Source organism: Tenacibaculum sp. M1.3A, assembly GCF_057732375.1.
The window spans coordinates 1-230686 of the sequence record NZ_JBYJEF010000004.1 but is presented as its reverse complement, the minus strand read 5'-3'; the positions used below and the strand labels follow the sequence as shown (position 1 = coordinate 230686).

General features: G+C 30.5%; 206 protein-coding genes, 4 tRNA genes and 2 pseudogenes (1 of these 212 cut by a window edge). 108 read left to right on the top strand and 104 right to left on the bottom strand.

The features are described 5' to 3' along the window. Together AC28QF_RS08510 and hglS are read right to left on the bottom strand one after the other, a co-directional pair. On the bottom strand, positions 1 to 385 hold the 5' portion of the coding sequence (locus AC28QF_RS08510; RefSeq protein ID WP_488201296.1) for an Lrp/AsnC family transcriptional regulator. Its footprint begins 74 nt before the window's first position; only the first 385 of its 459 coding nucleotides appear in the window; the start codon lies at positions 383 to 385; its stop codon lies beyond the left edge, outside the window. Positions 386 to 494: 109 nt separating this feature from the next. Next, the gene (gene hglS, locus AC28QF_RS08505; RefSeq protein WP_488201297.1) at positions 495 to 1922 is read right to left on the bottom strand and encodes a 2-oxoadipate dioxygenase/decarboxylase HglS; all 1428 of its coding nucleotides are present in this window, start codon (positions 1920 to 1922) and stop codon (positions 495 to 497) included. Positions 1923 to 2416: 494 nt separating this feature from the next. Here hglS and AC28QF_RS08500 point away from each other — a divergent pair, with 494 nt between their 5' ends. Further along, positions 2417 to 4921 (top strand): M14 family metallopeptidase, encoded by a 2505-nt coding sequence (locus AC28QF_RS08500; RefSeq protein ID WP_488201298.1) that lies wholly within the window; start codon positions 2417 to 2419, stop codon positions 4919 to 4921. A gap of 78 nt (positions 4922 to 4999) precedes the next feature. Here the strand turns inward: AC28QF_RS08500 and AC28QF_RS08495 are convergent, their stop codons facing one another. Continuing rightward, a complete protein-coding gene (locus tag AC28QF_RS08495; RefSeq protein ID WP_488201299.1) occupies positions 5000 to 7774 on the bottom strand; it encodes a T9SS type B sorting domain-containing protein in 2775 nt (924 codons plus the stop codon). A 135-nt stretch (positions 7775 to 7909) separates the two neighbouring features. On the opposite strand from AC28QF_RS08495, the gene AC28QF_RS08490 reads away from it, so the two are divergent. Next, entirely contained in the window at positions 7910 to 8065 is a 156-nt protein-coding gene (locus AC28QF_RS08490; RefSeq protein ID WP_218771128.1) for a YqaE/Pmp3 family membrane protein, read from the top strand. A 261-nt stretch (positions 8066 to 8326) separates the two neighbouring features. Here the strand turns inward: AC28QF_RS08490 and pafA are convergent, their stop codons facing one another. After that, entirely contained in the window at positions 8327 to 9973 is a 1647-nt protein-coding gene (pafA, locus tag AC28QF_RS08485) for an alkaline phosphatase PafA (protein WP_488201300.1), read from the bottom strand. 115 nt (positions 9974 to 10088) lie between these two features. Here pafA and AC28QF_RS08480 point away from each other — a divergent pair, with 115 nt between their 5' ends. From AC28QF_RS08480 to AC28QF_RS08440, 9 genes are all read left to right on the top strand, one after another. Continuing rightward, positions 10089 to 10829 carry an MlaE family ABC transporter permease gene (locus AC28QF_RS08480; RefSeq protein ID WP_488201301.1) on the top strand — a complete coding sequence of 247 codons (741 nt, stop codon included), beginning with the start codon at positions 10089 to 10091 and terminating at the stop codon, positions 10827 to 10829. After that, a complete protein-coding gene (locus AC28QF_RS08475; protein WP_488201302.1) occupies positions 10829 to 11593 on the top strand; it encodes an ABC transporter ATP-binding protein in 765 nt (254 codons plus the stop codon). Before AC28QF_RS08480 ends, AC28QF_RS08475 begins: the two co-directional genes overlap by 1 nt. Positions 11594 to 11724: 131 nt before the next feature. Further along, positions 11725 to 11797, top strand: a tRNA-Lys gene (locus AC28QF_RS08470). A gap of 50 nt (positions 11798 to 11847) precedes the next feature. Beyond that, positions 11848 to 11930 (top strand) — tRNA-Tyr (locus AC28QF_RS08465). Positions 11931 to 12410: 480 nt separating this feature from the next. Beyond that, positions 12411 to 12483, top strand: a tRNA-Lys gene (locus tag AC28QF_RS08460). 50 nt (positions 12484 to 12533) lie between these two features. Further along, a tRNA-Tyr gene (locus AC28QF_RS08455) sits at positions 12534 to 12616 on the top strand. Between the two features lie 117 nt (positions 12617 to 12733). Further along, on the top strand, positions 12734 to 15127 hold the full coding sequence (locus AC28QF_RS08450) for a TonB-dependent receptor (RefSeq protein WP_488201303.1): 2394 nt from the start codon (positions 12734 to 12736) through the stop codon (positions 15125 to 15127). Between the two features lie 62 nt (positions 15128 to 15189). After that, positions 15190 to 16305: a C1 family peptidase gene (locus AC28QF_RS08445; RefSeq protein ID WP_488201304.1), complete on the top strand. Its 1116-nt coding sequence runs from the start codon at positions 15190 to 15192 to the stop codon at positions 16303 to 16305. Positions 16306 to 16417: 112 nt separating this feature from the next. Then, positions 16418 to 17863, top strand: a complete 1446-nt coding sequence (locus AC28QF_RS08440; protein ID WP_488201305.1) for a DUF389 domain-containing protein — start codon at positions 16418 to 16420, stop codon at positions 17861 to 17863. Positions 17864 to 17930: 67 nt separating this feature from the next. Here the strand turns inward: AC28QF_RS08440 and AC28QF_RS08435 are convergent, their stop codons facing one another. The 3 genes from AC28QF_RS08435 to pdxH are packed head-to-tail and all read right to left on the bottom strand — an operon-like array spanning position 17931 to position 20001. Then, complete coding sequence (locus AC28QF_RS08435) at positions 17931 to 18824, bottom strand: Ppx/GppA phosphatase family protein (RefSeq protein ID WP_488201306.1); 894 nt, start codon at positions 18822 to 18824, stop codon at positions 17931 to 17933. Between the two features lie 11 nt (positions 18825 to 18835). After that, on the bottom strand, positions 18836 to 19324 hold the full coding sequence (locus AC28QF_RS08430) for a SixA phosphatase family protein (RefSeq protein WP_488201307.1): 489 nt from the start codon (positions 19322 to 19324) through the stop codon (positions 18836 to 18838). 29 nt (positions 19325 to 19353) lie between these two features. Next, entirely contained in the window at positions 19354 to 20001 is a 648-nt protein-coding gene (gene pdxH / locus AC28QF_RS08425) for a pyridoxamine 5'-phosphate oxidase (RefSeq protein WP_488201308.1), read from the bottom strand. Positions 20002 to 20224: 223 nt separating this feature from the next. Between pdxH and AC28QF_RS08420 the strand changes: the two genes are divergently transcribed. The 7 genes from AC28QF_RS08420 to proC all read left to right on the top strand — a co-directional run bounded on the left by AC28QF_RS08420 (position 20225) and on the right by proC (position 26728). Then, positions 20225 to 22381: a TonB-dependent receptor gene (locus AC28QF_RS08420; RefSeq protein WP_488201309.1), complete on the top strand. Its 2157-nt coding sequence runs from the start codon at positions 20225 to 20227 to the stop codon at positions 22379 to 22381. 123 nt (positions 22382 to 22504) lie between these two features. Beyond that, positions 22505 to 23305 (top strand): alpha/beta hydrolase, encoded by an 801-nt coding sequence (locus AC28QF_RS08415; RefSeq protein WP_488201310.1) that lies wholly within the window; start codon positions 22505 to 22507, stop codon positions 23303 to 23305. A gap of 80 nt (positions 23306 to 23385) precedes the next feature. After that, a complete protein-coding gene (locus AC28QF_RS08410; protein ID WP_488201311.1) occupies positions 23386 to 23805 on the top strand; it encodes a DUF2141 domain-containing protein in 420 nt (139 codons plus the stop codon). Positions 23806 to 23810: 5 nt separating this feature from the next. Beyond that, a complete protein-coding gene (locus AC28QF_RS08405) occupies positions 23811 to 24437 on the top strand; it encodes a hypothetical protein (RefSeq protein ID WP_488201312.1) in 627 nt (208 codons plus the stop codon). Between the two features lie 55 nt (positions 24438 to 24492). Next, positions 24493 to 25155, top strand: coding sequence for an HAD family hydrolase (locus AC28QF_RS08400; protein ID WP_488201313.1), 663 nt, complete (start codon positions 24493 to 24495; stop codon positions 25153 to 25155). A 527-nt stretch (positions 25156 to 25682) separates the two neighbouring features. Beyond that, the gene (locus AC28QF_RS08395; protein ID WP_218771113.1) at positions 25683 to 25874 is read left to right on the top strand and encodes a hypothetical protein; all 192 of its coding nucleotides are present in this window, start codon (positions 25683 to 25685) and stop codon (positions 25872 to 25874) included. Between the two features lie 47 nt (positions 25875 to 25921). Beyond that, positions 25922 to 26728 (top strand): pyrroline-5-carboxylate reductase, encoded by an 807-nt coding sequence (proC, locus tag AC28QF_RS08390; RefSeq protein ID WP_488201314.1) that lies wholly within the window; start codon positions 25922 to 25924, stop codon positions 26726 to 26728. 28 nt (positions 26729 to 26756) lie between these two features. On the opposite strand, the gene AC28QF_RS08385 is transcribed toward proC, so the two are convergent. The 5 genes from AC28QF_RS08385 to AC28QF_RS08365 form a co-directional block, all read right to left on the bottom strand. After that, on the bottom strand, positions 26757 to 27707 hold the full coding sequence (locus AC28QF_RS08385; RefSeq protein ID WP_488201315.1) for an XdhC family protein: 951 nt from the start codon (positions 27705 to 27707) through the stop codon (positions 26757 to 26759). A gap of 83 nt (positions 27708 to 27790) precedes the next feature. Further along, the gene (locus AC28QF_RS08380; protein WP_488201316.1) at positions 27791 to 28309 is read right to left on the bottom strand and encodes a hypothetical protein; all 519 of its coding nucleotides are present in this window, start codon (positions 28307 to 28309) and stop codon (positions 27791 to 27793) included. Between the two features lie 26 nt (positions 28310 to 28335). Beyond that, on the bottom strand, positions 28336 to 30591 hold the full coding sequence (locus AC28QF_RS08375; protein WP_488201317.1) for a xanthine dehydrogenase molybdopterin binding subunit: 2256 nt from the start codon (positions 30589 to 30591) through the stop codon (positions 28336 to 28338). After that, positions 30591 to 31991, bottom strand: coding sequence for an FAD binding domain-containing protein (locus tag AC28QF_RS08370; RefSeq protein WP_488201318.1), 1401 nt, complete (start codon positions 31989 to 31991; stop codon positions 30591 to 30593). Before AC28QF_RS08370 ends, AC28QF_RS08375 begins: the two co-directional genes overlap by 1 nt. 126 nt (positions 31992 to 32117) lie before the next feature. Further along, the gene (locus tag AC28QF_RS08365; RefSeq protein WP_488201319.1) at positions 32118 to 33764 is read right to left on the bottom strand and encodes a M1 family metallopeptidase; all 1647 of its coding nucleotides are present in this window, start codon (positions 33762 to 33764) and stop codon (positions 32118 to 32120) included. A 96-nt stretch (positions 33765 to 33860) separates the two neighbouring features. Here AC28QF_RS08365 and AC28QF_RS08360 point away from each other — a divergent pair, with 96 nt between their 5' ends. The 4 genes from AC28QF_RS08360 to AC28QF_RS08345 all read left to right on the top strand — a co-directional run bounded on the left by AC28QF_RS08360 (position 33861) and on the right by AC28QF_RS08345 (position 37559). Next, positions 33861 to 34661 (top strand): SDR family oxidoreductase, encoded by an 801-nt coding sequence (locus tag AC28QF_RS08360; RefSeq protein WP_488201320.1) that lies wholly within the window; start codon positions 33861 to 33863, stop codon positions 34659 to 34661. 65 nt (positions 34662 to 34726) lie between these two features. Next, on the top strand, positions 34727 to 35380 hold the full coding sequence (gene fsa / locus AC28QF_RS08355) for a fructose-6-phosphate aldolase (RefSeq protein ID WP_218773078.1): 654 nt from the start codon (positions 34727 to 34729) through the stop codon (positions 35378 to 35380). Between the two features lie 75 nt (positions 35381 to 35455). After that, entirely contained in the window at positions 35456 to 37108 is a 1653-nt protein-coding gene (menD, locus tag AC28QF_RS08350) for a 2-succinyl-5-enolpyruvyl-6-hydroxy-3-cyclohexene-1-carboxylic-acid synthase (RefSeq protein WP_488201321.1), read from the top strand. 1 nt (position 37109) lies between these two features. After that, the gene (locus AC28QF_RS08345; RefSeq protein ID WP_483705175.1) at positions 37110 to 37559 is read left to right on the top strand and encodes a S1 RNA-binding domain-containing protein; all 450 of its coding nucleotides are present in this window, start codon (positions 37110 to 37112) and stop codon (positions 37557 to 37559) included. A 76-nt stretch (positions 37560 to 37635) separates the two neighbouring features. On the opposite strand, the gene AC28QF_RS08340 is transcribed toward AC28QF_RS08345, so the two are convergent. Continuing rightward, a complete protein-coding gene (locus AC28QF_RS08340; protein WP_488201322.1) occupies positions 37636 to 38877 on the bottom strand; it encodes an alpha/beta hydrolase-fold protein in 1242 nt (413 codons plus the stop codon). Between the two features lie 92 nt (positions 38878 to 38969). Here AC28QF_RS08340 and AC28QF_RS08335 point away from each other — a divergent pair, with 92 nt between their 5' ends. The 7 genes from AC28QF_RS08335 (at position 38970) to ftsY (ending at position 44071) form a co-directional block, all read left to right on the top strand. Next, complete coding sequence (locus AC28QF_RS08335; RefSeq protein WP_488201323.1) at positions 38970 to 39809, top strand: 1,4-dihydroxy-2-naphthoyl-CoA synthase; 840 nt, start codon at positions 38970 to 38972, stop codon at positions 39807 to 39809. 273 nt (positions 39810 to 40082) lie between these two features. Further along, positions 40083 to 40691 (top strand): fumarylacetoacetate hydrolase family protein, encoded by a 609-nt coding sequence (locus AC28QF_RS08330; RefSeq protein WP_488201324.1) that lies wholly within the window; start codon positions 40083 to 40085, stop codon positions 40689 to 40691. 41 nt (positions 40692 to 40732) lie between these two features. Continuing rightward, positions 40733 to 41983, top strand: coding sequence for a competence/damage-inducible protein A (locus tag AC28QF_RS08325; RefSeq protein WP_488201488.1), 1251 nt, complete (start codon positions 40733 to 40735; stop codon positions 41981 to 41983). Between the two features lie 257 nt (positions 41984 to 42240). Beyond that, positions 42241 to 42480 (top strand): 50S ribosomal protein L28, encoded by a 240-nt coding sequence (gene rpmB, locus AC28QF_RS08320; RefSeq protein ID WP_488201489.1) that lies wholly within the window; start codon positions 42241 to 42243, stop codon positions 42478 to 42480. A gap of 27 nt (positions 42481 to 42507) precedes the next feature. Next, positions 42508 to 42690: a 50S ribosomal protein L33 gene (gene rpmG, locus AC28QF_RS08315; RefSeq protein WP_028887391.1), complete on the top strand. Its 183-nt coding sequence runs from the start codon at positions 42508 to 42510 to the stop codon at positions 42688 to 42690. 37 nt (positions 42691 to 42727) lie between these two features. Beyond that, complete coding sequence (locus tag AC28QF_RS08310; RefSeq protein WP_488201325.1) at positions 42728 to 42880, top strand: DUF4295 domain-containing protein; 153 nt, start codon at positions 42728 to 42730, stop codon at positions 42878 to 42880. Positions 42881 to 43117: 237 nt separating this feature from the next. Further along, a complete protein-coding gene (gene ftsY, locus AC28QF_RS08305; RefSeq protein WP_488201326.1) occupies positions 43118 to 44071 on the top strand; it encodes a signal recognition particle-docking protein FtsY in 954 nt (317 codons plus the stop codon). Between the two features lie 296 nt (positions 44072 to 44367). Here the strand turns inward: ftsY and AC28QF_RS08300 are convergent, their stop codons facing one another. Both AC28QF_RS08300 and AC28QF_RS08295 read right to left on the bottom strand, forming a co-directional pair. Then, a complete protein-coding gene (locus tag AC28QF_RS08300) occupies positions 44368 to 45996 on the bottom strand; it encodes an AAA domain-containing protein (RefSeq protein ID WP_488201327.1) in 1629 nt (542 codons plus the stop codon). Positions 45997 to 46062: 66 nt separating this feature from the next. Further along, positions 46063 to 48750 (bottom strand): AAA domain-containing protein, encoded by a 2688-nt coding sequence (locus AC28QF_RS08295; RefSeq protein WP_488201328.1) that lies wholly within the window; start codon positions 48748 to 48750, stop codon positions 46063 to 46065. Between the two features lie 327 nt (positions 48751 to 49077). Between AC28QF_RS08295 and AC28QF_RS08290 the strand changes: the two are divergent. Next, positions 49078 to 49296 (top strand): annotated as a pseudogene (locus AC28QF_RS08290) (hypothetical protein); the annotation flags it as partial. 92 nt (positions 49297 to 49388) lie between these two features. Here AC28QF_RS08290 and AC28QF_RS08285 read toward each other — a convergent pair. Beyond that, positions 49389 to 50249, bottom strand: coding sequence for a YihY/virulence factor BrkB family protein (locus AC28QF_RS08285; protein ID WP_488201329.1), 861 nt, complete (start codon positions 50247 to 50249; stop codon positions 49389 to 49391). A 205-nt stretch (positions 50250 to 50454) separates the two neighbouring features. Here AC28QF_RS08285 and rimO point away from each other — a divergent pair, with 205 nt between their 5' ends. Further along, positions 50455 to 51807 (top strand): 30S ribosomal protein S12 methylthiotransferase RimO, encoded by a 1353-nt coding sequence (gene rimO / locus AC28QF_RS08280; protein ID WP_488201330.1) that lies wholly within the window; start codon positions 50455 to 50457, stop codon positions 51805 to 51807. Positions 51808 to 52071: 264 nt separating this feature from the next. Further along, positions 52072 to 52809, top strand: coding sequence for a Dph6-related ATP pyrophosphatase (locus AC28QF_RS08275; protein ID WP_488201331.1), 738 nt, complete (start codon positions 52072 to 52074; stop codon positions 52807 to 52809). Positions 52810 to 53113: 304 nt separating this feature from the next. On the opposite strand, the gene AC28QF_RS08270 is transcribed toward AC28QF_RS08275, so the two are convergent. The 6 genes from AC28QF_RS08270 to AC28QF_RS08245 form a co-directional block, all read right to left on the bottom strand. Next, the gene (locus AC28QF_RS08270) at positions 53114 to 53494 is read right to left on the bottom strand and encodes a DUF6122 family protein (RefSeq protein ID WP_488201332.1); all 381 of its coding nucleotides are present in this window, start codon (positions 53492 to 53494) and stop codon (positions 53114 to 53116) included. Between the two features lie 11 nt (positions 53495 to 53505). Next, on the bottom strand, positions 53506 to 54060 hold the full coding sequence (locus AC28QF_RS08265) for a PAS domain-containing protein (protein WP_488201333.1): 555 nt from the start codon (positions 54058 to 54060) through the stop codon (positions 53506 to 53508). Positions 54061 to 54104: 44 nt separating this feature from the next. Next, positions 54105 to 54866 carry a TIGR02757 family protein gene (locus AC28QF_RS08260; protein WP_488201334.1) on the bottom strand — a complete coding sequence of 254 codons (762 nt, stop codon included), beginning with the start codon at positions 54864 to 54866 and terminating at the stop codon, positions 54105 to 54107. Between the two features lies 1 nt (position 54867). Next, the gene (locus AC28QF_RS08255) at positions 54868 to 55419 is read right to left on the bottom strand and encodes a CPBP family intramembrane glutamic endopeptidase (protein ID WP_488201335.1); all 552 of its coding nucleotides are present in this window, start codon (positions 55417 to 55419) and stop codon (positions 54868 to 54870) included. A 48-nt stretch (positions 55420 to 55467) separates the two neighbouring features. Continuing rightward, positions 55468 to 56130, bottom strand: coding sequence for an ABC transporter ATP-binding protein (locus AC28QF_RS08250; RefSeq protein WP_488201336.1), 663 nt, complete (start codon positions 56128 to 56130; stop codon positions 55468 to 55470). A gap of 85 nt (positions 56131 to 56215) precedes the next feature. Next, complete coding sequence (locus tag AC28QF_RS08245; protein WP_488201337.1) at positions 56216 to 58678, bottom strand: DUF5916 domain-containing protein; 2463 nt, start codon at positions 58676 to 58678, stop codon at positions 56216 to 56218. A gap of 218 nt (positions 58679 to 58896) precedes the next feature. Between AC28QF_RS08245 and sucC the strand changes: the two genes are divergently transcribed. Both sucC and AC28QF_RS08235 read left to right on the top strand, forming a co-directional pair. Continuing rightward, complete coding sequence (gene sucC / locus AC28QF_RS08240) at positions 58897 to 60093, top strand: ADP-forming succinate--CoA ligase subunit beta (protein WP_218773056.1); 1197 nt, start codon at positions 58897 to 58899, stop codon at positions 60091 to 60093. A 90-nt stretch (positions 60094 to 60183) separates the two neighbouring features. Then, the gene (locus AC28QF_RS08235; RefSeq protein ID WP_488201338.1) at positions 60184 to 60747 is read left to right on the top strand and encodes a hypothetical protein; all 564 of its coding nucleotides are present in this window, start codon (positions 60184 to 60186) and stop codon (positions 60745 to 60747) included. Positions 60748 to 60984: 237 nt separating this feature from the next. Here the strand turns inward: AC28QF_RS08235 and AC28QF_RS08230 are convergent, their stop codons facing one another. From AC28QF_RS08230 to AC28QF_RS08160, 15 genes are all read right to left on the bottom strand, one after another. Next, complete coding sequence (locus tag AC28QF_RS08230) at positions 60985 to 61749, bottom strand: hypothetical protein (protein WP_315944567.1); 765 nt, start codon at positions 61747 to 61749, stop codon at positions 60985 to 60987. Between the two features lie 101 nt (positions 61750 to 61850). Then, positions 61851 to 63839: an excinuclease ABC subunit UvrB gene (uvrB, locus tag AC28QF_RS08225; RefSeq protein WP_488201339.1), complete on the bottom strand. Its 1989-nt coding sequence runs from the start codon at positions 63837 to 63839 to the stop codon at positions 61851 to 61853. A gap of 68 nt (positions 63840 to 63907) precedes the next feature. Further along, positions 63908 to 66709 carry a T9SS type B sorting domain-containing protein gene (locus tag AC28QF_RS08220; protein ID WP_488201340.1) on the bottom strand — a complete coding sequence of 934 codons (2802 nt, stop codon included), beginning with the start codon at positions 66707 to 66709 and terminating at the stop codon, positions 63908 to 63910. Between the two features lie 145 nt (positions 66710 to 66854). Further along, on the bottom strand, positions 66855 to 70151 hold the full coding sequence (locus AC28QF_RS08215; RefSeq protein ID WP_488202417.1) for a T9SS type B sorting domain-containing protein: 3297 nt from the start codon (positions 70149 to 70151) through the stop codon (positions 66855 to 66857). Between the two features lie 47 nt (positions 70152 to 70198). Beyond that, a complete protein-coding gene (locus AC28QF_RS08210; RefSeq protein ID WP_488202416.1) occupies positions 70199 to 74725 on the bottom strand; it encodes a T9SS type B sorting domain-containing protein in 4527 nt (1508 codons plus the stop codon). 51 nt (positions 74726 to 74776) lie between these two features. After that, a complete protein-coding gene (locus tag AC28QF_RS08205; protein ID WP_488201343.1) occupies positions 74777 to 75652 on the bottom strand; it encodes an ABC transporter permease in 876 nt (291 codons plus the stop codon). Positions 75653 to 75662: 10 nt separating this feature from the next. Beyond that, complete coding sequence (locus AC28QF_RS08200; protein WP_488201344.1) at positions 75663 to 76559, bottom strand: ABC transporter ATP-binding protein; 897 nt, start codon at positions 76557 to 76559, stop codon at positions 75663 to 75665. Between the two features lie 122 nt (positions 76560 to 76681). Continuing rightward, positions 76682 to 77380, bottom strand: coding sequence for a response regulator transcription factor (locus AC28QF_RS08195; protein WP_488201345.1), 699 nt, complete (start codon positions 77378 to 77380; stop codon positions 76682 to 76684). Between the two features lie 10 nt (positions 77381 to 77390). Then, a complete protein-coding gene (locus AC28QF_RS08190; RefSeq protein ID WP_488201346.1) occupies positions 77391 to 78956 on the bottom strand; it encodes a sensor histidine kinase in 1566 nt (521 codons plus the stop codon). A 109-nt stretch (positions 78957 to 79065) separates the two neighbouring features. Continuing rightward, entirely contained in the window at positions 79066 to 79656 is a 591-nt protein-coding gene (gene coaE / locus AC28QF_RS08185) for a dephospho-CoA kinase (protein WP_488201347.1), read from the bottom strand. Then, entirely contained in the window at positions 79656 to 80579 is a 924-nt protein-coding gene (locus AC28QF_RS08180; protein ID WP_488201348.1) for a CdaR family protein, read from the bottom strand. Before AC28QF_RS08180 ends, coaE begins: the two co-directional genes overlap by 1 nt. 80 nt (positions 80580 to 80659) lie before the next feature. After that, positions 80660 to 80980, bottom strand: a complete 321-nt coding sequence (gene yajC / locus AC28QF_RS08175) for a preprotein translocase subunit YajC (RefSeq protein ID WP_275314788.1) — start codon at positions 80978 to 80980, stop codon at positions 80660 to 80662. Then, positions 80980 to 81447, bottom strand: coding sequence for a DUF1573 domain-containing protein (locus tag AC28QF_RS08170; protein ID WP_488201349.1), 468 nt, complete (start codon positions 81445 to 81447; stop codon positions 80980 to 80982). The genes yajC and AC28QF_RS08170 overlap by 1 nt, the downstream gene beginning before the upstream one ends. A gap of 37 nt (positions 81448 to 81484) precedes the next feature. Next, a complete protein-coding gene (nusB, locus tag AC28QF_RS08165) occupies positions 81485 to 82423 on the bottom strand; it encodes a transcription antitermination factor NusB (protein ID WP_488201350.1) in 939 nt (312 codons plus the stop codon). Between the two features lie 77 nt (positions 82424 to 82500). Continuing rightward, positions 82501 to 83601, bottom strand: a complete 1101-nt coding sequence (locus AC28QF_RS08160) for a Glu/Leu/Phe/Val family dehydrogenase (RefSeq protein WP_488201351.1) — start codon at positions 83599 to 83601, stop codon at positions 82501 to 82503. Positions 83602 to 83761: 160 nt separating this feature from the next. Here AC28QF_RS08160 and AC28QF_RS08155 point away from each other — a divergent pair, with 160 nt between their 5' ends. Next, complete coding sequence (locus tag AC28QF_RS08155; protein WP_488201352.1) at positions 83762 to 85516, top strand: ABC transporter ATP-binding protein; 1755 nt, start codon at positions 83762 to 83764, stop codon at positions 85514 to 85516. Positions 85517 to 85597: 81 nt separating this feature from the next. After that, positions 85598 to 85975: a PUR family DNA/RNA-binding protein gene (locus tag AC28QF_RS08150; RefSeq protein ID WP_218773036.1), complete on the top strand. Its 378-nt coding sequence runs from the start codon at positions 85598 to 85600 to the stop codon at positions 85973 to 85975. Between the two features lie 341 nt (positions 85976 to 86316). On the opposite strand, the gene AC28QF_RS08145 is transcribed toward AC28QF_RS08150, so the two are convergent. The 3 genes from AC28QF_RS08145 to AC28QF_RS08135 are packed head-to-tail and all read right to left on the bottom strand — an operon-like array spanning position 86317 to position 88628. Further along, the gene (locus tag AC28QF_RS08145) at positions 86317 to 87363 is read right to left on the bottom strand and encodes an isochorismate synthase (RefSeq protein ID WP_488201353.1); all 1047 of its coding nucleotides are present in this window, start codon (positions 87361 to 87363) and stop codon (positions 86317 to 86319) included. Next, entirely contained in the window at positions 87360 to 88211 is an 852-nt protein-coding gene (locus tag AC28QF_RS08140; RefSeq protein ID WP_488201354.1) for an alpha/beta fold hydrolase, read from the bottom strand. The genes AC28QF_RS08145 and AC28QF_RS08140 overlap by 4 nt, the downstream gene beginning before the upstream one ends. Further along, the gene (locus AC28QF_RS08135; RefSeq protein ID WP_488201355.1) at positions 88212 to 88628 is read right to left on the bottom strand and encodes a PaaI family thioesterase; all 417 of its coding nucleotides are present in this window, start codon (positions 88626 to 88628) and stop codon (positions 88212 to 88214) included. It lies immediately after the preceding gene. A gap of 56 nt (positions 88629 to 88684) precedes the next feature. Between AC28QF_RS08135 and AC28QF_RS08130 the strand changes: the two genes are divergently transcribed. The 3 genes from AC28QF_RS08130 to AC28QF_RS08120 are packed head-to-tail and all read left to right on the top strand — an operon-like array spanning position 88685 to position 90400. After that, the gene (locus AC28QF_RS08130) at positions 88685 to 89182 is read left to right on the top strand and encodes an IS1096 element passenger TnpR family protein (RefSeq protein ID WP_488201356.1); all 498 of its coding nucleotides are present in this window, start codon (positions 88685 to 88687) and stop codon (positions 89180 to 89182) included. 3 nt (positions 89183 to 89185) lie between these two features. Beyond that, positions 89186 to 89806 (top strand): L-threonylcarbamoyladenylate synthase, encoded by a 621-nt coding sequence (locus tag AC28QF_RS08125; RefSeq protein ID WP_488201357.1) that lies wholly within the window; start codon positions 89186 to 89188, stop codon positions 89804 to 89806. 33 nt (positions 89807 to 89839) lie between these two features. Further along, entirely contained in the window at positions 89840 to 90400 is a 561-nt protein-coding gene (locus AC28QF_RS08120; RefSeq protein WP_488201358.1) for a hypothetical protein, read from the top strand. Between the two features lie 40 nt (positions 90401 to 90440). On the opposite strand, the gene AC28QF_RS08115 is transcribed toward AC28QF_RS08120, so the two are convergent. Together AC28QF_RS08115 and AC28QF_RS08110 are read right to left on the bottom strand one after the other, a co-directional pair. Then, positions 90441 to 91439: a glycosyltransferase family 2 protein gene (locus AC28QF_RS08115; RefSeq protein WP_488201359.1), complete on the bottom strand. Its 999-nt coding sequence runs from the start codon at positions 91437 to 91439 to the stop codon at positions 90441 to 90443. A 345-nt stretch (positions 91440 to 91784) separates the two neighbouring features. Then, the gene (locus AC28QF_RS08110) at positions 91785 to 92228 is read right to left on the bottom strand and encodes a type I restriction enzyme HsdR N-terminal domain-containing protein (protein ID WP_488201360.1); all 444 of its coding nucleotides are present in this window, start codon (positions 92226 to 92228) and stop codon (positions 91785 to 91787) included. A 31-nt stretch (positions 92229 to 92259) separates the two neighbouring features. Between AC28QF_RS08110 and AC28QF_RS08105 the strand changes: the two genes are divergently transcribed. The 3 genes from AC28QF_RS08105 to AC28QF_RS08095 all read left to right on the top strand — a co-directional run bounded on the left by AC28QF_RS08105 (position 92260) and on the right by AC28QF_RS08095 (position 94470). Further along, positions 92260 to 92721 (top strand): DUF5763 domain-containing protein, encoded by a 462-nt coding sequence (locus AC28QF_RS08105; RefSeq protein WP_488201361.1) that lies wholly within the window; start codon positions 92260 to 92262, stop codon positions 92719 to 92721. A gap of 13 nt (positions 92722 to 92734) precedes the next feature. Continuing rightward, positions 92735 to 93736, top strand: a complete 1002-nt coding sequence (gene holA, locus AC28QF_RS08100; RefSeq protein ID WP_488201362.1) for a DNA polymerase III subunit delta — start codon at positions 92735 to 92737, stop codon at positions 93734 to 93736. 281 nt (positions 93737 to 94017) lie between these two features. After that, on the top strand, positions 94018 to 94470 hold the full coding sequence (locus AC28QF_RS08095; RefSeq protein ID WP_488201363.1) for a DUF1569 domain-containing protein: 453 nt from the start codon (positions 94018 to 94020) through the stop codon (positions 94468 to 94470). A gap of 70 nt (positions 94471 to 94540) precedes the next feature. On the opposite strand, the gene AC28QF_RS08090 is transcribed toward AC28QF_RS08095, so the two are convergent. The 4 genes from AC28QF_RS08090 to AC28QF_RS08075 form a co-directional block, all read right to left on the bottom strand. Further along, positions 94541 to 94918, bottom strand: a complete 378-nt coding sequence (locus tag AC28QF_RS08090; RefSeq protein WP_488201364.1) for a DUF2200 domain-containing protein — start codon at positions 94916 to 94918, stop codon at positions 94541 to 94543. Between the two features lie 216 nt (positions 94919 to 95134). Next, a complete protein-coding gene (locus AC28QF_RS08085; protein WP_488201365.1) occupies positions 95135 to 95740 on the bottom strand; it encodes a MarC family protein in 606 nt (201 codons plus the stop codon). 100 nt (positions 95741 to 95840) lie between these two features. Further along, positions 95841 to 96773 carry an NAD-dependent epimerase/dehydratase family protein gene (locus AC28QF_RS08080; protein ID WP_488201366.1) on the bottom strand — a complete coding sequence of 311 codons (933 nt, stop codon included), beginning with the start codon at positions 96771 to 96773 and terminating at the stop codon, positions 95841 to 95843. Positions 96774 to 96811: 38 nt separating this feature from the next. Then, positions 96812 to 97543, bottom strand: coding sequence for a tRNA-uridine aminocarboxypropyltransferase (locus tag AC28QF_RS08075; protein ID WP_488201367.1), 732 nt, complete (start codon positions 97541 to 97543; stop codon positions 96812 to 96814). A 305-nt stretch (positions 97544 to 97848) separates the two neighbouring features. On the opposite strand from AC28QF_RS08075, the gene AC28QF_RS08070 reads away from it, so the two are divergent. Beyond that, entirely contained in the window at positions 97849 to 98004 is a 156-nt protein-coding gene (locus AC28QF_RS08070; RefSeq protein ID WP_488201368.1) for a YqaE/Pmp3 family membrane protein, read from the top strand. 3 nt (positions 98005 to 98007) lie between these two features. Then, entirely contained in the window at positions 98008 to 98634 is a 627-nt protein-coding gene (locus tag AC28QF_RS08065) for an SDR family oxidoreductase (protein ID WP_488201369.1), read from the top strand. A gap of 209 nt (positions 98635 to 98843) precedes the next feature. On the opposite strand, the gene AC28QF_RS08060 is transcribed toward AC28QF_RS08065, so the two are convergent. From AC28QF_RS08060 to AC28QF_RS07995, 14 genes and pseudogenes are all read right to left on the bottom strand, one after another. Next, the gene (locus AC28QF_RS08060) at positions 98844 to 99329 is read right to left on the bottom strand and encodes a hypothetical protein (RefSeq protein WP_488201370.1); all 486 of its coding nucleotides are present in this window, start codon (positions 99327 to 99329) and stop codon (positions 98844 to 98846) included. A gap of 857 nt (positions 99330 to 100186) precedes the next feature. Continuing rightward, positions 100187 to 100558 carry a nuclear transport factor 2 family protein gene (locus AC28QF_RS08055; RefSeq protein ID WP_488201371.1) on the bottom strand — a complete coding sequence of 124 codons (372 nt, stop codon included), beginning with the start codon at positions 100556 to 100558 and terminating at the stop codon, positions 100187 to 100189. A gap of 71 nt (positions 100559 to 100629) precedes the next feature. Further along, complete coding sequence (locus AC28QF_RS08050) at positions 100630 to 101112, bottom strand: DUF421 domain-containing protein (protein WP_488201372.1); 483 nt, start codon at positions 101110 to 101112, stop codon at positions 100630 to 100632. A gap of 83 nt (positions 101113 to 101195) precedes the next feature. Next, positions 101196 to 102938 (bottom strand): FAD/NAD(P)-binding protein, encoded by a 1743-nt coding sequence (locus AC28QF_RS08045; RefSeq protein WP_488201373.1) that lies wholly within the window; start codon positions 102936 to 102938, stop codon positions 101196 to 101198. 68 nt (positions 102939 to 103006) lie between these two features. Further along, on the bottom strand, positions 103007 to 103186 hold the full coding sequence (locus AC28QF_RS08040; protein WP_488201374.1) for a hypothetical protein: 180 nt from the start codon (positions 103184 to 103186) through the stop codon (positions 103007 to 103009). Positions 103187 to 103549: 363 nt separating this feature from the next. Beyond that, on the bottom strand, positions 103550 to 104224 hold the full coding sequence (locus tag AC28QF_RS08035) for a hypothetical protein (protein ID WP_488201375.1): 675 nt from the start codon (positions 104222 to 104224) through the stop codon (positions 103550 to 103552). Positions 104225 to 104374: 150 nt separating this feature from the next. Next, positions 104375 to 104665, bottom strand: a complete 291-nt coding sequence (locus AC28QF_RS08030) for a DUF4738 domain-containing protein (RefSeq protein WP_488202418.1) — start codon at positions 104663 to 104665, stop codon at positions 104375 to 104377. Between the two features lie 477 nt (positions 104666 to 105142). Beyond that, positions 105143 to 106009: a nuclear transport factor 2 family protein gene (locus tag AC28QF_RS08025; RefSeq protein WP_488201376.1), complete on the bottom strand. Its 867-nt coding sequence runs from the start codon at positions 106007 to 106009 to the stop codon at positions 105143 to 105145. An 84-nt stretch (positions 106010 to 106093) separates the two neighbouring features. Next, on the bottom strand, positions 106094 to 106966 hold the full coding sequence (locus AC28QF_RS08020; RefSeq protein ID WP_488201377.1) for an AraC family transcriptional regulator: 873 nt from the start codon (positions 106964 to 106966) through the stop codon (positions 106094 to 106096). 271 nt (positions 106967 to 107237) lie between these two features. Next, positions 107238 to 107729: a hypothetical protein gene (locus AC28QF_RS08015; RefSeq protein WP_488201378.1), complete on the bottom strand. Its 492-nt coding sequence runs from the start codon at positions 107727 to 107729 to the stop codon at positions 107238 to 107240. Positions 107730 to 107798: 69 nt separating this feature from the next. Further along, positions 107799 to 108119 (bottom strand): hypothetical protein, encoded by a 321-nt coding sequence (locus AC28QF_RS08010; protein WP_488201379.1) that lies wholly within the window; start codon positions 108117 to 108119, stop codon positions 107799 to 107801. A 499-nt stretch (positions 108120 to 108618) separates the two neighbouring features. Further along, positions 108619 to 108891 carry an integrase core domain-containing protein gene (locus AC28QF_RS08005; protein WP_488201380.1) on the bottom strand — a complete coding sequence of 91 codons (273 nt, stop codon included), beginning with the start codon at positions 108889 to 108891 and terminating at the stop codon, positions 108619 to 108621. Positions 108892 to 108949: 58 nt separating this feature from the next. Further along, positions 108950 to 109144 (bottom strand): annotated as a pseudogene (locus tag AC28QF_RS08000) (DDE-type integrase/transposase/recombinase); the annotation flags it as partial. Positions 109145 to 109156: 12 nt separating this feature from the next. Then, positions 109157 to 109450 carry a helix-turn-helix domain-containing protein gene (locus tag AC28QF_RS07995; protein WP_488201381.1) on the bottom strand — a complete coding sequence of 98 codons (294 nt, stop codon included), beginning with the start codon at positions 109448 to 109450 and terminating at the stop codon, positions 109157 to 109159. Positions 109451 to 109918: 468 nt separating this feature from the next. On the opposite strand from AC28QF_RS07995, the gene AC28QF_RS07990 reads away from it, so the two are divergent. The 3 genes from AC28QF_RS07990 (at position 109919) to AC28QF_RS07980 (ending at position 111265) form a co-directional block, all read left to right on the top strand. Then, a complete protein-coding gene (locus AC28QF_RS07990) occupies positions 109919 to 110395 on the top strand; it encodes an Hsp20/alpha crystallin family protein (protein ID WP_488201382.1) in 477 nt (158 codons plus the stop codon). Between the two features lie 103 nt (positions 110396 to 110498). Next, a complete protein-coding gene (locus tag AC28QF_RS07985) occupies positions 110499 to 110759 on the top strand; it encodes a YodC family protein (protein ID WP_488201383.1) in 261 nt (86 codons plus the stop codon). An 11-nt stretch (positions 110760 to 110770) separates the two neighbouring features. Continuing rightward, positions 110771 to 111265 carry a hypothetical protein gene (locus AC28QF_RS07980; protein ID WP_488201384.1) on the top strand — a complete coding sequence of 165 codons (495 nt, stop codon included), beginning with the start codon at positions 110771 to 110773 and terminating at the stop codon, positions 111263 to 111265. A 683-nt stretch (positions 111266 to 111948) separates the two neighbouring features. On the opposite strand, the gene AC28QF_RS07975 is transcribed toward AC28QF_RS07980, so the two are convergent. Then, positions 111949 to 112932 carry an AbiH family protein gene (locus tag AC28QF_RS07975; RefSeq protein WP_488201385.1) on the bottom strand — a complete coding sequence of 328 codons (984 nt, stop codon included), beginning with the start codon at positions 112930 to 112932 and terminating at the stop codon, positions 111949 to 111951. A gap of 1171 nt (positions 112933 to 114103) precedes the next feature. On the opposite strand from AC28QF_RS07975, the gene AC28QF_RS07970 reads away from it, so the two are divergent. After that, the gene (locus tag AC28QF_RS07970) at positions 114104 to 115735 is read left to right on the top strand and encodes an ABC-F family ATP-binding cassette domain-containing protein (protein ID WP_488201386.1); all 1632 of its coding nucleotides are present in this window, start codon (positions 114104 to 114106) and stop codon (positions 115733 to 115735) included. Between the two features lie 523 nt (positions 115736 to 116258). Here the strand turns inward: AC28QF_RS07970 and tsaD are convergent. Then, on the bottom strand, positions 116259 to 117287 hold the full coding sequence (gene tsaD / locus AC28QF_RS07965; RefSeq protein WP_488201387.1) for a tRNA (adenosine(37)-N6)-threonylcarbamoyltransferase complex transferase subunit TsaD: 1029 nt from the start codon (positions 117285 to 117287) through the stop codon (positions 116259 to 116261). Positions 117288 to 117465: 178 nt separating this feature from the next. Between tsaD and AC28QF_RS07960 the strand changes: the two genes are divergently transcribed. From AC28QF_RS07960 to AC28QF_RS07930, 7 genes are all read left to right on the top strand, one after another. Continuing rightward, positions 117466 to 121860 (top strand): translocation/assembly module TamB domain-containing protein, encoded by a 4395-nt coding sequence (locus tag AC28QF_RS07960; protein WP_488201388.1) that lies wholly within the window; start codon positions 117466 to 117468, stop codon positions 121858 to 121860. Positions 121861 to 121870: 10 nt separating this feature from the next. Next, on the top strand, positions 121871 to 122794 hold the full coding sequence (locus AC28QF_RS07955) for a polyprenyl-phosphate transporter (RefSeq protein ID WP_488201389.1): 924 nt from the start codon (positions 121871 to 121873) through the stop codon (positions 122792 to 122794). Positions 122795 to 122827: 33 nt separating this feature from the next. Further along, complete coding sequence (locus AC28QF_RS07950; protein WP_488201390.1) at positions 122828 to 123835, top strand: DUF368 domain-containing protein; 1008 nt, start codon at positions 122828 to 122830, stop codon at positions 123833 to 123835. Beyond that, a complete protein-coding gene (locus tag AC28QF_RS07945) occupies positions 123816 to 124577 on the top strand; it encodes a shikimate dehydrogenase family protein (protein WP_488201391.1) in 762 nt (253 codons plus the stop codon). Before AC28QF_RS07950 ends, AC28QF_RS07945 begins: the two co-directional genes overlap by 20 nt. A gap of 87 nt (positions 124578 to 124664) precedes the next feature. Further along, positions 124665 to 126509, top strand: coding sequence for a DUF349 domain-containing protein (locus tag AC28QF_RS07940; RefSeq protein WP_488201392.1), 1845 nt, complete (start codon positions 124665 to 124667; stop codon positions 126507 to 126509). A 294-nt stretch (positions 126510 to 126803) separates the two neighbouring features. Next, complete coding sequence (gene rimK, locus AC28QF_RS07935; RefSeq protein ID WP_488201393.1) at positions 126804 to 127691, top strand: 30S ribosomal protein S6--L-glutamate ligase; 888 nt, start codon at positions 126804 to 126806, stop codon at positions 127689 to 127691. Beyond that, a complete protein-coding gene (locus AC28QF_RS07930) occupies positions 127684 to 128649 on the top strand; it encodes a succinylglutamate desuccinylase/aspartoacylase family protein (RefSeq protein ID WP_488201394.1) in 966 nt (321 codons plus the stop codon). Before rimK ends, AC28QF_RS07930 begins: the two co-directional genes overlap by 8 nt. A gap of 82 nt (positions 128650 to 128731) precedes the next feature. On the opposite strand, the gene AC28QF_RS07925 is transcribed toward AC28QF_RS07930, so the two are convergent. Together AC28QF_RS07925 and AC28QF_RS07920 are read right to left on the bottom strand one after the other, a co-directional pair. Further along, positions 128732 to 129502 (bottom strand): zinc ribbon domain-containing protein, encoded by a 771-nt coding sequence (locus tag AC28QF_RS07925; protein WP_488201395.1) that lies wholly within the window; start codon positions 129500 to 129502, stop codon positions 128732 to 128734. 3 nt (positions 129503 to 129505) lie between these two features. Further along, positions 129506 to 130600, bottom strand: coding sequence for a Nif3-like dinuclear metal center hexameric protein (locus AC28QF_RS07920; protein ID WP_488201396.1), 1095 nt, complete (start codon positions 130598 to 130600; stop codon positions 129506 to 129508). Between the two features lie 135 nt (positions 130601 to 130735). Between AC28QF_RS07920 and lpxK the strand changes: the two genes are divergently transcribed. Continuing rightward, on the top strand, positions 130736 to 131779 hold the full coding sequence (gene lpxK, locus AC28QF_RS07915; RefSeq protein ID WP_488201397.1) for a tetraacyldisaccharide 4'-kinase: 1044 nt from the start codon (positions 130736 to 130738) through the stop codon (positions 131777 to 131779). On the opposite strand, the gene AC28QF_RS07910 is transcribed toward lpxK, so the two are convergent. From AC28QF_RS07910 to AC28QF_RS07890, 5 genes are read right to left on the bottom strand one after another with little or no spacing between them, the layout of a single operon-like run. Further along, complete coding sequence (locus AC28QF_RS07910) at positions 131772 to 133757, bottom strand: GTP-binding protein (protein ID WP_488201398.1); 1986 nt, start codon at positions 133755 to 133757, stop codon at positions 131772 to 131774. The genes lpxK and AC28QF_RS07910 overlap by 8 nt on opposite strands. A gap of 26 nt (positions 133758 to 133783) precedes the next feature. Continuing rightward, on the bottom strand, positions 133784 to 134845 hold the full coding sequence (locus tag AC28QF_RS07905; protein WP_488201399.1) for a mannose-1-phosphate guanylyltransferase: 1062 nt from the start codon (positions 134843 to 134845) through the stop codon (positions 133784 to 133786). Between the two features lie 39 nt (positions 134846 to 134884). Beyond that, positions 134885 to 135484 carry an ImmA/IrrE family metallo-endopeptidase gene (locus tag AC28QF_RS07900; RefSeq protein WP_488201400.1) on the bottom strand — a complete coding sequence of 200 codons (600 nt, stop codon included), beginning with the start codon at positions 135482 to 135484 and terminating at the stop codon, positions 134885 to 134887. 48 nt (positions 135485 to 135532) lie between these two features. Continuing rightward, positions 135533 to 136246, bottom strand: a complete 714-nt coding sequence (locus AC28QF_RS07895) for a hypothetical protein (RefSeq protein WP_488201401.1) — start codon at positions 136244 to 136246, stop codon at positions 135533 to 135535. A gap of 11 nt (positions 136247 to 136257) precedes the next feature. Beyond that, entirely contained in the window at positions 136258 to 136938 is a 681-nt protein-coding gene (locus tag AC28QF_RS07890; protein ID WP_488201402.1) for an SDR family NAD(P)-dependent oxidoreductase, read from the bottom strand. Between the two features lie 72 nt (positions 136939 to 137010). On the opposite strand from AC28QF_RS07890, the gene AC28QF_RS07885 reads away from it, so the two are divergent. Further along, the gene (locus AC28QF_RS07885) at positions 137011 to 138291 is read left to right on the top strand and encodes a metal-dependent hydrolase family protein (protein WP_488201403.1); all 1281 of its coding nucleotides are present in this window, start codon (positions 137011 to 137013) and stop codon (positions 138289 to 138291) included. A gap of 35 nt (positions 138292 to 138326) precedes the next feature. On the opposite strand, the gene AC28QF_RS07880 is transcribed toward AC28QF_RS07885, so the two are convergent. Together AC28QF_RS07880 and AC28QF_RS07875 are read right to left on the bottom strand one after the other, a co-directional pair. Then, positions 138327 to 139826 carry a hypothetical protein gene (locus AC28QF_RS07880; protein ID WP_488201404.1) on the bottom strand — a complete coding sequence of 500 codons (1500 nt, stop codon included), beginning with the start codon at positions 139824 to 139826 and terminating at the stop codon, positions 138327 to 138329. A 52-nt stretch (positions 139827 to 139878) separates the two neighbouring features. Next, positions 139879 to 140919, bottom strand: a complete 1041-nt coding sequence (locus tag AC28QF_RS07875) for a glutaminyl-peptide cyclotransferase (RefSeq protein WP_488201405.1) — start codon at positions 140917 to 140919, stop codon at positions 139879 to 139881. A 185-nt stretch (positions 140920 to 141104) separates the two neighbouring features. Here AC28QF_RS07875 and AC28QF_RS07870 point away from each other — a divergent pair, with 185 nt between their 5' ends. The 4 genes from AC28QF_RS07870 (at position 141105) to AC28QF_RS07855 (ending at position 144619) form a co-directional block, all read left to right on the top strand. After that, complete coding sequence (locus AC28QF_RS07870; RefSeq protein WP_218772987.1) at positions 141105 to 141356, top strand: type B 50S ribosomal protein L31; 252 nt, start codon at positions 141105 to 141107, stop codon at positions 141354 to 141356. 93 nt (positions 141357 to 141449) lie between these two features. Then, positions 141450 to 142967, top strand: a complete 1518-nt coding sequence (locus tag AC28QF_RS07865; protein ID WP_488201406.1) for an FMN-binding glutamate synthase family protein — start codon at positions 141450 to 141452, stop codon at positions 142965 to 142967. A gap of 50 nt (positions 142968 to 143017) precedes the next feature. Continuing rightward, the gene (locus AC28QF_RS07860) at positions 143018 to 144109 is read left to right on the top strand and encodes a class I SAM-dependent methyltransferase (RefSeq protein WP_488201407.1); all 1092 of its coding nucleotides are present in this window, start codon (positions 143018 to 143020) and stop codon (positions 144107 to 144109) included. Positions 144110 to 144334: 225 nt separating this feature from the next. Further along, positions 144335 to 144619: a hypothetical protein gene (locus AC28QF_RS07855; RefSeq protein WP_488201408.1), complete on the top strand. Its 285-nt coding sequence runs from the start codon at positions 144335 to 144337 to the stop codon at positions 144617 to 144619. A 60-nt stretch (positions 144620 to 144679) separates the two neighbouring features. Here the strand turns inward: AC28QF_RS07855 and gcvP are convergent, their stop codons facing one another. Beyond that, complete coding sequence (gcvP, locus tag AC28QF_RS07850) at positions 144680 to 147526, bottom strand: aminomethyl-transferring glycine dehydrogenase (protein ID WP_488201409.1); 2847 nt, start codon at positions 147524 to 147526, stop codon at positions 144680 to 144682. Positions 147527 to 147674: 148 nt separating this feature from the next. Here gcvP and AC28QF_RS07845 point away from each other — a divergent pair, with 148 nt between their 5' ends. The 13 genes from AC28QF_RS07845 (at position 147675) to AC28QF_RS07785 (ending at position 160988) form a co-directional block, all read left to right on the top strand. Then, positions 147675 to 148469: a UbiA prenyltransferase family protein gene (locus AC28QF_RS07845; RefSeq protein ID WP_488201410.1), complete on the top strand. Its 795-nt coding sequence runs from the start codon at positions 147675 to 147677 to the stop codon at positions 148467 to 148469. A 94-nt stretch (positions 148470 to 148563) separates the two neighbouring features. Beyond that, positions 148564 to 150453: a phosphoglycerate dehydrogenase gene (gene serA, locus AC28QF_RS07840; protein ID WP_488201411.1), complete on the top strand. Its 1890-nt coding sequence runs from the start codon at positions 148564 to 148566 to the stop codon at positions 150451 to 150453. 74 nt (positions 150454 to 150527) lie between these two features. Continuing rightward, entirely contained in the window at positions 150528 to 151790 is a 1263-nt protein-coding gene (gene kynU, locus AC28QF_RS07835; RefSeq protein ID WP_488201491.1) for a kynureninase, read from the top strand. A gap of 240 nt (positions 151791 to 152030) precedes the next feature. Further along, positions 152031 to 153455 carry an FAD-dependent oxidoreductase gene (locus AC28QF_RS07830; RefSeq protein WP_488201412.1) on the top strand — a complete coding sequence of 475 codons (1425 nt, stop codon included), beginning with the start codon at positions 152031 to 152033 and terminating at the stop codon, positions 153453 to 153455. Positions 153456 to 153497: 42 nt separating this feature from the next. Next, entirely contained in the window at positions 153498 to 153779 is a 282-nt protein-coding gene (locus AC28QF_RS07825; protein ID WP_488201413.1) for a GIY-YIG nuclease family protein, read from the top strand. A gap of 358 nt (positions 153780 to 154137) precedes the next feature. Then, positions 154138 to 154659 carry a DUF1697 domain-containing protein gene (locus AC28QF_RS07820; protein ID WP_488201414.1) on the top strand — a complete coding sequence of 174 codons (522 nt, stop codon included), beginning with the start codon at positions 154138 to 154140 and terminating at the stop codon, positions 154657 to 154659. Positions 154660 to 154749: 90 nt separating this feature from the next. Then, the gene (locus AC28QF_RS07815; protein WP_488201415.1) at positions 154750 to 155151 is read left to right on the top strand and encodes a RidA family protein; all 402 of its coding nucleotides are present in this window, start codon (positions 154750 to 154752) and stop codon (positions 155149 to 155151) included. Then, positions 155151 to 156593, top strand: coding sequence for an aldehyde dehydrogenase (locus tag AC28QF_RS07810; RefSeq protein ID WP_488201416.1), 1443 nt, complete (start codon positions 155151 to 155153; stop codon positions 156591 to 156593). Before AC28QF_RS07815 ends, AC28QF_RS07810 begins: the two co-directional genes overlap by 1 nt. A gap of 97 nt (positions 156594 to 156690) precedes the next feature. Next, a complete protein-coding gene (locus AC28QF_RS07805; protein ID WP_488201417.1) occupies positions 156691 to 156909 on the top strand; it encodes a DUF6500 family protein in 219 nt (72 codons plus the stop codon). Between the two features lie 86 nt (positions 156910 to 156995). Continuing rightward, a complete protein-coding gene (locus AC28QF_RS07800; protein ID WP_488201418.1) occupies positions 156996 to 157772 on the top strand; it encodes an SDR family oxidoreductase in 777 nt (258 codons plus the stop codon). Between the two features lie 385 nt (positions 157773 to 158157). Further along, positions 158158 to 158685: a 3-hydroxyanthranilate 3,4-dioxygenase gene (locus AC28QF_RS07795; RefSeq protein ID WP_488201419.1), complete on the top strand. Its 528-nt coding sequence runs from the start codon at positions 158158 to 158160 to the stop codon at positions 158683 to 158685. Positions 158686 to 158800: 115 nt separating this feature from the next. Continuing rightward, a complete protein-coding gene (locus tag AC28QF_RS07790) occupies positions 158801 to 159886 on the top strand; it encodes an amidohydrolase family protein (RefSeq protein WP_488201420.1) in 1086 nt (361 codons plus the stop codon). 1 nt (position 159887) lies between these two features. Next, on the top strand, positions 159888 to 160988 hold the full coding sequence (locus AC28QF_RS07785) for a hypothetical protein (protein WP_488201421.1): 1101 nt from the start codon (positions 159888 to 159890) through the stop codon (positions 160986 to 160988). Here AC28QF_RS07785 and AC28QF_RS07780 read toward each other — a convergent pair whose 3' ends face one another. The 4 genes from AC28QF_RS07780 to AC28QF_RS07765 are packed head-to-tail and all read right to left on the bottom strand — an operon-like array spanning position 160989 to position 166086. Then, the gene (locus tag AC28QF_RS07780) at positions 160989 to 162386 is read right to left on the bottom strand and encodes a TolC family protein (protein WP_488201422.1); all 1398 of its coding nucleotides are present in this window, start codon (positions 162384 to 162386) and stop codon (positions 160989 to 160991) included. Next, a complete protein-coding gene (locus AC28QF_RS07775) occupies positions 162386 to 163741 on the bottom strand; it encodes an HlyD family secretion protein (RefSeq protein ID WP_488201423.1) in 1356 nt (451 codons plus the stop codon). Before AC28QF_RS07775 ends, AC28QF_RS07780 begins: the two co-directional genes overlap by 1 nt. Positions 163742 to 163751: 10 nt before the next feature. Then, a complete protein-coding gene (locus AC28QF_RS07770) occupies positions 163752 to 165416 on the bottom strand; it encodes a peptidase domain-containing ABC transporter (RefSeq protein WP_488201424.1) in 1665 nt (554 codons plus the stop codon). After that, positions 165406 to 166086 carry a TetR/AcrR family transcriptional regulator gene (locus tag AC28QF_RS07765; protein ID WP_488201425.1) on the bottom strand — a complete coding sequence of 227 codons (681 nt, stop codon included), beginning with the start codon at positions 166084 to 166086 and terminating at the stop codon, positions 165406 to 165408. Before AC28QF_RS07765 ends, AC28QF_RS07770 begins: the two co-directional genes overlap by 11 nt. A 191-nt stretch (positions 166087 to 166277) precedes the next feature. Here AC28QF_RS07765 and AC28QF_RS07760 point away from each other — a divergent pair, with 191 nt between their 5' ends. Then, a complete protein-coding gene (locus AC28QF_RS07760) occupies positions 166278 to 167825 on the top strand; it encodes a peptide MFS transporter (protein WP_488201426.1) in 1548 nt (515 codons plus the stop codon). Between the two features lie 12 nt (positions 167826 to 167837). Continuing rightward, the gene (locus tag AC28QF_RS07755) at positions 167838 to 168731 is read left to right on the top strand and encodes a hypothetical protein (protein ID WP_488201427.1); all 894 of its coding nucleotides are present in this window, start codon (positions 167838 to 167840) and stop codon (positions 168729 to 168731) included. Between the two features lie 56 nt (positions 168732 to 168787). On the opposite strand, the gene AC28QF_RS07750 is transcribed toward AC28QF_RS07755, so the two are convergent. The 6 genes from AC28QF_RS07750 to rsfS are packed head-to-tail and all read right to left on the bottom strand — an operon-like array spanning position 168788 to position 173432. Then, positions 168788 to 169417, bottom strand: a complete 630-nt coding sequence (locus AC28QF_RS07750; protein WP_488201428.1) for a YceI family protein — start codon at positions 169415 to 169417, stop codon at positions 168788 to 168790. 5 nt (positions 169418 to 169422) lie between these two features. Then, positions 169423 to 169677, bottom strand: coding sequence for an acyl-CoA-binding protein (locus AC28QF_RS07745; RefSeq protein WP_488202415.1), 255 nt, complete (start codon positions 169675 to 169677; stop codon positions 169423 to 169425). Between the two features lie 30 nt (positions 169678 to 169707). Then, the gene (locus AC28QF_RS07740) at positions 169708 to 170502 is read right to left on the bottom strand and encodes a phosphatidate cytidylyltransferase (protein WP_488201430.1); all 795 of its coding nucleotides are present in this window, start codon (positions 170500 to 170502) and stop codon (positions 169708 to 169710) included. Positions 170503 to 170505: 3 nt separating this feature from the next. Continuing rightward, positions 170506 to 171096 carry a hypothetical protein gene (locus AC28QF_RS07735; RefSeq protein WP_488201431.1) on the bottom strand — a complete coding sequence of 197 codons (591 nt, stop codon included), beginning with the start codon at positions 171094 to 171096 and terminating at the stop codon, positions 170506 to 170508. Positions 171097 to 171108: 12 nt separating this feature from the next. Further along, the gene (gene ftsH, locus AC28QF_RS07730) at positions 171109 to 173037 is read right to left on the bottom strand and encodes an ATP-dependent zinc metalloprotease FtsH (RefSeq protein ID WP_488201432.1); all 1929 of its coding nucleotides are present in this window, start codon (positions 173035 to 173037) and stop codon (positions 171109 to 171111) included. 26 nt (positions 173038 to 173063) lie between these two features. Beyond that, positions 173064 to 173432, bottom strand: coding sequence for a ribosome silencing factor (gene rsfS, locus AC28QF_RS07725; protein WP_488201433.1), 369 nt, complete (start codon positions 173430 to 173432; stop codon positions 173064 to 173066). Positions 173433 to 173519: 87 nt separating this feature from the next. Here rsfS and AC28QF_RS07720 point away from each other — a divergent pair, with 87 nt between their 5' ends. Continuing rightward, entirely contained in the window at positions 173520 to 174251 is a 732-nt protein-coding gene (locus AC28QF_RS07720) for a biotin--[acetyl-CoA-carboxylase] ligase (protein WP_488201434.1), read from the top strand. Position 174252: 1 nt separating this feature from the next. Here the strand turns inward: AC28QF_RS07720 and AC28QF_RS07715 are convergent, their stop codons facing one another. Both AC28QF_RS07715 and pyrE read right to left on the bottom strand, forming a co-directional pair. After that, the gene (locus AC28QF_RS07715; RefSeq protein WP_488201435.1) at positions 174253 to 174642 is read right to left on the bottom strand and encodes an SRPBCC family protein; all 390 of its coding nucleotides are present in this window, start codon (positions 174640 to 174642) and stop codon (positions 174253 to 174255) included. Between the two features lie 6 nt (positions 174643 to 174648). Further along, positions 174649 to 175299: an orotate phosphoribosyltransferase gene (gene pyrE, locus AC28QF_RS07710; RefSeq protein ID WP_488201436.1), complete on the bottom strand. Its 651-nt coding sequence runs from the start codon at positions 175297 to 175299 to the stop codon at positions 174649 to 174651. Between the two features lie 7 nt (positions 175300 to 175306). Here pyrE and AC28QF_RS07705 point away from each other — a divergent pair, with 7 nt between their 5' ends. The 9 genes from AC28QF_RS07705 (at position 175307) to AC28QF_RS07665 (ending at position 187211) form a co-directional block, all read left to right on the top strand. Continuing rightward, positions 175307 to 175915: an NUDIX hydrolase gene (locus AC28QF_RS07705; protein WP_488201437.1), complete on the top strand. Its 609-nt coding sequence runs from the start codon at positions 175307 to 175309 to the stop codon at positions 175913 to 175915. A 132-nt stretch (positions 175916 to 176047) separates the two neighbouring features. Further along, positions 176048 to 177937, top strand: a complete 1890-nt coding sequence (dnaK, locus tag AC28QF_RS07700) for a molecular chaperone DnaK (RefSeq protein ID WP_488201438.1) — start codon at positions 176048 to 176050, stop codon at positions 177935 to 177937. A gap of 131 nt (positions 177938 to 178068) precedes the next feature. Then, positions 178069 to 180954, top strand: coding sequence for a sensor histidine kinase (locus AC28QF_RS07695; protein WP_488201439.1), 2886 nt, complete (start codon positions 178069 to 178071; stop codon positions 180952 to 180954). Between the two features lie 249 nt (positions 180955 to 181203). Further along, positions 181204 to 182316 (top strand): sensor histidine kinase, encoded by a 1113-nt coding sequence (locus AC28QF_RS07690; protein WP_488201440.1) that lies wholly within the window; start codon positions 181204 to 181206, stop codon positions 182314 to 182316. Further along, positions 182309 to 183049, top strand: a complete 741-nt coding sequence (locus AC28QF_RS07685) for a LytR/AlgR family response regulator transcription factor (RefSeq protein ID WP_488201441.1) — start codon at positions 182309 to 182311, stop codon at positions 183047 to 183049. The genes AC28QF_RS07690 and AC28QF_RS07685 overlap by 8 nt, the downstream gene beginning before the upstream one ends. Before the next feature lie 178 nt (positions 183050 to 183227). Next, positions 183228 to 183542 carry a hypothetical protein gene (locus AC28QF_RS07680; RefSeq protein ID WP_488201442.1) on the top strand — a complete coding sequence of 105 codons (315 nt, stop codon included), beginning with the start codon at positions 183228 to 183230 and terminating at the stop codon, positions 183540 to 183542. Between the two features lie 359 nt (positions 183543 to 183901). Next, positions 183902 to 185254, top strand: a complete 1353-nt coding sequence (locus AC28QF_RS07675) for a hypothetical protein (protein WP_488201443.1) — start codon at positions 183902 to 183904, stop codon at positions 185252 to 185254. Positions 185255 to 185282: 28 nt separating this feature from the next. Beyond that, complete coding sequence (locus AC28QF_RS07670; RefSeq protein WP_488201444.1) at positions 185283 to 186512, top strand: hypothetical protein; 1230 nt, start codon at positions 185283 to 185285, stop codon at positions 186510 to 186512. 171 nt (positions 186513 to 186683) lie between these two features. Beyond that, positions 186684 to 187211, top strand: a complete 528-nt coding sequence (locus AC28QF_RS07665) for a hypothetical protein (protein WP_488201445.1) — start codon at positions 186684 to 186686, stop codon at positions 187209 to 187211. Between the two features lie 2 nt (positions 187212 to 187213). On the opposite strand, the gene AC28QF_RS07660 is transcribed toward AC28QF_RS07665, so the two are convergent. After that, a complete protein-coding gene (locus tag AC28QF_RS07660) occupies positions 187214 to 187648 on the bottom strand; it encodes a DUF7738 domain-containing protein (protein WP_488201446.1) in 435 nt (144 codons plus the stop codon). Positions 187649 to 187759: 111 nt separating this feature from the next. On the opposite strand from AC28QF_RS07660, the gene AC28QF_RS07655 reads away from it, so the two are divergent. From AC28QF_RS07655 to AC28QF_RS07640, 4 genes are read left to right on the top strand one after another with little or no spacing between them, the layout of a single operon-like run. Next, positions 187760 to 189055, top strand: a complete 1296-nt coding sequence (locus AC28QF_RS07655; RefSeq protein ID WP_488201447.1) for an NAD(P)/FAD-dependent oxidoreductase — start codon at positions 187760 to 187762, stop codon at positions 189053 to 189055. A 4-nt stretch (positions 189056 to 189059) separates the two neighbouring features. After that, a complete protein-coding gene (locus AC28QF_RS07650; protein WP_488201448.1) occupies positions 189060 to 189368 on the top strand; it encodes a hypothetical protein in 309 nt (102 codons plus the stop codon). A gap of 1 nt (position 189369) precedes the next feature. Further along, on the top strand, positions 189370 to 189738 hold the full coding sequence (locus AC28QF_RS07645) for a hypothetical protein (protein WP_488201449.1): 369 nt from the start codon (positions 189370 to 189372) through the stop codon (positions 189736 to 189738). Further along, on the top strand, positions 189728 to 190648 hold the full coding sequence (locus AC28QF_RS07640; protein ID WP_488201450.1) for an AraC family transcriptional regulator: 921 nt from the start codon (positions 189728 to 189730) through the stop codon (positions 190646 to 190648). The genes AC28QF_RS07645 and AC28QF_RS07640 overlap by 11 nt, the downstream gene beginning before the upstream one ends. 36 nt (positions 190649 to 190684) lie before the next feature. Here AC28QF_RS07640 and AC28QF_RS07635 read toward each other — a convergent pair whose 3' ends face one another. Continuing rightward, complete coding sequence (locus tag AC28QF_RS07635) at positions 190685 to 191194, bottom strand: flavodoxin family protein (RefSeq protein WP_488201451.1); 510 nt, start codon at positions 191192 to 191194, stop codon at positions 190685 to 190687. Positions 191195 to 191341: 147 nt separating this feature from the next. Here AC28QF_RS07635 and AC28QF_RS07630 point away from each other — a divergent pair, with 147 nt between their 5' ends. The 4 genes from AC28QF_RS07630 to AC28QF_RS07615 all read left to right on the top strand — a co-directional run bounded on the left by AC28QF_RS07630 (position 191342) and on the right by AC28QF_RS07615 (position 196547). Continuing rightward, positions 191342 to 192196, top strand: a complete 855-nt coding sequence (locus tag AC28QF_RS07630) for a PPK2 family polyphosphate kinase (RefSeq protein WP_488201452.1) — start codon at positions 191342 to 191344, stop codon at positions 192194 to 192196. An 11-nt stretch (positions 192197 to 192207) separates the two neighbouring features. After that, positions 192208 to 193035: an exonuclease domain-containing protein gene (locus AC28QF_RS07625; RefSeq protein ID WP_488201453.1), complete on the top strand. Its 828-nt coding sequence runs from the start codon at positions 192208 to 192210 to the stop codon at positions 193033 to 193035. A gap of 72 nt (positions 193036 to 193107) precedes the next feature. Continuing rightward, a complete protein-coding gene (locus tag AC28QF_RS07620) occupies positions 193108 to 193593 on the top strand; it encodes an ABC transporter ATPase (RefSeq protein ID WP_488201454.1) in 486 nt (161 codons plus the stop codon). A 38-nt stretch (positions 193594 to 193631) separates the two neighbouring features. Next, complete coding sequence (locus AC28QF_RS07615) at positions 193632 to 196547, top strand: serine hydrolase domain-containing protein (RefSeq protein WP_488201455.1); 2916 nt, start codon at positions 193632 to 193634, stop codon at positions 196545 to 196547. Here the strand turns inward: AC28QF_RS07615 and AC28QF_RS07610 are convergent. The 7 genes from AC28QF_RS07610 to AC28QF_RS07580 form a co-directional block, all read right to left on the bottom strand. After that, on the bottom strand, positions 196534 to 197574 hold the full coding sequence (locus tag AC28QF_RS07610) for a lysophospholipid acyltransferase family protein (protein ID WP_488201456.1): 1041 nt from the start codon (positions 197572 to 197574) through the stop codon (positions 196534 to 196536). The two genes, AC28QF_RS07615 and AC28QF_RS07610, sit on opposite strands and share 14 nt — an antisense overlap. Before the next feature lie 3 nt (positions 197575 to 197577). Beyond that, a complete protein-coding gene (locus AC28QF_RS07605; protein ID WP_488201457.1) occupies positions 197578 to 198492 on the bottom strand; it encodes a bile acid:sodium symporter family protein in 915 nt (304 codons plus the stop codon). After that, positions 198476 to 199117 carry a DUF4159 domain-containing protein gene (locus AC28QF_RS07600; protein ID WP_488201458.1) on the bottom strand — a complete coding sequence of 214 codons (642 nt, stop codon included), beginning with the start codon at positions 199115 to 199117 and terminating at the stop codon, positions 198476 to 198478. The genes AC28QF_RS07605 and AC28QF_RS07600 overlap by 17 nt, the downstream gene beginning before the upstream one ends. Positions 199118 to 199571: 454 nt before the next feature. Next, the gene (locus AC28QF_RS07595) at positions 199572 to 200627 is read right to left on the bottom strand and encodes a helix-turn-helix domain-containing protein (RefSeq protein WP_488201459.1); all 1056 of its coding nucleotides are present in this window, start codon (positions 200625 to 200627) and stop codon (positions 199572 to 199574) included. 144 nt (positions 200628 to 200771) lie between these two features. Further along, positions 200772 to 201482 (bottom strand): 16S rRNA (uracil(1498)-N(3))-methyltransferase, encoded by a 711-nt coding sequence (locus AC28QF_RS07590; protein WP_488201460.1) that lies wholly within the window; start codon positions 201480 to 201482, stop codon positions 200772 to 200774. Beyond that, positions 201482 to 202600 carry a GTP cyclohydrolase gene (locus AC28QF_RS07585; RefSeq protein ID WP_488201461.1) on the bottom strand — a complete coding sequence of 373 codons (1119 nt, stop codon included), beginning with the start codon at positions 202598 to 202600 and terminating at the stop codon, positions 201482 to 201484. Before AC28QF_RS07585 ends, AC28QF_RS07590 begins: the two co-directional genes overlap by 1 nt. Before the next feature lie 18 nt (positions 202601 to 202618). Continuing rightward, a complete protein-coding gene (locus tag AC28QF_RS07580; RefSeq protein ID WP_488201462.1) occupies positions 202619 to 204001 on the bottom strand; it encodes a transporter in 1383 nt (460 codons plus the stop codon). A 137-nt stretch (positions 204002 to 204138) separates the two neighbouring features. Between AC28QF_RS07580 and AC28QF_RS07575 the strand changes: the two genes are divergently transcribed. Genes AC28QF_RS07575 through AC28QF_RS07545 form a run of 7 tightly spaced genes read left to right on the top strand, consistent with a single transcriptional unit; the run spans position 204139 to position 212433 of the window. Continuing rightward, a complete protein-coding gene (locus tag AC28QF_RS07575) occupies positions 204139 to 204417 on the top strand; it encodes a DUF4834 family protein (RefSeq protein WP_488201463.1) in 279 nt (92 codons plus the stop codon). A 2-nt stretch (positions 204418 to 204419) separates the two neighbouring features. Continuing rightward, positions 204420 to 206822 carry a YfhO family protein gene (locus tag AC28QF_RS07570; RefSeq protein WP_488201464.1) on the top strand — a complete coding sequence of 801 codons (2403 nt, stop codon included), beginning with the start codon at positions 204420 to 204422 and terminating at the stop codon, positions 206820 to 206822. A 33-nt stretch (positions 206823 to 206855) separates the two neighbouring features. Continuing rightward, positions 206856 to 207374, top strand: a complete 519-nt coding sequence (locus AC28QF_RS07565) for a methyltransferase domain-containing protein (protein WP_260585154.1) — start codon at positions 206856 to 206858, stop codon at positions 207372 to 207374. A gap of 6 nt (positions 207375 to 207380) precedes the next feature. Further along, positions 207381 to 208565 carry a glycosyltransferase family 4 protein gene (locus AC28QF_RS07560; protein WP_488201465.1) on the top strand — a complete coding sequence of 395 codons (1185 nt, stop codon included), beginning with the start codon at positions 207381 to 207383 and terminating at the stop codon, positions 208563 to 208565. 1 nt (position 208566) lies between these two features. Further along, positions 208567 to 209847, top strand: a complete 1281-nt coding sequence (locus tag AC28QF_RS07555; protein ID WP_488201466.1) for a glycosyltransferase family 4 protein — start codon at positions 208567 to 208569, stop codon at positions 209845 to 209847. Next, the gene (gene wecB / locus AC28QF_RS07550) at positions 209844 to 210929 is read left to right on the top strand and encodes a non-hydrolyzing UDP-N-acetylglucosamine 2-epimerase (protein ID WP_488201467.1); all 1086 of its coding nucleotides are present in this window, start codon (positions 209844 to 209846) and stop codon (positions 210927 to 210929) included. Before AC28QF_RS07555 ends, wecB begins: the two co-directional genes overlap by 4 nt. Before the next feature lies 1 nt (position 210930). Further along, the gene (locus AC28QF_RS07545; protein ID WP_488201468.1) at positions 210931 to 212433 is read left to right on the top strand and encodes a lipopolysaccharide biosynthesis protein; all 1503 of its coding nucleotides are present in this window, start codon (positions 210931 to 210933) and stop codon (positions 212431 to 212433) included. Positions 212434 to 212490: 57 nt separating this feature from the next. Here the strand turns inward: AC28QF_RS07545 and AC28QF_RS07540 are convergent, their stop codons facing one another. The 8 genes from AC28QF_RS07540 to AC28QF_RS07505 all read right to left on the bottom strand — a co-directional run bounded on the left by AC28QF_RS07540 (position 212491) and on the right by AC28QF_RS07505 (position 219249). After that, on the bottom strand, positions 212491 to 213066 hold the full coding sequence (locus AC28QF_RS07540) for a Crp/Fnr family transcriptional regulator (protein ID WP_488201469.1): 576 nt from the start codon (positions 213064 to 213066) through the stop codon (positions 212491 to 212493). A 227-nt stretch (positions 213067 to 213293) separates the two neighbouring features. Then, a complete protein-coding gene (locus AC28QF_RS07535; RefSeq protein WP_488201470.1) occupies positions 213294 to 213866 on the bottom strand; it encodes a Crp/Fnr family transcriptional regulator in 573 nt (190 codons plus the stop codon). 153 nt (positions 213867 to 214019) lie between these two features. After that, on the bottom strand, positions 214020 to 214637 hold the full coding sequence (locus AC28QF_RS07530) for a WbqC family protein (protein ID WP_488201471.1): 618 nt from the start codon (positions 214635 to 214637) through the stop codon (positions 214020 to 214022). Further along, positions 214637 to 216226, bottom strand: a complete 1590-nt coding sequence (gene lepB / locus AC28QF_RS07525; protein ID WP_488201472.1) for a signal peptidase I — start codon at positions 216224 to 216226, stop codon at positions 214637 to 214639. The genes AC28QF_RS07530 and lepB overlap by 1 nt, the downstream gene beginning before the upstream one ends. A gap of 78 nt (positions 216227 to 216304) precedes the next feature. Next, complete coding sequence (dapB, locus tag AC28QF_RS07520) at positions 216305 to 217006, bottom strand: 4-hydroxy-tetrahydrodipicolinate reductase (RefSeq protein ID WP_488201473.1); 702 nt, start codon at positions 217004 to 217006, stop codon at positions 216305 to 216307. After that, positions 217007 to 217543 (bottom strand): DUF5683 domain-containing protein, encoded by a 537-nt coding sequence (locus tag AC28QF_RS07515; RefSeq protein ID WP_488201474.1) that lies wholly within the window; start codon positions 217541 to 217543, stop codon positions 217007 to 217009. A gap of 43 nt (positions 217544 to 217586) precedes the next feature. After that, complete coding sequence (locus tag AC28QF_RS07510) at positions 217587 to 218474, bottom strand: ParB/RepB/Spo0J family partition protein (RefSeq protein ID WP_488201475.1); 888 nt, start codon at positions 218472 to 218474, stop codon at positions 217587 to 217589. 10 nt (positions 218475 to 218484) lie between these two features. Beyond that, on the bottom strand, positions 218485 to 219249 hold the full coding sequence (locus AC28QF_RS07505; protein ID WP_488201476.1) for a ParA family protein: 765 nt from the start codon (positions 219247 to 219249) through the stop codon (positions 218485 to 218487). A gap of 316 nt (positions 219250 to 219565) precedes the next feature. On the opposite strand from AC28QF_RS07505, the gene AC28QF_RS07500 reads away from it, so the two are divergent. After that, entirely contained in the window at positions 219566 to 220549 is a 984-nt protein-coding gene (locus tag AC28QF_RS07500) for a hypothetical protein (protein WP_488201477.1), read from the top strand. Between the two features lie 86 nt (positions 220550 to 220635). Here the strand turns inward: AC28QF_RS07500 and dnaN are convergent, their stop codons facing one another. After that, positions 220636 to 221754, bottom strand: coding sequence for a DNA polymerase III subunit beta (gene dnaN / locus AC28QF_RS07495; RefSeq protein ID WP_488201478.1), 1119 nt, complete (start codon positions 221752 to 221754; stop codon positions 220636 to 220638). A gap of 83 nt (positions 221755 to 221837) precedes the next feature. Beyond that, the gene (locus tag AC28QF_RS07490) at positions 221838 to 222782 is read right to left on the bottom strand and encodes a lipid A deacylase LpxR family protein (RefSeq protein WP_488201479.1); all 945 of its coding nucleotides are present in this window, start codon (positions 222780 to 222782) and stop codon (positions 221838 to 221840) included. A 69-nt stretch (positions 222783 to 222851) separates the two neighbouring features. On the opposite strand from AC28QF_RS07490, the gene ppk2 (AC28QF_RS07485) reads away from it, so the two are divergent. The 3 genes from ppk2 (AC28QF_RS07485) (at position 222852) to AC28QF_RS07475 (ending at position 225400) form a co-directional block, all read left to right on the top strand. Further along, on the top strand, positions 222852 to 223709 hold the full coding sequence (gene ppk2, locus AC28QF_RS07485) for a polyphosphate kinase 2 (protein ID WP_488201480.1): 858 nt from the start codon (positions 222852 to 222854) through the stop codon (positions 223707 to 223709). A gap of 1 nt (position 223710) precedes the next feature. Beyond that, complete coding sequence (ppk2, locus tag AC28QF_RS07480) at positions 223711 to 224490, top strand: polyphosphate kinase 2 (RefSeq protein WP_488201481.1); 780 nt, start codon at positions 223711 to 223713, stop codon at positions 224488 to 224490. 145 nt (positions 224491 to 224635) lie between these two features. After that, positions 224636 to 225400 (top strand): hypothetical protein, encoded by a 765-nt coding sequence (locus tag AC28QF_RS07475; protein WP_488201482.1) that lies wholly within the window; start codon positions 224636 to 224638, stop codon positions 225398 to 225400. A 280-nt stretch (positions 225401 to 225680) separates the two neighbouring features. Here the strand turns inward: AC28QF_RS07475 and AC28QF_RS07470 are convergent, their stop codons facing one another. Further along, positions 225681 to 226322 carry a low molecular weight phosphatase family protein gene (locus AC28QF_RS07470; RefSeq protein ID WP_488201483.1) on the bottom strand — a complete coding sequence of 214 codons (642 nt, stop codon included), beginning with the start codon at positions 226320 to 226322 and terminating at the stop codon, positions 225681 to 225683. 82 nt (positions 226323 to 226404) lie between these two features. On the opposite strand from AC28QF_RS07470, the gene AC28QF_RS07465 reads away from it, so the two are divergent. The 3 genes from AC28QF_RS07465 to AC28QF_RS07455 form a co-directional block, all read left to right on the top strand. After that, complete coding sequence (locus tag AC28QF_RS07465) at positions 226405 to 226953, top strand: Smr/MutS family protein (protein ID WP_488201484.1); 549 nt, start codon at positions 226405 to 226407, stop codon at positions 226951 to 226953. 9 nt (positions 226954 to 226962) lie between these two features. After that, on the top strand, positions 226963 to 228099 hold the full coding sequence (locus AC28QF_RS07460) for a cysteine desulfurase family protein (RefSeq protein WP_488201485.1): 1137 nt from the start codon (positions 226963 to 226965) through the stop codon (positions 228097 to 228099). Positions 228100 to 228602: 503 nt separating this feature from the next. Then, a partial coding sequence (locus tag AC28QF_RS07455; protein WP_488202414.1) for an autotransporter outer membrane beta-barrel domain-containing protein occupies positions 228603 to 230686 on the top strand: 2084 nt, incomplete at its 3' end.

The window sequence follows — 230686 nt, the reverse complement described above, 5'->3', positions numbered from 1 at the left end:
TTAGGTGAACTCTGTCGTACAATATTTTTTGTAAATGTTCATTATCTGTAGCGTATACTAATATAAAAATAGCGTAAATACCCGATACAAAATTACACTCGGTAATTTCTGGTATTTTTTTTAGCTCGTTCATTACCTCTTTTGCAAAACGAGCTTCCCGTAAACGAATACCAGTGTAAGATTTTGTTTTGTAACCTAATTTGTTTTCTTCTAAAATAAATTCAGCATTTTTAATTACACCTTCAGAAGTAAGTTTTTTTATACGTTGATGTACTAAAGAATTGGAAACTTTTAATTCTTTAGCTATTTGTGAGTAGGCTTTACGAGCGTCTAACCTTAGTTTTAATAATATCTGCTTGTCTATATAGTCAAATTGATTTTTCAAAAGAATGATTTTGTTATGTTCTATTAGCGTGAATTCAAATTATAAAGGCACAACTCTTTTTATATTAAAAATGTAGTCGCATAGTATCTATGTGACTACATTTTTAATGTTAAGCATTTATTTGTGTTAAACACTTTTCAATTGTTTCGTCTTGCGTATTTTCATACCAGGTTGTCAATTTAAATACAGGTTCTCCTAGATGTTTTTCAAACAATAATTGATTAGAGGTTTCTTCGTATTCTCGTTCGGCATCATCTGTACCTAGGTTTGAAGCGAAAATTCCTGCTGCACTTACAGGTAAGAAATCTTCATAAACCATTGGTTCAGTAGTTAAATAGCCATCTTTTAATAATTGGTTTACATCTGATTTTGTATGCGTTTTACCTTTTGATAAGCTTTTTATTTTATCAGTAGTAAAGTAATGAAAATAGGCTAACTCTTCTGATTGTAATTCTTTATAAGTATCAGGAAAATTTTTAAAATTTTCTTTTAATAATTGGTTGTACTCTAGAGCATTTTCAGCATTTGGAGATCCACCAATTGTTTTACGTGTTTTACCTAATAACTCATTATATAAGTCTTGTCCTTTTTTTGTTAATGCCACGCCGCGTTGTTCGATTTCGCCGAAACGTGCTTTATGTTCTCCTGTTTTTTCAGTTCCAGTTTTACCTTTAAAAGTTACTTTTTCGGTTAAAGCTTTAAAACTTGTTTGACGTAATAAAATTGGGCATTTTCTTGTTGGTGGTCCTTCTATAATGTCTTTTGGTGTAATATTGCGAGCTTCCATAGTAGTTTGCACCTTGTCAATATCTAAAGTTCTTGGTGTTAGGTGATTGATATGAGGGCCTTTAAAAGCAACCACGTCAGCAATTAATCTGTGCTGACCTACTAGTGCTTCGTACATTTGGTGATTTACTGTAGCAGTTTCATGCCAACGAAAAGTTTCTAGCGCTTCTTGAACAAAAGTATCAGCATCTTCTTTATTTAAACCGCCTTCTTTTTCATTTTTTTCAATTAATTCCAACGCTTTTTCAGTGAAAATTTGACGGTTTTCTAAAATAGTTTCAATATTGGTACGCAGCTTATCATCATCAATTAGATCTAAACGTAATAAAGAAGTGAAAACTCTAAAAGGAGCTTGGTTAAGTGCGGTGTTTTCTATTGCTCTAAACGCTGTTGAATGAACAGGAACACCTGCTGATGCCAAATCGTAATAACCAAGCGGAAACATCCCCATAACTTTAAATAAGCGCCTTATTGTAAATAGCTCATAAGGTTTACCTAAACGAATTGCTCCGTGACGCTCCATATTTAGGCGAGTAATTTCTCCAGTACGTTCTAATTGCTCTTTTATTTCTTTAGATTCTGCAATAACATTGTTGTTAATTTCCTGAACCAAATCAAGTAGTTCACCGTAAAGAGGTACTTCGTTCTTATACATGTCAGACATAATCATAGAGAAGCGATTACGAATGTATTCTGGAGAGACAAATGTCTTTTTAGTATTTAAACTTTGTACAATGTTTCTTGATGACATAATTTATTTAATTTTATTACAAAATAAACAAATTTAATCTTTAATTTATGTTTTTAAAATGAATTTCACTTTAAAATAACTCATTATGTATTTGTTTAGTTTTTTTTTATCTTTTTTTGAAGTAGACAAACAATTTTGATTACAAAAGAGTTTTTAAAAAAATCAATTTGACTTTATTCTAAAAAAGAACGCTATAAGTGATGAGGTGAATAAATGTTTTAGATTTATTTTTAATTAATTATTGATGGTATAGCTTGTAGCTTTCCCTAATTCTAATAATTGAATCATTGTTTTTCTTTAAATATCTAGTTATCAGTTGTGTAGCTATTTGTGTTAAAATTCTCTTTGTACAAGTTTATATGTTTTTTTAGTTTATGAATAGACTGTGTTTGATAAGATTACCATAAAATATTATTTTGAAATAAGATTCTTAATCTATTGAAATAGCATTTTGTGATTTAATATATTTGTTAACTTGTTAAACAACACAACAAATGAAGAAAGTTTTTTTACTATTATTGATTTTAGTATCAGTCTCTATAACTGCACAACAAAAATTAGATTTATCATATTATTTACCTACCGATGTTACGTATGCTAAAAATATACCCACACCAAAATCGGTTACTGGTCATGAAGTAGGTGAGTGGCACATTACACACGATAAGTTGGTAGAATATATGAAAGCGTTGGCAAAAGCTTCTGATAGAGTTTCTTTAGAAGATAGAGGAACAACATACGAAGGTAGACCATTATTGTTGTTAACGATTACTTCTTCTAAAAATCAACAGAATTTAGAGCAAATAAGAAAACAACATATTAATGCAACAGATGATGCTTCTATAGATATTTCTAAACAACCAGTTGTTGTTTATCAAGGGTTTTCAATTCATGGAAATGAACCTAGTGGAACAAACTCAGCATTGGCATCGGCTTATTATTTAGCTGCTGCCGAAGGAACTAAAATTGATGAGTTATTAGAGAATACAATTATTCTGTTCGATCCATCTTTGAATCCTGATGGGTTGCAGCGTTTTGCGTATTGGGCAAATACGAATAAGGCTGCGAACATAAATCCTGATCCAAATGACAGAGAATATCATGAAGTATGGCCTGGTGGAAGAACAAATCACTATTGGTTTGATATGAACCGCGATTGGTTGCCAGTTCAGTTACCTGAAAGTGCTGCAAGAATAGCATCTTTTCATAAATGGTTGCCAAATATTTTAACCGATCATCATGAAATGGGTACGAATTCGAGTTTCTTTTTTCAACCGGGAGTTCCGAGTAGAACAAACCCGTTAACGCCACAAATGAATCAGGATTTAACCAAAGAAATTGCAACCTATCATGCAAAGGCTTTTGATAAAATAGGGTCTACTTATTATTCTGAAGAGAGTTTTGATGATTTTTATTACGGTAAAGGTTCAACGTTTCCAGATATTAACGGAAGTATCGGTATTTTGTTTGAGCAAGGAAGTTCTCGCGGACATGCACAAGAAAGTGAAAACGGAGTGTTAACTTTTCCGTTTACAATTCGTAATCAATTTACAGCTACTTTGTCAACTTTAGAAGCTGCTAAAAATATGCGCGTAAAAATCTTAAAATACCAACAAGATTTTTATGAGGAATCTCGAAATTCAGGAAAAAACAAAGCGATTGTTTTTGGTGATGAAAAAGATGCTGTAAAAACGTATCATTTAGCAGCAGTTTTAAAAAAGCATCAAATAAAAATACACGAATTAAAAGCGGATTTTACATCAAAAGGAAAAAACTTTAAAAAAGGTTATAGTTACGTTGTGCCAATGAATCAGAAAAATAACCGATTGGTAAAAGCAATGTTTGATGTGCGAACTACTTTTAAGGATAGTTTATTTTACGATGTTTCTGCATGGACATTCAACCATGCCTTTGGTGTTGATTTTGCTGATAATATTTCGTTATCAAAAGCAGGAGCAGAAATTATTGATTTAAAGAAAAAAGAAGGAACAATTAAAACCCAAAGTAGTGTTGGGTATTTGTTTTCTTGGAATGAATATGAAACTCCGAAAGCGTTATATGCAATTTTAGAAAATGGATTGCGTGCGAAAGTGGCAATGAAGCAGTTTAAAAATAATGGTGAATCGTTTGATTACGGAACTATTTTTATTCCAGCTCAAAATCAGAAATTAAACAACTCAGAATTATATGAGTTTTTAAATAAAGTTGCGGTTGAAAATCACATTAAAATTTCGGGAGTATCTACGGGATTAAATGACGGAATTGATTTAGGTAGTAGAAATTTTAGAGCAATAAAACCACAAAAAGTAGCAATGTTAGTTGGTAGTGGAATGACGAGTTACGATGCTGGTGAAATTTGGCATTTATTAGATCAGCGTTTTGAAATGAAATTAACCAAGTTAGATGTTTCGTATGCTTCAAGAATAAATTTAGAGAAGTATACAACGATTGTTGTACCAAATAGTTATTCTGTGGATAAAATATTAGAAGATAAATTAAAAATATGGGTGCGAAATGGCGGTGTTTTAATAGGATATAGAAATGCTGTTAATTGGTTGTCGAATAAGAAGTTTATCAATTTAAAATTTAATAAGACTAAGATCGATACGGTAGAAAACATATCGTTTGAAAACAAATCATTACAATCAGGTGCACAGGTAATCGGTGGTGCAATTTTTGAAGCGAAAATTGATCGATCACATCCTGTAAATTTTGGATACAAGAATGATAAAATAGCATTATTTAGAAATACACGTCAGTTTATTCAGGCAGATAAAAAGAGCTATAATAATCCGATACAATATACCGATAGTCCTTTATTGAGTGGTTATGTCTCTAAAGAAAACTTAAAGGTATTAAAGAATACGGTTCCGTTTAAAGTTAATAGATTAGGATCGGGGAGGGTTATTGTTTTTACTGACAATACAAACTTTAGAGCTTTTTGGTTTGGAACGAACAAGTTATTAATGAATGCTATTTTCTTTGGAAATTTAATGTAGAAATTAGTAGTTTTTTAAAAAAATAAAAAGTCCGCTTTATATATTTATAAAGCGGACTTTTTATAGAGTAAGTTTAGCTTAGTAGATTAAAGAAAAGTGCGATTTAACTTGTTGTTCTACTCCAAAATCATCGGTGTACGATAAGATAAACCAATAGTCGTTTTTTGGCATTCTTATACCATTATAAAACCCATCCCAACCTTTAGAATTTTTAGTTAAAGTAAATAGGGGTTTACCATACCTATTTGCTATTTGAATTGTTGGTTTAGTTAGGTATTCGATACCTATAATTTGCCATGTATCATTATGCCCGTCATTGTTTGGGGTGAAAAATCTTGGATAATCAATAATTGTTTTACTGATACTTGTTTCTCCACAACCATTTTCATCTAAAACATAAAAAGTGTTAAAACCAGCAGGAACATTTTCGAAAATTGGGCTTTCTTTAAAAGGCTCATCATTAAGTCTGTAAATATACTTTCCTCTACCAAATGCGTTTACAGTTATTATGTGATTGTTGGCAAATAATTCTGAATTTAAAAATAAATCTAATCTATCTGGTTCTCCAGAAGGAATAACTTCAGCTTCTTCAGTGATAGAACATCCTGTAGATATTGTAGTTACTTTTACTTTATATGTCCCTGCTGTATTAATAAAAATGTTAGATGTTGTTTCACTTAATAAAACATCATTTAGATACCACTGAAAAGTATATAAACTGTTATTTAAATTTGTATCAATTTCAGGTGTTATAAAATTGTCATCCGTAGTTTTACATAAAAGAAAATTCGCTATTTCAAAATCAACAGGAATATTTATAAATATAATAAATGGTTCTATTTCATAACATTCGGTTATGTTGTTTTTAATTTTAGCAAATAAAGAATAAGAAGGTACACCGCTAGTGGTGTAGCTATTTTTATCAATGTCTATGTTATTATTAGCATCATCTATAGAAGAATGGTATGATACTGAATATTCAGAGGGATTTAGAGTGCCTAACGCTATAGAATCAATAAAGTTAAGTTGAATATTTGTAATAAAATCAAAATCAACATCACAAAAAGATTGATTAGCTATACTTGTTGTGCTAAATGGAGTTGTTCCGTTTAGATTAATGATATCAGTAGGAGTTTTAGAGCATGTAGAAGATACGTAAGCTAAGCTAAAATCTGAAAAAGTGGCGTTAGAAAGATTATTTATATCAATTTCTCCACTACTATTAGGTGTATAAACTGTTTCAGAAACAGCTATTCCGTTTATTTTGTAATTAACTATTGTTTGTTCCCCTGCTACCAACCCAGAAATAGTTATACTTCCATCGTTTCCACTACAGTTTGTGGGATCTATACTGCTAAATAGAGGGGTTAAAGGTGTTGGAGGGCTTAGTTTATAGGTAGAAGTAAGTTGGTTAACGCAACTTTTATAGGTTATTTTAAAGTCAAAATAATCACCTTCTTCTAGATTAATAATTTCAATTTCACCTAAATTATTTGTAGCAAAGGATGCATCAGGGATTAACGTTCCATCTTTAATATAACTAATAATGTAATTTTCATCAGCATTTAAATCGCTTAAAATTATGCTTCCATCATTTCCATCACATTTCGTAGGGTTTTTAGTTAAAAATGTAGGATTTAACGGAGCAGGTGGATTTAGGGAGTAGGTTGTGTCTAATTTGGAAGTACAAGTTGTATCTCCTATTTTAAAGTCAGAATAATCACCCACTATTAAGTTGGCGATTTCAATATTTCCTAAATCATCAGTTGTATATGTTTTTTCTGGAATTTGAATTCCGTTTTGACTATAGCTAATTTTATAATCTTCATTAGCGTTTAAACCAGATAAAAGTAAACTCCCATCATCTCCGTTACATTCTGTGGGATTAGATGTAGATATGTTTACAATTATAGGAACAAATGTTTTATCTACTTCTTTTAAGAAATAGTAATAAACAAAATTTTTAGTTTCTTTTGGAGCAATATTTCCTATTTTAAAAGAGATAGACATGGCAATGTCTTCGAAAGTTGTTGCTCCAACAGTATTGGTTACAGAAGTGCCATTCCATATATCACTAGCACTTCTGTTAGAAAAGCCACCAAAACTAACTTTAGCTCTTTTATCATTTGCATAAAAACTAACAGCAGACCCATCAGTATCTTCACCACCACCAACAGCATCTTGAGTTGCCATAACAAGTGCTATGTCATCACTGGCACTAGGTTGACTTAATATTTCTAAATTTGTAGAATAATTAGAGGATAGAGCAACATTATTGTCAGGATCTACATTATGCATAAAAAAAATATTCTTTTTTATGTCATTTGATGTATTACTAATTGAAGTGATCATTTGAATAAACGTTCCGTTTTCAGTAACACTGTAAGCTCTTTTTATTTGCAGACCATCTACAGAACCTTCCCATATAATTTGTGCTAAACTTTCGAAGCAGTCAGATTCTATTTTTTTACTACTAACTATTCCTCCCATAACACCATCAAAGAAGGAAACGTTATTATTATTGTGATTTATACCGTCTATTTCAACAGAAAAACCTTCTTCAGCTTCACCAGGGGTAAAGAAATCACCATCATAGTCTACCCAATTATCTTTCTTAGGGTTTGCTATAAAACCAAATAATAAATTACTAAATTCTCTGTTTTCATGAAATGATGTAGGTTTGTTATTCTTTTTGGTACCAAAAACACCTTTTTCATTAATACCTATTTCAACATAATTACCTTTTGCCCAACCTTGGTTTTCGATTAAATGGGCTTCTAGTTGAGCAAATAAATTTAAAGATGATAAAAGAAGTAAAGTGTAAATTAATTTTAAAGGTGATAGGTTTTTCAAAGCTTTTTTTTAGCAAATATAAACTGTTGAATAATTACAGACAATGGATAATTACAAATATTTTGTGTTATAATATTTGTAACAATTTTTAAGAACAGTAGTCTTTATTATATATTAAACTAACTAAAAATTAAAATGAGTTTATTAAGAGTTTTATTGGCTGTTTTTTTTCCGCCATTAGCAGTAATAGGAAAAGGCTGTGGTTCAATTATAATAGTATTTCTACTAACTTTATGTGGTTGGGTACCAGGTGTTATTGCAGCACTTATAATATTAAATAATCCAAAATAAATAAAAATGTGACTTTTTGTGAAATTATGTTTCTAACTAATTAGAAAACAAATTTATAACAATATGATTTACATTTTTATTATACTACTTACTGTCATTTTTTATAATTATATAATTAAATCAGATAATAAAAAAATGAGTAAGATATACTGTAAGGTTAAGAATAAAAAAAATAGTTAAATAAATACATATATCTACCCCTTCTGTGTCATAGTTCTACATCCTATTTAAATTAAAAAAAGCGCTTATTGAGCGCTTTTTTTAGTTTAAAACTTCTTCTATAATTTTACCTGTAGAACCGTTCGGAAACTCTATTTGCAATAAATTTGAGATTGTAGGAGCGATATCTATAATTTCATATTTCTTTTTTGATGCACCCTTTTTTATTCCGTTACCATAAAAAATAATGGGTATGTGAGTGTCATAAGAATACCCTGAACCATGTGAGGTTCCACCATCTTTATAATAAGTACTTAGTGTAGATGGATTGGGAACTAGTAAAATGTCCCCAGAAAATTTTTGATTATAGCCATTTTGTAATGAATTTAAAATTCCGTTTGTAAATGTTGTCGTTTGTAATGTTCTTGCAGTGACAGTTTTGTATATTCCTTTAAAATTAATAGCTTCATCTGCAATTTTTTGAGCGATAGTATTTGTATCTAAATTTAGTTCTTCAATTTTTTCTTTATTTAAGAAAATTTGAAAGTTAGAAATATTTTCGATTAATTGATCAGACTTAAAATATTTCAAAGTAATATTATTTACATACTCTTTAAACTTTTTGTAGCTAAAATAATTAGCAGGAATCTTAACTGATTTTAAATACTTAGGAACCTGAACAGCTGCATGATCTGCTGTTAAAAACAGAGTGTAATTTTCTTCTCCAACTTCTTTGTCTAAAAAAGAAAAGAAATCAGCTAAATCTTTGTCTAAACGTAAATAAGTATCTTCTACTTCTTTAGATGCGACCCCAAATTGATGACCAACATAATCGGTAGAAGAAAAACTGACAGCTAAAAAATCTGTATATTTCCCTTTTCCTAAGTTTTCGTTAATTATTGCTGCTTTGGCAAAATCGGCAGTAAAAGTATTTCCAGCAGGTATTGCTTTTATAATACTGTAACTATTATTTTTACTTTTTAACTTAGGGATGTCGTGAGGAAAAACTGGTTTCTTTTCACCTTTAAAAGACATCTCAAAACTATTATCATCAGCAATACTTTCTGTATAAGTTTTAATATCATATAAAGTTACCCAAGGTTTGCTTAAATATTCATCAGCTTTTCCATTTTTATTAAAATTCCGAACCCATCCAGGGAGTTCGTTCATGTAATAAGAAGAAGAAATCCATTGTCCTTTAGCCCCTCCATCAAACCAATAAGCAGCATTAGCTGTATGACCAGCTGGTAAAATAGCAGAACGATCTTTAATTGCAATACCAATAGTTTTACCGTTCATGTTTTGTGCCAATCTTAATTGATCTGTAATGGTAGTGGTAAGCATTCTGTGAGGTGATTTTTCTCCACCATTACCATCATTTCCAACAGTTTTGTAATTGCTGTCATCAACACAGTAAATAGTTTCTTTTAAATATTTATCATACCAATTGTTGCTAATAATAGCATGATTTACAGGTGTTGTACCAGTATAAATAGAGGTATGACCAACTGCTGTGAATGTAGGTATATAGTTATAATGTGCATTTTCGAGTGAAAACCCACCATTTAATAAACGATTAAAACCGTCTTTACCATATTTACTAGCAAAACGAGTAAGGTAATCATAGCGCATTTGATCGATAACAATACCAACAACTAGTTTTGGTTTTTTAGGGTCTTTTTTTTTAATTGGAATAAAACTGCATAAACAAATTGTAGCGATAGCAGCTAAAGTAACTAATTTTTTCATTCTGATTTTAGAAATTATAAAATCAAAGGTAAGTAAATGAACACTAAAATAGATATTAAAGCAAAGAGTTAATGGTTTTTTAATACTTTAGCAAAAAGAAAAATAGATTAGTTTAATGAACTACATTGAGCATATAGGTAAGTATTTTGGAATGCTAAAACAAGTATTTACAAAACCACAGCGAGCACGTGTTTTTAGAGAAGCTTTGTTTAGAGAGATAGATGAATTAGGTATTAAATCTTTGGGTATTATTTCTTTTATATCTTTTTTTATTGGTGGAGTAATAGCATTACAGACAGCATTAAATTTAGAAAGTCCTTTTATACCAAGGTCTCTAATAGGTTTTGCAGCCAAAAGATCTATAATATTAGAATTTGCTCCTACGTTTTGTTCTATTATTTTAGCAGGGAAAGTAGGTTCATATATTACTTCAAGTATCGGAGCAATGCGTGTTACTGAACAAATTGATGCCTTGGAAGTAATGGGGATTAATTCTTTAAATTATTTAGTATTACCTAAAATAATAGCTACGGTATTCTTTTACCCTTTTTTAATAGTTCTGGGGATGTTCTTAGGGATTTTCGGAGGATGGTTAGCGGGGGTGCTATCAGGATTATTTTCTGGAGTAGATTATGTAGCAGGTGTACAGATGGATTTTAATCCGTTTTTACTAACCTATGCAATTATAAAAACATTAATTTTTGCCTTTCTAATAGCTACGGTACCCTCTTATCACGGATATTATGTAAAAGGTGGTTCCTTAGAAGTAGGTAAAGCAAGTACGCAATCTGTTGTTTGGACAACCGTTCTTATTGTTATCGCTAATTATTTATTAACTCAAATGTTGCTAACCTAATGATTGAAGTAAATAACCTACATAAAGGGTTTAGTGGTGTTGAAATTTTAAAAGGAATTTCAACTTCATTTTCTCCAGGAGAAACAAGTTTAATTATAGGACAGAGTGGTTCAGGTAAAACAGTTTTTTTAAAATCATTAATTGGGCTACACATTCCTGAAAAAGGTAGTATCGTTTATGATGGTCGTGTTAATAATGAAATGTCTATAGAAGATAAAAGAGATTTTAGAAAGGAGCTAGGAATGGTTTTTCAAGGAAGCGCATTGTTCGATTCACAAACTGTAGAGGAAAATGTAATGTTTCCTTTAAAAATGTTTACAAAACAACCAGAAAGCGAAATGTTAGATAGAGTTAACTTTGTTTTAAAGCGAGTAAACTTAGAGAATTCAAATAAAAAGTTCCCTGCAGAATTATCAGGAGGAATGCAAAAACGTGTTGCAATAGCACGTGCTATTGTAATGAAGCCTAAATATTTGTTTTGTGACGAACCAAATTCAGGTTTAGATCCGCAAACATCAATTGTAATCGATAATTTAATTAAAGAAATTACAGATGAGTATAGAATAACAACTGTTATTAATACGCATGATATGAATTCTGTTATGGAAATAGGAGATAAGATTGTTTTTCTTAAAGACGGAATAAAAGCATGGGAAGGCTCACATAAGGAAATTTTTAAAACGGATAATAAAGCAGTGGTAGATTTTGTATATTCCTCTAATCTGTTCAAAAAAGTACGTCAAGCATATTTATCTGAAAAATAATTTGAGTGTTAAATTATTGTAGAACAAAGAACTAAAATTAATATTGATAAATTGGTTTTTTTTTTGATAAAAAGGTTTTGTAGAAGTAAAAAAAGAGTGTATATTTGCACCCGCTAAGGAGAAAAATAAATGACCTGGTAGCTCAGTTGGTAGAGCATCTCCCTTTTAAGGAGAGGGTCCTGGGTTCGAGCCCCAGCCCGGTCACAAAAAGCTTTTCTTATTTAAGAAAAGCTTTTATTTTTTTCTAAAGCTTTGGGGAGATACCAAAGCGGCCAACTGGGACGGACTGTAACTCCGTTGTCTTACGACTTCGCAGGTTCGAATCCTGCTCTCCCCACAAAAACCTCAATCTATTTAGATTGAGGTTTTTTTATTACACGTATTTTGTTTATTTAAGATTGTTTGCTTGATGGTATTAAAAAAAAAGCTACTTATACATAATCGAATACCATTTATACATTAGTTGTTTAGCAGCGTATTGTTTCTATGTATATTGGAATATAATACACAGGGGTTTATTATTGATCAATTGGGGGATTAATCAATAATACAAAAAACAAAAAAGCATTACTAAAATTTTAGTAATGCTTTTTTGTTTTTTGCCGTGTATAGATGATGTAGTAATAAGTTCCAAAGTCGTAATTAAACTATATGTAAACTTGAAGATTGTTTTTTATAAAATATTATTTACAACTAACATTCAGATAATCAGTCTTGTTTAATTTTTAGTTTTATTTAAGTAGTTTATTTTTAATAAAAAAGTTTGTAGAAGTAAAAAAGGAGTGTATATTTGCATCCGCTAAGGAGAAAAATAAATGACCTGGTAGCTCAGTTGGTAGAGCATCTCCCTTTTAAGGAGAGGGTCCTGGGTTCGAGCCCCAGCCCGGTCACAAAAAGCTTTTCTTATTTAAGAAAAGCTTTTATTTTTTTCTAAAGCTTTGGGGAGATACCAAAGCGGCCAACTGGGACGGACTGTAACTCCGTTGTCTTACGACTTCGCAGGTTCGAATCCTGCTCTCCCCACAAAAACCTCAATCTTTTTAGATTGAGGTTTTTTAACTTTAAAAAGCACTTTGTTTATCTTTTTTTATTTTTAATTAAACAATGTTGTATTTTTGTTAAATCTTAACGATTCCAATTATGAAAAAGCTAATACTATTTATTTTATTATTGCAGGCATTTGTATCCCTAGGTCAAGGAGTAATTACAGGTAAAGTAATCGATGAAAAAACAAGAGAAGTTATTCCCTTTGTAAACGTATTAATTTATGGAACATCTATTGGAATGGCATCTGATGAGGAAGGTAATTTTAAAATATCCAACGTTCCTTTAGGTTACAATAAATTGCAGGTTTCTTTTATTGGTTATGAAACATTAATATCAGACGAGTATTTGGTAACAAACGATAATGCTCCTTTTATTGTGATCAAGTTAAAAGAAAGTAGTACTAATTTAAAGGAGGTAGAAGTAAAGGCTAGCTTATTTAAAAAATCATTAGAAAGCCCATTATCATTGCAATCCTTAGGAGTTGCAGAGATAGAAAAAAATCCGGGAGGAAATAGAGATGTTTTAAAAGTGATTCAGTCATTTCCAGGAGTAGCCTCAAACCCAGGTTTTAGAAATGATATTATAATAAGAGGAGGAGCGACATTAGAAAATAAGTTTTATTTAGATGGAATAGAAGTCCCGGTAATAAATCATTTTCAAACACAAGGAGCTACTGGCGGACCTGTAGGAATCATAAATGCTGATTTAATTCGTAAGGTTGATTTTTATTCAAGTGCTTTTCCTGCAAATAGAGGTAATACATTAAGTTCTGTAATAGAATTTACACAAAAGAAAGGAAACCCTACAGCTCTTAATACAAGAGCAACTTTAGGAACTTCGGATGCTGGTATAACTTTAGATGGCCCTATAGGAGATAAAACTACCTTTATGCTTTCTGTGCGTCAATCTTATCTTCAGTTATTATTTAAGTTAATTAAATTGCCTTTTTTACCTACTTATAATGATTTTCAATTAAATGTTAATTCGCAATTGTCTAAAAACAGTGAGTTGTCTATAGTTGCGTTAGGAGCCATTGATGATTTTGAATTAAATACATCAGTTAATGATGGTGAAACAGATGAAGAAACAATAAAAAGTAATAAAGTATTTTTAAATACGGTGCCTGTAAATAGTCAGTGGAATTATACAGTAGGAGCGAGTTATAAATATTTTGCAGATGATGTTAATCATTTATTTGTTTTAAGCAGAAATGAGCTTAAAAATAAGGCTGTGAAGTATTTTATGAATGAGGAAACACCAGAGAACTTATTATTAGATTATGATTCTAAAGAAATAGAAACTAAATTTAGATACGAGAATAATTTTAGTACTAAAAATAATTATAAAGTTAATATAGGTACCAATTTAGAAAAAGCGACTTACATTAACAATACTTATAGAAAAGTAGCTAATTCAAATGGTGTTTTTGAAGATATATTTAATTCAGAAATTGATTTTATAAAGTATGGAGTGTTTGGCCAGGTTTCTAAAGAATATTTAAATAATAAACTAGGAGTTTCTTTTGGATTTAGATTAGATGGAGTTGATTATAATAGTGAAATGAAAAACCTTTTAAATCAATTTTCACCAAGACTTTCTTTAAGTTATAGCCTTAATGATAAGTTGTCTTTAAATTCATCAATAGGTCGTTATTATCAATTACCATCTTATACTGTTTTAGGTTTTAAAAATAATGCTGGTGACTTTTCGAATAAAAAAGGTTTGAAATACATACAATCAGATCACTTTGTAAGCGGATTAGCATATAGGCCAAACACGAGTTCTAAAATTACTTTAGAAGGTTTTTATAAAGCGTATAATAAGTATCCTTTTTCAGTAAGAAATCAAATAAGTTTGGCAAATTTAGGGGCAGATTTTGGTGTGGTAGGTAATGAAGAAGTTGTTTCTAATTCTAAAGGAAGAGCGTACGGATTTGAAGTGCTTGCGCAAAAAAAATCATATAATGGTTTGTACGGAATAGCATCTTACACCTTTGTAAGGAGTGAATTTAAAAACACACTAGGTAATTATATTCCGTCTACTTGGGATAATAAACACCTGATAACCATAACAGCGGGTAAAAAATTAAAAAGAAACTGGGAAATAGGTGCTAAGTTTAGATTAGTTGGTGGTAGACCTTATACACCTTACGATAGAGATGCTTCATCATTAAAAGAAAATTATGATGTTGTAAATAGGGGTATTTTAGATTACACAAAGTTAAATGGCCAACGTTTTGATAGTTATACACAATTAGATGTTCGGGTAGATAAAACATGGTTTTTAAAAAAAGCAGCGATTAATTTATATGTTGATATTCAGAATATTTATGCAAGTAGCTCAAATCAGCAACCATTTTTATTACCAATAGAAGACGAAAACGGTAGAGTTTCAGATCCTAGTGATAATTCGAGGTATTTGTTAGAAGAAATTGAAAATACATCAGGAAGAGCTTTGCCTAGATTAGGTGTAATTGTAGATTTTTAGCAGGTTGAAATTTTTAATGTTATTATAAAAATAGTAAATTGCTCTATTAATAAAATTCAAACATGAAAAATTTATTTATAGGAGCCGCTTTTAGCGTTTTAAGTATGGGTGCTATTACAGCTCAAAAATATGAGTTTGCAACCATAAAAGATATCGAAAACACGCAAGTGAAAAGCCAAGGGAATACGGGTACTTGCTGGAGTTTTTCTACAACATCATTTTTAGAATCTGAAATTATACGGTTAACAGGTAAAAACATCGATTTATCAGAAATGTATACAGTTCGTAATACATATTCAGATAAAGCTAGTAATTATTTATATCGCCAAGGAAAAGCACAGTTTAGTGAAGGTGGTTTAGGTCATGATGTTATTAATTCTGTAGCGAGATACGGGTTGGTTCCTGAGCAAGTTTTTTCGGGATTAGATATGGGACAACAAACTCATAATCACGCTGAGGTTGTAGCTGTTTTAAAATCGATGTTAGATGCGTATATTAAAAATCCGGCTAAAGAATTAAGTCCGAAATGGAAAAAAGCAATAGAAAGTGTTTTAGATGTTTATTTAGGCGAGAATAAAGAAAAGTTCCAGTTTGAAGGTAAAGAGTATACGCCAAAAAGTTTTGCAGAGTATGTAAAGATAAATCCGTTAAACTACGTAACAATTACTTCTTTTAAGCATGCTAAAATGTATGATGATTTTGTTTTAAACATTCCTGATAATTTTTCAAACGGATCATTCTATAATGTTTCTTTAGATGAATTGGTTGTTGTAACAGAAAATGCTTTAGAAAAAGGCTTTACGATTGAATTAGATTGTGATGTTTCTGAAAAAACATTTTCATCAAAAAACGGAGTTGCATTTATACCTGCAAGTAGTTTAGATAATGAAAAAGGGTTAAAAGAAATTATTAAAGAAAAAAAGATAACGCCAAGTTTTCGTCAATCAGAATTTGAAAATTTTAATACTACTGATGATCACTTAATGCACATTGTAGGTTTGGTTAAAGATCAGAAAGGAAATAAGTATTTTAAAGTGAAAAATTCTTGGGGAACTAAGCAAGGAAACAACGGATATGTATACATGTCTATGCCTTATTTTAAATTAAAAACTATTTCTGTTTTAGTTCATAAAGATGGTGTTTTAAACGATTTAAAAAAGAAATTAAATATCAACTAAATAAAAATATATTAGAACGAATAAAAGCTCAAAGAAACATCTTTGGGCTTTATTTATTTTTAAAAAATAAATAAGGAATTTTGTATCTTTCGCAAGTTATAAAACAACATAAATGGAAGAAAAACTAAATCAAGATGAAAGTGTAGAACAATCTAAACAAGCTATTCAAGAAGATGCAAAAGGTTTGTGGGAGAGCTCTAAAAAGTTTATTGTTGAGTTATTAGATTTTCGTGAAGATACCGATCAAGAGGCAACAATTGAAGCTATAAAAGTTGATATTCCGTTTAAAGGAGCAACTGCATGGATTTTAATATGTTCAATATTTGTGGCTTCTATAGGTTTAAATGCAAACTCAACAGCAGTTGTAATTGGTGCCATGTTAATATCGCCTTTAATGGGACCAATTTTAGGAATAGGAATGTCTATTGCTATAAACGATATTGACACCTTAAAAAAATCAATGATCAACTTAGCAACGATGATTGTATTGAGTTTATTAACAGCATTTTTCTTTTTCTTTCTGTTTCCTTTAAAAGAAGATACGTCTGAGTTGTTAGGTAGAGTAAAACCAGATATTAGAGATGTGTTAATCGCCTTTTTTGGAGGTTTGGCTTTAATTATAGCACGTACAAAAAAAGGAACAATAGCTTCTGTTATTTTTGGTGTTGCAATTGCAACAGCATTAATGCCACCTTTATGTACGGCAGGTTATGGTTTAGCAATTGGTAATTTCGATTACTTTTTTGGTGCCATGTATTTATTTATTATTAACACCATATTTATAGCATTAGCAACATTTTTAGTTTTAAAATTATTAGGGTTTACAATGATTCGTTACGTAAATTCTGTAAAAAGAAAACGAATTGCACGTTTGGCATCTGTTGTAGCCTTTTTGGTTATGGTGCCTGCAGTTTTTACGTTTATCAGTGTTTATAAAGAAAGCGTTGTAAACGCAAGTTATAAGAAGTTTTTAAAAGAGAAAATAGAGTCTAATAAAGATTTGTGGTTGCAAAGAGAAAAAATTCATAGAGATACTAAAAAAGTAAACTTGTTCTTTAACGGAGATGTAACTGATGCTACAGAAACCTTTTTAAGAAATGAATTAAAAACCTATGCAAAGTTAGACACTTATGAGCTTATAATAAATGAAAACAAAGCACGTAGTGTAGATAGGGTAGTAGATGCTTATGATAGAGCAATTACAGATTTAGATTTAAAAGACAATATAATAAAAGGATTACATCGTGAAATTGAAGATTTAAAAAGTACAATTTCAACGTTAAATACTAATATTGAACAAAACGCCTTAGATAGAGATAAAAATAGTGTGCCATTTAGTAAAGTGGCAAAAGAGGCTAAAATTAGATTTAATGATATTAAAGAAATCAGTTTTTCTAAAAAATTATCTTCTAAAGATTTTATAAAGGTTGATACAATACCTGAGCTATCAGTAAGGTGGAATCCTAAATTGTCAGATTCGATTGTAAAAAAGAACGAAAATGAACTTAAAACATGGTTGCAAAAAGAACTTAAATTAAAGATTACTTTAGTGAAGTAAAAAAACCTATTTAAACAAAAAAACCGAGCATTTGCTCGGTTTTTTTGTTTAAATTAAAAGAAGTATTTTATAATTTATTAAGATATAAACTTTTTATAATTCCATCAGAAAGTCCTATTTTAGGAACAAATATTTTTCTAGCTCCACTCCATTTCATTGCAGAAAGATAAATTTTTGTTGCAGGAACAATAACATCTGCTCTATCAGGGTTTAAACCTAATTCAGAAATACGTTCTTTATAGGTCATCTTCTTTAAAAACTGATATTGAGCATTTAGGTATATGTAAGAAATTGGTTTGCCAATATCTCTACCCGACATTTTAAATATTTTATTAATGTTTCCGCCAGAACCTATTAAAGAAATACGTTTATATATTTTAGTGTTCCCTTCAATCCATTCTTGTACTTCTTTAAAAATAGCTTTGTTTTCTGTTTTTTTATTGTTGATTAATCGCACGGTACCTATTTTAAAAGATTTCGATTTAATAATTCGCCCTTTAGAAAATAAGGTGAATTCTGTACTACCACCACCAACATCAACATAAAGATACGTTAAGTCTGATTCTATTAACTGACTTAAATCAGTTGCAAATATAATAGCCGCTTCTTTTTTACCATCAATAACATCAATTTCTACATTTGTTTTCTTAAAAATAGTATTTATTACTTCGGTTCCGTTCTTGGCTTCTCTCATGGCAGAGGTAGCACAGGCTTTATATCTCTCAACTCCATGAACTTTCATAAGTAATTTAAAAGCCTCCATGGCATCAATCATTCTGTTGGTGTTTTCTTCAGAAATAACACCAGTAACAAAAGAATCTGTTCCTAAACGAATAGGAACTCGTACTAATGATGATTTTTTAAATTGAGGCTCTTTATTTTTTTCTTCAATAACATTTGCTATTAAAAGTCTTACAGCATTCGAACCTATATCTATTGCACCGTATTTTTTAATTTTCAAACTATATAGATTTATCTATGATTTTTAGGAAATTCAACTAAACTTGTACTTCCTTTTTTTATGTTTTTCCAATGTTTTTCTTCAAACTGAATACCAATTACACCGCAAGTAGATACGTGAGCAATTGGTTTATCACCAAATTTATTTACAAAACTATTAATACCATGGTCATGGCTAAAGATAATTGCACTGTCAAAACTATCATCTAACGCTTTTACAGTTTTTACTAAATACCCATCGCTAAAACTATATAACTGACGTTTTATTTTAAGGTTTGCAAGCGGGTATTTAAAATTTTCGCAAAAAATAACAGCAGTATGTAAGGCCCTATTTGCACTACTAGATACAAATACATCGGGTCTTTTTATTTCTTCAGATAGGTATTTCGATAAAAGATGCGCATCTTTAATACCACGTTCTTTTAAGGGTCTATCAATATCTTCTACGCTTTCGTATTCCCAAGAAGATTTTGCGTGGCGAACAATATAAAGTGTTTTCATTTAATTTTTATAGCTGTGTAAATATAAAACTAAGGAGCTAAACGTTCAAGTTTCCAAGAGAAATCTTTTTGCAAGGTATATCTTATACGATCATGCATTCTGTTAGGGCGCCCTTGCCAAAACTCAATAGATATTGGTTTAACCATAAAACCGCCCCAATGTGGGGGCCTTACAATTTCTTTACCGTTAAATTTTTCTGTTGTTTTTTTTAGTTGTTCATCAAGTTCTTTGCGAGAAGTAACAACATCACTTTGATTAGAAGCCCAAGCACCTAACTTACTTCCATCAGGTCTTGATTCGAAATAACCATCAGATAAGTTTTTTGATAACTTTTCAGCTTTTCCTTTTATAATTATCTGCTGCTCTAAACCAGCCCAAAAAAAAGAAAGACATACGTTGTTGTTATTCAAAATTGCTCTTCCTTTTTCAGAATTATAATTGGTGTAAAAAATAAAACCTTCCCAAGTGTACTTTTTTAATAATACAATTCTGCTTTTAGGAAAATCATCTAAACCTATCGATGCAATAGTCATTGCATTGGCTTCATCTACCGTTTCAGATTCATCAGCAATTAAAAACCAATTTCTAAATAATTCAATAGGGTTTTGTGGGCAATTTTCTTTTAAAAGTTCTTGCTTTTCGTAAGATTTTCTATGGTTGCTTAAATCGTGTGACATTATGATTTTTTATACTATGTAAAAATACAGTTTTAATGAGTTTTACAGCTTATTATAGTCTTAAATTTTAAGAATTCTTGTAAATAAAAGAAACGGTTTTTATGTGAATAGTATTTAATTTTTGATAAATGAACAATTGGTCATTAAATTTATACAGTTGAGTATGTCTTTTTATGTTAAATTTTAAAAATGAAGCAATTTTGAGCTATCAAACAACAAAACAATGAAAAACTTAGTATTTATTTTATGTGTATTTATTCAGGCGTCTATAATAGCACAAACAACAATTTCTGGAACAGTCACAGATAAAAAAGGAAATTATATTGAAGGAGCAAATGTGTATTTAGACGGAACATATGATGGTGTAGCAACAGATTTTAAAGGGAATTTTTCTTTTTCAACATCAGAAGAAGGAATAAGAACATTAATAGTTTCTTTTATCTCTTTCGAAACATTTTCGAAATTAGCAGATGTAAAAGAATTTAATAAGTTAAAAATTAAATTACGTGAAGATGTAAATACTTTAGATGCCGTAACTATAAACGCTGGAACTTTTGAAGCAGGAGATAACGCAAAAGTAACTGCTCTAAAACCACTAGATGTCGTAACAACAGCAAGTGCATTGGGTGATTTTGTTGGCGCTTTACAAACCTTACCAGGAACATCAACTGTTGATGAAGATGGGCGCCTTTTTGTTAGAGGTGGTGATGCCGAAGAAACCCAAATTTTTGTAGACGGAATTAGAGTATTTAAGCCGTATTCGCCATCAGCAAATAATATTCCTTCTCGTGGGCGATTTTCTCCATTTTTATTTAAAGGAATCACTTTTTCTACCGGAGGTTATTCTGCGGAATACGGACAAGCATTATCGAGTGTGTTGCTATTAAATACAACGGATGAAGTTGTTGAAGAAAAAACAGATTTATCTTTTATGACAGTTGGTTTAGGAGTTGGTAATACACAAGTTTTTGGTAAAAATTCATTAAGTGTAAATGCATCGTATATTAACTTGGCACCATATCAATCGGCTTTTCCTGACAGAAATATGTGGCATAAACCAGTGCAATCGTTAAGCGGTGAGGTAGTATATCGTTTTAAGTTTAAAAACGAATCGCTATTAAAAGTATACGGAGCGTTTAGTTATACTGATTTCGATTTAACGCAAGAGGATATAAATGATGAAAAAGGTGTGCGCTTCGGATTAACAAACAGAAACTTATATTTTAATAGCTCTTATAAGAATAGTTTTGGTGATGGATGGAAAATTGCCACAGGTGTAAGTTTTACAAATGATCAGGCTATTATTAATGTTGTTGATGATGAAATTACTGATGAAGAAAATTCAGCACATTTTAAAGTAGCGATGAAAAAACGTTTTTCGAATCGATTTAAGTTAAATTTCGGAGCGGAGTATTTTGTCACCGATTTTAAAGAAAATTATAAGAACGTAACTAACGAAACTTATAAATACGGATTTGATAATAATATTTTAGGAACTTATGCAGAGGCTGATATATTTTTTTCTAAAAAGTTGGCATCAAAAATAGGTATTCGTGGTGATTATTCTGAGTTGTTAAATGAGTTTACCATTTCGCCAAGAGCATCTATTGCTTATAAATCAGGAAAAAATGCACAGTTTTCTTTTGCCTATGGGCGCTTTTATCAGAACCCTAAAAATGATTATTTAAAATTTAACACTGATTTTAAAGCAGAAAACACGTCACATTTTATAGCGAATTATCAATATGTAAAAAACAAACAGATTTTTAGAGTAGAAGGCTATTATAAAAAATATCAAGATTTAGTGAAATATGATACGGATTCTTTTTTACCAACGACTAATTATTCGAATTTAGGAACAGGTTATGCAAAAGGAATTGATGTTTTTTGGAGAGATAATAAGAGTATAAAAAATACTGATTATTGGATTTCATATTCGTTTTTAGATACTGAAAGAGATTATAAAAATTACCCAACAAAGGCTACACCAAATTTTGCATCGGCACATAATTTATCAGTGGTGGGAAAATATTTTATTAAAGATTTAAAAAGTCAAGTAGGCTTTAGTTACAATTTTGCTTCTGGTAGAAATTACACGAATCCTAATAAAATAGGGTTTCTGAATAACAAAACTAAAAATTATAATTCGGTAAGTGTAAATTGGGCGTATTTAATTAGTCAACAAAAAATATTGTATTTTTCTGTAAACAACGTTTTAGGGCATCAGAATGTATTTGGTTATAATTATAAAAACACACCAAATATGAACGGTGTTTTTGATAGACAAGCAATTGTACCCAATGCAGATCGGTTTTTCTTTGTTGGTTTCTTTTGGACAATTAGTGATAATAAGAAAGATAATCAATTAAATAATTTGTAATAAAAAGAAGCTAAGTAAAAACAATACAGATCAGTTGCCAAAACCTACAACTGAGTAAAATGTTTTGGCGAGCCTTGTTAAAATAAAAGATATTTGAAGTATAATATATAAATAATGAAAGCGATGAAAATTAACATAACAATTTTATTACTATTTGTTTTTCAGTTTGTAAATGCGCAATTCGAAGACAAATTTTATTATCCTAAAAAAGAATGGAAAGAAGTTAAAATACCTTTTTCAGAAGATTTTATTTCAGTAGAAAAAGATACAATTCACACCGCTTTTTTTCAGCCAAAAACAACTCCGAAGGCAACAATTTTATTTTTTCATGGAGCCGGAGGAAATATATCAACTTATATGTACATGATTAAACCTATGATAGCTAATGGATACCAAGTGTATGCGGTTGACTTTAGAGGTTATGGTAAGTCAACTGGAAAGGCAACACATAAAAATGTACAAGAAGATGTAATTATTGTCTTTAATAAAATGAAAGAAAATAAAGAAATAAAAGGTACAAAATTAATTGTATTAGGAGCGTCTTTAGGTTGCCAAATTGCTGCAAATTTTGCTAAAAATAATCAAGAAGAGGTTGATGCTTTAGTTTTAGATGGAGGTTTTTCATCCTTTGCAGATGTAGCTAAACTGTATGCGCCAAAACCAGCACATATATATATAGAAAGTGTTTTAGGAAAAGTATATCCATCTAAAGAAGAGATCAAAACAATTAAAAGCATGCCTAAATTAATAATACATGGTAAGGTAGATAAAACGATTCCGATAAGTCATTCACAGGTTGTTTTTAAAAATGCACAAGAACCTAAAACTTTTTTTACTTCTGATAAAGGGCATTTAGAAGCTTTTAGCCAAGAAACAAAAAAGATATTTAAAGAAATTGATAAACTTTTAACGGTTGAGCAATAAAAAACAACAATTCGGCGCTATTCTTGATAAAAAAAGAAAGAAAGTCAAGATATTTGAATCATCAATAAAAAACCAAAACAATGAAAAAAATAATTTTAGCAGCAATTTTTATTTTAAGTGGAGTTTTAAGCTCTACTGCTCAAGAAACACAAACCGTAACTATAGAATTTAAGGGAATGAAATCAGACAAAGGAGATTTATATATCGCTTTATACAATTCTGAAGATTCTTTTTTAAAGAAACCTTTAAAAGGAACAATTGCAAAAGTTATTGATAAAAAAGCAACCATAGTATTCAAGGATATAACAATAGGAACTTATGCTATTTCTGCCTTTCATGATGAGAATGATAATAAAAAAATGGACACTAATTTTTTCGGAATTCCAAAAGAACCAATAGGTATTTCTAATGATGCAACAGGTTTTATGGGGCCTCCAAAATATAAAAATGCAAAGTTTGAAGTATCAAAAAATATAAAATTATCAATTAATGTAAACTAAAAAAGATGAAAAAAATAATCACATTATTAGTATTACTATTGGCTATAAATTTAGCAGCGCAAAGTAAATATGAAAAAGGAATGACCAAAAGTTTAGAGCTTTGGCAATCAAATAAAACAACAGAAGCTAGTCAGTTATTTGAACGTATTTCTAAAGCAGAAAAAGAAAAATGGTTACCTCCATTCTACGCCGCAACGATTGAAATTGTTGGAAGTTTTGGCGTAAAAGACGAAACTGTTTTAAAAGCAAAACTTAACAAGGCACAAGAGTTTTTAGATGCAGCAACAGCTGTTTCACCTAATAATCCAGAAATTTTAATAACACAAGCATTATTAAATACGGCTTATATGGCTTTTGACGGGCAGAAATTCGGAATGTCAATGTCTATGAAAAACGGAGCGTTATATTCAAAAGCATTTAAACTAGCGCCTAACAACCCAAGAGTTATATTTAGTAAAGCGCAAGCAGATATCGGAGCTGCTAATTTTTTCGGACAATCTACAGCGCCTTTTTGTAAAGATATTAAAAGAGCTATTGAACTAGGTAAGAAAGAAAAAATAACAGAAAAATTTTATCCTAAATTTATGTTTGATAGGGCAGAAGAAGTATTAAAACAATGTGAGAAAAAATAATAAGAGGTTAAAGAGCCAATTGCTTATTTTTGTAAAACAACACAAACTAAACACAATGGCTTTAAAAGCAGTTTTATTCGATATGGATGGTGTAATTGTAGACACTGAACCATTACATAAACAAGCATATTTTTTAATGTTTGCTAAAGAGGGTATCGAAGTTTCTCAAGAATTATACAATGCGTATACCGGGCAATCAACCATAGATATTTGTAAAGATTTAGTTAGTAAGTTTAACTTATCGATAGCAGCTACAGAATTAGTTGCTTACAAAAGAGCTTTTTTTAAAGAGCTCTTTTTTTCTGATAAAAATGATTTGCAATTATTAGAAGGTGTTTTAGATTTAATTAAAGATTATTATGCAAACGGAATAACACTCGTTTTAGCATCATCTGCCTCTATGGTAACTATTGATAATGTTTTTAATAAATTTGATTTAAACAAATACTTTAAAGGGAAGATTAGTGGAGCAGATTTAAAGGCTTCAAAACCGCATCCAGAAATTTTTTTAAAAGCAGCTGAAATTGCAGGTTTTAAGAAAGAAGAATGTTTGGTTATAGAAGATTCTACAAACGGAATAAAAGCTGCTTATGATGGCGGAATTTATTGTGTAGCGTATAAAAGTGAGCATTCTAAAGCGCAAGATTACACATTAGCACAGAAAATAATATCTAATTACACCGAAATTAAATATAATTTAGTAAAAAACATCGTTTAGTTTTTATCAATTATTACTACATAAAATAATTGGTTTAATAATTTTAAGGTATATAATTATGTTATTTACAATAATAGCAGCTTATAATTATTAGTGTAATAATTTACAGGTAAGTGTTTTGTTTTTAAACATTTAGCTTTACAATAATCTTAACAAAGAGTATTTGTTGGTGGTTGTTTGTTTTTGTAAATTTGCAGCATGGTACAGAAAAATACTGAACAACAAAATTCACGAGTATTAACTTTTAATTATCTGGTTTTTAGAAATCAATCAGATAAATTCATACCTCCTGCTTCTTAATTTACAAGCCAAGTCTTGTAATAATTTTTTTCTGTTAAGAACAGTCGGCCTTTAATTAGGCTATCGCTACATACTTTAAAAATATTGCAATATTACCTATTCAACTTATTAAGTTAAGTAAGAATAGGTGTAAAAGCACTTTGTTACTTTTCTATATGTTTATGGCTATTATTTAGCTATAACAGCATGATTCCTTTATAAAAATAATATTAATTAAAAATAATTATATGAAACTGATATACATCAAAAGAAAAACTATTCAAGAAAAAAGATACAGTATTCCTATGGGTGAGCTAACAACAAAAGTAACATACATTAAAAAATATTTACTTGGGTTGCCTCTTAAAACCGTACATAAGTACAGAGAAACATATTATGGAGAAGTAAAAGATTGTGAAGACTGTATGTTATTCGTATAGTACATTTTTAAATCAACAGTTTAACTTATTCAAAAATATAAAAACACATGAAAGTACTTGTAATTGGTGCAGGAAATATGGGGTTAACCTATGCAGAAGGAATGTCTAAATCTAAACTTCTTAAGAAAAAGAATATTATGATTTTAGATAAATCTGAAGAAAAACTTAACGAGCTTCATAAAATAGCACATTTTGATACTTTTGAGAAACTAGAAGATTGTGTTTCTAAAGCTGATATTATTTTTATTGCTGTAAAACCACACCATGCAATTAATGTGTTTAATACTATAAAGCCACTTGTGCAAAACGAGCAAATAATAGTATCTATAATGGCAGGTGTTACTATAGAGTCTATTGAAGAATTAACAGGCTTAAAAAAGATTGTTAGAGCAATGCCAAATTTACCAGCACAAATAGGTAAGGGTTTAACATCTTTTGTTGTTTCTGATGAAGTATCTAGAATAGAAATGCTAACGGTAGAAAGTTTATTGGCTACTACAGGTAAATCTATTCAGGTTTCTAGTGAGAAATTAATTGATGCCTCTACGGGAATTTCAGGAAGTGGACCTGCCTATGTTTTTTACTTTATGCAAAGTATGATGGAAGCAGCACTAAAAATGGGTTTCTCGAAAAAGGATTCTACAGTATTAGTTACTCAAACATTTGCAGGCGCTATCGAACTTTTTAATCAATCGAATATTTCACCTAATTCTTGGATGGAGAAAGTAGCCTCAAAAGGTGGTACAACGCGTGCAGCATTAGATTCTATGGAAGATAATAATGTAAATGAGTTGATAAAAGAAGCGGCTTTTGCAGCATTTAGTAGAGCGGTAGAATTAGGAGAAGAGCATTAAAAATAGTTTAATACATTTTGTTTTTAAATTATTTATTTAGGTTTTTTAGCTGAATAATTTGAGCAGCGATACTAATGGCAATTTCTTCTGGAGTTTCACTTTTTATTGATAAACCAATAGGGGCATAAACAGCATCTAACTCTTTTTGCGAGTGTTTTTCGTTTTGTAAAACCTCCCACATTGTTTTTAATTTAGCCTTGCTGCCTAAAACACCAATAAATTTATAATCGTTTTTAATCAGTTTACTTAAAACCAATTTATCATCGGTGTATTTGTTGGTCATAATAGCTACATAACTTGTTTTTCTTTCAGGAATATGGTTGTTGATATCATTATAATCAACAACTAATTTTTTATGTGCGAAATTATTATTTTCTAAGGTGTTGAGGTTTTCTCTGTTGTCAAAAACAACTACATAAAACCCAAGTTTTACAAAAGTTTCTGAAACAGCTACCCCAACATGCCCTCCGCCAACAATATATAAAGTTTCTTTAAAACCTATATGTTCATTAAAATACCAATCAGTATTTGAATTAATTTGATAATTAAATTGATTTTCCTGTTGTTTTTTTGAAAAACAGAATGAGTTAGGCGTTAAATTTAATATTCCGTTTTGTCCTGTTTGAATACAGTTTAAAATACTTTCAATTACAGTTGTATGTTTAAAATCTAAACAATGAAAAGCAATTGTTTGTTCACCAGAACAGATCATTCCAGATCCGTTTTCTATACTACCTTTATGAATTTGTTTTTTTATAAATATTGGTGAATCTTCATTTTTTAAAAGATTTTGAACCTCTTCAACCAAAGTAAATTCCATTACACCACCACCAATAGATCCAAAGATAAATCCGTCTTGTGCAACTAGCATTTTAAAACCTTTTCGTCCCGGAGAACTCCCAAAGTTTTCAATAACTGTTAAGATATATACTTTTTGATGGTTCTTGATTTTATCTAATACGTATTTCCAGAATCTCATTGATTGTTATTACCGTCATAGCGAATAAGTATGATGAAGTTATCCTTTAAAGAATACTACAACATCTTATTCTTAATGATGAGTTAATTAAAAATTGTTTCACTTAAAGCGTAATAAATAGCCATTAAAGCAGAGAAAATTGCACTGGCTATAAAACGCCAATTTAAATGTATTTTATTTTGGATGATAAAATTAACAGTAAAAGATATAGGAATGTTTACCGTAAAAGAGAGCAATGCAATCGTTAATAAATCTGCATTTATTTGATTATAATTACCTGTCAATAATTTAATAAAAGCTAAGTGCCTAAAAACCCATACTGGATTAAAATATGCGATAGCCAAACCCGTTTTTGCTACCGTTTTTTTTATGCTGGTAAAAGCAGCTGTTTTTTTATCAATCCAAATAAAATAATTAGGAATTTCAAAAGCATATATAGTTGCTCCGATCAACATCATTCCGAGTAATCGATATATAGAAAAATCGTTTAATAAAAGTGCCGCAATCGTATCTCCGGTGCTATAAATAATAGCACCTTTTAATATGTTTTGTTTGGTGTATTGTAGTTTGATTGATTTTTTATTTTTAGAGTTTATTGGCAAAAGAATCTATAAATATTAAATAACTGTTATTGGTTTTTGTACAAACCCATTAATACTTTTTCTGGCGTAAAAGGCGAGTGAAACTTTAAATTATAATTAGGATTAAATGCTTTAACAGCCTCCTGAATAGCAAAATAAGTGCCAATTCCGTACATTAAAGGAGGTTCACCTACGGCTTTCGATTTTTGTATAGCCATATCATTTCCTACTGTTTTAACGGGAATCGTTTCTACTATTTTCGGCGTAGAAAAAATATCCGGAACTTTATACGTAGATAATGCATTTGATAATAAACGTCCGTCAGAATTGTAGGCAATTTCCTCCATAGTCATCCATCCAATTCCTTGCGCTAGGGCTCCTTCAACTTGACCGATATCAATTCCTAAATTCATAGACTTACCAAAATCGTGTACAATTTTTACGGCGTCAATTTCATAAGTTCCTCTCAAACAATCTACCGTTGCAGTAGTAATTGCTGTTCCGTATACATGATACGCAAACGGATGCCCTTTTTCTTTAGATTTATCAAAATGAATAATAGGTGTAGCATAATGAGCATTTTCAGTTAAAGCAACACGTTGCATCATGGCTTGACTAATTACATATTCCCATGAAATAGTAGATTTTTTACCATTAATAAAAACAAAATCCTCTTGAAAAGAAATGTTTTTTTCTTCGGATGAAGCTAATGTAGCAGCAACTTTCGTTAATCTTTCAATTAATGCGTTACAAGCCATTTCAACGGCTTTTCCGTTTAAATCTGCAGTAGAACTTGCTGCAGTTGGCGAAGTGTTTGCAACACGAGTTGTATTGGTAGTTTCTAGCTTTAATTTAGCGACTGAAACGCCTAAAACAGTTTGCGCAACTTGTAACATTTTAGTGTTTACACTTTGTCCCATTTCTACAGCTCCTGTAGAAATCCCCACACTACCGTCTTGATAAATATGAATCAATGCACGGGCATGATTCATCTGTGTGTTTGTAAATGAAATACCAAAAGTAATTGGCATTAACGATATTCCTTTTTTAAATCTATCATTTTCTTTATTAAAAGAAGTTTTTTCAGCTTCTAATTTTTCTAAATCAAAAGTATCTTTAGCAGTAAACCATGTGTTTTTAGCCTCTACTTGTGTTGCAATTTGTCCGTATGAAAACTCATCATTTTCAGCTAACAAATTAACTTCTTGTATTTGTTTTTTATTGATGCCTATTTTATCTGCTGCATCGGCAATCGCACTTTCTATAACAAACATTCCTTGTGGCCCGCCAAAACCACGAAAAGCAGTATTGGGCGGTAAATTAGTTTTACAACTAAATACAGTAGTGCTTACATTCGGAATAAAATAACTGTTAGTGGCATGAAATAAAGTTCGTTCTGCAATTGCTGGAGATAAATCGGCAGCTGCACCAGAATTTTGTAAAAACTCAACTTCAAAAGCTTTAATTTTTAAATCTTTTGTCAATCCTATTTTATAGAAAGACGAATATGGGTGGCGCTTACCAGTCATACGTAAATCGTCATGACGGTTCAGCATATATTTTACTGGGCGATTTAAATGTTGCACAGCAACAGCTGTCATAACTGCCCAAGGAGTTGCTTGATCTTCTTTACCACCAAAACCACCACCTAAGCGAATAACATCTACTTCAATTTTATGCATCGGAATTCCCAATACCTTAGCAGCTGTTTTTTGTACTTGCGTTGGTCCTTGGGTAGAAGACGTTAGCTTTATGTTTCCGTTTTCTAACGGAACAGCATAGCAACCTTGTGTTTCTAAATATAAATGTTCTTGTCCGTTAGAGAATGTTTCACCTTCAAAAACATAATCACATTCAGAAAAAGAACCAGATGAATCACCAAGCTTAAAAGAGCGAGGTGCGTTAATAAAACTATTTTTTTCTTTAGCCTCTTTTGCTGTTGTAATTACAGGAAGTTCTTCAATCTCAATGGTAATTAAAGCTCTTGCTTTTTTAGCAATAGCTTCTGTTTTAGCAACAATAAAAGCAATTGGTTGCCCCCAGAAATGTACTTCGTCTTCTGCCCATAATGGTTCGTCAGGAATAATCCCTCCGATTTGATTTTCTCCTAAAACATCTTTGTAGGTAAATATTTTTGCAACACCATCTAAAGCTTCTGCTTTAGAATAATCTACCGATTTTATTTTTCCATGCGCTTTTGGCGAATCAAAACATAGGCCTATTAAAGCATCTTGGCGTAGCATTAAATCGTCTACAAATAACGATTCTCCTCGAACATGTGTATAACTATCTATGTTTTTCATTAGGCAATTAGTTTTTTTAGTTCGATTAGATTCGGAAATAATTCAATAAAATGAGCAAAGAATAATTGTTTAGCTAATAAACGTTTGTATTCTGACGTTCCTCTTACATCGCTAATTGGTGAGATTTCTGATTGTAGTATCTTTTGTGCTGCTATTATAGTATCAGCATTCATCTTCTTCCCGATTAAATAGTCATTCGTTTTATATAAGTATTTCGGAATAGCAGCAACGCCACCTACTGAAAAATGAGCATCTACAATAGTATTTTTTTCTATTGATATTCTACCAGCAGCATTAACACTAGCAATATCTAAATGGGTACGTTTACTTACTTTTTCAAAATTAAAAGCTTCATTTTTTTGAAGAACTTTAAAGGAAATAGCCTTCAAAATTTCATTTTCTTTTAAATCGTATTTTTTGTAATCTTGATGAAATTCTTGAAATGAAATATGGCGTTCTGATTCGTCTTCTTTAATAATTGTTAAAGTAGCATTTAAGGCTAAAAAGAAAATAGACATATCGCCAATTGGTGAAGCATTAACGAAATTACCGCCAATGGTTCCCATATTTCTAATTTGTTCCGATGAAATTAATTTCATAAACTGCTTTAACTTCGGAAATAAAGTTTGTAGTTTTTTATTTTCTGCAATTTCAGTAACCGTTGTATTCGCACCTAAAGTGCAAATTCCTTCAGAAAAAGAAATACCGGATAATGTTTTTTTATCTGCGAGTAAATAAACCTCTTCGTCAGCCATTTTATCCGCAGAGCGAACATATAAATCGGTTCCGTTAGCAACTTTTATTCCTTTTTTTTGCTCAGAAGCTTTTGAATCTATTTTTTTTAATTGATCAGGAATTGTTTCAAAATAATTAGGAATAAATCCTTCTTTAATCAACCATTTTATTTGATGATTATCGCCTTTATTAGCTAATTTTTCTTCAACCTCTAAGCCTGCTTTTTCGATAGATTTATAACCTGTACATCTACAAATATTACCACTAATGGCATCATTACAAGTAGTGTTATTATTGTTGCTTAAAGCAAAACCAGTCATAGAAACTACAAAGCCAGGCGTGCAAAATCCGCATTGAGTAGCGTAATTGCTAGTCATCGCTTCTTGAACAGTATTTAAGTTCTTAGGTAAGTTAATTCCTTCTATAGTAACAATGTGTTTACCATTTGCGTTTCCTAAAGGAGAAATACAAGAAGTAATACTTTTGTAGTTTACATTGTCGTGTTCTACTGTACCAATTAAAACAGTACAAGCTCCGCAATCGCCTTCGCGACAACCGATTTTTGTACCTTTTAATTGTTGGTGATCTCTAATGAAATCGAGTAGGGTAATACCTGAATTTACAGGTGTTTTAATAATCTGATTGTTGAGTATAAATTGTATCATATGCAAAGGGCAAGATACGAAATAGTACGAAGTGTTTGGTTAGTATTTTAAAGGAAATAGCTTTAATGATTCATTTTATGTTTATACAAGATTTAAAACACTCTGTGTTATCAATAAAATCAGAGCTTACTTCACTTTTTTACTTTTAATATAAAAATTGTCATCTACTATAATTTCGTTAGAATTAACGTTAATAGTTTGCCATTTTTCAGTCGGATTTAACTGTTGTTTTTTATCATTAACAAAAATATTTAAAGGCATATTAAATTCAGCAACAACATTACTCCAGCGATAAGAAAGCTTATTGTTCTCTATTTTATATTCAAAAACAGGAATTTTAACGGTACGTAAATACTGATCGAAAATTGCACTTAAATCAATTTTAGATTGTTGCGAAATATAGTTTTCAACTTGTTTAGTGTTTACGGTTTTATGATAAAAAACAGTATTTAATCCGCGTAAAATTTGGCGCCATTTTTCATCATTATTAATTAAGGTTCTAATGTTGTGTAGCATGTTGGCTCCTTTATAATACATGTCTCCAGAACCTTCACTATTTACATTGTATTGACCAATAATAGGAATATCGTTCTGAATACTTCTACGAGTTCCGATTACATATTCTTTTGATGCTTTTTTACCGTAGTAATAATCTAAAAAAAGATTCTCAGAATAAGCGGTAAAACTTTCATGAATCCACATGTCAGCAATGTCGATATTGGTAATATTATTAGCAAACCATTCGTGCCCAGATTCGTGAATAATAATAAAATCGAATTTTAAACCCCAACCTGTTCCTGATAAATCTCTACCTAAATATCCGTTCATATATTTATTTCCGTAGGTAACCGAACTTTGGTGTTCCATTCCTAAATACGGAGCTTCTACAAGTTTAAATCCGTCCTCATAAAAAGGATATTTTCCAAACCAATACTCAAAAGCTTTCATCATTTTTGGCGCATCTTTAAACTGCTTTTTTGCTTTTTCTAAATTATCACGCAATACATAATAATCCATATCAAGTATACCGTCTTCACCTTTATATTTTTCAGAAAAATGTACATAATCACCAATATTTACATTTACGCCGTAATTATTAATCGGATTATTTACAAACCAATGATAAGTAGTTGTATTGTCTTTATGCTGTTCTGTTTTACGTAATTTTCCGTTAGAAACATTCATTAAATTTTTAGGCACACGTACGCTAATTGCCATGCTATCTACTTCGTCATACATGTGGTCTTTATTTGGCCACCAAACACTAGCTCCTAAACCTTGGCAAGAAGTAGCTGCAAAATGATTTCCATTTGCATCTTTTTTCCATGAAAATCCACCATCCCAAGGAGCGTTTTTTGCAACTTTCGGATGTCCCTCATAATACACATCTAACGAATTTACACTTCCAATTTTCTGTATATCTTTTAATTGAATAAAATGTGCATTTCCGTTGGTAACTACTTTTAATTTTTTTCCGTTCTGAATCACTTTCGTAATTTTTAAGGGACTTTGTAAATCAATTTGTAAAACATTGTGAGGTTTTAAAACTTTGTACTGCACCGTATTTTTTCCGTGGATAAATTTCTTGTCAGGATTTACGGTAATATCTAAATGGTAGTATGTTAAGTTCCACCAAACTCTTTCTGGAGTTATAGATCCACGAAGTGAATCTTGTTTTGTAAATGTTTTAGTGTGTTCGAATAACGATGTTTGTGCTAATAAACTAAAACTAATTAGAAAAAATAAAATACTAAAAATTGATTTTTTACTCATAACGATTGTGTTCTTACAACGAGTTGCTAATATAAGTGTTTAAAGTCTTTTTTTATTATAGCGAACTTTAAGATATTTGTATAAAATTAAAAATTAATGTCGAAAGTAATATTAATAACAGGAGCTTCTTCTGGAATAGGAAAAGCAATTGCTACTTATTTACATGCTAAAAATTATACAGTTTACGGTACAAGTAGAAATCCAGATAAAGTAAACGTATCTTTTAATATGGTTGCTTTAGATGTTACTGATGCTAAAACAATAGCTATAGCAGTAAGTACTGTAATTGAAAAAGAAGGCAGAATAGATGTGTTAATTAATAATGCAGGTAAGGGAATAACAGGATCGATAGAAGATACTCCGACTGATGAAATGCGTGCTAATTTTAATACTAATTTTTTCGGCGTTATAGATGTAGCTAAAGCTGTATTGCCACAAATGCGAAAGCAAAAATCGGGAATAATAATAAACGTTACTTCGATAGCAGGTTATATGGGATTGCCTTTTAGAGGGATTTATTCAGCAAGTAAAGGTGCTTTAGAACTGGTAACGGAAGCTTTAAGTATGGAAGTTAAAAGTTTCGGAATTAAAGTGATAAATGTAGCGCCAGGAGATTTTGCAACTAATATTGCATCAGGAAGATTTCATACACCTGTTTATGAAAATTCGGCATATAAAGAAACGTATACAGAGAATTTAGCTTTAATGGATGGTCATGTAAATTCAGGAATGGATCCGAAAGTGATGGCAAAAGCAATTCATCAAATTATAGAGAAAAAAAATCCTAATATTCATTATAAAATAGGCGGATTTATGGAGAAATTCTCAGTTGTTTTAAAACGAGTTTTACCAGATAAAGTTTATGAAAAGCTGTTAATGAATCATTATAAATTGTAAATTTGCAAGGCTTTAGAAAGCAGGATTTTAAATAAATTAGAACACAATCATATAATATATATAACATGAAATTTTTTATAGATACAGCTAACTTAGATCAGATTAAAGAAGCACAAGCTTTAGGTATTTTAGATGGTGTAACCACGAATCCGTCTTTAATGGCAAAAGAAGGAATTACAGGAGAAGTAAACATTATAAATCACTACAAAGCAATTTGCGAATTGGTAGAAGGTGATGTTTCTGCTGAGGTAATTTCAACAGATTTTGACGGAATGGTAAAAGAAGGAGAAGCTTTAGCTGCTTTAAATCCTCAAATCGTGGTAAAATTACCAATGATAAAAGACGGAATTAAAGCGTGTAAATATTTTTCATCAAAAGGAATTAAAACAAACGTAACGTTAGTGTTTTCTGCGGGGCAAGCTTTATTGGCGGCAAAAGCAGGCGCAACGTATGTTTCTCCGTTTATTGGGCGTTTAGACGATATTTCTACAGATGGATTAAATTTAATCTCAGAAATTCGTCAGATTTATGATAACTATATGTTCGAAACACAAATTTTAGCTGCATCGGTACGTCATACAATGCATATTATTGATTGCGCTAAATTAGGTTCTGATGTAATGACAGGTCCTTTAAGTGCTATTGAAGGTTTGTTAAAACACCCTTTAACTGATATTGGTTTAGCAAAGTTTCTAGAAGATTATAAAAAAGGAAATTAATCAACATAGTTGATTTTATTATAAAATGTCATTTTAAAGTTTTTGCTTTAGAATGACATTTTTAAACTATAACAAATGTTCCCGAAAAAAGAACTTGCACAATTAGTTATTTCAGCCTGTCATCAATATAATATTGATACGGTTGTGATTTCGCCTGGCTCAAGAAATGCACCGTTAACTATAGGGTTTTCTAACCACAAAGCTATAGAAGCATTAAGTGTTGTTGATGAGCGAAGTGCTGCTTTTTTTGCTATGGGAATCGCACAGCAAAAGCGCAAACCGGTTGCAATTATTTGTTCATCAGGTTCGGCGTTGTTAAATTATTATCCCGCAATAGCGGAAGCTTTTTATAGCAATATTCCGTTAATAATAATCTCAGCAGATAGACCTAAACATTTAATTGATATTGGCGACGGACAAACCATTCGTCAAGAAAATGTGTTTGAAAACCATATTTTGTTTTCTGCGAATTTAGTAGAGGAAGAAAATCAATTAGAAAATAATAGCGATTTATTAGCAGAGGCATTGCAAACGGCAATCACTAAAAAAGGGCCAGTACATATTAATGTTCCTTTTAATGAGCCGTTGTATGAAACGGTTGCTAATTTAAAAGAATTTAATTTTTCGAACGTTATTACGAACGAAGTAAAGCAATCTGTTAATTATCAAAAACTATCTGAAATTTGGAATGCATCCACTAAAAAAATGATTTTGGTGGGAAGTAATTTTCCGGATACTGAATTACAAAATATACTTAATAGGTTTGTTGAAGATGAATCGGTATTAATTTTAACAGAAACAACTTCAAACTTATATCATCCAAAATTTATCAATGCGATTGATAAACTTATTTTTCCGCTAACTGAAACTGACTTTTTAGAATTACAACCAGATATTTTAGTAACTCTAGGAGGAATGGTGATTTCAAAAAAAATAAAACAGTTTTTAAGAAAATACCAACCAAAACATCATTGGCATATTGATGAGTTAACGGTAATGGATACCTATCACTGTTTGTCTGAATTTATACAAAAAAAGCCTGTTGATTTTTTACAAAAAATAGAAAGTCAAACAAACATTGTAAAAAGTAATTATCAAAAAGATTGGTTAGTTGTAAATAAAGATAGAAACTTTAAACATGATGATTATTTAGCTGATTGCGAATATTCTGATTTAAAATCTTTTGAAGCTATTTTAAAACTCATTCCTGATAATTATCAGGTGCAAATTAGTAATAGTTCGATAATTAGATACTCTCAACTGTTTAATTTAAACGCTACCTTGCGGGTGTTTTGTAACAGAGGTACAAGCGGAATTGATGGTAGTACAAGTACAGCTGTAGGAGCTGCATTTGCAGATAAAGAACCTACTGTTTTTATAACAGGAGATTTAAGTTTTTTTTACGATAGTAACGGGTTATGGAATACAAATATTCCGAAAAATTTTAGAATCATTATATTAAACAATGATGGCGGTGGAATTTTCAGAGTAATTCCCGGTCCTTTGTCAACCAATGCGGCAGTCTATTTCGAAACTCCGCATAGCTTAACAGCTGAACATTTGGCAAAAATGTATAATTTTAATTATGTAGCTATTTCTAATTTAGAAGAATTAAATATAGGGTTGAAGGATTTTTATGAAACATCAAATCAGCCAAAAATAATGGAGATTTTTACTCCAAAAGAAATAAATGACGTAGTTTTAAAGAACTATTTTAAAAACTTATAAAATGGAATTAGAAGACGGATTACAAGAGGATTCACAAAATAGATTGCAAGAAGGAGATCAGGTAAATTTAAAAATTATTGAACAAACTCCATTAGGATACAATGTTTTAATTGATGATGAATTTGATGGTTTGTTGTTTAATAGCGAAGTGTACCAAGATATAGAAGAAGGTATGGAAACTTACGGTTATGTTAAAAATATCAGAGAAGACGGAAAGATAGATGTTTCTTTAAGACCTCAAGGTTTTAGAAATGTAATTGATACAGATGCAGATGTAATTCTTAGAAAGTTAGATGAAAAAGGTTTTTTAATGCTTACTGATAAAAGCTCTCCAGAATCAATTAAGTTTCGATTACAAATGAGTAAAAAAGCTTTTAAAAGAGCTATTGGTGGTTTGTATAAAGATAAAAAAATTGTTTTAAAAGAAGATAGAATTGAGTTGTTGAAATAAGCAAACAAAGACAAAAATAAAATAAAAAACGGCGACTTAATTATTAAGTCGCCGTTTTTGTTTTAGATATCATACTTTATTTATCGTCTTCTTTTTCTTCTTCATTATCATCCTCTTCAGGAAGGCCTTCAATAATTTGTTCTTTTGGCTGACTTTCTTTTAGGTCAGTTACACGTTTAATATTTTCGTAAAAAGCATTTGCATTTGGGTCAGAAGGCTCCATTTTACCATAAGCAGCTTTGTAATAAAACTCTGCTTTTTCGTAATCTTTTCCTTTTTCGTAATACTTTCCTACATAAAAATCACCAATATGAGAATCAGGATATTTAATCATTACAAAGTCACCTAAAACACGCAAGTAATCACCATCTAATTTATCAATAACGATTCCCTCAATAGCAAAAATATCATCTAAACGAACATTTAAATTCGATCCATATAAATATTGAATATCTAAATATTTTTGTTCTACATATTTTATAGCTTCTAAAGGACCTAATTCCTTAATATTCGTCTCAAATTCGTTTTTAGTAATCTTAGCGTATAGATAAAACATTTTCTCGAAAGCCCTTGGTATTGTTTCACTAATAACAGATAAATAGTTAGGTGCATTCGTGAATTTATCGAATGTAATATGTATGTTTTTAGCATTAAAAGAAGATAAGTAAGTTCCTATTTCACTAAATCGATCGTTTTGCTTCGGATTTATATACTCTTTATTGTTACTAGCATATATAAAATAAGAGTTATCGATAGCTCCTAATCTATCTAAAGAATACGATTGAATTCTGCTAGCGCTAAACTGTGTAAGTTCGGGTGTAATACAAAGATATGAGTTAAAAATTGGCTGCGCATCTTTTAAGAAATAGGTAACAAAATCGGCTGCTTTTCCTTGACCAGCAATGGTCATAAAAGGAGAAGTTCTGTAATTTAATTCCATATGCGGAATCAAATCGTTTTTTATAAATTTCTGAAATTTTTCGGCACTTGTAGTTAAAGCGTTGTTTGAGGGAATAATAGAAATATCTTCATTGTAGGTATCTCTCATATCTATTCCAACTACTATTTGTCGTGGAGCTTTATCTGTATTAGCATATAATTTAGCATTACCCACATACATATCAAAAAGGTATTGATCGCCTAAAACAATAGCTAAAGGATAACTAACAGTTTCATCATTATCATAGTTTTCAGGAATGTAAATTTTTACAGATCTACCTTTCGTAAATTCTATAGAATTAATTTTTTCGGTAATTATTTTTTGCGAAAAAAGGCTGGTACTTAGTAATAAAGTAACTAAAAAATATAGTTGTTTCATAGGATTCGTATTATATCGTTCAAATATAGAAAAGAAAAACAAAGTTATTATGTTATTTTTGCTCTACTTACTAACGACAATATTTTAAAATTATGATACAACCTCAATGGAAAGTTGCCAAAGAGTATGAAGATATTACTTATAAAAAGTCGCATAATGTAGCGAGAATAGCATTTAACCGCCCAAATGTGCGTAATGCATTTCGTCCGCATACAACATCAGAATTGTTAGATGCTTTTCAGGATGCGCATGAAGATACGAATATAGGAGTGGTATTATTATCTGCGGAAGGACCTTCAACTAAAGACGGAATTTGGAGTTTCTGTTCAGGAGGAGATCAAAATGCACGTGGTGAAAAAGGATATGTAGGTAAAGATGGTTATCATCGTTTAAATATATTAGAAGTACAGCGATTAATTCGTTTTATGCCAAAAGCGGTAATTTGTGTTGTTCCGGGTTGGGCTGTAGGTGGCGGACATAGTTTACATGTTGTTTGTGATTTAACATTAGCAAGTAAAGAAAATGCTATTTTTAAGCAAACCGATGCTGATGTAACTTCGTTTGATGCAGGATACGGATCGGCATATTTAGCAAAAATGGTAGGGCAGAAAAAAGCACGTGAAATATTCTTTTTAGGAAGAAATTATTCAGCGCAAGAAGCTTATGATATGGGAATGGTAAATGCAGTGATACCTCACGACGAATTAGAACAAACTGCTTTTGATTGGGCTCAAGAGATTTTAGAAAAATCGCCAACATCAATAAAAATGTTAAAGTTTGCAATGAACCTAACAGATGACGGAATGGTAGGTCAGCAAGTTTTTGCAGGTGAAGTTACTCGTTTAGCGTATATGACAGAAGAAGCTAAAGAAGGTAGGGATGCTTTTCTTGAAAAAAGAAAACCAAACTTTCCTAAAACTTGGATTCCATAGATCTGCGTATTTAGTCTGTTAGTTCGAGAAAGTAAGACGAACTAATCTAGTGGTTAGATTACTTCATTTTATTCGCAATGACGTTTTAGCTTAAAAATTAATCATGTCATTACGAGAAAGTATGACGAAGTAGCCTTATAGTTAGATTGCTTGATTTTATTCGCAATGACATTCTAGCATAAAAATTAATCTTGTCATTACGAGGAAGTATGACGAAGTAATCTTACAGTTAGATTACTTCATTTTATTCTAATTGACACCTTTATTTTAAATATGAAAATAATTTGTATTGGGCGTAATTACGCCAAGCATATCGAAGAATTAGCAAATGAGAAACCAGAAAGTCCTGTTGTTTTTTTAAAGCCAGATTCAGCAATTCTTCCAAAGAAAATGCCTTTTTTTATTCCGCCTTTTTCTAATGATATTCATTATGAGGTGGAGGTTTTGGTGAAAATTAATAAAGTAGGGAAACATATTTCTTCGAAATTCGCAAACAAATATTATGACGAAATAGGATTGGGAATCGATTTTACAGCACGTGATGTGCAAGCAAAATGTAAAGAAAAAGGATTGCCTTGGGAAAAAGCAAAAGCTTTTGATGGTAGTGCCGTTATTGGCGCATTTTACCCGAAGAAAGATTTAGATTTAACTAATATTTCTTTTCAATTGCATAAGAACGAAGTAGTGGTTCAGGATGGGAATACCGAATCAATGCTATGGAAAATAGATGAGTTGATTAGTTATGTGTCACAATATTTTACCTTAAAAAAAGGAGATGTTATTTTTACGGGTACTCCAGCAGGAGTTGGCGCGGTAAAAGAAAATGACATTTTAACAGGTGTTATTGAAGGTAAACAAGCTTTTGAAATTAAAATAAAATAATTATGAATCCCGCTTTTGCGGGATTCTTTTTTAATAAGCATATGAACGCAGAAATAATTACAATAGGAGATGAGATTCTTATAGGTCAAATTGTAGATACAAATTCACAATGGATTGGGAAGGAATTAAACAAAATAGGCGTTTCAGTATATCAAATAACTTCTATTCAAGATGAAAAACAACATATCTTAAATGCTTTAAAAGAAGCAGAAAGTAGGGCGGATATCGTAATTATAACAGGAGGTCTTGGTCCTACAAAAGATGATATTACTAAAAAAACAATTGCCGAATATTTTAAAGATGATGAGGTTGTTGAGTATCAGGAAGTAATTGAACATATAAAAAGTTTATTCAAAAAAATAAAGCATCCTTTTAATGAAGTTCAAAGATACCAGGCACAGTTACCGTCTAAGGCAACTTTATTAATGAATTATTTCGGTACCGCGCCAGGTATGTGGTTTTATGAAAATAACACTGTTTTTGTTTCATTGCCAGGTGTGCCTTATGAGATGAAAGGATTAATTACAAATGCGGTATTGCCTAAAATTCAAAAAAAATTTAAATTACCATTTATATCACACACAATAATAATGACGGTTGGTGTTGGTGAAAGTGTTATTGCCGAAAGAATTGAAGCGTGGGAAAATAACTTACCAACACACATTAAATTAGCGTATTTGCCATCGTTTGGTAAAGTAAGATTGCGAATTTCAGCAAAAGGAGTTGATAAAGAATTTATAGAAAAAGAAGTCGCAAAAAGTGTTTTTGAGATAAGTGCCTTAATTTCTGATGTTATTGTTGGTTATGATGAAGAGGCGTCTGTAGAAAGTAGTGTAGGTGGTTTGTTAAAGAAATTTAATAAAACGATAAGTGTTGCTGAGAGTTTAACAGGTGGTAGAATAGGAGCTGATTTAGTTTCTGTGGCAGGATCTTCTGCTTATTTTAAAGGAGGTTTTATTACATATACAGCGGCATTAAAAGAGCAATTACTAGGAGTGTCAATGCAATTAATTGAAGAATTTACAGTTGTAAGTAAAGAGGTTGCTAAAGAAATGGCAATTGGTTGTTTAGAGCAGTTAAAAACTGATTATGCCATTGCAGTAACAGGAAACGCTGGGCCTACTACTGATAATAACAATAAGAATGTAGGGTTGGTTTATATTGCTATTGCCGAAAAAAATAATGTAGAAGTATATGAGTTTGATTTTGGGCAACCGCGAGAGAAAGTAATTAATAGAACAGTTACAAAAGCATTAGAGTTGTTGCGAGAAAATATTTTAAAATACAATTAAAACGTTGTTTTTAAGTGTTTTGCTGTTTGTAAAGAGCTCTTTCTGTAGAAGTCTTTAAATATTTAATAATATAAGTTATATTTATTAAAATAATTTGTAAATTTGCCGACTGTTACGATTCCGATGGGCTAGATGCTTAGCTTCAGTTAGAATATATAGAAAAATAATAAGAATTTGAATGAGTTTTTTTTGCGCAATCAATATAAATGCGTAAATTTGCACCTCGTTTAGAAATAATACTAAAAACTGTCAAGAAGATGTCTAGAGTTTGTGAACTTACAGGAAAAAAAGCTATGGTTGGGAACAATGTTTCTCATGCATTAAATAGAACTAAAAGAAAATTTAACGCTAATTTAATGACTAAGCGTTTTTATATACCAGAAGAAGGTAAATGGATTACTTTAAAAGTATCTGCTTCTGCATTAAAAAATATTAATAAAAAGGGAATCTCTGCAGTAATTAAAGATGCTAGAGTAAACGGTTTCTTAACTAAGTAATTCCTTACTAGATAAAATTTTACAGAGATGGCAAAAAAAGGAAACAGAGTTCAGGTTATTTTAGAATGTACTGAACACAAAGCAACTGGTAAACCAGGAACTTCACGTTATATTACTACAAAGAACAAAAAGAACACTCCAGATAGAATGGAATTAAAGAAATTTAATTCTATCTTAAAGAAGATGACAGTTCATAAAGAAATTAAATAATTAAAAGTTTTTTTAAACTTTAAATAACCCATATAACATGGCAAAGAAATCAGTAGCATCGTTACAAACAGGCGCAAAAAGGTTAACTAAAGCAATTAAAATGGTAAAGTCTCCAAAAACAGGAGCTTATACATTTGTTGGAGCTATTATGGATCCTTCAAAAGTAGATAGTTTTATCGCTAAAAATTAATACTTTTATTACAAAATAAACAAAAGCTACTTTCATTAGAGAGTAGCTTTTTTTTTGTGCTAAAAAACTGTATTTTTGAGCGTTACCCTTCGGGTCAGGCTTTTGGCAGTCGCTCTCTGCGAGGAGCTTCAACAATGCCGCAATCCTTAACGCGAAAGTAATCGTATAATGACAATTTGACTATATAATAAGTTTGGTATAGTTTTTAACCTATATAAACGATTATAAAATTTAACTATGAGTTTTTTTAAGAAAATCTTCTCAAAAGAGAAAAAAGAAACATTAGACAAAGGATTAGAGAAAACAAAATCTAGTTTTTTCTCTAAACTATCTAAAGCTGTTGCCGGAAAAACAACAGTAGATGATGATGTTTTAGATAATTTAGAAGAAGTATTAGTCTCTTCTGATGTTGGTGTAGATACTACGTTAAAAATTATCAAAAGAATTGAAACTAGGGTTGCTAAAGATAAATACGTAGGAACAGAAGAGTTAAATCAGATTTTAAGAGAAGAAATTGCAGGTTTACTTTCTGAGACAAACACAAAAGACGATACTGAATTTACAGTTCCAGCAAACACAAAGCCATATGTAATAATGGTGGTGGGAGTAAACGGAGCAGGTAAAACAACTACGATTGGTAAATTAGCATCTCAGTTTAAAAAACAAGGATTAAAAGTTGTTCTTGGAGCAGCAGATACGTTTAGAGCGGCAGCAATAGATCAATTACAGGTTTGGGCAGATAGAACAGGTGTTCCTATAATTCGTCAAGAAATGGGTTCTGATCCTGCTTCTGTAGCGTTTGATACGGTTAAGTCAGGCGTAAATCAAAATGCCGATGTAATTATTATAGATACTGCAGGTCGATTACACAATAAAGTTAATTTAATGAACGAGTTAACGAAGATTAAACGTGTAATGCAAAAGGTAATTTCAGATGCACCACACGATGTGTTACTGGTTTTAGACGGTTCTACAGGTCAGAATGCTTTCGAGCAAGCAAAGCAGTTTACCAAAGCAACAGAAGTTACTTCTTTGGCAGTTACCAAATTAGACGGAACAGCAAAAGGAGGCGTTGTAATTGGTATTTCAGATCAATTTAAAATACCCGTAAAATATATCGGAGTAGGAGAAGGAATAGACGATTTACAAGTGTTTAATAAATACGAGTTTGTAGATTCTTTTTTTAAATAGAAAACAGCATTAAGAAAATTTAAAACGCCACTATATAGTGGCGTTTTTTTGTGGAGTATGTTTTTGAAGTATCGCTAGTATAAGAATAGTAGCGGATTAAAAGGAGCCGATTTTTCGGTGAAATAAAGACCTTACTTATATTTACTTATTTTCGATTTAGCGATAAACGCTATTTCTTTACACATTGTTGTAAACTGACTTTATACGTTCTGATTGGTTTTTCGAAATTTTAGTAATAGTTAGGAATTGTGCATTGGCGAGACATACTCTTTTGTGATTTTTGGTTTAGCGTTGGCTTAATTCATAATTTCTAATATTTTAACGAACTTATCTAATCCACCAATTTTAACAGTATCTCCAACAGATTTCCCATTTAAGGCAACACCTAATGGTGTTTTAATATTTATTTTCTGAATACGATTAGATGTTTCAACTTTAGACACAATTTGGTCAACTAAATGAACTTTCAAATCTTTGTTAATATTCAAATAATTTACTTTCACTTTACTATTAACAGTAATAGTTTCTTTAAATAATGTTGTTTGAACTTCCTCTTTTTTACTTACAGCTTGTATCGTTTGTTTTAAATCCTTTTTAAGATGTTGAGAAACTTTAGAAAGTTCATTTTCGACTATTGAGATGTTATCCGTAAACGCTAATCCTGTTTTTGATTTATCTTCAAAAATTGATGGACTACTGTTTTCGATACTTCTTATAAATTCGACTAGTTTCTTTGTTTCCTTTTGTGGGTTTCTCCACCAATTTGTACTCCATATTCTGTGAAACACAAAACCGTGTCCTTCAAGAATCTTTTGTCTGTGACTATCGTGTAAATATGCTTCTTGACTAGAATGATAAGAAGCTCCATCGCATTCTATTGCGATTTTTGGAAGTCCAATATGCTTTGTGTCGTAAACCATATCAATTCTAAACCCAGCAAATTGAAGTTGAGGAATTATATTTTTTTCGTCAAAATGTTCGGTTAGAGCTTCATAAACTTCCTCCTCAAAAGGTGATTCGAGGTCTTCATTTAAGTTGTCGATTGTAGTGCTTTTTGTAGAATTTTCTGCAAGTGTATTTAAAACAGAAATTCTTGCTTCATTGTCTTGTTCACTAACAGCTTTTGAGTATGCTAAATAGGCATATAAAGCTCCTCTTCGGTTGTTTGAACCTTCATTGATTAAATGCTCTTTATAATTTAAAAATACATCTTCTGGAATGGAAGAACATACATATACTTTGTATTTTGCTCTTGTAACAATAACATTTAAAAGTTTGTATCCTTTTTGATGATTTATTGAACCAAATCTTTGGGCAAACTTGCCTTCCTTGTTTATACCATAAGTAGTTGAGAGGATGATAACATCTCTTTCATCTCCTTGAATGTTCTCTAAATTTTTTACAAAAAATCCGTTTTCTTCGAGTTCAACTATTTTGTCATTAAAATCTCTATATTTTTCAAATTTTCTTCTTTCATTAATCTTTCCTAAAATTAGATTCCTTTGATTGATGTTGAAAGTTGCTACTCCAACTGTTGGATATTCTCCGTTTGGAAGTCTTGAAATATTGTTATCTATAATAGACAGTATTGTTTCAGCTTCTGCGTCATTGGAAGTGTCAGAATATGTGCCATTTACGGAAACATAATTTATTGGAATGTAATCAAAACTGTTTGGAAGTGGTTTTAATCTTTGATTATAAAAGGCATAGTTCGAATAATCAATAAGGTAAGGATGTCTTGAACGATAATGAAAATCTAAATGTTTTTTCTCAAAACCTAATTCGGATGCAAAATCAAGAAGTGATTCACAATCTGAAAGAGAATTACTTATATCATTTTTAATTTTATCAATTTCATCTTTAAACTCATCTTCATCATCAATTGTTCCATCAAATACTTTGCTGAAATAATTTGAAGGAGGCATTTGGTGTTCATCTCCTGCAATGATAATCTGTTTCCCTTTTAAAAGTGCTGGTAAATTATCCTCTAATTATAATTGACTAGCTTCATCAAACATAACAATATCAAAATATTGATTTTTGCCTTTAAACAGATTACTCGCAACGTCTGGTGTTGTAAGAATTATTGGAAAAAAAGTTGTGAATAAATCCATATCCAACTTTACTATTTCTCGTAAGGATAATCGTTTATGTCTTTTACCTGCTCTTTTATTGTATAGATTTTCGACAGCTAAATTTGGATTCTTATTGTTAAAATCTCTGGTAGCATCTATTTGTTTTGAAAACCAATATTCTCTAATATATTTAATCTGTTCTTTTTCAAGTTCAGACAAAGATTTTCCTAATTCAATATGGTCGTTATCATTTGTTGGTAAATCTGTATTCGCAGAATTTACAAGCATAGAATTAAGATAGAATATTAAAAATGTTTTTCTCCAATTTATTTTTTCCTTTAATTGGTCAATGATTAGTTTATTATCTACTGATAATGAATTGTAAAATTGAAACCACTTAAATTCAATTGAAAAAAGGTCATTTTCATTTGCGAAAAATTGTTCTTTTGAATCTAAGAAAGTCTGAATTTGAGAACTTAACACGTTGTGAGAATCTCCATTCACTTCTTTGTTAGTCCAATTTTGTTCTTCTATTTTAGTTTTTAAATTACTGAAATTTGTTTTTATTGTTTGTAGTAGTTCTGTGTCAAATTCCTTTTCAGTTGATTTAAGTAAGTTTAAGGATTTGTACTCATTTTCTATTTTCGACTGTAATTCTTTATCAATTCTCTCAATAATTAATTTGTAGTTTTTAAGAGTATCTTGATTTCCTTTAATTGATTTAGAAAAATTAATACTTTCAAAGTCTTTACTGTGATTAGTTTTTAATGAATAATCTTCAAAAAGTGTATTTATTGTTTGTTGGTCAGTAAGTGTAGTTTTCTTTTCTTTTGAGAAGATAGAAATAGTTTTAAATAAAAATCCATTTGTTTTTTCTTCATCAAAAAAGTCGTTGTTTGCTTTGTGTTTCGCTAGGATATTTAGGATAGAATTTTCAATATCACTTATTGAAGTTTTTTGCAATTTAAATTGTTCATTTCTAATTTTATAATATTCTACCTCATAGCTTGAAATGTCATCTAATATGATTTTCAACTCTTTTTTATAGATTGAAAAATCTTCTTCAATCTGTTGTTCTATAATAAATGGATTGTCTCCAACTAATTTTGCAGGGTTAATAAAAGAAAGGTTTAAATGAGGTTTAAACTCGTCATATAAATTTTGTCCTTTCCTAATTAGTTCTAATAACTGATTTAGTTCAGATGATTCATAACTGAATGTGTCTTTTGCTAAATCAAGATTGTATTCTTCTGAATTGTCTTTTAATTCTGATAATAGTGAGCCGACAATATGAGTCCAATTTTTATTACCGACTAAATTCGCTCCTAATTTTTTGTGTTTCTTATTTATTGAATCAATTAAGTTTTTTGACTTTTCAATTATGTTGTCTAAAGTTTCTTTAGAGTGAGTATATCTATATCTGCGATATGAGGAATTATCAACTCTATCTCTTACAGAATCAACTGCGACTCTTCTGTCTTTAACAATATCTTTTAAAAGTACACATTGATAATTAAGACCCTTTTCATTTAGGGCATTGTGCAACACTTCTAAAGCTGTCCGTTTTTCACAGACAACAATTGTCTTTTTTTGATTCTCTAGAGCATTTACTAAAATCGCTGTAAGCGATTGACTTTTTCCTGTTCCTGGTGGTCCTTGAATTAAAATGTTTCGAGAAGCTTTTAAAGAATGTAAAATCCCTTGTTGTGATGGGTCAGTTTCGACTGATGATATTGGTTGAAACGTATGTTCTTCCATATCTTCAAGGTCAATTGTAGCACCTTTTAATTCTAGTAAATTCGAATAATCGTGAATAATATTTTGCTTCTGAACCTCAAAAATTGAAAAAAGTCCGCCAAAGTCTATAAATGAATTATTAGATGTTAATGGTAGTTTTTCGTAATATTTCTTTTCTGGAATAGATTTTATTTCTTTCAGTTTTTTCTCAAATGTTTCACGAAGGTCATCTGGAATTGAGCTATTTATGGATTCAATGATATTTACACAAATATCTAAAAGTTCACTTTTATCAATTAAGCCGTCATCTAAAAAATCCGTTGAAATTTGGTTAATCTCAATTTTGGAATCATTTTGTAAATGATTTATTAAAACCTCATTGATATAAATTGGATCGTCTTCTGTTCGTAGTATTTCCCAAGTATTAAATTCTTTTGTTCTTCTAATTCTTAATGACCAAATTAAAATTGGTGCAACAGTTAATTTGTTGTCTGATTGGTCACGTCTTACAAGTATTGGAAAACCAAAACCAAATGTGTTTATTCCTTTTTCTGATTCTATTGCATCTGTTTGATTGATAAGATTTTCAAAAGACTTTGTAATTTTTACTAATTGCGTTTGGTCATCTTCAAAAAGTGAATTCAAATCGGGAACATTATCTTTCCAACTAATTTTAAATTTTAAAGGTAATTCGGTTAATAATGCATTAATAAAATTTGTGGGAAGGTTTTCGTCAATGTGAGATAATCGTGTTAGGTCAAACTTGTATCTTGAACGAGCGGGAATTGCATTTAAATGTACTCCTCTTCGGCTACCAACTTTTAGTCGGTTTTGTAATTCAATCAGTAGCTTTTCGGTTATCTCCATGTTTTTAGGTTGTCTTTGAGAGGTTTAAAATACGTTCTTTTTTTTTTATTCAATTTACGGTTTTTATCATTTCGTTCGAGCGTTGGTAAAAAACAGCTCTTTTGTTTTCTTTCTGCGCTGGCTCGTGTGCAAACAAAAAAATCAAATGTGTTCTTTGAGTTGATGGTTTTCTGCTTGTTTACATTTTTTTCAGTAATTTATGCTCAACGTTAGCTAAGCTATCAAAAAAGGCATAAGAATCAAACTAAAGAAGTAAGTGTGTAAAAAAAATAAGATTACCCTAAATTTTTATAATAAAAGGCACAATAAAGTAGCAGAAGTAATTTTATCGTAATTACCAAATTAGATGGAACAGCAAAATGAGGCGATGTAATTGGTGTTTCAAATCAATTTAAAATATCTGTAATCTATATCGGATTAGGTGAAGGAATAGACGATTTACAAGCATCTAATAAATACGAGTTTATAGATTCTTTATGCTTTACAAGTAAAGCTTCGCTAGCGGTTTGTTGTGTAATAAACTGCTATAAACGTTGGGTGAATTAGCGAGGAGTTTTCGTAAGTGATTTATAATCGATTAATTAATTACTTAAGTTATTACTAAATTTTTTTAAGCAGACGAGTGAAATTTTGATATGTTAACTGGTTTCAGAAATTCCGTATTTATCAGAGTATACTTTTGTGAATTGAGCACCGAATAATAAAATAAGACTTGTGTAAGAAACCCATAGCATTACTAATATTACTGAGCCTGCTGCGCCATAAGTAGAGCCTGGTTCGGCTTTTGCAAAATAAAAAGATAATGCATATTTTCCTAACACAAACAATATAGCTGTTAATGCAGCGCCAGATTTTACAGCTTTCCATCTTACTCTAGATGATGGTAAAAACTTAAACATAGCAGCAAAAAGAAAATAAATAAAACTTAATGAAATTAGCGCATCAAATATATAAGCGAGTTCTAAAAAGCCATCTGGTAGCAATTTATTTATACGTTCCGAAAATGCAGAAAGTCCGGAGGTTAGAACAAGACTTATTAATAATAGAAAACCAAAAATTAAAATAAAACCAAAACTTTTTAATCTTCCAATTAATGTAGCCAATACACCGTTAGTATATGAAGGTTTAAAATTCCATATTTTATCTAGCGCATTTTGTAATTGGTAAAAAACGCCGGTAGCTCCGTATAGTAAAGTACCAATTCCTAATGTATTAGCTATTAAAGATGTTGATTTATCTCCTTTATCTGTCATCATTTCTTGTATAAAGTTAGCGGTATCTACACCGAAAGCAATAGACATTTCAGCGGTAAGCCTACCTTGAACTATTTCTCTTCCCCAAATACTTCCAACTAAATCTATTATTAAAATAAGTAATGCAGGTAATGAAAGGATAGAATAGTAAGCTAAAATGGCACTCAAATTAAAAGGATCTTTAGCTATCCAAAGATTAAAAGTTTCTAAAAATATGTTGGATAAATCCTTGATTTTAAATTTCAATGGTAAAATATTTAATTTTTGTAATTATGCACATTAAGAACATTTTGCTTAAATGTTTGGTAACTTTTTAAGAATACAAAATCATTTTAATGATTAATATTAAAGGTTAACGAAGCTATCAAAAAAAGGCATAATAATCAAACAAAAGTAGTAAGTGTGTAAAATATTTAAAATGTATCTTTGCACTCTAAATTTTTATAGTACAATGCGCACAAAATCACCAAAGCAAAACAAAATTAACGTAGTTACCTTAGGCTGTTCTAAAAACATTTACGACAGTGAAATTTTAATGGGTCAATTAAAAGCCAATGGTAAAAACGTAGTTCATGAAGATCCGGAAGATGATGGTAATATTGTTGTAATTAATACTTGTGGTTTTATAGGTAAGGCCAAAGAAGAAAGTATTGATACTATTTTGCATTATGCACAGCGTAAAGAAGCAGGAGAAATAGATAAAGTATTTGTTTCTGGTTGTTTAAGTGAGCGTTATAAGCCAGATTTAGAAGCTGAAATTAAAAACGTAGATCAGTATTTTGGTACACACGAATTACCAGAATTATTAAAAGTTTTAGAAGCAGATTATAAGCACGAGTTGATTGGTGAACGTTTAACAACAACACCAAAACATTATGCGTATTTAAAAATTGCTGAAGGTTGTGATCGCCCATGTTCTTTCTGTGCAATTCCTTTAATGAGAGGAAAACATAAATCGACACCAATTGAAGATATTATTATCGAAGCTACAAAGTTAGCTAAGAAAGGAATTAAAGAGTTGATGTTAATTGCACAAGATTTAACCTATTACGGATTAGATATTTATAAAAAACGTGCTTTAGCTGATTTATTAAAAGAATTGGTAAAGGTAGACGGAATAGAATGGATTCGTTTGCATTATGCATTTCCTACTGGTTTTCCGATGGATGTATTAGAGGTGATGAAAAACGAACCTAAGGTTTGTAACTATTTAGACATTCCGTTGCAGCATATAAACACCGAGATTTTAAAATCGATGAAGCGTGGTACAACCCACGAAAAAACAACATCGTTGATTCATAAGTTTAGAGAAGCGGTGCCAAATATGGCAATACGTACTACTTTAATTGTTGGATATCCGGGAGAAACTGAAGAGCAGTTTCAGGAATTAAAAGATTGGGTTGAAGAAATGCGTTTTGAGAGAATGGGAGCTTTTGAGTATTCTCATGAAGAAAATACTGGTGCTTTTGTTTTAGAAGATGATGTTCCTGCGGATGTAAAGTTCCGTCGTGTAAACGAAATTATGGAAGTACAATCTCAAATTTCTTGGGAGTTAAATCAGCAAAAAATCGGAAAAACTTTCCGTTGTTTATTTGATAGAAAAGACGGAGAGTATTTTTACGGTCGTACAGAATTTGATTCGCCAGATGTAGATAACGATGTAATTGTAGATGCTACGAAACATTATATAAAACTAGGTGAATTTATAGATATTGAAATTGATGAAGCTGGTGATTTTGACTTGTACGGAACTCCGTTAGTGAAGCAAGAAAAGCCAACGAGCTTAAATCAAAAAAGAAAATAATTAAGAATTCAAAATCCTGCTTTTAGCGGGATTTTTTAGATATAAACGTCATGCTGAATTTATTTCAGCATCGCATAAAACTAAGAACTACGGCAAATGAGGATGTTAAACTGAAATAAATTCAGTTTAACGGATTCGGTTTTTAGCTTTAGTGATAAAAGGTTTTTAAATGAAATTTAAACAATCTCTAATAAACTTATTTTTAAAATATAAATCCTGCTTTTAGCGAGATTTTTTCTGCTTTAAATTCTATAATTTAGCCTTATGAAAAAAGCATATTTTAATTGGAGTTCAGGAAAAGATTCGGCATTTGCATTGTATAAAGTATTACAGCAAAAAGAATATCATATCGAAAAGTTGATAACGAATGTAAACGAAGATTATCAACGTGTTTCTATGCACGGACTTCATGAAAATTTATTAGAAGCACAAGCTAAAAGTATTGGCATTCCTTTAGAGAAAATATACTTTCCTGCGGATGTAACGATGGATTTGTATAATGAGAAAATGCTAGAAAAAACTGCTGAGTTAAAATCATTAGGATTAAATTATGCTGTTTTTGGAGATATATTCTTAGAAGATTTAAGAAAATACAGAGATACAAAATTACAAGAAGTTGGTATTACAGGCGTGTATCCGTTATGGAAGCAAGACACGAAAGAATTATTGAGAGCATTTTTAGCACTCGGTTTTAAAACGATAACTGTTTGTGTAAATGCTAAAAAACTAGGAGAAGAATTTGTTGGTAGAATCATTGATGAAGATTTTATAAACGAATTACCAGATGATGTTGATGTTTGTGGTGAAAACGGTGAGTTTCATACTTTTTGTTTTGACGGACCAATTTTTAGTAAACCAATTGAATTTGAAATAGGTGAGAAGTTACTAAAATCGTACACTTTAAATAAAGATGATTCTCAGAACTGTCATAAAGGCACATCAGAGAAAGTTAAAAATTACGATACTAGTTTTTGGTATTGCGATTTAATTTTAAAAGAATAAGCGCTTTTTAGATGTAAACGTTATGCTGAATTTATTTTAGCATCGCATAAAACTAAGAACGACGGCAAATTAGGGTGTGAAACTGAAATAAATTCAGTTTGACGGATTCGGTTTTTTAGTGATAAAAGGTTTTTAAACGAAATTTACACAAGCTATAATTTTTTTAAAGTTTTATCATAGGTTTTTAGCCCCGATTGAAGCATTTGTTTGAGCTCTTTTTTTGATTTTTTCTTCAAAAAAAAGCGAGTGCGTAAAGCGGGAAATAGCTTCAAATAAATTATATAAATCTAGTGCTTATTTTGTTTTAAAAGAGCGCTGTTATAAATTCTAAAACCGCTGTTGCTGGCGTGTTTTCGTAACACGTTTTGCAGTTGTTGTACATAAATAAGCAATCTATTAAATCGGTAAGCATGTGTAGTAAAAGGCCGATAGCAATTATGCGGTATGGTTTTTTAAAGAACAATAAAATTACGTAGCCAATCATGGCGAGATAGGAGTGAAAAAGATGAAAGCCGAAGCTGCATCTGTTTGGTTGAAATATTGGCGTAGATAATAAATGATCTAAATCTACCAACATGGTTGCTATTAAAATTAAGTAGATTCTTTTCCAATTACTTTTAAAAAATAAAAAAGCAATTATAAGCGGAAACCCAAAGTGTAAGAAGTAATGAATAAATACTTGCATTCTAATTAAAGTTAAGCAACTACTCTTTCTAACGCTAAAAAATGAGTGGTTCCTGTTTTAGAAAACAACGGAAAAACATTCAACTCACATTTGTAAGTAGATTTGTCTTTTCTGTAATTAACAATAACTTCTTTAAAAGGTTTATTGGCTAATATTTTTTTGCGAATGCTACTTTTTGTAGCTTCAGATGTTTCTTCGCCTTGTAAAAAGTTAGCAGTTTTATGCAAAGCATATTCCTTGTTATAACCTGTCATTTTTTTAAAGCCATCGCTAACCCAAATTATTTTCTTGCTGGTGTTTGTTATTACTAGAGATTCGTATGAATTATCATTTAAAATTTCAGCAATTTCATTTTTCCAGTTAAAATTATTTGCAAGTACTTCAAGGCTGTTTATATCTTCTTTGGTTTTGTTATCGAAAAAAAAATCGTGTATTCCCCAACTTAATAAATTAATGTTTTGTTTTGGTGATGGCTTTATTAGCGTCTTAGTTTCTGTATATTTTTCTTCGCTTAAAGAAGATAAATACACATCTAAGCACAGCATGTCTAACAAATTATTTTTCATAGAAGTATAAGTTAAAAGTTGATTTATATTGTAAAAGTAAGGAATTAAAACTTTTCAAAAACACCTAACCCGAATAAAGCGAAATCATATTTTACAGGATCGTCTTTATCAAAACTACGTAAAGTAATATCTAACTCTGTTAAAGCTTTCCAATCGTTTTGTTTTCTGGTTAGTATATTTAATTTACGAGCAACATTACCAGAATGTACGTCTAACGGACAATGTAAATGGGCAGGAGAATGTGTTTTCCAAATGCCTAAATCTACACCAGTATTATCGTTACGAACCATCCAACGTAAAAACATGTTTATACGTTTAGATGCAGAGCCTTTTAAAGGGTCAGAAACATGCTTTAATGTTCTTTGTTGATGTTTTATTTCAAAAAAAACTTGTTTGAAATAATGAATAGCTAGTTGATAATTATCCTGGTTTTTAGTTGCTAAAACAACTTCTAAACCGTTATAATTCTGGTAAATATTTTTAAGTGATTTAATAAAGAATCTAAAATCATCAGCATTAAAAGTACGATGAACAAATCCGTCAAAATTTACTAAGTCATCTTCGGTATGGTTCATTACAAAGTCATAGGGTGAATTGCCTAGTAACTCAACCATTCTTAATGAATTTTTGATAATCATTTTACGATTGCCCCAAGCTATTGTAGCTGCTAAAAACCCTGCAATTTCAATATCTTCTTTTAAAGTAAATTGATGCGGAATTTGAATAGGATCGCTCTCAATAAAATCAGGATTGTTATATTTTATAACTTTTTCATCAAGAAACTCTTTAAGTTCGTTTTTTTTCATTTTATACTAAATCAGTAGCAAAAGTAATTAAAACAAAAAAGGCATTGTAACTAGCATGTAAAAGAATACTCCAAATTAATCCGAAACGGACTCTAATAAAACCTAAATAACCACCTAAAATAATTTGTGGAGCTACTAAAATTGGCGCTAATAAAAGTACATTTGTTGTTGTTTCGAAATTAGATAAATGGATGAATCCAAAAATTAAAGCAAAGGCATAAAAAACTATTTTAAAATAGTTTTTGTTTCGGAATAATGTAATTGGAGCTCTAAATAATAATTCTTCCAGTAAAGGAGCAGCAATTACAGTAATGGCAAAAAGAGCTATTTTAGGCATGCTTTTCATTAACTCTTCCATTGCGTGGGTATTCATGTCAACTAAACCTAAATGTTCTATTAAAGCAAATAAAGGTGTTAAAGCTGCACCTGTAAGTATGCTGATAATAAGTAAATGCAAGAATTTTTTAAATCGATAAGAATTATCTTGATTTGTATCTTTTTCTAATACTGGGTTTTTTAAGTATCCAATTAATTCTTTAAATGTATCTTTCATGATAAACTTTATTTACTTGTTAGTAGTAAAAAAGATTAGTTTGTTACATTAGTCAACAATAACTCCATCTTTCATGGTTAAAGTACGATCGGCCATTTTAGCCAATTCTTTGTTATGGGTAACCAATACAAATGTTTGTCCGAATTTATCTCGTAACTCAAAAAATAAATTATGTAGATTTTCTGCAGAAGTAGAATCTAAATTACCAGAAGGCTCATCAGCAAAAATAACTGAAGGCTCATTAATTAAAGCTCTAGCAACTGCTACACGTTGTTGCTCACCGCCAGAAAGTTCGTTTGGTTTGTGATTTTCTCTATGTGATAACCCTAAGAAAGATAATAATTCTTTAGCTCTTTTTTCGGTAGCTATTTTAGATTTTCCACTAATAAAAGCAGGAATACAAACGTTTTCTAAAGCTGTAAATTCAGGTAATAATTGATGAAATTGAAAAATAAAACCAATGTGCTTGTTTCTAAAAGACGAAACTTCTTTATCACTTAAACCTTTTATAGCACTATTGTTAACCAATAATTCATAGTTTTCATTTTCTTGCGGTTTATCTAAAGTTCCTAAAATTTGAAGTAATGTAGTTTTTCCTGCTCCCGAAGGACCAACAATAGCTACAATTTCTCCTTTTTTAATATGAAGATTAACACCTTTTAAAATTTCAACTTCTCCATAATGTTTATGGATGTTTTTAGCAATAATCATAGTTATATATTCAATGTAACGAATGTATAAAAAAGAAATCAGATAGCGTTTAAAGGTTATCTGATTTCAAGTTATATATAAGAAGTTAAAAAATGTTTTTCAAGTTGTTGTAGTCGATAAAATACACAAAACGAACAGAAAATGTATGTCGGTTAGACTCTTTTAAAAGAGAATTTAAATTCTCAGAAAAGTTCTGATTTGCATTATCATTAAAGTTTGATATAGAATTTCTGTAAAAAGCAATTAATTGACTACCAGGAGCAAATTGCCACAAATAATTTACATCTAAATTCCAACTATTAAAATTTGTATCATTGTTATCATTGTAATCACTCGGTATTAATTCACCTTCGTTACCTAAAGTATAATATTGGTTTTCATAAGGTACTTTACTCCAATTATGTCTAAAAGACATCGAAAGAGATGATCTTGTACTAAAACTATATTTACCTGTTAAAGAATTATTATAAGTGGTCCAATCTCTTTGTCCGAATATGGTTTCATCTAAAAAAGGTGCAAGCGTAGCGTTTTCATCTATGTCGCTCTGACTAACTTCGGTAGTAAAACCCTGATCGTTATTAGTTTGATTATACCTAAAGGCATAAATTAAAGAAAATTTATTATTAAATCGGTATCTTGGTGATACTCTAAATCCATAACCTTCTTTAGGATTGTCTTTAAAAAAGTTGTAATACCAATCATAATCTATGGCAAACTTTTTTCTGTAATCAGTAGATCCCCAATGATTAATATTTACTCTTTGTGGTCTTTTAAAATAGATACCACTTGTGTTACCTTGCCTTGGTTCGTTAAAATCTTTACTTTCACTATTGTAGTTTATGTTTCCACCAAAACCAAAACGATTTTTGGTTTGTGCACGAAAAGATAAATTTTGATATCTACCAATATACGTACCTGATTCATGTAAGAAATTAATATTGTAGGATGTACTTATTCTGTAGCTATTAAATATTCCCTTAGGTTTTAACGTTTCATAAGAAGCAAAACCATAAAGAGTTTGTTCGTTATTGTTAAATAAAATACCTAAATCATTTGGATTAAAATCTTTATTTTCAAAATTATAACCAATTTCACCTCTCCAATTACCAGATTGTTTACCTACACTAGTATCAAAAGTATAACCGGTGTTAGGGTTGTCTTCATCGTCATAAATATTACTCATTTTAAAAGAACCATCAATATTGTAATTACTTCCTTTATCCTCAACATGCCATAGTAAACCAGAAACGTTTGCGTCTCTAAAGTTACCATTTCTAGTAACATTGGTATTAATTAATGTAACTGATGAATTTTGATTAAACTGTTGATCTAGCACTAAAATATTATAATTAGAAAAAGGGTTTATAACTTCTTTTCTTCTTTTTTTAGTACTGTTGTTTTCAATAATAGCTTCTGTTTTATCAGTAATAGCGTTAAAAAAACCAATACCTAAGCCTCCTTTGGTTCTTCCAGAAATTTTTATAGCATTTAGCATTTGAACTTTTTCAGGAGAATCTATTAAGGTTTCGGTGTTTTCATCTACAGAAGCAGATGCAATGGGAGCGCCTCCAATTCGACGAGAGTAAAATAAACGACCTTTGGTAAACAGCTCAGTTCCTTCTGTAAAAAACTGTCTTTGTTCAGAAAACTGCTGTTCAAAAGGCCCTAAATTTAAACTAACATCATCAAAACCAACTTGCCCAAAATCAGGAATTAAAGTCGCATCTAGTGTAAAATTTTCGGTAAGACCATATTTAACATCCATACCAACACTCCAGTCAAAATCAGTTTTCCCTTCAAAAGAAGTTGTTGTTGCTGATGCATATGGATAAAAATTTAAACGAGTAGGAGGTGTAATGTTTTTAAAATTTTCAATTAAACCATCATACTGTGTCCAGCTTCCTTGTGTGTTATCAATAGGGTTCCAAGTAAAACGTGCATTTAAGTTTTTAACTTCTCTATGAAAATTTACACCCCAAGATTGTATTGGTCTGTTAGCAAAACGCAAAGCACGATAAGGTATTTTCATTTCTACAGCCCAATGATCGGCATTTACTTTAATGGCGCTTTTCCAAACGGCATTCCAATTATAATCTTCATTTCCAGATGAAACTTTCGAATCTACCTGAACGCCAGATGCTGTTACAATAAACATAGTAGGGTTTTGCCCGTCATCATTTGGGTTTATCATCAACATAAAAAAATCAGAATTCCCAATATTGTCTCTACTGTTAAATTCAGCAGGTATTAAGGAAGTATCGGGTGTATACATTTTAGCACTCACATAAATAGCCTGATCATCGTACACTAATTTAACTTCTGTTTTATGAGTGTTTGGTGCTTTTTCGCCATTTGTAGGGCGCAGCATTATAAAATCTTTTGCAACAGGAACTTTGGTCCATAAAGCTTCATTTATAATTCCGTCAATCTTTGGGGGAGAAGACACGCGCGTAGCGTTCATTTTTTTTCTATTCTGATTAATTTCTTGAGCTTTAACTCCTTTAGAAAAAAACAAAATAACAAATAGTAAGGTGGTACTTTTATACATAGTTAGTTTGTAGCGTAAAATAATTTGCGAAAATATTTATGAATTACGCCTGTAAATCATAAAATCATGTTAATTACTTTAAAGACATGTTAAAAAAAGAACTGTTACAGTTAAAATGTTAAAGAAATGTGAAAATAAAAGTTGTAATAATTATTGTAAATAGTAATGTATTATAAATTGAATTTGTATTTTTGTTCGACTTTAAAAATTCATATCTAATGAACTTACACGAATATCAAGGTAAAGAAATATTAAACAGTTTTGGGGTTCGTATTCAACGCGGAGTTGTTGCAAATACACCAGAAGAAGCTGTTGAAGCGGCAAAGAAATTAACAGAAGAAACAGGTACAGGTTGGCACGTAATTAAGGCACAAGTACACGCAGGTGGTCGTGGAAAAGGTGGTGGAGTTAAGTTGGCTAAAAACTTAGATGAGGTAAAAAGTATTTCTAATGATATTTTAGGAATGATGTTAATTACTCCTCAAACTTCAGCTGAAGGTAAATTAGTAAACCAAGTTTTAATCTGTGAAGATGTATATTACCCTGGTGCAAGTGAACCAGATGAATATTATATGTCAGTTTTATTAAACCGTGCAACTGGTAGAAACATGGTTATGTATTCTACAGAAGGTGGTATGGATATTGAAACTGTTGCTGAAGAAACACCACACTTAATTTTTACAGAAGAAATTGATCCTGCTTTAGGATTAATGCCTTTTCAAGCACGTAAAATTGCTTTTAACTTAGGTTTAAGTGGTGCTGCATTAAAAGAAATGACAAAGTTTGTTACTGCTTTATATACTGCGTATGTAAAATCAGATTCGGCAATGTTCGAAATTAACCCAGTGTTAAAAACATCAGATGATAAAATAATGGCTGTTGATGCTAAAGTTACTTTAGATGAAAACGCTTTATATCGTCATAAAGATTATGCTGCAATGCGTGATATTCGTGAAGAAAATCCTATTGAAGTAGAAGCGAAGGCTGCTGGTTTAAACTATGTAGATTTAGATGGTAATGTTGGATGTATGGTAAACGGAGCTGGATTAGCAATGGGAACTATGGATTTAATTAAGCAAGCAGGTGGTGAGCCAGCTAACTTTTTAGATGTTGGTGGTACTGCAGATGCGGAACGTGTTGAAAAAGCTTTCGGAATTATCTTAAAAGATACGAACGTAAAAGCAATTTTAGTAAATATTTTTGGAGGAATCGTTCGTTGTGATCGTGTTGCTCAGGGAGTTGTAGATGCATACAAAAGTATGGGAGACAGAATTAATGTGCCTATTATTTGTCGTTTACAAGGAACAAATGCTAAAGAAGCAAAAGAATTAATTGACAATAGCGGAATGGAAATTATTTCTGCTACTGAGTTTCAAGAAGCAGCAGATAAAGTTGCAGAAGTTTTAGGAGCTTAATAATTAGTTTTTAGTTAAATATATAGGAAAACCCTCACTTTTAAAGTGAGGGTTTTTTGTTTTATCTTGTTGCACTATAAATACTACATAATGAGAAAATTATTAATCCTTATTTTACTTCCTTTTCAATTACTAGCACAAGAAAAATCAAATTCCGTCTTGTTTTGGAATACTTTACAAACTCATTGTGGAAAAGCATTTGAAGGAAAAATAATAGCAGGAGCAAAAGAAGGCGATGGATTTACAGGAGAGAAATTAGTAATGCATGTTCGTTCTTGTGAAAACAATACAATTAGAATTCCGTTTTTTGTTGGGGATGATAAATCTCGTACGTGGGTTTTTACCATGAATACCGATAAATTCATACAATTAAAACACGATCATCGACATAAGGATGGCTCGGAAGATAAAATTACACAATATGGAGGTTCAAACCCCAATACAGGATTACCAAACATTCAGTTTTTTCCTGCGGATAAACATACAGTCAATTTAATTCCGTATGCTTCTAATAATGTTTGGTGGGTTACGATTGATAAAACAAGTTTTACGTATAATTTACGTAGAATAGGAACCGACAGATTGTTTTCTGTAAAGTTCGATTTAACAAAAGAAATAGAGACTCCAAGTGCTCCTTGGGGAAGTGAAGATTAATTTTTGACTATTACGTCAATAATTGCTAAAACGATACTATATAAATATTTTAGCTACTGATTGATTTTTTAAGAGATATGGTTGTTATTTTTAGGTTTCGTTATTGGATTTGTATAAGTATAGTTGCAGGTTTAAGTACTAAATGCAGTAATAATTAATGATCTATAAAATCCGTGAGAATTTTTGTAACTAGCCTAGAACCAGTAATAAATTATATACGATATTGTGTGAAGTATTTTAGTTTTTCCATTCATAATTGTCAACCTTACTTAAAAATTTAAAAAATTGAAAACCAAATTCTGATATGTAAATCAAAAGTTTTTCTAAGAGTTTATAATTTAGTTTTAATTCTATTATTTCATTCTCAAGTTTGTTTAATGAGAATAAATGCTCAAAAAGTGATTTATAATATTTGTCTTTAGGGATTTTCGAAGTTTCTAGTTTGCCTTTACAATGAATCATAGAATGTCTGACTTCAGAGATTATTTTAAAGAATTCACTAAGCTTAAAATTATTGTTATTTTGTTTTGAATATTTTGTAAATTCTTTTCCGCAAGCTTTTTTGATTAACTTGAAAATCTCGTCACCTCCACTCAGTTTCTTTCTCGAATAATCTTTGTCTGGTTTTAAACCTTCTCTGAAATTTGTGTCAGTTTGTATTTTTATGTAGACGAAGTCTTTTAATAGTTTTTCAAATACCTCGAAAGATTGAGCAAATGCAAGTCCAAACTCTCTAGAAAGAATGTTTTCAATTTCCAAAGAATAATTTTCTTTAAATGTTGATTTTTTAATTCCAGTATGAAAATTAATTTTAGACCCATTATCAGTTGATGCTGTCCAATCTCCAATAATCAAAGCTGTTCCAAATAATAATCCAGCTTTTTCACTTGTGTACCTTTCTACATCCTGTAATAAAACTTTATTAAGTCTTTTAGCTGTATGTTTTAATTCTATAATAGATTCAAAAAAAATGTCAAGATGTTTTTTATATGGATTTGTCATTTTCGATATTGCACAACGTTTAGATATCCATTATTTCAATGATGGATATCATTTTCTAGGTAATTTACTTGTTTTAACTTTAATAATCAACGCAAATATTTCTACAAATTCTTCCTTAAAACCGCAATTTCATCACGCAATTGGGCGGCAACCATAAAGTCCAATCCTTTGGCGGCTTCTTCCATTTGTTTGCGTTTGGCGCGAATACGTTTTTCTATTTCTTCTTTAGGTAAATATTGTAAATCTTGCTCTGCAGCTTTCTGTATCGCGTTATCGTATTGATAAGTAGCTGTGGTATCTTTAGAAAGCGTATTGTCTAGTTTTTTATTTATTTGTGTTGGTGTAATTCCGTTTTTAGTATTGTAATTAATCTGTTTTTCACGCCTACGATCGGTTTCATCCATGGTGCGTTGCATACTATTGGTAACTTTATCGGCATATAAAATTGCGAGCCCGTTTACATTTCTTGCTGCTCTACCAACAGTTTGGGTAATAGATCGGTGGCTACGTAAAAAACCTTCTTTATCAGCATCTAAAATAGCAACTAATGATACTTCAGGTAAATCTAAACCTTCACGAAGTAAGTTTACACCAATTAAAACATCAAATATTCCCTTACGTAAATCTTGCATTATTTGTACGCGCTCTAACGTATCAACATCCGAATGTATATAACGACAACGAACCTGAATCCTGGTTAAATATTTAGCCAATTCTTCAGCCATTCGTTTGGTTAAAGTGGTAACTAAAGTACGTTCGTCTTTTTCTACACGAATTTGAATTTCTTCAATTAAATCATCAATCTGATTCAAACTTGGGCGAACTTCTATTACAGGATCTAATAATCCGGTAGGGCGAATTACTTGCTCTACAAAAACACCTTCGGTTTTTTGCAATTCATAATCGGCAGGCGTTGCAGAAACATAAATTACTTGGTTTTGAAGCATTTCAAATTCATCGAACTTTAACGGACGGTTATCCATCGCAGCAGGTAAACGGAATCCGTATTCTACCAAGTTTTCCTTTCTACTTCTATCACCGCCATACATGGCATGTGTTTGCGGAATGGTAACGTGGCTTTCATCAATAATCATTAAATAATCTTCCGGAAAATAATCTAATAAACAGAACGGGCGCGTACCAGGATCTCTACCATCTAAATAACGAGAATAGTTTTCGATACCCGAGCAGTAACCTAATTCACGAATCATTTCTAAATCGAATTCGGTACGTTCTAACAATCGTTTAGCTTCTAGATGTTTACCTATTTCTTTAAAATAATCTACCTGTTTAACCATGTCTTCCTGTATTTTATGAATCGCATTTTGCAATACATCAGGTGAGGTAACAAATAAGTTTGCAGGGTAAATGGTTAGTTCGGTTAATTTTTCAATTACTTGATTGTTCTCAATATTAAAAGTTTCAATTTCTTCAATCTCATCACCAAAAAAATGCACACGATAACCGCTATCTCCGTACGACGGATAAATAGTAACAACATCACCTTTTACTTTAAAAGTTCCGCTTTTTATCTCTATTTCAGTTCTAGAATACAAACTGGTAACCAATTGATGTAAGAATTTTGTGCGCGAAATTTGCTGATCTACTTCAATCGGAATTACATTTTTCTTAAACTCATTCGGATTTCCGATACCATACAAACAAGAAACAGATGCAATTACAATAATATCTCTACGACCCGAAAGTAGGGAAGAGGAAGTACTAATTCGCAAGCGTTCTATTTCATCATTTATAGATAAATCTTTTTCGATAAAAGTACCTGTAACAGGAATATATGCTTCTGGTTGGTAGTAATCATAATAAGAAACAAAATACTCTACAGCATTGTTCGGAAAAAATTGCTTAAACTCAGAATATAATTGAGCTGCCAATGTTTTGTTGTGTGCCAACACCAAGGTAGGTCGGTTTACTTCGGCAACAACATTGGCAACCGTAAAGGTTTTACCAGAACCAGTAACACCCAATAATGTTTGGTGTTTCTCGTTGGTCTCTAATCCGTTTACTAATTGTTTTATTGCTGTAGGCTGATCGCCTGTAGGTTTAAAATCTGAGTGTAATTCAAAGTCCATACAACAAAAATACGGATAGTTTTATTGATATGCTATTGATGATTTAGAAGTAATTTACGTGGTAATTATTATTTTCTTAACAACGAAAAATGACTTTTTTTTCTACGTATTTTTCCGTTTTTATCAAGTAGTATAGCATCGTACCAATAATCTGTAGAAGGTAGTTTTTTACCGTTATAAATTCCTCCCCAACCTCGGTGATCTTTACTGGGTATTACCGCAACTCTTTTACCGTAACGATTGTAAATATTTACGGTAACCGACTGAAAAAAATCATTGTCAACACCTAATATTTTCCAAGTATCATAAATTCCGTCTTCGTTAGGCGTACAATGTTTCTGAAAGAATATAATAGGTATTTCATCAGAATAAGTTGTTCCGCAACCATTTTTATCTCTTATCTGTATGGTATAGATTCCAACTTCTAAATTCGAAAATGTATGACTAAAATTAGTTATTCCATCAATAAAATTATTAGATTCATTTAAAGCATATTCATAATCTCCTTCGCCTGTTACCGTAATTGTAATGCTATTATCATTTAAAGTATCATCCGTTGTATTAATATTAACAATAAAAGCTTTGCTTGATGTAGTTACGGTAAATGTGTTATATCCCACGCACGAATTTTCTAAAAGTGTATTCGTAGAATACGCTTCAGCTTTATATACTCCCTCGTCTGAAGCTAAATAAATAGCGTTTGTTGCATTGGTAATTAATTGGCCGTTTTTATACCATTGGTATGTATCGGAAATAGTACCTGTTGATGCATCTAAAGCTAATGTTGCAATTGGTGAAGTGTCTTTTGGAATATTAATACAAAGAGGAATGGGAATTGAATTTCCTTGTGGATTTGGTAACGAATTCACAAATAACTTAAAACTAGTAATCGAAAAACAAGAACTAGCAGGTATTGGTGTAATTCGTACAAAAATGTCCGAATCATTTGTAAATAAATCATCTTCATAAGGTGCAACTATCGCATTTAACTGCGCATTTGCATCGTTAAGCGTTCTATAAAAATCAATTGAATGTGTGTTTGTTGTAATTGTTGTAAAAAGTGTTGTTATTTCTGTTATTTTTAAAGAGAAATCATAAAAACTCTCCCCAGATCCTTGGCTATTTGTAGCATCAGGGTCATTGGCATTTAAATCAGTTTCACAGATATAAACATCGGTTAAATTAGTGTTTGATGTTGTAGAATTTGTAACGCTTAAAGTAATATCGCCTAAAGCAAAACAATTAGAGTTGTTTGCAGGATTGAAACTCACACGAACAACAAGTGTTTCGGGATTTGTTTGGTTTATATAATTTGTTTTTGATAAAGGGTTTGAAAAGTTGGTATCTGACTGCGCAAAAAAATCAACATTAACATTCGTAGCATTGTTTGTTAATAGCGCTTCTTGGGTTGTTAAATCGAAATTTGTTCTGCCATCAGAAGGATTGGCGTCACTATCACATTGATTAAAAATAGGAACATTTTGAATTGTTGGTTGTGGCACAAATTCAATATCAGCACTCGCTGTTAAAGTTGTGTTGCACGCATTATTTAATTCGATTGTTAGGTTATAAATTCCGTCACCAAAATTAATGTCATTTGTTGTTAATATAGAATCGGTTCCGATAATATTTCCATCTTTTTCCCAACTATATGTTGCACTAGGTTCTATTCTACCAGCCTTTAAACGATAATCTCTACCAGCACAAAAAAACTGTTTTCCATTACTGATAACAATATCATTGTCTGCATTTAAAATTGTGGTAGGTAAAAAATACGATTGTATAAAAGGCGGAAGACCTTGGGAAGATTCTCTTCCGTTTAAACTAACACCATTATGAATATAATTTATAGCATTCTGATTACTTTCAGGCGAGTTTATTACACCCAAATAATTTTGTCTATTTACAGCATGATAAATTTTTCCGTTAGGTCCAATTTGTACAGCTGCCCTAGAGCCAGAATAGGTGTAAAAAGCATTACCTCTTGAGTTGTTAATTGTATTTATATCGGCGTTAGAAACATCAAATTGATATAAGTTTGCTTGCCCACCATTAGAGGATGTTCCTGTAGAAATATAAAGTTTGTTTCCTGAAATTGAAAATTCAACTCCGTAACCATCATTAAAATCTAAGTCTAAACTCCGCTCATTGCTAACGATACCTGTAGTGGTATTAAAATCATATAAAAAAGAACCAGATTCAGCAGCTGCCATCGCTAATTTTGTTCCGTCGGGCGATATTTTTAAATAACCTCTACTAGATAATGTGCCTAAAGTTGTATTTATATTTGATTGAATAGGCGTGTTGTTAACTCCGGCAGAAGTTACTTCATAGGTATAAAAGCGTTGTCTATCAGCAGTAATTACCCAAAAGCTATCACAAGTTTTGCCAATAACAGCGGTTATTTTTTCTGTGGCAGAATTTATTAAAGGGGTATTTTTTGTCGTGATATCTCCATTTCCTCCATTTAAACTCATATTTATAATAGAGTAGTTTACTCCGTTAAGATTATTTTCTTGAGCATCAACGGTAAAAAGATAAAAGATACTTGGCATTGTTGGATTTGGTACAATTAAAGCAGATTGAGAGCTAGAGCTATTTCCTAAAAGTCCGGTTCCATTTGGCATTATTGTATGATTTCTATTCCAAACAGTTGCTCCGTCAGAATAAAAAAGAAGATTACCGTTTTCATCAGCAATAGACGAACATCCTTCAAAAGTATTTAATTGACCATTTGTAAGCGCAGTAGGATTGCCTGAGCTAAAATCAATACCAGCATTTCGGCCAAAGTACCAGATGTTGGCTTCTTGTTGAGTAAAAGCTAAGGATGTGTAGAGGAGAAGAAAAAAAAGGGAAACTATTTTTTTCATTCTTTACTTTTTTGTTGTACAAATTTACATATAGAAATAGGATAAATTATAAGGTAAATAACTGATTATTATAGTGTTTGCAGCAAAACAAAATCCTAATGAATTTCATTAGGATTTTGTTTTGTTGTAAAAAGTGTTTCTTAGTTTATCTTCTCAATAAAGAAAAGTGTCCTTGATGTTGGTAAATTTTTCCTTTTCTATCTACAAGTTGAGTTTTAAACCAATAGTCGTTAGATGGTAATGTTTTTCCGTTGTAGGTTCCATCCCAGCCGTTATCATCTATAGAAATAATAGCAACTACTTTACCGTGTCTATTAAAAATGGTTATATTACTAGAAGGGTAAAAACTAGAACTAGCTCCTTTTATTTTCCAAGTATCATTTTGTCCGTCTCCATTTGGAGTTAAGAATTTAGGATATTCAACAACAGCTATTTCTAACTCAGCATTTGGCTGACAACCATTTTTATCTCTAACCAAAACAGTATAAAAACCACCTAATATATTATTAAATAAAGGCTCGTCTTGAAAACCGGTTATACTATTATCTTCATCAATAATAGCAAACTCGTAATCACCGATACCTAAATTTTGATTCTCTGTAATTATTTTAATTGAATAATTATCTAATCCACTGTTATTTGTGTCATCAATAATAACAATATCATCGCTTGTTAAAGTTGGAGTTGCAGATTCGTTTACTATAATTTCTCTGTTTCTTTTACAGCCAGTACCATCTTGCATAGTGGCAGATATAATATAAGTTCCGCCTACTGTTGCATCGTAAAAAGCATCAGTACTAAGAATAGTAGAATCTCCTTTCAATGTCCATTCATAACTATATGTTGCGTTAGGATTTATAGGTTCTAGTCTTGTTTGTGGATTGTTTAGACAAACAATTACTGGCGTATCAACAGTAAAATCTGGTAATGGATTTATTATAATATTAAATGTTAAATCATCATGAATACACGAGGTGTTATTATTTACAACTCTAACATATATTGTTTGATTGTTTACTGTATTTTGATATTTGTTATCGTTTAAAGCGTTTGCCCCAGATTGCACATCTGCTAAGTTTTCGTGAAATGTTACAGTGAAATTACTGTATTCACTAGCGGTATAGTTTGTTAATATTTCAGGGATTTTATTTTTCAGCGTAATGTCTCCGTTAATTCCGTTTGCATCATCAGAATTTGTATCGGTTTCATTATCACAATCTATATAGTTTGTGGCTGTGTTTAAAGGAATGTTAGGTTCTGGATATATTACTAATTGTAAAGTTGCAATACCATATCTACAATTTGTAACCGTGTTTAAAATACTAATGTAAATAATTTCGGTAGCAGGATCATCGGTTAATAAATCTGCAGGAAAATTGGTGAAAGCAGGATCGTTCGTATAATTTGTTTTGTTAAGAGGTAATAAACCATCAATAGCATTATCACGAGTTCTATGATAGGTAATGTCGAATAAACTAGCATCTCTACCGTTAAGAACATCTACGTCTCTTTCTGATAAATTTATATTCTGAGCAAGCCTGTTTCTAGAATCACCATCACTTGCTGTAGCAATATCACAAATTTCTAGATCAGGAATTGCGTTGGTAATAGTTGGTAATGGATTGATAACAATATTAAAGGTAGTATGATCGTTAAAGCAACCAGTAGTATCGTTTACAACACGAACATAAATGATTTCTAAATCTCTTGTTTGATTTGTATAGTTAGTGTCGTTTGGGATAGGTGAATTTCCTGAGTTAGCATCTGTAGCTGTGGTATGAAAAGTAACCGTGTAATCTGCTGCCGGTTGAGAAGCTCCTAAAATATCATTAACGCGATCTCTTAAGTTTATATCAATATTTTGACCATCGTTAAAAGAACCACTATCAAAATCATCACAAAGATTAAAATCTAAAACTTTATTGGCAACAGGAGGTTGTTGTGCTAAAATGGTAAAACTACCTAAACCCTGACAATCGTTATTTGTTTTGTCTATTATTTTTACATACAAAGATTGCGATGTTAGCGCAGGAACATTTGTATTACGGTAGTTGGAGGTGTTTGTTATATTGTTCGTTACTGCATCTCTATCAGCAATAGATTCGAAAATTAACACCTCTAAATTTGGTCTATTTGCTACAGGAAAAGTAGCTTTAATATCTGTTTCAACAGAACTGAGGTCGAAATATGTAATTCCGTCTGTATCATTATTATTAATAGTATCATTACCGTCAGTATCTAAAAAGTCATCACAATTAGCAAATTCTTGGTTATAAACAACATCCGAAGCAAAACCAACAATAATTTCTATTCTTGAAATTCTATAACAAGTTTTATTAGAAATTGTTCGTACCCAAACAATATCACCATTTGTAACAGAATGTGTTGTTTGATTTATTATTTCGGCAGTATTATTTATAGCATCATTCTCGGTAGGGTAATATTTAAAAGTTTCGTTTATGTAGTTTGTTGAAATACTTTTTTCAGCTAAAGTTAAGTTTACAGTAGTCATTAAATCTGCATCTGTATCACATTGTCTTAATGTTACACTGTTGTTTGCAATTACAGGAAGCGGTGTGAAATTAATGGAAACATCATCGGTGCCATTGTTACCTAGGTTGTCTGTAATTATTACTCTATAGTTTCCTGAAAGATTATTATTAATGGTTAAAAGGGAGTTGTTTTCTCCAGGAATAGTTGTAAATCCAGTGCCTGTATCTACTTGCCATTCGTAATTGGCAACAGTACCAATAGTTGGGGAGCCATCTAAAATTACGATTTCTCCATCACAAATTTCTTGATCAGGACCTAGTTCTCCAGAAACAATAGAGCAATCTGTTGTACCTGCTCCTGAGCTAGAAAAATTTATTTGATCTAACTTAATTTGACCTGTAACATTAGCATAATTGGTTACTAATAAAATATAATATTCACCTGTAGAGGCATTGTTTATAGTAAAGTTTTCTCGGTTAGATCCGGAATAACTACAATCAATAATATTTGTGTTGTCTAAATTATTAGTATAATAATTAGGCTCTATAACATTATCAGGGCAAAGCATAGGGGTACCATTAATATCTACACATTCTTTCGCTAATGTTGCGCAATTAGAACCTGAAGTGGTGAAAGGCCCCCAGGCAGCAAAATCAACATCAAGTTCTAGCCCTACAGGGTTACCATTTATATCAAAACTGGTAGATTGAATAATTTCAAACTCTAGGTTTCCGGTTGATTCAACTTTAATATAAAACCAAGTTGGGTTTGGTGTTGAATATAAACAAGCAGTACCTCCACTATCAGGAGTATTTATAGTGTTATTAAATATTTTTACTCCATTATTATCTGAGCACATAGGCTCAGAATTGTCACAAGTTGAACCTCCGTCTTGAGAAAATATAATTGACGGGAATAAAAAAATAAATAAAGTAATAATTTTTTTCATAGCAAGAGAAATAAATAGTTTTTTTGTTGTAAAAAGTGTTTCTTAGTTTATCTTCTCAATAAAGAAAAGTGTCCTTGATGTTGGTAAATTTTTCCTTTTCTATCTACAAGTTGAGTTTTAAACCAATAGTCGTTAGATGGTAATGTTTTTCCGTTGTAGGTTCCATCCCAGCCGTTATCATCTATAGAAATAATAGCAACTACTTTACCGTGTCTATTAAAAATAGTTATATTACTAGAAGGGTAAAAACTAGAATTAGCTCCTTTAATTTTCCAAGTATCATTTTGTCCGTCTCCATTTGGAGTTAAGAATTTAGGATATTCAACAACAGCTATTTCTAACTCAGCATTTGGCTGACAACCATTTTTATCTCTAACCAAAACAGTATAAAAACCACCTAATATATTATTAAATAAAGGCTCGTCTTGAAAACCTGTTATACTATTATCTTCATCAATAATAGCAAACTCGTAATCACCGATACCTAAATTTTGATTCTCTGTAATTATTTTAATTGAATAATTATCTAATCCACTGTTATTTGTGTCATCAATAATAACAATATCATCGCTTGTTAAAGTTGGAGTTGCAGATTCGTTTACTATAATTTCTCTGTTTCTTTTACAGCCAGTACCATCTTGCATAGTGGCAGATATAATATAAGTTCCGCCTACTGTTGCATCGTAAAAAGCATCAGTACTAAGAATAGTAGAATCTCCTTTCAATGTCCATTCATAACTATATGTTGCGTTAGGATTTATAGGTTCTAGTCTTGTTTGTGGATTGTTTAGACAAACAATTACTGGCGTATCAACAGTAAAATCTGGTAATGGATTTATTATAATATTAAATGTTAAATCATCATGAATACACGAGGTGTTATTATTTACAACTCTAACATATATTGTTTGATTGTTTACTGTATTTTGATATTTGTTATCGTTTAAAGCGTTTGCCCCAGATTGCACATCTGCTAAGTTTTCGTGAAATGTTACAGTGAAATTACTGTATTCACTAGCGGTATAGTTTGTTAATATTTCAGGGATTTTATTTTTCAGCGTAATGTCTCCGTTAATTCCGTTTGCATCATCAGAATTTGTATCGGTTTCATTATCACAATCTATATAGTTTGTGGCTGTGTTTAAAGGAATGTTAGGTTCTGGATATATTACTAATTGTAAAGTTGCAATACCATATCTACAATTTGTAACCGTGTTTAAAATACTAATGTAAATAATTTCGGTAGCAGGATCATCGGTTAATAAATCTGCAGGAAAATTGGTGAAAGCAGGATCGTTCGTATAATTTGTTTTGTTAAGAGGTAATAAACCATCAATAGCATTATCACGAGTTCTATGATAGGTAATGTCGAATAAACTAGCATCTCTACCGTTAAGAACATCTACGTCTCTTTCTGATAAATTTATATTCTGAGCAAGCCTGTTTCTAGAATCACCATCACTTGCTGTAGCAATATCACAAATTTCTAGATCAGGAATTGCGTTGGTAATAGTTGGTAATGGATTGATAACAATATTAAAGGTAGTATGATCGTTAAAGCAACCAGTAGTATCGTTTACAACACGAACATAAATGATTTCTAAATCTCTTGTTTGATTTGTATAGTTAGTGTCGTTTGGGATAGGTGAATTTCCTGAGTTAGCATCTGTAGCTGTGGTATGAAAAGTAACCGTGTAATCTGCTGCCGGTTGAGAAGCTCCTAAAATATCATTAACGCGATCTCTTAAGTTTATATCAATATTTTGACCATCGTTAAAAGAACCACTATCAAAATCATCACAAAGATTAAAATCTAAAACTTTATTGGCAACAGGAGGTTGTTGTGCTAAAATGGTAAAACTACCTAAACCCTGACAATCGTTATTTGTTTTGTCTATTATTTTTACATACAAAGATTGCGATGTTAGCGCAGGAACATTTGTATTACGGTAGTTGGAGGTGTTTGTTATATTGTTCGTTACTGCATCTCTATCAGCAATAGATTCGAAAATTAACACCTCTAAATTTGGTCTATTTGCTACAGGAAAAGTAGCTTTAATATCTGTTTCAACAGAACTGAGGTCGAAATATGTAATTCCGTCTGTATCATTATTATTAATAGTATCATTACCGTCAGTATCTAAAAAGTCATCACAATTAGCAAATTCTTGGTTATAAACAACATCCGAAGCAAAACCAACAATAATTTCTATTCTTGAAATTCTATAACAAGTTTTATTAGAAATTGTTCGTACCCAAACAATATCACCATTTGTAACAGAATGTGTTGTTTGATTTATTATTTCGGCAGTATTATTTATAGCATCATTCTCGGTAGGGTAATATTTAAAAGTTTCGTTTATGTAGTTTGTTGAAATGTTTTTTTCAGCTAAAGTTAAGTTTACAGTAGTCATTAAATCTGCATCTGTATCACATTGTCTTAATGTTACACTATTGTTTGCAATTACAGGAAGCGGATTCACAATTAAATTAAATGACTTAGATGTGTCGTTACAAGCAGGGTTGTTTACGTTTTCTACTCGAACATAAATTAGTTGAGAATTAACCGTAGTATTTCTGTATGGACTGTTTTTATCTATAGCATCAGTGTTTTTATCTGTTTGAGCTCCAGTTAAAGTTGTGTGATATGATATTTCGTAAACGGAAGGATCTAGAGAGCCTAAAATTTCAGTATCCTTTGTATTTAATATAAAGTTATTAAAAAAGCCATCAATATCTGTTCCGATAGAGATATCATCACATTGTTCATAATCTGTAGGAGTTTGAGGAGTAGGGTTTCCTGTAACAGCTAAAATGAAATTTTTAACATCATAACAAGCATTTGGAGCAGTTATGTTATGCATTCTTGCATACATAGTTTGATTGCTAAATGCAGTTGGATTTGTATATGGGTTTGTTACTTCATTTATATTAGCGTCAGCATCAGTTTGAGATAAAAAATACTTTACTTCAAAAATAGTAGGATCCTGGCCGTTTAAAACCTCTGGAGTTACGTCGTTTTGTAAATCGAAAGTATTAAAACCATCATTATCAATATCACAAAAGAAAACATTAGTAGGCTGTGTTGCAGAAGTAGCTTCATAAACCTCTAGTTTAAAAATTCCTTCTAATGTTGTTGTATCGCCACAAACATCTGTAAGTGATACTTTTAATTTATAATCACCTGCATTTGATATAGCTAAATTAATTAGGTTAAGGTCTTTTGTTGTCGATATCGGAGTTGTGTTAGTATTGTAAAACCATTCGTATGTTATTACTGAGCCAGCTTGAGCAACAACATCTTCTGGGGAAACGTTTAAATCTTCACCAACGCAATTTTGTTCTGTTTGGTTATTAAGAATTTTACCTGTTGTAGCGTCTGTAATTTCGATAGGAAGTAATAAGGAAGATAAAAAAGGAGGTAAACCTTGCGTGGCAAAGGCTCCACCTAAATCAACCGATTGATGAGAATAGTTACAAGCAGCTCCTAGCTCTTCAGGATTGTTTACAACACTTATCTTTGTGCTTTTATCACTTGTCCAATATATTTTACTATCAGGACCTAGTTGAAGTGCGCCTCTTGTGTTGAAATATGTGTGAACTGTATATCTAGAAATATTTACATCTGTTAATGTTGGTTGGGTTATATCGTATTGAAAAAGATTTTCGTTGGCGCCATTAAATTCACCTGTAGAAAGATATAGCCTTCTACTAGAAGTTGAAAATTCAACTCCATATGCATTTTCAAAGTTCGTGTTTAATGATTGTGGAGTTGCTTCATTATTAAAATTAGTTACTTTACCTGTGACATCATCAAAATCGAATAAAAAAGCTCCGTCTGTCATGTTAGCCAAAACAAGCTTGGTACCGTCGGGAGATACTTTTAAATAACCTCTTGGGTCATTAGCAAATAAACCGCTGATATTTGAAACAACAGGGTTATTAATATCTACGCCATTTTCATCAACCTTAAATGAGAAAAATGTATTATTAGTAGCAAATGAAATTACCCAATAAGTATTACACGCATCTGCTCTTACTGCTGTAACTTTTTCACTCCATTGATCTTTTAAAGCACTTGTATGAAGTTCTGTTGGTCCTGTGGTAATATCGCCTAAGCCACTATCTTTAGTCATATCAATAGTATAATACCAAAAACCATATTCACCAACACTTCCTATTGTGGCACCTACTGTAAAAAGATAGTAAATGTCATCTTTTTTTGGGGCAGGAATAGTAAGAGCTGATTGTGAACTTGAAGATGCTCCTTTTAACGTTTGTCCGCCAGAAGAGGTGTCAGAAAAAGGCATTGGATTATTGTTTCTATTCCATATCGTTAAATTTGCTGCATCCGGATTTGGAGCTCCAACATAAAAAAGTAACTCACCTTTTGAATTTGAAAAAGACGAGCATCCTTCTACTGTATTAAGTTCACTATTAGCTACAGGTATAGGAGAACCAGAGTTAAAATCTAAAGCAGCATTGGTACCGAAATACCAAAAATTTGCTTCTTTTTGGCTAAATACAGAAGTCGTTATTGTTAAAAAAAATAAAGAGAGTAGTAATTTTTTCATTCTTAGCTGTTTTCTTACTCAAAATAGAACAGCTAAACTACTGAATACCCTCTATAAATCTCGTTTTTTTAACAATAAAAATGAAGCATATATAAAAATAAATATCCAAATTAAAACGATACCAATATTAATGCAACTTACAGAATAGTCTTTAGTAAAATTTTCACCTATTTGATTGGCAACAGATTTAACAGCTCCTAATCTTGAAAATGGTTCTTTTATTAGGTTTGACATTGCTTCTAAAGGGAAGAATTGCATGATGTCATCAACATTTATTTGTGATAAATCATTACTATTTACAGAATCTGATTTGAAGGCCGCTTTATTAAATGTCCAATATAAATAACCTTTAAAAATACTTTCTATAGTTAACCATACAACCATTGCGGCAACAGCAAATGCTGATCGTTTAATTAATATACCTAAGAATAATCCAAAAGAAAAGAAACCTACTAGTTTAATAAAGAAAGCAAGAAGGTAGTTTAAATCAGAGAAAATTATTGATAATTCATTAAAATCAGAATAAATAGCACCTAGTATTAGTGAGGTTACGAAAACAAAAATTGTTGATATAAAAGCAAACGCTATAACAGTATAAAATTTAGATAGAATAAATTCTTTTTTACTTAGTCCGTCAATTAAATTCTGTTTTAATGTTTTATAACTGTATTCATTGGCCATCATAGAAACAATTACAAGAAGTAAAAAGAATTTAAAAGTGGCTGCCATATAAGTATTAAAATGCCATATGTAAGGAAAGTTAAAAATACCTTGATCAGCTAAATGGAATTTAATTGGACCAATATCAAATTTAATAGCGGCAATTAAAGCAACAGAAGTTAATAAGGCAAAATATATGATTGATAGAACTTTACTCGCTCTACTGTATTTAAGTTTATGGAATTCTATATATAAAAGACGTAGCATGTTTGTTGAATTAGTTATTTGTTAAATCTAAAAATTGTTGTTCTAAGCTTAGTTTTCGCTTAACTAAGTGGGAAACAATTACTCCGTTTTCGTATAAGTGTTTATTTAATTGCGAAGCAGAAATTTCATTTTCTAAGCGTGCAGTTACTAAGTCACCTTCAACATCAACTGTTGCTATTTCGTAATAATTTTTTAAAACATTTACTAGTTTGTCTATATCATCATCTGTTTTAACTTCTATAACGCCATTTGAAACAACCATATTATCAACGCTACCGCTGTATAATTTTATACCATTTCTTATGATAAGAACATGTGTACAAACCTTTTCAACTTCATCGAGTAGGTGAGAGGCTAGTAAAATAGTAGTTCCGTTTTTGGCAATATCTTTAATTATTTGACGAATTTCATGAATTCCTTGTGGATCCAAGCCGTTTGTTGGTTCATCTAAAATTAATATTTCAGGGTCATTTAACAATGCAGAAGCAATTGCTAAACGTTGCTTCATACCTAAAGAGTAGGTTTTAAATTTACTATCTTTTCTTTCGAAGAGGTTAACTACTTTTAATTTTTCATCAATTTTATCAGCAGAAACTCCTTTGATTTTACAAATTAATTGTAAATTTTGAACAGCAGTCATGTATGGATAAAAATTTGGACGTTCAATAATAGCCCCTACTTTTTTTAAAGCTTCATGAGTAGATAGCTTTCCATCAAACCAACTAAAACTACCAGAATTTTCGTTAACTACATTTAAAATAATCCCTAAAGTGGTTGATTTTCCACTTCCGTTAGGTCCTAAAATTCCGTAAACATTTCCTTTTTTAATATCAAAAGAAAGGTTGTTTACCGCGTGGACTTTTCCGTATTTTTTATCGAGGTTTTTTATTGATAAAATTGTTTCCAAGTTTTTTGGTTTTGTTGATTATGTATATTCGACGACTCACTAAAATTATTGTTACAATTTATAAAAAAGAAAAGACTTCCTGGGAAAAGGAAGTCTTTATTAATCTTTTTATGATTTAGTTTTTATATTTTTTCTAATAATCTAAACCCTTCACCATGAATGTTAAGTATTTCAACATTTTCATCGCCTTTTAAGTATTTACGAAGTTTAGCAATATAAACATCCATACTACGAGAAGTGAAGTAGTTGTCATCTCTCCAAATTTTTGTTAACGCCAATTCACGTGGCATTAAATCATTTTTATGAATAGCCAACATGCGTAAAAGTTTACTTTCTTTTGGTGAGAGTTTTTGCGCTTCTGCACCATTAAGTGAAAGGTGGCGTAGTTTAGAGTTAAACTCAAATCCACCAATTTTAAACTCAAACTCATCTGTGTCGCTAGATTTTTCGTTTTCTTTACGCTGTAAAATAGCTTTTATTTTATGTAATAAAACTTCAGAATCGAAAGGTTTGTTTAAATAATCATCACCACCAACTTGGTAACCTCTTAAAACATCTTCTTTTAATGTTTTAGCGGTTAAAAAGATAATTGGAATTTCTTTATTTGTAACACGAATATCTTGTGCTAATGAAAAGCCGTCTTTACGAGGCATCATAACATCTAAAATACATAAATCATATTCTCCGTTTTTAAACATGATTAACCCATCTATCCCATCTTTAGCATGTGTAACGTTGTAGTCATTTAATGCTAAATAATCTTTAAGAACTGTTCCGAAATTCGGATCGTCTTCTACTAATAGTATTTTTTTGCTTCCCATTTTTTTGATTTTAAATTAACGGTAATTTCACTGTAAATAAACTTCCTTTACCTTTTTCACTTTCAACATGAACAGTACCATGATGGCTGTCTATAATCTCCTTAACATAAGCCAGTCCTAAACCATGACCTTTTACGTTATGTATATTTCCTTTATGTTCTCTGTAAAATTTATCAAAAACATATTTCTGAGCATTTCTACTCATTCCAATACCTTCATCTTTTATCTTAAAGATAAAGTATTTATTTGTACTCTCAGTATAAACATCAATTTTTGGGCTTTCATTAGAGTATTTTATGGCGTTTTCTAACATATTAACTATAATGTTAATTATATGAAACTGGTTACCAAGTACTTCAGTTGATATAGCTTTGAAATGAGATGTTACACTTCCTTTTTTATCGTCTACTAATAATTGAATGTGTTCAATAGCTTCTTCTATAGTGTCGTGCATATCGATAGCATCCTTACTAATTTCTATCTGATTTTTCTCTAATCTAGAAATTCGCAATACATTTTCTACCTGACCGTGCATACGTTTGTTTTCTTCACGTATCATTTGCACATAACGCTTTACTTTAGTCTCGTCTGATATTATTTTCGGATTTTTAATAGCATCTAAAGCTAGGTTTATAGTCGCAATAGGTGTTTTAAACTCATGTGTCATGTTGTTTATGAAATCTGTTTTTATCTCAGAAATCTTTTTTTGACGAACTAATTGATATAATGATGTTGAAAAAGCAGCAATAATTATACCAATAAATAATAAAGATAAGCCTAGAATTTTCATCATTCCTGATAAAAGATTTTTACGCTCATCAGGAAATTTTACATACAGTTTGTATTCACTATTACCATTGTCATCTGCAAATAAACTATGATATGCATCATTTGGTTGAATATTAAAGTAACCAGATTTTAATTGTGTAGCTAAACCATCTTCATATACACAGTATTTAAAATCTTGGTTAATATTCATTTTGCTTAACTCTTCTCTTATAGTATTGTTAAGTTGTATGTTGCTTATTCGCTCGTTAATAGGGTAAATTTTGTTGCGTTGAAGAAGCATATCTTCAGTTAATCTTCTATTAAATTTCGGATATGTTTTTACGGTCGAAAAACTGTTTTCTTCAATAAAAGAGTTAAAATCTTTATTGGTAGATTTAATTACTTGCGATGAATAAAAATCTTGTTTACCGGTATAGCGTTTAAAAACTATAGAATCGTTGTTTACAAAATCACTTGGCATCTTTATGCTCTCAGCTAAAAGAGTAGTACCAAATGTAAATTTTCTTTTATTAGTTGTGTCTATCTGTTGAAATAAATAAGTGTCTATTTCAGCTTTAGAAACAAACTTTCTGTCATTAAGAAACTCCTGATTGTTTTGTACAAATTCAGAGTACTCACTATCCTTAATCCTTTCAGATGTTTTTGCTAATGCAATTTTAATGTTATTGTCAAATTGTTGTTGTTTACTCTTTATAGAATCCTTAATCCAATATACTTGAACAGCGATAATACCTATTAAAGAAATGCTCATTAATACAACAATAAGAATAAAAATTTTCTTACCCATTATTCAAAAATAAATCAATAAAACGAAGGAGTGTTTGCTTTTAACTTAGATTAACAAAGTTACTGAAAAATTAAGATGATTTTAACAAAAAAAAGTAAAAACACGTAAGTTACTTGATGATTTTTGTTAAAATATTATGAATATTTAATATTTGCTCTTCGGTTTTGGTAAAAGTGATATTTTCAATTACATAATGAGATTGCAATGTTTTTTTTGATTGATTCCATTGACTTTTAATCCTACTTTTTACAGCGTCTATAGTAGTTTTATCTCTTTCTAAAACACGTTGAATTCTAGTTTTTTCAGGAGCCGTAACAGTAATTATTTTATTGCAAAAAGCATTGCTTCCATTTTCAAATAAAATTGCATTTTCATATAAAATATAATCTTTATGAATATTTTTAAGGATAAAGTCTTGTAAATGTTGGTTAACAACTGGGTGCACAATAGCATTTAAAACATTTAACTTTTGCGTGTCTTTAAAAACAATATTAGCTAAATAAGGTCTATTAAGGTTGTTGTTTATGTATACATCTTTACCGAACTCAGCAATTAATTGCGTTTTAATCTCAATAGAAGAGTTCATTAATTTTTTTGCTTCATCATCTGCAATATAAATAGCAATGTTTTTAAATTTAGAAAACATTTTTATAACAGTCGATTTTCCGCTGCCAATACCGCCTGTTATACCTATTACCATTATTTATGTATTAAAAAGTCTATTTTTTCAGGAACTATTCTAACGACAGTAACCGAATCTGGAAGCTTAATTAATTTGGGAGCTAAATAGGTAGCTTGATTGTTTTTTACCTGATTATAATCACATTCTATTCTAAATAAACTAGCATCTACTTTATTAAAGTTTTTTAAGCCTACTTTGTATATGATCTTTACTTTTTTAGGGAAAATATTTATTTCTTTAGGAGCATTTTTTATTGAAATAGGAACTTCAACTTCTCCTTCTGTAAATTTATCAACAAAAATGCTTATTTGAGCAGATGTAATATCTATTTTAATGTTTGGCTGAATATTTATTGATGCGTTAATTTTAATGCTTTTAGAAACATTGTCTAAATTTATCGGCGCTAAATCTAGAGAGGATATTTTCTTTAATAAAGACTGTTCACCTGAAATTAAAACGGTATTAGGTTGTACACTTATGGGAGATGATAAATCATGACCAAGCTTAAAATTTATATCTAAATTGGTTATTAAAGGAACTTCTTTAGAATGTAAAGTTCCAATTTTTAAAGGAATAGTATCTTTTTGAATGCTAACTAATTTGATGCCATTTTTTAACTGATTTTGTACCTCAGATTGTAGTTTTTTAGTGTAAAAATAGTAATCAGTATCTTTTTTTTTGCTTATTAGTTTTAAATCTAGTGCTATTTTATCATTAGAAAAACTAGTAGAAATCAATTTAAAACCACTTCCTTTTATAAGTAAAGGAATTTTTTTAATAGGAGTGTCAATAATTGTTTTTTCGATAGATAAATTAGTATACACCGTGTCAATAGCTATCTCAACAGTGTATTCTTTCGATAGATTTATTAATAGCCAAAAGAGAATAGAGGCTAATAAAAAACCGAAAAAAGCTTTAGGTATGTTAAAAATGTCTTTCAAAGTTTATAAATATTATGCAATCTACATAAAAAACAAAAAAGAGCGCTAATTAGCGCTCTTTTTTATAATAAATACATTAATTACTTTTTAACTTCTGTATTGTATTTTTTGCTTAATTCCATTGAAATAGCAGATCGTTCAAATTTAATTTTCCCAGCACCTGTTTCAATAGTAATAGTATTATCGTTATCGTTGATTTCAACAATTTTACCATGAATTCCACTACTTGTAATTACTTTACTTCCTTTTTGAACTGTTGATTGAAATTTCTTTTCATTTTTTTGACGCTTCATTTGCGGGCGAATAATCAAAAAATAAAAAACACCAATCATGGCAACAAAAGGAAGCATATTCATAATACTTTCTTGTGTACTTGCTTGTAAAAAAATAGATGCAAACATTATATCGCTTTGTTTTTAGGAGTTACCATACCAGAAATCTTTAAGATTTCTCTACCTTTTACAGTATTTGTAGTTAATGTTATAGATTTAGATTGTCTGTTAGGTTTACCGTTTGTGTTAAAACTTACTTGTATTTCACCTGTTTCTCCAGGAGCAATAGCTTCCTTAGGCCAAACTGGTACAGTACATCCACAACTTGCTTGTGCATTTGTAATAACTAAATCTCCTTTACCTGTATTTGTTACAGTAAAAGAAGTTTTAACAACATCTCCTTCTTTCACAGTTCCGAAATTATATTCTTGTTTGTCAAAAGATATAGAAGCTGCGCCAGCATTAATAGAAACATCTCTTTTCTCAGCGTTTTCTACGTTTTCTTTTTTTACTTTAGATGATGCATTTCCTTGCCCACAAGAAACTAATATTCCTGTTGAAAGAACAAATGCAATTGCTACTGCTATTTTCTTCATTTTAATATATTTTAATTTATTTGTAAAAATAATAATTTTATAATAATCCTCTACCAATTTTAACCATCTTCTCAGAAGCAAGGTAATCTTTAGATAATTTATCTAAAACACCATTGATAAAATAACCACTTTTGTTTGTCGAATAATCTTTGGCAAGTTCTATGTACTCGTTTATACTAACTCTTGTAGGTATTGAGGGGAAATGTAAAAATTCGGTAATCGACATTTTAATAATAATCATATCGATATCCGCAATTCTATCTGCTTCCCAATTCGGAGTTTTATCTATAATATCTTCTTGATATTTATGTTGATGTAATACCGTTTTAGTAAATAAGTTAGATACAAACTGCTTGTCTTCACTATCTTTATATAAGCTTCCTAAAATAAAAGGGTTATGAGCTTTTTGTTTATTTAACGATTTTACTATCCAGGTGTTTACAAAAGGAATATCATCTACCCACGAAATCATCTTATCTTCAAAATAATCTGCTAATTTTTCATTAGGCGCAATTATTTCTTTAAAAAATTCGATAATAAAATTTTTGTCTGTAGCGTATGAATCATCAGCTGTAATCATGTATTTTTTATATAAATCACTTTCTAGTAATTCATCTAAAATAATACGAACATATTCATTGTCAAATTCCCAATAATTAAGGTTGTTAAGTTCAACATAACCCTCTAAACTTACACTTTCGTTAAGTAAGTTGATAACTTTATTGTTAACAAACTTAGTGTTAGGGTTTAAGTCTTCTTTGGTGACAAGAATTTTCTTTTTAGAAAGTTCTATTCTTTTATGAGCTAATTTCTGAACTTCAACTAACAGTTGGAGGTTAAGAACATATAAATCATACATTTTTTGAATACTGTTTTGCAAGAATTTTTCTTCCTTTACAATATTATCACTTTGCGATTGCTGCATTGCATAAACCGACTGCATTACCTTAACTCGAATATGTCTTCTGTTAATCATTTTAAAGAACTTTAAAAAAAAGAGCGATAGAAAATATTTCTAACGCTCTGCAAAAATAAAACTTTTTTGTTTTTTATCTAGCTATTTTGCTCTTTTTTACGAGCATCAATTCTTGCTTGTGCAATATTAAAAGCAGCTTGGTGTGTTGTAATACTTTCTTTATCGGCTAAATTGAAAATATCTAAGGTAGTATTGTAGATGTTTTCAGTTCTTTTTAAGCTTTCAGCCTTGTCGTAACCAGCAACTTCTGCATATACATTTATAATTCCACCAGCGTTAATTAAGAAATCAGGTGCGTAAGCAATTCCTTTTTCTCTTAATAATTTACCGTGTTTTAACTCATTTTCTAATTGATTATTTGCAGCACCTGCTATAACTTTCGCTTTTAACTGAGCAATACTTGCGTCGTTTATTGTTGCGCCTAAAGCACATGGAGCATAAATATCTACATCTAACCCGTAAATATCATTTCCTAAAACTACGTTTGCACCGTATTTTTTACTTAGTTCTTCTAAACGAGCTTCGTTTATATCATTTAAGATAACTTTAGCTCCTTCATCAGTAATATGTTTTACTAAAGTTTCACCAACATGACCAATTCCTTGTACTAAAATTTTCTTACCTTCTAAATTATCTGTACCAAAACGATATTTAGCAGCAGCTTTCATTCCCATGTAAACACCATAAGCAGTTACAGGAGATGGATTTCCAGATCCTCCAATTGCTTCAGAAACACCAGTTACGTGAGGTGTAACTTCACGAATAACATCCATGTCGCGAGTTTCCATACCAATGTCTTCGGCAGTAATATAACGTCCACTTAAAGAGTTTACATACTCTCCGAATTTACGCATTAAAGCATCGTTTTTTTGAGTTTTGGCATCACCAATAATTACAGCTTTACCACCACCAAGATTTAATCCTGTAATAGCAGATTTGTAAGTCATTCCGCGAGACAAACGTAATACGTCGTTAAGAGCCTCCCATTCATTATTATATTGCCACATTCTAGTACCACCTAAAGCAGGTCCTAAAGTTGTGTTATGAATACCAATTATTGCTTTTAAACCTGTATCTTCGTCATTGCAAAAAACGATTTGTTCGTGATTGTCAAAAGATAACTGACCAAATACTGGGTCATTCTTAAGGTCTTTAGTATCAATGATTTCTGATGTCATTTTTGTTTTTTTTTAATTTGAGGTTGTTTTAATAATCTCTAAAATTCGAGGGCAAAAATAAGAAATCGTTAAAACATAAGCAAAAAAAGAGACCTAAATTATGTTATCTTTAACGAAAAAGCGTTTTGAGCCTTAATTTTTAACAAAAAACATATTTAAATTGAAATCATTACAATATCTTAATAAGTACTTTATTAAATACAAATGGAGATTATTATTAGGAGTATTAATTACAGTATTAGCAAAAATTTTAACGCTTAAAATTCCCGATTTTGTTGGTGATTCCTTAAATGTTGTTGAAGATTATCAGTTAGGTAAAGTAACAGATTTATCAGAAGTAAAAACCGTTTTACTACATAATATATTACTTATAATAGGAGTAACTTTATTAGGAGGTTTTTTTACTTTTTTAATGAGACAAACAATTATTGTAATGTCGAGAATGATTGAGTTTGATCTTAAGAATGAGATTTATCAGCAATACCAACGCTTATCTAACAATTTTTATAAAAAGAACAGAACGGGCGATTTAATGAATCGTATTAGTGAAGATGTATCTAAGGTTCGTATGTATTTCGGACCTGCAATTATGTATTCTTTAAACATGTTGGTATCTCTAGCAATTGGGTTTTCTCAGATGTATGCCATTTCACCAAAGCTTACATTATATACCATGATTCCGTTTCCTATTTTATCGGTTTCTATTTTTGTGTTAAGTAGGCAAATAAATAAACGTAGTACAATTGTTCAGCAATACTTATCAAAATTAACAACATTTAATCAAGAGTTTTTTTCGGGAATTAATGTTGTGAAATCCTATGCGATAGAAGAAGAGGTAATTGCATCGTTTGATGAAATAGCAGATCAAAGTAAAGAAAAAAACATAGAGCTATATAAAATTCAGGCTTTATTTTTTCCACTAATGATTTTATTAATAGGCCTTAGTAATATTATAGTACTGTATATAGGAGGTAAACAATACATTGCAGGTGAAATTCAACTAGGAGCCATTGGGGCATTTGTAATGTATGTAAATATTCTTACTTGGCCTGTAGCAGTAGTTGGTTGGGTAACTTCTATGGTGCAACAAGCAGAAGCTTCGCAACAAAGAATTAATGAATTCTTAGAAGAGATTCCTGAAATTGTAAATACTACAGATGTAACGACTGAGGTTGCAGGAGAAATTGAATTTAAAAATGTGTCTTTAACGTATGAAGATACCAATATTACTGCTTTAAATAAAGTGAACCTGGTAATTAAAAAAGGAGAAACTTTAGCTGTTTTAGGTAAAACAGGAAGTGGAAAAACAACAATAATTAATTTAATTTCTCGTTTGTATGATGTAAGTGAGGGAGCAGTTTTAATTGACGGGATAAATATTAAGGAGTGCAATTTATATGATGTAAGAAGGCAAATTGGTTTTGTGCCACAAGATCCGTTTTTGTTTTCTGATACGATTCAGAATAATATAAAGTTCGGAAAAGAAGACGCTACAGAAGAAGAAATTATAGCCGCAGCAAAAAATGCGGTGATTCATGATAATATAGTCGATTTTAAAGAGGGTTATAAAACTATTTTAGGAGAACGAGGCGTTACTTTATCGGGAGGGCAAAAGCAGCGAACTTCTATTGCAAGAGCTATTATAAAGAATCCTAAAATTTTAATTTTTGATGATTGTTTATCCGCAGTCGATACAGAAACAGAAGAGCAAATTCTATTTAATTTAGAAAAAGTATCGAGCGATAAAACCACAATTATTATTAGCCACAGAGTTTCATCAGCAAAAAATGCCGATAAAATTATTATTTTAGATGAAGGTAAGATTATTCAGCAAGGTGTTCATAATCAATTAATAGAAACAGCAGGTTATTATAAAGAGCTTTACGAACAGCAACTTTTAGAAAAAGAAATGTAAGGTTTCGTATTGCCAAGTCAATTATTTTGTTAGATTTGTTGAGCAATTTTAAGTAAACAATTATTATTTAAGAAACGAATTATGAGTGAGAGAGAGAGAGTAGAGCAAGAAGAAATTTTTTCACAAGTTTTAAGAGCTGGAAGAAGAACCTATTTTTTTGATGTAAGATCTACAAAAGCAGATGACTATTACTTAACGGTAACAGAGAGTAAAAAATTCACCCATGATGATGGTTCTTTTCATTATCAAAAGCATAAAATTTACTTATATAAAGAAGATTTTTCTGACTTTAAAGAGATGCTAAATAAAGCGACAGATTTTATTGTAAACGAAAAAGGATCTGAAGTAATAAGTGAACGTCACCAAAAAGATTACAAAAAAGAAGAAGAAACAACAGGAGAAGAGCAGGAGGTAGCTTCAGCAGAAAGTTTTACAGACGTTTCTTTCGATGATATTTAAGCAGAAGATAACTGAAGTAAAAACTTAAATACAAAACGTATTTCGTATTTAAGTTAGCGCTAAAAAAATCAATTCAAATTCAATTTACACATAAGAGCACTAACTGTTAAAAGTTGGTGCTTTTTATTTTTATGAATATTAATAGAATGTAAATAAAACTGCTTTGTATTTTGAATAAAAAAATAAAAGTATATAGGCTCGAGTGATTTTGAGCTGTTAAAAATTGTATCGAGAACTCTTTTAAATCTTATTTTTGATATAAATTTCACTGATTTTAATCGTGAAATTTACTCGAATTCAGAATATTTTGTCAAAACACACAGCTCGTTAAAGAATAAAAATTATAAGATTTTTTTCATTGTTTTTGTTTTCGCAACAGTCTCTTTCCATTCACTTTTAGGCTTGCTTTCTTTGGTGATTCCACCACCAACAAAGATAAAAGCTGAACTATTTTTAATTTCCATACACCTAAGGTTTACAAAAAGCTCAGAAGTGTTTTTGTTATCAATTTTTAAATTCAATTCGCCTAAAAAACCAGTGTAATAACTTCTGTTATAATTTTCGTTTTTTAAAATGAATTCTTTAGCGTTTTCTAAAGGTAATCCGCAAACAGCCGGTGTTGGATGTAGTTTTTTTATTAAAGTCGAATTTTCTGAATTCATTTCTCCAGAAATTAAGGTTCTTAAGTGTAATAAACTCCCAGCTTTTATAGTTTCTACAGTTCCTTTTGCTGTTTTATTGCAAATATTTAAAAGTTTATCTGTTAAATAATCGGTTACAAATTGTTGCTCTTCAATTTCTTTTGGAGGCCAAAAAACATTGGTTGTGCCATTAAAAACTTGTGTTCCTGCTAAAGACATTGTTTTAAAATTATTGTCTTTAATTTGTACTAAAGTTTCTGGCGTTGCACCTAACCACATTCCAACTTTCGGATGAAACCATATATAAGTGAATGCATTTGAGTAGTTTGCCAGAAGCTTTTTAAATGTTTTAATAGCGTTAAAATCGGTAAGTTTTACTTCTTCTTTTCTTGACAAGACAACTTTTTTAAATTGATTTTCATCAATTGCTTTAACTCCTTTTTCAACTAAATGAATATGTGATTTTTCTGAAGAATAATCAGGGTCAAAATTATGTTCATCTATTATATCAATCTTAAATGAGGCTTCTTCTTCCTGAAAAAGAGAATGTTCTTTAGGAAGTAAAACAGCAGTATTTTTATCATCAAAAGGTGCAAATATAAAACCACTTTCGGTATACTCTTTCGAAGTATATAGATTTTCGTTTTTTTGAAACCATCCTTTTAATAATCTAGCATTTGGTTTTCGATAAACGACAAAAGGGAGCTTGCTTTCGAGAGCTTTTTCTATGCTTAAAAATATAGTCAATCTAATTGATTTAGTAATTGTTGTTTATTTTTTTTAAAGTTGCTCCATATTAATCCATGGCCAGCATTATCAATAGTAGTTAATTCGAACTGCTCTATAGGAAATTGATTTTGTAAGAATAAAGAGTTTTCATAAGGAACAATCCAATCATTGGTTCCGTGAATACTTAAAATCTTATTAGGAGACGATTTCCAGTTGTTTTCAAAATGCTGTAAATCTTTTTTATGTGATATTTTCTCTTTAGAAGCCTCTTTCCAAATATCAGGAATCAACCAACGCGTTAGGTTCCATTTGTATAAATTAATAGCCCAAGGCATCGGTTCTACTTTACTATAAACTGCAGGAGCTAGTAAAATAACTTTCTTTACCTCTTTTTTTACAGCTAAAGCAATTGGCCCGCCATAAGAATAGCCTACTAAAATTGTTTTTTTAGGATGTAAGTTTTCAATAATATCATGTAGCATATCACGCTCAAAAGCAATACTTTTTTGTACCGAATTGGTATCTTTATAATTGTAACCAATTCTGTCATAAGAAACCATATTTGTTTTAGTTAACAGCAAACTATCAGTCATATACTCAATAAAATCGGTAGATGAACCAATGGTTCCATGAACAAAAACCAATGTAGGCAATGTAGTGTCTTTTTGTATGGTTAGTTTTCTGAATTTAGAAGAAGCGAATGTTTCGTGTGTTACTGTAGGTTTTATACTACTATTAATAAACTTACTAATTACTTTTTTGTCAGGTTTTGGTGCAGAGAAACTAGAGAATAAGAAATATATAATTATAAGCGCTAAAAATAAAAATAGCGCTATAATTTTAAAAATTTTCTTAAATAATTTCATTTACTTCTTATCTAAAACAATGTTGGTTATTTTGCATAAAGAAATCAAATTATCCTCTTCATCAACAATTTTAACTTCCCATAAATGAGTAGTTCTTCCTTGGTGAATTGCTGTCGCAGTGGCAAAAACTTCTCCTTCTTTTTTACTTTTTAGATGATTAATACTCAGTTCAATCCCTTTTACGATTTTACTTTTATCATTTAAGAAAAAAGCAGAAGCAGAACTACCAACAGTTTCGGCTAAAGCTGCTGTAGCACCGCCGTGTAAAATTCCATAAGGTTGGTGTACTTTTGAATTTACAGGCATTTTTGCAGTTAAAAAATCAGCACCAACATCAACGAACTCAATTTTAAGAGTTTCCATTAAAGTGTCTTTATTGTAGCCGTTAAGTATATCGAGAGATTGTTGCTTGTTCATTTTGCTATAATTTTCAGTCAAAAATACGTATTTTTGTGGCGACTAAAAATGATAGAATGTATAAAGTACGTGTAATATTAGATACCAAAAAAGATGTAATTAGAACATTAGTGGTTAATGAAGTAAAATCATTGGAAGATTTACATTTCGATATCGCTAAATCGTTTGGTTTTAACGGACAAGAAATGGCCTCTTTTTATCGTACCGATGAAGATTGGAATCAAGGTGAAGAAATTCCGTTGTTCGACATGGCAGAAGCAGGTGAAGAAACATCAATGGCTACTTGTGTTTTAAAAGAAACATTGCCTAGTATGAATGATAAACTGATATATGTATATGATTTTTTACAAATGTGGACGTTTTATGTGGAAGTTGTAGAGCAATCTGACGAACTAGTTACCGAATCTAAAATAATCTTAACGGTGGGTGAAATTCCTGATGAAGCACCTGAAAAAGAATTTACAGCCGCTGTTTCTGATGATTTAGATGACGATCTTGATGACGATTATCCTAGCTTTGAAAATATAGACGATTTCGATTTTGATAAATTTTAAGACATGGCACAATTCATAAAACTGTATAACGACAATCCGAACCCGAAAGAAATAGCTAAAATTGTAAAAGTGTTGCAAAATGGCGGTTTGGTAATTTATCCAACAGATACTGTTTATGGATTAGGCTGCGATATTACCAATACAAAAGCATTAGAAAAAATAGCAAAGATAAAAGGCGTAAAGTTAGAGAAGTCTAACTTCTCGTTTGTTTGTAACAATCTAAGTCATTTATCAGATTATGTGAAACAAATAGATACGGCTACTTATAAAATTTTAAAAAGAGCACTACCAGGACCTTATACCTTTATTTTACCAGGAAGTAACTCTTTACCAAAAGTTTTTAAGAAACGTAAAACGGTAGGTATTCGTGTGCCAGATAATAATATTGCTCGCGCAATTGTAGCCGCTTTAGGTAACCCAATAGTTTCAACTTCTATTCACGATGAAGATGAGGTTATAGAATACACTACAGATCCTGAGTTAATTTTCGAGAAATGGCAAAACATAGTTAATCTTGTTGTTGATGGTGGTTTTGGTGATAACTATGCATCAACAGTAATAGATTTAACAGATGACTACCCAGAAGTAATTCGTGAAGGAAAAGGGAGTTTAGATATTTTGTAGTTACCTTTGCTGCTTTTAAAAAAAAAAGCAAATATGAAGAGCAAAAAAATAGTAACTTTATTTTTCTTACTTATTTTATCAAGTACAATTCATTCTCAAAAATGTAAAACTAAAACAGATCCTTTTTCTGAGGAAAAAATTATTTCTTTTGATTTTAGGGGCAAAACAGTGTACTTTGAAATTAAAAAAGATAAAATATTACTTGAAATAGTTTTTAATTACCCAGGAGAAAGAACTCATAAGTTTAAAGAAGAAACAATTTTTTTGGTGAAACTTGAAAATGGAGATAAAATTAAATTAATATCTAATAGGGTTTCATTGCCTGTAATTGAAGAAGTAACATATTCAAATGATTTTTATCCATCAAGAGGCGGAGGTATGACTATATCGTCTTCAGCTAATTTTACTGCTTATTCTTTTGCTTTTTCACTTACGAAATCTGAGTTGAATAAGTTAGCTAAATCTAAAATTCAAATAATTAGAGTTCCTGAAACTGATGAAAAAAAATATATTGATATAGAGGCTAAGGGCAGAACAAAAAAGAAGATAAAAGCAATATATAAAGGAGCTAATTGTATTGTAGAAAAAATATAATATATACTTAATCAAAAAATTTAATGGTTTGAAAAATAAATTATTTCAACTCATTAAATTTTTTTCTTCCCAAAGCAAAGTATTGCCAAATAACTGAAGTGTGTAAGTTGTAATTAGCTTTTTTCTGTAATAATTTCCTTTTCCCTAAAAATTTAAAGAAGTTTGCATAAAAACTAATATGTGCTTTTAAAATAGCAAGTGTGTGTTTTGGTTTTAACTCTGTTAAGAATTTTATAGCCGCAATTCCGTCTAAAATCAAACGAGAAAAAATAACGAATAAAAACCATTTTTGCGGTACGTTCTTAACAACGTTTAGTAAACTATTTCTAAAGTTTAAGTATGTTTTTTTAGGGTTGATAGCTTCCAATGTTGCTCCACCAACATGGTAAACAGTAGAGTCACCAACATATTTAATATTAAAACCTTCATTTTGTGCACGCCAGCACAAATCTATTTCTTCTTGATGTGCAAAATAATCTTCATCAAAACCATTTAGTTTATGGTAAACCTCAGAGCGAATAAACAAACAAGCACCTGAAGCCCAAAAAGTATCAACAGTATCATTAAACTGTCCGTTGTCGGTTTCTAAATGATTAAAAATACGTCCACGACAATACGGATAGCCATATAAATCTACAAAACCACCACCAGCACCCGCATATTCAAATTTCGATTTGTCTTTAAAATCTAAAATTTTTGGTTGAATTATGGCTGTATTTAGCGCTGTTTTAAAAGTAGTTAAAATAGGTGTTAGCCAGTTTTTAGTAACTTCAATATCCGAATTTACTAAGCAATAAATATCGGCATCAATATGTTGTAAAGCATCATTATATCCTTTAGCATAACCGCCGTTAATACTGTTTTTTACAATTTTTACAGTAGGGTAGTTTTGCTTGATAAATTCAATAGAATCATCAGTAGAAGCATTGTCGGCTACATAAACTTCGGCCTCTTGTGAGCTAAAATTTACGACCGATGGTAAAAACTGTTCTAACAATTTTTTACCATTCCAATTTAATATAACGATTGCTGTTTTCAAGAGAGCGAATTTACATTTTATGTTCTTGTTTATTGTAAGAACTAGTGAAATTATTTTTTATAGAGAATAAATAAGTAAGACTTCTCGATACATTTTTTTCATTCTTCAAACTACTCGAAGTGACAGTTTATTTATATTTAATGTGTTGTCAGTTCGAGTAAAACTCCTTTTTTTAGAGTTTTGTATCGAGAACTAATCGGTGAGACTTCTCGATACATTTTTCATTTTACAAAAATACTCGAATTGCCAGTTTGTTTATAATTGATTTGTTGTCAGTTCGAGTGAAACTCTTTTTTTAGAGTTTTGTATCGAGAACTAATCGGTGAGGCTACTCAAAGTAGCAACTTATTTATAATCTGGAATATCTTCTAAAAATATATAGGTTTCATTTTCTTTATCAAGCTTGCAAAAATAATGCTGTAATCCGTTGGTAACAACTAAATAATTCGCATTTAATTTTAAGTTATAGCGTGCAATTTGATCGAAAGTATCTTGTGCTATTTTAATTTTCGGAGCCTTGCATTCTACAATAATATTTGGCGTTCCATCCGAAGAGAAAATAACAACATCAGTACGTTTTTTTAAGTTGTTTATAGTTAGTTGTTTTTCAAGAGCAATTAACGAAACAGGATATTTTTTTTTGTCGATCAAAAATTGCACAAAATGTTGACGTACCCATTCTTCTGGAGTTAACACCAAGTATTTTTTTCTCCATTTATCAAAAATAAGCGTCTTATTTTCGCTACTTTTGAGCTCGAATGTATAGTTGGGAAGATTCAATTTTTGCATGTTTCAAAAGTAATTATTTAAGTTAAGTAAAGTGCGGTTTAGTTTTTTCATTTTATTCATTGTTGCAATTCAGGTACAAGCGCAAAGTTTTTACAAAACTCCGTCTGGAAAAAAGTTTCATACGGCTACCTGTAGAATGGTTGAAAATGTATCCACAAAAGTTAGTACGCAAGAAATTAAAACGATTGGTTTAGGAAGGTGCAAAATATGTAAACCTGCTTTTTTAGGTGTATCAAATAGTTTTCAAAATAAAGCGGTAGGGAAGTCTAATAGTGTGCGATGTAGTGGATATACCAAAAAAGGAACGAGGTGTAAGCACACAACAAAACTTGCAAATGGTTATTGTTATCAGCATACAAAACAAGTAAAGCGTTCCTTAAATATGTATCAAAAAAGTAGTAATAGTAGTTCTACTTGTGGAGCAAGAACAAAATCTGGTAGTTCTTGTAGAAGAAAAGTTAAAGGAGGAGGACGATGTTATCAACATCGCTAAAAGCGAAAATTATATGAACGAAATTAAAAATATTATAGCAGATATAAAAGGAGGAAGCATAAAGCCTGTTTATTTCTTAATGGGTGAGGAGCCTTATTATATTGATAAAATTTCTGATTATATTGAAAAAAATGTACTTGATGAGTCTGAAAAAGGATTTAATCAGGTAGTAATGTATGGTCGAGATGTTTCTATTGATGAAATTATTTCGTCAGCAAAACGATATCCGATGATGGCAGATCGCCAGGTGATTATTGTAAAAGAAGCACAAGATTTAAGTCGTACTATTGATAAGATTGAGGCTTATGCAGCAAATCCGCAACCTACTACGGTTTTGGTTTTTAATTATAAATATAAAAAGTTAGATAAACGTAAAAAGGCCTATAAAGCAATTGCTAAAAACGGATTGATTTATGAGAGTAAGAAATTATATGAAAATCAGGTTGCTGACTGGATTCGTAGAGTTTTAGGTGGCAAAAAATACAATATCGAGCCTAAAGCATCTCAGATGTTAGTGGAGTTTTTGGGAGTTGATTTAAGTAAAATAGCAAACGAGTTAGATAAATTAACTTCTGTTTTACCAAAAGATACAATTATAACCGATAAGCATATTGAAGATAATATTGGAATTTCTAAAGATTTTAATAATTTCGAATTGCGTAAATCAATAGGGCAGCGAGATGTGGTAAAGGCAAATAGGATTATAAATTATTTTGCCCAAAACCCGAAAAGTAATCCGTTAGTAATGACTATTTCATTGTTAAATAGTTTTTTTACACAGTTGTTAATATACCACGGATTAAAAGATAAATCGAAAGGTTCTGTTGCTAAAAATTTAGGTGTGAATCCTTTTTTTGTAGACGATTATAGCTCGGCTGCAAAAAATTATCCAATGCGAAAAGTATCACAGGTAATCGCTTTATTGCGCGAAGCAGATGTGAAAAGTAAAGGGGTAGGAGCCAATCAGTCTCATGCAGATATTTTAAAAGAATTGCTGTTTAAAATTATGCATTAAAAAATGAATTACCAAAACCTTATCTGGTTGTTTAAAAGGAATTTGAATGCATATTAAAAGTTTATAATTGGTAACATAACTAACATTTTTAATCATATTATTTAATCTGAAATAAATTCTAGTAGCATAAATATATACTGAAAGTTACAGTTGTAAGTAAGTAACCTTTAAAAGATTGTGTAAGTGCAGGTAATCTATGTTTTAGATAGTATGTCAGATTGTTTAATTGTAACTTATGCACACATTTCAGATATTATTTTACTAGCTAAAAAAGCATAAAAATGAAGAATATTTTTAACAAAGAAGTTACTAACGAGCTAATTAATAGAATAGAAAAATTAACTCCAACAAGTCAGCCTGACTGGGGTAAAATGAGTGTTGCCGAAATGCTAGCACATTGTTGTGTTACTTACGAAATGGTTTATACAAGTAAGCATCCAAGACCAAATAGTGTTGTTAGAATGTTGCTTAAGGCATTTGTAAAAAAGGCTGTGGTAAATGAAACTCCTTTTGCAAGAAACGGAAGAACTGCTCCGCAATTTATCATTACCGATGAACGTGAATTTACAACAGAAAAAAAACGCTTAATAGCCTTTATAATTAAAACTCAACAGCTAGGAGGTGCGTATTTCGACGGAAAAGAATCACATTCTTTTGGAAGGTTAACAAAACAAGAATGGAATAATTCTTTTTACAAGCATTTAGAACATCACTTAACGCAATTTGGAGTTTAAATAAGAGTATTCTAGTAGAGTTGTTTTTATCAACTAAACGACCATAGACAGCTGCTTTTATGGAAGGAGTTTACTTCTTTTCTATTCGTAAAATTTTCTCCATTTTACGCCCTTTAGCCAATTCATCAATCAACTTTTCCATTTGCCTGCATTGTTTGTATAGCTCGAATTCTTTAGGTATTTCTTCAATTCGATACCCACAAACAACTCCTTTAATCATATGTGCGTTGGTGTGAATTTTTGCTTGCTCAAAAAAGGATTTAAATGTTACTTTCTCTTTAATGAGGTCTTGTAGTTTGTTTTCATTAAAACCAGTAAACCATTCGAGTACTTGATGAAACTCATCTTTTGTTCTGCCATTTTTTTCTAACCTATTCCAGTAAAGTGGGTAAATAGATGCAAAGATCATGCTTGCAATTTTCTCGTTTTTTTCAATGGTAACCTTCATTTTTACTTTATTTAATGTTGTTCAATATTTTACTAGAAGTTCTTTAATACGCGGTTTAAATATTAAAATTAAGTAAAAAAACTGGTAAGTTTTTATCAGTATGCTTTTAAGTAAGCTGATCTACAACATATTTTGTTTACTGTGTTTTTTATAAGCACAGTGTTCTTTTACTTGTAATTAACTTTAAATAAGGTGGTTATTAGTTTTTTTTATGTATTATCCAAAGTAACTACTTATTCCACTTAATATACTCTGTACAGCATAAGAAGCTAAAATAAGTCCCATAATTTTACTAATCACCGTAATTCCATAATCACCTATTCGTTTTTGTAAATGATTAGCTCCTAAAAGAATAAGACAAGTAATTCCGATAACGAGTAAAACTATTATAGTTGTGATAGATTGTTGTTGAATTGAGTAAATATGATTATCGGTCATTAAAACAACAGCCATAATTGCTCCTGGTGAAGCTATTGAAGGAATCGCAATAGGAAATATGGTAACGTGTTTATAGTCTGTAATTCTGTTTTTTTCTAGTTCAGGTTTTCCATCTCCGAATATCATTGTTAATGCAAACAAAAATAGAATTACACCACCTGAAATTTGAAAAGCATCAAGAGATACAGACATTCCTTCTAAAATAAGTTGTCCGATTATAATAAAAAACAGAAGTATGAAAAAAGCAATAACAGAAGCTCTTATAGCAATTTTCTTTTTATGAACTAAATCAAATTCTTTAGTAGCTTCGAGATAAACGGGTATTGAACCAATAGGGTCAATTACTGCAAAAACAAAAAATATTGTGGTTAAAAATTCTACCATTTTATTTTATTTCGGGGTTAACAGAGCAAGTTTTAAGACACTCTTTACAAAATAACAAATTTAATGACTAATGTTTTCTCTATACAATTAATTTACAATTTTATTTAATCTGATAATCATCAATTATTGTTTTGATTCCCTCTTGATAAGAAGTTACTTTAAAATCGGGAAACTTATTCTTAAACTTAGACGAATCAAATATATTATCGATGGTATAACGAGGTAGAAATTCTTGCGTTTCTTTACTATTGACGTTAAAAAAGGAAGCCATTTTTAATACAAACGAATTTAAGATATCGTATTTTATAGTGCGACCTAGTTGCTTGGAAATCTCGCTAATAATTTCTTTGTAAGTAAGTCGGTTATCATCGCATGGTAAGTGCCAAGTTTGACCATAACTTTCGGGGTGATTGGCTATTAAGGCCATTGCTTTACTTGCATCTGGTGTGTAAATTAAAGTTCGTAATACGTTGTCGTTTAGTAATACTTTTGGTTTTTTGTTGGCTTTTAGCTTCTCGAAAACAAGTGTGTTTGTTATTCCTTTTGTTTTACTGGGGCCATAAAATTCTGGCGCTCGGCAGATAACAGCCTCAATTTCTTTTTTTGCTATTGCTTTTAGTAAAAGTTGGGCCGTATTTTTTTTAGCAATTCCTTTTTTGCCTTCAGAATTTAACTCGGTGTCTTCTTTTTGAATTTTAGAGTCTTGTGCATAGGCATAGGTATTATCAAAATAAACCAGTTTGCAATTGTTAGCCTTGCAAGCATTTATAACATTTTGCATTATTTTAGGCCAATCGCTTAACCAAACATCAGGTTTGTAAGGAAGACCAACCGTCATGTATGCAATATCAGCATTTATCAAAGCTTTATTTACATCATCTGGGTTCAGTAAGTTTCCTTTCTGTAAAATATCGTTCGGATGTACTTTTTTAGGGTTTCGTCCCACTAGTTTTATGTTGTTGGTATAATTTGCTCTTAATTCTTTCGCCAATTCCTCACCAATTATTCCGTTAGCCCCTAAAATTACTTGCATGTTTTATCTTTTTTAAATTATGCTACTCGTTGTTGTTCTTACAATTGCTCTTTTTCGAAAATAACACTTCTTTCGGTTTTTTTCTTATAGATGTTCTTGGTAATCATCACTTTATTTTCCGTGGCACTGTAGTTTTTACTATTGGGGTTTAGCGCATATTCTAGCTGATGCTCTATCATCTTTTCGAAAGGAAGCAAGAAGTTGTTGGTATTGCATTTTTCTAAACTACTCTTGTTCAGTAAGTTTATTACGGTGTAAACAGACTCAATAGTACTAAGACAAAGCGCTGCAGGCTGCTGTTTAATTATAAATTTCGATTTAATATTATTATCGAAACTCACTCTTTTTAGTTGTTGCAAGTTGGTGCTTAGTTTAAGCATTTTACGAGCGCAAGGCCAGGTACCATCAAGAATAAAAATGTATGGATAACTACCCATGAAAGAATTTATTTCATCACTTTTTCTTGTAGAGATGTTAAAACTATCTTTACCAGGATACAGTAGGAAAGCCTTATTTTCTTTATCCGCTAGTATATCATTTACGCGGTTATTATCCGAAAAATCTACACCAACAATTACCTCAGAGTTTTTAAGTTGAAGGTTTGTTATGTGACCGGTTCCACTTTTTTCTTTTCTGTACTCTTTGGGATGCATCAGAATAATAAAACGAGTATTGGTATGAAAAGTATTAAGATGTTTACATATACAGGTGCTATTAGGTCGCATACATGTGTAACATTTAATCCTTGGTTCTTTTATATTGACTAGCAAGGGATATCTTTTTTTAGGAGTTTAAATTTTATCATTACTGTATTTAATCAGCTTTAGTATTTTTATTACTGATTCCTTAAATGAAATTTAAAATAGTATAATGTAGGATACTTACCAGTATCCTATTTATAAGTGCCAAGATATAAATGATATTGCTAAAGTTAAACACTAATGCATAACTATATTTAATCGATCAATCATAATCGGTTAACGTATTTATTAAATGCGCTAAGGTTAAAATGATTCAAGTTAAGTTGAAGCCTAGAAGTGTTATAATTTTGTATCGAACCAATAAAACATAAATCATGTCAATATTAACCATAATTTTAAGTTTTCTTTTACCACCATTAGCAGTGTTTTTAAAACACGGACTAGGAACAGAATTTTTAATAAGTCTTCTTTTAACACTTGTAGGCTGGATACCAGGCGTTATTTATGCTTTATTTATAAATAGTAAATAAATTATGAAAAATATATTAGTAGCTGGTGCAAATGGTACCACAGGAAAAAAAATAGTACAACTTTTAAAATCATCGCAAAACTTTAATCCAATTGCCATGGTAAGAAAGGAAGAACAAGTTGCGCAATTTAAATCAGAAAATATAGATACTGTATTGGGTGATTTAACAAAAGATATTACACATACGGTTAAGGATATAGATAAAGTTATTTTTGCAGCGGGGTCTGGAGGAAAAAACGTGGTTGAAGTAGATCAGGAAGGCGCTAAGCGTTTAATAACGGCTTCTAAAAAGGCTAATATTAATAAGTTTGTAATGCTAAGTTCTATGGGAGCTGATAGCCCAGAAGCGGCAGGAGATTTACAAGCGTATATGAAAGCGAAGCAAAAGGCAGATGACCACCTTATTAATAGTGGGTTGAATTTTGCAATTATAAGACCCGGAGCATTAACGAATGCTAATGGGAAAGGAAAAATAATGTTAAAAGAAAAGCTACATAAACAAGGTGAGATTAGTAGGGCAGATGTTGCTGAAACTTTAGTATTAGCTTTAAATGATGATGCGCCAAATAATAGGGTTTTCGAGATTATAGAAGGTGAAACCGTAATTGGTGAAGCGATGCAGCAATTATAAACTCAAGCGAGTTAGGTTTTATCTAAGTCACAAATTAAATATGAAAATTAAATGAGTAACTAATCGTAGCGGTTTGCGAAAGTGAACATAATTAGTAAACTTTATAATTTTATAAAAACAAAAAAAGAGATAATTAGCGATATCTCTTTTTTTTGTTTTGAAGGCAGTAATTAAGGAGCTAATTATAAACTTACTTGTGCAGTGTGTTATTAATTCATAAAAACAGGAATTAATATAATCATAAAAACGGCAAGCATCATTTTTACATAATAATTTGTGATAAACAAGCCTGTTGAAATTAATAAATAATCATTACTTGTTGTTTCAATTTTTCCGCCAGAAAAGTAATCACTTTTATAAGTAGATATTGTTTGGTTGTTATCAGTTAAGATCCATTGACTACCCCAAAAATCTTTTTGAGTCCAAGTAAATTCTTTTTCTTCAATTTTCAAGGTTGCTTTAGTTTTAAATGAATGGTATTTAATACTTCCTATTACTTTTTTTTCTGTAATACTTTTAATCAAAAAATCACTGCTGAAAAACCCTTGTTTTTCAAATTTAAATTTTTCGTCATTCAGTTCTAAGTTTACAGTGTCAGAAAACCATTCAGCATTTAAAACGGCTATATTTTTATTCGCTTCTGTTAGTTTTGTTGAAGTATCAAAGAATTCTTTGCTCCATTGCAATTTTTTCATGTTTTTTTTGCTGTTTGTTAATTGTGTTTTTTTAAACACCTTATAGTTAGGTGACTGATTTGTAGATTGTAGCAATGCATTTGAATAATTATACTTAAATACTTCTTTTATCTATGACAATAAGATTTATTTATGCAACAGTTTTGTCAAATATTATAGTAATTAGTTCACAATATCGTTTTTTTTAAAATATTATACATTTTTAATAATTCAATGAACCCCATTTTTATTTTATTCACTTCGGGTTGTGATATATCTTTTTCTAAAAGTATTTTTATACTAGATACAGTTTCTGCTTTGAAATGTTCTTCAGTTTAGCTGTCATTTTTTTTAGTATCTATAAGATTTGGAAAAAATATTTGAATGTATTTATATTCAGCTTCTTGCTTGACAATTATTTTTTAGTACTCTTTTGCAGTTAAATAATATGCTATTGAACAAAGTTTAGAAGATGTACAGAATTGTATAAACTTAATTGTTTTCTTATTATTGAAATCTACTTCCTCTAGTAAGTAGTTATAATTTTCTTCACTATCGTAAAGTTTATCTATTTATATTCAAAGGTAAAAGCGCTTTAGCTTGACCTGAACATTTTGCACTTATACTTAATAATATTATTACAATAAATAAATTTTTTATAATTGAGTTATGGATTATAGCGGTTTGGCTAAGTTTAGTGTGTAAAAAAACGCTAGTCTTTCGAGTTAACACAAAGCCGTATTTTTATATTTTGTTTTTAACTTATCAGTCTTAAAAGCAAAATTTAAAAATTTGGTGGTCTTAGTTAATAAAAACAACCCTTTTGATTAAGTACTTATTAACTATATTTTATACACCTTTGTAAGCTGGATTTATTATTACAATTGTTTGACTAATTTTCTAGCAATAACAGTGTCATATATGATTTTTAGTTTACTAATCTTGTTTTGATTATCAAACTCTATAATATCTACAACATCAAATTCGACTATCTGGTTATTCTTTAAAGTCCATTTATAAGTAAAATAAAGAGCTAGGTTATTTGAATCACTTTCTTCAAAAATGCTCAAAATAGAAAGTTCGGAATTTGTAGTATCACTATTCAATTCGAGATAAAATTCGTCTGCTTTTTTAATTCCATATAATGGTGAATCAACCATTCCGTTTTGATTAAATAATGCTAATACTTCCTCAATATTTCCATTTTCAAGATGTTTGATATACTCCTTTGCAATTTCTTTTTTATTCATTTACTTGTAAAATTAATATGTTTTTTTAGCTTGCCTACAGCGTTTTTGTATACTTTGTTAGTTGTAATTTGTTATTCTTCACGATTTTCTAAATCATCTTTCAGACTGCTTGGTAAGCCTTGTGCATCGCTTAAAGAAAACCCTAGTTCTTCTGAGTTTTCATTAAGAAATACACTGATTTTAGAGTTTGTTTCCAATACAAACGCATATATTTGTTTAACAGATTTTAAACCTTCCTGCCGAATTGCTGCATAAACTTCAGATTTCAATATCCGCTCTTTTTTCATATTTCCCTCTATAAACTTGCTTTCAAAAAGTAGTAATTGTGGAGTAGATTTTACTATTTTCCTATAAGTTTCAGATTTGTACATAAATTTTGTAACAAAAAACTGTAAAATCATTAAAATTAATACGCTAAAGGCTCCTTTTATTATTGAAATATCTTTTAATATAATTGTTGAGGCGACTATTGAACCTACCGAAACGGTTACAATCCAATCGAAATTATTAAGTTCCGATGTAGAACGTTTTCCTAAAATTCGAATATAAACCACTACAAGAATATATGATAACTGCTGAGCCTAAAATCTGTACAATATCTTCTATACTACACTCAAATATTTTATTCATTATTTATCTAATTTTTATTTAACCAATCTATATGATTTTGTGTTGCCTGTTGTGCCCATTGCTTAGGACGTGCTCCAAAACACTCCAAAATAGCATCTACACCTATTATTGTTCCTTTTGCTAATCTACCGAGAAGTGCAATGGGAACTTTTTGATTTCTATTACTTGAGATTAAGTATCCATTTTCATTAGTACTAACACCAAAATCATCTTGAACAACCTTTATAAAACCATCGTTAAGCATATTTTGAATTAGTGACGACCTAACAGACTTAATTTTAGGTGAATCTAAAACCGAGTCAATCAATAGAGTTGCAGTAATAGATTTACCTGAATGTTCAAATTTCCAACCATCAATAGTCAATTCAATGTTTGGATTATTGACCATTTCCAAATTTAAAATACTTGCTTTTGATAATGCTAATAATTGCTGAATACTTTCAACTGGAGGTCCGAAAGAATAGCGTTTAGTTGATTCATCCAATGCAATTATTTCTGTAAAAACTTCATTAGAACACTCATTAAATGATAAAGCTTTATATATAGTGGGTTGGCAGTGTCTCCAAACTTGACCTATGCAATAATCTAAATTCACAGCAGATTTTCCTCTAGCCATTGCTATAAAACTGTGCATACTTTTTTCTACAGATTGTTGATTAGGAGTAATAAGAGCGTGTTCTATGCTTTGGTCTTGAAGCCAATGGACAATTATTTTTTCAAGTTCTTGTTCTGATAAATTTTGAGGATTGTTGGCATTGGACAAGTTAAAGAAAATATTTGCAGCAATTGGTGCAAAAGATGTAGTTAAAAAATCATAATCCTTTGCTTTTTTTTGTGTTCGTGTATTACCAATTTGCTTTTCAAAATTTAAAATAGCTATTTTAGAAGGTTTAAACCAGTTGTCTATTTGTTGATTTAAAGGCTTGGGAACAGGCGGTAATCCATCAAGCGAAAATGGAACGAACATATTTTTAATTTCATGTTTTGTTAAATAAGTATATAAACCATTTTTTTCATTCAAAGAAAATTCACCAAATTTTTCAGCTATAGCTCTGACTACATCTATCATCGCCAGCCCAAAACCACGAATCCCAATAATGCTATTACTATTCAAATTTTTATGATTCAGATAGTTGTATGTAGGATAGGGTGATTTGAAAAATGTTGTGCTTTTATTACCTAAGGCATACTTATCCCAATCTTTTATTTGTTTAGAAAGTTCTGTAGTTTGATGACCAATGGTTAAAAGAATTTCATCAAACACTTTATAATTATCTGATTCTGTAATTATTTTGAGTTCATCATTATTTATCCATTCTATTTTTTTAACTTGTTCATTATGTAGCGACACAATTTTATTTTCCAATAGCGGTTTAATAAGTGATTGAAATCTTTCGGACAAGAATTTTCCTATTTTAGCTCTAGGAGGATATGTGTCTATTTCATTATCAAGACGTTTACTGAAATCTTTATCAATCCATTGGTGATATGAAGGAAAAGACTCAATTTTTAAGATTTCAGTATGAATCACTTCTCGCTTTTCTAATTCTAATACTCTTTCTGTAATGTTTATCCAGTTTGATGTATTTTGGTCTAAATCATATACTTTACCATTGCCAAAATTGCCTGTAGTTTCAAAGAGTGATATGTGAATATTAGAAAGACAATGTTGTTCAGTTAATTCAATAATTAATCTTTCTAAAGCATATCCACCTCTAGGTCCGACACCAACGATTCCAATTTTTCTCATATTTTAAGCTACTTGTTTTTAATTGTAACCAACGTCTCTTCTATGATGCATATGCATTATGCAAATTGTTATGACCTGTTACTTGTTAGGTGTTTTGAAAGTATTCGTAAGCAAGAAAGCTCAAATATTTGAGCTTTTAGTTTATATTCTTCCAACTCATTTACACTTCTGTTATTGTTAAAATTATTACCATGAGCAATTGCGTGTCTTCTTTGGTTTGTTTCATCTAGAAAATCTTCCCAAAGCATTTCCGTTATTTGTCACGTTGTAGGTTAACGCTGAATGCAAAAATAATCCCAAAAGCATCATTATCGCATGCAAAGAATCCAAAGAGTGTATTCGTTCAGTTTTATTCTTTAATTGTTTCAATTATTACTTATATTTCTATGTTTTGTTGAAAGTCCTGATGTTTTTTAACTTGTTATGGTTAGTACGGGAATTAAAAGACGTGAACTTTCGATTAAATATTTAGCCAAAACTTTTTATTTTGTTTTACCTTTTTTGTTCTAAGGCCAAATAAAAAGATTTGACGACTTTACAAATAAGCAAATGAGGTTTCAGTTAAACACTAACGCCTAATTTGCTAGATAGTGTTAACCACTTTTTTTATATTAAGAGCCAAAATAATAGCTATACTCATATTCAGTTTTAAATTGTGAGCTAAATAGAAATTCTTCTTTAGATGGGAATTTCATTAATTTTAGCTGAAAGCTTCCTTTTATCAAAAATTCATTATCATTTATTTCTTCTATTAATTCTATATAAAGTTTATTTTTTTCGTCAGGCACTACAACTAAATCAGTACGGAAAGCTGATAAAAATATGTCTTTACTTATATTTGGATATTCCTCAAGTATATTAGTATAAGCCTTCATAGTTATTGCATCAAAACAATAAAAAGTATCTTCTTTATTGTTTTCAATATAATCCTCATCACTTTCAAATGCTTTTATATTATATGCACCCAGTTGTAATTTAGGAGGTAGAGTTTTTTTTGTGTTTTTAAATTTAATTATAAAATTATTTTTCCCAAAAATATCTTTAGTGAATTCAATTTTCAATTCATTAATTAATCCTGATAATTTACTACCTGCACCTTCAAATTCACAATAAGTTTCTTTTATTTCTTTGCTATTTATTTGAGTTTTTAGATAGGTTTTTGATATATTATTATGATCTTGTTTCTTAGTGTTTTCAATGAGTATTTCATTCTCTTTTGTAGCTTCAGAATTGTTTTTACAAGAAGATATTGATAGAATTATTATTAATAAAAATAGGTTTTTCATTTTTAGTTTTTTTAATTGTGGTTAACGTTGTTGTGTATGGTTCAAACACCTAATTTAGTAAATAATTACTGACCAAGAAAGTCCGCGAGGACTTTCGTAAGTAATCAAGAAGCTAGCAATAAATTATATACGGTGTTATGCTACGTTTTTTTATAATGCGATGTCTTTTATATTCCAAAAATCAATTTGTTCTTTTTTCTCGGTTTGATAAAAAATCGCAAAATCACTTCCAATTGCCCAATCAGTATCTGGAACATCAATATTCGCTTTAAAATAAAGTCGGTTTGAGCGTATAAAGTTATATTCCACACCTCGCAATACAGAATATTTTAAAAAATCTCCGTCAAGACTATCTTTAAATGTCGATTTCTTTACTTGAAATTTAAGAATAACATCGTTTTCTTTTCTTAATATTATTTCAGTTACATTATCGTGATATATATCTTTATAAATTATTGGTTTATTCGGACAATTGAGCTGTCATTCAACGAGTATGTTTTTAATTCAAGTTGGTGAATTTCATATCCGATTTTCACTTCTTGATTTTTTTCGGATAGTATCGAAGTCCGTTTGCCAATAAACAACAGTTGTGTCCAATTTTTTTTGGTTCAGATTTTGTTTCTGTTTTTAATACCGTTTTTTGCTTAAATTCAGATTGAGTTTTTTTCGATTTTTTTCAGCCACAACTCGATAAAATTGAAATTATTAATATTAAAATAAGAAGTTGTTTAATTGTTTGCTTTTCAAATGTTTGGCGGCGGTTTGTATATGAAAAGTAGCGAATAAAACGCACTGAATTTTCAGTTAAACACAAATTTACAAAAAAAACACAAACCTTAATAATTTGTGCTTCTTCCGCTATTTTTTATATACTTTGTTAGGCACTGGGTTTTATTTGTTCAATCCCAACTCCATTTTCTAAAATTTCCCATTATCGTTTTTCCATTCGTCTTTAGACATAATAGTTTCCATTACATCCCAATGTTCGGCTATTTTCCCATTCTCAACTCGGAACAAGTCGTAAAAAGAGGTGTGTTTATTCGCAAACGAACCTTCGCTGACGGTTAATACAAAATTACCTTCTCCTAAAACTTTATGTATTTTGTCGTATTTCATAGTAATACCTTGTGAAGCCATATACTCCAATGCTTTCCCAAGTCCTGAAAGTCCGTCTGCAATTTGAGGGTTGTGCTGAATATAATTGTCTCCATTAAAATATTTAGTCAATTTTTTCATTTTACCGTTCATTAAAATGTCATTAACAAAATTGCTGACCAATGTTTTGTTTTCTTCGGTTTTGTTGATGTTCTCTATTTTTGTTGTTCCGTCAATCATTGTATGACTACTCGGATTTGGATTTGCTGGTTTTTCTTGTAAATTATCCCAATGCTCAACTATTTTCCGATTTTCGAACCTGAAAATGTCGAAACCTATTTTTGGTCCGAAAAAGTTATAATCAGTTTGGGTGAAAACAAAATTTCCATCTTCAAAAGCCCTAACTGTATTTACTTTTGCAGAGTTCGGTGGAAGTTGTTGTAATAATGCACCAAATCCTGTAAGTCCGTCCGCAACCCCCAAATTATGTTGAGTGTATTTGTTTGGGTTAATGTAACCTACTGGTTCTTGATCACCAGTTTCTATGCTTTTTAAAAGAGCAACTACTTTTTCTTTGTTTGAGATTTCCATTTTTACTTCTTTTTTTGTTTCTGAATTTGTTTTTAGGCTATTACAGGCTGTAAACCCAATTGCCAAAATTACCGCTACACTTAATCGTATCTTTTTCATTATTTATAGTTTAAATTTGATACTGCAAAGTTGCAACGAAGAAGAAGAAAAGGAACGATAAAAAAAGTCCTATGAATGATACTTTTAAGCCGAAATGAATTTTGCCCTAAATTCGACAGGTGTACTATCTGTATGTTTTTTGAAGTATTTAATAAAATTGGTAGGTTCTTCAAAACCTAATGAAAAGGCTATTTCTTTGACACTTTCATTGGTATGGACTAATAACCTTTTAGATTCAAGTAAAACTCTATCGTCAATGATATTTTTGGGGGTTTTTCCAAATATTTTTGTAGTGATTTGATTCAGTTTCTTAGATGTCAAGTGCATTTTCTGACAATAAAAATTAACTTTTTTATACTTGATAAAGTTATTGTCCAAAAGGTCTTTTAAAATCAATATATAATCAAGGTCAGCATTTTTTTTAAATTCTATAAAATTTTGATTTCGCCTTTCTCTTTCAGAATGTAATAATAGGTTTTGAAGGTCATTCCGAATTATATCAGATTGATAATTGTCTTTAGAGTTTTTTAATTCAGTTTCTAATTGCTGAAAAATAATGGTGAAAATAGAGCTTGTTTTTGGAATTTGAATCTGCGAAATAGAAAGTAAATCGTTGAACAAAATACTACTTCTCAAAAATGTAGTGTCCATTTTCGTTTTGCAGAAAAAACTGTCTGTAAATAAAATTATCTTTCCGCTGAAACTCGTTTCATTATCAAAAATTTGAACACTATTTTTATTTACAAAAAGTAATGAATTTGGTTTAATTTTAATTGGATTAAAATCTACAAAATGTGTTGGTGAACCTTTTTGAAACCACAGAATTTGGTAAAATTCCGCTCTATGTGGTTTTGTGATTTTGTCTGGAAATTCGTTAAAAAGAAAGTTAAAATCAATGATTTCAAATTCCTGTGGAAGTCCTTCTTTGAAATCGTATTTTTGAATTTTTTCCTTCACTTTGTTATTAGTTCGTTGGTTTTTTCCGTATTGTCCCTAACGTTTTTTATAAGGTTAGTTGCGTGGTTTAAGCACCTAATTTAGTAAATAATTACCGACCAAGAAAGTCCGCGAGGACTTTCGTAAGTAGGCGAGAAGCCAGCAATAAATTATACACGGTGCTGTGAACTGTAGCGACACATATGAATAGGCATACTTGAATTTTTCTATTTTCCCTCACGATAAAGCCCATTTACATAACAGTTTTGATAGACATTATGACAATTGGTTTTTAATCCAAAATGCCCTTATGCTTAATGTTATACATTTTTAATAAATTAACAAATTCCTCTTTTATTTTATTTACTTCAGATTGTGGCGTATCGTTTTCTATATAAATTGTTATACTAGATGTGTTTTTCCCTTTGAAATGTTCTTCAGTTTTTATATTAATCTTTTTAGTCTTTATAGAATTATTTGGGAAAAATATTTGAATGTATTTACTCTGAGCTTCTTGCTTAACTATTATTTCTGAATACTCTTTTGTGGTCAAATAATATGCTGTTGAACAAAGTTTATAAGCTGTACAGAATTGAATAAACTTAATAGTTTTGTTGTGCTTAATATCAACCTCCTCAAGTAAATAGTTGTAATTTTTTTCGCTATCATAAAGCTTGTGTATATCTATTTTCTCGTTCAAAGATAGAAGTGTTTCTGCTCTAGTTTGACTTGAACATTCTGTGTAGATAAATAATAAAAATAATGCAATAAATAAATTTTTCATAATTGGATATTTTTAGTTACGATTTATAAATGTATATAAGAGGACTGTGTTTATTTCTCACTTCAAATATTAAAAAGCACACCCATCTGGCTGAGGTTCAACTTTAGCAAGGTTTTCTGCAAACTCAATATCAAGTGTAGTTTCCGTAAATCCATTACTAACAGACCCAATAAAAGCCTTAATACCATAACCAGAAGTATTCATGTGAGCTCTGACAATTACGACTTGATCACTGGTAATATCTATAGTACCTCCAGATCTAATAAACGGTTGTTCATTTACATGACTGTGACCTAAGATTCTACGATATAAAAGTGTCCCATCTTCTTTAACTACCTCCCACCAATCGGCATATTGACTACATCCTATATCTGGGCTAGAAATGCCCACGTTAAAGGTATAATTATTCTCTATTCCTGACGAAGTAATACTGACAACACTTGCCTTTTTTTCATTAGAAATGACCACGTCAACTTCATCACTTGATAATGAATCCTTAGTGTTAGGGGAATTTAAAATAATGGTCGTAGTTAGAAACAGAGTTAGTAATAATTTCATTTTTTTGCCTTAAATTAAAAATTAATTATAATAGGTTTGTGATATATGTTATAACTTGGTAAGAACAATTGTATAAATTACTTTTAAGTCGTCAACATTTGAATTCTTTTGAATGGTTTAAAAAATATTATGGAAATTCATATATTCAGTAGCTATATTACTTTGATGCAATGTAAAAAGAAAGAAATGTAAAAAGGTTTTAGAAATGATAAATTTATGCCAATTTGTATTATACTGATATAGGTTGACCTTTTTTTAGGATAATTTCTACCGTTCAAAAGATTTTTTTAGCCGTTTAGGATGCAAAAAATATTTTGAACTAGTTTTGTTTTTAAATTGTTAGTTCAGTCAAATTTACATTATTTCTTCGATATGATTTGTATTTGATGTTTGGATTTAAATGTACTTCAGCTGGTTTTCTTAAGTCTAAGCTAAAATGGGTTCTTAAATTGTTGTAAATATATACTGCTTGTTTTGTTACTTCTTGAGCAATGGCAGTATTTTTAATGCAATTTCTAAGTCCATATTCATATTTTAAAGTTCTATTAATTCGCTCTGCAATTGCATTTTTATACGGGTCATATTGTTCTGTCATACTCATCATTATGCCAATTTCTTCTGCATACGCTGTATATTTAGGGTTGCAATATTGAAAACCCCTGTCAGAATGATGAATTAATTTTATAAGGGTATTTTCTATTTTTAATAGCCATTTCCAATGCTTCTGTACAAAGTGAAGTCTTCATATTATTATTATTATTATTATCTAATTTATAGCCCATAATTTGCTTAGAATAAGCATCTGTAACGATTGCTAGATAATTGTGTCCATTATCTGTTTTAATGTAGGTGATATCGCTTACCCATAGTTATTCTGGTCGAGAAGGAACTTGGTTTTTAATTAGGTTTTTATATTTTCTAAATTGATGATTAGAATTTGTTGTTGTTAGATAGTTTTTAAGCTTAGGAACAAGTAAATTATGAAGCCTTAACACATCGTACAACTTGTCTCTCCCAATTGTAGTTCTAGGAGCATCATATTTTTTGGAAGCAAAGTTTGTGGAAATCTGACCATTCTGAATTTGTTCAACGACGAATAATTTGAGTTCTAAAGTTGCTTTTTCATACGTTTTTTTTCGCCAGGGTTGTTTTTGAGTTTTCATAAGTGACTATAATTAAGTGTTTAATTTTTAGTCAACCTATTTCAGGAAAGTACGATTTTAGCTATGGTTCACAACGTTGTTGTATATCGTTTGTTGCGTGTTTCAAGCACCTAATTTAGTAAATAATTACCAACCAAGAAAGTCCGCGAGGACTTTCGTAAGTAGGCGAGAAGCCAGCAATAAATTATATATGGTGTTGTGTGTAGTGCTTATTTCAAGCTTTGATTCGGCAGTTTTTATTTTCCACAATTGTATTCCCGTTTTAATATAAATTCCAAATGTAAATATGTCATTTTATTGTGAGTAAATATGACAATTTTTCAGAATTATGACAAATTTACATAGAATAATGTGTAATAATTGCGATAAATGCCAATAAATCGATTTTGGTATTTAATTTGTTTAAAGGTTATTGAAGTCGTAAAGATTTCAAATTTGAAATAATGTTTAATTTAAAATTTTGTAATTATGAGCAATTTAGCAACTGTTCCTAAAAATGGAAGTTTAGCGAACAGCAATTCAAATCAAAACTTCCCAACTTTGTCTAATTGGTTAGATGACATTTTTAATAGAGACCTACCGTCAGTATTTACTTCAAATTTCAATACTGGTATTACTTTACCAAAAGTAAATATTAAGGAGACTGCCGACGCTTTTATGGTAGAAATGGCTGTTCCGGGTTTAAAAAAGTCAGATTTCCAGCTTGATCTCGATAATCAAGTATTGTCGATTTCTACAGAAACGAAAGAAGAAAATGAACACAAGGAAGAAAATTATACTCGTAGAGAGTTTGGTTACTCCTCGTTCAAAAGAACCTTTAATTTACCAGAAAGTGTAAACGATGAAAAGATTAATGCAAATTATGAAAATGGTATTTTAAGTATTCTATTACCAAAAAAAGAAGAGGCAAAACAAAAACCTGCCAGAAGCATTAAGATTTCATAATTGTTTCACTAAATTTTAGAGTAAAGTATTGAGAAGGATGCTGGTTTTTCAGCATCCTCTCAATAACTCAATAATAAGTTTAATTCTTTAAAATTATAATGCTATGCCAAGAAAGTTTAAATCTGGGGAATGGGTTAAAGTTAAAGGAAAACTTATATCTCCAAAAATGCAAGTTAACCAATATGTTCCAAAAAAAGATTCAATATTCGGTTTGGTTGATAATGATAGTTATTTGGAATGTGTTTGGTATAAAAACGGTGAACGAAAATCAGAAGTGTTCCACCAAAATAGATTGATTAAAATGATAGAAACTGGTGGTTTGTTAAAAAGATTTATAACAAATCCAAAATTAAGTTTAACCTAAAATCTAAAGTGATGAAAAAGTATATTTTATTATTGATGGTTGGCTTGTTAAGCGTTAGTTGTAAAGGACAAGAAAATGAAACTAAAAAAACTGATAAAGAAGAAAATAAAACTAATATAGTTGAAGAGCCTAAAGGTACTTGGAAAGTTGATAAAGAGTTTGATGAAAACGGAAATTTAATTAGATATGATAGTATTTATTCTTGGTCTTCCAATGATAAGTTCGATAATCTTTCATTGTCTGATAAAGATAGTTTAATGCAATCTTTTAAATCACGATTTTTCTCATACTATTCAGGATTCGAAAATCAAGGATTTGAAGACGTTTTTTCTCAAGATTCACTTTTCAGTAAGCATTTCTTTAATGATGATTTTTTTGGAAGTAATTTCGGTAATGATTTTATGGATATTGATAAATTAAGGCAACAAATGATTGCAAGACAGAAGAAGTTTTTAGAAAAATATCAGTCCGAATTCATTAAACCTGAAGACGAAGACGAAAACTAAATAGTTTTCGTCTTTTTTTCTTTTTAGTTCGGGTGTTTTTTGCATTACACACAACGTGTTTGTGCATGATTTGTTAAGGAAAAGAGCGCAGCAATTTTCCGTATTTGAACGAAAGATAGTAAAAGTGGGAGGAAATTCCGCAAGAAAATTCCTCCTTAATGAATTATGCGCGGTGTTAGGTATTCGTTTTATGGGTTTTTCCGTTCTATTTTAATTCTCAATTATTATTTCCGCAAAGATTCTAATTCCGCTGTTTTGATTTTCACGTTTTGATATTCAACTCAATTTTAAAAATTTTTCAAAACTCTCAAGGTTTATTATTTGATCTCAAAACTCTCCAGTTTTAGATTTTTATTTTACGAAACAATTCTAAACTAGAATTTCTCAATCTGTAAAAATTAGACTTAACAACTTAAATTGTTCAAGCTATTTTTTTTGAGTTCTAATTAAATTCCAATTTAGCTTTTCTGAAAATTTTTCAGCCATTGTAAAAATTCACTTTAAAAACTAAAAGACTGATTTTTAACGATTTTACGTTAATGAAACCTAACGTGTTTGTATAAGATTTTTTGCGTGTTTAAGCACCTAATTTAATAAATACAAACCGAATAGAAAATCCGCGAGGATTTTCGTAAGTATGCTTGCACTAGCAATTAATTTTATACGGTGTTGGCTAATGTTTTTTATTTTGAATTATTAAAGGTTTTAATTCCGATTTCAATATAAATTTGAGATTCAGTTTTTTCATGTAATTCTGTAGGGATTTCAAATAAGTTAAGTAGCCTTTTTTTCTCTCCTCTAATTAAAGGGTTTATTTTATTTCTATTTAAATTAGAAAAGCCAAATTCATTGAATTTATGAAAAACAAGATGTTTCCCTTTTTTAATTTCTTCTCCGATTATTTTCCACCATTTTTTATCTGTTGCTCCCATAGATAAACCATGAAGACAAATTAAATCAGCATTTTTAATATCTTGTTCAAACCTTTGATTGGTTAATAGATCATATGAATCATTTGCAAAAGGCTTAATTAAATGTTCTTGAATTTCAATATTTTTTGATAATTCTATATTTGATATTTGTGATTCGTCATTAACCCCAAAGATTAATCCATTATCTATTAATCCATGAATATGATTTATATTTTCTAATTGTGTATTTGAATTGAATATGTTTTTCGTGCTTATTCCTAATGGAAAATTAGAAGGATCAAATATTTGTTCAACAGAGTTTGTATAATTAAAAGTTGAAATATTTAATAATATATTTTTTTGAGAATGTTTATTGATAAACGAGATTAGTTTTCTTTTGTCGTTTGGTGATAAGTATTTTTGAGGATTTATAAAGTCATTTATTATTTTATCTTTTAAGGATTTAGAAATTTCAAGATTTGATTGTTCATTTTTTAAATAATTAGAAAGTTCAATTTGTAAATCATCGTAAATTAAAATGAATTCTTCAGCTTTTTTTAGATGTTTAGTATAGTCGCCTAAATATTCTTCTAAATCAGACCAAAGTTCAGAATCATCTTTTAAGGTTGATTTGAATTCCTTAATTATAGGGTTCTCATTTTTAATTTCTCTGTATATATTTACAAATTCTTTATATGAAGTTTTTAAATTTAAATTTCTATCAAAACCATTTCCAATAATATAGTTTATTCTCATAATTTTTTTCCTTTTCAAATATTTGCCAACGGTTTTGTGTTATGAAAAGTTGTGTTTTTGTGAACGGCAAATTTTCCGCAGGAAAAATTGAAGTTTGCAAAAACACAGTAACTTTTGCTTAAGCTAAAAATAAACAATTTTTTATACACGTTGTTAGCTTTTAGTGCATTTTTGTCAAATTTATAGTTCACTCTTTTTTTCAATTTCGCAATATAAGTTTTTCCTATTTTGAGTAAATTTCACAGTTTTTTATTCCGCAAACTTGCTCAAATTCCGACATTATATTTTTTAGGTAGAGTGGAAGTCCAACGTAATTTTTGCGTTCAGTTCCGATTTTCCGAAATTTGCTCAAATTCCGTTCTGCTTTTGAGTCAGATTATGAGTGATAAATTCCGTTTAAGTTTATTCCTGTTTTGAGAAAGAAATCCACATAATATTTGAAATTTCACAGCATTTTTTTAACTTTCTTATAAGTCAAAAAAACGAAAATAAAACTTGGCTCTCTTCCAATTCTGTATACTCACTCTTGCATTAAAGCTAACGGTTTTTTGTATAGAAAGTTGCTTTGTAAGTGCGCGGCGAATTTTCCGCAGGAAAATTGGACTTAGTAAAAAAGCACAGACTATTCGGTTTAGCTAAAATAAAGCAATTTTTATATACAAGTTGTTGCCCACTGTAGTTTTTTTATTTAATAATTCCATTTTTTACTTTCCAATATTTTCAAAATTCAGCGTTTGAGTAAATAATTCCGCATAGGTTTTCAATTCCGCAAAGTTGCTAAATTCCGTAAGAGTGATTTTTTGCGTTCAGTTCTGTTTTTGTCAATTTTTTAAAACTCCGTTTGAGTAAGAATTCCGAAAAGTTGCTCTAAAATTGGGATTGTTATTTTTCCAGTGTTGACAGAAAAGCGTATTTTAATATTAGAATTATTCCACAATAAACTTCTTGCTTTTTAACTCATAATTGTTTCCGCCTGAGTGATTTCCGCTATTGTGGGCAACTCGTTATATCCAAAACTTTATTCTCATTATCCCGATTATAAAAGCAGATAACACAAAGTATCAGCAATTTTTTTCTTGTAAATATAGCAAAATCAAGAAGTAGCATTCCTTTAATTTTTTAATAAGTTATGCACAGTTTTTGCTAATTTCGCGATTCAAAATACATATGTATGATTACAGTAGATCAATTAACGGTTGAGTTTAGTGGAAAAACCTTATTTAAAGATGTTTCGTTTGTGATAAACGAAAATGATAAAATAGCCTTAATGGGTAAAAACGGCGCCGGAAAATCAACCATGATGAAAATTATAGCAGGTATTTCTAAAGCTAGTAAAGGCGGAGTTAGAAGCCCGAAAGACACAGTAATCGCATACTTGCCACAGCATTTGTTAATGGAAGATAATTGCACGGTGAGAGCAGAAGCATCGAAAGCTTTTGATGCTGTTTTTAAGATGAAAACCGAAATGGAATCATTAAATAAACAGTTAGAAACGCGTACCGATTACGAATCGGAAGAATACATGAAAATTATAGAGCGTGTTACCGATTTAGGTGAAAGTTATTATGCTTTAGAAGAGGTAAATTACGAAGCTGAGGTAGAAAAAGCGCTAAAAGGATTGGGGTTTAAGCAAGAAGATTTTGATCGTTTAACAAGCGAATTTAGTGGTGGTTGGCGCATGCGTATTGAGTTGGCGAAGATTTTATTGCAAAAACCCGATTTAATCTTGTTAGATGAACCAACGAACCACGTAGATATAGAATCGGTAATTTGGTTAGAAAATTTCTTATTAAACAAAGCCAAAGCAGTAGTGGTAATTTCGCACGATAAAGCATTTATTGATAATATTACCAACCGAACTATTGAGGTTACCATGGGAACGATTCACGATTATAAAGCCAATTACTCACATTATTTAGAGCTTAGAAAAGAACGTCGTTCGCATCAAATAAAAGCGTATCAAGAACAACAAAAAACAATTGATGATATAAAAGGTTTTATAGAACGTTTTAAAGGAACGTATTCTAAAACCAATCAAGTTGCATCGCGAGTGCGTATGTTAGAAAAAATTGTTCCTATAGAAATTGATGAGGTAGATACGACGTCGCTAAAATTACGTTTTCCGCCATCGCCACGTTCGGGAGATTATCCTGTAAAAGTAGAAAACTTAACTAAAAAATACGGCAATTTAACCGTTTTTGAAGAGGCTAGTTTTTCAATTTCTCGAGGTGAAAAAGTATCGTTTGTTGGGCGTAACGGAGAAGGGAAATCAACGATGATTAAAGCAATTATGGGAGAAATAGATTTTGAAGGTGAATGCGGATTAGGACATAATGCCAAAGTTGGGTATTTTGCGCAGAATCAGGCATCATTATTAGATCCTGAATTAACGGTTTTTCAAACGGTAGATGAGGTTGCAGAAGGTGATGTGCGAACGCAAATAAAAAATATTTTAGGTCGTTTTATGTTTGCTGGTGATGATATTGAAAAGAAAGTAAAAGTGCTTTCTGGTGGAGAGAAAACACGTTTGGCAATGGTTAAATTATTGCTAGAACCTGTAAATGTATTAATTTTAGATGAGCCTACAAATCACTTAGATTTACGATCTAAAGATGTGATAAAAGAAGCGTTATTACATTTCGACGGAACCTTAATTTTAGTGTCTCACGATCGTGATTTCCTGCAAGGTTTATCAGAAAAAGTATTCGAGTTTAAAGATCAACGTGTTATTGAGCATTTCGAAACTATTGATGCTTTTTTAGAGCGCAATAATATTAAAGCGTTAAAAGAAATCGATTTATAGGATTTTTTTAAAGCTTTAAAGATAAAAGATAAAAGAGCTCAATTCTGGTGAATTGAACTCTTTTTTATGCGTGAAATTTGTATCGAGAATAATAGTTTTTTATTTGAAGCTATTTCCCGCTTTTCGCACTCGCTCTTTTTTTGAAGAAAAATCAAAAAAAGGAGCTCAAACATATGCTGCAATCGGGGCTATAAATTTGAGCTAAGTTTTATATTTTGAGTTTAAGTTTTTATAGAAAGGAAACAGTCAATTGAATCCGTCAAACTGAATTTATTTCAGTTTCTCATCCTGATTTGCTACAATTTTGTCAATTCGAGTGATTTTAATGACTAAAAGGAATTAAAATTGTATCGAGAATTTGAATTGTTCTATTTTGATGTTAAAAAAGTTCTCGATACAAATTTTTGAAGGAAAAAAATCACTCGAACTGACAGTTTCTTCTATTTTTAAACAGGCTCTAAACAAAAAACACCGTTAAATAATTTTAACGGTGTTTTTTTTAAATAAATATAATTTAAAATGTTTATTCGGTAACTTTTAAACGTGCTTTTGCGGTAACAGAAATATCAGAAAAATCGTTGTTTAAATATTTTAAATAACCGGCAATGGCAATCATGGCAGCATTATCGGTAGTGTATTCAAATTTGGGAATGTAGGTTGTCCATCCCCAATGTTTTTCGGCAAGGCCTAAACGTTTTCTAATTTCTGAATTAGCAGAAACACCACCAGCAATAGCGATGTGTTTAATATCGGTTTGTTTAACGGTGTTTTTTAGCTTATCCATTAATATTTCAACTATTGTATGTTGAATAGAAGCACAGATATCGTGTAGGTTTTCTTCAATGAAATTTGAGTTCTCTTTTACATTTTTCTGAATAAAACGCAAAATTCCTGTTTTTAATCCGCTAAAGCTAAATTGTAAATCACCTACTTTAGGTTTTGTAAATTGATATGCTTTCGGATTTCCTAATTGTGCATATTTGTCAATTAAAGGACCACCAGGATAAGGTAAACCTAATATTTTTGCTGATTTATCAAAAGCTTCACCCACAGCATCATCAATAGTTTCACCTAAGATTTCCATCTCAAAATGATTGGTAACTTTTACAATCTGCGTATGTCCGCCACTTATGGTTAAGCACACAAAAGGAAAAGGCGGTATTTTACTATCTTTATCTTTAATAAAATGAGCCAAAATATGCCCCTGCATATGGTTTATATCTATTAGCGGAATATTTAAACCTAAGGCAAAAGATTTTGCAAAGGAAGTACCTACTAATAACGATCCCATTAAACCAGGGCCACGTGTAAAAGCAACAGCATTTAAATCGTGTTTGGTAATATTAGCTTGTTCGATAGCTTGTTGCACTACCGGAACAATATTTTGTTGATGCGCTCTTGATGCAAGTTCAGGAACAACACCGCCATATTTAGCGTGTATCTCCTGATTGGCAACCACATTACTTATTACTTTTCCGTTATAAATTACCGAAGCACTTGTGTCGTCGCAAGAGCTTTCAATACCTAAGATATAGCTGTTTTTTGTACTCAATGTATGTTGTATTAAAATGCAAAAATATCGATATTGCGTTAGAATTTCGTTAAAATTAATATTTCTTTAAAATAAGGCAACATTTTTGCAGTTAGCTGAGTACATTTGTTAGGCATTTATAAATAATATTCTCATAAAAAAAGCAGGTAATATATTGTGGAGGTTTTTAAAGTACTTTGTGCTTTTATTAGTCTTGCTTATTATTTTATTATCACTGCCAATTGTTCAAAGCGAATTAGCAAAACAAGCAACGAATTGGCTAAACAAAGAATATAATACTAATATTGTTGTTAAGAAGGTAGATTTGTCATGGTTGGGAAGTGTTCAGTTAAAAGGAATTGAGATTAGAGACCATCATAAAGATACGCTTATTTTTGTTGAAAATTTAAGTACTTCACTACAAAATGTAAAACGCATAGTAGAAAATAATATTGATTTAGGTGAGGCTTCTTTAAGCGGTGCTTATTTTAATATGAAAAAGTATAAAGGAGAAGACGACGATAACATGTCTGTTTTTATCGAAAGCTTTAATGATGGTAAGCCAAAAGATAGTTTAGCGAATGTTTTTGTGTTAAAGAGTCATAAAATTACTCTAGAAAATTTAACATTTAAGTTATCAGATGAAAACGAAAGTAAGCCGCTTAAATTTGCAGCTTACAACGCTTATGGAAATATATTAGATTTTTCAATTATAGGTCCCGAAGTTTCTTTGAATATGAGAAACATGAGTTTTATAGAAAATAGAGGTGTTAATGTAACTAATTTAACAACTGATTTTACATATACAAGATCGTATATGTATTTAGATAAAACAGTATTAGAAACTAATCATAAGTCAAAACTACAAGGAGATATAAAATTCACCTATGATCGAAAAGATTTTGTTAATTTTAATGACAAAGTAAAAATTAAAGCAAATTTCATTAAAAGTGCTCTTGCTGTTAAAGATTTAAATAAGTTATACAATGAATTAAACGGTAATGATATTTTATATTTTCAAGGAGATATCAATGGCGTATTAAATAATTTTAGCGCTAATAATATTAGACTTTATTCTAAAAACGGAATGAAAGTTATTGGTAATATGGGTTTTGTTAATGCTATTAAAACAAGTAGAGGTTTTGTTTTTGATGCAGATTTAGACAATGTTACCGCAAATTACTCTCAATTAAAAAATGTATTACCCAATTTATTAGGTAAATCCTTACCACCAGAATTTAAAAGGTTAGGAGATTTTAAATTAAAAGGTCTTGTTAGAATTACGCCAGAACAAATGGATGCGACACTTTCTGTAAAATCAGAAATAGGATCGATAGTTTCTGATCTTCAATTAACAAATATTGATAAAATTGAAGACGCTACTTATGTTGGTGAAGTAGAATTTAAAAATTTAGATTTAGGGATTTTTGCAAACGATCCGTTGCTAGGAAAAATATCCTTAAAGGCCGATGTGAATGGTAGTGGTTTTAATGTAAATAATATAAACACTATTATAATAGGTAAAGTTAGCAGTCTAGAATTTAATGATTACAATTATAAAAACTTAAATGTAAACGGGCAGTTTCAGAACAAAAAGTTTGATGGTTTGTTAAGTTCTAAAGACGATAATTTTAATTTAAAGTTTGAAGGATTAGCAGATTTTTCATCAAAAGTAAATAAATTTGATTTTATAGCTAATATTGAAAGAATTGATCTAAAAAGAACAAACCTATTTACTCGCGATAGTATTTCTGAGTTAAAAGGAAACATCAATTTAAATATTTCAGGAAATACTTTTAATGATATTGTAGGTAAAGCAACTTTCGAAAACTTAATTTACACAAATCAAAAACAGCAATATCCTTTTAAAATATTTGAAATAAACTCGTCGGTTAAAGATAGTATTAAAACAATAGAGGTAAATTCTGAAGAAATTGTAAAAGGAGAATTAAAAGGAAAGTTTTCGTTTGAAGAATTAATTCCGATCGCTCAAAACGCTTTAGGAAGTGTTTATACAAATTACCAACCTTATAAAGTAGCACCAAATCAGTTTTTAGATTTCGATTTTACTATTTATAATCAAATTATAGATATCTTTTTACCAAACATATCTATAGGTAAAAACACAAAATTAAAAGGAAGAATAAATTCAGATAAAAATGCATTAAAGCTAACTTTTACATCGCCAGAAATTGATGCCTATAAAAATGTTATAGAAAATATAGTGTTAAGAATGGATAATAAAAATCCGCTATATAATACACATCTAACGGCAAGTAAAATTAACACAAAGTATTATAATATAGAGAAATTGAACCTGTTAAACAGAACAGAAAATGACACCTTGTATTTTAAATCTGTTTTTAAAGGAGGTAAAGATTATTCTGAGAGTTTTAATTTAGATTTTTATTATACCATTAATGAATTACAGAAATCTGTTGTGGGTATTCAAAAATCTACACTTAACTACAAAGGGTTTGATTGGGTTATAAATGAGCAAGAAGATAAAAATCATAAAGTAGCGTTCGATTTAAAGAAGAATAACTTTAAGATAAGTCCATTTATATTTCAATCCGCAGCACAAAAAATTGAGTTTAAAGGAATTGTTAGAGATAGTACTTATAAAGATTTAGAAGCTACTTTTGATAAGGTTAAATTAGGGAGTTTTTTGCCCTTGGTTGATAGCTTACGTTTAGATGGTGATTTAAGCGGAGTTATAGATTTTAAGCAAGAAGGAGATAAAATAACGCCAAAAGGAAACTTATCAATAGATAATTTTAAAATAAATGAGTTTTTACAAGGTGATTTAGCGCTAGATGTTACAGGAAACAATTCTTACGAAAAATACAACGTAAATCTTTCTTTAGTTAGTGAAAGTGCTAAGAATATTTCGGCAGTTGGTGAGGTTGATTTATCAAAAAAGAAATCAACAATTGATTTGGATGTGTCTTTAAATGAATATGACATAGAGGCTTTTAGCCCATTAGGAAAAGAAGTTTTAAGTAGATTAAGAGGAAAAGTTACCGGAGATTTTACAGCCAAAGGATTTTTAAATAACCCCGATTTTCAGGGGGTATTAAATTTTAAAAATGCTGGTTTAACTTTTCCGTATTTAAACATCGATTTCGACTTCAAAGGCCAAACAAGCATTACTTTAGATAAGCAGCAGTTTACACTAAATAATTTTTTATTAGAAGATACAAAACACAAAACGAAAGGAACTTTATCAGGATATATTGCGCATCAAAATTTTAAAGAATGGTATTTAAAATTAGATATAAAAACTCGAAATCTATTAATATTAGATACCCAAGAAACTGAGGAATCTTCTTATTACGGAACCGGTTTTTTAGATGGAAGTGCTGAAATTAGAGGGCTTACTAGTAATTTAGATATTCTTGTAGAAGGTAAAACAAACAAAGGAACTGTGTTTGTAATTCCGTTAAATAATGTAAAAACAATAGATAATTATAGGTTAATTCGCTTTAAAACAGATAAGCCTGATGAAGAAAGTATAAATGGAACAATTAAAGATATAAAAGGACTAGATTTAAAAATAAATCTAGCAGTAACCAAAGATGCTATTGCGCAGGTAGTGATAGATAAAGTTTCAGGTAGTGAGTTAAAAGGAAGTGGAGAAGGTAATTTAAGGATCGATATAAATACGCTTGGTAAATTTAAAATGTATGGTGACTTCGAAATAGATAAAGGGCTGTATAACTTTAAATATGCCGGAATAACAAAACCTTTTACGGTTCAAAAAGGAGGAACTATTGCTTGGAATGGAAGTCCTGATGATGCTGAGTTAGATTTAACGGCAATTTATAAAACGAAGGCAAATCCGGCACAATTGTTAGATAATATTAATTCGAATCGAAAAATCCCTATCGATTTATATACCAAAATTACAGGAGGTTTATTTAATTCAAAACAAGAATTTGATATTAAAATTCCGAATGCAAATTCAACAGTAGCTTCAGAGTTAGAGTTTATTTTAAATGGAAATGATTTAAATACGAAAATGCAACATTTTACCTTTTTGTTAGCTTTTGGTACTTTTTATAATGAGGAAACTATTGGTAATAGTGCAGCATCAGGTTTAACAGGTACAGCATCAGAAATTGCTTCAAGTATTCTAACAGATATGTTAAACAGTAAGGGTAATAAGTTTCAATTAGGCCTAGGTTATACCCAAGGAGATAGAGGTGATGTTAATAGTTTGCGATCGGATGATCAAGTAGATGTATCTATCTCAACGCAGTTAAGCGATCGTGTTCTTGTTAACGGTAAAGTTGGGGTTCCTGTAGGTGCAAATACACAAACAAGTGTAGTTGGTGAGGTAAAGGTTGAGGTGTTATTAAACGAAGAAGGTAGTTTAAGAGGGACAGTTTTTAATAGACAAAATGAAATTCAGTATTCAACAGAAGAAGAAGGGTATACACAAGGTATTGGATTGTCGTATCAAGTAAATTTTAATAATTTATCAGACTTAGGTAAAAAACTAGGAATAAAGAAAAAAGCCGTAAAAAAAGATAGTTTGCAGCCAAAAAAGAAAAAATTAGTGCGCTTTAAAGCAAAAAAGAAAAAAGAATAACCAAACTTATATGAACAGAACTAAAAAGGATTATTTGGTAATCATGTTAAAAGGAGTTGCCATGGGAGCAGCAGATGTTGTTCCAGGAGTTTCTGGAGGAACGATTGCTTTTATATCAGGGATTTATGAAGAATTACTAAGCTCGATTAGTAATATTAATTTAAGCTTGTTTAAAACGTTAAAAAAAGACGGGTTAAAAGCCGCCTGGAAACAATTGAATGGCAATTTTTTAGCATCGCTATTTGTTGGGATGTTTATTAGCGTTATTTCTTTAGCAAAAGTAATTTCTTGGTTATTAACAAGTCACCCAATTTTATTGTGGTCTTTTTTCTTCGGATTGGTTTTAGCAAGTGTAATTTATATTGCCAAACAAATTACAAAGTGGAATTTTATTGCTTTGCTTTTAGTGACTTTAGGAGCCGTTTTAGCATATTATATAACGACTTTAAACCCGATGATATCCGAAAATTCATCAACCCTTTTTATGTTTTTTGCGGGTGCAATAGCTATTTGTGCTATGATTTTGCCAGGTATTTCAGGTTCGTTTATATTAGTGCTTTTAGGTGCATATAAGCCTGTGTTAGCCGCAGTAAATAATCGCGATTTCACAACGGTAGCAGCTATTGGTGCAGGGGCAATTATAGGATTGTTATCTTTTTCTAGAGTTTTAAAATACTTATTTGCAAACTATAAAAATTATACACTAGCTGTTTTAACAGGGTTTATAATAGGTTCGTTAAATAAAATTTGGCCTTGGAAAAAAGTATTAACATTCAGAACTAATTCTCACGGACAGCAAGTGCCTTTTAATGAGTTGTCAGTTTCACCTTTTTCATATGATGGAAATCCGCAATTAATGTATGCATCAATACTAATAATTATCGGTTTTGCATTAATTTTATTACTTGAAAAACTTGCTGTAAAAGAGCAATAGAAAATAAGTATCTTAGAGCTTTAATAGCATAGAATGTATATACAACGCACACTATTACAAAAAACAAATCTTTTTCTTAAGGGATTAATAATGGGAGGAGCGAATAAAGTCCCTGGTGTTTCGGGCGGTATGGTCGCTTTTGTAATGGGGTTTTATGAAGAACTTATATTTTCTTTTCAAAGAATAAATGGTAAGGCTTTTATGCTCCTTTTTAAAGGAAGATTTAAAAGTTTTGCAGAGTATACCAATTTGCAATTTTTAGTTTCGGTAATGTTAGGTAGTATGTTTAGTTACTTTAGCATTTCTTTAATTTTAGATTATTTTTTAAAAAATTACGAGCTCTACGTCTGGGCTTGGTTTTTTGGAATGATTATAGGTTCTATTTATTACATATCAAAAGGTTTTAATGATTGGCGACCAAAAAACTTAATAGCTTTAGCAATAGGAATCTCAATAGGAGTATTTATTAGTTTTATGACACCAGCAAAAGAAAATGACAATCTTTGGTTTGTTTTTATATGCGGCATTATAGGTGTTTCTGGAATGACATTGCCAGGTCTTTCGGGCTCATTTATTCTAATTTTATTAGGTAATTATGTACTACTATTGGTTGATAGTGTAAATGTTTTAGGAAGTGTTGCTACAAGCGTTTTGTCAGGGGATTTTGAGGTTTTAAAAGATCAAACAAAAATTAGATATTTAAAAATTATAAGTGTTTTTACAGTAGGTTCGGCATTCGGATTAGTTTCTATGTCGCATATATTAGGCTATGTTTTAAAAAGATGGAATCAAATAGTAACTGCAATTATTATCGGTTTTATTACAGGATCTTTAGGAATTGTTTGGCCTTGGAAAAAAACAATATACAAGGTAAATAACGATACTTTTTTGTTAGATCAACAAGGGGGTAAAGTTGTTGAGAATTACGAAAGATTTATACCTGACTTATTAATACAAGAAACTTGGGTCTCTATAGGTTTTATCATTTTTGGTATTGCCTTAATTTTAATTATAGATTTTTATGGAAGAAAGAGAAAATAGTAATGTTTATGCCTTGGTTGGAAAAAATATTTCATATTCATTTTCGATAGGATACTTTACAAATAAATTTAAAGAGTTAGGGCTTGATAGTAGTGAATATGTAAACTTCGATATTCAATCAATAAAAGAACTTCCTTTAAAAATAGAAGATAATAAAAGGTTTTTAAAGGGGTTGAATGTAACGATTCCTTATAAATTAGATGTTTTTAATTATTTAGATAAAATAGATAAAAAAGCGCAAAAAGTTGGTGCAGTGAATACAATAAAGATATCTAAAAAAGGAAAATTAAAAGGTTTTAATACGGATGTTTATGGATTTAAAAAATCTTTAAAACCCCTGTTGATAAATCATCATAAAAAAGCATTAATTTTAGGTACAGGTGGTGCTTCAAAAGCGGTTGCTTATGTGCTTAAGAAATTAGATATTAAATATAAATTTGTTTCAAGAAACCCGGAAGGGAAGAAGCAAATTGCATATAAAGACCTAACAAAGAAAATTATTAAATCTCATCACTTAATAATTAATTGCACACCCTTAGGAACGCACCCAAATATTAATGATTGTCCAGATATTCCATATCAATTTATAACAAAAGAACATTTATTATTTGATTTAATTTATAACCCTGTCCAAACAGCTTTTTTAAAAAAAGGAAAAGACAAAGGAGCGGCTATAAAAAACGGATTAGAAATGTTAGAACAGCAAGCAGAAAAGGCTTGGAGAATATGGAATGATAACTAACGATAACTACTTGAAAATAAAATTTGGTATTCTATAAGAATCCGTATATTTATAAAATTAATAATTAGGAACTTAAACATTGTAGATATGTTAGAAAATAACGAAGAAAAATTACAACAACCAATTACTGAAGATAATACTGCTGTAAAAGTAGAAACTGAAAAAGCAGTAAATGAAGTAGAAAACGAAGTGGCTAATGAGTCTGAAAAAGCAGATGAAAAGCACGAAATACCAATGTTAGAATATACTTCGATGGAGTTAGATTCGTTGGTTGAAGAATTAAAAAAGTTATTAGCAAGCTATCAGGTGCAACAGTTAAAGTCGAACATAGATTCGCTTAAAAATGCATTTAATGCAAAGTTTGGTGCGTTATTAGCAGAGAAAAAAGAAGTTTTTTTGGCAGAAGGAGGGAATTCAATTGATTTTCAATTTTCAAGCCCGCTAAAAGCAGAATACAATAAGTTATTAGGAGAGTATAAAACAAAGCGTGATGCTTATTATTCTCAACTAGAAAATCAATTAAAAGAAAACCTTACTAAAAGGAATGTTTTAATTGATGAATTAAAATCATTGATTGCAAATGCAGATGAAAAAACAATGTATAATGATTTTCAAACAATTCAAAAAAGTTGGAGAACTATAGGGCCTGTTCCAAAAACAAAATACAATGATACCTGGAAAGTTTACCACCATCATGTAGAGCGTTTTTATGATTTATTAAACTTAAATAAAGATTTTAGAGAACTTGATTTTAAGCATAATTTAGAAGAAAAATTAAAGTTAATTACTCTTGCTGAAGCATTAAATGAGGTAACTGATGTAAATGTAGCTTTTAAAGATTTACAAGATTTACACCGTTTATGGAAAGAAGAAATTGGACCTGTAGGAAAAGAACATAGAGAAGATGTTTGGGGTAAATTTAGTGAAGCAACCAAAAAAATACATGACAAGCGTCACTTATATTTTAAAGAATTAAAATCGAAGTATCAAGAAATGATTGATGCTAAATTAGAAGTTGTAGCTGAAATTGATGCATTTGATACCTCCAATAATAAGTCACATAATGATTGGCAAAAAAGTATTGTAGAGTTAGAAAAATTAAGAAAAAAATATTTTGATATAGGTAAATTACCTTACAATAAAAGTGAGGCTGTTTGGCAACAGTTTAAAGATGCAACTAAAAAATTTAATAGTTCTAAAAACGTTTTTTATAAAGCAGAAAAAAGTACTCAAAATGATAATTTAAAAAGTAAAATTGCATTAATTGAGCTTGCTGAAAGTATAAAGGATAGTGATGATTGGGAAGACGCTACCAACACGATGAAGCGTATTCAATCTGATTGGAAAAAAGTAGGGCACGTACCAAGAAAATTCTCTGATGATATATGGAAACGTTTTAAAAATGCGTGTAATTTCTATTTTGATAGATTGCATGCTCAAAAAGACGAGCAAAATAAAGAGCAGTTAGTGGTGGTAGAAACTAAAAAAGAATTTTTAGGAAATCTTAAAGCATCAGAAAATTTAACATTAGAAGCTATTGAAGAAAGCATTGTTAATTGGAGAAATTTAGGTTCTTTGCCAAGAAACGCACGTCATTTAGATGAGAAATTTAATAAAGCAATAGATGCTCATTTAGGAAACCTAAATATGAGTAAAGCAGATATTGAAATGATGAAATTTAAAAATCTTGTAGATACTTACCTAATACAACAAGATTATAAGAAACTAGATAACGAACAGTATTTTATTCGTAAAAAAATAGACGAATCTGTTCGAGATATGCAACAGTTAGAAAATAATTTGGGCTTCTTTTCTAATGCAAAAGATGATAATCCTTTAGTACAAAATGTTCGTAAAGGAATCCAAGAATTTAAAGATCAATTAGATGTTTGGAAAGCTAAATTATCATATATAAAAAAATTAGATTATTAATTTACCTTTTTTAATAAATACTAAAGAAAAACTCGAATCTTAAGATTCGAGTTTTTTTATATAATAGTGTCATATATTTTTAAAAAGTAATTAAATTCCCTATATTAAGAAGATATAAATACTCAATGAGTATTAGGGTTTTGAATATGAATTAATAGTTTATTTAAATAGAAAAAAATAAACTCTAATTTTTCAACTAGTTTTTAGAATGATTTAAGTTGGAATTTTTTTTATTTTTTTACTATTAAGATATAAAAAGCTCTATGTTTGTTGTCTCAAAATTTAAATAATTTAATGAAAATGCAAAAATTAAGAATTGCAGTATTATCAAGGAATTCAGAGTTATATTCAACAAAAAGGCTGGTAGCTGCTGGAGAAGCGCGCGGACATGAAATGTTGGTTATAGACCATGGGAAATGTGATTTGTTAATTGAGAAAAAAAAGCCGCAAATATATTATAAAGGTAAACTTTTAGAAGGAATAGATGCAGTAATTCCAAGAATTGGAGCATCAATTACTTTTTATGGTACAGCAGTTGTTCGCCAATTCGAGATGATGAATATTTTTTCTACATTAAACTCTCAAGCTTTGGTGTGCTCTAGAGATAAGTTACAAAGTATGCAAGTGTTATCTAAGGCAGGTTTAAATATGCCTAAAACAACCTTTACAAATAACTCTAAAAATGTTAGTGCTGTAATTAATAAAGTAGGAGGAGCTCCTTGTATTATTAAATTATTAGAAGGTACTCAAGGAGTAGGTGTAGTGTTGGCTGAAACAAAAAGTGCAGCAGAATCTGTATTAGAAGCTTTTAATGGCTTACAAGCACGTGTTATTGTTCAGGAGTTTATTGCAGAAGCTAAAGGAGCTGATTTACGTGTTTTTGTAGTTGATGGAAATGTAGTTGGAGCAATGAAAAGACAAGGTAAAGAAGGTGAGTTTAGGTCTAATTTACATAGAGGAGGAACTGCCGAATTATTTGAATTAACAGAAGAAGAAGAAAACGCTGCATTAAAAGCTGCAAAGAAATTAGGTTTAAGTGTTTGTGGTGTAGATATGTTACAGTCTAATTCAGGACCAATGATAATGGAAGTAAATTCTTCGCCTGGTTTAGAAGGTATAGAACTAGCAACTAAGTTAGACATCGCCAAAAACATTATTCGTTATATAGAAAGAAATGTCTAAAGAAATTACCATACTAGGAGAGAAAATTTTACCTGGTAAGTCGTATCAAATAAAAATGGATATTGCTCGATTACATACAAGAACAAAGATAGAAGTTGCTGTTATTGTAAGTAGAGCCAAAAAAGATGGGCCTTGCGTATTAGTAAGTGCAGGTATTCATGGTAATGAGGTGAACGGAATTGAGATTGTTAGGCAAATGGTAGCTAATAAATATAATGTGCCAGATGCAGGAATGATTATTTGTGTTCCTGTGTTAAACGTATTTGGATTTATTATTAAGACAAGAGAATTTCCTGATGGTAAAGATTTAAATAGAAGTTTTCCTGGTACTAAAAAAGGTTCTTTAGCTAGTAATTTTGCGTATTCTTTTATGAATGAAGTAGTTACGCATGCAGATTATTGCATCGACTTCCATACGGGAGGAGATGATAGATTTAATTATCCGCAGGTAAGAATTTCTGAAGATGATGCGGATACTTTTAATTTAGCTAAGATTTTCGGAGCTAAGTTTGTTAAATACTCGTCTGAGCGTGATAAATCTTTTAGGGCATCAGCTGTTGCAATAGGAAAAAAAGTACTATTGTATGAAGGAGGAAAGTCTTTAGATATAAATAATAAAGTAACCCATGTTGGGGTTACAGGAATTTTAAATGTTTTAAATCATTTAGGTGTTAAAAAATTTCCAAAATCATATATACCTTTCGATAATGATGAAGAACAAATAGTTTTTAGTGATTCAAAATGGATAAGAGCTAGTGCTTCAGGAATGTATAGATCATTGTTGCGTAATGGAGATCCTGTAGAAAAAGGAGCTGTTATAGGTTTGATAACTGATCCATATGGTTTTTTTGAAAGAAAAATTAAAGCATCGGTAGCTGGTTATATTATTTGCTTAAACCATTCTCCAATCGTAAATCAAGGAGACGCGATTGCTCACATAGCAATTCACAATAGTTAAAATATTAAACGACTATTATTATTGTTGCGCATAAAAAAAGCTCTCGGAAACGAGAGCTTTTTTTATATTTAAAAGTAAAATATTAAACAAATAGATTGTCAATTTTTTCTTTTTCTTCTTGCGCTAAAGCAGCATCTACTAAGATACGACCACTATGCTCATCGATTGTAATTTTCTTACGGTTAGCAATTTCTAACTGTACCTGAGGCGGTATTGTAAAGAAAGAACCCCCAGCAGCACCACGCTCAATAGCAACAACAGCTAAGCCGTTTCTTACTTTTGTACGAATTCTTTTATAAGCAGTTAATAAATGATCATCGATAGATTTTGCATATTCTAAAGATTTCTCTTTTAGTAATAACTCTTCTTTCTCTGTTTCTTTTAAAATAGCGTCTAATTCATTTTTCTTGTGAGTTAAATGAGTTTCTTGCTTTTTTAATTTCTCTTTAGTAGTTTCAACAACTTGGTTCTTCTGAGCTATTTTAACTTTATATTCTTTAATTCTCTTTTCAGATAATTCAATCTCTAATTCTTGAAATTCAACTTCTTTTGATAAAGAGTCAAACTCACGATTGTTACGAACATTCTTTTGTTGTTCTGCGTATTTTTCGATTAAAGCTTTAGATTCTGTAATAGCCAATTTCTTATTGCTAACATCAGTATCTATACTAGTAGCTTCTTCTTTTAACTTAGAAAGTCTTGTGTTTAATCCGGCAACTTCATCTTCTAAATCTTCAACTTCTAAAGGTAATTCACCACGAACATTTCTGATTTCGTCAATTCTAGAATCGATTAACTGTAAATCATATAACGCTCTTAACTTTTCTTCTACCGTTACTTCTTTTTTTGCCATCTGTTATATATAGTGTATTGGATTTGTACTTTTTTCACTTAAAATAATCGCAAAAGTACTAAATTTTTTACGAAGATAATCACTCAAAAGGTTTTTTGTAAACTGTTCACTTTCATAATGTCCAACATCAGCAAGTAATATTCTTTTTTCAGCTTTAAAAAACTCATGATATTTAAAATCAGCACTAATATAAGCATCTGCTTTCAATCTCATGGCATTTTTTATGGCAAAGCTTCCTGATCCGCCTAAAACAGCAACTTTTTTAATTGGTTTATCTAACAATTCAGAATGTCTAACGCAATCAGTTTTAAAAGTTTTCTTAACAAAAGTTAGAAATTCTTTTTCATTCATAGGGTTTGCTAATTCGCCAAGCATTCCCATACCTATATGTTGGTTACTGTTTTCTAAAGTAATAATTTCGTAAGCTACTTCTTCATACAAATGAAAATCGAATAAAGCTTTTAATATTTTGCCTTCTAAATAACTATCAAAAGTTACCGAAATACAGGTTTCTTCTTCAAACATGAATTTACCTTTTTCGCCAACCGTTGGGTTTGAGTTTTCTCCACCTTTGTAGCTTCCTTTGCCTTCTACATTAAAAGAGCAATTTTCATAATTACCAATACTTCCTGCTCCGGCATTAAAAAGTTTGGTACGTAATTTTTCAGCTTCAGCAATCGGAACATACGTGGTAAGTTTCTTTATAATTCCTTTTTTAGGAATTAATGTTTTACAGTTTTGTAAGCCCAAAACTTCACACATTTTAGCTGAAACACCATTATTTACGTTATCTAAAGCAGTATGTGTAGCATAAATAGCAATGTTGTTTTGAATTGCTTTCAAAACAACACGCTCTACATAATTAGTACCGTTTATTTTTTTCAATCCACTAAAAATAATCGGGTGAAAACTTATAATTAAGTTGCAATTATTAGCAATAGCCTCATCAACGGTTTCTTCTAAAGTATCAAGCGTAACTAAAACTCCAGTTACTTTTGTGTTATAACTACCAATTAGTAAACCAACATTGTCAAAATCTTCAGCATACGAAAGTGGTGCTAGTTTTTCTATATGGTCAGTAACGTCTTTTATTTGCATTTTCTTGATTTTAAAGGATGCTGCTAAGTTACTAAAACTTGTTATTACGAGGAAGAATGACTAAGTAATCTAATTTACTATGAAAGATTACTACACTTTGTTCGTAATGACGAAATAATTTTTACTTTTGATGTAATGAAATTACTTAGATTTTTATTATTTCCGTTTGCAGTTTTATACGACGTTGTTACAACGATTCGTAATTGGTTTTTTGAGTTAGGTGTATTAAAATCTACCTCTTTTGATATTCCTGTTATTGTAGTCGGAAACTTAAGTGTTGGTGGAACAGGAAAAACGCCGCAAATAGAATATTTAATTCGTTTACTAAAAGATAGGCATAAGGTTGCTGTTTTAAGTCGTGGTTACAAACGAAAAACAACAGGTTTTCAGATTGTAAACACAAATCACACTGCAGCTGATGTTGGTGATGAGCCTTTGCAGTTTTATAAAAAGTTTAAAAATGAAGTAATCATTGCTGTTGATGCTGATAGAATAAACGGAATTCAACAATTATTAAAAAGTGATGTTTCGCCGCAAGTTGTTTTACTCGATGATGCTTATCAGCATAGAAAAGTAAAGGGTAGTAGTTATATTTTGTTAACGAAATATGATGATTTGTATGTGGATGATTTTATTTTGCCTACCGGAAATTTAAGAGAGTGTAGAAGAGGAGCAAAACGTGCAGCTATAATAATTGTTACGAAATGTCCTGAGAATTTATTAGAAGCAGCTAAAGAAAAAATCAGAATAAAAATTAATCCTAGTAAAAATCAACAGTTGTTTTTTACCACTATTTCTTACGATGAAAACTTAAAAGGAGCAGGGTCTGAACTTACTATTGCTGATTTAAAGCATAAAGATGTTTTATTAGTTACAGGAATTGCAAAGCCTAGTTCGTTATTAAGTTTTTTATCAAAAGAAAATATCAATTATAAGCATTTAGAATATGCAGATCATTATGATTTTAATGCGCAAGATATTTTAAAAATCGAAAAAGCATTTAATGCTTTACCGTCTAAAAATAAGATGATCTTAACGACAGAGAAAGATTATATGCGTTTACAAGGTAAACTTAAAAACATGTGTTATATAACTATAAAAAGCACTTTTTTATCTGAGGAAGAAAAGTTTAAGCAGTTTGTAATTGATCATATAGAAGATAAAAAAAACATTAAATAACGCGTTCATCTGCCTTGTAAGCACCACGACGATGTAAAATCCATTGTGCTTCATCTAACGGATTTACACCTTTAAACTTCTTTGTTTTTCCTTCTCCTTCAGGACAAACAGCATATTCATGAAAAACGGTTCTTAAACGAAGCCTACCGCTGCAAATACTATTTAGTTTTATGCTAAGATCTAAAGATGTAGCAACAGGAATCGTACCTGATAGTATTACCAAATCTTGCTCAAAAGTAGGTGTGTTTATTGTTGCTCTTCTATGAGTAAGTTCAGAAATTAATTTACCTAATAATTCTTCGTTTGTTTTTATTTCAAAGCGTAATAAAGGTTCTAATAAATGTGTACCTCCGTTCTGTAAACCTTTCATGATGCCCATAGGAGTAGCTAAATTAAAATCACCAGGTCTAGAATGCACATTATGATCTTCTCCTTTAATTAAAGTAATTTTTACATCGGTAACATTCCAGCCTAAAAGCCCCTGTTCTAAAGCTTTTGGAATCGTTTTTGCTATTTCATTTTGATATTTATTATGAACATCATTTTTAGAAACAATTGATTGGTATGTAACACCAGAGTTTAACGCTGCAGGTTCAATTAAAAAAGTCATAATTGCCCAACAAGGTTTCGGCATCCAGTAACATATATAACCTTCGGCGGCTTTAGTAATTGTTTCTTTATAAACTATTTGAGGATCTGTAAAATTTACAGCAATATTAAAACGTTCTTGTAGTAAGTGTGTGAGTACTTCTATTTGCATGTCTCCCATTAATAAAAGAATCAATTCTTTTTCGGGTTTATGCCATTTAAATTGTAAACTCGGGTCTTCTTTATCTATAAGTTGTAATGCCTGTGCAAGGGCATTATAATCTTTATCGTTAATGGCAATTACTTGTACACTTAAAACCGGAATATTTAATTCTGGCAAGGTTGGTATTTCAGAAGGATTACCAAGAATGTCTCCCGCTTTTGTACCTAAAACTCCAGTAATTATACCGATGTCTCCAGCTGTAATATTAGTATCTAAATGTTTTGTATGATGAAATACTTTTGTTTGATTTATTTTAGATTCTAATGCTTGTGTATGGTTGTAAATAGTTGTTTTGGAAGATAAGTTACCTGAAAAAACTTTTACATGTGCCATGGCTCCATGTATTGAATGATGCTCTAATTTATAAACATAAGCGGCAACTTCTTCAGAAATATTTCTATTTTTAGGTTTGATAAAATCTACCAATCCGTTTAATAAAATTTCAACACCAATGTTGTTTTTCGCAATTCCAGTAAAAACAGGAACTATCATATTGTTTGAAGTACTTTTTGCAATTGTATTTAAATAGACTTCATCAGAAAAATGAATTCCGTTTAAATATTGAGTAAGCAGCTTTTCATCAGTTTCTATGAGTTCTTCAGTAATAGTTTCTTTTTGCTCTTTACTAATTTTATTATTGTTAAAAACTTCGGCTATATAAGCAGAAGTTAAACCTTCGTCATGACTCGTAGAAATAGCTACCGTTTTATATTGTAGCTCTTTTTTTATTTGTCGTAAAATAGCTTCTGTGTCTGCACCTGGTCTGTCTATTTTATTGATAAAAATTAGTGTAGGTATTTTTAAATCATGCAAAGCGTCTACTATTGTTAAAGTATGTGCTTGCACGCCCTCAACAGCCGAAATCACTAAAATAACAGCATCCACAACACAAAGAGTTCTTGCAACCTCACTAGAAAAATCTACGTGACCAGGAGTGTCAATTAAGTTAATTTTAGTGTTTTTCCAATTAAAAGAAGTAGTGGCAGCTTTAATCGAAATTCCGCGTTCTTTTTCTAAAGTTAAATTATCGGTAACCGCAGATCCTTTATCTACACTTCCTATTTCTCTAATAGCACCAGCATGATATAATAAATGTTCTGTTAATGTGGTTTTTCCGGCATCTACATGCGCCAGAATACCAATATTAAGAATGTTAGAATGCTTCATTAATTAGTGTGATACTTGTTGTAGAATTAAAGTTTTTTAGTAGCGGCTGCACTTATTTGCTTGATGTCTTGCTCATCTTTTCGCGGACAAATTAAAAGCACTCCATCTTTTTCAACCACAATAAAATCATTTAAACCTTGAATAATTACCTTTTTACCGCTTTCGGTACGAATCATATTTCCGCTTGCATCTCTAAAAATGGTTTCAGCACCTACAATAGCATTTTTTTGATCATCTTTATCTAATTTATTATACAAAGATCCCCAAGTGCCAAGGTCATTCCATCCAAAATCTACAGGTAAAATGTGCACGTTGTTCGAGCGCTCCATAATCCCGTAGTCAATAGAAATATCTTCACATTTTTCGTAATTATTTTTAATAAAGTCGGCTTCTAAATCAGTATTGTAAATAGTATTTGTGCCTTCTAAAACCGTTAACATATTTGGTAAGTGCTTTTTAAAAGCGGCTAAAATACTTTTGGTAGACCAAATGAAAATTCCTGCATTCCATAAATAATCACCACTAGCTATAAATTCTTTTGCAGTTGCTAAATTTGGTTTTTCAGTAAAGTTTTTTACCTTTTTTATATCCGAAGAACTTTCTTCAAACTGAATATATCCATAACCAGTATTTGGTGCATCTGGTTGAATACCTAGCGTCATTAAAGTGTTGTTTTTTGCAGCTATTTCAAACGAAGTTTTTATATTATTTAAAAATTCGGTTTCATCCTCAATCCAATGATCAGAAGGTGCAACCAACATAACAGCATCTTTATTTTGAGCATGAATTTTTAAAGAAGCATATAAAATACAAGGGGCTGTGTTGCGCATTTCCGGCTCTAATAAAAGTTGCTTTTTAGTGGTTTTTGGTAATTGGGCTAAAACTAAACTTTCATAACGTTCGTTTGTAGCAATTAAAATATTTTCAGCCGGAATTAAAGCATTAATTCGGTTAAAAGTACGCTGAATTAACGATTCACCAGTTCCTAACATATCATGAAACTGTTTCGGATATTCTTGTGTGCTTACAGGCCAAAAACGTGAGCCAACACCGCCAGCCATAATTACTGCGTAATAATTTTTATTCATAAAAACGTATTGTCATACCTAAAAAAACAGGTGTTTTGTTTATGTGTTTGAAGCTACTAATATCACTTCTGCATTTTGATTAAAAAGATATATTCTTTTGTTCGTTAAATTTAAACATTCATAACGAGTTCTGCGTTTGTTTCCTCTTTTATATAACGTGTTTTTAAACTGAAAAACACTATTAACAGGAACTTGAAAGATAAAATTCTTTCCGTTTTCAGCTTCGCCACCACGCAGCGCTAATGATAAATTAACATCAGTATCGGTACTTGCTTTCGGGTTTTTAAGATAGTTAGCCAAATAAGGTAATATTTCCTTCGGATAAATATCTGGTTGTAAAAACGGCAACATTAAATGCTGAAAAACTGTTTTCCAATGTTTGCCATGAGGTTGTACTCGCCCAAACCTTTTATGCGTAACATGATGCGCAATTTCATGAATTAAAGTTAATAAAAACTGAAATTCGTTCAAGTTATTATTAACCGTAATTTGTGTTTGCCCGTTAGGAAAAGTCCTAAAATCACCATGTTTGGTTTGCCGCTGATTTACAATTTTAAGATTGATTTTATGCTCGTTAATTAAATACTCAACTAACGGAATTGCTTTTTCAGGGATATATTTTATAAGTGTTTTGTACAAAAAGTAAACTAGTTTATATTTAGAGAAATAAAGTTTTATAGGTGGTTGTTAATTGCAATACTTTCTTTTTAAATTCTGAGCTTCATCATAACTATTATATCCAATTAATAACAATCCTTCAGTACAATTTATTTTTCTTTCTTTTAATTGTTTCCCGACATATTCTTCATATTCTTTAAACTTTCGGTAGTGCTCAGGAATCAACTTAATTGATTTTTTTGAATCTATATTAATCAATTTTTCATTAATAATTATTTCATATAAATTTCTTTCTAGTGCTTTTAAATGAGATTTATTTTCAAGTTTAAAATTAAATGTTCGAGTTTTAGAGTTGTGGGTTATGATTAAAGAATTGCTTATACCTAAGCTTCTTTTTTCAATAGGACCTCTATAAGTTACATTGATTAGCTCGTCATAATAAGCATCTATTTGTAAATTAAAATGTGTTATTTCTTCATATTTAATTTTTTCATCATAATTTATAATTAACTCATTTTTATCAAATTCTAAGAAACCTTTTTTATTACTTTTAATTTTTTCAAAATCATAATATTGATAAAAATAATTAAATAAATGGGTTGAGAATCCACAGAAAACGATAAGGAATAAAAAGCCATATCCAGTATCAATCAAGAAAATGTTATTATAAATATAAATAAAAAATATTCCAATAATAATTAAAGCTAAACTACATAAATTAATAATTTCAGTATTAGATTTCTCTCGTTTAATAATTTTATAAACAAACGCTTTGAATGTCAATAGTCTTTTTTTTATGGTGTTGAACTAGATACTTCTAATACTTTTCCGTTGTAAAACTTGTTTCCAGTTAAAGCGAAATCAAAAATATAACTTGCCATTTCTTTTGCTGATAAAGGAGCAATATAACCGGGAAAAGCTTCTTCTAACATTTCAGTTTGTACAGCACCTAAAGCCAATACATTAAAAGCAATTTGTTGCTCTTTGTATTCTTCTGCTAATAATTCAGATAAGGTAATTACTGCTCCTTTGGCAGAACTGTAAGCAGCTAAACCTGGAAATTTCATGCTTCCTTGTACTCCGCCCATAGAGCTAACTGTAACCACGTGACTTCCTTTTTTGAAAAACGGAATCAATAGCTTTGTTAATTCGGCAACAGCAAATACATTTACTTTATAAACCTCCTCGAAATCAGTTGTAGTTAAATCTGTAAAAGGCTTATTTACTAGTTTTCCTGCGTTGTTAATTAAAACATCCACAGTTTTCCATTCTTTTTTAATGAATGATGTTGCTTTGTTTAAATCGTCATTATTAGATAAATCGACAGCTATCGTAGTAATGTTTTTATGATTTATTTTTTCTAACGGACTTGTATTTCTTGATAAAGCCAACACTTTATGTCCTTCGTTAGCAAATTGTTGCGCTAGTTCAAAACCAATACCTCTACTAGTTCCTGTAATTACAATATTTTTCATTTAATAGGATAAGTTAAAAAAGCAAGCTACTTAAAATTTTCATACATTTATGGTTCAAACTAAATTTTTATCATGAAAAAAAATAGCTTTTTACTTTTGTTTTTATTGATTGTAACTTATTCTTTTAGTCAGAACACTTATGTTTTGTGCGGAAAGTTAATTGATACAGCTTCAGGAGAAATTCAAACAGAAAAAACAATTGTAGTTAATGGCAATAAAATTACACATGTTAAAAATGGCTATATAATGCCAAGAGATAAAACATCTAAAATAATAGATTTAAGAGATAAGGTTGTGATGGCTGGTTTAATTGATATGCATGTACATATTGAAATGGAATTTGATGCTAAAACGCGCTTAAATAAATATACTTTTAATGAAGCAGATGTAGCTTATAATTCTGTTGGTTTTGCAAAATCTACCTTGTTAAACGGATTTACAACGGTAAGGGATTTAGGAGGAACGGGTGTAAATATTTCAATAAAAAAAGCAATCGAAGCAGGAAAAATACCTGGGCCAAGAGTTTTTACAGCGGGTAAATCATTGGCAACTACTGGTGGTCATGCAGATCCTACAAACGGAAGTAGTAGAGTTTTAATAGGCGACCCTGGCCCTAAAGAAGGAGTTGTAAATTCGGTTGAAGATGCTAAAAAAGCAGTACGTCAGCGTTATAAAAATGGAGCAGACTGTATTAAAATTACCGCTACAGGTGGCGTTTTAAGTGTTGCTAAATCCGGCGATAATCCACAATTTACAATTGAGGAAGTGAAAGCAATTTGTGATATGGCTAAAGATTACGGAATGCATGTGGCGGCTCACGCACATGGTGATGAAGGAATGCAACGTGCAATAATTGGTGGAGTAAAAACTATTGAGCACGGAACTTATATGAGTGATGAAACGATGGAGTTGATGAAAAAGCACAATGCTTTTTTAGTGCCAACAATTACAGCAGGAAAAGAGGTAGAAGAGAAGGCTAAAATAAAAGGATTTTATCCAGATATTGTAGTTCCGAAAGCATTAGCTGTTGGTCCAAAAATTCAAGGAACATTTACAAAAGCATATAAAAAAGGTGTTGGAATTGCATTTGGTACCGATGCAGGTGTTTTTAAACACGGTAACAATGGTAAAGAATTTGGTTACATGGTAGCAGCAGGTATGCCAGCGATAGAAACGATTCAGGCAGCAACTATTACGAATGCTAAAATTTTAAAGATGGAGAACGAAATAGGGCAGGTAAAAAAAGGTTTCTTCGCTGATATTATAGCTGTAAACGAAGATCCAACTAAAAATATTAAAACAATGGAAAAAGTTGTTTTTGTAATGAAAAACGGAATCGTTTATAAGAAATAAATAAAAAAGAGCGTTTTTAAGACCGTTCTTTTTTATTAAAATGTTATATGCTGATAAGCACCAATATCGGGATTTGTTGTTCTATCAATTCCTAAAAGATCTTCAGAAATAGCGGATGCTTTTGCTTTGTTAATAGCTTCAGAATTTTCACCAATTATAAAATGATTTATAGAGGTGTTTTTAAAGTTAGGTTCTCCATTTAAAATAATATTTTTATAATGAGTAGCATCATTAAAATTCAATTCTGTATTACCAGCAAACGAATCATTAAAATCATTAAACTGAATCATAGAGTTTTCAATATTATAATTAAAATCACTATCGTTATTTTTATCTAAGACAAATTCAATATTGTTGTTGCCTTCAATAATGCAGTTGGTGAAGTTAGCAGCAATTAAATCTCTTGTAGCTGTTACTTCATCATTATTACTATTAAGAAAATTAGTGTAATTATTAACTAAAACTGTTGGTAACTGACGAAAACTATTGCTCCAATAATTAGCGAAAGTTGCATGTGTAAAATTATAAGTTCCTCCAAAAGTACAAGCCAAAGAAGATTGCCCAGCGTTACCAATAACGATGTTTTCTCCTTTAATATTAGTATCTCTTCCTAAGATTCCATAATTAGAATTGTTATAGATTTCTGTGTTTTTTATAGATAATGTAGGCGAAGCAACATTGCTAATACTATCAACAAGTACACCGATAGTTCCGTTTTTAATTAAAGCATGGTTAATTTCATTTTCAGCACTACCTGCACGTAGCCAAATAGTTCCCCATTGACCCGGTACCTCGTTAAAACGTTGTTCTAGACGATCGCTTTCAAAAACAACTTTACTGTCAAGAGTTCCGTTTACTTTTAAGCTCCCTTTTTTATCTATTATTAAACCTGAGTTATCGTGAAAGTAAATTTTTGCACCAGCATTAATTATTAATGTTTTTTCTGACGGTACAGCCGCATAACCGTAAATAACATATGGTTTTTCATCAGTAAAAGTTAATTCATCGTCTGTTAAAAAACGACCTTGAATTTCAGAATCTGTGCCATTTATAGTTAAGGTTTCAATTCCCATACTATTTTTTGAAGGGAATATAAAAGTAGCATCTTGCACTAAAGTAATTAAATCAACATCTTGTTGATTATTTCCGTTATCAAATAATAATTTATCTGTGTATAAAGGATCTGTTGTTGTGTTAAAATCAATGGTAGTTTCTACAAAAACATAGATACTGTCATTCGCTAAAATATCAATGTCGTTAAAGTTTTTACCAGATATTCCATCAACATTTAAACGATAGTTAGAGCTATTTCCATTCTCTAATTTAATTTCAGGAATTGTAATCGATTTATTGCTTCTATTATATACTTTTAAATTGTAGGTAGCTGAGCCTATATTCGAAAAAACAGTGTCTAAAAATATGGTGTCTTTAGAAAACTCTAATTTTCCAAAATTAGGAACCGTATTAAAATCTTTTCGACAAGAAGTAGCAGTTGCAAGAATAGTTATAAATACAATTATAAGTAGATTACGCATAAATCAATTTTGTTTAAAAGTATAACTTTTATGGTTAAAAGCACATTATAGACTATTTTTTAATCAACTCAATTTCAAATAATTTACTCCAGTGCTTTCCTGTAACAAACAAACGGTTGTTTTCTTTGTCGTATGCAATACCGTTTAAAACATCATCACTTGAGTCTAATTGTTGATTTTTAGCAACGATATCTCTTAGTCCGTTTAAATTAGCAACACCTTCAACAACACCTGTTTCTGGATTGATAATTACAATTGAGTTTTGTTGCCATTTATTTGCATAAATTTTTCCATCAATCAATTCAATTTCATTTAAATTATCAACAGGGTATTTGTTGGTATATACTTGAATGCTTCTTTTTTCTGTTTGATTTTCGGTATTTAAAAACCATATTTTATTTGTTCCGTCAGATTTTATTAACTCAGTTTTGTTGTGCGTTAATCCCCAACCTTGGTTACTCTTGTTATAATCAAACTCCCCAATTTGCTTAAAAGTATCTAGGTTATAAATAAAACCTTTACGAGCTTGCCATGTTAACCAGTACACTTTATTATTATAGATAGTCATTCCTTCACCAAAGTATTTTTTATCTAAATCAATTTTTTGAAGAACATCACCCGTTTTTAAATCAACCTTTCTTAAAGTTGATTCTCCTTTACGACCTGTAGTTTCGTATAAAAATCCATCTTTATATTCTAATCCTTGCGTATAAGCATCTTTGTCATGAGGAAAAGTGTTTATAATAGTATAAGAATAAACGGCAGGAGCGTTTTTAGCTAAAATTTCAATAGAATTATTAACTTTTTTAGATTTATTAGGATAAAAAGCCAATGCAGTAACCGCATGTTTACCAACACCAAAATCGGTAGTATTAATTGTTAAGCTTGTTTCGTTTTTGTTTACACGCTTATTATTAACGAATAAATGAACAGAATCGATCTTTTCACCTTTAAGTTGTTCGAATTTAATAGCAGCCTTTTGCCCTAAAGTGGTTTTTTTAGAAGTGTTTAACTTAAATTTGTATCCAGAATTACTACAAGAAGTAATAAATAATGTTGATAAAGCTAAAGCGAAGTATGTATAAATACGCATATTTTATAGTTTGATTTCTAATTTATTCGTTTACACTACAAATTAAAACAATTTATTTGTTTGAAAATTAAAAAATATGGTTAAATTTGCATCCTCAAACAGCTGAAAAACATTTTTAGTGTAAAACTTTACCATTTTTACAACGTTTGATAAAAAAACAAAACAATATTTAAAAGTCATTTAAGATGCGTAAAGGAATACATCCAGAAAATTATAGAATGGTAGCTTTTAAAGATATGTCTAACGGAGATGTATTTTTAACACGTTCAACTGCTAATACTAAAGAAACTTTAGAAGTAGAAGGAGCTGAATATCCATTAATCAAATTAGAAATTTCAAGAACTTCTCATCCTTTTTACACAGGTAAGTCTAAATTAATTGATACTGCAGGACGTATTGATAAGTTCAAAAATAAATACTCGAAGTTTAAAAAATAATTTCAAGTATCTAAGATATTTAAAAGCTCTAACTACAGTTAGGGCTTTTTTTATGCTGAAAATCTTGTATTTTAGCCTAGAAAATTTTAAACAATGAGAGATACTATTATAGCAATTGTTATTATAATTAATGTTTTGTGTGGCGTATTGGTATATTTTATTCCAGATGTAGGTAATTTTATTCTTTTAACAATTGCCTCTGGATTAAGTATAGTTGCTTTGTATGATGCTTTTATTCAAAAAAAGCATTCTTTACTGCGTGCTTTTCCTATTATAGCCCGTCTACGTTGGTTTTTTGAAGAAGAAAGAGAAAAAATTCAACAATATTTTATTGAAGACGATTTAAGTGGCGTACCAATTAATCGTGAAAAAAGAAGTATTGTTTACCAGCGTTCGAAAAAAGAGATAGAAACGGTGCCTTTTGGTACGCTACATAACGTGTATAAAAAAGGATATGAATTTGTAAAACATTCCTTATTTCCAAAAGATCATCATCATATTAAAGGAGAAAGGGTATTAATTGGTTCTGATAAATGTATCCAAAAATATGATGCTTCTATTGTTAATATATCAGCAATGTCTTTTGGTTCGTTAAGTAAAAATGCTATTAAAGCTTTAAACCAGGGAGCAAAAATGGCTGGTTTTGCACATAATACTGGTGAAGGTGGAATATCCCCATATCATTTACAAGGAGGAGATTTAATTTTTCAGGTAGGAACAGGTTATTTTGGTGCTGGGAAAAGCGTAGGTGGTAAACGTGTTTTTGATGCTGCTATTTTTAAAGAAAATGCAATTCGCCCGGAAGTAAAAATGATTGAAATTAAATTTTCACAAGGTGCAAAACCTGGTCATGGAGGTATTTTACCAGCAAAAAAAAATACTGAAGAAATTGCGAAAATACGTTCAGTAATACCTTTTACAGCGGTAAATTCTCCTCCAGGTCATTCAGCTTTCTCTAATTTTGAGGAGATGATTGCTTTTATTCAAAAAGTAAGAGATTTATCCGAAGGAAAACCTGTTGGAATAAAATTTTGTGTGGGTGATAATGAAGAGATAGAAGAAATGATAAAAGCATTTTCGTTGGCTAATAATTATCCTGATTTTATTGCAGTCGATGGAGGAGAAGGAGGTACAGGAGCAGCGCCTCTAGAGTTTTCTAATTATATCGGTACTCCATTATTAGAGGGTTTAGTTTTTGTAAACAAAACATTGCAAAAATATCAGCTAAAAGAGCAAATAAAAATAATAGCAAGTGGTAAAGCAATTGATGCTTTTGATATTATTAAGTATAAAGCTTTAGGTGCAGATGTTATTGGAATGGCACGTAGTTTTATGCTAAGTTTAGGTTGTATACAAGCACGTGAGTGTAATTTAGATACTTGCCCAGTTGGTGTGGCAACGCAAGATGAAGATTTGGTTGAGGCTTTGGTTGTTGAAGATAAAAATATTCGTGTTAGAAATTATCATATTAAAACAATAGCAGCAGTAAAAGAAGTGGTAGCAGCGATGGGTAAAGAATCAATTTCTGATGTGAAAGCAAAACATATTTTTAGAAGAAATAAAGAGGAGTCAATTACGTCGTTAAATATTATATACGATTTACAGGAGTAGTTATTATAAATATCGGTTCAATATTAATTGAGCTAATAAAAATAAAAGTATTGGAGACAACATTGCAATTTAATTCAAAAGAATATCAATTAGAACGTTACCCAGTAACAATAGATAAAGCCTTGCGGGCTTGGAGTAATGCGGAGTTGTTAATGCTTGATTATATTAAGGATAAAAAAACACCAAATATTCATTTGTATAATGATAGGTTTGGTGTTTTTAACACGCTATTAAGTGATGAAAATCTAATAACTGTTTGGACATATGCAAGTCAGCAAAAAGCAATTGCTAAAAACTTAAAGCTAAATAATCTTTCGTTAGATGTAAATTACAAAGAACCTTTAGATAATTTAGGTAAAGTAGAATTGGCGCTTTTAAAAGTTCCGAAATCTCTAGAATTGTTTGAATTATTTTTAAAGCAAATGCATAAAGTTTCTGATGATGAAACATTGATTGTTTGCGGATTTATGACAAAATACTTTTCTGTTTCTTTTCTTAAAATTGCTGAGCAGTATTTTGAAGAGGTTGAGCAGAGTAAAGCTTGGAAAAAAGCACGATTGTTAATATTAAAAAAGCCTAAGAGATTAATTGAAGAGAAAGAACTGATAAATAAAATTGAATGGAATAAAGAGGAACTTCAGCAATATTACGGAGTGTTTTCTGGTGGTAAAGTTGATATTGGTACACGTTTTTTATTAGATAATTTAAGGGTACAACCTAACGAATTAAAAGTGTTAGATGTGGCTTCTGGTAACGGAATTATAGCTTTTGAGATTGCGAATCAAAATATAAAGTCTGAAATTACTTTAATAGATGATTTCAATTTAGCAATTGCCTCTTCACGTCTTAACTTAAAAGATAAAGAAGCTAAGTTTGTATGCGCTGATGATTTAAGTGATTTAAAAAAGGGAAGTTTTGATTTAATAGTATCTAATCCTCCATTTCATTTTGAACATGAGAATAATATCGAGATAACTTTATCGCTCTTTAAAGATATAAAAAGTTGTTTAAAACCCGATGGACGCTTTGTTTTGGTAGCAAATAAACATTTGAATTATAAAATACATTTAGAGAAACTTTTTAATGCGGTTGAAATAATGGCAGATAACAAGAAATTTGTAGTTTATGAATGTATGATGTAAAAAATTAAAAGTATTTTAAAAAGAGAGGTATAATGTTAAGACATTATACCTCTCTTTTTAAATTTAAGTAAAATTAGTTAGGTTTATTAATTATTGTAATCATAAATAGAAAGTTATTAACAATTTAATTAAATAGTTATTAACACTTGTTGATAAAATTCATATATTTGTAAATTATTAACAATGTAGTGTGTATTACAATAATCCCCAAAATCCCCAATTAATATGTTTTTAGAAAAAACAGCACTTGCAGATAAAAAGAAAAATAAAATCTTAGAGTTTCCAAAGATTAATATTCTTGAACATCAAATAGAGCAGGTAAACGAATTTATAAGGCAAAGAAAAGTTTTCTTTTCAAGGAACTTAAACAGAGAGAAAATTGAAGTTTTTTTTACAGACCAGACTGGTTTAAAAAAAGTAGAAACATCTATTTGGACAGTTTCCGAAAAGGCAATTATTCTTAAGAATACAAAGGTAGTCCCGTATAGTGATATTGTCGCTGTAGCTTAAAAAAATAAAAATCCCACTCTTTTAAGAATGGGATTTTTTAGTTTTATTATGGGGTTTTAATTAATCCATATAATCTTCAATAGGATTACAAGAGCAAATTAAATTTCTATCTCCAAAAGCATCATCAACTCTTCGTACAGTAGGCCAAAATTTATTATCAGCAATATAATCTAAAGGAAAAGCAGCTTGCTTACGAGTATACGGTAAAGTCCACTCATCATCAGTTAACATATATTGTGTATGTGGTGCATTTTTTAGAGGATTGTTTGCATCATCTTTAGTTGCGTTTGAAATTTCTTTTCTAATAGAAATCATTGCATCACAAAAACGATCTAATTCAGCAACACTTTCAGATTCTGTAGGCTCAATCATCATAGTTCCTCCTACTGGGAAAGAAACGGTTGGTGCATGAAAACCATAATCCATTAAACGTTTTGCGATATCTACAACTTCAATTCCGTTTTGTTTAAAATCTCTACAATCAATAATCATTTCATGTGCAGCCCTGTTCATTTCTCCAGAATACAATGTTTCGTAATGACCATGTAAACGTTCTTTAATATAGTTTGCGTTTAAAATAGCTAACCTAGTAGAATCTGTTAATCCATCTGCACCTAGCATTGTTATGTATCCGTAAGAAATTAAACAGGCCAAAGCAGATCCCCAAGGGGCGGCAGAAATAGCTGTAATTGCTTTTTCGCCTCCTGTAGCTACTAAAGGATTTGTAGGTAAAAATGGTACTAGCTGAGGGGCAACACAAATTGGGCCAACACCTGGTCCACCACCACCATGTGGAATGGCAAATGTTTTGTGTAGGTTTAAGTGACAAACATCTGCACCAATAGTTGCAGGGTTTGTTAACCCTACCTGAGCATTCATATTCGCACCGTCCATATAAACTTGTCCGCCGTTATCGTGAATAATTTGCGTAATTTCTTTAATAGCTTTTTCGTAAACTCCATGTGTTGATGGGTACGTGACCATTAAAGCGGCTAAATTATCTTTATGTTTTTCTGCTTTTTCGCGTAAATCTTCTACATCGATATTACCTCTTTCATCAGTTTTGGTAACAACTACTTTCATGCCGGCCATTACTGCTGACGCAGGATTTGTACCGTGAGCAGAAGCGGGAATTAAACAAATATTTCTGTGTGAATCGTTGTTAGACTCGTGATAAGCACGAATAACCATTAATCCAGCAAATTCTCCTTGTGCGCCAGAGTTTGGTTGTAAAGAAGTACCTGCAAAACCAGTAATTACATTTAATTGATGCTCAAGGTTCCTTAAAACTGTTTGGTATCCTTCTGCTTGATTTAATGGTACAAAAGGGTGAATGTTTCCCCACTGAGGATTGCTTAAAGGTAGCATTTCAGAAGCTGCATTTAGCTTCATAGTACATGATCCTAAAGAAATCATAGAATGATTTAAGGCTAAATCTTTACGCTCTAATTTTTTAATATAACGCATCATTTCAGTTTCTGATTGATACGTATTAAACACTTCGTTGTCTAAAAATGAAGTATTTCTTTTTACGTTTTCTGTAATAACATCCGAAGAAGTTAATTCAGTTACTGTAATATCTTGAATATTGAAGGCTTGTTCAAAACAATCGACAATAGCATTGATTTCTTTTAAGCTAACAGTTTCGTTAACAGAAATTGAAATATGATTGTTGTCAATATAGTTAAAGTTAATTCCGTTTGCCTCAGCAATAGGACGTAATTTATTAGCTTCAACTTCAATTAAAATAGTATCGAAATACGATTTGTTTTTTTGTTTAAAACCTAAACTTTCTAAGGCAGCAACTAAAGTATTTGCCATAGTGTGTACTTTGTTGGCAATATACTGTATTCCGTCTTTTCCATGATATACAGTATACATACCAGCCATAACAGCTAGTAAAACTTGTGCGGTACAAATGTTTGAAGTTGCTTTTTCGCGTTTAATATGTTGCTCACGAGTTTGTAAAGCCATACGTAAAGCACGACCACCATCAACATCTTTAGTAACACCAATTACACGACCAGGAAGACTACGCTTGTAAGCCTCTTTAGTTGCAAAATAACCAGCATGAGGTCCACCATAACCTAACGGAATTCCGAAACGTTGTGTGGTTCCAACCACAACTGCAGCACCAAATTCACCAGGGGCTTTTAATTTAGCTAAAGATAAAATGTCAGCAGCAACAGCTACTTTTATATTTTTTTCGTTACAGTTGGCAACAAATGCAGTGTAATCAAATACTTCACCATGTTTTCCTGGGTATTGAATAATAGCCCCGAAAAACGCTGAAGAAAAATCAAACTCTTCATGATTTCCAACAACCAACTCAATTCCGATAGGAATGGCACGTGTTTGTAAAACAGATAAAGTTTGTGGTAAGATCTCTTCAGAAATAAAGAATTTGTTAACGTTAGCTTTTTTCTGAGCACGTTCACGTACATCAAATAATAAAGCCATTGCCTCGGCAGCAGCAGTCCCTTCATCTAATAAAGAAGCATTTGCTAATTCCATACCAGTTAAATCACAAACCATTGTTTGGTAATTTAACAACGCTTCTAAACGTCCTTGTGCAATTTCTGCTTGGTAGGGCGTGTAAGCTGTATACCAACCCGGATTTTCTAATATGTTACGTTGAATAACACTCGGAACAATTGCTTCGTGGTATCCTAAGCCGATGTAGCTTTTAAAAACTTTATTTTTAGCACCAAGCTCATTGATATGATTTAAATACTCATATTCGCTCATTGCAGGCGCTAAATCTAATCCTCTTTCAAGACGAATATCATCAGGAATAGTTTCATAAATTAATTGATCTAAGCTATCTGCTTTGATTGTTTTTAACATTTGCTCTTGATCCGTTACACGTGGACCAATATGTCTTAGTTGAAATGAATTAGTGTTCATTCTGTGTTGTTTGTGTTTAGTGGTTCAAAAATAATGAAATTGTATAATTTTTATAGTATGTTTTTACTTTTAAACTGATATTTTATTAACTAAATAGAAGGGTTATAAACATAAAAACTATTTTTGTGTAATGAGGGTTTTAAAACAAATGCTTAATTTTTATATAAACGCTAGTATTCATGTAGCTTTAGCCGTGTGCGCTTTTGTTAAGATTACTGAATTATATTTTGGGTTATCTTATAATGAATCATTAGATTTTTTTCTTTTCTTCGGAACAATTACTGGGTATAACTTTGTTAAATATGCAGGAGTTGCCAAATTACACCACAGAAGTTTAACAACGCATTTAAAAATAATTCAAATATTTTCGTTGATTTGTTTTTTGTTGATGTGTTTTTATGCCATTAAACTAAATGTAAAAACATTACTTGTTTTTGTGCCTTTCGGGCTTTTAACATTTTTGTATGCAATTCCTTTTTTTAGTGGATTTCAAAAAAATTTAAGAAGTATTGGATATTTAAAAATTATAATAGTTGCTTTTGTATGGGCGGGAGCAACTGTGTTTTTACCAATCTATGATGCAAATGTTGATTTGTCAAATCAATTTTATATAACTATTATACAGCGTTTTTTATTAGTGATGGTTTTAATTTTACCTTTTGATATTAGAGATGTAAAGTATGATGCTGTTTCACTACAAACAATACCCAAAAAGATAGGAATAGAAAAAACAAAAAAACTCGGATATGTATTATTAGTTTTTTGCCTGCTATTAGAGTTTATGATAGCACCAAACGCTAGTTTTAGAACTGTATTTTTATTGGTTTTTATGACTGTTTTAATATTATTGATGAGGTCATCAGAAAAAAAATCTAAATATTATAGTTCATTTTTAGTAGAGTCAATTCCCATAGTTTGGTGGTTGCTTTTATCAATCGTTTAAATTAATGTTGATAAAAAATGAAAAACTTCTTTCATAATAAGCTTCCTTTTTAATATCATTTGTATTTTTGGTTGCTTACTAGTAATTCAGCATAATGACACCAAAAAGAAGTTTTGTTTTCGATTTTGATAGTACACTTACAAGAGTAGAGGCGTTAGATGTTTTAGCTGAAATCACTTTAGTAGGTAATCCAAAAAAAACGGATATTATTAATGAAATAGTAGAAATTACCAATCAGGGTATTGATGGAGAAATCTCCTTTCCGGAATCTTTAGAAAAACGTATTAAATTACTGAATGCTAAAAAAACGGATTTACCTATTTTAATAAAAGAATTAAAACAAAAGGTTTCGCGTTCTATTGAAAGCAATAAAGAGTTTTTTGAGAAATTTTCTGATGATATTTATGTTATTTCTGCTGGTTTTAAGGAGTTTATAGACCCGATAGTTGCAGCATATAATATTCCCTCTAAGAGAGTTTTTGCAAATACGTTTAAATTTGATAAAAACGATTTAATTATTGGGTTTGATGCAGATAATCCGCTTTCTAAACACGATGGGAAAATAGAGTGCCTACAAAACTTAAACTTACCAGGAGAAATACAAGTAATTGGCGATGGTTATAGTGATGCCGTAACAAAAAAAGCAGGTGTGGCAGATACTTTTTTTGCGTATACCGAAAATGTATCTAGAGAAAAAACAGTTGCCAATGCCGATCATATTACACCTAATTTAGACGAATTTTTATACCTAAACGATTTGCCAAGAAATATATCATACCCAAAGAACAGAATTAAAATTTTATTATTAGAAAACGTGCATCCAGATGCATTTACTAAGTTATCTGGAGACGGATTTTCTGTAGAAACAGTTTCTAAAAGTTTATCAGAAGATGAATTAATAGCGAAACTTAAAGATGTGCATGTTTTAGGAATCCGTTCTAAAACACAGGTCACGAAAAAAGTAATTGAAGCTGCTGAAAAATTAATGGTTGTTTCAGCTTTTTGTATCGGTACAAAACAAATCGATTTAGAAGCTTGTAAAGAAAACGGAGTTGTAGTTTTTAATGCACCATATAGTAATACGCGCTCTGTGGTTGAGCTCGCAATCGGAGAAATTATTATGTTAATGCGTAGTGTTTTTCAACGTAGTACAGAGTTACATAACGGACAATGGAATAAAACAGCACAAGGATCAAGAGAGGTTCGTGGTAAAAAATTAGGAATTGTTGGTTACGGAAACATCGGTAAACAATTGTCTGTTTTAGCAGAAGCTCTGGGAATGTACGTGTATTATTACGATGTAGAAGATAAGCTAGCTTTAGGTAACGCAACTAAGGTAACAACCTTAAAAGAGTTGTTAAATATTTCAGATGTAGTTACTTTGCATGTAGATGATAATGCTGCTAATAAAAATTATATAGGTAAAGAAGAAATTTCTCAAATGAAAGATGGAGTTCATTTTGTGAATCTTTCTAGAGGTTTTGTGGTAGATATTGAAGCTTTGGTTGATGGCTTAAAATCAGGTAAAATAGCAGGTTGTGCAGTAGATGTATATCCGGAAGAACCTGCTAAAAATGGTAATTTTTTAACGGAATTAAAAGGATTGAATAATGTTATTTTAACACCCCACGTTGGAGGAAGTACAGAAGAAGCGCAAAGAGATATTGCAGATTTTGTGCCGAGTAAAATTATGGCATATATTAATTCTGGGGATACTGTTGATGCGGTTAATTTTCCGAATATTAGATTGCCACGCCAAATAAATGCACACCGTTTTTTACATATTCATAAAAACGTACCTGGTGTAATGGCGAAAATTAATAAAGAGTTAGCGAAGTACGAGCTAAATATTACAGGGCAGTATTTATCAACCGACTCTAAAGTAGGTTATGTAATTACTGATGTTGATAAAGAATATAATGAAGAAGTAATCGCAAAGCTTCGCGAGATAGAAGGGACCATAAAATTTAGAGTTTTATATTAATCTCTATAGTAAATATTATTATCTAAAAAATGATTGTTTTATATTTGAAAAACAATCATTTTTTAGTTTTAATAATGACATATAAAAATACTTTAGAGTACGCACAACAACAAGACAAAGAAGATAAGTTAGCGCATTTGCGTAGTCAATTTCATATTCCGAAAGATAAAGACGGAAATGATTGGTTGTATTTTACAGGAAATTCATTGGGATTACAACCTAAGAGTACACAAAAATATATTCAACAAGAATTAGATGATTGGGCTAATTATGGTGTAGAAGGTCATTTTGAAGCCAAGAATCCTTGGTTGTCATATCACGAACTTTTAACAGCGAATATGGCAGAAATAGTGGGCGCAAAACCATTGGAAGTTGTTGTGATGAACACTTTAACAACAAATTTACATCTCTTAATGGTGTCTTTTTATCAGCCTACAAAAAAGAAGTATAAAATTGTAATAGAATCAGATGCTTTTCCTTCGGATAGATATGCAGTGCAATCGCAATTAAAATTCCACGGATATGATGTAGAAGAGGGATTGATAGAGTGGAAACCAAGAAAAGGCGAAGAGTTACTAAATATTGAAGATTTAGAAACGATTGTTGCCGAACAAGGTGATGAAATTGCGTTATTATTAATTGGAGGTGTAAATTATTATACCGGTCAATATTTAGATTTAAAAAGAATAGCTGAAATTGGTCATTCCAAAGATTGTTTTGTAGGAATCGATTTAGCACACGGAGCAGGGAATATTTCTCCAGAATTACATGATTCGGGAGTAGATTTTGCAGCTTGGTGTACTTATAAATATTTAAATTCTGGTCCAGGAAGTTTAGGGGGATTGTTTGTGCATGAAAAACATGCACACAATAAAGAGTTACCACGTTTTTCAGGATGGTGGAATCATAATAAAGATACACGATTTAACATGCGTCAACCTTTTGATGTAATGCCAGGAGCCGAAGGATGGCAATTATCTAATCCGCCAATATTATCAATGGTAGCAATTAAAGCTTCGCTTGATATGTTTGCAGAGGTTGGTATGGAAGCTTTGCGTGATAAATCAGAAAAACTAACAAGTTATTTTGAGTTTTTAATCAATCAAATAGCTTCTGATGATATTAAAATTATTACACCTACAAATCCAAAAGAAAGAGGTTGTCAGTTATCTGTTCAGGTAAAAAATGCGGATAAAAATTTACATAAAAAACTAACCGAAAACAATATTATTACCGATTGGCGAGAGCCTGATGTTATACGTTGTGCACCAGTGCCAATGTATAATTCATTTGAAGATGTATATAAGATGGTTTCAATATTAAAAGGGTTGTTGTAAAACTAAAAGAATTTCCCCTATCGAAGTCGAGAGGTGTTTATTAATTGTAGGTAGCGTCTTAGTGAGAAAAAAATGGGGATTATTGAAACTCCAGCGTTAATAATTTTTGCTTTTTTATGAATAGTATTGTTATATAAACAGGTTAAATAATATTTTACAATATACATATGATGTACCCTCGAGCGCAGTCGAGAGGTTTTAACTAGTTCTCGACTGCGCTCGAACTGACACGAATATAAAATGAATAAAAAAGATAGTATACTAATTATAGGAGCAGGTTTGTGCGGCAGTTTGTTGGCTTTGCGTTTAGCTCAAAGAGGCTTTAAAGTTTCTGTTTATGAAAGCAGACCAGATTTAAGAACTACAGATATTTCTGCAGGAAGGTCTATAAACTTAGCTTTGTCTGATCGTGGAATTAAAGCATTGCGTTTGTGTGGAGTAGAGGAAAAAGCAAAAGAAATATGTATTCCGATGTATGGTCGATTAATACATGATATAGAAGGAAATACTTTTGCCTCTAATTACTCAGGGAGAGAAGGAGAGTATATCAATTCAATTTCACGAGGCGATTTAAATAGTATCCTATTAACAGAAGCTGAAAAGCATGAGAATGTAACGATTCATTTTAATAAGAAATGTGAGTCTGTTGATATAGAAAATACAATTGGACATTTTAAAGATTATATAACGAAAGAAGAGTTTTCTGTAAACTCGGATGTGATTTTTGGAGCCGACGGAGCTGGGTCAGTTTTGAGAAAAAAATATTATTTAGATCGTAAATTTTTATTTAGCTATTCACAGAATTATTTATCTCACGGATATAAAGAATTAGAAATTCCTGCTGATAATGTGGGGAAACATCAAATAAGTAAAGATCATTTACATATTTGGCCTCGTGGTGAATATATGTTAATAGCCTTGCCAAATATGGATGGAAGCTTTACCGTAACGCTGTTTTTAAGTTATGATGAAGGTGAATATAACTTTAACAATTTAACATCCGAAGAAAAAATTACTGCCTTTTTTGAAAAGCAATTTCCAGATGCTTTAGCCTTAATACCAAGTATAAAAGACGAGTTTTTAAACAATCCTACAGGTGCGTTAGGAACCGTAAAATGTTCGCCGTGGCATTATAAAAATAAAACAATTTTATTAGGAGATGCAGCGCATGCAATTGTTCCGTTTTACGGACAAGGAATGAATGCTTCTTTTGAAGATGTTACTGTTTTTGATGATATATTAAATAGTTTCGAGAACGGTGAAGAAATAGGTGATTGGGAAACAATTTTTAAAAAGTATGAAAAAGCAAGGAAACAAGATACAGATGCGATTGCCGATTTAGCAATTGATAATTTTCATGAAATGAAAGACCATGTAGCAAATCCGTTATTTAAAGAAAAACAAAAAATAGAAAAGGATTTAGAGAAAAATTTTCCGAATCAATATTTTTCTAAATATTCAATGGTAACTTTTAACGAAGAAATTAGCTATAATGAAGCCATGAAACGTGGGCGTGCACAAGATAAAGCTTTATTAAATTTAATTGCGGATGATGAGGTTCACACGCATTTAAATATGACAAAAGAAGAGTTAAAGATTATTTTAGAAAAAGTAAAAGAAGAAACAAACGATATTTTAGAAGAGGATAAAATAGCAGGATTGTAGACGATATTTTATGTCAGTTCGAGCGCAGTCGAGAGGTTAATTATGAAAACGTATTATGTTTATATTATTAAATGTGCTGGTGGTTTATTATATACCGGAATGACTAATAATATAGATAGAAGATATGAAGAGCATCAAAAAGGGATAAATAAAACTTGTTTTACTTTTAAAAGAAGACCTTTAGATTTGATATTTAAACAGGTTTTTAATGATGTAGAACAAGCCATTTATTTCGAGAAAAAGATAAAAAAGTGGAGCAGTAAAAAGAAGTTAGCATTAGCGAATGAAGATTTTGACATGTTAGGGATTCTCAACTCATCATAAATATAATCCAGATAATAAATAAATAGTTCTCGACTGCGCTCGAACTGACATTGCGGAAAAAGATAAAAGTATTACCTGAGGTTTAATCGAGAGGTTAATAAAGTAAATGGTTATTGACAACGCTCATACATTAAGAAATAGAATAAAAATGTCTCCTCGAGCGCAGTCGAGAGGTTAACAAAAATAAATAGTTCTCGACTGCGATCGAACTGACATTACGAAAAAAGATAAAAGTATTACCTGAGGTTTAATTGAGAGGTTGATAAAGTAAAAGGTTATTGGCTTCGCTAGAACTGACATTACAGAGAAGGATAAAAGTGTCACCTCGAGCGTAGTCGAGAGGTTAATAAAAATAAAAATGAAAAAGTACATTGTTTTACTTCGTGGAATAAATGTGTCGGGAAAAAATAAACTCCCGATGTTAAATTTACGTGAGTTGTTAAACGATTTAGAGTTTCAAAATGTGCAAACGTATATTCAAAGTGGGAATATTATTTTAGAATCTGATGAAAGTAAATCAGAAGTTTGTAAAAAAATAAAAGAAGTGATTTTTCATGAATTCGGTTATGATGTTCCTGTTATTATTAGAACAGTTTCTGAATGGAAAAAAACGATTAACAACTATCCTTTTTCAGTTGAAAATGAAAAAATAGTAGCCTTTACATTCTTAGATAAAAAAACAGAAATATCTAAAATTGAAGTTAAGAATATAGAAGAAGATAAGTATAGAATAGATAATAATATCGTGTACTTATATTGTCCGACAGGTTTTGGTAAAACAAAGTTGACAAATAATCTTATTGAGAAAAAATTAAATGTAGTTGCAACAACACGGAATTTAAGAACAACACTTAAGTTGTTGGAGTTAGCAGGGAAATAACTAAAATGTCACCTCGAGCGCAGTCGAGAGGTTTTTAAAATAAAGAATATAAAAAGGTCTCGACTGCGCTCGATCAGACAAAAAATAAGTATGGAAAAAAAAGTAACACCAAGAGGCGCATATCCACATGTAAAAGTTGTGGGAGATTTTATTTTTGTATCAGGTACAAGTTCAAGGAGGTCAGACAATACGATAGCAGGAGTTGAGTTGATTGATGAAATGAATACCAAAAAGTTAAATGCAGAAATACAAACACGCGAAGTTTTAAAAAATATCGATAAGACATTACAAACCGTTGGTGCAAGTATTAAAGATGTGGTTGATGTAACTTCTTTTTTAGTTAATATGAACGATTTTGCAGGATATAATAAAGCCTACGGAGAGTTCTTTGAAAAAGAAACAGGTCCAACACGTACAACAGTTGCTGTACATCAATTACCACATCCAGATTTAGTGGTGGAGATTAAAGTAATGGCGTATAAAAAACAATAATGAAGATTAAAAACTACATAAACGGTAAACTTATTTCTCCTGTTGCTGACAGATGGATTGATAATTACAATCCATCAAATGGAGAAGTATATTCTCAAATTCCGAATTCAACCAAAGAAGATGTAGAGTTGGCTTATAAAGCAGCAGCAGATGCTTTTGCTAGTTGGTCAAATACATCTTTAGACCAGAGAAGTAGCATCTTATCAAAGATTGCAACATTGATAAAAGAAAAGTTATCTTTTTTAGCAGCCGCAGAATCTAAAGATAACGGAAAACCAGTAAGCTTAGCTACTCAGATAGATATTCCGAGAGCGTCAAGTAATTTTCAGTTTTTTGCAAATGCAATCACGCAGTTTTCATCCGAAGCACATGAAAGTGTTGGTTTAAATGCCATGAATTTTACAATGCGTCAGCCAATCGGAGTAGTAGGTTGTATTTCTCCGTGGAATTTACCGTTGTATTTATTTACTTGGAAAATTGCTCCGGCAATTGCTGCAGGTAATTGTGTTGTTGCAAAACCAAGCGAAGTAACGCCAATGACTGCTTATTTATTGGGTGAGATTTGTACAGAAGCTGGCCTCCCGAAAGGTGTTTTAAATATTGTTCACGGATTGGGAACCACCACAGGGCAAGCAATTGTAGAACACCCGAATATAAAAGCAATTTCTTTTACAGGCGGCACAACTACAGGGGCACATATTGCACGAGTGGCGGCACCAATGTTTAAGAAACTGTCGCTAGAATTAGGAGGTAAGAATCCGAATTTAATTTTTGTAGATTGCGATTACGATAAAATGTTAGCAACTACTGTTCGTTCTTCATTTGCGAATCAAGGGCAAATTTGTTTATGCGGAAGTAGAATTTTTGTAGAAGAGAAAATCTATGAGAAATTCAAAAAAGATTTTGTTCAAAAAGTATCCGAATTAAAAGTTGGGAATCCAACAGAAGTAGATACAAATATAGGCGCATTAGTTTCTAAACAACATTTAGAAAAAGTGAAATCATATATTGATATTGCCGAGGAAGAAGGCGGAAAAATCCTTTTTGGAGGGGAAACTGTTACTGTCACAGACTGTGAAAACGGTTATTATTTACAGCCCACAATTATTGAGGTTTCTGATAATAAATGCAGGTTGAATCAAGAAGAGATTTTTGGGCCTGTTGTTACTATTATGTCTTTTAAAACAGATGAAGAAGCGTTAGCATTAGCAAACGATGTTAAATACGGACTTTCTGCAACGATATGGACGAATAACTTAAACAGAACCATGCAAATTTCTAAACAAGTTCATGCAGGAATTGTTTGGGTAAACACATGGTTGTTACGAGATTTAAGAACGCCTTTTGGCGGACAAAAAGAAAGCGGAGTAGGGCGCGAAGGTGGTTTTGAAGCCTTGCGTTTTTTTACTGAGCCTAAAAATATTTGTATTAGTTATGAATAAAGAAATCTGTTTTGTGTTTTAATGTACAATAATAACATAATGTCAGTTCGAGTGATTTTGAGGAACGTAAAATTGTATCGAGAACTAAATAAAAATAATGAATAAAGAAATACAACAAAAAATAATCACTGTTTGTGATGAGAAGATTGCTAAAAAAGGAACCAATGTAGGGTTGTCTTTTTATGCGTTTTTTAAAAATAAAAATGACAATCCGAAATTATTGATGGAAGTTGCAAAATGGTGGATTGAAGCTCATGAGTTAGATCATTTTGAAAAAGCGGTTAAAATTAAAACAATGATCCAGAATAATAATTAAAAGCGTGACTGTCATCTCGAGCGCAGTCGAGATTTTATAAGATCTCGACTGCGCTCGAGATGACATTTATAATATAATCGAAAAAAATGAATTTAAACATACAGAATAAAAACGCCTTGGTTTGCGGAAGCACACAAGGAATAGGAAAAGAATCGGCAATTGGGTTGGCATCAGAAGGTGTAAACGTAACATTAATTGCTCGTAACGAAGAGAAGTTGAAAGCTGTTTTGGCAGAATTGCCAAATAACAGCCAAAATCATAATTATATTGTTGCTGACTTTTCGAATCCAACAGAGTTGAAAGCAAAAATTGAAGCAAGTGGTTTAAATTTTCACATTTTGGTAAACAATACAGGTGGCCCTGTAGGAGGACCGGTATTTAATGCGGAATTAGATGAGTTTGAACGTGCATTTACACAACATTTAAAGTGTAATCATGTACTAGTACAAGCCTTGGTTCCGTTTATGAAAGAAGCAGGTTTTGGTAGGGTTATTAACGTGATTTCTACCTCAGTAAAACAACCTTTAGAAGGCTTGGGCGTGTCTAATACTATTCGTGGTGCCGTTGCCAGTTGGTCTAAAACATTGGCAAACGAACTGGGGCAGTTTAATATTACTGTAAATAACGTGTTGCCAGGCGCAACAGGAACTGAGCGTTTAAAAGAAATCATAAATAATAAAGCAGCTAAAACAGGTATGTCTGTTGAGGTGGTTTCAGAAAACATGATGAATGCCTCACCAGCAAAACGTTTTGCAAAACCAGAAGAAATTGCAAATGCAATTGTGTTTTTAGCAAGTGAAAAAGCAAGTTTTATCAACGGAATTAACGTTCCGGTTGATGGAGGAAGAACAAAGAGTTTGTAATTTTTTTAGAAGCTATTTCCTGCTTTCACTACTCGCTTTTTTTGCTGCTGTTCTCGATACAAATTTACTCGAACTGACAGCAAAAAAGAGCTCAAACAAACCACTCAATCAGGGCTAAACTTGTTTGCTGAGGTTTGTTATAAAAACGAATAGGAAGATTATTTATAAAGAGATAACAAGTTTGTAATTTAGAAACCAAATTTCGCGTTAGGGATTGCAGCGGCATCCTTTTTATAAGTTAATAAAACGGCGTCATTACGAGTGAAACGAAGTAATCTCTTTGAAGATTAGATGATATCATAGAAAGATAAAAATTTTCTTAGCAATGACATAAAAAGATACAGTGAAAAGCCCGACCTTTAGGGAACGCCAAAAAAATAGAGATATGAGTTTAGTACAGCCTTTAAATTTTAAAAAGTGGATTGATGAAAACCGTCATTTATTAAAGCCGCCAGTTGGTAACAAACAGGTTTGGGATAACGGTGAATATATTGTTATGGTTGTTGGTGGGCCAAATAATAGAAAAGATTACCATTATAACGAAACCCCTGAATTTTTCTATCAGGTTGAGGGAGATATGATTTTAAAAATCATAGATGATAAAGGTACAATGATTGATGTTGAAATTAATGAAGGTGATATTTATTTATTGCCAGGAAAAGTACCACATTCTCCGCAACGTAAAGAAAATACAGTTGGTTTGGTCATTGAATATCCGCGTTCGGAAGGAATGTTAGATGCTTTAGAATGGTATTGTGAAAACTGTGGAAATCAGTTATACAGAGAAGAATTTGCATTAGATAATATCGAAACAGATATGCCAATTATTTTCGATACATATTATTCTGACAAACAGAAATGTACCTGCTCTAATTGCGGAACAACAATGGAAGCGCCAAAGAAGATTAAATAAAATACTATCGTCATTACGAGGAACGAAGTAATCTCTTTATAGATAATTAGATTGCTACATAAAGTGAAAAAATTTCTTCGCTATGACATCATAACACTGAAATTAATTCAGAAAGATGACAAAAAGAAAACTACGCATAAACGGACATTCACATTTATTACCATACCCAGAGCAAATTCCCGCTTTTATGAGGGAAAAAGAAATTTTTTGGGTAGACGATGAACGCAAACACATGTTGCAAAAAGGTTGGAAACGACCGGTAACAGATTCTAGTTTTTTCTTAGATGAAAAACTACGTTGGATGGAAAAAAACAAGTTAGATCATGCAGTAGTTTTAAATTTGTCTCAACTCTATGGAAATGGTTTGCGTTTAGAGGAAATGAAAAAGGCCTTGCGTTTTCAGAATGATTTTAACGCAAAAGTACAACACGATCATCCAGGTAAATTTACTTGTGGTTTTGTGGTACATCCTGGTTTTATTCAAGGTGCTTTGTGGGAAATGGAGCGTTGCGTAGAAGAGTTGGGACTAAAAGTATTGTGTTTACCAACGCATTTTATGGATTCTATTGGGCAATGGCGTTGCGTTTTTGATAAAGAAAACGATGCTATTTTTGAATTAGCAGATAAATATAAACTAGCTATTGAAATACATCCGTATGACGGGGATAAAATGATTAAGTTAGAAAATACCAACTGGCGTTTTCATTTAATTTGGATGTTGGCACAATGTGGTGACGCGTATCATTTTTATACTTTAAATGGTATGCAAGAACGTTTTCCTAATATAAGAACTTGTTTTGCGCACGGAGGTCAATTAGCACAAATGAATTTAGGGCGTCGTATTCAAGGCTTTGATGGTAGACCTGATTTATTTGAAGGAAAAACGCATCCTAGAAAAGCAGTTGGGCATCCAAATATCTTTTTTGATACTTTGGTACACGATACCGATTCGTTAAAATTAATGATCGACCGCCAAGGATCTAACCAAGTAATTATGGGATTAGATGATCCGTATCCATTAGGTGAAATGGAAAACGATGCACAATCTTCGTACCCAGGTAAATTATTAGATTTAGCGATAGAAAGAAATTTAATTAACGAAAAACAATACCATGAAATTTGGGAAGATAATACGTTACGTTGGTTGTTTGGTGAAGATGAAAAAGCGAAACAAGATTTGATTTCGAAAATTTTAAAATAAGATGTCTGAAGTTACCCAGTTTCATAACGTATCACATATTTTTATTTCCTTTATTGGTGCAATATTACTGTTAGCAATTTATTATAATATTAGAAATAGATTTAAACAGGTATTAGAAGAAGGAAACACAATAAAGCGTGTAGATAAAGGCTTGTTGTATTTAAGTTTTGGAATGTTAGTTTGGGTAGTTTCTGGTATTTGGGCTTATGTTGCTGGCTATTTTAGTTTTACAGAAACAAGCAGCTATCAGATAGGAGTAAATATTTTATCGACCATTAATAATTTATTTTGGTTGTTGGCTTTGTATTATGTGCACGATGCGCCAAAATTTATTTATCAGAATGAAAAGAATGTAAAAATCATAGGTGTCATAATTGTAGCGGTAGCTTCACTAACAATGTTACTATCTTTTTTTGTAGGTAATGAGGTTTATTACGGTGTAAAAATAGCTGCAATTCCTGATGTTCTACTAACTACTTTTTTGTGTTATTTAATGGGAGTTTCTTTTTTTAGAACTTTTATGCATCGAGATTTAAAGTTGGTGGCTATTATTTCAGTAGTTGTAATTTCATTATTGTTTTTATCACAATTATATGATGTTTTTGTTGGGTTAGATAATGATTTTGTAAATCTTATGATTCGTATTATCGCCAAAACCTCTTTGGTTTCTGTCTTTTTAGTGTTGTCAACAAGCTGGGTAATTCAGTTAGCTCATACACCAAAGCCTAATGAGATTCGAATTAAATTTTTAGATTGGTCTTTAATTCAATTAAGTGTGCCGTCTAAAGGTATTTATGAAGAAAAAATCGATTTTGGTTCTAAAACAACGCAATACAAAAATTTATTAAATTTCGCCTATCGCCGAAAGTTTGCTGAAGCTACAAACCAATCGATTGTGGTAAATTCGGGAGGAGAAATTAAGAGTCAAACCTATTTAACGAGAATCGTTGATAATATAAACTCGATACTTCAGTTAGAAGAAAATGATAGATTAGAGCGCAAAGATTTAATAACATTTATAGGAGAAAGTAAATATCGTTTGCGCGTTTTACCGGAACATATTTTTATTGACGAAGCTTTGTTAGAGGAATATAAAAAATAACTATAACGTGTTTAGCTGCCCTAGTAACTGAATAAGTGCGCTTTTTGTTTTGGCATATTCATAGTTGTTTTTTACTTCTTTTAAATTGCTTTCAATTAATTTTACTTCTCGGTAATTAATTAGAAAAAGCGAACTCTCTCCTAAATAAAATTTTCTTTCTTCGCTTTTAACAATTTTCTTATAACCGTTAACTAAATCTTCTAATATATTCTTTTGCTTTTCGTACGATATTATTTGTTGTCTTGTGGCATTAATTTTATTTTGTAAACTTGTTTTTGTAGATGATATTTCAAAATTTAAATCTTGTAATTTAAGTTTTGCTAACTTTAATTCACCTCTAGATTTTCTTAAAAATAAAGGAACACTAACTTGTAGTGAGTTTTTGTAGTTAGATACATTAAAAGCATCTAAATTATCCACTTTAGAACTTAGTAAATTGTATTGAAAATCAATTTTAGGAAGTAAGTTATTTACTTTTAATTGTTTGTTAATTTCTAGGTTTCTTCTCTTTAATTCTAATAATTTTACTTTAGGATGATCATTTAAATTATTCTGAACAATAGCATTTGCTGTCGATTTTAAAAGTACATCCATCTTGGTAAAAGTTGTAACATCAGGTATCATCTCATCTTTTAACTCCATCGGAATATTAGTATCAATCCATAGGTAATTAGAAAACTCTAATTTCGATTTTATGTATTTGATATTAGCTTTTTCTAAATCTAATCTTCGGCTTTTTAAATTTATGCTAGCTTCTAAAGTATCTACAGCAGCTTTATCACCGGCTTTAAAACTGGTAATTACATTTTTTAGTCGAACCTGTGCATTGGTATAATAATCCTTGTAAATAGTATGTTGTTGGTAATACGAAGTCCAATTTAAATAAGAATCAATAGCATTAAATAAAATGGTATTGATAAGTAGTTGCTGTTCTAATTTACCTTGTTTGGTATAAAGTTTAGCTTGTTTTAAGGTAGCCATTCTTTTATTAATAAATAAGTTTCTGGCTAACGGAATAGCAACTCCAACATTATATAGCCCATTTTTAGGTGTTTTAAATTGCGGATTTAAAAATTGACCTGAATTGTTCTCATAACTAGCTTTTAATTCGATTCCATACCAAGTTGGTATTTTAAAAGTTGAGGTTAATTTTTTGTAGTAATCAGTATCCTTAAACTCTTTTCTGTCATAGTCAATCGCTATTTTAGGATCAAAAGCACCACGCGCTTTCATTAATTTAGCTTCGTTTGTATTTGTAATAAGTTTTGCCTGTTTTAAAACAGGATGGTGTTTTTTTACATAACCCAAACTTTCCTCTAAAGAAAGAGTGTTGATTGGTTTGTTTTGAGAAAAAGAAATAAAGCTTATAAATAGATATAGAAAGGATAATTTTTTCATTATTTCTTCTTATTTGAACTGTTTTTAGTGTCTTCTGGTTGATAAAAATTAGGAGGAAAGCTATTGATTTGTCTCCATAATTCATACCAAATCGGTACATTTTCTAATAAAGCTATTGTTTTTGCTCCAGAACCAATTCTAATAGCTTTTGGCCATGGTTCTTGCTCGTTATTAGGAATTATTAAAACTCGATATTTACCGTTGCTGCTAATAAAATTTTCGATAGCAACTATTTTTGCTTCATACGTACCAGTAGACATGTTTGGCCAACCACTAAAAACTATTGCAGGCCAACCATCAAACTGAACACGAACTTTTTCATTAATATGTATTAGTGGCAAATCGATTGGTTTTATGTACATTTCTACAGCCAAGTCATATACAGCTGGCATAATATTTACCAATTGTTCGCCTTCTTTAAAAGTTTCTCCAATTCCAGATTTTATAGCCTTGTTAATGTAACCATCTTGTGGTGCTGTAACATATAATAAAGAACTTCTTTTATTATAGTTAGCAAGGTTTGTTTCTAATTTAGAAACTTGTATTGCTGTTTCATAAGCTCCTGATTCAGCTGAATATAAACCACTTTCAGCCTTAGAAAGCTTATCCATATAAGAAGCTCCAATGCTTGAAACGGTAAGTTTTGCGTTAATAATATTATTTTTAGATGTTAAAAATTTGTTTTTTTGAGAGATAACTTTTGCGGTATATTCTTGAAGCTTAGCTCTCTTTTCTTCTACATCTTTAACAGCTTTTAAACCCTCTTCTTGTAAAGTGAGTGTTCTGTCATATTGAATTTTAGCAATATCTTGTTTTATAATAGTTGTTTCTAAATCAATGCTATCACTTTTAACTTTTAAATAAGCTTGTTGTAATTTGTTTTTAGCTTGTTGTAATTTTAATCCTCGTTCATTTTTTAAAGCATAAATTTGTCTTTTTAATGCTGCAATTTTATTAGTATAAGATTTTTCTGATAGATTTTTAGAGTTTAATTGATTCCCTGTTCTTTCAGCTAATTTGGTGTCGAAATAATTACTTTTTATTTCAGAAATTCTTAATATTGTATCGCCTTTTTTAACAAAATCACCTTCTTGAATAAACCATTCTTCTATACGTCCAGGTATTTGAGACTGCAAGGTTTGTGGTCTTTGGTTTGGTTTTAAGGTGGTTACGTTACCCGAGCTAGTTACATTCTGTGTCCATGGTAAAAATAATGTGATAATTAGAACAATTAAAAAGAAAAACAAAAATTTTCGAAATGATTTATGATATTCTTTTCTAAATATTTTTTTACCTGATTTAAAATTAGATAAATTTATTTGATTAGAAACTGTATTGTTAGATATATTAAGCATTGTTTCTCATTTAATTGTTAACAATAACTCCTTTTTTAAGAGTAATTTGTTTGTTACATTTTTCTTTCCAATTATCATTGCTACTTACTATAATTAAGCTCCAAGTTTGTGATGGATTAGTAACAAAATCGATAATTTTTCTTCCTTCATGTTTTTCTAATTGGTCTAGAGGATCTTCTAATATTAAAAGTTTAGGTTTTTTAATAATTGCTCTAGCTAAAATTATTTTTTTAGAAACAGTGTATCCAATAAGTTTTCCTTCGGGTTTTAAATAAGTATCTAGTCCGTTGGGTTGGTGCTTTAAAAAATCAGTTAAACCAACAACATTAAATATCATATATATTTCTTCATCAGTAATTGAAATATCCCCAAAAGTTACATTTTCTCTAATCGTTCCTTTAAAAGGAGTTTCTTCAGATAATGATAAACCTAAATTTGCTCTATAATTATTAATAAATAAGCTTTCTAAAGACAAATCATTTACAAAGATGTTTCCTGATGTAGGTTTTATAAGTCCGCAAATTAAGTGAATTAAACTCGATTTTCCAGAGCCACTTTCCCCTTGAATTAAAATTCTATCCTTTGGGTTAATTTCAAAAGAAATATTGCTTAAAATTGCGTATTCTTTTTTATCAACATTATATGATAGATTTTGAATTTCAATATTAAAAGGTTTTTTAACATTAACTTTACTTCCTTCTTGGCTTTCAATAGGTTTATCTATTACCTGACCTAATTTTTCAATAGATGTAAGAACATCGTAAAAAGATTCTAAACCTAAAATTAATTTTTCAACAGAAGCAATTACTAATAGTATAATTATTTCAGCAGCAACAAACTGACCAATATTCATTTGTTGATTTAATACTAAAAAACCTCCCATAAGTAACAAGCCTGCGGTAATAATAACTTTAAAACTAATCATTTGTATATACTGAATGATTAATACTCTAAAGTGACTTTCTCTTGAATCTAAGTAATCATTTACTAACAAATCACTTTTATCTAAAGCATGTTTTGTTTTTCCTGATAATTTAAAACTAATTATAGTTCTTGCAATTTCCTGTAACCAGTGTGCTACCTTATACTTGTTTTTCGATTCATTTAAACTTGTTTCTAATCCTATTTTTGCAGTATATTTAAATACAATATATATAAGTACTAGGAGTAAAGCCCCAAATAATATAAAAAATGGATGATAGAAAGATAGTAATAGTAAGGCAAAAATAATCTGCAAGAAAGCTGAGGGAACATCTATTAAAATTTTTGATATTCCTTTTTGAATTGTTAGTGTATCAAAAAAACGATTTGCCAATTCGGGCGGATAATAGTTTCTTAATTCGCTCATTTTAATTTTTGGAAAACGGTAACTAAGCTCTATAGATGCTCTGGTAAAAATACGCTGCTGTATGGTTTCTATAATTCTAATTTGCATTAGTTTTAAAACGCCACTAAAAGCAACACCCAAAGTAACTAAAATAACAAGTACTATCCAAGAAGCAGAAATTTGAGCACCTTGTAATAAATTTATAATTGCTTGTATTCCTAAAGGAAGAGATAAAGCAACGATACCATCGAAAACAGCATAGTATGATATTTGTAAAACGTCTTTTTTTTCTAGTCTTAAAAGTCCTAAAAAACGTTGCCAAGGAGTTAATTGATTATTATCTGTCATTTGAAAGGGTGTTTAATGTTAAATCAAGAAAAAATGAAGTAGGAGAGATCGTATTATTACAATTAGTTAGTGACTTAAAATGTTGCTTAACAAATTGCTGATGCAAAGCGCCCTCAATAACTGTGCTAGCTAATGTTAAAGGATGTTGATAAGAATTTTTGTAATTAGTAATTATATCAGCTAAACGTTTTACTACTTGTTTATAAAGTTTAAAAAAACCTTCTTTATTCTCGGAGTCTACTTCTTTTGTAGAATATGATTTAGAATTCTCGTTGATTACAATTAAATTTAGTAAAACTTCATTTATATGCGAAAAATTACTGTCTTGTTCAGTTGTTTTCGTTACTATTTTAATAGCTTTAATTAATTTTTCTTTTGGATCATTAATACTATAGGTCTCTATTACTAATTGATATTGTACCCAACCCCAATACCATGAGGTTAAATAAACTAATAGTTTATGTTTACTTTCAAAATACCTATATATAGAGCTTTCATTAGAGCCAATCAATTTACCTAGTTTTTTAAAATTAAAACTTTCAAAGCCAACCGCTTCTATTAACTTAATACTGTTTTCTACAATTCTTTTCCCTAAATCAGATGTTTCAGGATCTTTGATATAAATTCCGCAAGGAATTTCTATTTTAATATTAGCTAATAAACTTTTCATAAAATAATATTTACACCTGCAAATATAATAGTAATACTATTAAAAAAGAAAGTATATGTGTTATTTTATTTTAAAATTGATATTATTGCCAATAACAAAAACTCACAAACACTTATTTTTTAATACAATTAACTACAATGCTTTTTTAAAAATTGATGTAAAAATACATTTGTGAAAATATATTTATTTTTATGAAAACTCACACATCTACATCTAGTTTTATAGGACATCCGAGGGGATTGTTGTATTTATTTTTTGCTGAATTATGGGAGCGATTTTCGTTTTACGGAATGCGAGCTTTACTTGTTTTGTACATGACAAAGCATTTATTGTATTCTGATGAAATGTCATTCGGAGTATACGCGGCATACATGTCACTCGTATATGTAACACCAATGATTGGTGGTATTCTAGCTGATAAAATACTAGGTTTTAGAAAAGCTATTTTATTAGGAGGTGTATTAATGGCGTTGGGGCATTTCTTACTAACCTTTGAGCAGCCAATTTTTTTCTATGGATCATTGGCATTAATTATTGTAGGAAACGGATTCTTTAAGCCAAACATTTCTTCGTTTGTAGGTAATTTATATAAACAAGGAGATGTGCGTAGAGATGCAGGATTTACCATTTTTTATATGGGAATAAATATTGGTGGCGCAATTGCTCCGATAGCTTGTGCATGGTTTGCTGAAACTTATGGTTGGCATTATGGTTTTATATTAGCAGGAATAGGTATGTTGCTAGGGTTGCTTGTGTTTCAAAGAGGTCTTAAAAATAATACTTTTAAAGATAAAGGTTTGGTTACAAATATAGAGTTGTATAATGAACCGATCTTCGGAATAAAAAAAGGAACTGCGATTATTATTGCCGCATTTTTATCGGTGCCAATTTTTGCTTTGATTATACGATTTCATCAGTTTGAGCATTATTTAGTTTGGGTAGTTTCAGCATTTTTAATAATCTACATCGCTTATATTTTAAAACAAGTAAGTAAAACAGAAAAGCAGCGTTTATTGGTTGCTGTGTATTTTACAGTTTTATATACTTTATTCGCTGCCATTTTTGAGCAAGCAGGTAGTTCATTAACGCTTTTTGCAGATAGAAATGTAAATTTAGTAGGTATGAATGCAGCAGGAACTAATAGTATTAATTCGGGTTTTATAATTTTGTTAGCAATTCCGTTTTCTATTTTATGGACATTTTTGAGTAAAATAAATAAGAATCCTAATTCGGTAATTAAATTCGGACTTGGATTATTATTTCTTGGGCTTGGTTTTGTTATTTTTGGTATGTCGGCAAATCAAGTAGATGAATTTGCAAAAACGCCAATTTTTTATTTGGTTGTTGGTTATTTAGTGCTAACAATAGGTGAGTTATTTTTGTCACCAATAGGTTTGTCTAAAATGACAGAATTATCGCCAATTAAATATGTTTCTTTTATTATGGGAGTATGGTTTTCGGCGAATTTTTATGGTCATTTCTTTGCAGGAAAAATAGCAAAACTAACAACTGTTTCAGAAGGTGATTTAGGGGTGTTTTCTACCGGTATGTTTGGTGAAATCACTCAATTTATTACAGGTTTATCAAATAGTGCAGTTTTAGAAAAAGGCGTTATTTTTCAGCAATTATATTCTTATGTTTCGGTGTATGCAAGTTTCGGAGTAATGGCATCTTTTGTAGGGGTTTTAGTAATCATTTTTTCATCAGCAATAAAAAGAAGAATGCATAATATTCATTAAAATAATTAATACATGAAAAAGAGAATAGTGCTAATCGTTTTTTTACAGTTATTAATAAGCTGTAAAAAAGAGGTGACCAATGTGGCATTTAAAAGCATAAAAACCGATGAATTCGAATTACTTGTTTCCAAGCAACAAAAGGGATTATTAATCTTATTTCCTGGAGGAGGAGGTAGTGCAGAAAACATTAAAAAAGAATTTGATATTGTACAGAAAGCAAATGAAAAAGGAGTTTCATTACTGCTAATAAACTTTGCGAGAAAATTATGGATAGAAAAAGAAGATAGCGAAAAATTAACAGCCTTAATTCTTGAAACCATCAACAAGAATAACTTAAAAACCGATAATATTTATATTGGAGGGATGTCTATAGGTGGTAATGTGGCATTAACATTGTCTGATTATTTACTAAAAAATAAAATAGTAGCTGTTAAAGGAACTTTTATAGTAGATTCTCCTATCGACTTATTTGGATTGTATGAGAGTTCTTTAAAAGATATTCAGCGAAAGGATTTTTCTGAAGAACGTTTGGCGGAACCAAAATGGATTGTCAGTTTTTTTGAAGAACGATTTACTAAAGATTCATTGTTAAATAATATTCAACAGATTTCTCCTTTTACTTATAAAACAGAAAACTTCAATAATATTTATAGTTTAAAAAGAGCTAAACTCCGCTTATATACAGAGCCAGATGAACGTTGGTGGAAGGAAGTTCGTAAAACCGATTATGAATCGACCAATGCATACAGAATTAGAAAATTAAATGATTTATTAGTTGCAAATAGTTGGAGAAGAGTAACATTAATAGAAACAAATAATAAAGGATATAGGGCGAACGGAGAACGTAACCCTCATAGTTGGTCTATTGTAAATGTTGATGATTTATTAGAATGGATATTAGGGTAAAAAAGAAAGCCTTAGATTTTATCTAAGGCTTTCTTTTTATAAGTGTAAAATTATTTTTATTTAAAAGTAGATGTAATGCTAATTGCAACTTCATCCCAAGTTTTAGAAACACCATCAGCTCCTTTGTGTAAGTCTTTACAAACTTCATTTAAAGAGCTTAAAGCTTTACTAGCATTCCAGTCTGTAATTTTAAGATTACCATTTAAGGTAATAACTTTACCATCAATACTGTATTTAAAAGCAAGCTTTTTGGTAACACCATTCATTGTTAAATTAGAATAACCAATAGAATCATTTTCTAAAACTAATTTTCCAGAAAGTAATTCTGTTTTATCCATAATTCCAAAGAAGAACTTTTTTATTTTAAAATCTCTACTAGAATCTTTAGTAAAAAGACTGCTTACTGGAATAGAAAATTCGGCATTGTTAATTGCTTCTTTTGCTGTAGTTCCATCACCGTTAGCGGTTATTGTTACTTTTTTAAAAGAACCACCTACAGGTATTTTTTCACTTGTTTTGTAGGCTGTAAAGTTTATTTCATTGTTTGCATCTTGCAAAGAGAAAGGCGCATTGTTTTCAAGTTTAATTTCTTCTTTTTCTGATGTTTCTTTTTTAGCTTCTGATTTACAAGAAGTAAAGTTTGCTAAAGTAGCAAGTACGAATAAAGAATAAATGATTTTTTTCATGATATTTATTTTATAATTGAATTAACTAAGTTGATGTATTCTTGTTTAGCTTCATCTTCTGTCATACCTTGTAATTGAATCCAAGCATTAAACTTAAATGCGTTTCGTAAGTCATGATTGCTATTAAAAGTAAACTTATCTCCTTTTACAGCTTGTTTGTAATATGCATAGAATTTAAGCATAACATCAGGTGGCAGCTTTTCTTTATAGCTAGAAGCTTTTTTATAAGCTTTATTAAATTGTATATCTAAATCACTCATCATATAAAGAAGAATCAAGTAAAGAGGTAATTACATTATGTAGTGTATATACAAATATACAAAAGGCGCAAGGAAAAACAAGCTGTCAAGCCTATCTAACAATCCACCATGCCCAGGCATAATTGTACCACTATCTTTTACATTTGCCTGCCTTTTAAATTTAGATTCTACTAAATCACCTAAAGAACCAAATACCGAAACAATAATAGCAATGATTATCCAGTTTAAAATTGAAAATGATTTTGAGTAAGTTCCAATTAAAACCCCAGCTAAAATAGCAAAAAGTAATCCACCAATAAACCCTTCAATAGTTTTTTTGGGTGACACTGATTCAAACAATTTATGTTTACCAAAGTTTTTGCCTACAAAAAAAGCAAAGCTATCATTGGTCCAAATCATTAAAATAATAAAAATTATAATATTCGGATGGTAACTACTTTCTATAAATGGAAGTTTTATTAAAAAGTAAAAAGGCAATATCAAGTATATTATTTGCAAAAATATTTTTTGCGTTATATTACCTGTCTTTATAAGTTTTGTACTTATTAATAAATAGAGTAATATAAGTAAACCGGTAATAGAAAATCCTATCAAATAATTTGTAAAAACAATAGGAACTTTAATTGTAGATAAATATATAAATCCTGCTAAAAGAATATAGGGTATCACATTTTTTAATTTCAGTATTTTTGAAAGCTCAAAAACACATGTAGCAGCAAAAACTGCTATCAGCGCTATATATGATTCTTTAGAAAAAAGTATAGCGGAAATAAAAAGTATAGCATAAACAAGTCCAGAAATACTTCTTGTTATGAGGTTGCGCATAGTTTATAAATCTTCAAAGAGGAGCAAATATAAGTTTTTTGAGTTACTATTACCATAACTTAAAAAACTATCATCTTCAGCATCTATGTTGTAGTTAGTAGTTGAGCTAATATTGGTTGGTATGTTACCACTAAAATGTGTTTTAATACCTGTTAAACCTTCACCCATATCTTTTACTAGTTGACTAGTGGTAGCGTAAACGATAAAGTTTTCAGAATGTGATGTTAATTTATCGCTACCTAATTGATGAGAAGAGAATAATATGTTTCCGTTATTAGCAATTAAATGTTCACAAGAGGTGAAAAAAGGAACAGATTCAGAAGGTTGTTTCTGAATATTGATGTCTATATTTTTAGTTATTTTTAATAAGTCAAAATCAGAGCATGTAATTTTATCCCAATTATTTTCTTGTAAAATGTGCTTTAAGTTGTTAGATACTTCATCGATTGTAGTGCAGTATAGAAATTTACCACCTTTATTAATGAAATTATGAACAAAAGAATCATCTAAAGATAAGTTAACTTCCTGTTCGTTAATTAACTTTTCTTCAGATGATTTTCTATATGATTTGTATAATTTTTTTAAAAAATTCATTCAAATAAAAACCTATTCTTCAATTATTGGATTAGTTTTATTTTTTTTCTTTTCAAAAGGTCTTTCACCAAATATTTTTTCTAAATCAACTTTAAACATAACTTCTTTCTCCAATAATAAATCGGCAAGTTGGGTCAGTTTATCTTTATGTTCACTTAAAAGGTCAATTGCTCTTTGGTATTGAGCTTCAATCATTTTAGAGATTTCTTCATCAATAACTTTAGCAGTATCATCACTATAGGGTTTTACGAAAGAATCATTTCCTGATGAATCGTAATAGGTAATGTTACCTACTTTTTCGTTTAATCCATATACAGTAACCATAGCACGAGCTTGTTTGGTAACTTTCTCTAAATCACTTAAGGCACCCGTAGAAATTTTATTGAACATTAACTTTTCAGCAGCTCTACCACCCATTGTAGCACACATTTCGTCAAGCATTTGTTCTGTTTGAATAATCTTTCTTTCTTCAGGAAGATACCAAGCAGCACCTAATGACTGACCACGAGGAACAATAGTTACTTTTACTAACGGAGCAGCATGTTCTAACATCCAACTTACGGTAGCGTGACCAGCTTCATGAAAAGCAATAACTTTCTTTTCTTTTGGCGTGATTACTTTGTTTTTCTTTTCTAAACCACCAACTATTCTATCAACAGCATCTAAGAAATCTTGATGCTCAATAGATTCCTTATTGTTTCTTGCAGCGATTAAAGCAGCTTCGTTACATAAGTTAGCAATGTCAGCACCAGAAAATCCTGGAGTTTGTTGTGCTAATAATTCTAAATCAGCATTCTCGGCTAATTTTAAAGGTTTAATATGTACTTCAAAGATTTCTCTACGTTCGTGTAAATCAGGTAAGTCAACATATATCTGACGGTCAAAACGACCTGCACGCATTAAAGCCTTATCTAGTACATCAGCACGGTTTGTTGCAGCTAATACAATAACATTTGTATCAGTACCAAAACCATCCATTTCTGTTAAAAGTTGATTTAATGTGTTTTCACGTTCATCATTACCACCTGTCATACTGTTTTTACCTCTTGCACGACCAATAGCATCAATCTCGTCAATAAAAATAATAGAAGGAGATTTTTGTTGCGCTTGTTTAAATAAATCTCTTACACGAGAGGCACCAACACCAACAAACATTTCTACAAAATCAGAACCTGATAAAGAGAAGAAAGGTACACCTGCTTCACCAGCGACAGCTTTTGCTAGTAAGGTTTTACCTGTTCCAGGAGGCCCTACTAATAAGGCTCCTTTAGGTATCTTACCACCAAGTTTTGTGTATTTTTCAGGTGTTTTTAAGAAGTCTACAATTTCTTGAATTTCCTCTTTAGCTCCTTCTAAACCAGCAACATTTTTAAAGGTAGTTTTTACCTTTGTGTTCTCATCAAACAATTTAGCTTTTGATTTACCAATGTTAAATATTTGACCACCGCCACCAGCTCCAGATCCACCACCAGACATTCTTTTCATAAAGAAAAGCCAGATACCGATTAACAGAATAAAAGGAAGAAACTCGAATAGTGTTGATATTAAACTAGTTGGCTCTTCGTTTTTTCTATCAAAATCAAGATTGTTTTCTACTTTTTCTTTTTTTATTTCATTTTCGAAATTTTGTAAATCTCCAAAATTATAGCTATATAAAGGTGCTCCCTTTCTGTAAAAAGGAGAATCTGTTATTTTTTTGTGCTCCTCTTTCTTCTCTGCTTCGCTTTTTAAGAATATCTGAGCAACATTATTATTTTCAATAACGATTTTTTGAATATCGTTTGCTTGTAAAATTTTATTGAATTCGTTTTTAGAAATACTTCTAGATCCTAAATTGTTTGAGTTAAAAAAACTCAATCCTAACAGGACAACTAATATCGGAATGTATATCCAAAATGAATTTAAACTAAATTTCGGAGGATTTTTTTTCTTATCACTCATAAATAATATGTGTAAATTAGTAGCAATTAAGCTGGGTTAATTTCAGTGATTTTAGCATCACCCCAAAGACTTTCAATATCGTAATAATCACGTACTTGTTTTTGAAAAATATGAACAACAACATTTACATAGTCCATTAAAACCCATTCAGAATTTCCTTGCCCTTCAATATGCCAAGGTTTATCTTTAAGTTCTTTACTTACCATTTTTTGTACAGAACCAGAAATGGCGTTTACTTGAGTATTTGAATTTCCTGAGCAGATTATAAAATAATCACATACAGTATTTTCTATTCCTCTTAAATCTAGTAATTGGATATTCTCTCCTTTTACCTCTTCAATACCTTTTATAATCACAGCGATTAAATCGTCTGTGCTTGCTTGTTTTTTAGTCATCAAAAAAAATTAAGTTTTTAGCAAAGTTATTATTTTTTTGTGAGTTATTTGCTTAATATTGATACTTGTTTTACTCACAAAACTTATATGAAAATAATCAAACTTGATGCCATTGATTCTACTAATTCTTTTTTAAAGAATATGGCAGCAAAAGTAAGGGTTGATGATTTTACTGTTGTGATAGCAAAAACACAAACATCGGGTAGGGGGCAAATGAATGCTAATTGGGTTGTCGATTCAGGTAAGAGTTTGACTTTTAGTGTTTTTTGCAGGTTGGTTAGTCTTAATATTGCGAATTTTAAGTATTTAAATTACTGTGTTTCTTTGTGTGTTTATGAAGCTGTTAAAGATTTAAAATTACCAAGATTAGCGATTAAATGGCCCAACGACATTATGTCAGAAAATAAAAAAATAGCAGGTATTTTAATAGAAAACACCTTTAATTTAACCGAAATTAGTTCGTCTGTTATAGGAATTGGTATTAATGTGAATCAAAATAGTTTTTCAAATGATTTACCAAATGCTGCTTCAATAAAAATGATTACAGGTAAAGAGATAGATTTAGAGCTGTTATTTAACAAAGTTTTACAAATTTTAAAACAAAAAATAGTATTGCTACACAAAAAAAAATATGCTGTTTTAGAAGAGGAATATTTAAATGTGTTGTATAAAAAAAATGTTCCGAGCATGTTTAAAACTGCTCAGAACATTTTATTTATGGGTAAAATTGTTGGAGTTGCCGATACGGGTAATCTCCAGATCGAATTAGAAAACGAAACGATTAAAGAATTTGGAATTAAAGAAGTTTCGTTTGCCTAATTTATATTTTTTCAATATTCTCAGTTAAAGTTTCAATAAACTTAGTTAATGGTTTTTTAACCATCATCGCCATCATCGCGTTAAATTCACCATCAAAACTTAAAGTAACTTCACTTTCATTGTCAGAAACATCATTAATATCTGCTGATAAGGTAAAAGGTAATTTGCTACTAGCAGCACCTAATGTAATATTAGAGTACTCCGTTTTTTCTTTCATTACCAATCTTATTTCAGGCATTCCTTTTAAACCAAAAATAAAACTATCACCATCTACTTCAAATTTCTGAGTGTTTTCTGGCATTAATTGTTCGAAGTTCTCTAATTTGATTAAAAAATCAAACACTTCTTTTGGTGATTTTTTTACAATTACTTTATTTCCTTCAATATTCATTATATCTTATTTTTCGTTTTGTTTCCACTTACTAGGTGCTACTCTCCAATCTTCTAATAATCTCAATTCTTCACTAGTAATATATTTACTATCTAAAGCCTGTTCAAGTAGGTATTCGTAATTACTTAAGGTGGTTAGCTCTACACGATCGTTTTTAAAGTTTTCGGTAGCAATATCAAATCCGTATGAAAAAATTGCAATCATACCTTTAACATTTGCATTTGCTTCTTTTAAAGCTTTTACTGCATTTAAACTACTCTTACCTGTGCTAATTAGATCTTCAATAACAACCACATTCTGACCGCTTTCTAAATGTCCTTCTATTTGATTTTTACGGCCATGTTTTTTAGGTTCAGGTCGTACATATACGAAAGGAACTCCTAGTTCTTGAGCAACTAACATACCAATTGCAATTGCACCAGTAGCAACACCTGCAATAACATCGGGTTTACCATGTTTCTCTTCAACCAATTTAGCGATCTTTTCTTTTAAGAAATTTCTAACTGGTGGGTAAGATAGTGTTACTCTGTTGTCGCAGTAAATTGGTGATTTCCAGCCAGAAGCCCATGTGAAAGGTTCTTGAGGGTTTAATTTAATAGCTTTTACTTGCAGAAGAAGTTCGGCAGTTTTTTTTGCTGTATCTTTGTTAAAATCCATAACGCAAATGTATAAAGTTTTTGTTAATGATAAACCAATAATCTTTACAACTTCAGTAAAAAATGAAGAAGATTATGTTGTTTATATTTACAAAAATACAATTATAGAAGAACTTATATACAAGTTAAAACTAGGTAAATTAAAAGGGGTTTATCTTTGTACTGCTAATTTAGAAGAGGATTGGGAAGTCTTTAAAATGAAATTTAAGGTTCTTGTTGCTGCTGGCGGACTCGTTTTAAACGATAAAAAAGAAATTTTATTTATTTACAGAGGTAGTAAATGGGATTTGCCAAAGGGTAGACAGGAAAAAGGAGAGAATGTAGCGGAAACAGCAATAAGAGAGGTTGAAGAAGAATGTGGTATTACAAATCTTAAAATTGATAAAAAACTAATTAAAACATATCACTTCTTTATTCAGAAAGGAAAACACCGATTAAAAGAAACACATTGGTACTTAATGTCTTCATCTTACAAAGGCATACTAACTCCGCAGTTAGAAGAAGGTATAACCAAAGTAATGTTTAAAGATGCTGAGGCTACTAATAAAGCGCTAAAAAGTACATTTTCTAACATTGTTATGGTTTACAAGTATTATGCAACATCGCTAAAAAAATGACACTCTGTCATTGTTGGTAAATAACTTTATTATTTTTTCTGCCAAAACAAAAGTAAAAACCAGTTGGCACACAGTTTGACTAGTACTACTTGTAAAATTGAATTAAAAATTTAAGATAAATAGTTATTAGTTATGAGTAAAATTATAGGAATTGATTTAGGAACCACAAATTCATGTGTTTCTGTAATGGAAGGGAATGAGCCAGTAGTAATTCCAAATTCAGAAGGAAAAAGAACAACACCATCTATCGTAGCATTCGTAGAAGGAGGAGAGCGTAAAGTTGGTGATCCAGCAAAGCGTCAAGCAGTTACTAACCCAACAAAAACAGTTTATTCTATTAAACGTTTTATGGGTAATAAGTTTTCTGATTCTTCAAAAGAAGCAGGAAGAGTACCTTATAAAGTAGTAAAAGGAGATAACGATACACCTCGTGTAGATATTGATGGACGTTTATATACGCCACAAGAAATTTCTGCAATGGTATTACAGAAAATGAAAAAAACAGCTGAAGATTATTTAGGAACATCTGTTTCTGAAGCTGTAATTACTGTACCAGCATATTTTAACGATGCACAACGTCAGGCGACAAAAGAGGCTGGTGAAATTGCAGGTTTAAAAGTTAGAAGAATTATTAACGAACCAACTGCAGCTGCTTTAGCTTATGGTTTAGATAAATCTCACGATGATAAAAAAATCGTTGTTTTTGATTTTGGTGGTGGAACACATGATGTTTCTATATTAGAATTAGGAGACGGTGTTTTCGAAGTATTAGCTACAGATGGTGATACGCATTTAGGAGGAGATGATGTTGATGAAAGAATCATTAACTGGTTAGCAGAAGAGTTTATTGCAGACGAAGCAATGGATTTACGTAAAGATCCAATGTCTTTACAGCGTTTAAAAGAAGCTGCTGAAAAAGCGAAGATTGAATTATCTAGCACAACTTCATCAGAAATTAACTTACCATATATTACAGCTACTGCTTCAGGACCAAAGCACTTAGTTAGAACATTAACAAGAGCTAAGTTTGAGGCTTTAATTGATGATTTAATCAAAAGAACTATTGAGCCTTGTGCAACTGCTTTAAAAAATGCTGATTTAACTATCGATGAAATCGATGAAATCGTATTAGTAGGTGGATCAACTCGTATTCCTGCAATTCAGGAAGCTGTTGAGAATTTCTTTAAAAAATCACCAAGTAAAGGAGTAAATCCTGATGAAGTAGTTTCTTTAGGAGCTGCAATTCAAGGTGGAGTTTTATCTGGAGATGTAAAAGACGTATTATTATTAGATGTAACGCCTTTATCTTTAGGAATTGAAACAATGGGTAACGTATTCACAAAGTTAATCGATGCGAATACTACTATTCCAACAAAAAAATCTCAAGTATTCTCTACAGCTGTAGATAATCAACCATCTGTAGATATTCACGTTTTACAAGGTGAAAGAGCAATGGCAGCAGATAACAATACAATTGGTCGTTTCCAATTAACAGATATCCCACCAGCACAAAGAGGAGTTCCTCAAATTGAAGTAACTTTCGATATCGATGCAAACGGAATTATTAAAGTATCTGCATCTGATAAAGCTACAGGGAAAACTCAAGATATTAAGATTGAAGCTTCTTCAGGATTGTCGGAAGAAGAAATTGAAAAAATGAAAGCTGATGCAGAAGCAAATGCTGATGCAGATGCAAAAGCAAAAGAAACTGCTGAGAAAATCAATGAAGCAGATTCTATGATTTTTCAAACAGAAAAGCAATTAAAAGAATTTGGAGAGAAATTATCTGCGGATAAAAAAGCGCCAATTGAAGCTGCTTTAGTTGAATTAGTTGCTGCTCACGAATCTGGAGATACTTCTAGAATTGATAGTGCTTTAACAACTATTAATGATGCATGGAAAGCTGCTTCTGAAGAGATGTATGCTGATAAAGGTGCTGCAGGAGCTCAACAAGCGCAACCAGAAGCAAATACTGCTCAGGAAGACAATGTTGAAGATGTAGATTTCGAAGAAGTAAAGTAATTTACTGAATAGAAGTTAAAACATAACGTTTTATAAATATAAAATCCATTACAAGAAATTGTAATGGATTTTTTTATTTTCATTATTTTAATAATAACTACATTTGAAGATGTAGATTTAAAAATATATTTTTGAAAAAAATAAGTATATACCTGTTTTTAACCTTTTTATTGCTTGCTAATAAAGTTATAGCACAGCATCCGGTTTATACTCATTTAACCGAAAAAGACGGCTTACCAGATATTGAATTTTATAGTATTATAGAAGACAAGGATGGTTTTATTTGGTTAGCAGCAGATAAAGGTCTTTTTCGTTATGACGGAAAAGAATTTAAAAATTATACACATCCAGAAAAAAGAGGATTATCTGTCTTTGGTTTAAAAACAGATAATAAAGGAAGAGTTTGGTGTAATAATATCTCAGGACAATTTTTTTATATAGAAAATGATCAATTAACCCTTTTTAAAGATTTAGAGAAGGAAGTAAAAGGGCAGTTAGCTATATTTTCATTTTACAATAAAAATATTGTAACAAGTACTAAAACAGGGGTTTATGAGGTTGGTATTAGTGGTTTAGATCAATTAAAATTATTTGATGTAAAAGGACCATCATATCCTTTGTATGTTAAAAATGACACGTTATTAAATTTACATGGTCATGAGTTAAAAAGCATGTCAAAAAAATCAAAATCAATTGTAAAATATCAATTGAATGAATATGAAAAATATGAGTTTAATAAATGGGAAATAACATCATTCAAAAATAAAGACTTAGTTTATGCCTACAATTCAAATAATTTAAAAGTAGAACCTAAATTATTTTATGAACTAGGGAATCAGCTTAAAGAAATTGTCTTACCTAAAACTTTAAAAAATAATGAAGTCATACAGTTTTACAATGAATCTGATGAGTTATGGGCTTGTACTCGAAATGGCGTATTGATATTTGAATTTAAAGAAGGAGCCCTAGTGCATAAAAAAACCTATTTTAAAGGAAAAGAAATTAGTGCAGTATTAAAAGATAGAAATAATAATTATTGGTTTACTTCATTAAGAAATGGAGTGTATATAATTCCGAACATTTATATCGAAAAGTATAAAATTGATGAAGAAAAAATAAATATAAGCGCAATGAGTCGTATTGGTAATGACTCTTTAATTATTGGGTCTACCAAAGGTCATTTAGCAATTTTAAATAAAAAAGATAAAGAAGCTGAGTTTATTGAACATGTATACAAGGAAAAAATATATTCTATTTGCGACAGTAAAGATAAAGTGTATTTAAGTTTTGGCGGAAATTCTTTTGTCTACAATAAAAAAAGAAAAAATATCTACGAGGACAAGTTTTGTTCAAATGCAAAAGATTTATCTTTAATAGATGAAAACAATATATTATATGCTAGTCATAGTTCTGCTACTATTATAAATACTAAAAATAAAAGCACTTATCTTTTAAAAGGATCTAGATCATACACAACATATTATAGTAGTAAGAAAGATATATATATAGGCTATGTTGATGGCTTAGAAAAATATGATGAAGAAAAAAAAGCGTTAAAAATATTGTTTAATAATAAACCCATTTTTGCCATAGATATTGATGAAACTAGCGATGGAACTATCTGGGTATCTACTTTTAAAGATGGGCTTATTGGTGTTAAAAACGGAAAAACTATAATAAATTACACAAAAGAAAACGGCTTGTTATCTAATCATATGGGTAAAATAAAAGGTGATGGTAAATTACTTTGGGTTACTACAAGTAAAGGGTTGCAAGTATTGAATAGCAAAACAGGAAAATTTAAAAACTTAACGCAAAAAGATGGTATTAACTCTTTTAATATATCAGAAATAATACCATTTAAAGATGTTTTATTTTTTAGTTCAAATAAAGGGTTGTTTAAAATAAACAAAGAACGAGTTTTTAAAAATAGAAATGTTTTAGATTTTTATTTTACCTCAATTTTAATAAATGATAAAAAGGTAGATGAAAAAGAAAAATATGAATTAACATCAGGTACAAAAAGAATAAAATTTAACTTTCATACCAATGGTTTTTTAGCAGAAGATAATATTGTTTATCAATATAAATTAACAGACATTTCAAGTGCAGATAAATGGAATAAGATTGATAAAGGAATAAATCAAATTACATTTAATAACCTTGCACCAGGAAAGTATATTTTTAAATTAAAGGCTACTGAATTAAATGGGCAAAAAGAAACAATAGAAAGAACGATTAACATAGAAATAAATTTTCCTTTTTATAAAAAATGGTGGTTTTTATTTACTGCAATAATATTTTTGTTTCTTCTGGTTTTATATCTTTTTATGAATAGTTTAGAAAAGTTAGAAAGAAAACAAAAGATAGCCATTGAAAAAGAACGAATGAAAAAAGCGTTGGTAGGATCAAAGTTAGAAACCTTACAATCTCAAATGAATCCGCACTTTACGTTTAATGCCTTGAATTCAGTTCAAAATTTAGTGCTAAAAGGAAGCAAGCAAGAGGCTTATGATTATTTAACAAAGTTTTCTTCATTGTTAAGGGAGAGTTTACTATTAAGTACTAAAAGTTTTGTGTATTTTGATGAAGAATTGTCATTAATAGAAAAGTATTTAGAGCTAGAAAAACTTAGATTTAGAGAAGGTTTTTCATATGAAATAATAGGGGCAGAGTTTATTGATGATGTTAAAATACCAACAATGATAATTCAGCCATTTATAGAAAATGCGATAAAGCATGGCTTGCTTCATAAAGTAAACGGAGTTGGAAAAATAAAAATTGAATTCTTTCAAGAAAAACTCTTTAAATGCATAATTACAGATAATGGAGTTGGGTTAGAAACCGCAGCAAGAATAAATAAAGGAACTAGTGCTAAAAGAGAATCTTTTTCAACAAAAGCAATAAAAGATAAGCTAAAAATATTAAAGGATTATTATAAAACAGACATTGGTTTTCAATATGAAAATGTAACTAAAGGGACAAAAGTAATTATCAAAATTCCGTATACATTCTAAAAAATAAAATTCGGAAAGTATTTTATGCTATTCGAAAACTAAATAAGGGCTTTTTAAGATAAAAGTAGAATATTTAAACCCTAGGATAAAATATTAAAAAAAATGCATCCTAGTTTTTTCCATTTAAATCACATGAACATTTTTATTAAATTATATTACTTTTTATTAAACACAGGAGTCGAGTTAAAAAAAGGTAGTGAGTACAAAAAAATAAGGCTTTTAAATGCCTTTTGTATTACATGGTCTTTAATGATTATTATTATAACAATATTCGATTTGTTATTCGATAGAGATGTAAAGGATAGCTTAATATTACACGCTATTTCTTATCTTTTAATAGGTGTTGTTTTTTACTTTCAAAAAGTAAAAAAATATACTCAAGCAAGAGTTGTTTTTATATCTTCGATCATAGTTATAACATTTCTTTTTGCTAACTTTATAACACCTTCAATGTTAATAGAAAATTTTTATTTTCTTTATCCGTTAATAGGGGTGTTATTTATAGATAAAAAATGGATAAATATTCTGTTCCTACTCCTTTGTTTTCTCTTGTATTTTATACCTAATATTTTCCTGAATTTATATCCTAAGAATACGATTTTACCTGTATTGGTTTTTTGTGTTTTTCTAGGAACATTTGTTATTTTATTTTATTCAGAACAGCTAAATAAAAAACAAGAAAAGAAATTATTAGAAAATAAAATAAAATTAGAAAAGGCATATTTAAAATTAGAAAAACAAAAAGAAAGCGAGTTAACGATTTTAAGGTTACAAACATTAAAAGCACAAATGAATCCTCATTTTATGTTTAATACGATGAATTCTATTCAGAATTTAATTTTGAAAGAAAATAAAAAGGAAGCTTATAATTTTTTCACAAAATTCTCATCCCTGATGAGGCAAAATTTAAAAATAAGTGATACTAATTTTATAAGTTTAACAACAGAATTGTCTATAATTAAAAGTTATTTAGAATTAGAGAAATTACGGTTTGGAGATCAATTCTTATTTAAGATCAAAGAGTTAGATTCTGATAAAAAAATTCAAATTCCATCAATGATAATACAGCCTTATATAGAAGAAGCAATTCGATATAGATTATTGCATTTAATAGATGTTGATAAACAATTATTAATAGAGTTTTCTTTAAATAAAGAAGTGCTAGTTTGTGAAATATCAGATAATGGAATTAGTAATTTTTCTCATGAATACGAAGAAGAATCATCGTCTAGAACAATACTTGAAAAAAGATTGATTTTATTAAAAGAATATTATAAAACTGATATTGGTTTTACATATCAAACAGTAAAGGGAGGCACCAAAGTAATAGTAAAAATACCTTACATACATTCTCATGAATAAATTAAGCGCCATAATTGTAGATGATGAAATTAATGCAAGAGAAAATTTAAGATATTTGTTAGATGACTTTTGTGAAAATATAAATATTTTAGGAGAAGCGACCAATGTTGATGAGGCAGTAATAATAATAAAAAACCAACAGCCCCAAATTGTTTTCCTAGATATTGAAATGCCTCAAAAAAATGGATTTCAATTATTAAATGAATTTGATGAAATAAATTTTCACATAATTTTTGTGACAGCATATGATAGTTATGCAATAAAGGCTTTTCAAGTAGCAGCAATAGATTATCTTTTGAAACCAATAGACGTTTCATTGTTAGAGAAGGCAATAAAAAAAGCAGAAAAGCATATCGAAAACAATACACCATCTAAAAGAATTAACTTACTACAAGATAATAATAAGAAAATAACTAAAGTAGCAATACCTTATAAAAATGATTATGCGATTGTAAATATTAGAGATATATTTTGTATTGAAGCAGATAGGATGTATTCTGTATTGCATATGAAGAATAATAAAAAATACATGGTAGCAAAAAAATTAAGCTATTATGAAAAATTACTATGTGATAACGGAGTTTTTGTAAGATTACATAGATCGTGGATTATTAATATTGATATAATTGAAACCTATTCAAAAAAAGAAAAACAAGTAACTTTAGAAACTCAAATTAAAGTACCTGTTAGTAAAAGTTATAAAGAAAGTTTTGAAACACTTTTTTATAATTAATAAACTTTAGAATATTTTTAATGGAAAAAGTAAGGAATATATAGCAAGTCAAAATTAGAAACTAGTTTTGGCTTTTTTATTAGGAAAGAGTAATAGTTCATTGGGAAACAATATTTGCTAACTATAATTTAATATATTCATTTTCGAAGTCTAATTTATAATCGAAAAACCAATTAAGATGAAAAAAGTAATATTATTAATGGTGGTAATCAGTTTCATGTCTTTTAATGTAGTAAATAATTCTATAATAAAAGAAGAGAACACCAAAGAAGTAGTTTTAGGGAGTAGTATTTCGTTAGTAAACGATACAAAAGGAAAAGTATCTATTTACACTGGTACAGGTTTTGTAAGCTTAAATAAAGGTTCAAAAACAAGTATTTCATGTAAAGTAGGTAAAGAAGTACGATGGGCAAATAAGGGGAAAAAAGGGAATATTATTTTTAAAATCGAAAGCAAGCATTGTGGTAAAACATTGAAACTTTCTAAGCTATAATTAAGAAACAAAATTATGTTATTAGAAGCCAAAACTATAAAATAGTTTTGGCTTTTTTATTTAAAAAAAACTATAATATTACTAGAAAACAATATGAAGATTTTTTTATAATTTTTAGTAGAGAGTTTTTAGAAGAAATTGGGAATTGTTGAATAAAAAGCTTTTTTTTCGGTAAACGATAATGATTCGTTATGTATTTACCAATATTTAAAAAAACAAAGTTTAAATTATAATTAATTGTTTATCAGTTTTTTAATTCGGAAACTTAAATGGTTCATTCGGAAGTATTTTAAAGCAATATGTATATAACTACACTTTATTTGTACTCAAGATAATCAAAAAATAAATTAGTTTTTAAAATGAAGAAATTCCTTTCAATTGTTTTACTGTTTTTAGTGATTGTGTGTCAAGCACAAAAAAATCAAAACGAAATACTTGTTGCATTTCAATCAGCAAAGTATACTGTTTTTAAGGTAGAAAAAATTTCGCACAATAAATATAAAATGGTCAAGATAAAAAAGCAATGGCCAGTTGAATTTACTAAAACAGGCACAAGTGTGAATAACGTTTTGGTAAAAAGAGCAGGTATTTTAGATGAGAATTTTAAACCAGATGTACCTGGGCATCCAGCATATTTTAATTTTTCTACATATCGGTTAACATTTATTGATGGTATCGCAATTTATTATAGTTGGAATGGAAAAGAACAAGCAACAACAAAGTACGTCTTTTCTAAAAACGGTAGTCTTTCTAAAAGCTATGATGAGTTAAATAAGTTAGTTGCAAGTTATGCTAAATCGGTTTTTAAAAATCAAACAAATGCTAGAGCTGATGTAAAAGAACAGAAAGGAGCTTTAGCAGAAGCAGAAAGAAAGAAAAACTCATTACAAGGTAGAATTGTAAGTAAAATTGAAATCAAATTAGTAAATACGCCCCAAAAAGTAGCTCATTTCTCTGACGCTATAAAATATGGAGTTGTTGCAACTCTTAAAGATGGGAGTAAGTTGTCTACCGAAAATTTAGGAGGTAAACTTCCTTGGAGTGATTTTACGCTTAAAAACAAAGGTTGTAGTAGTACAATAGATGAGGTAAGGGTAGATGAAGATGCAAAATCACTAAAAGATGATAGAATAACGATTGAAGCAGTGTCAAAATATCATCCAACATTAAAAGCAGTTAAACATATTAATACTACTAATAATTTATCAATACAGGTAAATCAATCAGGTTTCTGGGGGCATGAGCGTCATAAATATGTAACAGTTTTTCAAGGTCAAAACGGTCAGCATGCAGGTAGAGGAGATAATTTAACCATAAAGGTAAAAACAGTAACCCACAAACAAACTGGTGTTAAATTAAATAAGATTGATATTTATAATACTACCAAGAAAAAACATGTAGCTCGTTATAAATTAACTACTGATACGAGGTTAATAATAAACAACCAAGGTGGTGGTGGTATGAATGGCTACGAAGGTCGTGATAGTTCACCTAACGGAGGTAATGGTGGTTCTGGTGGCGCAGGTGGTAATATTTTATTAATAAAAGACCCATCAGTAACGAAACTAAATATTGCTTTGAATAATCAAGGAGGAAAAGGAGGAAAAGGAGGAGCTCCAAAATACTCTCATGCAAGTAGAGGTAGAAATGGAGCAAAAGGAGATAATGGAGGTGTAACAGAACAAGTAAAATCAATAAAATTAATTTTTTAAAAATCAACTATAAATAAAAAGGGTAATTATGAGAAAACAACTATTGTTAACATGTGCGTTAAGTGCAGCATTGTTTTTAGCAAATACAACTGAAGCAAATGCGCAATTTGGTAAATTATTAAAAAAAGTAACACCAAAAAAAAGTAGTAAAAAATCATCGAAGTCATCAAAATCTGGAGGAGCATCTGCAGGAACATTTGCTTATTTAAATAGTGAAAAAGATGAATTAGGAATTACAGGTGAATATTTTGGATTGGTAGATAAAAAAGCTTTTGGATTTCGTTTTGTAAAAGAAGACGAAGGAAAAGTGGTAAATCAATTACATTATTGGGAGAAAAAACAAGAGAAGCCTCAACTAAAACTGAGTTTTAAAGAAAGTTATTTTAGAAAAAAACAAACTAAAATGTTTTGTAAGTGGTTGTCTACTGGTGCTAAATCTTATATAGAGGTTTTAGAAATTGCTCCAGGTGTTTTAGCTCAAGTACAACAAACTACAAGAAGTGTAAATAACAGTTACGATGAATCTGTACCATTAGATACTAAAAGAACAGTTATTGAGGTAATGGCCAAAAATAAATCTGACTTTGATACATGGGATATTGAAACAGCACAAGCTAAGGTTGATATGTTAATTAGCGATTTAAGTTCGTTAGAAATGGCAAAAACAAAAAAGAAGTTAATGCGTTTTGATACTTATAAAAACTATCATGGTAAAGTTGCTTTTGCAAAAGGAACTAATTACTTAAAAAGTTCAAAATCAAATCAACCAGTTGAAAAAACTTCTAATTTTATTACAAAGCAAGAATTAGGATCTACTGTAGCATTTAAACCATATTTCGATATGCCTTTATCTGTAACTCATCCAGGTTCTTGGTTTAATATTACTTACGAAATGGCTGGGAAAACTACTGATAGAGAAGCGTTAAGAAAAACAAGCACGAAGTATTCTAAAAATATACCTCAGTTAGATGATTACAAGAATGATTTTTATTTCTTTTATCCAAAAGTAACAATAAATCGTTCTAATAATATTGCTGATTATGCTTTCTTAGAACTGTTAAGACAAACTCAAGATGATTTAAAACAAGGTCAAACTTATGATTTAAAAGTTACTATTTGGGCTTATAAAGATGGACAAAATATCGATCCAGTTGCAAAAGGGACTATTCAATTAGAGTATACAGCAAATACAGAAAAACTATTATTAGATCCAGTTAAGGGGTGGATTACTGTTTTAGAAGATTATTTAGATGAATAGAACTTCTTTAAAATTAGATTTAAATTAAGGGGTAAATCATAATTTTAAAAAAACTATTTAAATAAATAGATAATTATTTTTTATTATTCTTAACCGAATTACTGTAAAGTAATTCGGTTTTTTGTTTATATTAATTTATAAAACTTGCTTCTCTTTAATTACTTTTGAAAAATGAAATTTCATAAGTATAATTTTTTTAGATATACCTATTGCGAGTTCGAATCGCGATCTATAGATTTTTTTAAAGATAAATCAGCACATTATCAAAGTAAATCTGGTAGTTTGTATTTTTATGCAGATAAAGGTGTTTACCGTTACTCAAATCACTGGGGGCGTGTAGCTAATTGTCGATGGAAAATAAAAGAAATAGAAGAATATAAAAGTCAAAACTATTACGTAGGTTTTGCTAGTTGGACAGATTTTTACCCATTAAATGATACTGATAAAGTGTTTTATTTAGAGGTAGATTTCTCGCTAAAACAAGTGAAAATTAAACGCTTAAAAGAAGAAGAAAATAAAACTATTTTTTTAATGACTTCAGAATTTGCACGCCAACGTTTAAAACAAATTCAAACCTTGTTTAAAGAGTATAAATGGGCTGCCTATTATGAGGATGATATAGATGATTTAAGAGAAATATTAATAAATGATTTAATATCAACAACCAAAACCATTCAGCAGTTAAAAAGAGAGCTGTAAGTTTAAATATTTGTGTATATTTTATTAATACCTAAACTAAAACCAAAACGGATTTCATTTTCGCTTCCAAGCCTATGAATGGCAACTTTACCTAAAGCAATTTTACTGAATTCGTTATTTGTAATTTCTTCGTTATTTAATAGAAGTTTACCCTTAAATTGTTTTTTACTATTGTACTCACTTCTATCTTGCTTGTTCTGATATACATTAATAGATAAAATTTCATTTTTATCTGTGTAGCCGCAAAATATACCAAACTGATCCCAAATCATATAGTGATTAGTTTTGATAAGTTCTCTTTCGGGTTTGCCTAAAATAGCTATTAATGTATCGTAATTGGTAGGGAAAACAATGGGTTTTTCATTAATATGAATGATGTCAGTATCACATTTAATAACCAATTCTTTTACTCTTTTCTTTTTTAAAAATTTAAACATCGTGTTGCGTTTTTTAGAAAGGGATTAGTTATGTGAACATAATATACAAATTTAAAGAATAAATTTCAACTTTTAAGTAAATTTGCTATTCTGAAATAAAATCATTCGAAAATGAATATACCTCAAACAAGTTTTCCTCGTGTAGTAATTATTGGGGGAGGATTTGCCGGTTTAGCTGCAGCAAGAGGATTAGAAGAACAAGAACTTCAAGTCGTTTTAATAGATAAACATAACTATCATACTTTTCAACCACTACTTTATCAAGTTGCAACTGGTGGCTTAGAGCCTGATAGTATTGCTTTTCCGTTACGAAAAAGATTTAATGATGTAGAAAATTTCTTTTTTCGTCTAACAGAGGTTTTAAATATCAATGCTGATAAAAATACAATAGAAACAACTATTGGTAATTTAGAATACGATGAGTTGATTATAGCCACAGGTTCTAAAACTAATTTCTTTGGAAATACGAATATCGAAAAATATGCGATGGAAATGAAGTCAGTTCCACAAGCATTAAATATACGTAGTTTAGTGTTAGAGAATTTTGAAGAAGCACTCTTAGAAACTAATTTAGAAAAAAGAAGGGCTTTAATGAATTTTGTAATTGTTGGTGGCGGACCAACCGGAGTTGAGTTAGCCGGAGCTTTAGCGGAAATGAAAAAAGGGATTTTACCTAAAGATTATCCTGATTTAGATATCCGTCAAATGAAAATTAATTTAATTCAGAGTTCAGGTGAGTTGTTAAAAGGAATGAGTAATAAGGCTTCAGAAAAAGCGGAAGATTTCTTAATAAAATTAGGTGTTGATGTTTGGAAAAATCTTCGAGTTTTAAATTATGATGGTACTACGGTAACAACAAACAGCGATGATCATTTTAATGCAGAAACAGTAATTTGGGCTGCCGGAGTAAAAGGGGAATCTATTAACGGTTTACAGCAAGAGTGTTTGGTAGAAAGAGCTAACCGATTTAAGGTTGATGAATACAATAAAGTTATAGGTTATAACAATATATATGCTATTGGAGATGTTGCATGTATGCAAACCGAAAAATATAAATTTGGGCACCCAATGATGGCGCAACCAGCTATTCAGCAAGGAACATTATTGGCTAAAAATATTTTAACTAAATTTAAAAGAAAAAAATTAAAACCGTTTAGATATAACGATAAAGGAGCAATGGCTACCATAGGAAGAAATAAAGCGGTGGTAGATTTACCAAGGCTAAAGTTTCAAGGAGTTTTCGCTTGGTTTGTTTGGATGTTTGTGCATTTGTTTTCTTTAATAGGTTTTAGAAATAAAGTAATTGTTTTTATGAATTGGATGTATAACTATATTCGGTTTGATAGAGAAACAAGACTTATAATAAGACCTTATAAGAATAAAAATAAATACAGTTTTAAAGAATAATAAAATGAGTATTACAAGAAATATAAAATGCCCTAACTGCGGATTGTTTAATACGAACAAAGAGTATTGTAAAAATTGTAATACCTTAATTTCTCATGAAAAAAAAAGAGCCTTAAAAGAAGAAGCTTATAAGCAAGTAGAAATAGCAAAGGTGAAGCATAAAATTGCCAATCCTAATTTAGCCGAGCGTTTAAAAAAACACCCTTTCTTTTTATATAAAGTTGTAGGGTGGATTCTGTACTCCGCTTTTTTATTAGTAAGTTTAATAGGAGGTGCTTTAGCCTGGTTTATAGCAATGGTAGCTGCAGGATAAAATGAAAAAAGTAATATACATTTATTTTACACTTTCATTATTAATAGCAACAAGTGTTTATTTTGGGCAAAAAAACAATTATAAATTACCGGAACTTGTACAGTTTTATCTAAATGATTTTTTAATCATTCCGATAGTGTTATCAGTTTGCTTATTTATTTTAAGGTGGAGTAAAAGCAATAAAAACTATCAAATTTCTATTTGGATTGTTTTATATATCTGTAGTTTTTATGCATTATTATATGAGTATTTTTTGCCTAAATACAATCCGAGATACACGGCAGATATAATAGATGTGTTTTTATATTTTATAAGCGGATTCATCTTTTTCATCCTCCAGAAAACAACTAAAATGAATAATGAATTCTGAAAAAAACACTTCAAAAACAATTATAAGAATAAGTAAAGCAATTACTTATATTGAAGATAATTTACAGGAGAAATTAGCGCTAGAAGAGGTTGCAAGCAAAGCTTATTTTTCTAAATTTCATTTTCATCGACTTTTTTTAACAGTAACAGGAGAAACATTAAATAATTTTATATATAGAAAGCGGATAGAAAAAGCAGCTTCATTTTTATTACATCAAAAAGAAATATCAGTAACTTTAGTTGCCGAAAAAGTAGGGTTTACAAGTTTATCTTCATTTTCAAGAGCATTTAAAAAATTCTACGGGATGAGTCCTGCTGAATTTAAAAAAGAAAGTCAAAATAATTTTAGCAAGATTTGTAAAACAGAAAGCAAGAATGGGCAAGTAGTAACGTTATTTGAAAAGTACATTTGTAACATACATAATTCTTTAAATTGGTTAAAAATGAATGCAACTACTGAAGTTAAAATTATGCCTGAATTAACACTTGTATATATATCTTACCAAGGAAAAATGGATCTAATTGGTAATGTTTATAGTAGGTTAATGAAATGGGCTTTCCCGAAAGGATTAATGCAACAAGAAAATTTACGTATGGTAACAATTTATCATGATAGTCCTAAAATTACTGACGAAGATAAAATAAGAATGAGTGCCTGTATGACATTAAATAAGTCAGTTAAAACTGATGGAGAAGTAAATTTAAGAAACTTACCTAAAACGAAGTGTGTTGTTTCTCATTTAGAGATTCATCCTTCAGAATTTCAAAAAGCATGGGAAAATAACTTTGTGTGGATGAGTGAACATGGTTTTAAAAAAGCTGATCATGCTCCGTTTGGAATTTATTACAACAATCCAGAAGAGCATCCCGAAGGAAAGTGTATTGTAGATATTTGTATTCCGATTGAATAAATAAAAAAGGTTGTCTGCTTTACGGACAACCTTTTTTTAGAACAAACCTCTAAAAGTATCAATGTTTTTTAAAGCATCTGAATCAATTTCAGCACCATCTTTGGTAAACCAAGTATGCGCGTCGCCAAGGTAATTCATACCTAAGTAATTAGCACTTTCTATAAAAGGCATTGTAAATCCGTTTTTTAAATCATTTTCTCCTGAGTTGCTAATCATTGCCATGTTTTTACCTCTTATTTGTCTTCCTAACTCTTTTTTATAGTGTAAAAGATCAGACATTCTATCAAAAAATGTTTTTAAAGTTCCGCTCATGCTATACCAATAAACGGGTGTAGCAAATATGATGGTGTCGTATTTTAGTATAATAGTTTCCATTAAAGGAATAAAATCGTCATTTGCATTGCTAAAATCATATTCGAAAGAACCAATGTTTTTAGTTTTTAAATCGATAATATCAAAATCATTATTTTTATTTAAATAACGAACAATCCTATTTGTGTTTCCGTTGCTTTTAGAGCTTCCTTGTATAATTACCCTTGTATTCATGTGCATTTTTATTTAGAAGCTAAATTTCTAAATTTTAATTAAAACAACATTTAATCTTCAATTGTAAAAATTGATAATTCCCAAGAGAAAATCAATAAGAAAAGGAGATATTTTTTGTATTTTTATACTATCAATTAAGCAAAGCAAATGAATATAGATAGCTATAAGTTTTCGCAAGAAGTACCATTAAATAATTTCGAAACAAAAGAAGTAGATGAAAATGCTAAAAAGAAGCTTAAAAAAGTAAGAAAACAAATAAGTGAGTTACAAGACACCATGTATGCCGAAGGTAAGTACAGCATGTTAATTTGTTTACAAGGAATGGACACTTCTGGTAAAGATAGCTTAATACGAGAAGTGTTTAAAGATGTGAATGCACGTGGAGTAGTGGTGCATAGTTTTAAAGTACCAACGGAACTAGAGTTGAAGCATGATTTCTTATGGCGACATTATATTGCCTTGCCAGCAAAAGGAAAAATAGGTGTTTTTAACAGAACACATTATGAAAACGTGTTGGTAACAAGAGTGCATCCTGAGTATGTTTTTGGAGAAAATATTCCTACAGTTAAAAGTTTAGAAGATTTAAATGATGCTTTTTATCATGATAGAATGGAAAGAATCAATCAGTTTGAAAAACATATTTCAGCTAACGGAACCATTATATTAAAATTCTTTTTAAATGTATCTAAAGAAGCACAAAGAAATAGATTGCTACGCCGTTTAAATATTCCTGAGAAAAATTGGAAGTTCTCTTCTGGCGATTTAAAAGAGCGTAAGTTGTGGAGTAAATATCAAGAGTGTTATGAGGATTTATTAAACAGAACAAATACAGATTATGCGCCTTGGTATGTAGTACCTGCAGATGATAAACCAACAGCAAGATATATTGTAGGAAAAACAATTAGTGAAGCACTTAAAAAGCACGGTTTTAAAGAACCTGCATTAGCTCAAAAAGATTTAGATAAATTAGATGAGTTTAAAGCTCAGTTAAATAACGAATAATTGCCAAAAAAATGGAATTAAACTTAATAAAACCAATTATATTTTTCGATTTAGAAACAACAGGAATCAATATTGCGAAAGATAGAGTGGTAGAAATATCAATATTAAAAGTGTTTCCAAACGGAAATAAAGAAAGTAAAACATGGTTGGTAAATCCTGAGGTAGCTATACCAAAAGAATCATCAGAAATTCACGGAATTACAGACGAAAAAGTTGCCAACGAGCCAACTTTTAAAGATTTAGCTGTTAGCATAAACGAAATGATTGCTGGTTGCGATTTGGCTGGTTTTAATTCAAACAGATTCGATATTCCGGTATTAGCAGAAGAATTAATGCGTGCAGGAATAGATTTTGATATGAAAGAACGTAAAGCGGTAGATGTTCAAGTAATTTTTCATAAAAAAGAACAACGTACGTTAAGTGCAGGATATCAGTTTTACTGTGGCAAAGAATTAATTGGTGCGCATGGTGCAGAAGCAGATACCAATGCTACCTACGAAATTTTATTAGCGCAGTTAGATAAATATGAAGATATTGAGAATACTGTGGATGCTTTAAGTGAATATTCAACACATGGTAAAAGAGCAGATTTTGCTGGTTTTATTTTGATGAATGATAAAGATGAAGAAATTTTCTCTTTCGGAAAATACAAAGGAAGAACGGTAGAAGATGTTTTTAAAGAAAACCCAGGATACAATTCATGGATTCAGAATGCAGATTTTCCGTTGTACACCAAAAAAGTATTACGAGAAATTAAGGAACGAATGGCAGTACCTAAAAAGAAAATGACCGACGGGGAAAAATTACAAGCTTTGCAACAGAAGTTTAATTTAAGATAATCTTTAACATAGGTTTAAGCGAAGTAATCATATTAATTTTTACTTTAGAGATTATAAAAAAAGAATAAAAAAATGTTTACAGAATATAACAATTTACCAAGTAATTCAAGAGTTTGGGTCTATCAAGCAGATAGAGAATTTAGCATAGAAGAAGTAGAATATATTTGCGCAAAAGCAATACTTTTTATAGATAGTTGGACGCGACATGGAGACGACTTAAATGGCTCTTTTACTATAAAATACAATCAGTTTTTAGTATTGGGTGTAGATGAAGGCTTTAATAATGTATCTGGTTGTTCTATAGATTCTTCGGTTCATTTTATACAAGAATTAGAAAAAGAATTAAGAATCGATTTAATGAATAAAATGAACGTTTCATTTAAAGACGGTGATAATATTAATGTTGTTAAATTAGCTGATTTTCAGCAATTAGCAAAAGATAAAAAGATAACTTCAAAAACAATTGTGTTTAACAATATGATAGATACAAAAGAAGACTTTGAAACTAGTTGGGAAGTTACTGCCGATAAAAGTTGGCACAAACGATTTTTGGTATAGCAATTGATTTCCATTAAAGTATAGATGATTAAGATATTATGAAAAAGATACTAGTTTTTTTAGGGTTTGTTTTTATTCAATTTGTAAATGCGCAACAACTTGATCCGCTTTTAGCGAAAGATGCCGATGCACAAAATGTTTGGGTAGACAGTATTATGAACTCAATGTCGATTGATGAAAAAATCGGACAATTGTTTATGGTGCAAGCCTATTCAAATAAAGACAAGAAGCATGAACAATCAATAACCGAAATGATTACCAAATATCATGTAGGGAACTTAATATTTATGCAAGGAACGCCAGAAAAACAAGTTATTTTAAATAACAAGTATCAAGGAGAATCTAAAGTGCCGTTGCTAATTGGTTTTGATGGCGAATGGGGATTAGATATGCGTCTTAAAAATACCTATCGCTTTCCTTGGAATATGACTTTAGGCGCAATTGAAGATGAAGCATTGTTAAGAGAAACAGGTAAAAGAATAGGCGAGCATTGTAAAAGAGTGGGAATTCACATAAATTTTGCACCTGTAGTAGATGTAAATACAAATCCGAACAATCCAATTATAGGAAACCGTTCTTTCGGAGAAAGTAAAGAAAATGTTACTAAAAAAGCAATCGCTTTTAGCCAAGGAATGCAAAGTGTTAATGTTTTAGCAAACGCAAAACATTTTCCTGGTCATGGAGATACTGCAACAGATTCTCACCACACATTGCCAACTATTAATTTTAGTGAGCAGCGAATAGATTCTATTGAGTTGTATCCGTTTAAAAAAATATTTAAAGCAGGTGTTGCAAGTGTTATGACAGCACATTTAAGTATCCCAGCTTTAGAAAAAAATGAAAAACTACCAACGTCATTATCAAAAAGTGTCGTTACCGATTTGTTGCAAGAAAAGCTAGGCTTTAAAGGCTTGGTGATTACTGACGGATTAAATATGAAAGGAGCTGCGGATTATTCTTCTCCAGCAGCAATAGATTTAGCAGCAATTCTTGCAGGAAACGATTTATTGTTAATTCCACAAGACGTTCCTGGTTCTATAAAGCTTTTAAAAGAAGCTATTGAAAAAGGAACTTTAACTGAAGCGCGATTAAATTACTCTGTAAAAAAAATACTAAAAGCAAAATATTTAGTAGGTTTAAATAAGTATAACTCGTTGCTTTTAGATAACCTTCAAGAAGATTTAAACAACCCTTATGATGAGGTTTTACACAGAAAGTTGATTAAAAACTCTATAACTGTAGTAAAAAATGAAGCAACTATTTTACCTATTAAAAACTTAAAAGATAAGAAAGTAGCTTATGTTTCTTTGGGAGATTCTAAAGGAGATGATTTTTTAGGAATGCTAAAGAATTACGCAAAGATAGAAGCTGTTTCTGATAAGCATTTGAGTGTTTTAATGCAGAAATTAACAAAATACGATGTAGTTATTGTCGGTTTTCATAAGTCGAATGATCACCCATGGAAGAGTTATAAGTTTTCAAATAAAGAGTTGGTTTGGTTACAAGAAATAGCGAGAACTAAAAAAGTGATTTTAGATGTATTTGCAAGTCCTTATAGTTTATTAAAATTAAAATCATTTGCAAATATAGATGCGATAGTTGTTTCTTATCAAAATAGCAAATTAGCACAAGAACTTTCTGCGCAAGCGTTGTTTGGTGCTTTTGATATAAGAGGAAAATTACCTGTGTCAATTAATAACGAATTTAATGCTGGAGACGGTATTTTATTAAATAATAATAATGTTTTGGAATATACGATTCCGGAAGAAGCAGGAATGTCTTCAGAGAAATTATCGATTATAAATAAAAGAATTGATACTATTTTAAATGAAAAAATGACACCAGGAGGGCAAATTTTAGTAGCTCGAAACGGAAAAGTTTTTATCAATAAAAGTTTCGGGCATCATACTTCTTTTAAAAACCGAGAAGTTAAAAATTCTGACATATATGATTTAGCTTCTTTAACCAAAATATTAGCATCGTTGCCTATGATAATGAAAGCTGAAGAAACCCAAAAAATCAGCTTATTTTCTAATTTAGGAGATGTGTTACCAAGGTTTAAAGAGTCTAATAAAGACACCTTATTATTAAAAGAAATATTATCTCATTACGGTCGCCTTCCTTCTTGGATTCCTTTTTATAAACATACTATAGATGAGGCTACAGGTAGAAACTCATTTAAATATTACAGAAAAAAAAGAACAAGAAATTATAATATAAAAGTAGCACCAAAATTATATTTAAGTAACTCGTATAGAGATACCATATATAAACATATTGTGGATGCTGATCAAAGAGATAGAGTGGGGTATAAGTATAGTGATTTGGGGTATTATATTTTTAAGGAAATTTTAGAGAAAAAATATCAAAAACCTTTAAATGAGTTAGTCGATGAAGAGTTTTATAAATCTTTAGGAGCCGATAGAATGACATATTTACCGCTTCAGAAATATAATAAAACAGAAATTGTTCCTACAGAGAAAGATACTTATTATAGAAATCAATTAGTACATGGTTATGTGCATGATATGGGTGCGGCTATGTTAGGAGGTGTTGGTGGGCATGCAGGCTTGTTTTCGAACGCCAATGATGTGGCTAAAGTTATGCAGATGTATTTACAAAAAGGAACTTACGGTGGTACAGAATATTTAAAAACGGAGACGCTTGATAAATTTAATAAAAGATATTATGCTGATAAAAAAGTGCGTAGAGGTTTAGGTTTCGATAAACCTCAGTTAAACCCTAAAGTTAAAGCAACTTGTGGTTGTGTTTCTGAAGAAAGTTTTGGACACAGCGGTTTTACGGGAACCTATACTTGGGTAGACCCTAAATCGGGTTTATTATATGTTTTTTTATCAAACAGAGTATATCCTAACATGAATAATAGAGGATTGGTTAAAAGTAACATGCGTACTAAAATTCAACAAGATATTCAAGATGCTATCCTGCATTAGTCGCAGTTGTTTTGGTATATAACAGTATTAGTAAAAGTGAACCAACAAAATATGTTAGTGCTATTTCAGTGCTAAAAAATAAGCTGATAATAAAGCTATGTAAAGCGTAGAAAAAAGGAAATAGCGTAATACCTATTGCAAAGCGAAAAGTGTCGGTAAATTCAATTTCAGGAACCTTTTTACTTAATGATTTCCATATTAAATAAGGAATGAAACTATTTATAATAATGAAGTAGTATAACAACTTGTTTTCTTTTTCAATCTTCTTTTTAGTAGGGTAAGCACCTTTTTTTATAAGATAATTACTGTTATTTACATCAGTATAATCTATAGATGTTTTATTCAATACCGTTGTTATAGTGTTGTAGTTTTCATCATCGTTAATATGAACCGTTAGTTCTTTTAATTGATCACTAATTTTATTTTTCAATTCTTTTATCAACGTATTTTTATCATCTATAGCATAAAAATTATTAGCTAGAATAGGTTCACCAAAAATAAGCGCAACTTTTGATGGATAGTTAGAAGAGTTTTGATAAGTTATTCCAATTGGAACAATATGAATTTTTAAGTTAGGATATTTTTCTATAGCACCATATAATATTCGGGTAAAACCTTTACTTAAAGGTCTAATTGTTCGTTTTCTATTGTGACTTCCTTCAGGAAAAATCAGTAATGTTTTGTTGTTTTTTAGTAGTTCTTGGCAATTATTAAAAATAGCATCATTTTTAGATAATTGCTTAATACCATCTCTAATACGATAGATAGGCATTAAGCCAATCAAATTTAAAGTTTTAGCAATTACTGGTTTTTTAAATACAGCAGCTCGTACTAAAAAATGAATTTTTCTTTTTGTATTTGTAGCGATTAATAAAGGATCTATTAATGCATTCGGGTGATTAGCTACAAATAAAACAGCTCCCTTTTTAGGAATGTTTTCTTTACCTAATACCGTTATCTTTTTTGAGTAAAAGAATAAACCTGTTTTAATGTAGATTTTTAAAAAAAAGTATAATAAAAACTTCATTTGTTATTGTTTTTTTTTCCCCCAATATGTTGCTAATAGCATTCCTGAAAAAACATCCCAAATACCCCAAAAGGCAGCTAGTAATGCCATTCCTCCCAAGCCTTCAAAAAAGCCAAATATCAACAACAAGCCTAAACCACCATTTTGAATTCCGGTTTCTATGGCTATTGTTTTAGAATCAGATTTGTTTAAGCCAAAAATTTTGGCAGTTGAGTATCCAAGTATATATGCAAAGATATTATGAAAAACCACTAAAAATAATACATGATGAATGTAATTCGTAAAAATGGTTAAGTTCTGAGAGAAAGCGATTACAATTAATAGGATAAATACAGTCATAGAGAGCGGTTTTAAGACTTTTTCTATCTTACTAGCCATTTCAGAATGATAATGTTTTATAAGCATTCCTAACAGTAATGGAATACCTAAAATTAAAGAAACAAGCTTAAACAACTCAAACGGGTTTAATTCTACCGTCTTTAAAATAGCATTAGTAGGTTCGTATAAACTTCCCCAAAAATGCAAGTTTACAGGAGTCATTACGATACATATAAGTGTTGCAAAGGCTGTTAAACTTACAGATAAAGCAGCATTACCACCTGCCATTTTACTAAAAAAGTTAGATACATTTCCGCCAGGGCAGGCTGCGATCATCATCATTCCTAAAGCAAAGCTAGGGTGTGGTTGTATTAAAATAATAGCTAAAAAAGTAGTAGCGGGTAATAATATAAACTGCGAAAGTACACCGACAAAAACAATTTTTGGATTTTTTAAAAGACGTTTAAAATCCTTAATTTTTATTCCTAACGCAACACCAAACATAATTATGGCAATTGCTATATTTAAAAGCCATAAACCATTAGTATCAAAATTTATTTTAATACTATCTATTTGTATATCATTAATTTTTAAAAGCATATTCTATAATGTTTGATCCCATTTTTAAAGCTTTTATTCTAGTTTCTTCAGGGTTATTATGAATTGCAGTATCCTCCCAACCATCATTTAAATCGCTTTCATAGTCATAAAAAACAATTAAACGACCTTTATGGAAAAGTCCAAAACCTTGAGCTGTTTTTTTATTATGTTCATGAATTTTAGGCAAACCTTTAGGAAAAGAAAATGTTTGATTATAGATGGAGTGGTTAGATGGAATTTCTTGAAACTCGCTTTTTGGAAAAACTTTTTTTAATTCTCTTCGGATATACGTATCTAAACCATAATTGTCTGATATATGCAAAAAGCCGCCAGATGTTAAATAGTTTTTTAGATTGAAGGCCTCTTCGTCCGTGAAAAATACGTTGCCATGGCCGGTCATAAAAATAATAGGATAATTATTAATCACATTATCATCTAAGGTAACTGTATTAACTTTTGTATCGATGATTGTGTTAGTATTGTTGTTGGTGAATTTTATTAAATTAGGCAATGCAGTTGGGTTTGCATACCAATCACCACCACCTTTGTATTTTAAAACAGCAATTTGTTGCGAGAAAATAACAGTACAATATAGAGTAAGTAAAAAGGCTAGAATATTTTTCATTTAAGAATTTAGCATTTAAATAGCAATATAATAAAAAACACCAATATTTCTATTGGTGCTTAATTTTTTCCTGTTAAGGAATTATATATAGTTGAAAATTCCCCTAAAATAATTCAACATATAATATAATTTATGTGTCAAATATAGTTATTATATTGAGTAATAAAACTTTTTTAACCTTTTTTTTATTAAATTAGTAAATTAAGTGGGTTTAAATTACATATAATAAAAAACACCAATAGCGATATTGGTGTTTTAATTTTCTTGTTCTTTTTCATCATTGAGAATTACCTCAATACGTTTTTCTAATATGATCGTTATGAAAATAAAACCCCTTCAAAAATTTTAAGTTCTAAATCACATATCTTATACAAATATAGTTTCAATTTAAAAAAGAAGAGTTCGAAAACATCCAATTTGGATGATTCCGAACTTGTTTATGTGCGTTTTTAAGTTAACTTAATGTTATTTCAGATTCTTTAAACTGTACAGGTGTACAGCCTGTATGTTTTTTAAATACTGTATAAAAAGTTGATTTAGAGTTGAATCCGGATTCTAGCCCGATAGAAGTTATGGTGTATTTAGTGTAATCTGTATCTAATAAAAGTAATTTAGCCTGAGTAACTCTTTTTTCATTTAGGTAATCGGTAAAAGATTTACCTGCAATGTTGTTAATAATTAAAGAGAGTGTGCTAGAGCTTAATTTGGTGTCTTTTGATAGGTTCTGTAACGTGTATTTAGCTAATAAGTATTTCTTTTTTTTATCAATAAAACTATCTATTTCTAAAAATTGTTCTTTATGTTTCTCTGATGATACATCTTCTGATTTAAAATTAATATTTTCAATAACCTCATTATAATTTAAATTAATTAATAATGATTTTCTTATATGTTTTCGTTCTTTTAATATTCTTATTTGTTTAAACCCTTGATAACCTAGCCAGTAAATAAGTATTGTTGTGTACGCTCTAAGGGGATAATATGAAAATAAAAAGCCGGTAAAATTCATGTTTACCTTAATAATTAAAGCAAGTATCCATAGCATATAACCTACAGCGGTTAGTTTAAAAAAAGTATGTATCCATTTTAAATTATCAAAAGATAATATTTTGGTAAAAAACTTTTCTTTCTTATAAAGAATATAAGATGAATATATAAAAATACTTAAAGACGTAAATAAACTAAACATTTCTTCGAAAGATGTATAGCGCTCGTATATGTAGTTTAATTTTTCTTGAGATGGAGAATTACTGTAGTTGAAGACAAAAGCAATTTGTGCCGCTATTATCACAAAAAATAAAGGAATCATTACCTTTAATATATTGTATGATTTTTTAGATAAACTTAAATAGTTTATTAAAAACATATATAAAAAGGGCATTGCTAAAAAATGCCAAGGTATCTGTAGGTAATCTAATGAGAATTTATGTTGAAATAATTTTAATTCTAAGGCCCAAGACTGTATATTATTTAAAGATATGGTAAATATTAATAAATTTAAATAAAGCATACTTTTTTCTCTTCCGTTTTTCGAACAGAAAAGTATAATACTAAAAGCAAAACCATGTAAAGCGCTAACAAGTAAAAAGAGATTAAATAGGGTGGAGGTATCCAAAAAGTAATGTTTTAAATCAAATATATAAAAAAAAATGAATTATTGATTTATAAAAGCCATATTCTGCACCACATTTAAACCAGCAGTTTCTGTACGAAGACGATTCTCACCTAATGAAATAGGAATAAATTTTGCGGTTAAAGCTAGTTCTATTTCTTTTGCTGAAAAATCTCCTTCTGGGCCAATTAATATGGTGTACTTAGCATTTTTAGTAGCAATGTCTTTTAAGAAATTTTTATCTTTTTTTTCTTCGCAATGTGCTATGAATAATTGTGCTGTAAAATCTTGTTTGATAAATGCTGATAATTTTACAGGATCGTTAAGTTTGGGTAAGGTAAATTGTAATGATTGTTTCATGGCAGATTGTACAATTTTAGATAATCGCTCAATCTTAACTATTTTTCTCTCCGAATTGTCACAAATAATTGGCGTAATTTCATCAATACCAATTTCGGTAGCTTTCTCTAAAAACCACTCTAAACGATCATTATTTTTAGTAGGTGCAATAGCTACGTGTAAATAATAATCTCTATTATTTGGTTTTTCTTCTTTTTCTACAACGGTTGCAAGACATTTTTTGTCACTAGCAATTGCTATTTCTACAGAAAACAAAAAACCATTACCGTTTGTAATGTATAATATATCACCTTCTTTTTTTCTTAAAACACGAACAATATGCCTGCTTTCTTCTTTGTCAAACGTAATCTGTTTGGTGTCTGGAGTGATATTTGGATTAAAAAATAACTGCATTATAAATCTAATTTATAAGTTCTTCTTCGTTTGTGTGTAGTTGGATTAAAGTCTTTCCATATTTGATGTATGGCAGTATTATCTTCTAATTCCGGAGTTCTAATACAATTTACGATTCCTTTTTTAGAAAAAGTATCACAATATTGTTTAAATATAATAGCAAAAACACCTTTGTTTTGATATTCAGGCGCAACACCTATTAAGTAAAAGGTAACATCTTTTGAATTTTTTCTAGCGTTTAATAAATGAAAAAGTCCGAAAGGAAAAAGTGAGCCTTTTGCTTTTTGCAATGCTATAGAAAAAGAAGGCATTACAATGGCAAAAGCAACGAGTTTATTGTCTTTATCTACCACAAACTTTATGTATTCAGGGTTGATAAAACTAATGTATTTTTCTTTAAAATGAGTTACTTGAGCATCAGAAATTGGTACGTATGTTGATAGTTTTGAATAAGCTTTGCTAAACAACTCAAACATTTCATCAACATAAGGCATTATAGCTTTGGTCGACGTAAAATCTAACGGTTTTAAACCGTATCTTCTCTGAATGATGTTACTTGCTTTTCCGTACTTTACGGCATCTACATTTTTAAAAAGGAATTTATTTTCTAAATATTCCTTTTCTTTTTTTAATCCTAGTTGCTCAAAATGTTTAGAATAATAAGGATGATTATACCAAGTAATCATGGTACCAATATGATCAAAACCTTCAACAAGTACTCCGGTTTTATCTAAGTTGTTAAAGCCAACAGGCCCTTCCATATATGATAGGTTGTGCGCTCGTCCTATTTCTTTAACTTTATCTAGCAAAGCTTCCGTAACTTTTACATCATCAATAACATCAAACCAACCGAAGCGTATTTTTTTAATGTGTTGTTTTTCTACTTCGTACGTGTTTATAATAGCAACAACTCTTCCTACAATTTTATCATCTCTTAGAGCTATTAAAAAATTAGCTTTTGCGTTTTCAAAAACAGGGTTTTTGTTTGGGTCGAAATTGTCAATTTCATCACTTATAATAGGAGGAACCCAGTTTTTATTATTCTTATAAAGAGAAAAAGGAAATTTAACAAATTGTTTCATTTCCTTTTTTGAGGTTATTTCTTTAATTTTAATCATACAGCAAATGTAAGATTTTTAATTGTCCTTATTTTGCTCTTTTTCTTCTTCCTTTTTTATGTCTTCTTCTAGTTTTTTTATTTCCTTCTCAAGCTTTAAACGTTCTTTTTCTTTACGTTTGGCTTCTTTTATAGCATCCCTTTCGAGTTGAAGTCGCTCTTTTTCTTTGTTTTTGGCTTCTTTCTCTTCAAGTTTTTTAATTTCTTTCTCAAGCTTTAAACGTTCTTTTTCTTTATTTTTAACAGCTTTTTCGGCTTTTTTCACTGCTTTCTTAGCAGCTTTCTTTTCAGTTTTTGTTGTTGCTTTTTTCTGCTTAATATCATCTTTAACAATAACATCAACTAACGATTTAGAACGTTCTCTTCTTGGTTTATCAATAGTTATTTTCTCTTCTTTTTCGCCCTCTTTTATCGTTATTGTCTGTTTGTCTTTCTTTTTAAATAATCCCTTTATGTTATCAAACAAGCGTCCGAAAAAACCTTTGTTTTGAGTGTATTTGGTAGTTCTTTGCTCTTCAATTTTATTACCAAACTCATCTACTTCTAAGAATTTATCTTGATGCCTATTTAATCGGTAAGAAACACCAATACTTGTTGTAAAACCTATTTCATCTTGATTAAAGTTACCTCTAACAGCGGCATTAAATTGCATGTTTTCATTAAAAAGATAGGCAGCACCAGCACCGATATTGTTTTTTCGTTCGTAGGTTTCAAAAATATCTTGCCATTCCGCAAATCCAGACCAATAATCATTAAAATTATAAGTACCCGTAACAATATATGACAGTTCGCTAAAATCGGTTCCTATATTATCATAGTAAATATTTGTTACCACATTTAATTTACTAGAAAATTCATTTTGAAGTAATAATCCAACTTTCGGACTAATACCTCCTTCTTTATGTGGTTCATTTAAAATACTTCCAAAATTTAATCCAGCATAAGCACCGATATGCGGAATCCATCTTTTGTAATCAAAAGAATGTCTTGCTCTCCAACTTCTAATTTCTTTTTTCTTATCGTTGTATTTTGGCGCATAAATTAAATATTTAGCACCTAATGTTAAGTTTCCTAATCCTACTTTGTTGTAAGAGGATTCAAATAGGTTTTTAAAAGCAATTTTATCTCTTTGAAGGCTTGTGTTTAAATTGAATTCTAACTTCTCAGAAAAAAAACTAGTTCTAAATAATAAGTTTAAACCAAAAGCTTCTGGATTGCTAAAAGCAGGTGTTGCATTTATTTTTCTGAAAAACAAATTGGTTTCAAACTGATATACACCAGAACCTACACTGTACGGACTTTCAGAAAACCCCGGACGGTTAGAATTAATAACCGTTGTGTATTGGGCATTTACAACCAAAGTTGACAAAAAAGCAATAAACAAAAGAAGTTTCTTAATCATGTTGTAAATTCAATTAATACAATTAGTACAAACATACATAAAATACAAATTACTATATAATATAAGTTTTGTAAAGTCTTAACGCTTCGTTTTGCTTCAAATTGTTATTTTTGATTAATTTTTTATTAAAAGTTAAGATGACACATATAAATGAAGCTGGACCTATGAATTTTTTAAGAACTATATTAATAATTGTACTTGTTTATTACGTGCTAAAATTTTTGGTAAAGTTATTTGCTCCTTATTTATTAAAAAAAGCGGTAGATAAAGTTCAGAAAAAAGCAGCGCAACAATATAATAATCAACAAGAAAGCACTGTTGATGAAGGAAAAACTGTTGTAGATAAAAAACCACAAGATTCAAAACAAAGCAATAATTCTGTAGGAGAATATGTTGATTTTGAAGAAATAGATTAAGCATGAATTATAAAAAAATGATTCCGTATGCGATAACAATTGTTGTTTTTGCAATTATATCGCTGCTATATTTTAATCCGGTTTTAAGCGGAAAACAAATAAAACAGAGCGACATTACCCAATTTATAGGAATGTCGAAAGAGGTAAAAGATTATAGAATAGCCAATGGCGAAGAACCTTATTGGCTAGGAAATGCTTTTAGCGGTATGCCTGCATATCAGGTTAGTGCGTATTACCCGAATGATTTTGTGCGTTATATTGATAAAGCAATTCGTTTTTTACCACGACCTGCAGATTACTTATTTTTATATTTCTTAGGTTTTTTCTTGCTACTAACTGCCTTAAAAGTAGATTGGAAACTTGCCATTTTAGGAAGTTTTTCCTTTGGTTTTTCTACATACCTAATCATTATTTTCGGAGCAGGACACAATGCAAAAGCACATGCAATTGGGTATATGCCAGTGGTAATTGCTGGGGTTTTATACATTTTTAGAAAACGCTATTTAGTTGGTTTTGTAATTACAGCCTTAGCAATGGCTTTAGAAGTATATACAAACCACCCACAGATGACTTATTATTTAGGTTTTTGTTTGTTGATATTGGCAATTGTAGAATTTATAGAAGCTTTTAAAACCAAAACATTACCAGTATTTGCAAAACAAGCAGCCGTATTATTGGTTGCAATGTTTATCGGTTTAGGCGTAAATTCTACCCGATTATTATCAATGAAAGAATACAGTGATTTTAGTACGCGTGGAAAATCGGAATTAACAATTGCTCCTGACGGATCACCAAAAGAAAAATCTACAGGATTAGATAAAGATTATATTACCGAATATAGTTACGGAATTGCAGAAACTTTTAATTTGATAATTCCTCGTTTTATGGGAGGAGGAACGGTTGAAAAATTGGGAGAAGATTCTAATTTTTATCAAGTTTTAGAACAAAACGCAGGTAAAAGTGTCGCCAAAGATTATTCAAGTCAGGTTTTAACCTATTGGGGAACACAACCAATCGTTGAAGCGCCCGCATATATTGGCGCTATTTTATTTTTCTTATTCTTTTTAGGTGTTTTCTTAGTAAAAGGGCGTTTAAGGAATTGGTTGGTTGCTGCCACTATTTTTTCAATCATGTTAAGTTGGGGAAAAAATTTCTCAGTAATCACAAATTTTTTTATTGATTATGTACCGTTGTATAATAAATTCAGAGCGGTTTCATCTATTCAGGTAGTAGCAGAATTGTGTGTGCCTTTATTAGGAATGATCGCTTTAAGAGATTTTTTCTCATCAAAAATTTCATCCGAAGAAAAAGAAGATCCGTTAAAAAAGGCATTTTATATTTTAGGTGGAATTACTTTATGTTTTGCGGTATTCGGTTCTAGTTTATTTGCTTTTGAAGGATTACGAGATGGTCAATATCAAGAATTGCCAACATTAATAGATGCGTTAATTGCTGATAGAAAAGCAATGTTGTTTAACGATAGTATTCGCTCATTTTTATTAGTTTTAGCAGCAGCTGCTTTGTTATGGTTTTATTTAAAAGGAAAACTAAAGCAGGTTCCGCTTTTAATTATTTTAGGTAGTTTAATTCTTTTCGATTTAGTTTCGGTGGATATTAAATACGTAAATAAAGAAGATTTTACATCGGCAAGAAAAGTGTTAAAGCCATTTGTGCCAACTCAAGCTGATAAAGATATTTTAAAGGATGAAAGTTATTATCGTGTTGCCAATTTCGGAGGAAACCCGATGCAAGATGGTAGAACATCGTATTTTCATAATTCGATTGGTGGTTATCATGCTGCGAAAATGAAACGTTATCAAGAGTTATTTAATTATCAAATCGCAAAAAATAACATCAACGTACTAAATATGCTAAATGCAAAATACGTTATTGTTGGTGAAGATAAGTTTCAAGAAAATACCGATGCAAACGGAAATGCTTGGTTCGTTGATTCTCTAAAAATTGTTAATTCAGCAAATGAAGAAATTCGAGCTTTAGATAGTTTAAACACAAAATCAACGGCCGTAATTAACGCTAAAAGTATTGCAACTGATGCTATTTCGATATTTAAAAAAGATAGCACAGCAAGCATATCTTTAATAGAAAATAAGATTACAACATTGGTATATGAAACAAATACAGTGGAAAATCAATTTGCTGTATTTTCAGAAATCTATTATAAAGATGGTTGGAATGCGTATGTAGACGGAATTAAAACAAACCATGTTCGCGTAAACTATGTACTAAGAGGTATAAATATACCAAAAGGAAAACATGAAGTTGTATTTAAGTACGAGCCAACAGTAATACGAACCGGAAACGCAATTACATTATTTTGTTATGCGTTATTATTACTAATTCCGCTAGGTTGGTTTGTAATTCGTAAAAAGAAACAACAAAAATAAATTTAGAGTTCAATTTTTTTTAAATGAAAATTAATGAAAACATATTATCCTCAAAAGAGATATAACCATACGATAAAATTTTTAGAGAAGGTGTTGCCTGCTCCGGCAACTATTTTAGATTTAGGGACTAGAAATAGGTTTACCGAAATTATGGAAAATCATGGCTATACTGTGATCAATACCAAAGGAGAGGATTTAGATTTTATTACTGATATTGTAAAAGAGCACGAAGTAGATGCGGTAACATCGTTTGAAATTTTCGAACACATGTTAGCACCCTTAAATATTTTAAAAGCGATAAAAAGCACAAAGCTAATTACTACAATCCCGCTTAAATTATGGTTCGCAAACGCCTACAGAAGTAAAACAGATGTGTGGGACAGACATTATCACGAATTTGAAGACTGGCAATTTGATTGGTTGCTAGAAAAATCGGACTGGAATATTGTTGAGTCAGAAAAATGGACAAGCCCTGTTAATAAAATTGGTTTCAGACCTATATTAAGGAAATTTATTCCGAGATATTATGCTGTTTACGCAGAAAGAAAGTAGTTGTAGATGAGAATAGGAATGATATTAGATAAGGTTTTTCCGCCAGATCCTCGTGTAGAAAATGAAGCAATTGAGTTGATAAAAAAAGGACATGAAGTGTTTTTATTTTGTTTGACTTATGGAGGAGAACAGCAGGAAGAAACGATTAACCAAATTAACGTTAAGCGATACCAATCTAATAAGTTGGAGTATAAATTATCTGCTTTAGCGTACACTGTTCCTTTTTATTCATTATTGATGAAGAAGAAGATTGCTGATTTTTTTTTAAAAAATAAGATAGAAGCCATACATATTCATGATATCCGAATCGCTGAAGCAGTTTTTTTAGCAAATAAAAAACAACAATTACCTGTCGTTTTAGATTTGCATGACAACATGCCAGAGGTGATGAAGTTTTATCCGCACTTGCAAAAATTTCCAGGGAAATATATCATTTCTCCAAAAAAATGGCAGCAAAAGGAAGAAGTATTTATTAAAAAGGTGGATAAAGTAATTACGGTTTCTCAAGAGTTCGTTAATGAAGTAGTTGAGAGAACTAAAATTGCTGAAAACAAAGTGGTTTTAGTACCAAATACCATTCGTAAATCTTTTTACGATTTCTTTGAGCTCAATACAGACATCATAAAAAAGTATAAAGAAAATTTTGTAATTCTTTACCTGGGAGATACCCATGTTCGAAGAGGTTTACTAACAGCAATAAGAGCTGTTGCAAAATTAAAAGAACAAATTCCGACTATTAAATTGGTAATTGTTGGTAAGAATACGACCGATTATATTTTAAAAGCAGAAGTTGAAAAGTTACAAATAACAGCATTTCTTGATTTTGAAGGTTGGCAAAATGTTTCGCTATTTCCTTCTTACATTCAGGCTAGTGATATTTGTATTTCACCTTTACGACGCAATATTCAGCACGATGTGGCCTATGCAAATAAGTTATTTCAATATATGAGTTTAGCAAAACCATTATTGGTAAGTAACGCCATTGCTCAGAAAAACTTAATTGAAAAAATAAACGGGGGTTTGGTGCATGAAGCACAAAATGTAGCAGATTTTGAGGATAAAATTTTAACGTTATATAATAACCCTGATTTAAGGGAGGAATTGGGTAAAAACGGAGAGAATTTTGTTAAAAATGAATTTACTTGGGATAAAACTTCTGAAGGATTAATCAATTTATACAATAATTTATAATTTGAAAGTCTTAATTATCACATATTATTGGGTTCCGGCGGGTGGTTCTGGTGTGCAACGTTGGTTAAAATTTGTAAAGTATTTGCGTGATTTTAATATTGAACCTGTAGTATATACGGTTGATGAAGCTAAGTATCCTATTATAGATACATCTTTAGCAAATGATGTTCCTGAAGGTATTGAAGTGCTTAAAAAAACTATTTGGGAACCGAATGATTTTTTATCAATCTTTAAAAAGAAAGAAACCAAAACAAGTGCCGGTTTTTTAAATCCGAATCCGACTTTTTTTGGAAAGATATTACAATATGTTCGTGCCAATTATTTTATTCCGGATGCACGAAAATATTGGATAAAACCATCGGTAAAATACCTCGAAAAATACTTATTAGAAAATAAGATTGATGCAATTATTACCACAGGCCCGCCACATAGTTTACATTTAATCGGATTGCATTTAAAGAAAAAAACAAATGTAAAGTGGATTGCAGATTTTCGGGATCCTTGGACGGATATTGATTATTTTCATCAATTGCCATTAACTAAAAAAGCGATAAAAAAACACCATCAGCTAGAAAAAGAAGTCCTTAAAAAAGCCGATGCAAGTTTGGTGGTTGGTAAAACAATGAAGGCTAATTATGAGGCCTTTTCAGATAACTTACGCGTGCTAACAAATGGGTATGATGCTGATGAAAACACCAATAATCAATCAGTTTTAGATTCGAAATTCTCCATTACACATATCGGATTGATGAATGCAGATAGAAACCCGAAAACATTATGGAAAGCATTGGCTGAATTATCCGAAGAAAATACCGACTTTAAAAACGATTTAGAAATAAAATTAATTGGAAAATTGTCTGATGATGTTGTAGCAGATTTAAAAAAATACGACTTTAAAAATGTTGCACGCATAAATTATGTGCCGCATAAAGAAGTACAGGAATATCAGCGAGCTTCACAGGTTTTATTATTAGCGGTAAATAATGTGCCAAGCGCTAAAGGAATAATAACAGGAAAGATTTTTGAATATTTACAAGCAAAACGTCCTATCTTAGCAATTGGTCCGGAAGATGGTGATTTATCGGAGATTTTAGCAAAAACAAACGCAGGTAGTATAGTCGATTTTAATGAAAAAGAGCAATTAAAAAAGACAGTTAGTGATTTGTATAAAAAGTACCAACAAAATTCGTTAACAGTTTCATCTGTAAATATCGAGCAATACCATCGCAAAGAATTAACCAAACAATTGTCAGTAATACTTAAACAAGTAGTAAATTCTTGAAAAAAATAGTTACCATATTAGGCGCTCGTCCTCAGTTTGTAAAAGGAGCTGTTTTAAGCCGAGTAATACAAAAACATGGCGAAGTTGAAGAAATAATTGTACATACAGGTCAGCATTTTGATGCCAATATGAGTGCAGTTTTTTTTGATGAAATGCAAATACCGAAACCGAAGTATAATTTAAATATCAACGGTTTAAGTCACGGTGCTATGACAGGGCAGATGCTGGAAAAAATCGAAGAAATTTTAGTAGCAGAAAAACCGGATGCAGTTGTGGTGTATGGTGATACAAATTCTACACTAGCAGGTGCTTTAGCGGCCAAAAAAATACATGTAAAAGTGGTACATATAGAGGCTGGTTTGCGCTCTTTTAATATGCAAATGCCCGAAGAGGTGAATCGTATTGTAACCGATAGAATTGCAGATTTATTAAGCTGCCCTACACAGGTTGCGATGGGTAATTTGCAAAAAGAAGGTTTTGATAATTTAGCGATTAAAATTGAGCAGCATGGCGATATCATGAAAGATGCTGTTGAGTTTTACGGTCAGTTTTCTGAAGAGAAATCGACTATCATAAGCGATTTGGGGTTAACAGAAAATGAATTTGTTTTAGCGACAATTCACCGTCAGGAAAACACCGATTTTAAAGAGAAATTAACCGAAGTCTTTTCAGCTTTAGAAACAATAAATAAAACAAAAAAAGTAGTACTGCCATTACACCCTCGCACTAAAAAAATGTTAGCAAAGTATAATTTACAGCCTAATATTACTTTTATAAATCCTGTAGGTTATTTTGATATGTTAGAATTGTTAAAAAAATGTAGTTTGGTGGTTACTGATAGTGGTGGACTTCAAAAAGAGGCGTTTTTTAATAAAAAACACTGCATTATTGCAAGAGAAGAAACCGAATGGACAGAATTGGTAGCCTATAAATACTCTATAATTACAGGTACACATCCGAAGAAAATAACCAATGCATTTAATGATTTTTTAAATTCAGAAATGACATTTAAAGAGGCATTATATGGTAATAATGTTGGGGAGAAAATATATAAAGCTATAGTAGCATTAATTCAAGAATAAATTGGGAATCGTATTAAGACAGTCGCTAAAGAACACCATTATAATCTACTTAGGTTTTTTAATAGGAGGTATTAACACCATATATTTATATGCTCGTTTTTTAAAAGACGAGTATTATGGATTGGCAATGTATGTATTTGCAGCTTCAAATTTATTAATGCCTGTAATTGCTTTAGGTATTCAGTTTACAATTATTAAATTCTTTGTAGCCTACAAAACTAAAAAAGAAAAAGATAGTTTTTTAAGTTCCGTTTTATTTTTACCGCTTTTAATAGCGTTGCCTGTTGGTTTTGGTTGGGACTTTTTTCATAATTTAATTATGGGGTATGTTACCAAAAGTAATGTTGAAGGGAACTTAATTATAGAGAATTATACTGTTTATATATATGTTATTGCAGTAGCTTGTGCTTATTTTGAGGTTTTTTATTCTTGGGCAAAAGTACAAATGCAGTCGGTTTTTGGTAATATTTTAAAAGAACTTTATAACAGAGCTGCGATTATGATATTGTTGTTTGCAGTAAGTTTTGAGTTGATTACCAAGCAAGAATTTTTGTATTATATGACCGTTGCCTACGTGGCGAGAACTATATTTATGATGTTGTATGCACTTAAACTATATACACCTACGTTAACATTGTCGTTACCATCTAATTTTAAAGAGGTTCTTAGGTATACTTTTTATATCGTTTTAGCAGGTAGTGCAGGTGCGTTTGTGTTGGATATAGACAAAGTAATGATTCCTGGTAAAGACGGATTGGCAACAGCTGCTTATTATGGTGTGGCTTTATTTATAGGTACTTTTATTGAAGCGCCAAGTAGGGCGATGGGACAAATATTACAACCGCTTACTTCTAAATCTATTAATGAAAACAATGATAAAGAAACAAAGAGTTTGTATGAAAAAAGCTCTATAAATTTATTATTGGTAGGAGGCTTGTTCTTTGTATTGGTAAACTGTAATGTAGATGAATTGTTTAAAATAATGCCAAATAAAAATTATGCAGGTGGCGGGCTGGTAGTTTTATTAATATCTACAGCTAAATTATTTTTAATGTCTTTAGGTAATAACGGCGCGATAATTCAAAACTCTAAATTTTATAAAATTACCATGCCCGTTGGTTTGGGAATGGCGTTTATGGTGTATTATTTAAATATTTTCTTTTATAATGATATAGGTATGGGTACCGAAGGTTTGGCTTTAGCTACATTGTTAACTGTATTATTTTTTAATACGTTTAAGCTTTGGTTTGTTAATAGCAAATTAAAAATGTTTCCGTACACAAAGAAAACTCTTAAGATGCTATTAATAATAGCCGTATTATTCTTCGGATTTTATTATTGGAATTTCTCGATACCTCAATTCTCTATTAAAAATACGCCAATCGATCCGATAATAAACATTATCTTAAAAAGTATTTTAATAGTAGTGGTGTACGTGTTTGTGGTAATTAAACTAGCAGTATCAGATCAAATGAATAATTTAGCTAAACGTTATATCAAATAGCTAATTTTTATATAAAATAAGGTTTTTTTTGAAGAAGAAGTAACAACGAAGAGGACGTTATTTAAGTAAACTTTTTTTAATTCGACTTAACTGTACAGGCGATACATTAAGATAAGAGGCAATATAGCGTTGTGCGATTAAATTATCGATAGTAGGTATTCTTTCTTTTAATAGTAAATACCTTTCTGTAGCAGAATGTGTAGAGATATCTAAAATTACATTTTCAACCTTTAAATAAGAGTCTTCCATCGTTTTTATATAAAATAAACAAAACTCATGACTCTTTAACGTTAATTCTTTTAGTTGTAAGAAACACCCTTTGTATCCAGTAACTTTTGTTAATGCTTGGTAATTTAAGTCAGAAGGATTTCCTTTTATTAGAGAATGTAAGCTGCCAGAAAAATGACCAGGAGTAAAAAAGAATTTTGTAATTTCTTTACCGCCTTCAGTTTCTAAATAGGATCTAAGTAAGCCAGTTTTTACAATAAAAAAACTAGTAGTATGTTCATTCGTTTTTGTGAAATATTCAAAAGGCTCTAGCTCACAATACGTAAGGCTATCCTTAAAAACAGAGATGATATTTTTAGGTAAGTTTATATACTGAGAAAGAATTTTTTCAATATCATTATTCATAAAAAGGGTAATTAACAAGTTGTCTCTTAAAAAGAGCTGTATAAATTTAATAAAAAATAACGATTAAAAAAAATATAAGTACCAAAAGTCAAACTTATACAAAGGAGTAAGTTTGACTTTTTTAAAAGTTCATATACGGGGGAACTTTTTTAATAAATGTAACTTGTTAATTACATTGTAAATATAGATGGTTCTGTCAGTAAAAGCATTAACATATGTTTATAAAGCTATAAGTGATGGTTTTTTCTTATCCTGCTTAACTGTACCGGTGTAATATTTAAAAAAGAAGCAATATGATATTGATTAATTAAATTATCTATACCAGGATGGCTTTTTTTTAGTTTTTCATATCGTTCTGTAGCATTTAACATTGATAATTCTAAAACTTTCGCTTCTTCTCTAATATAAATAACTTCAAGTACTCTGTAGTGAAATATAGCCAAATCATGATGTTTTATTGATAAATGATGAAAAGATTCATAACTACATTCTAAAACTTCACAATCAGTAAGACATTCATAAACTAAACCCGAAGGTTTTTTCTTTATTAATGCACCTAAGTTACCTGAGGTACTTACGGGAATGAATATTGTTTTGGTATGTTCTTTTCCTTTCTCATCTACAATATATGATCTTATTAATCCTTTTTTTAGAATATAAAAATTAACTGGCACTTGACCTATTTCAACTATTTTATGATTCTTTAAGAGTGTTTTATTTTCTGTTATTCCATAAAACTCTTTAAAAGAGTTCTCAGAAACGTTATGGAAACTGTAAACAAAAGTTCTAAAAAAATCCATGATAAAGAGTGTTAAAATTAAGTGCTACTCAAATCTACATTTTTTATTAAAATAAAAGAAATTTATTTAAGTTTTCTTTAAGTGCTTGTAAATGATTAAGTTAATAGTGAGTAATTGTATTTGTTATAGCGATGCAGAAAATTATAAAAGCTATTATAGTTTTATAATTGTACTTTCTAAAAAACTAATAGCATTTGGACCTTCCATAAAAAGTAAGTCTAATATAGATAAATTGGGAATAAAACCATGTTTGTCATCAAACATCTGAATGTAAGACTCCACCTTTACTTCAACACTTTTTTTAGCAATTGCTAATTGTCTGTAGTCTCTAATAGCCGGATTCACCTCATAGTTTTCGGATGTAGCGTAAGAAGTGTCTATTTGCAAGGCATCGGTAATAAACAAATGAGTATCAATATTTACATCGTGTAAGTATTTGTACTCTTTAGTAAATATTTTAGCAATATCATCTTCAAAAAACTCAAAGAAAGGTGAAGAACGGTAAGCCGATTGTAATGATTTTAAATGCTGCTGCTGCCATTGCGAATCATTTTCGACTAAAGTATCTTTCGTTTTTTTTCGGTTTGTTTTAAGCAAATGCTTTACCGGTATGTTTAAACTTAGTTTTCCGTTAGCACCAAAAATATAACACCTGTTTCGGTAGGTTTGTTTTTGATAATTATCATCAAGTTCAAAAACAACCGAATCAGATGTACTAATTGCTGCGTATTGTGAAATAGGCGCAAAATATGTGGGAATAAAAAGTGACATTATGCTTTCTTTTTACCTTTTCTGTAACTATAAAAGCTATAACCTGCAATTAAAACAAGTACGAGCCATAAATAAGAAGTAGGTTTTCCGCTACCACCAACGGTGGTAAACATTCTGTCCCATCGAATAGATTTTATTTTTGCTCCAAAATCTAAGATTGAAATGCTTGGATCCCAACTTAACCAAATCATAACAGGTCTTCCAACTACATGATCAAACGGTACATATCCCCAGTTTCTAGCATCTAAAGAGCGTTGACGGTTATCACCCATCATCCAATAATAATCTTGCTTAAACGTGTAGTTTTTAGCTTTTTTTCCGTTAATGAAAATGTCGTTACCAAAAATAGTTAAATCGTTATTTTCATACCTTCGGATGATTTGCTCGTAAAACGGAATCGTACTTTCGTTTAAAGCAACAGTAGACCCTTTTTTAGGAATATAAAGTGGTCCGAAATTATCTGAAGACCAAGCATATTTTGGGTTGTGAGGAAAAACAGTAGGATCATATGTGCCTTTCGGACTTATATTTTTTTCGATACTTTTTACCAGTGGGTTTTTCTTTAAAGAGGCAGCTTCATTATCAGTAAGGTTTAAATAGTAAACACCATCGTTAGACATTTTACCTTCTCTGTTCTTGTTGTATTCTCTTATAACAGTTTGTGATAATTCTTTTCCCTCAGTATCAATTTTAAAGTACCATTGTGGTTTTGCTCTGTCTGGTAATACTGTTTTCTTGCCGTTTATAAATACATATCCATCACGAACTTCTAAGGTGTCACCAGCAATACCGGTGGCTCTTTTTACGTAATTGGTTCTTTTATCAATAGGCTTGTAAGTTGCTTTTCCTGATCTATCTCCCCACATTAAAGCCAAGGTATCTGCAGGCCAGCTAAAAACAACAATATCGTTGCGTTTAATGCTTTGAAAACCTGGTAAACGCATGTATGGTAAAGATAATTTGTTTAAAATTCCTTCTTTGTTTTTATCATCAGAAATAAAAGATTTACTTCCTAAAATAGGCAATGTATCATGTGCCATAGGTGCAGCTATAGTTGTACTAGGTATGCGCGCACCATAATGGAACTTACTCACAAATAAATAATCACCCACTAATAAGGTTTTTTCTAAAGATGAAGTAGGAATTGTATAAGGCTGCATAACATACGTATGCACTAAAGTAGCAGCTATAATAGCAAAAGCAATAGAGCTTACCCATTCTCCTAATGCAGAGCGTGGTTGTAAACTTCTATTTGCGATATAAGGTGTTTCGGTAGCATAGTTGATATAAAAAATATAAAGACCTAAAGTGAAAATCGATAAAAGAGTGTCTTTTTTTTCATTAAAACCAAAACTTCTACACGTTTCTACCCAAATAATAGGAAACATTAAAAGGTCTACTATAGGTATAAATAATAAAATTACCCACCATTTTGGACGATTTATAATTTGCATTAAAACCACAGCATTGTACACAGGTATTGCTGCTTCCCAAGCTTTTTTTCCAGCTTTAACATATAATTTCCAGGTCCCTAAAAAATGGATAATCTGAATTATTAAGAAGAATAAAAACCATTGGGTAAATGTCATAATTTGTATATTTTGCTTTCCTAAAAAGGAATGAAATTTAATGTTATTAGTGTGCCTTTTTTACTATTTGTTACGCAATTAACCTAAGTTTAACACATCTCTCATGGTATAAACACCTGTTTTATTAACAAGCCATTCGGCAGCTATAACTGCACCTAAGGCAAAACCGTGTCTATTATGCGCAGTATGTTTAATATCAATAGTGTCAATGTCTGATTGGTAGCTTACGGTATGCGTTCCTGGTACATCTGGAGTTCTAACAGCGGTAATAGGTATGTTTTTTTCGGATGCTTTAGTTGTTAATTCCCAGTTTTCTTTAGCAGAGTTCTCAATAATTCCATCAGCCAATGTAATTGCTGTTCCGCTAGGGGCATCTAATTTTTTGGTATGATGAATTTCTTCAATAGATACATTGTAGGTATTTAAAGTGTGCATTATTTTTGCTAATTGTTTGTTTAGTTCAAAAAAAATAGTAACCCCTAAACTAAAATTAGAGGCATAAATAAAAGCACCTTTTTTCTCGCTACATAACGCTGTAATCGACTCGTATTTATCTAACCAACCTGTGGTTCCTGAAATAACAGGAATTTGATTATTTATGCAATTGCTGATATTATTAAAAGCTGAGTCAGGTACACTAAAATCAATAGCAATATCAGCTTTTGTAATGTCATAAGTATCTTTTCCTGAGGTTTTAATAACTATTTCATGGCCTCTTTGTAAAGCAATTTTTTCAATTTCTTTACCCATTCTACCATAACCAAGTAAGGCGATTTTCATTTAAAAAGAGTATTTTAAAGTTAATCCAACTTTAGGAGCTTCAATAAAAAGAGGATCTGGATATACCATTGGTTTTAAAGACAAGCTGTCGTCGGTGTCGAATTGTAATAAATGTGCATTTACACTAGCCTCCACAATTTGCAAAACATATATTAATACACCTGTTAAAAGTGATAAATCTCTATTTTTTCTAAGTACTTTCTGTGCATTTTCAAGTCCGTCATTAGAAATTATAGTATTTCCGTTCTCATCGGTAAATTCATCTCTTAATCCTTGTTTTCGAAGTTTGAAAGCGGTTCTATAACGATCGTATTCATCACTATTATCTAAATAATAATAAGCACTTGTTCCTATTGCAGCCCAAACGATTGGTGCTTTCCAGTATTTTTTATTATAAATTTGTCCTCCTCCTGGGAAAATAGCGGAATAGAAAGCAGCTTTAGATGGAGATAATGGATTGTATTTGTCGCTACCTAATTGTAGCTGTTTAGCGCGTACAGCAGTAGAATCTTTTTGAGCAAATAAGAGTTGACTCAAAAAAAAACTAAAAAAAACAAATATGAGTGTGCGAGTATTCAATTTACTTTAACAGTTTTTTAATACGATTAAAGTCTTCTTCAGAGGTAAAAGGAATTGAAATTTTTCCTTTTCCTTTATTGTTTACACTAACATCTACTTTATTACCAAAATAACTACTCATATCTTTTACACTGTCAGAAACAAAACTTGGTACTGTTTTCTTTTTTGCAATTTTAGCTACAATACCCGATTTTAAACTTTTTACCAGCTCTTCGGTCTGACGAACAGAAAGTTTATCTTTAACGATTTTTTCATAAACTGTTAATTGGTTTTCGGTATTAAAAACACTTATTAAAGCACGACCATGCCCCATAGATATAAAACCATCGCGCATACCTGTTTGAATAATTGGATCTAATTTTAATAAACGTAAATAATTGGTAACTGTAGATCTTTTTTTACCTACACGAACACTTAATTCTTCTTGAGTTAATTGAATTTCATCAATTAAACGCTGGTAAGAAAGTGCTACTTCAATAGGGTCAAGGTTTTTACGCTGTATATTTTCAACCAACGCCATTTCTAGCATTTCTTGATCGTTTGCTAACCGAATATAAGCAGGTACAGTTTTATTACCTATTAATTTAGAGGCTCTAAAACGACGTTCACCTGATACTAATTGAAATCTGTTATTTGCTAATTTTCTTACTGTAATAGGTTGTATAACGCCTAATTGTTCTATAGAGTTCGCTAATTCACGTAAAGCTTCTTCGTCAAAATAGGTTCTAGGCTGAAAAGGATTCATTTCTATTGAATCTAATCCAATTTCAATGATATTTCCTACCAATTTATCAGCGTTTTTATCTTCAGCAGAATTTACTTCAGCAGTTTCAGTTAATAAAGCTGATAAACCTCTTCCTAAAGCTCGTTTTTTAGTTGCTTTTGCCATGCTATAGTACTTATGCGTTTTTAGTTAAAATTTCGTTCGCCAAATTTAAGTAATTTACAGCACCTTTACTGGTTGCATCGTATGAAATTATACTTTCACCATAACTAGGTGCTTCACTTAAACGAATATTTCGGTGAACAATTGTATCAAAAACCATTGAGCTAAAGTGTTTTTTTACTTCCTCTACAACTTGGTTAGAAAGACGTAAACGAGAATCAAACATGGTTAATAGTAATCCTTCAATATCTAACTCTGGATTGTGAATTTTTTGAACACTTTTAATCGTGTTTAATAATTTACCTAAACCTTCTAATGCAAAATATTCACATTGAATAGGAATGATAACAGAGTCGGCAGCTACTAAAGAGTTTAAGGTAATTAACCCTAAAGAAGGAGCACAGTCTATTAATATATAGTCGTAATCGTCTTTTATATCTACTAATGCCTTTTTAAGCATGTATTCTCTTTCTCGCTTGTCTACCAATTCTATTTCAATAGCAACAAGATCTATATGAGCAGGAATTAAATCTACATTAGGAGAACTCGTTTTTACAATAGTTTCTTTAGCCGATATGGTGTGTTCTAAAACTTGATAGGTTCCAAACTCAATACTTTCAACATCCAAACCTAAGCCAGAAGTGGCATTAGCTTGCGGGTCGGCATCTATTAATAATACCTTTTTTTCTAAAACACCTAATGATGAGGCTAAATTGATAGAGGTAGTAGTTTTACCTACACCACCTTTTTGATTTGCAATTGCGATTATTTTACCCATTGTGATTTATAAAAAGTTTGAAAGAGGTAAATTTACAATTATTTATCATTTTTGAAAGCGAAAGATGTTAACAAAACTCATTATTTAATTAATGTAATTTGCTATTTGTAAAGCTATATTAATTTTTAGGTTGTTAAACCCTGTGAATAAACGTTTTTCAAACCCTGCTTTAATCATATCCCTGCTTTAGTTTTGCTTTAATTCTTTGTAATACTAGTTAAAAGAATTTTTATACTTAAATAAGTATAGAGTTAATTAAAAAGATATCGCGTAAACCGAAAAGCGAAAGAGTAGGTAAAAATTAAAATAATTTATTATGAAAAAGTATTTTTTAGTATTGCTGTTAAGTATTGTTGCTATAGCATGCCAAGATGAACAAGGACAAGATATTATAGAGAAAGAAAAAGCTTTTGCAACTAAAAATAATGAGTCTAAGATGTTGCGATTTAAAACGGTTAAAGAACTTAAAGTTTTTATCAATGATCGACTCGAATCGGATTCAGACTTATTAGAAGAAGCAAAAGAAATGAGTAGTTCAGGTAGATATAACCCTTTATTGTTAGTTTATAATTTAGAGTCAGAGGAAGCAGAAAGGCTAGGTATAAATGAAAAGGAAGTAGCTAATGTTAGTTCGGATGATAATATGTTATTGTTTTTGTTAAATGAAAATGGAGAAATAGCAATTCAAGGAAAGATTTTTAGAATTGATGGTGAGTTTGTATATACTTATACCGAAGGTTTTAGTAGCAGTATAGCTGATTTTTTAAAAGACTACAATTCAGGAAATATTAAACTTGAAAAAGGAAAAAGAATGGATTATACGAAAGAGTTAAACGTTTATGCTCATACAAATACTGATAAAAATATCAAAGAAGAACTAGAGGCAAGAGGGGTGACAGCTCATGGGTATTTTGATAGTAACCACAGAATGAGAGCTAGGCAATTTAATGGGTTTTGGGGTTTTTATAGTTCTATTGGCGCGAATACATTGGTTCAAGAGAAAAAGAAATTCTTATGGTGGTCTTGGTGGAAAACAGTAAAAACAGATAATAGATTAGAATATAATATGGCTTTTAGGTCAAATGTAACCCCTGGTCATCCTGGTTATCCATCGTCAATTAATGTCGCTAAATCAGGGCACAAATATTGTAATTGCAACCAAGCACAAGCAGTTTACAGTTGGTCTGTAGGTTTTCCTTGGGCGCCAGAAATTTACACACCTTTAGAGGGAGAGTCTAAGCATTGGGCACATTGGTATGGTTCTAATCCTAACACAGTGTCAATAACGTTACAATATTAAGTATTAGAAAATTATTTAATAATACTGTAAAATAAGAAAAGCCACATAATTGAATATGTGGCTTTTATAATTTTATAGTAACTATTTTATGCGTTTAACATAACTGGCATTACCAACATGGTAACTTGTTCACCTTCGTCAGTTCCGTCAATTGGCGTTAAAATTCCAGCACGATTTGGTAAAGACATTTCGATTAATACATCGTTGGCATTTAAGTTATTTAACATCTCGCTTAAAAAACGTGAGTTAAAACCTATTTGCATATCATCTCCTTGGTAATCACAATGTAAACGTTCGTCCGCTTTGTTAGAATAGTCTAAATCTTCGGCAGATATATTTAATTCTGTTCCAGCCATTTTTAAACGAATCTGATGTGTTGTTTTGCTAGAGAAAATAGAAACACGACGTACAGAATTTAAGAATGAAGCTCTGTCTACCGTTAATTTATTCGGATTCTCTTTAGGGATTACCGCTTCGTAATTAGGGTATTTTCCGTCAATTAAACGACAAACCAAAACAACGTTATCAAACGTAAATTTAGCATTGGTATCATTATATTCAATCGTAACGTTGTTTTCTGATCCGCTTAAAATCCCTTTTAATAAATTTAAAGGTTTTTTAGGCATAATAAATTCTGCAGATTTATCAGCAGTAACATCGGTACGCGTATATTTTACTAGTTTGTGAGCGTCGGTAGCAACAAAAGTTAATTCTTTTGAGTTGAACTGAAAAAATACACCACTCATTACGGGTCTTAAATCATCATTACCAGCAGCAAATATTGTTTTTGAAATTGCCGTTGCTAAAATATGAGAAGGAATATCAGTACTACTAGGAGAAGGCAATTCAACAGCTTTAGGAAATTCTTCACCGCTAAAATAAGCCATGTCGTATTTACCTTGCTCAGAAATAATTTCTATGATGCTATCATTTTCTGCCTTAAAAGTAAGTGGTTGCTCTGGGAAAGTTTTTAAAGTATCTAATAATAAACGCGCATTAATAGCTATCGATCCGGTATCAGTACTTTCTACTTCAACAACCGATGTCATTGTTGTTTCAAGATCTGATGATGATATTTGAAGTTCATTGTTAGCTAGTTCGAACAAAAAATTGTCTAAAATAGGTAATGTGTTATTGCTGTTTATAACCCCTCCTAAAACTTGTAATTGTTTTAATAACTGAGAGCTAGATACGATAAATTTCATTTAGTATAGTTTCTGTATATTAGATGTACAAATATATCTTAATTTGATGGTTTTAAAAATTATTTTTTCAATCATCGAAAAAGTTAATTAAATTGATAGTTTAAAAGTAGGGTTCCGTAAAAATTTCCTTTTGGTACGCGTACACTTTTTAGCTTTTTTGTGTGGTAATTTACGGCATAACCGAAATTAAAACGATTGGCAGTAAAACGAATGCCTATTTCAGTTGTAAACTTAAAAGGTTCAATATCGTAAGTAATCGGACTACTATCATTTAAAAAGCTACCTTCAATTGTTGCGTCATAGGCAACATAGCTAAACATAGGTTTTATATATAAAAAAGACTCAATTTCGTTATTGAAATTCGTGTTTTTGTTGTTTAGGTTTGCATTGAAAGCAATCGAGTTTATAATTTTTTGAAGTGGTTTTAGTCCGATGCGGCCATAAAATCCTGTTGAAAAATCAGTGTAAACGGTCCCAATTCTGATATTGTTAACCCAATTAATATCAAGGTAATTGTCGTTTGCTAGTTTTTTTATGTAATCTATTTTTAAGTTTACCGCGAAAGCATCAGTAATTTGATCTTCCCATCCGATAGCTTTTTTGTAGCCATAAATATCGTGAATGAAATCCTGAAGAGGTTTGCTAAAAGCAGAAGGTCCGAGCACACCAAGTTGTAAAGAACTTTTTAGGATGGTTTCGTCTTTGTAAAAATGTTGTACACCAAAACTACCAAATAAATAACCTGCAAATGGGCGATCGTGATCACTGCTTTGTTGTACAACAGCCTTAAATGGCGTATACATATGATGGCCAAGTTGAATTTCGAAAACCTTTTTTTCAATATTTTCAGTGGTTTTGTTACTTAAATAGCGATACGAAAAAAACATACCATTTGTATAATATCTATCTTGGTTAGGGGATATATATAAATCATTATCGTTTAAAAAACTGAATTCTTTAGCGTATTTTCGTTGTGAAAAAAGGCTAATAGAGAACAAGAGAATAAAAAAAAAGATTTTTTGTTTCATAGCAGCTAATATCGTCTTATTTTAGCAATGTTAGGGTTAAATTAGTAGTAATTCAACGTATTATTTTAAATGGGAAATAAAGTAAAACTTACAATTGATGATTTTGAAAGAGCTTCAACAAACGATCAGTTGTTGTCTTTAATTAAAGAGAAAGGAGTTTCTATAGATAAGGTTAAAGAGAAAATAGCATACGAAAAGGAGTTGAAAAAACTTCAGATAGAATTAGTTAAGCTGCAACAATGGATCGCGAAAAACAACAAACGAGTAGCTGTTATTTTCGAAGGAAGAGATGCAGCTGGAAAGGGTGGGAATATTCGTCGTTTTATGGAACATTTAAATCCGCGTTCTATGCGTTTGGTGGCTTTAAATAAGCCAACAGTTGTCGAAAAAGGGCAGTGGTATTTTCAGCGATATATTAAAGAATTACCAAATCCGGGAGAGATTGTCTTTTTTGATCGTAGTTGGTATAATCGTGCGGTTGTAGAGCCTGTAATGGGGTTTTGTACAAATGAAGAGTATAAGAAGTTTTTGGTTCAGGTGCCAGAGTTTGAGCATATGTTGTATGAAGATGGTGTAACAATTATTAAATTTTGGTTATCAATATCCAAAGACGAGCAAATGCGTCGATTTGATGCACGAAATGATGATCCTTTAAAAAGATGGAAATTTAGTCCTGTTGATAAAAAAGGGCAAGAATTATGGAGTGATTATAGTTTCTATAAAGAAGAAATGTTTAGTAAAACACACACTTCTTACAGCCCTTGGATAGTGGTAAAAACAAATGATAAAAAGAAAGCTAGGATAGAATGTATACGCCATGTATTATCACAGTTTGATTATCAAGAAAGAGAGGATGTTAAAATGGCAACAAATCCCGATCCTAATATAGTAATGCGCTATTATCGCTCAGTAAATCATTTAGATTAATATGGGAAAGTTAACACAAAAAGATGCAGATAAGCTGAATACGACTAAAGGGTTAAAAGCACTTTTATCTAAACCTTTTAATATAGAAAGAGCGGTTAGGTATGTAGATTATGAACGTAAATTAAAAAAACTGCAGGTTGAGTTAATTCGTTTGCAAAAATGGGCGATTAATAATAATGAACGTATAATCGTAATTTTTGAGGGTAGAGACGCTGCTGGTAAAGGTGGAGCGATACGTAGAATTACAGAACGAATAAATCCGCGTCATATGCGTATTGTGGCATTGCCAAAGCCAAATGAAGATGAAAAAACGCAATGGTATTTTCAAAGATATGTTAGAAAGTTTCCGAAGGCAGGTGAAATTGTTTTTTTTGATCGTAGCTGGTATAATCGTGCAGTGGTTGAGCCTGTGAATGGATTTTGTACTGAAGAAGAATATCAAATATTTATGAATCAGGTAAATGATTTTGAAAGAATGATTTTAGAGTCAGGTATTCGATTGGTAAAGATATATATGTCTATCAATAAAAAAGAGCAAGCAAAGCGTTTTAGTGATATTAAAACCAATCCATTAAAACAATGGAAAATGACTTCGGTAGATAAAAAAGCACAAGATCTTTGGGATGATTATACGGAGTATAAACGCGCAATGTTTTCTAAAACAAACACAGCAATATCACCATGGAAAGTTATTAGAGCAAATAGAAAAACAATTGCTCGTATTGATGTTATAAATCACGTTTTAAAAAGTATTCCTTACGATAAAAATACCGTAGTGTAAATTCCTGTTGATATTATACTTTTTTACGTTATGCTGAATGTATTTCAGCATCGCATCAAGTGAGAAAAGGGTTAATACTGTTTTTGTAAATAGGTTTCCGAAACTACATCAGAGTTTATATAAATGTTGTATTTAATACAAAAAAATGCTAGGAACAATAATTCTTCAATCATATAGAAAAAAAGAAATAAAAAAGGTAGCTGAATCATTAAATGAATTATGTCACCCAAATGAAAATTACGGTTGGGCATCCGCTGGAGTCTATGCCTATTGGGACTATAAAACTCATGAAGTTCTTTATATAGGATTAGCCTCGGATTTAACCCAAAGATTCAAACAGCACAACGGCTTTTATCCAAGCATTGACAGGAAGACTTGTAAATTTGAACAAATTGAGGAATATTTTAAAAGAAATGAGAAAATTGGATTTTCAATTTTAGTTCAATCAATAATTTCCCAACCATTTAACTCTAAGGTAAAAAGAGGAAATAAAAGCTACTCTGAAGCATCAGCCGATTATAAAAACAATTTTGGAGACGAAGGAAGTAATTCGATAAAACATCAAGAAGGTGTATTAATTGAAACCTTTAGGCAAACAAACGGAGAAATCCCGAAATGGAATAAAGCAAACGGAGCTAAAAGCGGACAAAACTCAGCTAAACTTAAACACTTTGAGTCTTTAAAAATTATTTCCAACCAAAAAGAACATTTATTATTATCAAAATCATCATTATTTGAACTTGCAGAAACCCCTACATTTGAACGGTTTGAAAATTTTCTTCATGCTGTTCGAATATCTGCACCAATTCATGGAGAATTTAGAGCTATTGAAATGGTTGAAAAGAACGACCCTCAGACGTATCAAGATATGATATCAGAAAATTATTTTAGAAAAGAATTAAAAATTTAAAAGTACTAAGTACAACACCGTATAAAATTAATGTGGGGTTTTAGTTTTAGCCGAAAGTTTTAGTTTATTTACAATGTCGCTTATTCTTATTTGAGTATTTTTAGGTCGACAAAGATAAAAACACAAAATAAGTATAAGCTTAGTGTTTCGCTCGACAATCTTAGGATTGTCAAACTCCCACACTAGTCTTATATAAAACCGTTACCATTATAGGTCATGCTGAATGTATTTCAGCATCGCATCAAGTTTAGAAAGAGTAGTTGTTTTTTATAAAATAGATTTATAATATGTCGATGTTGTTTTTAACGCTTTCAAAAATATAAAAAACCTCTCCAGCAATTTGCTTGCTAGTGTTTAAGTAGGTTTCTGAAACTAAATCGGTGTTATCTGCATTTTTAGGATCTGAGTATGGTAAATGGAATCTAGCGATGGCATCCGCAATAAACGGACAGTTTTCGTCTGCACTATCGCAAGTTGTAATAGCAATGTACGGATAACTGTTATTAGAATGGTCGAAAGTTTTAGAGAAACCTATGATAGATTTTTTAGTTTTATCAAAAGAGATTAAATACCGAGGATTTTGATGAGAAAAATCGATGATGTTAAAGTTAAATCCTGTTTTTTGTAAGCTTTTTACAGTATTTCTATGAAAAGCAGTAGTTTCTGTACCGCCAGAATACGTGTAAATATTTTTTAAATTAAAATATTCAACAGCAAAGAAGCTCCAAACTTGTGCAAACTGACTTCTTCTAGAGTTATGTGTACAAATAAAGTTTAAATTTATTTTTTCTCTTTCCTGATATTCATTACTAATTAATTGCGCAATATTGGTAAGTAGTTTTTTACGCTCATTACTAATTGTTATATCTTTGCTAGCTTCTTCAAAGAATGTTTTTGTGCTAATATTTTTAGTGTTTATCATTTTTTTAGAGTTCTTTTGTAGTACATGATTACTGCAAAAATACGCTGTAAAACTCTTTTAATGAATTAAGTAAAGGTTAAGAATGTGTTTAGAAATAGGTAATAAAGTAGCAGTTTTAGATGCTGATATTAGAGGATTCATAACAAAAAAAGAAAATAATATGTTTTTTGTTAAAGATGCCGATGGTATGGAGTATTCCTTTTTTGAAAATGAATTGGTTAAAATTCATGCCGACCAAAATGAGTTAAGCAGACATGTTAAAATAAATAACAGCTTCTTAAGAGAGAAAGTTCAACAAGCACCTAAAAAGAAAAAATCAATATTCGTAAAAGATAAAAACGAAGTGGTGATGGAAGTTGATTTACATGCTCATAGATTGGTGAAATCTACCCGAGGTATGGATAATTACGATGTGCTTTCTTTGCAGTTAGAAACAGCAAAACATAAATTAGAATATTGTATTGCTAAAAGCATCTCTAAATTAGTGTTAATTCACGGAGTGGGTGAAGGGGTGTTAAAAAGCGAATTGTATTACTTACTAAATAATTATGAGGTGAAATATTACGATGCCTCTTATCAAAAATATGGGCAAGGAGCTACGGAGGTTTATATTTATCAAAATTCAAATTAAGAATATTTTATGGAATCTGTTTATTTAGATAATGCAGCAACTACACCAATGTTACCCGAAGTTATTGGGGTAATGCAACAATCAATGCTACATAATTTTGGTAACCCATCGTCTACACATCAATTTGGTAGAAAAGCAAAAGCAGCAGTAGAAACAGCAAGAAAAAATATAGCAAAGCTCTTTAATGTAACAGCACGAGAAATTGTTTTTACTGCAGGTGGTACCGAAGCTGATAATTTAATTTTGCAAAATGCAGTAGTAAATTTAGGAGTAACCAGAATTATTACCTCTAAAACAGAACATCATGCGGTTTTGCGTACGGTTGCCTATTTGCAAAAACACTATGCTCTAAAAGTGGACTTTGTAGACTTAGATGAAAGCGCATCTGTAGATTTAAAGGATTTAGAAAATATTTTAAAAACATCAACAGAAAAAACATTAGTAAGTCTAATGTATATAAATAATGAGATTGGTAATATTTTACCAATTGATGAAGTTGCTAAATTGTGTAAGAAAAATGAAGCTTATTTTCATTCAGATACCGTTCAGGCGATAGGGCATTACCAAATAGATTTGCAAAAAACACCCATCGATTTTATAGTGGCAAGTGCACATAAATTTCACGGTCCAAAAGGGGTGGGGTTTGTGTATGTTAAAAAAGGAATTGCTGTGCAGCCAATGTTGTATGGTGGTGAACAAGAAAAAGGAGTAAGATCTAGTACCGAAAATGTACACGCTATTTTAGGTATGGAAAAGGCATTGGAAATAGCATATACAAATATAGAAAAGGATAAAGAGTATATTTTAAGTTTAAAAAAGTATTTAATTACAGAATTAAGGAATAAGAATACCAATATCTCTTTTAATGGTTTGTCTGCTGATATAAACAATAGTAGTTATTTAATAACGAGCTTGCGATTGCCTATTCGTAAAAACATGTTATTATTTGATTTAGATTTAAAAGGAATTGCAGTTTCTGGTGGAAGCGCTTGTCAAAGCGGAAGTAATAAAGGTTCGCATGTGTTGCAAAGTTTTTTAAATGATATAGATGCTGAAAAAACATCACTCCGAGTTTCTTTAAGTAAATTAAATGTCAAAGAAGAATTAGATTTATTGATTACTACCCTTTTAAAAATTATCAACTAGCTTTTTTATTAAAACAGAGTTTTTAAGAGGTTTTTCAGTTATCCCCCTTCGCGTTAGGTGTGTTTATTTTATTATGCTCTTAAAATGATTTTAATGAGGTTTTTAAAATAGTTTTTATCTATTTTTATCAGTACATCTATAAGTATTAAGTATTTTAAATTACAGTAATGAACTTATTGAATCATTTTTTTTAGTAGTTTTGTGACCTGTAAATAAAAACTGTGTCAAAATAATTAAATATTTTTTTAGTGTGGTTGTTTATTTTTATTCCCCCCTCTTTAATAAGCAATGTTAAATATATTTTAGAAATAGTTTTATAACTTTTAAAGTGGGGGGAATCTTTTTTTTTGAGAAAAAACGTCCTGTTTTTAAGTATTACAAACAATTTTAATAAATAAATAAATAAAAAAACACTGGTGTAAAACCAAGTGCTATTTTTTATCGTATGTATCCATAATTGGTATTAATGTACCAAGAAATTATTAGAAATTAAAGTGTTTTTTATGAATAAACTTTACTCTTCAACCTATCAAAAAGTAACCTTTTTATTACTTTTTTTCTTGTTTTCAGTTGTTAGCTCTTTTGGGCAAGATTGTAGTAATATAGAAGACTATACTCCTGTTTGTATAGGTACTACAGAAGTGTATTCAGCAGAAACTTCTGGAGGTTCTGCTTCTGCAATTAACTCAGGTAATAATTATGGTTGTTTAGGTTCAACGCCAAACTCTAAATGGTTTTTTTTACAAGCTTCTACTAGTGGTGATTTAAGGATTAATCAAACAAATTCAAATAATGTAGATGTAGATGGTGCTCTTTGGGGGCCTTTTAACTCTATACCTGATATGACTAATCAGTGTAATTCTTATCCTGTCCCATTGGATTGTGATTACACAACGTCACCAAATTTTAGTTTCGATGTACCAGTTACTGCGGGTAAATATTATGCACTATTAGTTGTTAATTTTTCAGGAGCAACTACAGATATTTCTTTATTAGATAATGGTAGTACAGCTTCAACAAACTGTTCTGATGATTCTGATGGAGATAATATAGCTGATGTATATGATTTAGATGATGATAATGATGGTATTTTAGATATAGACGAGCAAAATTGTATAACTACAACTACACCAGCTGGTAATGCTATAGCAATACAAGACAGCAATAGGGTTGATAATAGGTTCAGTTCATTGGGAGTAAGTGATGGTTTTAGTGCTAACTTATATAGAAATAATAGCTTTTTGGTTGTTGATTTAGGGCAAACAAACCCTGCTGGTTCAACAATAACGATTAGGGGAAGAACAAATAATAGAAACAATGTTTTTATAAGAATTGATCAATCTAATGATGCAATATCATTTGAAAATAATAGAACAGGTGGATTTGCATTCGATAATACTTATAGAAATTTTACATATGTTTTAAGTGATAATGCTAGATATATTAGAATTAGAGCATTTGGTTTATTAAATGATAATACTAGAACAAGAACATTAGGAATAGACTCTTTTTCGTATGCCTCTTTTAGTTCAACAGATTGTTTTGATATTAATTCTGATGCAGATGGTATTGTTGATAGACTAGATAATGATTCTGATGCTGATGGTTGCCCTGATGCTGTTGAGGGTGATGAAAATGTAGAAAGTAGTCAACTAGATGGTAATGATAGAATAAATTATACAACAACAGGAGGTTTAACAAATTTTGGAGTTCCTAACTTGGTTAATTCTGGAGGTGGAGCTGATTTAGGAGGAGATCAAGGCCAAGGTATTGGATCAAGTAGAGTCCTTAACCTTAATGCAAACCCTAATTTAATAATAACAAATCCACCAACTGTATGTATAGGTAATACTGTAAATTTAACTAATAGTAATGTAACAGATGGTGCGAACGGAAGTAGTTCTCCAGGAACACTTACTTACTGGACAAATGCATTGGCAACTAATACTTTAGCAAACCCAAATGCAGTTGCTGCTAGCGGAACTTATTATGTAAAATTAACATCAGCAACAGGGTGTTCAGAAATCGAACCAGTTGTTGTAACAGTAAGCCCATTACCAACAGTAGATGCAGGAGCAGACCAAACGGTTTGTTCAGGAGCGATGGTTACTTTAAGTGGATCAGGAGCCGTAAGCTATGTTTGGGATAATGGAGTAACAGACGGAACAGCATTTGCAGCGACAACGACAACGATTTATGCAGTAACAGGAACCGATGCAAATGGATGTGAGAATACAGATACGGTAACAATTACAGTAAACCCATTACCAGTAGCCGATGCAGGAACAGATGCTACGATAGATTGTACTAACACAACAGCAAGTATTGGAACAGCAGCAGTAACAGGATTTACTTATGCATGGTTACCAACTACAGGATTAGACGATGCAGCGATAGCACAACCAACAGCAGATCCAGCAACAACAACTACATATAGTTTAGTAGTAACAGAGACAGCAACAGGATGTTCAAGTGTAGCAGATACAGTAACAGTAACAGTAGATGAAGATTTACCAGTAGCCGATGCAGGAACAGATGCTACGATAGATTGTACTAACACAACAGCAAGTATTGGAACAGCAGCAGT

Excerpts from the sequence above, each read along its gene's own strand:
- AC28QF_RS07880 (WP_488201404.1), bottom strand. The coding sequence starts at position 139,826 with ATGCGTAATCTACTTATAATTGTATTTATAACTATTCTTGCAACTGCT.
- AC28QF_RS07600 (WP_488201458.1), bottom strand. The coding sequence starts at position 199,117 with ATGAAAAATATTCTAGCCTTTTTACTTACTCTATATTGTACTGTTATT.
- AC28QF_RS07610 (WP_488201456.1), bottom strand. The coding sequence starts at position 197,574 with ATGAAGTTTTTATTATACTTTTTTTTAAAAATCTACATTAAAACAGGT.
- AC28QF_RS07625 (WP_488201453.1), top strand. The coding sequence starts at position 192,208 with ATGGAATTAAACTTAATAAAACCAATTATATTTTTCGATTTAGAAACA.
- AC28QF_RS08440 (WP_488201305.1), top strand. The coding sequence starts at position 16,418 with ATGGAAGAAAAACTAAATCAAGATGAAAGTGTAGAACAATCTAAACAA.
- AC28QF_RS07975 (WP_488201385.1), bottom strand. The coding sequence starts at position 112,932 with ATGAGAATAAACTATATTATTGGAAATGGTTTTGATAGAAATTTAAAT.
- AC28QF_RS08190 (WP_488201346.1), bottom strand. The coding sequence starts at position 78,956 with ATGGGTAAGAAAATTTTTATTCTTATTGTTGTATTAATGAGCATTTCT.
- AC28QF_RS07595 (WP_488201459.1), bottom strand. The coding sequence starts at position 200,627 with ATGCTTTATTTAAATTTATTAATATTTACCATATCTTTAAATAATATA.
- AC28QF_RS08040 (WP_488201374.1), bottom strand. The coding sequence starts at position 103,186 with ATGCTTTGGGAAGATTTTCTAGATGAAACAAACCAAAGAAGACACGCA.
- proC (WP_488201314.1), top strand. The coding sequence starts at position 25,922 with ATGAAAGTACTTGTAATTGGTGCAGGAAATATGGGGTTAACCTATGCA.
- AC28QF_RS08220 (WP_488201340.1), bottom strand. The coding sequence starts at position 66,709 with ATGAAAAAAATAGTTTCCCTTTTTTTTCTTCTCCTCTACACATCCTTA.
- AC28QF_RS07580 (WP_488201462.1), bottom strand. The coding sequence starts at position 204,001 with ATGATTAAGAAACTTCTTTTGTTTATTGCTTTTTTGTCAACTTTGGTT.
- AC28QF_RS07655 (WP_488201447.1), top strand. The coding sequence starts at position 187,760 with ATGAATATACCTCAAACAAGTTTTCCTCGTGTAGTAATTATTGGGGGA.
- AC28QF_RS08125 (WP_488201357.1), top strand. The coding sequence starts at position 89,186 with ATGGCACAATTCATAAAACTGTATAACGACAATCCGAACCCGAAAGAA.
- AC28QF_RS07570 (WP_488201464.1), top strand. The coding sequence starts at position 204,420 with ATGAATTATAAAAAAATGATTCCGTATGCGATAACAATTGTTGTTTTT.
- AC28QF_RS08195 (WP_488201345.1), bottom strand. The coding sequence starts at position 77,380 with ATGGGAAGCAAAAAAATACTATTAGTAGAAGACGATCCGAATTTCGGA.
- pyrE (WP_488201436.1), bottom strand. The coding sequence starts at position 175,299 with ATGGATTTTAACAAAGATACAGCAAAAAAAACTGCCGAACTTCTTCTG.
- AC28QF_RS08395 (WP_218771113.1), top strand. The coding sequence starts at position 25,683 with ATGAAACTGATATACATCAAAAGAAAAACTATTCAAGAAAAAAGATAC.
- AC28QF_RS07770 (WP_488201424.1), bottom strand. The coding sequence starts at position 165,416 with ATGACAGATAATAATCAATTAACTCCTTGGCAACGTTTTTTAGGACTT.
- AC28QF_RS07665 (WP_488201445.1), top strand. The coding sequence starts at position 186,684 with ATGAAATTTCATAAGTATAATTTTTTTAGATATACCTATTGCGAGTTC.
- dnaN (WP_488201478.1), bottom strand. The coding sequence starts at position 221,754 with ATGAAATTTATCGTATCTAGCTCTCAGTTATTAAAACAATTACAAGTT.
- rsfS (WP_488201433.1), bottom strand. The coding sequence starts at position 173,432 with ATGACTAAAAAACAAGCAAGCACAGACGATTTAATCGCTGTGATTATA.
- AC28QF_RS07790 (WP_488201420.1), top strand. The coding sequence starts at position 158,801 with ATGACAAAAAGAAAACTACGCATAAACGGACATTCACATTTATTACCA.
- ftsH (WP_488201432.1), bottom strand. The coding sequence starts at position 173,037 with ATGAGTGATAAGAAAAAAAATCCTCCGAAATTTAGTTTAAATTCATTT.
- AC28QF_RS08335 (WP_488201323.1), top strand. The coding sequence starts at position 38,970 with ATGATACAACCTCAATGGAAAGTTGCCAAAGAGTATGAAGATATTACT.
- AC28QF_RS08090 (WP_488201364.1), bottom strand. The coding sequence starts at position 94,918 with ATGAAGGTTACCATTGAAAAAAACGAGAAAATTGCAAGCATGATCTTT.
- AC28QF_RS08215 (WP_488202417.1), bottom strand. The coding sequence starts at position 70,151 with ATGAAAAAAATTATTACTTTATTTATTTTTTTATTCCCGTCAATTATA.
- AC28QF_RS07540 (WP_488201469.1), bottom strand. The coding sequence starts at position 213,066 with ATGAATAATGATATTGAAAAAATTCTTTCTCAGTATATAAACTTACCT.
- AC28QF_RS07800 (WP_488201418.1), top strand. The coding sequence starts at position 156,996 with ATGAATTTAAACATACAGAATAAAAACGCCTTGGTTTGCGGAAGCACA.
- AC28QF_RS07930 (WP_488201394.1), top strand. The coding sequence starts at position 127,684 with ATGTCTAAAGAAATTACCATACTAGGAGAGAAAATTTTACCTGGTAAG.
- AC28QF_RS08120 (WP_488201358.1), top strand. The coding sequence starts at position 89,840 with ATGAAGAGCAAAAAAATAGTAACTTTATTTTTCTTACTTATTTTATCA.
- AC28QF_RS07775 (WP_488201423.1), bottom strand. The coding sequence starts at position 163,741 with ATGCTTAATATATCTAACAATACAGTTTCTAATCAAATAAATTTATCT.
- AC28QF_RS07815 (WP_488201415.1), top strand. The coding sequence starts at position 154,750 with ATGGAAAAAAAAGTAACACCAAGAGGCGCATATCCACATGTAAAAGTT.
- AC28QF_RS07865 (WP_488201406.1), top strand. The coding sequence starts at position 141,450 with ATGAGAGATACTATTATAGCAATTGTTATTATAATTAATGTTTTGTGT.
- AC28QF_RS07640 (WP_488201450.1), top strand. The coding sequence starts at position 189,728 with ATGAATTCTGAAAAAAACACTTCAAAAACAATTATAAGAATAAGTAAA.
- AC28QF_RS08405 (WP_488201312.1), top strand. The coding sequence starts at position 23,811 with ATGAAAAAAATAATCACATTATTAGTATTACTATTGGCTATAAATTTA.
- AC28QF_RS08110 (WP_488201360.1), bottom strand. The coding sequence starts at position 92,228 with ATGCAAAAATTGAATCTTCCCAACTATACATTCGAGCTCAAAAGTAGC.
- AC28QF_RS07855 (WP_488201408.1), top strand. The coding sequence starts at position 144,335 with ATGTTTTTAGAAAAAACAGCACTTGCAGATAAAAAGAAAAATAAAATC.
- menD (WP_488201321.1), top strand. The coding sequence starts at position 35,456 with ATGTTCCCGAAAAAAGAACTTGCACAATTAGTTATTTCAGCCTGTCAT.
- AC28QF_RS07720 (WP_488201434.1), top strand. The coding sequence starts at position 173,520 with ATGAAAATAATCAAACTTGATGCCATTGATTCTACTAATTCTTTTTTA.
- AC28QF_RS07500 (WP_488201477.1), top strand. The coding sequence starts at position 219,566 with ATGAAAAAGTATTTTTTAGTATTGCTGTTAAGTATTGTTGCTATAGCA.
- AC28QF_RS08265 (WP_488201333.1), bottom strand. The coding sequence starts at position 54,060 with ATGAAAAATAATTTGTTAGACATGCTGTGCTTAGATGTGTATTTATCT.
- AC28QF_RS07740 (WP_488201430.1), bottom strand. The coding sequence starts at position 170,502 with ATGCGCAACCTCATAACAAGAAGTATTTCTGGACTTGTTTATGCTATA.
- AC28QF_RS08095 (WP_488201363.1), top strand. The coding sequence starts at position 94,018 with ATGAAGAATATTTTTAACAAAGAAGTTACTAACGAGCTAATTAATAGA.
- AC28QF_RS07885 (WP_488201403.1), top strand. The coding sequence starts at position 137,011 with ATGAAAAAAAATAGCTTTTTACTTTTGTTTTTATTGATTGTAACTTAT.
- AC28QF_RS08080 (WP_488201366.1), bottom strand. The coding sequence starts at position 96,773 with ATGCAAGTAATTTTAGGGGCTAACGGAATAATTGGTGAGGAATTGGCG.
- AC28QF_RS08070 (WP_488201368.1), top strand. The coding sequence starts at position 97,849 with ATGTCAATATTAACCATAATTTTAAGTTTTCTTTTACCACCATTAGCA.
- rimK (WP_488201393.1), top strand. The coding sequence starts at position 126,804 with ATGAAAATGCAAAAATTAAGAATTGCAGTATTATCAAGGAATTCAGAG.
- yajC (WP_275314788.1), bottom strand. The coding sequence starts at position 80,980 with ATGTTTGCATCTATTTTTTTACAAGCAAGTACACAAGAAAGTATTATG.
- AC28QF_RS07510 (WP_488201475.1), bottom strand. The coding sequence starts at position 218,474 with ATGGCAAAAGCAACTAAAAAACGAGCTTTAGGAAGAGGTTTATCAGCT.
- pdxH (WP_488201308.1), bottom strand. The coding sequence starts at position 20,001 with ATGTCACACGATTTAAGCAACCATAGAAAATCTTACGAAAAGCAAGAA.
- AC28QF_RS07905 (WP_488201399.1), bottom strand. The coding sequence starts at position 134,845 with ATGAATAAAAATTATTACGCAGTAATTATGGCTGGCGGTGTTGGCTCA.
- AC28QF_RS07990 (WP_488201382.1), top strand. The coding sequence starts at position 109,919 with ATGAGCAATTTAGCAACTGTTCCTAAAAATGGAAGTTTAGCGAACAGC.
- AC28QF_RS08340 (WP_488201322.1), bottom strand. The coding sequence starts at position 38,877 with ATGAAACAACTATATTTTTTAGTTACTTTATTACTAAGTACCAGCCTT.
- serA (WP_488201411.1), top strand. The coding sequence starts at position 148,564 with ATGACACCAAAAAGAAGTTTTGTTTTCGATTTTGATAGTACACTTACA.
- AC28QF_RS08130 (WP_488201356.1), top strand. The coding sequence starts at position 88,685 with ATGTATAAAGTACGTGTAATATTAGATACCAAAAAAGATGTAATTAGA.
- AC28QF_RS07890 (WP_488201402.1), bottom strand. The coding sequence starts at position 136,938 with ATGAAAAATATTGTAATTACAGGAACTAGTAGAGGTATTGGTTTTGAA.
- AC28QF_RS07490 (WP_488201479.1), bottom strand. The coding sequence starts at position 222,782 with ATGAAACAAAAAATCTTTTTTTTTATTCTCTTGTTCTCTATTAGCCTT.
- AC28QF_RS07585 (WP_488201461.1), bottom strand. The coding sequence starts at position 202,600 with ATGATTAAAATTAAAGAAATAACCTCAAAAAAGGAAATGAAACAATTT.
- AC28QF_RS08500 (WP_488201298.1), top strand. The coding sequence starts at position 2,417 with ATGAAGAAAGTTTTTTTACTATTATTGATTTTAGTATCAGTCTCTATA.
- AC28QF_RS07535 (WP_488201470.1), bottom strand. The coding sequence starts at position 213,866 with ATGGATTTTTTTAGAACTTTTGTTTACAGTTTCCATAACGTTTCTGAG.
- AC28QF_RS08170 (WP_488201349.1), bottom strand. The coding sequence starts at position 81,447 with ATGAAGAAAATAGCAGTAGCAATTGCATTTGTTCTTTCAACAGGAATA.
- AC28QF_RS07785 (WP_488201421.1), top strand. The coding sequence starts at position 159,888 with ATGTCTGAAGTTACCCAGTTTCATAACGTATCACATATTTTTATTTCC.
- AC28QF_RS08420 (WP_488201309.1), top strand. The coding sequence starts at position 20,225 with ATGAAAAACTTAGTATTTATTTTATGTGTATTTATTCAGGCGTCTATA.
- AC28QF_RS07845 (WP_488201410.1), top strand. The coding sequence starts at position 147,675 with ATGCTTAATTTTTATATAAACGCTAGTATTCATGTAGCTTTAGCCGTG.
- ppk2 (WP_488201480.1), top strand. The coding sequence starts at position 222,852 with ATGGGAAATAAAGTAAAACTTACAATTGATGATTTTGAAAGAGCTTCA.
- AC28QF_RS08055 (WP_488201371.1), bottom strand. The coding sequence starts at position 100,558 with ATGAATAAAAAAGAAATTGCAAAGGAGTATATCAAACATCTTGAAAAT.
- kynU (WP_488201491.1), top strand. The coding sequence starts at position 150,528 with ATGACATATAAAAATACTTTAGAGTACGCACAACAACAAGACAAAGAA.
- AC28QF_RS07950 (WP_488201390.1), top strand. The coding sequence starts at position 122,828 with ATGTATATACAACGCACACTATTACAAAAAACAAATCTTTTTCTTAAG.
- AC28QF_RS08400 (WP_488201313.1), top strand. The coding sequence starts at position 24,493 with ATGGCTTTAAAAGCAGTTTTATTCGATATGGATGGTGTAATTGTAGAC.
- AC28QF_RS08415 (WP_488201310.1), top strand. The coding sequence starts at position 22,505 with ATGAAAATTAACATAACAATTTTATTACTATTTGTTTTTCAGTTTGTA.
- AC28QF_RS07830 (WP_488201412.1), top strand. The coding sequence starts at position 152,031 with ATGAATAAAAAAGATAGTATACTAATTATAGGAGCAGGTTTGTGCGGC.
- AC28QF_RS08005 (WP_488201380.1), bottom strand. The coding sequence starts at position 108,891 with ATGATGAGTATGACAGAACAATATGACCCGTATAAAAATGCAATTGCA.
- AC28QF_RS08135 (WP_488201355.1), bottom strand. The coding sequence starts at position 88,628 with ATGAACAAGCAACAATCTCTCGATATACTTAACGGCTACAATAAAGAC.
- AC28QF_RS07985 (WP_488201383.1), top strand. The coding sequence starts at position 110,499 with ATGCCAAGAAAGTTTAAATCTGGGGAATGGGTTAAAGTTAAAGGAAAA.
- AC28QF_RS07560 (WP_488201465.1), top strand. The coding sequence starts at position 207,381 with ATGAGAATAGGAATGATATTAGATAAGGTTTTTCCGCCAGATCCTCGT.
- AC28QF_RS07955 (WP_488201389.1), top strand. The coding sequence starts at position 121,871 with ATGAACAGAACTAAAAAGGATTATTTGGTAATCATGTTAAAAGGAGTT.
- AC28QF_RS07670 (WP_488201444.1), top strand. The coding sequence starts at position 185,283 with ATGAGAAAACAACTATTGTTAACATGTGCGTTAAGTGCAGCATTGTTT.
- rimO (WP_488201330.1), top strand. The coding sequence starts at position 50,455 with ATGCGCACAAAATCACCAAAGCAAAACAAAATTAACGTAGTTACCTTA.
- AC28QF_RS07875 (WP_488201405.1), bottom strand. The coding sequence starts at position 140,919 with ATGCGTATTTATACATACTTCGCTTTAGCTTTATCAACATTATTTATT.
- AC28QF_RS07920 (WP_488201396.1), bottom strand. The coding sequence starts at position 130,600 with ATGCAAATAAAAGACGTTACTGACCATATAGAAAAACTAGCACCACTT.
- AC28QF_RS07940 (WP_488201392.1), top strand. The coding sequence starts at position 124,665 with ATGTTAGAAAATAACGAAGAAAAATTACAACAACCAATTACTGAAGAT.
- coaE (WP_488201347.1), bottom strand. The coding sequence starts at position 79,656 with ATGGTAATAGGTATAACAGGCGGTATTGGCAGCGGAAAATCGACTGTT.
- rpmB (WP_488201489.1), top strand. The coding sequence starts at position 42,241 with ATGTCTAGAGTTTGTGAACTTACAGGAAAAAAAGCTATGGTTGGGAAC.
- AC28QF_RS07460 (WP_488201485.1), top strand. The coding sequence starts at position 226,963 with ATGGAATCTGTTTATTTAGATAATGCAGCAACTACACCAATGTTACCC.
- AC28QF_RS07810 (WP_488201416.1), top strand. The coding sequence starts at position 155,151 with ATGAAGATTAAAAACTACATAAACGGTAAACTTATTTCTCCTGTTGCT.
- AC28QF_RS08445 (WP_488201304.1), top strand. The coding sequence starts at position 15,190 with ATGAAAAATTTATTTATAGGAGCCGCTTTTAGCGTTTTAAGTATGGGT.
- AC28QF_RS07805 (WP_488201417.1), top strand. The coding sequence starts at position 156,691 with ATGAATAAAGAAATACAACAAAAAATAATCACTGTTTGTGATGAGAAG.
- AC28QF_RS07615 (WP_488201455.1), top strand. The coding sequence starts at position 193,632 with ATGAAAAAGATACTAGTTTTTTTAGGGTTTGTTTTTATTCAATTTGTA.
- AC28QF_RS08250 (WP_488201336.1), bottom strand. The coding sequence starts at position 56,130 with ATGATTATTGCTAAAAACATCCATAAACATTATGGAGAAGTTGAAATT.
- AC28QF_RS08245 (WP_488201337.1), bottom strand. The coding sequence starts at position 58,678 with ATGTATAAAAGTACCACCTTACTATTTGTTATTTTGTTTTTTTCTAAA.
- fsa (WP_218773078.1), top strand. The coding sequence starts at position 34,727 with ATGAAATTTTTTATAGATACAGCTAACTTAGATCAGATTAAAGAAGCA.
- ftsY (WP_488201326.1), top strand. The coding sequence starts at position 43,118 with ATGAGTTTTTTTAAGAAAATCTTCTCAAAAGAGAAAAAAGAAACATTA.
- AC28QF_RS08410 (WP_488201311.1), top strand. The coding sequence starts at position 23,386 with ATGAAAAAAATAATTTTAGCAGCAATTTTTATTTTAAGTGGAGTTTTA.
- AC28QF_RS07995 (WP_488201381.1), bottom strand. The coding sequence starts at position 109,450 with ATGAAAACTCAAAAACAACCCTGGCGAAAAAAAACGTATGAAAAAGCA.
- AC28QF_RS08205 (WP_488201343.1), bottom strand. The coding sequence starts at position 75,652 with ATGCTACGTCTTTTATATATAGAATTCCATAAACTTAAATACAGTAGA.
- AC28QF_RS07825 (WP_488201413.1), top strand. The coding sequence starts at position 153,498 with ATGAAAACGTATTATGTTTATATTATTAAATGTGCTGGTGGTTTATTA.
- AC28QF_RS08255 (WP_488201335.1), bottom strand. The coding sequence starts at position 55,419 with ATGAAAGATACATTTAAAGAATTAATTGGATACTTAAAAAACCCAGTA.
- AC28QF_RS08480 (WP_488201301.1), top strand. The coding sequence starts at position 10,089 with ATGAACTACATTGAGCATATAGGTAAGTATTTTGGAATGCTAAAACAA.
- AC28QF_RS07605 (WP_488201457.1), bottom strand. The coding sequence starts at position 198,492 with ATGCTTTTAAAAATTAATGATATACAAATAGATAGTATTAAAATAAAT.
- AC28QF_RS07980 (WP_488201384.1), top strand. The coding sequence starts at position 110,771 with ATGAAAAAGTATATTTTATTATTGATGGTTGGCTTGTTAAGCGTTAGT.
- AC28QF_RS08330 (WP_488201324.1), top strand. The coding sequence starts at position 40,083 with ATGAAAATAATTTGTATTGGGCGTAATTACGCCAAGCATATCGAAGAA.
- AC28QF_RS08310 (WP_488201325.1), top strand. The coding sequence starts at position 42,728 with ATGGCAAAGAAATCAGTAGCATCGTTACAAACAGGCGCAAAAAGGTTA.
- AC28QF_RS07795 (WP_488201419.1), top strand. The coding sequence starts at position 158,158 with ATGAGTTTAGTACAGCCTTTAAATTTTAAAAAGTGGATTGATGAAAAC.
- AC28QF_RS07690 (WP_488201440.1), top strand. The coding sequence starts at position 181,204 with ATGATTATTATTATAACAATATTCGATTTGTTATTCGATAGAGATGTA.
- AC28QF_RS07945 (WP_488201391.1), top strand. The coding sequence starts at position 123,816 with ATGGAAGAAAGAGAAAATAGTAATGTTTATGCCTTGGTTGGAAAAAAT.
- nusB (WP_488201350.1), bottom strand. The coding sequence starts at position 82,423 with ATGATTAACAGAAGACATATTCGAGTTAAGGTAATGCAGTCGGTTTAT.
- AC28QF_RS08025 (WP_488201376.1), bottom strand. The coding sequence starts at position 106,009 with ATGAAAAAGATACGATTAAGTGTAGCGGTAATTTTGGCAATTGGGTTT.
- AC28QF_RS07760 (WP_488201426.1), top strand. The coding sequence starts at position 166,278 with ATGAAAACTCACACATCTACATCTAGTTTTATAGGACATCCGAGGGGA.
- AC28QF_RS08260 (WP_488201334.1), bottom strand. The coding sequence starts at position 54,866 with ATGAAAAAAAACGAACTTAAAGAGTTTCTTGATGAAAAAGTTATAAAA.
- AC28QF_RS07530 (WP_488201471.1), bottom strand. The coding sequence starts at position 214,637 with ATGTCACTTTTTATTCCCACATATTTTGCGCCTATTTCACAATACGCA.
- AC28QF_RS08360 (WP_488201320.1), top strand. The coding sequence starts at position 33,861 with ATGTCGAAAGTAATATTAATAACAGGAGCTTCTTCTGGAATAGGAAAA.
- AC28QF_RS08150 (WP_218773036.1), top strand. The coding sequence starts at position 85,598 with ATGAGTGAGAGAGAGAGAGTAGAGCAAGAAGAAATTTTTTCACAAGTT.
- AC28QF_RS08385 (WP_488201315.1), bottom strand. The coding sequence starts at position 27,707 with ATGAGATTCTGGAAATACGTATTAGATAAAATCAAGAACCATCAAAAA.
- AC28QF_RS07910 (WP_488201398.1), bottom strand. The coding sequence starts at position 133,757 with ATGAAGCATTCTAACATTCTTAATATTGGTATTCTGGCGCATGTAGAT.
- AC28QF_RS08140 (WP_488201354.1), bottom strand. The coding sequence starts at position 88,211 with ATGAAATTATTTAAGAAAATTTTTAAAATTATAGCGCTATTTTTATTT.
- AC28QF_RS08345 (WP_483705175.1), top strand. The coding sequence starts at position 37,110 with ATGGAATTAGAAGACGGATTACAAGAGGATTCACAAAATAGATTGCAA.
- rpmG (WP_028887391.1), top strand. The coding sequence starts at position 42,508 with ATGGCAAAAAAAGGAAACAGAGTTCAGGTTATTTTAGAATGTACTGAA.
- AC28QF_RS07645 (WP_488201449.1), top strand. The coding sequence starts at position 189,370 with ATGAAAAAAGTAATATACATTTATTTTACACTTTCATTATTAATAGCA.
- AC28QF_RS08375 (WP_488201317.1), bottom strand. The coding sequence starts at position 30,591 with ATGAAAAACATAGATAGTTATACACATGTTCGAGGAGAATCGTTATTT.
- AC28QF_RS07925 (WP_488201395.1), bottom strand. The coding sequence starts at position 129,502 with ATGGCAAAAAAAGAAGTAACGGTAGAAGAAAAGTTAAGAGCGTTATAT.
- sucC (WP_218773056.1), top strand. The coding sequence starts at position 58,897 with ATGAACTTACACGAATATCAAGGTAAAGAAATATTAAACAGTTTTGGG.
- AC28QF_RS07505 (WP_488201476.1), bottom strand. The coding sequence starts at position 219,249 with ATGGGTAAAATAATCGCAATTGCAAATCAAAAAGGTGGTGTAGGTAAA.
- ppk2 (WP_488201481.1), top strand. The coding sequence starts at position 223,711 with ATGGGAAAGTTAACACAAAAAGATGCAGATAAGCTGAATACGACTAAA.
- dnaK (WP_488201438.1), top strand. The coding sequence starts at position 176,048 with ATGAGTAAAATTATAGGAATTGATTTAGGAACCACAAATTCATGTGTT.
- lepB (WP_488201472.1), bottom strand. The coding sequence starts at position 216,226 with ATGACATTTACCCAATGGTTTTTATTCTTCTTAATAATTCAGATTATC.
- AC28QF_RS08230 (WP_315944567.1), bottom strand. The coding sequence starts at position 61,749 with ATGACAAATCCATATAAAAAACATCTTGACATTTTTTTTGAATCTATT.
- uvrB (WP_488201339.1), bottom strand. The coding sequence starts at position 63,839 with ATGGACTTTGAATTACACTCAGATTTTAAACCTACAGGCGATCAGCCT.
- AC28QF_RS07685 (WP_488201441.1), top strand. The coding sequence starts at position 182,309 with ATGAATAAATTAAGCGCCATAATTGTAGATGATGAAATTAATGCAAGA.
- pafA (WP_488201300.1), bottom strand. The coding sequence starts at position 9,973 with ATGAAAAAATTAGTTACTTTAGCTGCTATCGCTACAATTTGTTTATGC.
- AC28QF_RS08275 (WP_488201331.1), top strand. The coding sequence starts at position 52,072 with ATGAAAAAAGCATATTTTAATTGGAGTTCAGGAAAAGATTCGGCATTT.
- AC28QF_RS07765 (WP_488201425.1), bottom strand. The coding sequence starts at position 166,086 with ATGAAAAGTTTATTAGCTAATATTAAAATAGAAATTCCTTGCGGAATT.
- AC28QF_RS08475 (WP_488201302.1), top strand. The coding sequence starts at position 10,829 with ATGATTGAAGTAAATAACCTACATAAAGGGTTTAGTGGTGTTGAAATT.
- gcvP (WP_488201409.1), bottom strand. The coding sequence starts at position 147,526 with ATGAACACTAATTCATTTCAACTAAGACATATTGGTCCACGTGTAACG.
- AC28QF_RS07750 (WP_488201428.1), bottom strand. The coding sequence starts at position 169,417 with ATGAAAAAAATCATTTATTCTTTATTCGTACTTGCTACTTTAGCAAAC.
- AC28QF_RS08045 (WP_488201373.1), bottom strand. The coding sequence starts at position 102,938 with ATGAGAAAAATTGGAATCGTTGGTGTCGGACCTAGAGGTGGATATGCT.
- AC28QF_RS07465 (WP_488201484.1), top strand. The coding sequence starts at position 226,405 with ATGTGTTTAGAAATAGGTAATAAAGTAGCAGTTTTAGATGCTGATATT.
- AC28QF_RS07820 (WP_488201414.1), top strand. The coding sequence starts at position 154,138 with ATGAAAAAGTACATTGTTTTACTTCGTGGAATAAATGTGTCGGGAAAA.
- AC28QF_RS07635 (WP_488201451.1), bottom strand. The coding sequence starts at position 191,194 with ATGAATACAAGGGTAATTATACAAGGAAGCTCTAAAAGCAACGGAAAC.
- AC28QF_RS08065 (WP_488201369.1), top strand. The coding sequence starts at position 98,008 with ATGAAAAATATATTAGTAGCTGGTGCAAATGGTACCACAGGAAAAAAA.
- hglS (WP_488201297.1), bottom strand. The coding sequence starts at position 1,922 with ATGTCATCAAGAAACATTGTACAAAGTTTAAATACTAAAAAGACATTT.
- AC28QF_RS07705 (WP_488201437.1), top strand. The coding sequence starts at position 175,307 with ATGTATAAAGTTTTTGTTAATGATAAACCAATAATCTTTACAACTTCA.
- AC28QF_RS07565 (WP_260585154.1), top strand. The coding sequence starts at position 206,856 with ATGAAAACATATTATCCTCAAAAGAGATATAACCATACGATAAAATTT.
- AC28QF_RS08035 (WP_488201375.1), bottom strand. The coding sequence starts at position 104,224 with ATGAAAAACCTATTTTTATTAATAATAATTCTATCAATATCTTCTTGT.
- AC28QF_RS08085 (WP_488201365.1), bottom strand. The coding sequence starts at position 95,740 with ATGGTAGAATTTTTAACCACAATATTTTTTGTTTTTGCAGTAATTGAC.
- AC28QF_RS08060 (WP_488201370.1), bottom strand. The coding sequence starts at position 99,329 with ATGAAAAAATTGCAATGGAGCAAAGAATTCTTTGATACTTCAACAAAA.
- lpxK (WP_488201397.1), top strand. The coding sequence starts at position 130,736 with ATGAAATTACTTAGATTTTTATTATTTCCGTTTGCAGTTTTATACGAC.
- AC28QF_RS08295 (WP_488201328.1), bottom strand. The coding sequence starts at position 48,750 with ATGGAGATAACCGAAAAGCTACTGATTGAATTACAAAACCGACTAAAA.
- AC28QF_RS07620 (WP_488201454.1), top strand. The coding sequence starts at position 193,108 with ATGTTTACAGAATATAACAATTTACCAAGTAATTCAAGAGTTTGGGTC.
- AC28QF_RS08325 (WP_488201488.1), top strand. The coding sequence starts at position 40,733 with ATGAACGCAGAAATAATTACAATAGGAGATGAGATTCTTATAGGTCAA.
- AC28QF_RS07675 (WP_488201443.1), top strand. The coding sequence starts at position 183,902 with ATGAAGAAATTCCTTTCAATTGTTTTACTGTTTTTAGTGATTGTGTGT.
- AC28QF_RS07780 (WP_488201422.1), bottom strand. The coding sequence starts at position 162,386 with ATGAAAAAATTATCCTTTCTATATCTATTTATAAGCTTTATTTCTTTT.
- AC28QF_RS08490 (WP_218771128.1), top strand. The coding sequence starts at position 7,910 with ATGAGTTTATTAAGAGTTTTATTGGCTGTTTTTTTTCCGCCATTAGCA.
- AC28QF_RS07630 (WP_488201452.1), top strand. The coding sequence starts at position 191,342 with ATGAATATAGATAGCTATAAGTTTTCGCAAGAAGTACCATTAAATAAT.
- AC28QF_RS07590 (WP_488201460.1), bottom strand. The coding sequence starts at position 201,482 with ATGCAGTTATTTTTTAATCCAAATATCACTCCAGACACCAAACAGATT.
- AC28QF_RS08365 (WP_488201319.1), bottom strand. The coding sequence starts at position 33,764 with ATGAGTAAAAAATCAATTTTTAGTATTTTATTTTTTCTAATTAGTTTT.
- AC28QF_RS08450 (WP_488201303.1), top strand. The coding sequence starts at position 12,734 with ATGAAAAAGCTAATACTATTTATTTTATTATTGCAGGCATTTGTATCC.
- AC28QF_RS07475 (WP_488201482.1), top strand. The coding sequence starts at position 224,636 with ATGCTAGGAACAATAATTCTTCAATCATATAGAAAAAAAGAAATAAAA.
- AC28QF_RS08270 (WP_488201332.1), bottom strand. The coding sequence starts at position 53,494 with ATGCAAGTATTTATTCATTACTTCTTACACTTTGGGTTTCCGCTTATA.
- AC28QF_RS07575 (WP_488201463.1), top strand. The coding sequence starts at position 204,139 with ATGACACATATAAATGAAGCTGGACCTATGAATTTTTTAAGAACTATA.
- AC28QF_RS07470 (WP_488201483.1), bottom strand. The coding sequence starts at position 226,322 with ATGATAAACACTAAAAATATTAGCACAAAAACATTCTTTGAAGAAGCT.
- AC28QF_RS07735 (WP_488201431.1), bottom strand. The coding sequence starts at position 171,096 with ATGAATTTTTTAAAAAAATTATACAAATCATATAGAAAATCATCTGAA.
- AC28QF_RS07650 (WP_488201448.1), top strand. The coding sequence starts at position 189,060 with ATGAGTATTACAAGAAATATAAAATGCCCTAACTGCGGATTGTTTAAT.
- AC28QF_RS08160 (WP_488201351.1), bottom strand. The coding sequence starts at position 83,601 with ATGACATCAGAAATCATTGATACTAAAGACCTTAAGAATGACCCAGTA.
- AC28QF_RS07970 (WP_488201386.1), top strand. The coding sequence starts at position 114,104 with ATGATTACAGTAGATCAATTAACGGTTGAGTTTAGTGGAAAAACCTTA.
- AC28QF_RS07870 (WP_218772987.1), top strand. The coding sequence starts at position 141,105 with ATGCGTAAAGGAATACATCCAGAAAATTATAGAATGGTAGCTTTTAAA.
- AC28QF_RS07660 (WP_488201446.1), bottom strand. The coding sequence starts at position 187,648 with ATGTTTAAATTTTTAAAAAAGAAAAGAGTAAAAGAATTGGTTATTAAA.
- AC28QF_RS07680 (WP_488201442.1), top strand. The coding sequence starts at position 183,228 with ATGAAAAAAGTAATATTATTAATGGTGGTAATCAGTTTCATGTCTTTT.
- AC28QF_RS07745 (WP_488202415.1), bottom strand. The coding sequence starts at position 169,677 with ATGAGTGATTTAGATATACAATTTAATAAAGCTTATAAAAAAGCTTCT.
- AC28QF_RS08015 (WP_488201378.1), bottom strand. The coding sequence starts at position 107,729 with ATGAAAAATTTATTTATTGCATTATTTTTATTATTTATCTACACAGAA.
- AC28QF_RS08430 (WP_488201307.1), bottom strand. The coding sequence starts at position 19,324 with ATGAAAACACTTTATATTGTTCGCCACGCAAAATCTTCTTGGGAATAC.
- AC28QF_RS07755 (WP_488201427.1), top strand. The coding sequence starts at position 167,838 with ATGAAAAAGAGAATAGTGCTAATCGTTTTTTTACAGTTATTAATAAGC.
- AC28QF_RS08300 (WP_488201327.1), bottom strand. The coding sequence starts at position 45,996 with ATGCCTCCTTCAAATTATTTCAGCAAAGTATTTGATGGAACAATTGAT.
- AC28QF_RS08235 (WP_488201338.1), top strand. The coding sequence starts at position 60,184 with ATGAGAAAATTATTAATCCTTATTTTACTTCCTTTTCAATTACTAGCA.
- dapB (WP_488201473.1), bottom strand. The coding sequence starts at position 217,006 with ATGAAAATCGCCTTACTTGGTTATGGTAGAATGGGTAAAGAAATTGAA.
- AC28QF_RS08370 (WP_488201318.1), bottom strand. The coding sequence starts at position 31,991 with ATGATACAATTTATACTCAACAATCAGATTATTAAAACACCTGTAAAT.
- AC28QF_RS08210 (WP_488202416.1), bottom strand. The coding sequence starts at position 74,725 with ATGAAAAAATTACTACTCTCTTTATTTTTTTTAACAATAACGACTTCT.
- AC28QF_RS07715 (WP_488201435.1), bottom strand. The coding sequence starts at position 174,642 with ATGAATATTGAAGGAAATAAAGTAATTGTAAAAAAATCACCAAAAGAA.
- holA (WP_488201362.1), top strand. The coding sequence starts at position 92,735 with ATGAACGAAATTAAAAATATTATAGCAGATATAAAAGGAGGAAGCATA.